Annotated in this window: 163 protein-coding genes, 2 tRNA genes and 1 riboswitch (1 of these 166 cut by a window edge); of the genes, 76 read left to right on the top strand and 89 right to left on the bottom strand. The window is 64.8% G+C overall.

Features of this window, described 5'->3' with window-relative positions; genetic code table 11:
* Nucleotides 1-246: 246 nt before the first annotated feature.
* Genes FHS31_RS06605 through FHS31_RS06595 form a run of 3 tightly spaced genes read right to left on the bottom strand, consistent with a single transcriptional unit; the run spans nucleotide 247 to nucleotide 1,665 of the window.
* Complete coding sequence (locus FHS31_RS06605; RefSeq protein ID WP_167072557.1) at nucleotides 247-963, bottom strand: dienelactone hydrolase family protein; 717 nt, start codon at nucleotides 961-963, stop codon at nucleotides 247-249.
* Between the two features lie 46 nt (nucleotides 964-1,009).
* Entirely contained in the window at nucleotides 1,010-1,321 is a 312-nt protein-coding gene (locus FHS31_RS06600; RefSeq protein WP_167072556.1) for a hypothetical protein, read from the bottom strand.
* A gap of 32 nt (nucleotides 1,322-1,353) precedes the next feature.
* Complete coding sequence (locus tag FHS31_RS06595; protein WP_167072555.1) at nucleotides 1,354-1,665, bottom strand: hypothetical protein; 312 nt, start codon at nucleotides 1,663-1,665, stop codon at nucleotides 1,354-1,356.
* Nucleotides 1,666-1,822: 157 nt separating this feature from the next.
* Here FHS31_RS06595 and FHS31_RS06590 point away from each other — a divergent pair, with 157 nt between their 5' ends.
* From FHS31_RS06590 to FHS31_RS06570, 5 genes are all read left to right on the top strand, one after another.
* Nucleotides 1,823-2,521 (top strand): tetratricopeptide repeat protein, encoded by a 699-nt coding sequence (locus FHS31_RS06590; RefSeq protein ID WP_167072554.1) that lies wholly within the window; start codon nucleotides 1,823-1,825, stop codon nucleotides 2,519-2,521.
* A 13-nt stretch (nucleotides 2,522-2,534) separates the two neighbouring features.
* On the top strand, nucleotides 2,535-3,872 hold the full coding sequence (locus FHS31_RS06585; protein ID WP_167072553.1) for a PQQ-binding-like beta-propeller repeat protein: 1,338 nt from the start codon (nucleotides 2,535-2,537) through the stop codon (nucleotides 3,870-3,872).
* A gap of 156 nt (nucleotides 3,873-4,028) precedes the next feature.
* Nucleotides 4,029-4,136, top strand: a riboswitch (TPP riboswitch).
* Between the two features lie 29 nt (nucleotides 4,137-4,165).
* The gene (gene thiC, locus FHS31_RS06580; protein ID WP_167072552.1) at nucleotides 4,166-6,046 is read left to right on the top strand and encodes a phosphomethylpyrimidine synthase ThiC; all 1,881 of its coding nucleotides are present in this window, start codon (nucleotides 4,166-4,168) and stop codon (nucleotides 6,044-6,046) included.
* Between the two features lie 43 nt (nucleotides 6,047-6,089).
* Nucleotides 6,090-6,950, top strand: coding sequence for a small ribosomal subunit Rsm22 family protein (locus FHS31_RS06575; protein ID WP_167072551.1), 861 nt, complete (start codon nucleotides 6,090-6,092; stop codon nucleotides 6,948-6,950).
* A gap of 41 nt (nucleotides 6,951-6,991) precedes the next feature.
* Nucleotides 6,992-7,561, top strand: coding sequence for an alpha-ketoglutarate-dependent dioxygenase AlkB family protein (locus FHS31_RS06570; protein WP_208408579.1), 570 nt, complete (start codon nucleotides 6,992-6,994; stop codon nucleotides 7,559-7,561).
* A gap of 2 nt (nucleotides 7,562-7,563) precedes the next feature.
* On the opposite strand, the gene FHS31_RS16575 is transcribed toward FHS31_RS06570, so the two are convergent.
* From FHS31_RS16575 to FHS31_RS06535, 7 genes are all read right to left on the bottom strand, one after another.
* Nucleotides 7,564-7,653 (bottom strand): hypothetical protein, encoded by a 90-nt coding sequence (locus FHS31_RS16575; protein ID WP_341786304.1) that lies wholly within the window; start codon nucleotides 7,651-7,653, stop codon nucleotides 7,564-7,566.
* A gap of 69 nt (nucleotides 7,654-7,722) precedes the next feature.
* A complete protein-coding gene (locus FHS31_RS06560) occupies nucleotides 7,723-8,124 on the bottom strand; it encodes a DUF2442 domain-containing protein (protein WP_167072549.1) in 402 nt (133 codons plus the stop codon).
* Nucleotides 8,117-8,356 (bottom strand): DUF4160 domain-containing protein, encoded by a 240-nt coding sequence (locus FHS31_RS06555; protein ID WP_167072548.1) that lies wholly within the window; start codon nucleotides 8,354-8,356, stop codon nucleotides 8,117-8,119. Before FHS31_RS06555 ends, FHS31_RS06560 begins: the two co-directional genes overlap by 8 nt.
* 30 nt (nucleotides 8,357-8,386) lie before the next feature.
* Entirely contained in the window at nucleotides 8,387-8,653 is a 267-nt protein-coding gene (locus tag FHS31_RS06550; RefSeq protein WP_167072547.1) for a Txe/YoeB family addiction module toxin, read from the bottom strand.
* A complete protein-coding gene (locus FHS31_RS06545) occupies nucleotides 8,650-8,904 on the bottom strand; it encodes a type II toxin-antitoxin system Phd/YefM family antitoxin (RefSeq protein ID WP_167072546.1) in 255 nt (84 codons plus the stop codon). Before FHS31_RS06545 ends, FHS31_RS06550 begins: the two co-directional genes overlap by 4 nt.
* A gap of 46 nt (nucleotides 8,905-8,950) precedes the next feature.
* Complete coding sequence (locus FHS31_RS06540; RefSeq protein ID WP_167072598.1) at nucleotides 8,951-9,172, bottom strand: type II toxin-antitoxin system RelE/ParE family toxin; 222 nt, start codon at nucleotides 9,170-9,172, stop codon at nucleotides 8,951-8,953.
* Nucleotides 9,173-9,228: 56 nt separating this feature from the next.
* Nucleotides 9,229-9,486, bottom strand: coding sequence for a type II toxin-antitoxin system ParD family antitoxin (locus tag FHS31_RS06535; RefSeq protein ID WP_167072545.1), 258 nt, complete (start codon nucleotides 9,484-9,486; stop codon nucleotides 9,229-9,231).
* Between the two features lie 140 nt (nucleotides 9,487-9,626).
* On the opposite strand from FHS31_RS06535, the gene FHS31_RS06530 reads away from it, so the two are divergent.
* Nucleotides 9,627-10,088 (top strand): hypothetical protein, encoded by a 462-nt coding sequence (locus tag FHS31_RS06530; RefSeq protein ID WP_167072544.1) that lies wholly within the window; start codon nucleotides 9,627-9,629, stop codon nucleotides 10,086-10,088.
* Between the two features lie 5 nt (nucleotides 10,089-10,093).
* Here FHS31_RS06530 and FHS31_RS06525 read toward each other — a convergent pair whose 3' ends face one another.
* Nucleotides 10,094-10,480 carry a MarR family winged helix-turn-helix transcriptional regulator gene (locus FHS31_RS06525; protein WP_243843301.1) on the bottom strand — a complete coding sequence of 129 codons (387 nt, stop codon included), beginning with the start codon at nucleotides 10,478-10,480 and terminating at the stop codon, nucleotides 10,094-10,096.
* A 140-nt stretch (nucleotides 10,481-10,620) separates the two neighbouring features.
* Here FHS31_RS06525 and FHS31_RS06520 point away from each other — a divergent pair, with 140 nt between their 5' ends.
* The 3 genes from FHS31_RS06520 to FHS31_RS06510 are packed head-to-tail and all read left to right on the top strand — an operon-like array spanning nucleotide 10,621 to nucleotide 14,749.
* Entirely contained in the window at nucleotides 10,621-11,736 is a 1,116-nt protein-coding gene (locus FHS31_RS06520) for an HlyD family secretion protein (RefSeq protein ID WP_167072542.1), read from the top strand.
* Complete coding sequence (locus FHS31_RS06515; protein WP_167072541.1) at nucleotides 11,733-13,283, top strand: DHA2 family efflux MFS transporter permease subunit; 1,551 nt, start codon at nucleotides 11,733-11,735, stop codon at nucleotides 13,281-13,283. Before FHS31_RS06520 ends, FHS31_RS06515 begins: the two co-directional genes overlap by 4 nt.
* The gene (locus tag FHS31_RS06510) at nucleotides 13,283-14,749 is read left to right on the top strand and encodes an efflux transporter outer membrane subunit (RefSeq protein ID WP_167072540.1); all 1,467 of its coding nucleotides are present in this window, start codon (nucleotides 13,283-13,285) and stop codon (nucleotides 14,747-14,749) included. Before FHS31_RS06515 ends, FHS31_RS06510 begins: the two co-directional genes overlap by 1 nt.
* Nucleotides 14,750-15,049: 300 nt before the next feature.
* Here the strand turns inward: FHS31_RS06510 and FHS31_RS06505 are convergent, their stop codons facing one another.
* Entirely contained in the window at nucleotides 15,050-16,063 is a 1,014-nt protein-coding gene (locus FHS31_RS06505; protein ID WP_167072539.1) for an aldo/keto reductase, read from the bottom strand.
* Nucleotides 16,064-16,190: 127 nt separating this feature from the next.
* Between FHS31_RS06505 and ilvD the strand changes: the two genes are divergently transcribed.
* The gene (gene ilvD / locus FHS31_RS06500) at nucleotides 16,191-18,044 is read left to right on the top strand and encodes a dihydroxy-acid dehydratase (RefSeq protein ID WP_167072538.1); all 1,854 of its coding nucleotides are present in this window, start codon (nucleotides 16,191-16,193) and stop codon (nucleotides 18,042-18,044) included.
* 7 nt (nucleotides 18,045-18,051) lie between these two features.
* Here the strand turns inward: ilvD and FHS31_RS06495 are convergent, their stop codons facing one another.
* From FHS31_RS06495 to FHS31_RS06475, 5 genes are all read right to left on the bottom strand, one after another.
* The gene (locus tag FHS31_RS06495) at nucleotides 18,052-19,782 is read right to left on the bottom strand and encodes an AMP-dependent synthetase/ligase (RefSeq protein ID WP_167072537.1); all 1,731 of its coding nucleotides are present in this window, start codon (nucleotides 19,780-19,782) and stop codon (nucleotides 18,052-18,054) included.
* Between the two features lie 59 nt (nucleotides 19,783-19,841).
* Nucleotides 19,842-20,666: a helix-turn-helix domain-containing protein gene (locus tag FHS31_RS06490; RefSeq protein ID WP_167072536.1), complete on the bottom strand. Its 825-nt coding sequence runs from the start codon at nucleotides 20,664-20,666 to the stop codon at nucleotides 19,842-19,844.
* Between the two features lie 86 nt (nucleotides 20,667-20,752).
* Nucleotides 20,753-23,029 carry a phosphoenolpyruvate--protein phosphotransferase gene (gene ptsP / locus FHS31_RS06485; RefSeq protein WP_167072535.1) on the bottom strand — a complete coding sequence of 759 codons (2,277 nt, stop codon included), beginning with the start codon at nucleotides 23,027-23,029 and terminating at the stop codon, nucleotides 20,753-20,755.
* Between the two features lie 46 nt (nucleotides 23,030-23,075).
* Nucleotides 23,076-24,026: an aldo/keto reductase gene (locus FHS31_RS06480; protein ID WP_167072534.1), complete on the bottom strand. Its 951-nt coding sequence runs from the start codon at nucleotides 24,024-24,026 to the stop codon at nucleotides 23,076-23,078.
* Entirely contained in the window at nucleotides 24,019-25,107 is a 1,089-nt protein-coding gene (locus FHS31_RS06475; RefSeq protein ID WP_208408606.1) for a mannose-1-phosphate guanylyltransferase/mannose-6-phosphate isomerase, read from the bottom strand. The genes FHS31_RS06480 and FHS31_RS06475 overlap by 8 nt, the downstream gene beginning before the upstream one ends.
* Before the next feature lie 215 nt (nucleotides 25,108-25,322).
* On the opposite strand from FHS31_RS06475, the gene FHS31_RS16255 reads away from it, so the two are divergent.
* Nucleotides 25,323-26,099 carry a PEP-CTERM sorting domain-containing protein gene (locus FHS31_RS16255; protein WP_243843300.1) on the top strand — a complete coding sequence of 259 codons (777 nt, stop codon included), beginning with the start codon at nucleotides 25,323-25,325 and terminating at the stop codon, nucleotides 26,097-26,099.
* 57 nt (nucleotides 26,100-26,156) lie between these two features.
* Here the strand turns inward: FHS31_RS16255 and FHS31_RS06465 are convergent, their stop codons facing one another.
* From FHS31_RS06465 to FHS31_RS06455, 3 genes are all read right to left on the bottom strand, one after another.
* Nucleotides 26,157-26,690: a hypothetical protein gene (locus tag FHS31_RS06465; protein WP_167072532.1), complete on the bottom strand. Its 534-nt coding sequence runs from the start codon at nucleotides 26,688-26,690 to the stop codon at nucleotides 26,157-26,159.
* Between the two features lie 63 nt (nucleotides 26,691-26,753).
* Nucleotides 26,754-27,287, bottom strand: coding sequence for a phosphoribosyltransferase (locus FHS31_RS06460; protein WP_167072531.1), 534 nt, complete (start codon nucleotides 27,285-27,287; stop codon nucleotides 26,754-26,756).
* Entirely contained in the window at nucleotides 27,284-28,294 is a 1,011-nt protein-coding gene (locus FHS31_RS06455) for an adenosine deaminase (RefSeq protein WP_341786303.1), read from the bottom strand. The genes FHS31_RS06460 and FHS31_RS06455 overlap by 4 nt, the downstream gene beginning before the upstream one ends.
* A 157-nt stretch (nucleotides 28,295-28,451) precedes the next feature.
* On the opposite strand from FHS31_RS06455, the gene FHS31_RS06450 reads away from it, so the two are divergent.
* Entirely contained in the window at nucleotides 28,452-29,258 is an 807-nt protein-coding gene (locus FHS31_RS06450; protein ID WP_167072064.1) for a pepsin/retropepsin-like aspartic protease family protein, read from the top strand.
* Here FHS31_RS06450 and FHS31_RS06445 read toward each other — a convergent pair.
* The 5 genes from FHS31_RS06445 to FHS31_RS06425 all read right to left on the bottom strand — a co-directional run bounded on the left by FHS31_RS06445 (nucleotide 29,236) and on the right by FHS31_RS06425 (nucleotide 39,528).
* The gene (locus tag FHS31_RS06445) at nucleotides 29,236-29,883 is read right to left on the bottom strand and encodes a phosphatase PAP2 family protein (RefSeq protein WP_167072529.1); all 648 of its coding nucleotides are present in this window, start codon (nucleotides 29,881-29,883) and stop codon (nucleotides 29,236-29,238) included. The genes FHS31_RS06450 and FHS31_RS06445 overlap by 23 nt on opposite strands.
* Nucleotides 29,880-31,391, bottom strand: coding sequence for an efflux transporter outer membrane subunit (locus FHS31_RS06440; RefSeq protein ID WP_167072528.1), 1,512 nt, complete (start codon nucleotides 31,389-31,391; stop codon nucleotides 29,880-29,882). Before FHS31_RS06440 ends, FHS31_RS06445 begins: the two co-directional genes overlap by 4 nt.
* Complete coding sequence (locus FHS31_RS06435) at nucleotides 31,388-34,696, bottom strand: efflux RND transporter permease subunit (protein ID WP_167072527.1); 3,309 nt, start codon at nucleotides 34,694-34,696, stop codon at nucleotides 31,388-31,390. The genes FHS31_RS06440 and FHS31_RS06435 overlap by 4 nt, the downstream gene beginning before the upstream one ends.
* A 166-nt stretch (nucleotides 34,697-34,862) precedes the next feature.
* Nucleotides 34,863-38,027: an efflux RND transporter permease subunit gene (locus FHS31_RS06430; RefSeq protein ID WP_167072526.1), complete on the bottom strand. Its 3,165-nt coding sequence runs from the start codon at nucleotides 38,025-38,027 to the stop codon at nucleotides 34,863-34,865.
* A 109-nt stretch (nucleotides 38,028-38,136) separates the two neighbouring features.
* The gene (locus tag FHS31_RS06425) at nucleotides 38,137-39,528 is read right to left on the bottom strand and encodes an MdtA/MuxA family multidrug efflux RND transporter periplasmic adaptor subunit (protein WP_167072525.1); all 1,392 of its coding nucleotides are present in this window, start codon (nucleotides 39,526-39,528) and stop codon (nucleotides 38,137-38,139) included.
* 134 nt (nucleotides 39,529-39,662) lie between these two features.
* On the opposite strand from FHS31_RS06425, the gene putA reads away from it, so the two are divergent.
* Complete coding sequence (gene putA, locus FHS31_RS06420; RefSeq protein ID WP_167072524.1) at nucleotides 39,663-42,773, top strand: bifunctional proline dehydrogenase/L-glutamate gamma-semialdehyde dehydrogenase PutA; 3,111 nt, start codon at nucleotides 39,663-39,665, stop codon at nucleotides 42,771-42,773.
* A 127-nt stretch (nucleotides 42,774-42,900) separates the two neighbouring features.
* On the opposite strand, the gene FHS31_RS06415 is transcribed toward putA, so the two are convergent.
* Together FHS31_RS06415 and tpiA are read right to left on the bottom strand one after the other, a co-directional pair.
* Nucleotides 42,901-44,292, bottom strand: a complete 1,392-nt coding sequence (locus tag FHS31_RS06415) for an APC family permease (RefSeq protein WP_208408578.1) — start codon at nucleotides 44,290-44,292, stop codon at nucleotides 42,901-42,903.
* A 113-nt stretch (nucleotides 44,293-44,405) separates the two neighbouring features.
* On the bottom strand, nucleotides 44,406-45,152 hold the full coding sequence (gene tpiA, locus FHS31_RS06410) for a triose-phosphate isomerase (RefSeq protein WP_167072523.1): 747 nt from the start codon (nucleotides 45,150-45,152) through the stop codon (nucleotides 44,406-44,408).
* A 125-nt stretch (nucleotides 45,153-45,277) separates the two neighbouring features.
* Here tpiA and FHS31_RS06405 point away from each other — a divergent pair, with 125 nt between their 5' ends.
* From FHS31_RS06405 to FHS31_RS06350, 12 genes are all read left to right on the top strand, one after another.
* Nucleotides 45,278-47,200, top strand: coding sequence for a peptidylprolyl isomerase (locus FHS31_RS06405; protein ID WP_167072522.1), 1,923 nt, complete (start codon nucleotides 45,278-45,280; stop codon nucleotides 47,198-47,200).
* The gene (trpE, locus tag FHS31_RS06400; protein WP_167072595.1) at nucleotides 47,200-48,702 is read left to right on the top strand and encodes an anthranilate synthase component I; all 1,503 of its coding nucleotides are present in this window, start codon (nucleotides 47,200-47,202) and stop codon (nucleotides 48,700-48,702) included. Before FHS31_RS06405 ends, trpE begins: the two co-directional genes overlap by 1 nt.
* Nucleotides 48,703-48,731: 29 nt before the next feature.
* Entirely contained in the window at nucleotides 48,732-49,094 is a 363-nt protein-coding gene (locus FHS31_RS06395) for a DUF983 domain-containing protein (protein ID WP_167072521.1), read from the top strand.
* Nucleotides 49,095-49,181: 87 nt separating this feature from the next.
* Complete coding sequence (locus FHS31_RS06390) at nucleotides 49,182-49,775, top strand: anthranilate synthase component II (RefSeq protein WP_167072520.1); 594 nt, start codon at nucleotides 49,182-49,184, stop codon at nucleotides 49,773-49,775.
* On the top strand, nucleotides 49,772-50,767 hold the full coding sequence (gene trpD, locus FHS31_RS06385; protein WP_167072519.1) for an anthranilate phosphoribosyltransferase: 996 nt from the start codon (nucleotides 49,772-49,774) through the stop codon (nucleotides 50,765-50,767). The genes FHS31_RS06390 and trpD overlap by 4 nt, the downstream gene beginning before the upstream one ends.
* Nucleotides 50,768-50,780: 13 nt before the next feature.
* Nucleotides 50,781-51,569: an indole-3-glycerol phosphate synthase TrpC gene (gene trpC / locus FHS31_RS06380; RefSeq protein ID WP_167072518.1), complete on the top strand. Its 789-nt coding sequence runs from the start codon at nucleotides 50,781-50,783 to the stop codon at nucleotides 51,567-51,569.
* 97 nt (nucleotides 51,570-51,666) lie between these two features.
* Nucleotides 51,667-52,134, top strand: a complete 468-nt coding sequence (moaC, locus tag FHS31_RS06375) for a cyclic pyranopterin monophosphate synthase MoaC (RefSeq protein ID WP_167072517.1) — start codon at nucleotides 51,667-51,669, stop codon at nucleotides 52,132-52,134.
* A complete protein-coding gene (locus FHS31_RS06370) occupies nucleotides 52,122-53,315 on the top strand; it encodes a molybdopterin molybdotransferase MoeA (protein WP_167072516.1) in 1,194 nt (397 codons plus the stop codon). The genes moaC and FHS31_RS06370 overlap by 13 nt, the downstream gene beginning before the upstream one ends.
* A gap of 58 nt (nucleotides 53,316-53,373) precedes the next feature.
* On the top strand, nucleotides 53,374-54,069 hold the full coding sequence (gene lexA, locus FHS31_RS06365; protein ID WP_167072515.1) for a transcriptional repressor LexA: 696 nt from the start codon (nucleotides 53,374-53,376) through the stop codon (nucleotides 54,067-54,069).
* A gap of 11 nt (nucleotides 54,070-54,080) precedes the next feature.
* Nucleotides 54,081-54,422, top strand: coding sequence for a VOC family protein (locus FHS31_RS06360; RefSeq protein WP_167072514.1), 342 nt, complete (start codon nucleotides 54,081-54,083; stop codon nucleotides 54,420-54,422).
* Nucleotides 54,423-54,730: 308 nt separating this feature from the next.
* On the top strand, nucleotides 54,731-55,123 hold the full coding sequence (locus tag FHS31_RS06355) for a hypothetical protein (protein WP_167072513.1): 393 nt from the start codon (nucleotides 54,731-54,733) through the stop codon (nucleotides 55,121-55,123).
* 655 nt (nucleotides 55,124-55,778) lie between these two features.
* Nucleotides 55,779-57,506, top strand: coding sequence for a putative bifunctional diguanylate cyclase/phosphodiesterase (locus tag FHS31_RS06350; RefSeq protein ID WP_167072512.1), 1,728 nt, complete (start codon nucleotides 55,779-55,781; stop codon nucleotides 57,504-57,506).
* 14 nt (nucleotides 57,507-57,520) lie between these two features.
* Here FHS31_RS06350 and FHS31_RS06345 read toward each other — a convergent pair whose 3' ends face one another.
* From FHS31_RS06345 to FHS31_RS06335, 3 genes are all read right to left on the bottom strand, one after another.
* Nucleotides 57,521-57,919 carry a PilZ domain-containing protein gene (locus FHS31_RS06345; protein ID WP_167072511.1) on the bottom strand — a complete coding sequence of 133 codons (399 nt, stop codon included), beginning with the start codon at nucleotides 57,917-57,919 and terminating at the stop codon, nucleotides 57,521-57,523.
* A gap of 73 nt (nucleotides 57,920-57,992) precedes the next feature.
* Nucleotides 57,993-58,475: an RNA polymerase-binding protein DksA gene (gene dksA / locus FHS31_RS06340; protein ID WP_167072510.1), complete on the bottom strand. Its 483-nt coding sequence runs from the start codon at nucleotides 58,473-58,475 to the stop codon at nucleotides 57,993-57,995.
* A gap of 167 nt (nucleotides 58,476-58,642) precedes the next feature.
* On the bottom strand, nucleotides 58,643-59,248 hold the full coding sequence (locus FHS31_RS06335) for a hypothetical protein (RefSeq protein ID WP_167072509.1): 606 nt from the start codon (nucleotides 59,246-59,248) through the stop codon (nucleotides 58,643-58,645).
* A 169-nt stretch (nucleotides 59,249-59,417) separates the two neighbouring features.
* Between FHS31_RS06335 and serS the strand changes: the two genes are divergently transcribed.
* Nucleotides 59,418-60,686, top strand: a complete 1,269-nt coding sequence (gene serS, locus FHS31_RS06330) for a serine--tRNA ligase (protein WP_167072508.1) — start codon at nucleotides 59,418-59,420, stop codon at nucleotides 60,684-60,686.
* Entirely contained in the window at nucleotides 60,686-61,669 is a 984-nt protein-coding gene (locus FHS31_RS06325) for a M23 family metallopeptidase (protein WP_167072507.1), read from the top strand. The genes serS and FHS31_RS06325 overlap by 1 nt, the downstream gene beginning before the upstream one ends.
* Nucleotides 61,670-61,703: 34 nt before the next feature.
* Here the strand turns inward: FHS31_RS06325 and FHS31_RS06320 are convergent, their stop codons facing one another.
* Nucleotides 61,704-61,895: a hypothetical protein gene (locus tag FHS31_RS06320; RefSeq protein ID WP_167072506.1), complete on the bottom strand. Its 192-nt coding sequence runs from the start codon at nucleotides 61,893-61,895 to the stop codon at nucleotides 61,704-61,706.
* A 64-nt stretch (nucleotides 61,896-61,959) separates the two neighbouring features.
* Nucleotides 61,960-63,108 (bottom strand): DUF3089 domain-containing protein, encoded by a 1,149-nt coding sequence (locus tag FHS31_RS06315; RefSeq protein ID WP_167072505.1) that lies wholly within the window; start codon nucleotides 63,106-63,108, stop codon nucleotides 61,960-61,962.
* On the opposite strand from FHS31_RS06315, the gene rimO reads away from it, so the two are divergent.
* Nucleotides 63,107-64,438, top strand: a complete 1,332-nt coding sequence (gene rimO, locus FHS31_RS06310; RefSeq protein WP_167072504.1) for a 30S ribosomal protein S12 methylthiotransferase RimO — start codon at nucleotides 63,107-63,109, stop codon at nucleotides 64,436-64,438. The two genes, FHS31_RS06315 and rimO, sit on opposite strands and share 2 nt — an antisense overlap.
* A gap of 163 nt (nucleotides 64,439-64,601) precedes the next feature.
* On the opposite strand, the gene FHS31_RS06305 is transcribed toward rimO, so the two are convergent.
* The 6 genes from FHS31_RS06305 to FHS31_RS06280 all read right to left on the bottom strand — a co-directional run bounded on the left by FHS31_RS06305 (nucleotide 64,602) and on the right by FHS31_RS06280 (nucleotide 69,661).
* The gene (locus FHS31_RS06305; protein ID WP_167072503.1) at nucleotides 64,602-64,940 is read right to left on the bottom strand and encodes a hypothetical protein; all 339 of its coding nucleotides are present in this window, start codon (nucleotides 64,938-64,940) and stop codon (nucleotides 64,602-64,604) included.
* A 126-nt stretch (nucleotides 64,941-65,066) separates the two neighbouring features.
* Complete coding sequence (locus FHS31_RS06300) at nucleotides 65,067-66,533, bottom strand: ammonium transporter (protein WP_167072502.1); 1,467 nt, start codon at nucleotides 66,531-66,533, stop codon at nucleotides 65,067-65,069.
* A 17-nt stretch (nucleotides 66,534-66,550) separates the two neighbouring features.
* A complete protein-coding gene (locus FHS31_RS06295; protein ID WP_167072501.1) occupies nucleotides 66,551-66,889 on the bottom strand; it encodes a P-II family nitrogen regulator in 339 nt (112 codons plus the stop codon).
* Nucleotides 66,890-67,022: 133 nt separating this feature from the next.
* Nucleotides 67,023-67,883, bottom strand: a complete 861-nt coding sequence (locus FHS31_RS06290) for a patatin-like phospholipase family protein (RefSeq protein ID WP_167072500.1) — start codon at nucleotides 67,881-67,883, stop codon at nucleotides 67,023-67,025.
* Between the two features lie 51 nt (nucleotides 67,884-67,934).
* Nucleotides 67,935-69,356, bottom strand: a complete 1,422-nt coding sequence (gene tldD / locus FHS31_RS06285) for a metalloprotease TldD (RefSeq protein ID WP_167072499.1) — start codon at nucleotides 69,354-69,356, stop codon at nucleotides 67,935-67,937.
* Between the two features lie 101 nt (nucleotides 69,357-69,457).
* Nucleotides 69,458-69,661 carry a zinc-finger domain-containing protein gene (locus FHS31_RS06280; RefSeq protein WP_167072498.1) on the bottom strand — a complete coding sequence of 68 codons (204 nt, stop codon included), beginning with the start codon at nucleotides 69,659-69,661 and terminating at the stop codon, nucleotides 69,458-69,460.
* 65 nt (nucleotides 69,662-69,726) lie between these two features.
* Here FHS31_RS06280 and FHS31_RS06275 point away from each other — a divergent pair, with 65 nt between their 5' ends.
* Both FHS31_RS06275 and nadB read left to right on the top strand, forming a co-directional pair.
* On the top strand, nucleotides 69,727-70,647 hold the full coding sequence (locus FHS31_RS06275) for an ABC transporter ATP-binding protein (protein ID WP_167072497.1): 921 nt from the start codon (nucleotides 69,727-69,729) through the stop codon (nucleotides 70,645-70,647).
* Nucleotides 70,648-70,901: 254 nt separating this feature from the next.
* The gene (gene nadB / locus FHS31_RS06270; RefSeq protein WP_167072496.1) at nucleotides 70,902-72,491 is read left to right on the top strand and encodes an L-aspartate oxidase; all 1,590 of its coding nucleotides are present in this window, start codon (nucleotides 70,902-70,904) and stop codon (nucleotides 72,489-72,491) included.
* A 190-nt stretch (nucleotides 72,492-72,681) separates the two neighbouring features.
* Here nadB and FHS31_RS06265 read toward each other — a convergent pair whose 3' ends face one another.
* From FHS31_RS06265 to FHS31_RS06235, 7 genes are all read right to left on the bottom strand, one after another.
* A complete protein-coding gene (locus FHS31_RS06265; RefSeq protein WP_167072495.1) occupies nucleotides 72,682-73,188 on the bottom strand; it encodes a superoxide dismutase family protein in 507 nt (168 codons plus the stop codon).
* A 15-nt stretch (nucleotides 73,189-73,203) separates the two neighbouring features.
* The gene (locus FHS31_RS06260) at nucleotides 73,204-73,980 is read right to left on the bottom strand and encodes an exodeoxyribonuclease III (protein WP_167072494.1); all 777 of its coding nucleotides are present in this window, start codon (nucleotides 73,978-73,980) and stop codon (nucleotides 73,204-73,206) included.
* Nucleotides 73,981-74,106: 126 nt separating this feature from the next.
* Nucleotides 74,107-74,439 (bottom strand): HesB/IscA family protein, encoded by a 333-nt coding sequence (locus FHS31_RS06255; protein WP_167072493.1) that lies wholly within the window; start codon nucleotides 74,437-74,439, stop codon nucleotides 74,107-74,109.
* Between the two features lie 45 nt (nucleotides 74,440-74,484).
* A complete protein-coding gene (locus tag FHS31_RS06250) occupies nucleotides 74,485-75,183 on the bottom strand; it encodes a M23 family metallopeptidase (protein ID WP_167072492.1) in 699 nt (232 codons plus the stop codon).
* 93 nt (nucleotides 75,184-75,276) lie between these two features.
* The gene (locus tag FHS31_RS06245) at nucleotides 75,277-76,128 is read right to left on the bottom strand and encodes a ferritin-like domain-containing protein (protein ID WP_279587882.1); all 852 of its coding nucleotides are present in this window, start codon (nucleotides 76,126-76,128) and stop codon (nucleotides 75,277-75,279) included.
* A gap of 95 nt (nucleotides 76,129-76,223) precedes the next feature.
* Complete coding sequence (locus FHS31_RS06240; RefSeq protein WP_167072491.1) at nucleotides 76,224-76,688, bottom strand: peroxiredoxin; 465 nt, start codon at nucleotides 76,686-76,688, stop codon at nucleotides 76,224-76,226.
* Between the two features lie 31 nt (nucleotides 76,689-76,719).
* Entirely contained in the window at nucleotides 76,720-79,407 is a 2,688-nt protein-coding gene (locus FHS31_RS06235; RefSeq protein ID WP_167072490.1) for a bifunctional [glutamine synthetase] adenylyltransferase/[glutamine synthetase]-adenylyl-L-tyrosine phosphorylase, read from the bottom strand.
* Nucleotides 79,408-79,466: 59 nt separating this feature from the next.
* Here FHS31_RS06235 and FHS31_RS06230 point away from each other — a divergent pair, with 59 nt between their 5' ends.
* Nucleotides 79,467-79,631, top strand: a complete 165-nt coding sequence (locus FHS31_RS06230; RefSeq protein WP_167072489.1) for a hypothetical protein — start codon at nucleotides 79,467-79,469, stop codon at nucleotides 79,629-79,631.
* Between the two features lie 21 nt (nucleotides 79,632-79,652).
* Here FHS31_RS06230 and FHS31_RS06225 read toward each other — a convergent pair whose 3' ends face one another.
* The 3 genes from FHS31_RS06225 to FHS31_RS06215 all read right to left on the bottom strand — a co-directional run bounded on the left by FHS31_RS06225 (nucleotide 79,653) and on the right by FHS31_RS06215 (nucleotide 81,369).
* The gene (locus FHS31_RS06225) at nucleotides 79,653-80,285 is read right to left on the bottom strand and encodes a sigma-70 family RNA polymerase sigma factor (protein WP_167072488.1); all 633 of its coding nucleotides are present in this window, start codon (nucleotides 80,283-80,285) and stop codon (nucleotides 79,653-79,655) included.
* Nucleotides 80,286-80,375: 90 nt separating this feature from the next.
* Nucleotides 80,376-80,516, bottom strand: coding sequence for a hypothetical protein (locus FHS31_RS06220; protein WP_167072487.1), 141 nt, complete (start codon nucleotides 80,514-80,516; stop codon nucleotides 80,376-80,378).
* A 61-nt stretch (nucleotides 80,517-80,577) separates the two neighbouring features.
* Nucleotides 80,578-81,369 (bottom strand): response regulator, encoded by a 792-nt coding sequence (locus FHS31_RS06215; RefSeq protein WP_167072486.1) that lies wholly within the window; start codon nucleotides 81,367-81,369, stop codon nucleotides 80,578-80,580.
* A 221-nt stretch (nucleotides 81,370-81,590) separates the two neighbouring features.
* Here FHS31_RS06215 and FHS31_RS06210 point away from each other — a divergent pair, with 221 nt between their 5' ends.
* The 3 genes from FHS31_RS06210 (at nucleotide 81,591) to FHS31_RS06200 (ending at nucleotide 83,841) form a co-directional block, all read left to right on the top strand.
* Complete coding sequence (locus FHS31_RS06210; RefSeq protein WP_243843298.1) at nucleotides 81,591-81,830, top strand: NepR family anti-sigma factor; 240 nt, start codon at nucleotides 81,591-81,593, stop codon at nucleotides 81,828-81,830.
* Between the two features lie 55 nt (nucleotides 81,831-81,885).
* Nucleotides 81,886-83,424 carry a sensor histidine kinase gene (locus FHS31_RS06205; RefSeq protein ID WP_167072485.1) on the top strand — a complete coding sequence of 513 codons (1,539 nt, stop codon included), beginning with the start codon at nucleotides 81,886-81,888 and terminating at the stop codon, nucleotides 83,422-83,424.
* 288 nt (nucleotides 83,425-83,712) lie between these two features.
* On the top strand, nucleotides 83,713-83,841 hold the full coding sequence (locus FHS31_RS06200; protein ID WP_208408577.1) for an entericidin A/B family lipoprotein: 129 nt from the start codon (nucleotides 83,713-83,715) through the stop codon (nucleotides 83,839-83,841).
* Between the two features lie 2 nt (nucleotides 83,842-83,843).
* On the opposite strand, the gene tatC is transcribed toward FHS31_RS06200, so the two are convergent.
* From tatC to FHS31_RS06185, 3 genes are all read right to left on the bottom strand, one after another.
* Entirely contained in the window at nucleotides 83,844-84,620 is a 777-nt protein-coding gene (gene tatC / locus FHS31_RS06195; protein ID WP_167072484.1) for a twin-arginine translocase subunit TatC, read from the bottom strand.
* Nucleotides 84,617-84,997 carry a Sec-independent protein translocase protein TatB gene (gene tatB, locus FHS31_RS06190; RefSeq protein WP_167072483.1) on the bottom strand — a complete coding sequence of 127 codons (381 nt, stop codon included), beginning with the start codon at nucleotides 84,995-84,997 and terminating at the stop codon, nucleotides 84,617-84,619. The genes tatC and tatB overlap by 4 nt, the downstream gene beginning before the upstream one ends.
* Nucleotides 84,998-85,072: 75 nt before the next feature.
* Nucleotides 85,073-86,134 (bottom strand): Ppx/GppA phosphatase family protein, encoded by a 1,062-nt coding sequence (locus FHS31_RS06185; protein ID WP_167072482.1) that lies wholly within the window; start codon nucleotides 86,132-86,134, stop codon nucleotides 85,073-85,075.
* Between the two features lie 153 nt (nucleotides 86,135-86,287).
* Here FHS31_RS06185 and FHS31_RS06180 point away from each other — a divergent pair.
* Together FHS31_RS06180 and FHS31_RS06175 are read left to right on the top strand one after the other, a co-directional pair.
* Nucleotides 86,288-86,361 (top strand) — tRNA-Gln (locus FHS31_RS06180).
* Between the two features lie 81 nt (nucleotides 86,362-86,442).
* The gene (locus tag FHS31_RS06175; RefSeq protein WP_243843297.1) at nucleotides 86,443-87,552 is read left to right on the top strand and encodes a DUF3667 domain-containing protein; all 1,110 of its coding nucleotides are present in this window, start codon (nucleotides 86,443-86,445) and stop codon (nucleotides 87,550-87,552) included.
* On the opposite strand, the gene argC is transcribed toward FHS31_RS06175, so the two are convergent.
* From argC to FHS31_RS06150, 5 genes are all read right to left on the bottom strand, one after another.
* On the bottom strand, nucleotides 87,549-88,481 hold the full coding sequence (argC, locus tag FHS31_RS06170; RefSeq protein ID WP_167072481.1) for an N-acetyl-gamma-glutamyl-phosphate reductase: 933 nt from the start codon (nucleotides 88,479-88,481) through the stop codon (nucleotides 87,549-87,551). The genes FHS31_RS06175 and argC overlap by 4 nt on opposite strands.
* On the bottom strand, nucleotides 88,478-89,383 hold the full coding sequence (locus FHS31_RS06165) for a C40 family peptidase (RefSeq protein WP_167072480.1): 906 nt from the start codon (nucleotides 89,381-89,383) through the stop codon (nucleotides 88,478-88,480). The genes argC and FHS31_RS06165 overlap by 4 nt, the downstream gene beginning before the upstream one ends.
* Nucleotides 89,334-89,663, bottom strand: a complete 330-nt coding sequence (locus FHS31_RS06160; RefSeq protein WP_208408600.1) for a MarR family transcriptional regulator — start codon at nucleotides 89,661-89,663, stop codon at nucleotides 89,334-89,336. The genes FHS31_RS06165 and FHS31_RS06160 overlap by 50 nt, the downstream gene beginning before the upstream one ends.
* Before the next feature lie 137 nt (nucleotides 89,664-89,800).
* On the bottom strand, nucleotides 89,801-91,192 hold the full coding sequence (locus FHS31_RS06155) for a leucyl aminopeptidase family protein (protein ID WP_167072478.1): 1,392 nt from the start codon (nucleotides 91,190-91,192) through the stop codon (nucleotides 89,801-89,803).
* On the bottom strand, nucleotides 91,189-92,571 hold the full coding sequence (locus tag FHS31_RS06150; RefSeq protein ID WP_167072477.1) for a serine hydrolase domain-containing protein: 1,383 nt from the start codon (nucleotides 92,569-92,571) through the stop codon (nucleotides 91,189-91,191). Before FHS31_RS06150 ends, FHS31_RS06155 begins: the two co-directional genes overlap by 4 nt.
* A 100-nt stretch (nucleotides 92,572-92,671) precedes the next feature.
* Here FHS31_RS06150 and FHS31_RS06145 point away from each other — a divergent pair, with 100 nt between their 5' ends.
* Nucleotides 92,672-92,881 (top strand): hypothetical protein, encoded by a 210-nt coding sequence (locus FHS31_RS06145; RefSeq protein WP_167072476.1) that lies wholly within the window; start codon nucleotides 92,672-92,674, stop codon nucleotides 92,879-92,881.
* A 96-nt stretch (nucleotides 92,882-92,977) separates the two neighbouring features.
* Here FHS31_RS06145 and FHS31_RS06140 read toward each other — a convergent pair whose 3' ends face one another.
* Nucleotides 92,978-93,388 carry a protein tyrosine phosphatase family protein gene (locus FHS31_RS06140; protein ID WP_167072475.1) on the bottom strand — a complete coding sequence of 137 codons (411 nt, stop codon included), beginning with the start codon at nucleotides 93,386-93,388 and terminating at the stop codon, nucleotides 92,978-92,980.
* Between the two features lie 130 nt (nucleotides 93,389-93,518).
* On the opposite strand from FHS31_RS06140, the gene FHS31_RS06135 reads away from it, so the two are divergent.
* Nucleotides 93,519-93,830 carry a hypothetical protein gene (locus tag FHS31_RS06135; RefSeq protein ID WP_167072474.1) on the top strand — a complete coding sequence of 104 codons (312 nt, stop codon included), beginning with the start codon at nucleotides 93,519-93,521 and terminating at the stop codon, nucleotides 93,828-93,830.
* Nucleotides 93,831-94,094: 264 nt separating this feature from the next.
* Entirely contained in the window at nucleotides 94,095-94,646 is a 552-nt protein-coding gene (locus tag FHS31_RS06130; protein ID WP_341786296.1) for a PEPxxWA-CTERM sorting domain-containing protein, read from the top strand.
* Nucleotides 94,647-94,731: 85 nt separating this feature from the next.
* Here the strand turns inward: FHS31_RS06130 and mutL are convergent, their stop codons facing one another.
* Complete coding sequence (gene mutL / locus FHS31_RS06125; RefSeq protein ID WP_167072473.1) at nucleotides 94,732-96,594, bottom strand: DNA mismatch repair endonuclease MutL; 1,863 nt, start codon at nucleotides 96,592-96,594, stop codon at nucleotides 94,732-94,734.
* 130 nt (nucleotides 96,595-96,724) lie between these two features.
* On the opposite strand from mutL, the gene FHS31_RS06120 reads away from it, so the two are divergent.
* From FHS31_RS06120 to FHS31_RS06095, 6 genes are all read left to right on the top strand, one after another.
* Nucleotides 96,725-97,738, top strand: a complete 1,014-nt coding sequence (locus FHS31_RS06120; protein WP_167072589.1) for a rod shape-determining protein — start codon at nucleotides 96,725-96,727, stop codon at nucleotides 97,736-97,738.
* A gap of 144 nt (nucleotides 97,739-97,882) precedes the next feature.
* Nucleotides 97,883-98,758, top strand: a complete 876-nt coding sequence (gene mreC, locus FHS31_RS06115) for a rod shape-determining protein MreC (protein ID WP_167072472.1) — start codon at nucleotides 97,883-97,885, stop codon at nucleotides 98,756-98,758.
* Nucleotides 98,758-99,285, top strand: a complete 528-nt coding sequence (locus FHS31_RS06110; protein ID WP_167072471.1) for a rod shape-determining protein MreD — start codon at nucleotides 98,758-98,760, stop codon at nucleotides 99,283-99,285. Before mreC ends, FHS31_RS06110 begins: the two co-directional genes overlap by 1 nt.
* Nucleotides 99,285-101,267: a penicillin-binding protein 2 gene (mrdA, locus tag FHS31_RS06105; RefSeq protein WP_208408576.1), complete on the top strand. Its 1,983-nt coding sequence runs from the start codon at nucleotides 99,285-99,287 to the stop codon at nucleotides 101,265-101,267. The genes FHS31_RS06110 and mrdA overlap by 1 nt, the downstream gene beginning before the upstream one ends.
* Before the next feature lie 44 nt (nucleotides 101,268-101,311).
* On the top strand, nucleotides 101,312-102,364 hold the full coding sequence (gene rodA, locus FHS31_RS06100) for a rod shape-determining protein RodA (RefSeq protein ID WP_208408599.1): 1,053 nt from the start codon (nucleotides 101,312-101,314) through the stop codon (nucleotides 102,362-102,364).
* 97 nt (nucleotides 102,365-102,461) lie between these two features.
* Nucleotides 102,462-102,537: transfer RNA gene (locus FHS31_RS06095), tRNA-Lys, on the top strand.
* Nucleotides 102,538-102,613: 76 nt separating this feature from the next.
* On the opposite strand, the gene FHS31_RS06090 is transcribed toward FHS31_RS06095, so the two are convergent.
* From FHS31_RS06090 to FHS31_RS06085, 3 genes are all read right to left on the bottom strand, one after another.
* Nucleotides 102,614-102,880, bottom strand: a complete 267-nt coding sequence (locus FHS31_RS06090) for a hypothetical protein (protein WP_167072469.1) — start codon at nucleotides 102,878-102,880, stop codon at nucleotides 102,614-102,616.
* Nucleotides 102,881-103,472: 592 nt separating this feature from the next.
* Nucleotides 103,473-105,191 carry an AAA family ATPase gene (locus FHS31_RS16375; protein WP_341786302.1) on the bottom strand — a complete coding sequence of 573 codons (1,719 nt, stop codon included), beginning with the start codon at nucleotides 105,189-105,191 and terminating at the stop codon, nucleotides 103,473-103,475.
* Nucleotides 105,125-106,114, bottom strand: coding sequence for an integrase arm-type DNA-binding domain-containing protein (locus tag FHS31_RS06085; RefSeq protein ID WP_167072468.1), 990 nt, complete (start codon nucleotides 106,112-106,114; stop codon nucleotides 105,125-105,127). The genes FHS31_RS16375 and FHS31_RS06085 overlap by 67 nt, the downstream gene beginning before the upstream one ends.
* A 334-nt stretch (nucleotides 106,115-106,448) precedes the next feature.
* Here FHS31_RS06085 and FHS31_RS06080 point away from each other — a divergent pair, with 334 nt between their 5' ends.
* Nucleotides 106,449-107,105 carry a restriction endonuclease gene (locus FHS31_RS06080; protein WP_167072467.1) on the top strand — a complete coding sequence of 219 codons (657 nt, stop codon included), beginning with the start codon at nucleotides 106,449-106,451 and terminating at the stop codon, nucleotides 107,103-107,105.
* Here FHS31_RS06080 and FHS31_RS06075 read toward each other — a convergent pair.
* Complete coding sequence (locus FHS31_RS06075) at nucleotides 107,102-108,328, bottom strand: N-6 DNA methylase (protein WP_167072466.1); 1,227 nt, start codon at nucleotides 108,326-108,328, stop codon at nucleotides 107,102-107,104. The two genes, FHS31_RS06080 and FHS31_RS06075, sit on opposite strands and share 4 nt — an antisense overlap.
* 149 nt (nucleotides 108,329-108,477) lie before the next feature.
* Here FHS31_RS06075 and FHS31_RS06070 point away from each other — a divergent pair, with 149 nt between their 5' ends.
* The 4 genes from FHS31_RS06070 to FHS31_RS06055 all read left to right on the top strand — a co-directional run bounded on the left by FHS31_RS06070 (nucleotide 108,478) and on the right by FHS31_RS06055 (nucleotide 110,654).
* Complete coding sequence (locus FHS31_RS06070; protein ID WP_167072465.1) at nucleotides 108,478-108,717, top strand: hypothetical protein; 240 nt, start codon at nucleotides 108,478-108,480, stop codon at nucleotides 108,715-108,717.
* Nucleotides 108,714-109,274 (top strand): AAA family ATPase, encoded by a 561-nt coding sequence (locus FHS31_RS06065; protein ID WP_167072464.1) that lies wholly within the window; start codon nucleotides 108,714-108,716, stop codon nucleotides 109,272-109,274. The genes FHS31_RS06070 and FHS31_RS06065 overlap by 4 nt, the downstream gene beginning before the upstream one ends.
* A gap of 504 nt (nucleotides 109,275-109,778) precedes the next feature.
* Nucleotides 109,779-110,099 carry a hypothetical protein gene (locus tag FHS31_RS06060; protein ID WP_167072463.1) on the top strand — a complete coding sequence of 107 codons (321 nt, stop codon included), beginning with the start codon at nucleotides 109,779-109,781 and terminating at the stop codon, nucleotides 110,097-110,099.
* Nucleotides 110,100-110,255: 156 nt separating this feature from the next.
* The gene (locus FHS31_RS06055; RefSeq protein WP_167072462.1) at nucleotides 110,256-110,654 is read left to right on the top strand and encodes a hypothetical protein; all 399 of its coding nucleotides are present in this window, start codon (nucleotides 110,256-110,258) and stop codon (nucleotides 110,652-110,654) included.
* Nucleotides 110,655-110,757: 103 nt separating this feature from the next.
* On the opposite strand, the gene rhuM is transcribed toward FHS31_RS06055, so the two are convergent.
* Nucleotides 110,758-111,804: a RhuM family protein gene (rhuM, locus tag FHS31_RS06050; RefSeq protein ID WP_167072461.1), complete on the bottom strand. Its 1,047-nt coding sequence runs from the start codon at nucleotides 111,802-111,804 to the stop codon at nucleotides 110,758-110,760.
* A 261-nt stretch (nucleotides 111,805-112,065) separates the two neighbouring features.
* Here rhuM and FHS31_RS06045 point away from each other — a divergent pair, with 261 nt between their 5' ends.
* The 4 genes from FHS31_RS06045 (at nucleotide 112,066) to FHS31_RS06030 (ending at nucleotide 114,203) form a co-directional block, all read left to right on the top strand.
* On the top strand, nucleotides 112,066-112,743 hold the full coding sequence (locus FHS31_RS06045) for a hypothetical protein (RefSeq protein ID WP_167072460.1): 678 nt from the start codon (nucleotides 112,066-112,068) through the stop codon (nucleotides 112,741-112,743).
* Between the two features lie 60 nt (nucleotides 112,744-112,803).
* Nucleotides 112,804-113,142 (top strand): hypothetical protein, encoded by a 339-nt coding sequence (locus tag FHS31_RS06040; protein ID WP_167072459.1) that lies wholly within the window; start codon nucleotides 112,804-112,806, stop codon nucleotides 113,140-113,142.
* A 163-nt stretch (nucleotides 113,143-113,305) separates the two neighbouring features.
* Nucleotides 113,306-113,653, top strand: coding sequence for a hypothetical protein (locus tag FHS31_RS06035; RefSeq protein WP_167072458.1), 348 nt, complete (start codon nucleotides 113,306-113,308; stop codon nucleotides 113,651-113,653).
* Between the two features lie 73 nt (nucleotides 113,654-113,726).
* Nucleotides 113,727-114,203: an AbiJ-NTD4 domain-containing protein gene (locus tag FHS31_RS06030; RefSeq protein ID WP_167072457.1), complete on the top strand. Its 477-nt coding sequence runs from the start codon at nucleotides 113,727-113,729 to the stop codon at nucleotides 114,201-114,203.
* A 748-nt stretch (nucleotides 114,204-114,951) separates the two neighbouring features.
* Here the strand turns inward: FHS31_RS06030 and FHS31_RS06025 are convergent.
* Entirely contained in the window at nucleotides 114,952-116,112 is a 1,161-nt protein-coding gene (locus FHS31_RS06025; protein WP_167072456.1) for a tyrosine-type recombinase/integrase, read from the bottom strand.
* A gap of 390 nt (nucleotides 116,113-116,502) precedes the next feature.
* On the opposite strand from FHS31_RS06025, the gene FHS31_RS06020 reads away from it, so the two are divergent.
* Both FHS31_RS06020 and FHS31_RS06015 read left to right on the top strand, forming a co-directional pair.
* Nucleotides 116,503-116,754 carry a helix-turn-helix domain-containing protein gene (locus tag FHS31_RS06020; RefSeq protein ID WP_167072455.1) on the top strand — a complete coding sequence of 84 codons (252 nt, stop codon included), beginning with the start codon at nucleotides 116,503-116,505 and terminating at the stop codon, nucleotides 116,752-116,754.
* Nucleotides 116,754-118,082, top strand: a complete 1,329-nt coding sequence (locus FHS31_RS06015; protein ID WP_167072454.1) for a type II toxin-antitoxin system HipA family toxin — start codon at nucleotides 116,754-116,756, stop codon at nucleotides 118,080-118,082. The genes FHS31_RS06020 and FHS31_RS06015 overlap by 1 nt, the downstream gene beginning before the upstream one ends.
* Nucleotides 118,083-118,419: 337 nt before the next feature.
* Here FHS31_RS06015 and FHS31_RS06010 read toward each other — a convergent pair whose 3' ends face one another.
* A complete protein-coding gene (locus tag FHS31_RS06010) occupies nucleotides 118,420-119,154 on the bottom strand; it encodes a tyrosine-type recombinase/integrase (protein ID WP_167072453.1) in 735 nt (244 codons plus the stop codon).
* A 485-nt stretch (nucleotides 119,155-119,639) separates the two neighbouring features.
* Here FHS31_RS06010 and FHS31_RS06005 point away from each other — a divergent pair, with 485 nt between their 5' ends.
* Nucleotides 119,640-120,872, top strand: coding sequence for an MFS transporter (locus tag FHS31_RS06005; protein ID WP_208408575.1), 1,233 nt, complete (start codon nucleotides 119,640-119,642; stop codon nucleotides 120,870-120,872).
* A 13-nt stretch (nucleotides 120,873-120,885) separates the two neighbouring features.
* On the opposite strand, the gene FHS31_RS06000 is transcribed toward FHS31_RS06005, so the two are convergent.
* The 4 genes from FHS31_RS06000 to FHS31_RS05985 are packed head-to-tail and all read right to left on the bottom strand — an operon-like array spanning nucleotide 120,886 to nucleotide 126,396.
* Nucleotides 120,886-122,751: a bifunctional sugar phosphate isomerase/epimerase/4-hydroxyphenylpyruvate dioxygenase family protein gene (locus tag FHS31_RS06000; RefSeq protein WP_167072451.1), complete on the bottom strand. Its 1,866-nt coding sequence runs from the start codon at nucleotides 122,749-122,751 to the stop codon at nucleotides 120,886-120,888.
* On the bottom strand, nucleotides 122,748-123,854 hold the full coding sequence (locus tag FHS31_RS05995) for a hypothetical protein (RefSeq protein ID WP_167072450.1): 1,107 nt from the start codon (nucleotides 123,852-123,854) through the stop codon (nucleotides 122,748-122,750). Before FHS31_RS05995 ends, FHS31_RS06000 begins: the two co-directional genes overlap by 4 nt.
* Nucleotides 123,851-125,386 carry a carboxylesterase/lipase family protein gene (locus FHS31_RS05990; protein WP_243843294.1) on the bottom strand — a complete coding sequence of 512 codons (1,536 nt, stop codon included), beginning with the start codon at nucleotides 125,384-125,386 and terminating at the stop codon, nucleotides 123,851-123,853. The genes FHS31_RS05995 and FHS31_RS05990 overlap by 4 nt, the downstream gene beginning before the upstream one ends.
* Nucleotides 125,387-125,412: 26 nt before the next feature.
* A complete protein-coding gene (locus FHS31_RS05985) occupies nucleotides 125,413-126,396 on the bottom strand; it encodes an alpha/beta hydrolase (protein WP_243843293.1) in 984 nt (327 codons plus the stop codon).
* A gap of 211 nt (nucleotides 126,397-126,607) precedes the next feature.
* On the opposite strand from FHS31_RS05985, the gene FHS31_RS05980 reads away from it, so the two are divergent.
* The 4 genes from FHS31_RS05980 to FHS31_RS05965 all read left to right on the top strand — a co-directional run bounded on the left by FHS31_RS05980 (nucleotide 126,608) and on the right by FHS31_RS05965 (nucleotide 131,848).
* Nucleotides 126,608-127,255 (top strand): TetR/AcrR family transcriptional regulator, encoded by a 648-nt coding sequence (locus FHS31_RS05980; RefSeq protein ID WP_167072447.1) that lies wholly within the window; start codon nucleotides 126,608-126,610, stop codon nucleotides 127,253-127,255.
* A 188-nt stretch (nucleotides 127,256-127,443) separates the two neighbouring features.
* On the top strand, nucleotides 127,444-130,392 hold the full coding sequence (locus FHS31_RS05975; protein WP_243843292.1) for a TonB-dependent receptor domain-containing protein: 2,949 nt from the start codon (nucleotides 127,444-127,446) through the stop codon (nucleotides 130,390-130,392).
* Between the two features lie 51 nt (nucleotides 130,393-130,443).
* Nucleotides 130,444-131,274 (top strand): shikimate dehydrogenase, encoded by an 831-nt coding sequence (locus FHS31_RS05970; RefSeq protein WP_167072445.1) that lies wholly within the window; start codon nucleotides 130,444-130,446, stop codon nucleotides 131,272-131,274.
* 109 nt (nucleotides 131,275-131,383) lie between these two features.
* A complete protein-coding gene (locus FHS31_RS05965) occupies nucleotides 131,384-131,848 on the top strand; it encodes a type II 3-dehydroquinate dehydratase (protein ID WP_167072444.1) in 465 nt (154 codons plus the stop codon).
* Nucleotides 131,849-132,057: 209 nt separating this feature from the next.
* Here FHS31_RS05965 and FHS31_RS05960 read toward each other — a convergent pair whose 3' ends face one another.
* The 4 genes from FHS31_RS05960 to FHS31_RS05945 are packed head-to-tail and all read right to left on the bottom strand — an operon-like array spanning nucleotide 132,058 to nucleotide 137,030.
* Nucleotides 132,058-134,190, bottom strand: a complete 2,133-nt coding sequence (locus FHS31_RS05960; protein ID WP_167072443.1) for an acetate--CoA ligase family protein — start codon at nucleotides 134,188-134,190, stop codon at nucleotides 132,058-132,060.
* 5 nt (nucleotides 134,191-134,195) lie between these two features.
* Entirely contained in the window at nucleotides 134,196-135,032 is an 837-nt protein-coding gene (locus tag FHS31_RS05955; protein ID WP_167072442.1) for a p-hydroxycinnamoyl CoA hydratase/lyase, read from the bottom strand.
* A 28-nt stretch (nucleotides 135,033-135,060) separates the two neighbouring features.
* Nucleotides 135,061-135,582, bottom strand: a complete 522-nt coding sequence (locus FHS31_RS05950) for a DUF3237 domain-containing protein (RefSeq protein ID WP_167072441.1) — start codon at nucleotides 135,580-135,582, stop codon at nucleotides 135,061-135,063.
* Between the two features lie 11 nt (nucleotides 135,583-135,593).
* Nucleotides 135,594-137,030: an aldehyde dehydrogenase gene (locus FHS31_RS05945; protein WP_167072440.1), complete on the bottom strand. Its 1,437-nt coding sequence runs from the start codon at nucleotides 137,028-137,030 to the stop codon at nucleotides 135,594-135,596.
* 275 nt (nucleotides 137,031-137,305) lie between these two features.
* Between FHS31_RS05945 and FHS31_RS05940 the strand changes: the two genes are divergently transcribed.
* The 3 genes from FHS31_RS05940 to FHS31_RS05930 all read left to right on the top strand — a co-directional run bounded on the left by FHS31_RS05940 (nucleotide 137,306) and on the right by FHS31_RS05930 (nucleotide 140,516).
* Nucleotides 137,306-138,634 carry an MFS transporter gene (locus FHS31_RS05940; protein ID WP_167072439.1) on the top strand — a complete coding sequence of 443 codons (1,329 nt, stop codon included), beginning with the start codon at nucleotides 137,306-137,308 and terminating at the stop codon, nucleotides 138,632-138,634.
* A 35-nt stretch (nucleotides 138,635-138,669) separates the two neighbouring features.
* Nucleotides 138,670-139,131: a MarR family winged helix-turn-helix transcriptional regulator gene (locus tag FHS31_RS05935; RefSeq protein ID WP_167072438.1), complete on the top strand. Its 462-nt coding sequence runs from the start codon at nucleotides 138,670-138,672 to the stop codon at nucleotides 139,129-139,131.
* 113 nt (nucleotides 139,132-139,244) lie between these two features.
* Entirely contained in the window at nucleotides 139,245-140,516 is a 1,272-nt protein-coding gene (locus tag FHS31_RS05930; RefSeq protein WP_167072437.1) for an MFS transporter, read from the top strand.
* Nucleotides 140,517-140,595: 79 nt separating this feature from the next.
* Here the strand turns inward: FHS31_RS05930 and FHS31_RS05925 are convergent, their stop codons facing one another.
* Together FHS31_RS05925 and FHS31_RS05920 are read right to left on the bottom strand one after the other, a co-directional pair.
* The gene (locus tag FHS31_RS05925) at nucleotides 140,596-141,783 is read right to left on the bottom strand and encodes a cytochrome P450 (RefSeq protein WP_167072436.1); all 1,188 of its coding nucleotides are present in this window, start codon (nucleotides 141,781-141,783) and stop codon (nucleotides 140,596-140,598) included.
* Between the two features lie 80 nt (nucleotides 141,784-141,863).
* Nucleotides 141,864-142,847, bottom strand: a complete 984-nt coding sequence (locus tag FHS31_RS05920; protein ID WP_167072435.1) for a LacI family DNA-binding transcriptional regulator — start codon at nucleotides 142,845-142,847, stop codon at nucleotides 141,864-141,866.
* Between the two features lie 179 nt (nucleotides 142,848-143,026).
* On the opposite strand from FHS31_RS05920, the gene FHS31_RS05915 reads away from it, so the two are divergent.
* From FHS31_RS05915 to FHS31_RS05905, 3 genes are all read left to right on the top strand, one after another.
* Nucleotides 143,027-145,258: a TonB-dependent receptor gene (locus FHS31_RS05915; RefSeq protein ID WP_167072434.1), complete on the top strand. Its 2,232-nt coding sequence runs from the start codon at nucleotides 143,027-143,029 to the stop codon at nucleotides 145,256-145,258.
* 296 nt (nucleotides 145,259-145,554) lie between these two features.
* Nucleotides 145,555-146,775 carry a hypothetical protein gene (locus tag FHS31_RS05910; RefSeq protein WP_243843291.1) on the top strand — a complete coding sequence of 407 codons (1,221 nt, stop codon included), beginning with the start codon at nucleotides 145,555-145,557 and terminating at the stop codon, nucleotides 146,773-146,775.
* Between the two features lie 5 nt (nucleotides 146,776-146,780).
* Nucleotides 146,781-147,536, top strand: coding sequence for an OmpA family protein (locus FHS31_RS05905; protein ID WP_341786301.1), 756 nt, complete (start codon nucleotides 146,781-146,783; stop codon nucleotides 147,534-147,536).
* A gap of 369 nt (nucleotides 147,537-147,905) precedes the next feature.
* On the opposite strand, the gene fic is transcribed toward FHS31_RS05905, so the two are convergent.
* From fic to FHS31_RS05880, 4 genes are all read right to left on the bottom strand, one after another.
* On the bottom strand, nucleotides 147,906-148,997 hold the full coding sequence (gene fic, locus FHS31_RS05900; protein WP_167072433.1) for a protein adenylyltransferase Fic: 1,092 nt from the start codon (nucleotides 148,995-148,997) through the stop codon (nucleotides 147,906-147,908).
* A 423-nt stretch (nucleotides 148,998-149,420) separates the two neighbouring features.
* Nucleotides 149,421-150,794: an ABC1 kinase family protein gene (locus FHS31_RS05895; protein WP_341786295.1), complete on the bottom strand. Its 1,374-nt coding sequence runs from the start codon at nucleotides 150,792-150,794 to the stop codon at nucleotides 149,421-149,423.
* Nucleotides 150,791-151,285, bottom strand: a complete 495-nt coding sequence (locus tag FHS31_RS05890) for a DUF427 domain-containing protein (protein WP_167072432.1) — start codon at nucleotides 151,283-151,285, stop codon at nucleotides 150,791-150,793. The genes FHS31_RS05895 and FHS31_RS05890 overlap by 4 nt, the downstream gene beginning before the upstream one ends.
* Before the next feature lie 153 nt (nucleotides 151,286-151,438).
* Nucleotides 151,439-152,089 (bottom strand): arylesterase, encoded by a 651-nt coding sequence (locus tag FHS31_RS05880; protein ID WP_167072431.1) that lies wholly within the window; start codon nucleotides 152,087-152,089, stop codon nucleotides 151,439-151,441.
* A gap of 32 nt (nucleotides 152,090-152,121) precedes the next feature.
* Here FHS31_RS05880 and FHS31_RS05875 point away from each other — a divergent pair, with 32 nt between their 5' ends.
* Nucleotides 152,122-152,799: an ABC transporter ATP-binding protein gene (locus tag FHS31_RS05875; protein ID WP_341786300.1), complete on the top strand. Its 678-nt coding sequence runs from the start codon at nucleotides 152,122-152,124 to the stop codon at nucleotides 152,797-152,799.
* Complete coding sequence (locus tag FHS31_RS05870; protein WP_167072429.1) at nucleotides 152,796-155,291, top strand: ABC transporter permease; 2,496 nt, start codon at nucleotides 152,796-152,798, stop codon at nucleotides 155,289-155,291. The genes FHS31_RS05875 and FHS31_RS05870 overlap by 4 nt, the downstream gene beginning before the upstream one ends.
* A 90-nt stretch (nucleotides 155,292-155,381) precedes the next feature.
* Here FHS31_RS05870 and FHS31_RS05865 read toward each other — a convergent pair whose 3' ends face one another.
* Nucleotides 155,382-155,606 carry a hypothetical protein gene (locus FHS31_RS05865; protein WP_425057202.1) on the bottom strand — a complete coding sequence of 75 codons (225 nt, stop codon included), beginning with the start codon at nucleotides 155,604-155,606 and terminating at the stop codon, nucleotides 155,382-155,384.
* A 300-nt stretch (nucleotides 155,607-155,906) separates the two neighbouring features.
* Here FHS31_RS05865 and FHS31_RS05860 point away from each other — a divergent pair, with 300 nt between their 5' ends.
* The gene (locus tag FHS31_RS05860) at nucleotides 155,907-156,977 is read left to right on the top strand and encodes a BLUF domain-containing protein (RefSeq protein ID WP_167072428.1); all 1,071 of its coding nucleotides are present in this window, start codon (nucleotides 155,907-155,909) and stop codon (nucleotides 156,975-156,977) included.
* Nucleotides 156,978-156,994: 17 nt separating this feature from the next.
* On the opposite strand, the gene FHS31_RS05855 is transcribed toward FHS31_RS05860, so the two are convergent.
* From FHS31_RS05855 to FHS31_RS05845, 3 genes are all read right to left on the bottom strand, one after another.
* A complete protein-coding gene (locus tag FHS31_RS05855; RefSeq protein ID WP_208408573.1) occupies nucleotides 156,995-157,939 on the bottom strand; it encodes an alpha/beta fold hydrolase in 945 nt (314 codons plus the stop codon).
* 23 nt (nucleotides 157,940-157,962) lie between these two features.
* On the bottom strand, nucleotides 157,963-158,895 hold the full coding sequence (locus FHS31_RS05850) for an NAD(P)H-binding protein (protein WP_167072427.1): 933 nt from the start codon (nucleotides 158,893-158,895) through the stop codon (nucleotides 157,963-157,965).
* A gap of 78 nt (nucleotides 158,896-158,973) precedes the next feature.
* Nucleotides 158,974-160,425: an 8'-apo-carotenoid 13,14-cleaving dioxygenase gene (locus FHS31_RS05845; RefSeq protein ID WP_167072426.1), complete on the bottom strand. Its 1,452-nt coding sequence runs from the start codon at nucleotides 160,423-160,425 to the stop codon at nucleotides 158,974-158,976.
* A 191-nt stretch (nucleotides 160,426-160,616) separates the two neighbouring features.
* Here FHS31_RS05845 and FHS31_RS05840 point away from each other — a divergent pair, with 191 nt between their 5' ends.
* The 4 genes from FHS31_RS05840 to FHS31_RS05825 all read left to right on the top strand — a co-directional run bounded on the left by FHS31_RS05840 (nucleotide 160,617) and on the right by FHS31_RS05825 (nucleotide 165,737).
* Nucleotides 160,617-162,257, top strand: a complete 1,641-nt coding sequence (locus FHS31_RS05840; RefSeq protein ID WP_167072425.1) for an FAD-dependent oxidoreductase — start codon at nucleotides 160,617-160,619, stop codon at nucleotides 162,255-162,257.
* A 157-nt stretch (nucleotides 162,258-162,414) separates the two neighbouring features.
* Nucleotides 162,415-163,539, top strand: a complete 1,125-nt coding sequence (locus tag FHS31_RS05835) for an endonuclease/exonuclease/phosphatase family protein (protein ID WP_167072424.1) — start codon at nucleotides 162,415-162,417, stop codon at nucleotides 163,537-163,539.
* Between the two features lie 24 nt (nucleotides 163,540-163,563).
* Complete coding sequence (locus FHS31_RS05830; RefSeq protein ID WP_341786299.1) at nucleotides 163,564-164,649, top strand: glycosyltransferase; 1,086 nt, start codon at nucleotides 163,564-163,566, stop codon at nucleotides 164,647-164,649.
* Nucleotides 164,649-165,737 (top strand): glycosyltransferase family 4 protein, encoded by a 1,089-nt coding sequence (locus FHS31_RS05825; protein WP_167072422.1) that lies wholly within the window; start codon nucleotides 164,649-164,651, stop codon nucleotides 165,735-165,737. Before FHS31_RS05830 ends, FHS31_RS05825 begins: the two co-directional genes overlap by 1 nt.
* A gap of 77 nt (nucleotides 165,738-165,814) precedes the next feature.
* Here FHS31_RS05825 and FHS31_RS05820 read toward each other — a convergent pair whose 3' ends face one another.
* The gene (locus FHS31_RS05820) at nucleotides 165,815-166,729 is read right to left on the bottom strand and encodes a glucosamine inositolphosphorylceramide transferase family protein (protein ID WP_167072421.1); all 915 of its coding nucleotides are present in this window, start codon (nucleotides 166,727-166,729) and stop codon (nucleotides 165,815-165,817) included.
* 68 nt (nucleotides 166,730-166,797) lie between these two features.
* Nucleotides 166,798-168,066 (bottom strand): hypothetical protein, encoded by a 1,269-nt coding sequence (locus FHS31_RS05815; RefSeq protein ID WP_243843288.1) that lies wholly within the window; start codon nucleotides 168,064-168,066, stop codon nucleotides 166,798-166,800.
* A gap of 58 nt (nucleotides 168,067-168,124) precedes the next feature.
* Between FHS31_RS05815 and FHS31_RS05810 the strand changes: the two genes are divergently transcribed.
* Both FHS31_RS05810 and FHS31_RS05805 read left to right on the top strand, forming a co-directional pair.
* The gene (locus tag FHS31_RS05810) at nucleotides 168,125-169,447 is read left to right on the top strand and encodes a lipopolysaccharide biosynthesis protein (protein ID WP_208408572.1); all 1,323 of its coding nucleotides are present in this window, start codon (nucleotides 168,125-168,127) and stop codon (nucleotides 169,445-169,447) included.
* A 103-nt stretch (nucleotides 169,448-169,550) separates the two neighbouring features.
* Nucleotides 169,551-170,729, top strand: a complete 1,179-nt coding sequence (locus tag FHS31_RS05805; protein WP_167072420.1) for a glycosyltransferase — start codon at nucleotides 169,551-169,553, stop codon at nucleotides 170,727-170,729.
* Here the strand turns inward: FHS31_RS05805 and FHS31_RS05800 are convergent.
* The 4 genes from FHS31_RS05800 to hrpB form a co-directional block, all read right to left on the bottom strand.
* Nucleotides 170,719-172,182: a hypothetical protein gene (locus FHS31_RS05800; RefSeq protein WP_167072419.1), complete on the bottom strand. Its 1,464-nt coding sequence runs from the start codon at nucleotides 172,180-172,182 to the stop codon at nucleotides 170,719-170,721. The two genes, FHS31_RS05805 and FHS31_RS05800, sit on opposite strands and share 11 nt — an antisense overlap.
* A gap of 57 nt (nucleotides 172,183-172,239) precedes the next feature.
* Entirely contained in the window at nucleotides 172,240-172,857 is a 618-nt protein-coding gene (locus FHS31_RS05795; protein WP_167072418.1) for a YbhB/YbcL family Raf kinase inhibitor-like protein, read from the bottom strand.
* 111 nt (nucleotides 172,858-172,968) lie between these two features.
* A complete protein-coding gene (locus tag FHS31_RS05790; protein WP_167072417.1) occupies nucleotides 172,969-173,271 on the bottom strand; it encodes an ETC complex I subunit in 303 nt (100 codons plus the stop codon).
* Between the two features lie 142 nt (nucleotides 173,272-173,413).
* Nucleotides 173,414-174,693, bottom strand: the 3' portion of a protein-coding gene (hrpB, locus tag FHS31_RS05785; RefSeq protein WP_167072416.1) for an ATP-dependent helicase HrpB. The gene runs 1,210 nt beyond the window's last position; only the last 1,280 of its 2,490 coding nucleotides appear in the window; its start codon lies beyond the right edge, outside the window — the gene reads right to left on this strand; the stop codon is at nucleotides 173,414-173,416.

Below are 174,693 nucleotides of genomic sequence, written 5' to 3'. Positions count from 1 at the left end.
CCGCGACAATCTCGCCCGCTTCAACCGGCGCTCAAAACGCTACTCCAAATCCCTCGATATGCTCGATGCCACACTCACACTCTTCTTCCATCGACTCCTCATCAATGCAATACAAAGTGAACAATGCCCCTGTAAGGGGAGGTGGCGCGCGCAGCGCGTCGGAGGGGTATCCCGCTATCGAGGGGGTTACACCCCTCCGTCAGCCCTGCGGGCTGCCACCTCCCCTTGCAGGGGAGGATCGAAGACCTAAGAAACGCCGCCGAACGCGCCATCCAGATGCGTCAGCAGCGCCGCCCAGGAAAGCCGGTCGGCGGCGGGATCATAGCCCATACGCGGATCGCTGTGCGCCGCGACATCCACATTGGTGAAGCTGTGCAACGCGCGGCCGTGGACGATCAGCTGCCAGTCGGCCTCCGCCGCGCGCATCTCCGCCTGGAATGCCGTGACGTCCTCGGGCGGAACGATCGGATCGCGGTCGCCGGTGCAGGCCAGGATGCGGGGCCGGATCGTGCCCGGATCGGCCGGGCGCCTGGTCGTCAGCACACCGTGGAAGCTGGCCACCGCCGCCAGATCGGCCCCACTGCGCGCCAGTTCGAGTACCGTATAGCCACCGAAGCAATAGCCGATCGCGCCCAAACGCGCCGGCGGCAGTCCCGTCCGCTCGCGGAGCGCTGCCAGGGCGCCGGCAACGCGGCCGCGCAGCAAGCCGGGATCCCCGCGCAGCAAATCGAACGCCTCCGCCATCGCGGCACCCTCCAGCACGCGCCCGCCGCCGTGCATGTCCGCCGCAGCGGCGGCATAGCCCAACTCGGCCAGCATCCGGCAATGGCGGCGGACGTTGCCGCCGATCCCATCCGCTTCATGGATAACCAGGACGGCGCGACCGTTCGCCGCACCGACCGGCGCGTAAAATTCGCCGACGGCTTCGATATCCCCGGCGGCATGACGCCACGTTTCGCTCACATTGCCCCTCCCGTGAGAGAGGGGTGCCTTCGCCCCTCCCGATTACTCAACAGCCGTTGCGGCGGTTCTGCGCGGCATCGTGCTTCTTGTCGAGATGACGGCCGAGCAGGCCGCCGCCGATCACGCCCGCCGCAATGCCGACCGGCCCCGCGCCCAGCGCCGCCGCGCCGAGACCGCCGCCGCCCGCACCGGCGAGCAGGCCGGTCGTGCCTTTGCTCTTCTTGCAGCGATAGCGGTAATAATGGCGGTGGCCGTTATAGGTGCGGTAATAGCCCTGCGCATCGGCGGGCGCGATCGGCACAATCGAGGGCGCCGCGACGGCGGCGATCAAGGCCGCAATTCCAAGCTTGGTCTTCATTATATCATCCTTCGATTGGGTCCTGCCGCCGATCAGCAGCCGTTGCGGCGATTCTGCGCGGCGTCATGCTTCTTATCGAGGTGACGGCCGAGCAACGCGCCGCCGACGCCGCCGAGCAAGGTGCCCGCCGTGCCGCCGCCGAGCGCGCTGCCCAGCACTGCGCCGCCCGCGCCGCCCGCGATCAGCCCGGTGGTGCCGCTGCTCTTCTTGCAGCGATAGCGGTAATAATGGCGGTGGCCGTTGTAGGTGCGGTAATAGCCCTGCGCATCGGCGGGCGCGACCGGCACGATCGTGGGCGCCGCCACGGCGGCGATCAATGCGGCGATTCCGAGCTTGGTCTTCATCTGGATCAACTCCCTTGGCTTTTGCGGATCAATGGATTGGGGGCCGTAACGGTTCCATGGCCGCGCATTCGGTCCATCGCGCACAGCTTCCGTTCAGCCGAACGCGGCGCTAAGAGGGCGCGCGCGCCCCTGTCGGAGCGCGTTTTCGGAGTTTGCCTTGGCCCGCACACCACAGACCGACGAATCCTTCCTGCGTGAGGTGGATGATAATCTGCGGCAGGATCAGATGGTGGATCTGGCGCGGCGCTGGGGGCCCCCAATCGTCACTTTGCTGCTCGTCGCGCTCGTGCTGCTCGCGGCGGGGCTGTGGTGGCGCGGGCATGACGCCTATCAGCAGGGCCTGAAGAGCGAGGCGCTGGCCAAGCCGCTCGACGATCTCGAGAATAATCAGCCGCTTTCCAATCCTGCGCCGCTGCGCGCGATGGCCGCGGATTCGAAGGGCGGCTATCAGGCGGTCGCGCGGCTGGCGCTGGCTGCCGATGCCGCGCGGCGCGGCGATCCCAAGGCTGCCGCCGCCGATTATACAGCGATCGCGGGCGATAGCGGCCTGCCGCAGCCGATCCGCGATCTCGCCCAGGTTCGCGCCACCGCGCTTCAATATGACAGCATCACGCCCAATGCGGTGATCGATCGGCTCAAGGCCATCGCCGTGCCCGGCAACGCCTTCTTCGCCTCGGCCGGCGAGATGACCGCCAACGCCTATCTCGCGCTCGGCCAGAAGGATCGCGCGGGCCAGCTTTTCGCCACCGTCGCCCGCGACACCAGCGCGCCCGCTACCTTGCGGGCCCGCGCCGCCGGCATGGCGACCTCGCTCGGCCAGACCGTCGCGCCCGTCGCCGGCGCCGACACGCTTTAAGGAAGACGAACGAATGCGCTTGAAGTCCCTGGCCCCGCTTGTCGCGTTGGCGGCCCTTCCCCTGCTCGCCGGCTGCAGCCTGTTCGGCCAAGGCAAGGGCGAGCATCGCCCGAAGACCGCGGTGCTCGGCGATCGCATCCCCGTGCTCGCGCAGACCAGCGATGCCGAGATCGATCCCGCGCTCGGCAGCCGCCCGGTCACCGTGCCCGCGCCGGAGACCAACGCCGATTGGCCGATGCCCGGCGGCAATCCTTCGAAGGTGATGAACAATCTCGCCTTCAACGGCCTCAACCGCGCCTGGACCGCGCGCATCGGCAAAAGCAGCCCGAAAGCGCGCTTCGCCGCCGCGCCGACCGTGGCCGAGGGCCGGGTGTTCGTGATCGATACCGATGCGGTGGTCCACGCGCTCGATCTCAAGACCGGCGCCAAAGTGTGGACCGCCGCGCTTTCGACCAAGAAGAAGGAGAAGCCGTCGCGCTTCGGCGGCGGCGTTTCCTATGACGACGGCAAGGTGTTCGCCACCGACGGTCTCGGCGATGCCGCCGCGCTCGATTCGAAGACCGGCAAACTGCTGTGGAAGGTCCGCCCCGCCGGCCCGCTGCGCGGCGCGCCTACGATCGCCGGCGGCAACATTTATGTCGTGACGCAGGACAACCAGCTCTACGCTTTGTCCGAGGACAAGGGCGATGTCGTCTGGACGGTCTCCGCGACGCTGGAGACGGCGGGCGTGTTCGGGGTCGCCGCGCCTTCGATCGGGCAGGGCACGGTGGTCGCGGGCTTCTCGTCCGGAGAGCTATCGGCGCTGCGTTATGAGAATGGCCGCGTCGTCTGGCAGGATCAGCTCTCGCGCACCTCGATCTCCACATCGGTCTCGTCGATCTCGGACGTCGATGCCTCGCCGGTGGTGGATTCGGGCCGCGTCTATGCGATCGGCCAGGGCGGACGCATGGTGGCGATGGACCTGCTCTCCGGCGTGCGTATCTGGGAGCTTACGATCGCGGGCATCGATACGCCGTGGGTGGCGGGTGACTGGCTGTTCGTTGTGACCGACGAGGCCAAATTGCTCTGCCTCGATAAGATCAGCGGCAAGGTCCGCTGGATCGCGCAGCTGCCGCGCTGGATCGATCCCAAGAGCAAGAACAAGCCGATCCAGTGGAACGGCCCCGTGCTCGCCGGCGGCAAGCTCTACCTGACCAACACGCGCGGCAACATGGCGGCGGTGACCGTGGCGGACGGCAAGATCGATATGGCGAAGAAGCCGATCGGCAAGGGCTTCTTCCTCGCGCCGATCGTGGCGAGCGGCACGATGCTGACGCTGGATGTGGCGGGTACGATCACGGCCTATCGGTGAGGCGCTGACGCCGCGCTGCCTACCACTTCGTCATGCCGGACTTGTTCCGGCATCCACCCATTCTCACGCTCCGGAGTTCGTGGTGGGGTGGACCCCGGAACACGTCCGGGGTGACGATAAGCGCTTTCCTCGCCCTCCTCATGCGCCTACAACTGCCGCCATTCCCCGGGGGGCCGATGCGATCGGCTGAGAGGCGGTTGAAGACCGCGACCCGCTGAACCTGATCCGGTTTGAACCGGCGTAGGGAGGGAGCGATGCACGCGCCCTTTCTCCGACTTTGGAGCGCGTTGAAAATGGCCGATATCCCCTCCCGCACCGAGCTTGCCGTTACCACCGGCCCCATTCGCGGATCGCGCAAGGTGCATGTCGGCGATCTGCGCGTGGCGATGCGGGAGATCGATCTCGAGCCTTCGTGCGGCGAGCCCCCGTTGCGCGTTTATGACACCTCCGGCCCCTACACCGATCCCAAGGCGCGGATCGATATCATGGCGGGCCTGCCCGAACTGCGTCGCGACTGGATCCGCGCACGCGGTGATGTCGAGGAGGTCAGCCAGCGCGAGGTACGGCCCGAGGATAATGGCCAGCTCGGCCCCGATCGTTCCGGTGGCGTCCCCCAATTCCCCAACGTCCGCCGCCGCGTGCTCCGCGCCACCGCCGGCAGCAACGTCAGCCAGATGCACTACGCCCGCAAAGGCATCATCACGCCCGAGATGGAATATGTCGCGATCCGCGAGAATGTCGGCCGCGCCGCCGCCAAGGAGGCGCTGATCCGCGATGGCGAGAGCTGGGGCGCCGCCATCCCCGATCACGTCACCCCCGAATTCGTCCGCGATGAAGTGGCGCGCGGCCGCGCGATCATCCCGAACAACATCAACCACCCCGAGAGCGAGCCGATGGCGATCGGGCGCAATTTCCTCGTCAAGATCAACGCCAACATCGGCAACTCCGCCGTCGCCAGCAACGTCGCCGCCGAGGTCGATAAGATGGTCTGGTCGATCCGCTGGGGCGCGGATACGGTGATGGACCTCTCCACCGGCCGCAACATCCACGACACGCGCGAATGGATCCTGCGCAACAGCCCCGTGCCGATCGGCACCGTGCCGATCTATCAGGCGCTGGAAAAGGTCGGCGGCATCGCCGAGGATCTCACCTGGGAGATCTTCCGCGATACGTTGATCGAGCAGGCCGAACAGGGCGTCGATTATTTCACGATCCACGCGGGCGTGCGCCTGCCCTATATCCCGATGACCGCCAAGCGCGTCACCGGCATCGTCTCGCGCGGCGGATCGATCATGGCGAAATGGTGCCTCGCGCACCACAAGGAGAGCTTCCTCTACGAACGCTTCGACGAGATCAGCGAGATCATGAAGGCCTATGATATCGCTTACTCGCTGGGCGATGGCCTGCGCCCCGGATCGATCGCCGACGCCAATGACGAGGCGCAGTTCAGCGAGCTATACACTTTGGGCGAGCTCACCCACCGCGCCTGGGCGCAGGATGTGCAGGTGATGATCGAGGGCCCCGGCCATGTGCCGATGCACAAGATCAAGGAGAATATGGACAAGCAGCTGCAGGTCTGCGGCGAGGCGCCCTTCTACACATTGGGGCCGCTCACCACCGATATCGCGCCGGGCTATGACCATATCACCAGCGGCATCGGCGCGGCGATGATCGGTTGGTACGGCACGGCAATGCTCTGCTACGTCACGCCCAAGGAGCATCTCGGCCTGCCCGATCGCGACGACGTGAAGGTGGGCGTCGTCACCTACAAGCTCGCCGCCCACGCCGCCGATCTCGCCAAGGGCCACCCCGCCGCCAAGCTGCGCGACGATGCCGTGAGCCGCGCCCGCTATGAGTTCCGGTGGCGCGATCAGTTCAACCTGTCGCTCGATCCCGATACCGCGGAAAGCTACCACGATCAGACTTTGCCGGCAGAGGGCGCCAAGACCGCGCACTTCTGCTCGATGTGCGGGCCGAAGTTCTGCTCGATGAAGATCACGGCGGAGGTGCGGGAGTTCGCCGCGAAGCAGAATGCGGAGGCGGATCAGTTCTTGGCGGCCAAGCCGCAACTGGAAGCCGATCAGGCCGAGGCGGGGATGCGCGAGATGAGCAAGGTCTACAACGAGGGTGGGCGCGAGTTGTACATCGGTGCGGGCGCTCGAAAGCGAGATTGACCAAGCGATCGCTGTCTGTTAGACGAACAGATGGGGAACATTAATGCGAAGCGAGTTCGAGAAGGCACTTAGAAAGCTGCACCGTCAGGGCAAAAAGCAATTTGGCGACGATTGGATTGCGCGGCTCCAGCAGCGAAGAGCAAAGCTCGAAGGGTCTTATGCGACGCTTTATGAGCAAAACCGAGATCCTATTGCCTACGCTCCGCTGAGCGCACAGACGGCGTATGTCTTTGCCTATGCTCCCACGCGGGCAGAGTACACGCGGCAGTATCTACTTCGTCATCGTATGGCGATGAATGCACCAATCTTCACTCGCGATCGCGTTGAAGTAGTCAGCTTCGGTGGTGGCCCAGCAAGTGAGCTTGTCGGCCTCATTCGCTATCTTGAGGATGAGGCGGCTGGTGAGCCCGTAACAGCCATCGAATACATTGTTTATGACAAGGATGGCGATTGGGATGAGGTCGCAACAAAGATCGCCGCTGCAATCAACACCGAGATTGAAATCACCACTCGGTATGAGGCGACTGACGCAGCGAGCCGGACCAAAATGAGCGCGGTCGACCTTTCAAATACTGATTTGGTGATATGCAGTTATATTATGTCTGAACTTGCGAGATTGGAAGTCGCGGACCGAATAGCAGATAATTTTAGGGCAGCGCTTGGACGCATGAAATTAGGTTCGAAGATTGTATTTATCGACAATATGCATCCAATCGTTATCAAATATTTTCAATCTTGTAAGCTAGTGAGCGGGCTTACACAGCGGAATGACGATGGCGATCCCATAGTCTGTAATTTTCCAAAGATGACGGGAACGTTTGAGCAGCTGTCTCAGTTGCTGGAATGGGTGCCGCGCACGGACCTAAGATCCGTGTCGAAACTTATCGTTCGGACAAACATGTGAGAGACCTATTCACTCTCGACCGGCAGTTTGAGCCGATCCCTATGCCCGATGCGGACGTGTCGATCCTGCGCGATCTAGAAATGCCGCTTCCTTACGATGGGATGCTGCGGAAACTCTATCAACAAACGATTTGGCGTCAGGAGGCGGTTAGGGTTTACGGCAAGGAATATCAGCAGCCCCGCCTTGTGGCGCTCTATGGTTCCCCAGACAAGCGATACGACTACTCGGGTATAAGGCTGCATCCGCTGCCGTGGACCGACCTGCTGCGAGAAATCAAACGTCGAATCGAGGACAGCACGGACGCGACCTTCAATGCGGTCTTCCTGAACCTGTATCGCGATCACAACGACAGCATGGGGTTCCATAGCGATGATGAGAGGGAGCTCGGCAAGAATCCAATTATTGCGTCGCTTACCTTCGGCGCGACGCGCACATTTTTGCTCAAGCACAAATCTCGCAAAGACCTGCCATTGGTAAAGGTGCCTTTGGAGGCTGGCTCAGTGTTGCTGATGAAGGGAACAACTCAGCACAACTGGAAGCACGGCATCAATAAGCAAACAATGCCGTGCGGGCCCCGGATCAATCTGACTTTCAGGACGCTTTTAGGCTAACCTCAGTAATGATACCGGCACTGCGCCACTTCCAGCACCTGCGCCTCGCCCTTGCCGCTCACCCGATAGACCAGCCGATGCTCGCCAGTGATACGGCGGGACCATCAGCCGCAGCAATGGCCACCTAAAGGCTCGCACTTGCCCGTCCCGAGAAACAGCGCTCAGCCCGCCTTCCGCGGCCGCCCGCCCTTGGCGCCATTCGCCCGCGCCGCCGCCGCTTTTGCCTCAGACGTCCCGCGCCCCGCCTTCGCGGCCATCCATTTCGCGGTGCCGAAGATGCCGTTCATCAATCCGGGCACGGTATAATCGAGGTCCAGCGTCTCCCAGTGCAGACCGTAGCCCGCGCCGATAACCTCCACTTCCGCGATCTCGGCCGGGCTGGCATCGTGCAGGCCCTGCACCAAGCGCGGCGGAAACGCGAAGGTCGTGCCGTTGATCAGGTCCACGATCACGCGATCGGCCTTGGCATCATAACGCACGGCGGCGGCGTGGGGATGGGTCTCGCGGAAGATGCGGCCGCGCTCGGTCGCCGCCTCGATCGCCTCGTCACTGATCTCAACCATGCAGCTCCCTCCAACGCTCTAACAGAATGCCCTGCTGCTCCGCCACGATTCGCAGCGCCTTGCGCACATCGCCGGCCTTGAACCCGTCGTTCCGGGCCATTTCGGGCTGGCCGTTCGCGCCCCGCAGGACGATCTTGGCGTTGCCGTCTCCGCTGACATGAACGTGCGCCGGTTCGTGATCGTCCACAAAGATGACGAAGCGAAAGCCTGCCTCCCGATGCACAGTGACCATCAGCCAAGATAACCCATCAGGCTGGGTTTTTCAATAATGATACCGGCACTGCGCCACTTCCAGCGCCGGCGCCTCGCCCATGCCGCTCACCCGATAGACCAGCCGATGCTCGCGATTGATGCGGCGGGACCACCAGCCGCTCAGATTGCCGCCTAACGGCTCGGGCTTGCCGGTCCCGCGAAAGGGATCGCGCAGACATTCCTTGAGAAGCCCGTTGAGGCGGGCCAACTCCTTCGAGTCCTCGCCCTGCCAATAGAGATAATCTTCCCAGGCCGTCGGCCAGAAGACGAGCTTCACGGCTCGATCAGCTCATGCTCTTCGCCCTCACCGGCTTCGAGGCCGCGGATCGCCTCCAGCAGACGCTCGGCATTCACCGGCGACGCCATCAGGTGCAGCGTCTCCTCCATCCCCGCCCACTCGCTGGCCGAGATCAGCACGACATTCTCGCCGCGCTGGCGCGTGATCATGATCGGCGCGCGATCGGCCGCCGCCTTATCCAGCACGGCCTTCAGATTTTCGCGGGCTTCGGAATAGGTGACGGTCTGCATGGGCATACAGATGGACAGAGACTTGTCCAATGTCAATCTTGGCTCATCAGCTATCCGGATGCCGATCCACGTCCATCGCCTGGTGCAGCAGGCGGACAATGCGGATGGTCTGCCCTTCAATCCGGTAAATACGGTGCTGCCCGCTCCCTATCGATCGCAGGGCAGCTGGCGGTTTCGGATCGATCACGCCGATGCTCGGAAAGTCCACCAGCCGCCGAAACCCTGCCTCGATCGCGTCAAGATAGGCATTGCCGGCTCGATGCCCAATTCCATCAGGCTAAAATCGCGATGCTGTCGAGATCTGCCCGCGCCGCCCGGCTCAACTCAAGCCGCATCCGCGCTCCGGCCGCGCAGACCAGAGCGCAGTTCCTCCAGATACTCGAACGGATCGCGGTCGCTTACGCCCGACGCTAGACCCTCATCGATCGCCGCCAGCAACGCCTTGCGCCGCTCCTCGCGTTCCTGATCGCGGCGGACCAGATCGCGGACATAATCGCTGGTGCTGCTGTAGCGGCCCTCGGCAACACGCGCCTCGGCCCAGCCCTTCAGCTGTTCGGGAATCGAGATATTCATTTGTGCCATGAGCATCTTATACGATTCTGCGCTAAGCTTGCCAACAGAGGACGAGGCGATCGCTCGCAACACATTCTCCGTACCCATTACGTTAAGCTCGTCGATGCCACTGTTCGCGTCTGCCTCACGCCCGCTAGGACGAAAAAACCATGCTCCCCCTTCTCCTCCTCGCCGCCGGCGCCACGACTTCCGCGCCGACCCGGCAGCTCACCGTCAGCTATTTCAATCTGGCGCAGGAGCAGGGGCCGCTCTCGCCCGAGGATCTTGCCGCGCGGCAGGCGGATGCGGCAACGGGGGGTGAGGCGGTCGCGGCCGAGCTGGCGCTCAACGAATGGAAGCTCTGCGTGCTCGATTCGCTGGTCCGCTGGGCGCCGCTCAAGGAGGGGCCGGGGACGTTGGTCGATGGCGCTTACGGGCGCTGCGGTGATCTCGAGCGTGTCTATCGCAGCCATCTGATGAAGATCAGCCAGGATGGGCGGGTGATCGTCGATCTCAACCTCGCCAAGTTGATGACCAAGAGCCTGGAGGATGCGTGGCGGCTGCGGCTGATCGCCACCGCGCTCGATCAGGCGCTCGCCGCGCAGCCGGTCAACGGCAAGGCGGGGCGTTGATCCGGTCAGCCGACGAGGGAGGCCAGGCGGCTGTTGAGCTTGGCGAGCAGAGCCAGCAGATCGCGCTGTTCGCCCTCGTCCAGCGCACCGAACACCTGATCGATATAGGCCTTCTTCTCGGCATCGGCGGCGGCCATCGCTTGCTGGCCGAGCGCGGTAAGGCTGATCCATTTGGCGCGGCGATCCATCGAATCCGGCTCCCGCAAAACAAGGCCGTCGCGCTCCAGCCCGTCGATCGCCTCGGTCACGGTGCGGGGGGTCAGGCCGAGCAGGATGGCGAGATCGGTGGTGCGCAGCCGCCCTTCGCGGGCGATCATCATCAGCGGCCGGGCGCGGGCGTAGGAAACGCCCTTTGCCGCCATCAGACGATCCATCATGCGGTGCGACCGCATCAGAAAATCGCGCAGCGCATCGCCGAGGTCGGCATCAGCCGAGGATGAATGCTGTGGGCCCACAATAAGAGGGCTTGCCATATCTCGTGCCGCGGTGCAACAGGCTCGCGCCGGGCACCCCTGCCTGAACGAGGACACGCATGGCCGAAGAGCTGGAGGCGGCGGCCTCCGAACCTGAAAAGCGCAAGCGGCTGAGCGCGAACGCGCGGCGCGGCCTGCTGGCCGGCGCGGTGCTAGTGGCGCTGCTGATCCTCGCCTGGGTAGCTTATTATATGATCCGCGGCAAATATTATGAGGGCACCAACGATGCCTATCTGCAGGCCGATGCGGTCACGGTCAGCTCGAAGGTTTCGGGCTATGTCGATCAGGTCTATGTCGTCGACAATCAGGATGTGACCGCCGGGCAGCCGCTCGTCCACATCGATCCGCGCGATTATAGCGCGCAGACCGCGCAATTTCAGGCGCAGATCGATCTCGCGCTGGCCAGCGCCGCCAATGTCCGCGCCGGCATTTCGGAACAGCAGGCCGCTGTCGAGCAGGCGCGCGCGCAGCTTGCCGCCAACCGCTCCGATCTTGCCTTCGCGCAGGATGAGGTCGCGCGCTACACCCCGCTCGCCCAATCGGGCGCCGAGACGCGCGAGAAGCTGCAGTCGCTGCGCAATACGGCGGCCCGCGCGGCCAATGCCGTCGCCGCCAGCACGGCGGCGCTGGATGCGGCCGAGCTGCGGATCGGATCACTCAAGGCCCAGGGACAGCAGGCGCAGGCGCAGCGCGAGGCGGCGGTCGCGCAACGTGGTGCTGCGAACGTCAATCTCGCCTCCACGATCATCCGCGCCGCGATCCCCGGCCGCGTCGGCAACAAGAGCGTGCAGCAGGGCCAGTTTGTGCAGCCCGGGCTGCGGCTGATGTCGGTGGTGCCGCTGCAATCGATCTACATCACCGCCAATTTCAAGGAGACGCAGGTCGGCCTGATGCGCCCCGGCCAGCCCGCCGAGATCAAGCTGGATGCGCTGCCGGGCACGACGCTGCACGGCCATGTCCAGAGCATCGCCCCGGGCACGGGCGCGCAATTCTCGCTGCTGCCCCCGCAGAATGCGACGGGCAATTTCACCAAGATCGTCCAGCGCGTGCCGGTGCGGATCGCGATCGACGTGACGGCGGAGGAGCGCGCGCGGCTTGTACCCGGCTATTCGGCGAAGGTGACGGTCGATACCTACGCCGCCAAGCACGATCCAGATCAAACGCGCGGTCAATGAGCACCGCCGCGCCCGTTGTGCCGGAAGAACGCGCCGACGCCGCCGCGTGGCTGGCGGTGTTTGCGGGCGCGCTCGGCGCGCTGATGGCGTCGCTCGATATCTCCATCGTCAATTCCGCGCTGCCGACGATCCAGGGCGAGATCGGCGCCAGCGGCACCGAGGGCACCTGGATATCGACCGCCTATCTGGTCGCGGAGATCGTGATCATCCCGCTGTCAGGCTGGCTCGAGCGGGTGCTGGGCCTGCGCACGCTCCTGCTGCTGGCGGCCGGGCTGTTCACCGGCTTTTCGATGATGTGCGGCCTCTCGACATCGCTGCTGATGATGGTCATCGGCCGGGTCGGCCAGGGCTTCACCGGCGGCGCGCTGATCCCTACCGCGATGACGATCGTCGCGACGCGCCTGCCCCGGCATCAGCAGCCGGTGGGCAACACGGTCTTCGGGGGGACCGTGATCCTCGGACCGCTGGCCGGTCCGATCCTCGGCGGCTGGCTGACCGAGAATATCAGCTGGCATTATGCTTTCTTTCTCAATCTGCCGATCGGAATCGCGCTGATCCTGATGCTGCTGTTCACCATGCCGCACCAGAAGGCGCATCTCGTTGAAGTGCGCAACGCGGATTGGTTCGGGATCGTCGGCATGGCGATGGGGCTCGGCGGGCTGACCGTGATGCTGGAAGACGGCGAGCGAGAACAATGGTTCGCCTCGCCCGAAATCCGCTGGATGGCTTTCACGACCGTGCTCGGCTTCCTGTCGATCGCCATCGGCCAGATGCGCGCATCGCGCCCCGTGATCCGCCTCTCCCTGCTGCGCGATCGGCAGTTCGGGGCGATCGTCGGGATGACGACCATGAACGGCATGGTCCTTTACGGCACGTCCTACATCATTCCCCAATTCCTGTCGGCGGTCGCGGGCTATAATGCGCTGCAATCGGGCGAGATCGTGTTGCTTTCCGGCATTCCGATGATCATCATGATGCCGTTCACACCCTTCCTGATGCGTACCATCGATATCCGCATCGCGGTTTCTTTCGGACTGCTGCTGATCATGACCAGCGCATGGATCGAAATCGACATGACCGCGGAGACTGCGGGCGGGACGTTCGCGGTCTCGCAGCTGGTGCGCGGTCTCGGCACGGTGTTTACGGCGTTCTTTCTGAACCAGGCGGCCGTCCGATCGGTGAGCCCGGCGCAAGCCGCCGATGCCGCCGGGCTGTATAACGGTGCGCGCAATCTCGGTGGCAGCCTGGCGCTCGCGGGGTTGGCGGTCATCCAGGATCAGCGCACATGGCTGCACAGCCGCCGGATCGAAGAGACCCTATCGGCCAATTCGGTCGGCGTGCAGGCCTATGTCGCCAACCAGAGCGCCGCGCTGGGATCGCAGGATGCGGCGATGCGGTCGCTGGGCAACACGATCGAGATCCAGGCGCTGGTGATGACCTATGCCGATCTGTTCTGGATGCTGGCGATCGGCGTCCTCTGCGTGATGCCCGCGGTTCTGCTGCTGCGGCCGCTGCCCCAGCATTCCAAGCCCGTGGCGACCCATTGATGCGCAAGCACCTGATCGCCGTGTTCGCTCCGGCTCTTCTCTCCGCCTGCGTGGTCGGCCCGCATTATCAAGGACCGCCCGCCGCCGCGCCCAAGGCCGGGGCAGGGGGAGCCTTCATCCGCGCCGGCGCGATCCCGCTCAAGGCTGGCCCACCGGTGGCGCGCTGGTGGGAAACGCTCGACGATCCAGCGCTGAACGGGCTGGAATCGCGCGCCCTCGCCGCCAATCCCGATCTTGCCGCCGCCCGTGCGCGGGTCGCACAGGCACAGCAATCGCTGCGGCAGGAGCGGACCAACCTCTTGCCCACCGCCAGCGCCAGCCTGCTCTACGCGCATGCCCGCTTGCCCGGCGTGGATTTCGGATCGCTGACCAACGGCAGCAACAACGGCTCGATCAACCTCTATAATCTCGGCTTCAATGGCAGCTGGGAAGCCGACATCTTCGGCGGCGAGCGCCGGGCGATCGAGGCTTCGCAGGCGACGGCCGAAGCGGCCGTCGCCAACGTCGCCGATGCGCAGGTGGCGATCACCGCCGCCGTCGCCCAGGCCTATCTCGCCATCCGCGATCGCCAGCGCCGCATTTCGCTCAACGCCAAGGTTGTGGCGATGGAGCAGCAGATGCTCGATCTCGCGCGCCAGCGGTTCGCGCAGGGCACCGCGAGCCGGCTGGATGTCGAGCGGCTGACGCAGCAGCTGGAGAATACGCGCGCCGGCGCGGTCCCGCTCTCGGCGGAAGTATCGATTTACCTCGATCAGATCGCGGTTCTGATCGGCGCCGAACCGGGCGCGGTCGATGCCGAATTGCGCACGCCGGCGCCGGTGCCGCTGCCGCCGTCAGAGCTTGCGATCGGCGATCCCGCCGCGCTGATCCAGCGCCGTCCCGATATCCGCGCGGCCGAGCGTACACTCGCCGCCGATACCGCCAAGATCGGCCAGGCGGAGGCGGCGCGCTTTCCGCGCGTCAGCGTCATGGGGCTGATCGGCATCGGCGGCAGCAAGCCTGAGGATATCACCCATGTCGGCGATCTGCTCGCGCTCGCCGCGCCGCAGTTGAGCTGGAGCTTCCTCGATTTTGGGAAGAACGCCTCGCGGGTCCATCAGGCCGAGGCGCTGCGTGACGAGGCCGAAGCGCGCTATCGCAAGACAGTGCTCGCTGCGCTGCAGGATGCCGAAGACAGCCTCAGCCGTTTCGATGCCGGCCGGCGATCGCTGGCCTCGCTGATTCGCTTGCGCACCGCCGCGCTGGAAACGGCAACGCTATCACAACAGCGCTATGAGGCGGGAACGACCACGTTGCTCGATCTGCTCGATGCCCGCCGCCAAGCCAATCAAGCCGATCAGAATGTTTCGCAGGCGGAAGCGGCGCTCACCGGCTATTATATCGAAATCCACAAGGCCTTGGGCCTCGGTTGGAGCCCGGCCTCGACCGGACCGGCTGTGGCGGGCGATCAGCCGAGAACGAGATAAATCGCGCCCACGATCAGCATCGACACCCCGCTGGCGATACAGAGCAGCCAGCTCTCCGCCGCGCAGAACATTGGATCATGGATCTCCATCGGCCTTCTCCATGCAAGGCCGCTCTGCGGCGGCTTGAATGCGGATACTACCATAACGGCCATTTTGTTCAATCGATTCTATAGGTCACCGGCCGCACATCTATTGTTGCATCGCAACAATAGATGTGCGGTCGCAGCAACAGATCGAGGCTGTATTGAATAAGCTCTTGGCTGGCGACCAGCTTGATCCGCGCGCCACGCCAGTTGAGGCTCAATCCGAAGCGAGTTCCTCATTGGGCAGCAGCTCGGTCCCGACCTGCGCTTGCGCCGCCACCGAGTATCGCGCGCCGCGGATCGCGCCCGGCGCGAACAGCGCATCGATTCTGGCAATGGCGGCGTCATTGAGCACGACGTCGGTGGCGCCGACATCTTCTTCGAGATGCGCGATGCTCGTTGTTCCCGGAATCGCGATGACATGCGCGCCCCGCGACAGCACCCAGGCCAGGGACAGCTGCGCCGGCGTGCTGCCAAGCTCGGCGGCCAGCGCATTGAATGCGTCGACGATTGCGAGATTGTGCCGCAGATTGTCGCCGCTATAGCGCGGAAACTGAGATCGAAGATCGCCCTCGCCATAGGCGTCGCTGCGGATCCGATCTGCCAGAAGCCCGCGCGCCACCGGCGAGAAAGCGACGAAGGCGATGCCGAGTTCGCGGCAGGTCTCCAGCACGGCCACTTCCGGATTGCGCACCATCGGCGAATATTCGGTCTGCAGCGCGGCGATCGGATGGACGGCATGTGCGCGTCGGACGGTCTCCGCCGACATTTCGGAGAGACCAAGCGCACCGATCTTGCCCGCCTCCTTGGCGCGGACCAGCGCGCCGACCGACTCCTCGATCGGTACGTTGCGATCGAGCCGATGCAGATACATCAGATCGATATGATCGGTCTGCAGCCGCTCCAGCGAGGCATCGATCGACGCGGCAATCGCTTCCGGCCGGCCATCGAGCCCGCGCTTGCCATTCACTTCCCCAAGCACGCATTTGCTCGCCAGCACATAATCCGCGCGGCGATGGCCGATGGCACTCGCCAGCAGCCGCTCGTTGGCGCCGAAGCCGTAGAGCGCGGCGGTATCGAAATGGGTGATGCCCAGATCCAGCGCCTTGTTGAGCAGCGCGGCGCCCTGATCGGCGCTGGGGATGGGCGCATAAGCGTGGCTGAGGCTCATGCATCCTAGGCTGATGGCGGAAACCTGATGTGTGCCGAGCGCGCGTGTGGGGAGAGTCATGCCCCCTTTCTAACGGGCGAGCCCGACGCCGTCCCCGAAAAACGGCGGTAGCGGTTGCGAAGGGGCCGGGCGTGGCGCAAGGCGTAAAGCGGTTTTTGCCGCCTTCGGCCCCAACATCAGGTTCACCATGCCCGTCTATCGTTCCCGCACCACGACCCACGGCCGCAATATGGCGGGCGCGCGCGGCCTGTGGCGCGCGACGGGGATGAAGGACGAGGATTTCGGCAAGCCGATCATCGCGGTGGTCAACAGCTTCACCCAGTTCGTGCCCGGCCATGTCCATTTGAAGGATCTCGGCCAGCTGGTGGCGCGGGAGATCGAGGCGGCGGGCGGCGTCGCCAAGGAATTCAACACCATCGCGGTGGATGACGGCATCGCCATGGGCCACGGCGGGATGCTCTATTCGCTGCCCAGCCGCGAGCTGATCGCCGACTCGGTAGAATATATGGTCAATGCGCATTGCGCCGATGCGATGGTGTGCATCTCCAATTGCGACAAGATCACGCCCGGCATGCTGATGGCGGCGATGCGGCTCAACATTCCGGCGGTGTTCGTTTCGGGCGGCCCGATGGAGGCGGGCAAGGTCGTCATCAAGGGCAAGGAGGTCGCGCTCGATCTGATCGATGCGATGGTCGCCGCCGCCGACGATACGATGACCGATGAGGACGTGAAGGTCATCGAACGATCGGCCTGCCCCACCTGCGGCAGCTGTTCGGGCATGTTCACCGCCAATTCGATGAACTGCCTGACGGAGGCACTTGGCCTGTCGCTGCCCGGCAACGGATCGGTGCTGGCGACGCATGCCGATCGCGAGCGGCTGTTCCGCGAGGCGGGGCATGTGATCGTCGACGTCACCAAACGCTATTACGAGCAGGACGACGTCAGCGCGCTGCCGCGTGCCATCGCCAACAAGGCGGCGTTCGAAAATGCGATGAGCCTCGATATCGCGATGGGCGGATCGACCAACACCGTGCTCCACCTGCTTGCCGCCGCGCAGGAGGGCGAGGTGGATTTCACCATGGCCGATATCGATCGACTGTCGCGCCGCGTGCCCTGCCTGTGCAAGGTCGCGCCCGCCAAGGCCGATGTCCATATGGAGGACGTCCACCGCGCCGGCGGGATCATGGCGATCCTCGGTGAACTCGATCGCGCCGGCCTGATCGATGCCGAACAGCCGACGGTGCATACGCGCACGATGGGCGAGGCGCTGGGCCGCTGGGATATCGCGCGCACCCATTCCGAAGAGGTCCGCAAATTCTACCGCGCCGCGCCGGGCGGCGTGCCGACGCAGGTCGCCTTCAGCCAGTCGGCGCGGTGGGACGCGCTCGATCTCGATCGCACCGGCGGCGTGATCCGCTCGCAGCCCAATGCCTTCAGCCAGGATGGCGGCCTCGCGGTGCTGTTCGGCAATCTCGCGCCCGAAGGCTGCATCGTGAAGACCGCGGGCGTCGACGACAGCATCCTGCGCTTCGAAGGCACCGCGATCGTCTATGAAAGCCAGGATGCGGCGGTGGCGGGCATCCTCGGCCATCAGGTCGAGGCCGGGCATGTCGTGGTGATCCGCTACGAAGGGCCCAAGGGCGGGCCGGGGATGCAGGAGATGCTGTATCCGACCAGCTATCTGAAATCGAAGGGCCTCGGCAAAGCCTGCGCGCTGCTGACTGATGGCCGCTTTTCGGGCGGCACCTCGGGCCTGTCGATCGGCCACGTCTCGCCCGAAGCAGCGGAAGGCGGGCTGATCGCGCTGGTCGAAACCGGCGATCCGATCCTGATCGATATCCCCAACCGCATCATCCGGCTGGAAGTCGACGACGCCAAGCTCGCCGAGCGCCATGCCGAGATGGTCGCGCGCGGCACAAAGGCGTGGAAGCCGTTCGGCCGCAAGCGCGCCGTATCGCCCGCGCTCCGCGCCTATGCCGCGCTCACCACGAATGCCGCGCGCGGCGCCGTGCGCGATGTCAGCCAGGTGGAAAAGGACTGAGCGCGGCTCAGCTTTTGTAGAGCCCGTCCAGCCGCGCGCCGTAGCGTTCGCGCACGACGTGCCGTCTGATTTTGAGCGAAGGCGTCATCTCGCCATTGTCGGTGGTGAAAGGCTCGTCGGCGGTCAAGAAGCGGCGGACGCGCTCGGTAACCGAGAGGCCCGCATTGACGCGATCGATCGCCATCGCCACCGACGCATCGTCGACGCCCGCCTCGGGTACGATCAGCCCGACAAGATAGGGTCGCCGATCGCCGAAGATCGCGGCCTGCATGATCTCGGGTTGCAGCGTCAGCATCCCCTCGATCCTCTGAGGGGCGATATTGTCGCCCTTGTCGTTGACGATGATATCCTTCTTGCGATCGGTGATGATCAGGCGCCCGGCCTCATCGAGACGACCGATATCGCCGGTATGCAGCCAGCCGTCTTTCAGCACGCGCGCGCTCTCGCCCGCGTTGCGCCAATAGCCGTGCATCACATTCTCGCCGCGCACGAGGATCTCGCCATCTTCGGCGATCCGGACCTCGACGCCTTCCAGCGGTGGCCCGACGGTGTCCATCCTGATCCCGGCGCGAGGGCGGTTGCAGGCGATCACCGGCGCAGCCTCGGTCTGGCCATAGCCCTGTAGCAAAGTGACGCCGAGCGCGGAGAAGAAGCCGCCGACTTGCGGATTGAGCGGCGCGCCGCCCGATACCAAGGCCTTCAGCCGGCCCCCGAAACGCTTGGCGATCTTGGGCCGGATCGTGGCGCCGAGCAGCAGATCGAGCGGCTTATCGGCCAGCCCCTTCTCTTCCTTGGCATGGAGCGCCAGCGCTTTGTCGAGCAGCCATTGGCTCAGGCCCCCCTGCTTTTCGATCGCCTTGAGGATGCGCGCGCGCAGCAACTCGAACAGGCGGGGGACGACGACCATGATCGTCGGCCGCACCTCCTCGATATTGGCGGCGAGCTTCTCGATGCTCTCGGCATAATAGATCTGCCCGCCGAGCCCGATCGGCAGATACTGGCCGCCCGAATGCTCATAGGCATGGCTCAAGGGCAGCAGGCTTAGGAAAATCTCCTGCTCGGTCCTCGGGAAATCCTCCTCGATGATGGTGATGCAGCCCGCCACGTTGCGCAGGATGGCGCCATGGTGCTGGCGGACGCCGCGCGGGGCACCGCCGGTGCCGCTGGTGTAGATGATGCAGGCGAGATCCTCGCGGCCGGCGGTCTGGCGCGCGGCGCAGGCGGCGACATCGGCGGGATGTTCGGCGATCAGCCGCGCCCAATCGAACACCTTGATCGCGCCGATCCGCGCCTGTTCCAGCGGCTCGATCGCGATCAGCCGCTCGCAGCCCGATCGCGCCAGCGCGGGCAGCAGGGCGCGCGCCAGCTTGGGCGTGGAGACGATCACCGCGCAGGCGCCGCTATCGTCGAGGATATGGCCGTGATCGCGCTCGGTATTGGTGATGTAGGCCGGCACGGTGACGCAGCCCGCGGCCATGATCGCGAGATCGGCGATGCACCATTCGGGGCGGTTCTCGGATACCAGCACGATGCGATCGCCTTTGGAAAGGCCCATCGCCTCAATCGCCTGCGCCAGCGCCGCCACCTGCCGGGCGGCGTCGGCCCAGCTCAGCGGCTGCCATTCGGCCTTGGCGTCACCCTCGCTTGCCGCGGGCTTGTGCCACAGGAACGGCGCATCGCCCTTCGCTTCGGCGCGCGCGAAGAACATGGTGACGAGATTGGGGAAGGTTTCCAGCATCCGGCGTCCTCTTTTCCGACGCTCTTATCGCGATCGCCCGGCCGTTGTCGAAGGCTGGGCTACGGCGCGGGCTTGACCGCGAGCAGATCCTTGGGCGCGAGGCTGACGTTCTTAATCAATGTCTCGGGCGGGCCGAGCGGCGGGATGGTGGTGCTGCCGACCGTGACCTTGAGCGCGGTGGCGCGGCTGGTGCGCAGCCGGGGATCGGCGGCGCTGGCGGGAATGGTGAAGCTTTCGCCGGGCTTCATCATGCCTTCGTAAAGCTTGGCCTCGCCATCGGTGATCCGCAGCCAGACGGGCTGTTCGGCGGTGAGCAGCGCGGTGGCGCCGGGCGCGGGCGCGGCGGCGGGCGGCGCGAGGCTGGGATCGGCGGCGGACGAGACTGGTGCCGGCTGCTGCACCACGGGCGCGGCGGCCGGAGCGGGCGGCGGCGCGGTCTGGGATTGCGTGGCGATCGCGGCGGGGTTTTCGCTGGTCTGCAGGCCGCGCCAATAGAGAAACGCCAGCACCAGCAGGATCGCCAGCACGAAGGTAGACCAGGCCAGCCAGCGGCTCGGCGTGCGCGCCGGATCGGCGGGTTCATAGGGCTCGTAGCGTTGCGACGCCGCCTCCCGGCCCGCGATCTCTTCGCGGAAACGGCGCGAGAGTGGCTCGCCATCCAGGCCGAGCACCCGCGCATAGCTTTTGACGAAGCCTGCCGAATAGGTTGCCGCGGGCAGGCTTTGATAATCCCCGCTTTCGATCGCGGCGAGGTGGCGCACGGGAATGCGGGTGCGATTGGCGACATCGGACAGCGCCAGCCCCTGCGTCTCCCGCGCCTGGCGCAGTTCAACGGCGACTGAAGTGCCGCTTTCAAGTTCGGGATCGGGCGCCATTTCCACCATCGGCCGCCTCTTCTGAGCCTAGGTCTGCTTAACTCCGATTAGTCCGGTCAAACAACCCCGGTCCAATCATCAATCGTTACAGACCCTCAACTAATGCGGACGTCGTGCGACGATGCCCAATCCAGCAGCGCGGCGCGCATGTTCTGCGGCGGATGGGCAAGAAGCAGCGGCAGATCGGTGCGCAGCGCCCCCAGATCGAGCGAGCGCAGCATCGCCTTGACCGGACCGATCGCCGCGGGGGTGATCGACAGGCGATCGATGCCCAGACCGAGCAGCGCCATCGCCTCCAGCACGCGCCCGCCCATTTCGCCGCACACCGCCACCGGCACGCCGCCCTCGTGCGACGTGCGCGTGACGCGCGCGATGAACCGCAGGATCGCCGGGCTCAGCCAATCATAGCGCTCGGCGAGCTTGGGATTGGCGCGATCGGCGGCAAACAGGAATTGGGTGAGATCGTTGGTGCCGATCGAGAGGAAATCGAGCTTGGGCAGCAAGATGTCGAGCGTTTCCGCCAGCGCCGGCACCTCCAGCATCGCGCCATAACGGATCGCCAGCGGCCCCTGACGCCCACGTGCGAGCGCGCGGATGCGCTGTTCCTCGAAAAGAGCCTTGGCCTCGTCGAACTCCCATGGTTCGGAGATCATCGGGAACATCACGCGCAATTCCCGCCCGTTCGCGGCCTCGACCAGCGCCCAGGCCTGCGCCTTCATCAGCGCATCGCGCTCCAGTGCCAGCCGGATCGCGCGCCAGCCCATCGCGGGATTTTCCTCATCCCCATTGTCGCCGGTCATATAAGGCAGCGCCTTGTCGCCGCCGACATCGATGGTGCGGAAGGTGACGGGCTTCGGCCCCGCCGCCTCCATGACGTCACGATAGACCCGCGCCTGCTTCTCACGCTTGGGCAGCTCGGCCGAAATCAGGAATTCGAATTCGGTACGGAACAGGCCGATGCCGTCCGCGCCCGTAGTATCCAGCGCCGCGACATCATCGCGCAGGCCGGCGTTGACCATCAGGGTGATCCGCTGCCCATCGCGCGTTATCGGCGGCAGATCGCGCATCGCCGCATATTCGGCGCGGCGCTTCTGAGTCACCGAAAGCTGGGTATCGAACACCTCCTCGATGCCCGATGTAGGCCGCGCGACCGCGGACCCCTGCGTGGCATCGAGCAGCACGAGATCGCCCTCGGCGATCACGCGGCGGGCATCGCGGACGCGGCCGATCACGGGCACGCCCATCGCGCGCGCGACGATCACGACATGGCTGGTAAGCGATCCCTCCTGCAGGATAACGCCCTTCAGCCGCCGGCGATCATATTCGAGCAGCTCGGCGGGGCCGAGATTGCGCGCGATCAGGATCGTATCCTGCCGCAAGCCCAGTTGCGCTGCGGTGCCGAGCTGGCCCGAAACGATGCGCAGCAACCGGTTGGAGAGGTCCTCCAGATCGTGCATCCGATCGGCCAGCAAGGGATCGTCGATCTCGCGCATCCGCATCCGGGTGCGCTGCTGGACGCGCTCGATCGCCGCCTCGGCGGTGAGGCCGCTGTCGATCGCCGCGTTGATCCGTGTCCGCCAGCCCTCGTCATAGGCGAACATCTTGTAGGTCGCGAGAATGTCCTGATGCTCACCCGCGGCGCCGAAATCGGCCTGGCTCATCATGCGGTCGATCTGATCGCGCATCTTGTCGAACGCGGAATAGACGCGGTGGCGCTCGGCCTCGGTATCCTCGGCGACGGTATGTTCGACGACGACGCGCGGCTGATGGAACACCGCCCGCCCGGCGGCCATGCCCTCGACCAGCTTGAGGCCCGTCAGCCGTGCGGTCGAGCTGTCGCGTGTCTGCGATCCCGCCACATTCGCCTCATCGACCAAACCCGCACCCGCGATCAGTTCGGCCAGCACCATCGCGACGGTCTGCAACGCTTCGATTTCAACATCGTCATAGCGGCGCGGATCGACGTGCTGGACGGTCAACACACCGACGGCGCGTTCGGCGCGCACGATCGGCACGCCCGCGAAGCTGTGATACAATTCCTCGCCGGTCTCGGGATTGTGGACGAAATCGGGGTGGCTGGTCGCCTCGGCGAGGTTGAGCGTCTCGATCTTTTCGGCGATCGTGCCGGTCAAACCCTCGCCCAGCGCCAGCTTGGTAACGTGGACGGCCTCCTCCTTCAGGCCCCGCGTCGCATACAGTTCCAGCTCGCCCTCGCGCAGCAGATAAATCGAGCAGACCTCGCTGTTCAGCGATTCGCCGATGATCTGCACGACCTGGTTGAGCTTGGCCTGCGCATTGGCGCGCGCCGCCATCACGTCATGAAGACGGACGAGAATCTCGCGCGCGGCAGTGGTGGCGGCGGAGGCAGGCATAGCGCCGCGCTAACAGAAAGGTTTGGGGTGGTCCAACCCGGCTCCGTCAGGCGCCCGCGGCGTCCAGGCGTGAGAGCTGATCGGCGGATAGGGTAAGCTGGAGACCGTGCATCAGCTCGTCCACTTGGGGCACACTGGTCGCGCTGGCGATCGGCGCGCTGATCCCCGGCTGGGCGCGCAGCCAGGCGAGCGCGATCGCGGCCAGATTAAAGCCGGTCTCGGCAGCAACCGCATCCATCGCGGCGAGCGTATCGCGGCCCGCAGCCGTATCGAGATACCGGATCGCGCCCGCGCCGCGCCGGCTCTTGGCGACATCGGCCTGCGATCGATATTTGCCTGTTAGGAATCCCGAGGCGAGGCCGGAATAGGGCACGACCGCAACTCCATTGCGCACCGCCAGATCCTGCAGCGCGCCGCCGAATTCCTTGCGCTCGAGAAGATTGTAAAGCGGTTCTATCACCGAGAAGTGCGCCAGGCCGTTCGCATCGCTGATCTCAAGCGCGGAAGCGAGGCGATCGGCCGAATAATTGGAGGCGCCGATCGCGCGCACCTTGCCCGTGCGGACCATCGCATCCAGCGCGCCCAGCGTTTCGTCCTGCGGCACGCCCGCATCGTCAAAATGGACGAAATAAATATCGATGACATCGACGCCGAGCCGCTTGAGCGATTCCTCGACCGCCTGGGTGAGATAGGCGCCGGTGATCTTCCGCGGCGTATCGGCCCTGAAGCCGCCCTTGGTGGCGATCAGCATCTGATCACGCTTGCCGCTCTGCTTCAGCCATTCGCCGATGATGATTTCCGATTCGCCGCCCGTATTCCCGGGCACCCAGCGCGAATACATCTCAGCAGTATCGATCAGGCTGCCGCCGGCCGCCGCATAGGCATCGAGCACCCGGAAGCTTTCCGTCTGGTCGATCGTCCAGCCGAAGACGTTACCGCCCAGCATGATCGGCAGCGCGGTCATGCCGGTTTCGCCAAAGGATTGGGGTTCAGCCATCGATCAAACTCGCAGTGGGAAAGCGATCGAGGCTGACGTGGCCCCCACGTTTGAGCGCCTCGATCGCGCGTTTGACGTCCTGGCTCGATCCGCGCGGCAGGATCAGCACGGCATCATCGGTGGCGACCACGATCAGATCCTTGATGCCCACCGCCGCCACCAGTGGCCCGTCCGTGCGGATCAGGCAACCCGTGGTATCGATCGCGACGACCTCGCCATGATGGGCGTTGCCGGCGCTATCCTGCGGTGCGATGGCGTGCAGCGCGTCCCAGCTGCCGACATCGGACCAGCCCATGTCCACCGGCACCACCGCGATCCTGTCGGCCTTTTCCATCACCGCGGTATCGACGGGCTCGCTCGGGGCAGCGGCGAAGGCATCGCGCGATGGGTAAAGCCGGCCGCCTTCCTGCCGTCCCTGCTCGATCGAGGCCTTGGCCGCGGCGAGGATAGCGGGCGCATGAGCTTCGAGCGCAGCAAGGAAGGCGGCGGAGGTGAACAGGAAGATGCCACCGTTCCAGCTATAGCCGCCATCCGCCAGATAGGCGGCGGCGGTTTGCTGATCGGGCTTCTCCACGAAGCGATCGACGCGCTGGACGCCGAGGCCAATTTCCACGCCCCGCTTGATATAGCCATAGCCGGTTTCGGGGCCGTCAGGCGCAATGCCGAATGTCGTAAGCCAGCCATCGAGGCAGAAGGGCACCGCTGCGGCGACAGCGCGGTGGAAGGCGGGCACATCAGTGATGACATGATCGCTGGGCATCACCAGCAGCAGCGAATCGGCGGGCGCGGCGAGGGCGGCCAGCGCGATCGCGGCGGCGGTATTGCGCGCGGCGGGCTCCAGCACGAGCCGCGCACCGGAAACGCCGATCGCAGCGAGCTGGGCTTCGATTTCATCGGCGTGGGCGGCGCTCGCGACGATGATCGGATCGGCGAAGCTCTGCCCGCCGATTGCGCGCCGCAACGTTTGCTGCAGCATCGTCTCGTCACCGGTAAGGCTCAGGAATTGCTTGGGTTTCTGCGTGCGCGAAAGTGGCCAAAGTCTTGTGCCCGATCCTCCCGAAAGGATGACGGGCGTGATCATCTGGGTCAATATTGTCTCCGATGAGGCACGCTCGGCGGACGCCGAGTTAAAGCGAACGACCGTCGTATTCCTTAGTTCCGGCCCCGCGCGGTGCATCCTATCGCGTAAACAATCGTTACGGGATACGTTATCTTCTTCGTAGGCAATTTCTGTGCTATAAGGAGAAGGTCCGAGCCATAACGGAATCTCGGGCGTGTGCGTTTAGGGAGCAGGCCATGGCGGTAGCCGCCTCATTGCTGCGAAGCGAGATGCGTAGGCATCTGCTGATGAATATCGGTCTCGTGGCAAGCTGCGTGGCTGGCGGCACGGTCGTGACCAATGAGCGTGGTCTGTTCGTGCCCCTGGGCATTCACAGCATGTCCGAAACGGCCAAGGCCTTTGCGGCGATGTTCACGCCTTCGCACCTGTTGCCCGGCTTCACCAACGTGCAGATGATCACTCCGCTGGAACCGTTCGACGTAACCGCCGATTCACGCGATCTGCGCCGGCGGCTGATGGAGGATTCGGTCGGCGATTTCTCGTCGCCCAGTGCCGATCCTGATGCGCCCGTCAGCGATCTCGCGCAATATTCCGGCCCGGCGAGCACGCTCACGGTGACCGAGCTGAACGAGAACGGCGGCAAAACAGGCGGCGAAGGCAAACCGGGCGGCAGCAGCGGCGGCTCGGACTCCTCTGGCGGTTCCAGCTCCGCGCCGGCCACCCAGACCGCGCAATCGACGGGCCAGGATGCGACCACCGGCGGCGCCTCCCCGCTCAACAAGAACACCGGCGATCTGCTTGCCTCGAACCAGCAGACGTCGAACAGCGAAGTCAATGGCGGCGATACGACCGGCAACGTCACGACGCCGGTCGACGACGGCGGCGGCGTCACACCGGTCCCCGAGCCTTCGATGTGGCTCATGATGCTCGCGGGCTTCGGCGCCACCGGTTATATCTTGCGCACTGCGCGCCGCCGTCGCGCCGAGGCGGCGCATGAGGTTGAAGCCGCCTAACACCTGATCGGCGGGCTCCGGCCATACCGCCCCCGGCTTGCGCCGGGGAGGGCTTCATCAGTGCGGCGTTGTCCCCGAACTGCTGGTCGAGCCGTTGGATCCGCCATAGCTATTGGCGCCCGTCCGCGTGCTGCCGGCGCCTGTCGTGGTGACGCCCGTCGTGCCCGAACGCGCAGTGCTGTCCGCCGAACCGCTGCTCATCGCGCCGGTGCCGGACGTGGTCACGGCGCCCGCGCTGGTGCCGGTGCTGCCGCCAGTCGAACCAGGCGAGGAAAGCGTCATCGCGCTGGTGCCGCCACCGGCGCTGCTGGAGCCTGCGACCGACCCCGTCGCGCCGACGCTGGTGCCCGTGCTGCCGGTGCGCGTGGTCACCGATCCGGTGCCCATGGTGCCCGACGAAGCGGACGAGCCCGCAGTGCTGCTCATCCCGGAATTCCCCGAAATCGGTGACTGGCCCGTGGTCGGTGTCGCGCCGGCGGTGGTGCCCGTAGCGCCCGCAGCGGCGCCAGTAGCCCCGCCGCCGGCGGTCTGCGCCAGCGCGGCTGTGGAGAGCAATGCGCCGATCGCCGCGGCGCCCATCAGCTTGTTCATGATCCCATCCTTCCGAAGATTTGTGGGTGTAGAACGCTGATGCAGATGGGCCGGACCCAATTGTTACGCCTGCGAAAGCCCCAACCGCTCGGGCACCTCGCCCGCTTCGTCAATCAGGGTCGCGGTCGGCGCCATCGCTTCCCAGGGGAAGACGAACCAGCTCTTGTCCTCGGCGCGATCGATCGTGCGGGCGCGATAATCGACGCGGGCCGGCGATCGGCTGTTATCGATCAGCACCGCCACGCGCAGATTGCCCTCCTCCCCGCCCGCCGCGAGGATCTTGGCCCGCAGCGCGTTGATCGTCATGCCGCTGTCGTTGATGTCGTCGATCAGCAGGATGTGCGTGCCCGCCCGCGTCTGCTGAGCGATGTTGGCGAGCAGATCGTCGGCGAAGCCCGGCAGGCCCGAGCTATGATCCACCGACAGCAGCGATATCCCGGTGCGGTGCGAGAGATAGGCGCCTGGCACCAGCCCGCCGCGCCCGATGCCCACGATATGATCGGGGCGCCAGCCGCTCGCCTCGATCGCCGCGGCGACCACCTGCACATCGGCGACGAACTGATCGTGAGGGACGGTGACCAGCGTCGGCTGGCTCATGCGCCCTGTTCCGCGACATAAGCGTCGAGCGTGGCGAGATGCGCATTGACCGCGACATCCGAAAGGAAGGAGCCAAGGAAGCTGTTACGCGCCAACTGGACCATGTCCGCGCGCGTCAGCAAGGGCGCCACTGCGCGGAAATTATCGGCGACATAGCCCCCGAAATAGGCCGGATCGTCCGAATTGACCGTCGCGCGCAGGCCCAGCTTGAGCATTGCGGCGATCGGGTGCGCAGCAAGGTCATCGACCACGCACAGCTTATGATTGGACAGCGGGCAGACCGTGAGCGTCTTTGCCTCCCGCACCAGTCGCGCGACCAGCGAGGGGTCCTCCAGCGCGCGATTGCCATGATCGATCCGATCGACGCCCAGCACGTCCAGCGCCTCGCGGACATATTCGGGCGGCCCCTCCTCGCCCGCGTGAGCAACGCGCTTCAGACCCGACGAGGCCGCGGCGGCGAACACGCGCGAGAATTTGGACGGTGGATGGCCGACCTCCGAACTATCGAGGCCCACGGCAGCGATCTGATCGAGCCACGGCTCTGCCGCCGCCAGCGTCACAAAGGCATCCTCTTCTTCCAGATGGCGCAGGAAGCAGAGGATCAGGCGGGAGGTGATGCCCAGCTGCGCCTCGGCGGCCGCCAGGCCTGCGGCGAGCCCGTCCGCCACCACCTGGAATGGAATGCCGCGCGCGGTGTGCGTCTGCGGATCGAAGAAGATTTCGGCATGGACGACGCCATCCGCCTTCACGCGGCGAAAGTAGGCCAGCGCGAGATCGTGAAAATCCTGTTCGGTGCGCAGCACGTCCGCACCGGCATAATAGATATCCAGAAAGTCCTGGAGATTGGAGAAACTGTAGGCGCTGCGGATCGCTTCTACCGAATCGAATGGTATGCTGACGCGGTTGCGCCGGGCGAAGGCGAACATCTGTTCGGGCTCAAGGCTGCCTTCGATATGAAGGTGCAGTTCCGCCTTGGGCAGGCCCGTAATGAAGGTGTCGTCCAAGATGGTGTCCCGATCGCCCGAATCGAACCGTTTCCTTAGCCGCAAAGCGGTGCGGACAGCCAGCGTGCTTGGGCTGATATCGTTTCTTACGAGTTGCGCAGCGGACGGACCAAGGCCGCCAAGGCTTCCTACCCCACCCGACACACTGAGCCTGGATGCGTTGGACCCGGTTGTGGCGGTAACGATCGCCGGGCGGCCGCTACGGCTGTTGGTCGATCCGACCCAGGCCGATGCCATCGAGCTCGATCCCGCCGCCGCGGATAGGCTCGGATTGCGCTGGCAAAAGGGACGCGATCTCGAGATCGGCCGGATCACACTGGCGGGACGGACGGCGCAGACCGTGCTCGAAACGGAGGGCCGGAGCCTGCCGGTGACGGTGGCAACTCACGATCGTCCGGTATCGGAGCGTGCGGACGGACTGATCGGCCCGGACTTGCTACCTTATGCCGCGATTCGCTGGCACAGGGCCGACGCACCGCCGCCCACTGCTACGCTGACCCTCCCGCTCCGGCTGGACTTGGGGCTGGGGCTTGTCGGCAGCGATACGGCGCTGCCGTTGCCGATCCGGCTGCGCTTTTCCTTCGTGCGCTTCGATTCGGAGGCGACCGCCGCAGCCGCCTCCTTTCTGCTGCAACGCTATGACGGCCGCTTCGACGGCAATACTGAGCCGATGCCCGTGTTCCTCGGCATATCGAGGCCCAGCCGCCCGATTTTGTTCGATCGCGCGCCGCTGATCGCAGGCTTCCACATCCGCCGCATCGCGGTGCGCATCGCCGATTTCCGGGGCAGCAATCCGCTGCCCGCCGATCCATTGCAACCCGGCGACATCGTCGTCGCCAGGCGCGAGGCGCCGCAGCCCGCGCAAAGCTGGGTGACGATCGCGAATGACCGTCTCCGGCGGTGCGCCGACGTGACCTACACCGCGCAGCCGCGCACCCTGAAGCTCAGCTGCGCCTTCGATCCTTAGGCGTGGCGATCGCCAGCGCGGCGCAGAGGAAGGCCGCGCCGATCAGCCAGCCGCCGATCACGTCGCTCACCCAGTGCACGCCCAGCATCACCCGCGTCGCGCCGACCGCCAGCGACAGTGCCACGCCCAGCCCCGCAAGCGCCACCGCCCGGCCATGCCCGCGCGTCGCCCCGGCGATGCCGCCGAGCAGCGGATAAAGGATCATCGATCCCATCGCGTGACCGCTGGGAAAGCTCCAGCTGTTCTCCGTCACCAGATGCCAGAGGAAATCGGGCCGGGGACGATCGAAGCAGAGCTTGAGCAGCGGCAGCGCCACGGCACCCGCCGCCACCGTGCCGCCGAGCAAAGCCGCCTGCTGCCCCCGTCCGCGCAGGGCCAGCACCAGCACGGCGGCGATCGTCAGCGGCGCGCGCGTTACGCCCGCGCCCATCGTGGTGATCCCGACGACCGCCTTCAGCGCCCAGGGCGGACCGATCAGCGCGTGGCGGGCGTCGGAGCGGCGCCATGCCTTCAGCATATGCTCATCGAGCGCGCGCAGCCAATGTTCGTGGATCGCGACCGCATCGGCCAGGAACAGCCCGGCGCACAGCGCGGCCCCTGCCCAGAGCAAGGCGCGCCGTGTCATGGCGCAGGCGGTGTGCCCGGCTGCGGCCAGCTGCCGCCGATCGCCTGGATCAAAGTGATCGCTGCAGTCTGCTGGTTGACGATCGCGGTCGCCTCGTTCTGGCGCGCGGTAAGCGCGGTGGTCTGCTGGGTGATCACGTCGGTATAGGCGATCTGCCCCGCCTTATATTGGTTGAGCGCGATATCCTCGACCCGCGTCGCCACGCTCGCCGCCTGCGATCGTTGCTGCGTGACGAAGCTGAGGATTTGCGAAGCCGCAAGTTCATCCTCCACCGCCTGCAAGGCGGTCAGCACCGTCTGGCGATAATTGGCGACCTGCTGATCATAAGCGTAGCGCGCCTCTTTCACCCGCGCCGAGCGTGCCCCGAAATCGAGGAGCGTCTCGGCGACCTGCGCGCCCAGCGACCAGAAGCTGCTCGCCGCGCTGAACAGCGAACCGATACTGCTGCTTTGGCCTCCCACTTGGCCCGAGAGGGTGAGCGCCGGGAAGAAGGCGGCTTTCTCCACGCCGATCGCCTGGTTGGCGGCCGCGACGCGCCGTTCGGCGGCGGCGATATCGGGGCGGCGTTGCAACACCGTCGACGGCAGAACACCGGGGACAACCGGCACGACCGGCGCCCACACCGCCGGCTGGATCGAGAAATTGGCGGGGTTCTCACCGACCAGCACCGCGATGGCATGTTCGAAAATCTGGCGCTGGCGAACGAGATCGGCGGCGTTGGCGCGCGCGCTGGAGAGCTGGGTCTGGGCCTGCAGCACGTCGATCCGCGCGGCGATGCCGGCATTGTAGCGATTGTTGGTGATCGTGAAGGCGCGATCGTATGCCGCGACCGTATCGTCGAGGATCTGCTTCTGGCGATCGAGCCCGCGCAGCTGGACATAATCGCTCGCCACTTCGCCCTGCGCGGAGAGCGTGGCGTTGTTGAGATCGCCGAGGCTGGCTTCGGCCAGCGCCTTCTGCTGGCGCACGCCCGAGCTGATCTTGCCCCACAGATCGGGCTCCCAGCTCGCGCCCAGCGAAAGCTGGTAGCGACGGCTGCCCGAGGAACCCGAGGTGACCGTAGTGGAGGTGCCCGTTCCCGTCGAGGTGGTGCCGGTGCCACTGGTCGTGCCCGTGCCGGTGGTGCCGGTCGTGCCGCCGATGATCGTCGTCGATCCGTTGCCGAACGATCCCGCGCGCGTCGCGCTGCCGTTGAGATCGACGGTCGGAAACAGCGAGGCGCGCAGTTCGCGCACCGTCGCCTGCGCCTGCTTATAGGCGGCATAGGAGGCGGCGACATTCTGGTTGGAAACCGCGACGCGCGCTTCGAGGGTATCGAGCACCGGATCGTTGAACAGCTTCCACCAGGCGCCCTTGGCGACATCGTCGGCGGGCGTGCCGACCGTCCAGCCGGGGGCCTCCTTGAAATGATCGGCGGGCGGGGTGCTGGGGACGGCGTAATGCGGCGCGAAGCTGCAGCCGGAAAGCAGCAATGCGATCGTCAGCAAGGCGGTAAAACTCTTCTTCATGCGGGCAGGCCTTGGGCGTTGGCGCGGCCGAGCATCCGTTCGCGGGGGCTGCGGCGGCGGAAGCGATCGAGCGCGAGATAGACGACCGGCGTCGTCAGCAGAGTGAGGAACTGGCTGGCGATCAGCCCGCCCATGATCGCGATGCCGAGCGGGCGACGCAGCTCCGCGCCCTCGCCGAAGCCGATCGCCAGCGGCAGCGCGCCGAGCGCGGCGGCCAGCGTGGTCATCAGGATCGGGCGGAAGCGCAGCAGCGAAGCCTCGCGGATCGCCTGCACGGGCAACAGGCCGCGCGTGCGTTCGGCATCCAGCGCGAAATCGATGATCATGATCGCATTCTTCTTCACGATGCCGATCAGCAGGATGATGCCGATCAGCCCGATCAGATCGAACTCGCTGCCCGTGATCATCAGCGCCAGCGCCGCGCCCACGCCTGCCGAGGGCAAGGTGGACAGCACCGTCAGCGGATGGATCGCGCTTTCGTACAGGATGCCGAGCACGATATAGATCACCAGCAGCGCCGACAGGATCAGGATCGGCATCGAAGAGGTCGATTGCTGGAAGACCTTGGCGGTTCCCGCGAAGCTGCCGTGGACGGTGGCGGGCAGGTGAAGCTGCTGCATCAATTGCGTGATCCGCAGCGAGGCATCGGAAAGCGATTTGCCGGTGCCGGTGTTGAACGCGATCGTCGCCGCGGGCGCGCCATCCTGATGGTTCACCTGCGCCGCGGTGGATTGCAGCGACCAGCTGGCGATCGTCGATAGCGGCATCATCGTCTGGGCGACGGTGTTCACCGCCGATCCGGTGGTTGTGTCGCGCTGGCCGGTGGTGGAAACCGGGCTCGATCCGGAGACGCCCTGCGTGGTGCCGAGCGAGGAGGTGGCGCTCGCCGATGCGGATCCTCCGCTGGTCGTCGCGGTCGCGGTGGTGAGGCCGTTGGGGGCATTGGCCGCGGTGTTGGTGCCGGTGCCCGCGGTGCCGTTGGCATTGGCGGTGGCAGGGACGTAGACCTGGGCCAGTGCCTCCGGGCTGGTGGTGAACTCGGGCGCCACGCCCATCACCACATGATATTGGTTGAGGCCCGAATAGATGGTCGCGACCTGGCGCTGGCCGAAACCGTCGTACAGCGTATTGTCGATCGATGCCGGCGTGACGCCGAGCCGCGTCGCCGCATCGCGGTTGACCAGCACATAGGCCTCCGCGCCGCCGTCCGAGACGTCGCTGTCGACATCGGTGAAGGTGCGGTCCTTCTTCATCGCCTGGGCGAGCGCATCCGAGGCCTTCTTGAGCTGATCGGAATCGTCGGCCTTCAGCGTATATTGATAGGCGGCGTTCCCCTGCCGACCGCCCGCGCGCATATCCTGCACCGGCATCAGGAAGGTCGAGACGCCGGTGATCTTGGCAAGCTTGGGCCTGAGCCGCGTGATGACGTCGCGCACGGGCGAGCGCTGCGATTTGGGCTTGAGCTGCACGAACATGAAGCCGCCGCCCGCGCGGCTGCCGCCCGTGAAGGCCACCGCGCTCTCCACCGCGGGATCCTTGTTGATGATATGGACGATGTTCGTGAGCTTGGTCTGCATATCCTGGAAGGAAATGCTCTGATCGGCGCGCAGGCCGCCCATCATCGATCCGGTATCCTGCTCGGGAAAGAAGCCCTTCGGGATTTCGACCAGCAGGAAGATGTTCAGCACCACCGCACCCAACAGCAGCAGCAAGGTCGCGCCGCGATTGGCGAGCGACCAATCGAGGCTCTTGGCATAGCGGCGCTGGAGGCGATCGAACTGCCGTTCCGAAAATTCGGCGAAGCGGTTCTGCTTCCGCTCGGGATCGGGCTCGCGCAGCAAGAGCGCGGCCAGCATCGGCGTCGTGGTCAGCGATATCACGAGGCTGATCAGCACCGCCACCGTCATCGTGATCGCGAATTCGCGGAACAGGCGCCCGATCAGGCCGCCCATGAACAGCAAGGGGATGAACACCGCGACCAGGCTGATCGAGATCGAGAGCACGGTGAACCCGACCTGCTTCGCGCCCACCAGCGCCGCTTTCATGCGCGGCATTCCCTCTTCGACATGGCGGCTGATATTTTCGAGCACGACGATCGCATCGTCGACCACGAATCCCGTCGCCACGGTCAGCGCCATCAGCGAGAGATTGTTGAGGCTGAACCCCAAAAGATAGATCACGCCGAGCGTGCCGAGGATCGAGGCGACGACCGCGACGAACGGCACCACCGTCGCGCGCAGCGAGCGCAGGAAGATCGAAACCACCGCCACCACCAGCAGCGTGGCGATCACCAAGGTGATTTCCACCTCCTTGAGCGAGGCCCGGATCGTAGTGGTGCGATCGGTGGCCATTTCGAGCTTGATGTCGTGCGGGATGGCGGCGCGCAGCCCGGGCAATTGCGCCTTCACCGAATCGACGGTCTCGATGATGTTGGCGCCGGGCTGGCGGCTGATGACGACGTTCACGGCACGCTTGCCGTTGAACAGGCCCATCGTGCGGACGTCCTCGGGCCCGTCGTAGACATGGGCGACATCCTGCAGGCGCACGGCGATGCCGTTGCGCCAGGCAACAACGATCGGCGCATAGTCGGAGGCGCGCAGCCCCGGCGTATCGCCGTAGATCTGCCAGCTCAGCGCCTTGCCCTCGATCACGCCGCGCGGCCGATTGGCGCTGGCCGAGGAGAGCGAGGTGCGGACGTCCTCGAGCGGAATGCCGTAGCGCGCCAGCGCCAGCGGATTGAGATCGATGCGCACCGCGGGCAGCGCCGCGCCGCCGAGCTCGACATCGCCGACGCCCTGCACCTGCAGCAATTTCTGCTGCACCACATTGGAGACCGAGTTGTAGATATCCGCCGGGGATCGCGTGTCCGATGTCAGCGCGATGATCATGATCGGCGCATCGGACGGGTTCATCTTGCGATAGCTGGGGTTCTGCCGCAGCGTGGTCGGCAGATCGGCGCGCGCGGCATTGATCGCCGCCTGCACGTCCCGCGCGGCGCCATCGATGTTCCGGCTGAGATCGAACTGCAGGATGATCCGCGTCGATCCGATCCCCGATTGCGAGGTCATTTCGGAGACCCCCGCGATCGTGCCGAGATGCTTTTCGAGAGGGCTGGCAACGCTGGTTGCCATCGTCGTCGGACTGGCGCCGGCGAGTGTCGATTGTACCATGATCGTCGGGAAATCGACCTGCGGCAGCGGCGATACCGGCATCGCGAAAAACGCCGCGAAGCCCGCCAGCATCATGCCGATGGTCAGCAGCAGCGTACCGATCGGCCGACGGATAAAGGGCGCGGAGAGATTCACATTCCCTCTCCCGCAAGCGGGAGAGGGAGGGGCCCGCAAATCGAGCACAGCGAGATTTGTGGGAGGGTGAGGGCGCGAACGCAGTGAGCCACGAGGCTCGCTATCGCTCGCCCCCTCACCCCAGCCCTCTCCCGCTCGCGGGAGAGGGGGCTGAGTTGCACACCTGTCACGCCCCCGCCTCCAGCGGTAGCTCGGGCTCTTCCTGCTTCCGCCAGCCGAAGCGCGTCGCAAGCGCCTCGAACTGGAGGAAGATCACCGGTGTGGTGAACAAAGTCAGCGCCTGGCTGACGATCAGCCCGCCGGCGATGGCGATGCCGAGCGGACGGCGCAGCTCCGAGCCCATGCCCGCGCCGAAAATCAAAGGCAGCGCCGCGAACAACGCCGCAAAGGTCGTCATCATGATCGGGCGGAAGCGCAGGTGCGCCGCCTGGCGGATCGCCGAATCGGGATCCTTGCCCTCAGTGCGTTCGGCATCCAGCGCGAAATCGATCATCATGATCGCGTTCTTCTTCACGATGCCGATCAGCAGCACGATGCCGATGATGCCGATCACGCCGAGATCATTGCCTGTGATCCACAGGAACAGGAGCGCGCCGACGCCCGCCGAGGGCAGGGTCGAAAGGATGGTGATCGGGTGGATGAAGCTCTCATAGAGCACGCCGAGCACGATGTAGACGACGACGATCGCCGCGAGGATCAGCCACACCTCGTTCTGCAACGAGGCACGGAAGGCGTTGGCCGCGCCAAGGAAGGTGGTGGTGATCGAGGCGGGTATGCCGACGCGCTTCTCTGCGGCGGTGATCGCATCGACCGCATGGCCGAGGCTCTGCCCCTTGGCGAGATCGAAACCGATCGTCACCGCCGGGAATTGCGCGACGCGCGTCACCTCCAGCGGCGCGGAGCCTTCGACGAAGCTCGCGACCGTCGACAGCGGCACCGAATTGCCGCCCGACGTGGGGACGTAGAGCGAGGACAGCGCCTGCGGATCGGTCAGCATCCCAGGCTGGCTTTCCAGGATCACGCGATACTGGGTGGTCTGGGTGAAGATCGTCGAGATGATGCGCTGGCCGAAGGCGTTGTAAAGCGCACTGTCGATCGTCGCCAGGCTGATCCCCAGCCGCGAGGCGGTATCGCGATTGACTTTGACGGTCACCGCGCGGCCCTCGTTCTGCATGTCCGACGTGATATTGATGACCTGTTTCAGGCCCTTGAGTTCGGCGACGAGCTTGGTCGCCCAGCCCTGGATCTCGTTCTGATCGGCGCCCTGCAAGGCGAAGCGATATTGGGTCGGGCCGCCTTCGGCATCGATCGTCAGATCCTGCACCGGGCGGACATAGAGCGTGACGCCCGCGACCTCCCGAGCGCGCTCCTGCAGCCGCTCGATCAGCCTGGCTTGCGAGGTGGTGCGTTTGTCCTTGAGGTTGATCAGCATCCGCCCCTGATTGAGCGCGGCATTGCTGCCATCGACGCCGACATTCGAGGACAGGCTCTCCACATCGGGATCCTTGAGCACCGCATCGGCGACCTTGGCCTGCAGATCGGACATGCGCCCGAACGAGACGCCCTGCGCGGTGGCGACCACCGCCTGCAGCTGACCGGTATCCTGCTCGGGAAACAGGCCCTTGGGGATGGCGACGAACAGGAAGGCCGTCGCCACCAGCGATCCCGCGAACACCAGCAGCGCCATCGCCTGCCGCGCCAGCACCCAATCGAGAGCGCGCGAATAACGATGCGCGAGATTGTCGAACGCGCCCATCGTCTTTTCGACGAAGCGCGGCTTCCACATCTCATGCTCGGCCTTGAGCCAGCGCGCCGAGAGCATGGGCACCAGCGTCAGCGCAATCACCGCCGAAATCAGGATCGTCACCGCCAGCGTGATCGCGAATTCGCGGAACAGCCGGCCGACGACATCGCCCATGAACAGCAACGGGATCAGCACCGCGACCAAGCTGACCGTCAGGCTGATGATCGTGAAGCCGATCTCCTGCGCGCCCTTCAGCGCCGCCGCGAGCGGGCGCGCGCCATTTTCGAGGTGGCGGGCGATATTCTCGGTGACGACGATCGCATCGTCGACGACGAAACCCGCGGCGATCGTCAAGGCCATCAGCGTGAGATTGTTGAGGCTGAACCCGAGCTCCAGCATCGCCGCGAAGGTGCCGATAATCGAGAGCGGCACGGCGATCGAGGCGATGGCGGTCGCCTGCCAAGAGCCCAGAAACAGGAAGATGGCGAGCGTCACCAGCACGACTGCAAACACGAGCTCCCACTGCACATCGCTCACCGAAGTGCGGATGCCGGTGGTGCGATCGGTGAGCAGGGTAACGTGGACATCGGCGGGTAAAGCGGCGGTGAGATCGGGCAGCGATTCCTTGATCGCATCGACCGTGCCGATGACGTTGGCGCCCGGCTGACGCTGAACATCGACGACGATCGCAGGCTGACGGTTCATCCACGCGCCGATCCTGGTATTTTCCGATCCGTCGATCACGTTGGCGACATCGCTGACCCGCACCGGCGCGCCGTTGCGATAGGCAAGGATCAGGCCCTTATATTCTTCGGCGGTGGAGAGCTGATCGTTGGAATCGATCGTCCAGCTGCGCGTCGGCCCGTCGAAGCTGCCCTTGGCGCCGTTGACGTTGGCGGCGGCGATCGCGTTGCGCAGCGTATCGAGCGAAAGACCGTGCGCCGCGAGCGCCTGAACGTTGGCCTGGATCCGCACCGCCGGCCGCTGCCCGCCAGACAGCGAGACGAGGCCGACGCCGGGCAATTGCGAAATCTTGTTGGCGACGCGCTGGTCGACCATATTCTGCACTTCGGCGAGCGACCGGGTATCGCTGGTGACGCCGAGACTGAGGATCGGCGCATCGGCAGGATTGACCTTGGCGTAGATCGGCGGCGCGGGCAGATCGGCGGGCAGCAGGGTGTTCGCCGCGTTGATCGCCGCCTGCACCTCCTGCTCCGCGACATCGAGGCTGAGATCGAGGTTGAACTGCAGCGTGATCACCGATGCGCCCGCGCTCGACGTCGATGACATGCGGCTCAGGCCCGCCATCTCACCGAACTGGCGCTCGAGCGGCGCGGTGACGGTCAAGCCCATCACATCGGGCGAGGCGCCGGGATAGGAGGTGGTGACCTGGATGGTCGGGTAATCGACCTCGGGCAGCGCCGACAGCGGCAGGAATTTATAGGCGACGATGCCGGCGAGCAGGATCGCGAGCATGAACAGGGTCGTCGCCACCGGCCGCAGGATGAACGGCCGCGACGGATTGACCCGATCGGGCGCGATCGAGGTGACATCGCTGTCTTCGAGTTGGCCGGGCGGAACGTTCATGCGGACATCCGTCGATGTGCCCCGGCGCAGGCCGGGGCCCAGGGCCTGAAGCGGCGGTCCCTGCGGCTCTGGACCCCGGCCTGCGCCGGGGTACGGGGTACGACAGGAGTCACTGCCCCTGGCCACCCTGTTGCTGGCGCCTATGCTTGTGCTGACCGCTTCCATCCGCGCCAGCCGGCGCCGTCGCATCGCCGCCGGTCTTCTGACAGGTCTGGCCACCGCGCTGGCCACCCTTCTTCTCGCCGCCGCCGAACAGGCCCGCGAAGAAGCCGGTCTTCTTGCCGCCGAACTGCGGCGGGCAATCGCCGGGCAGCACGACCTTGGAGCCGTCATCGAGATTGTCCGCGCCTTCGGTCACCACCGTCTGGCCCAGCGCAAGGCCGGAGAGGATCGCCACCACGGTGCCGTTGCCGGGCCCGGTCTTAACGGTCTGCAGCTTCACGGTATGATCGGGCTGGACCACGAAAACGAAATCGCCCTGCACGCCGTGGCGCACCGCCGTCACCGGCACCGTCGCGGCATTCTTTAGCGTATCGGCGAGCAGCACGACGTTGACGAACTGATTGGGGAACAGCTTGCTGTCCGGATTGGGGAAGCGCGATTTGGCCTTCACCGTCCCCGTGGTGGCGTCGATCTGATTGTCGAAGGTCAGGAAATTGCCCTGCGCCAGCGTCGCGGTTCCCGCCTGATCCTTGGCGGTGGTGGAGAGGGGATCGCCCGCCGCGCGCTTGGCGAGCAGGCGCTGTAGATCGGACTGGGGCAGCGAATAGACCACGTCGATCGGCGTGGTCTGGGTGATGATGACGATGCCGGTGGCGTCGCCCGGCGTGACGTAATTGCCGATATCCACTTGACGCAGGCCGACGCGCCCCGAAACCGGCGCGGGGATCGAGGTATATTGCAGGTTGAGCCTGGCGGTGCCGACCGCGGCTTTGTCCGAGCCGATCGTGCCTTCGAGCTGCTTGGCGGTCGCGGCCTGGGTATCGACGTCCTGCCGCGCGATCGAATCCTGCTTGAGCAACGTCTGGTAGCGGCCAAGCGTGACCCGCGCGAGATTGAGCTGCGCCTGATCGCGAGCGAGATTGGCCTCCGCCTGCGCCAGCGCGAGCTTGTAGGGGCGCGGATCGATCAGCGCGAGCTGCTGGCCCTTTCTGACCATCTGCCCTTCGGTGAAGTTGATCGCAAAGATATTGCCGCTGACCTGCGAATGGACGGTGGCCGTCACCACCGGCGTCACCGTACCGATCGCCGAGACGGTCTCGGGCATATCGAGCGCCGCTACCTTGGCGATGCCGACCGTCGCCGCGCCGCGATTGCCGCCGCCCGCACCACCGCGCCGGCCGCCGCCGGCTGCACCCTGGCCTTGACCCTGCGTCTCGCCACCTCCGCGCGTCAGGCCCCAAGCGAGCAGCGCCACCAGCACCAGGACGATCACCACGATCACGGCATTGCGCCGCGCGTGCGGGGATCGTTCGATCGGTTCTTCGCTATAGACGTCCATCTCGGCTCCCGTTTGCCTGCCCTCGCGTGACGAAGGCGCGGCACATTGCTAGCGTGGCTTGCGGCAGAATGTCAGCGTTGCAATCTACGCATACGCACATGAACTAAGGTTTTGCCCGCTTTCGGGAGCATCAGTTGAACAACAGCTTGACGGTCGATTGGGACCGTATCGACGACACGAAATATCAGGATGAAGGTGAGGCGGTTCAGTCCCTGCTCGCCCGCAAGCCATTATCGTTAGAGGAGCGTAACGCTGTCGAGGCGCAAGCGATCCGCCTCGTCGAGGCGGCGCGGGCATCGGCGGAGAAACAGGGCGTCGTCGAGAGCTTCCTCCAGCAATTCTCGCTCGGCACGCGCGAGGGGCTGGCACTGATGTGCCTGGCCGAGGCGTTGCTGCGCACACCCGACGCCGACACGCGCGATCGGCTGATCGCCGAGAAGATCGGATCGGCCGATTGGGCGGCGCACCTCGGCCAATCGGACAGCCTGTTCGTCAACGCCTCGACCTGGGGGCTGATGCTGACGGGCAAGCTGGTCGATGTCGATGATCAGGCCAGGAAGGATCTGCCCGGCTACCTCAAGCGCATGACCGCCAAGCTCGGCGAGCCGGTGATCCGTCAGGCGGTGGGCGCGGCGGTCAAGATGATGGGCGAGCAGTTCGTACTCGGGCGCACGATCGAGACGGCGTTGGCTCGGGCGAAGAAGGAGGGCTATCTCTGCTCGTTCGACATGCTCGGCGAGGGCGCGCGCACCGCCGCCGATGCCGAACGCTACGAGCATATCTACGCCCACGCGATCGATACGGTTGGCAAGGCCCGCGCGCCCGGCGAGCGGCCCGAGGATGGGCATGGCGTCTCGGTCAAGCTCTCGGCCCTCTCGCCCCGCTACGAAGCGGTGCAGGAAGCGCGCGTCTGGGCGGAGCTGTATCCGCGCATCAAACGGCTGGCGCTGATCGCCGCACGCCATAATCTCAATTTCGCTATCGATGCCGAGGAAGCGGATCGCCTCGTCCTCTCGCTCAAGCTGATCGACACCCTTGCACATGAGAAAGAGCTGGGCGACTGGACCGGGCTCGGCGTGGTCGTGCAGGCCTATCAGAAGCGTGGGCTGGCGGTGATCGAGGCGCTCAAGGCCCTTAGCCAAAAGTCCGGTCGCCGCCTGATGATCCGGCTGGTCAAAGGCGCCTATTGGGACAGCGAGATCAAGAAGGCGCAGGTCGCCGGCCGTCCCGGCTATCCGGTGTTCACCACCAAGCCCGCGACCGATCTTTCCTATCTGGTCTGCGCCAACGCGCTGATCGCGGCGAGCCCGCATCTCTATCCGCAATTCGCCACGCATAACGCCCACACGCTCGCCGCCGTCCGGCTGATGGCCGATCGCGCGGGCGTGCCGATCGAGCATCAGCGCCTGCACGGGATGGGGGAGGCGCTCTACAAAGCCAATATCGGCGGCAATGCGCGGCTGCGGGCTTATGCGCCGGTGGGCGGGCATGAGGAATTGCTGCCCTATCTGGTCCGTCGGCTGCTGGAGAATGGCGCCAACACCAGCTTCGTCCATGCCTTGCTCAACGAGAAGGTGCCCGCGCTGGACGTAGTCCGCGATCCCATCAGCGCGGTCGAGGCCGCGCCCGGTGCACATCCCAAAATCCCGCTGCCCGCCGACATTTACGGGCCGAAGCGCAAGAATCCGCTGGGCCGGGATTACGCGATCCTCGCCGAACAGAAGCGCGCCGACGAAGCCAGCAAGGCGATCGCGCGCGAAACGCTGACCGCCGGGCCGATCGTCGGCGGCAAATTGCTGGCGGGCGCTGGCGCGCAGCCGCTGCACAGTCCGGTGGACCGTGGTTGGCTGATCGGTGGCGTCAGCGACGCGACCTTGGCCGATGTCGATCAGGCCGCGCGCCGTGCTGCCAAAGCACAACGGGCCTGGGACGATCGCGGCGGGAAGGGCCGCGCCAAGGTGCTGCGCGCGATGGGCGATGCGCTGGAACGCGACATGGATCGCCTCGTTGCCTTGCTGTCACGCGAAGCGGGCAAGACGCTCAACGATGGCGTCGCCGAGGTGCGTGAAGCAGTGGATTTCTGCCGCTATTATGCCGGGCTCGCGGAGAAGCAATTCTCCGGTTTCGAGACTTTGCCGGGGCCGGTCGGCGAGACCAACCAGCTGGAGCTGCGCGGACGGGGCACCTTCGCCTGCATATCACCGTGGAATTTCCCGCTGGCGATCTTCACCGGCCAGATCGCGGCGGCGCTGGCGGCCGGCAACGCCGTGCTCGCCAAGCCCGCCGAGCAGACGCCCTTCGTGGCGGCGGAGGCGGTGCGGCTGTTCCACAAGGCGGGACTCGATCCCGATCTGCTGGCGCTGCTCCCCGGCGAGGGCGCGACGGTCGGCCAGGCGATCGTCACCCATCCGCTGATCTCTGGCGTCGCCTTCACCGGCGGCACCGATACTGCGCGCGCGATCAACCGCGCGCTCGCCAACCGCGACGGCCCGATCCTGCCCTTCATCGCCGAGACCGGCGGCCTCAACGGCCTGTTCGCCGATACGACCGCGCTCAAGGAGCAGGTGGTGGATGACGTGATCGTCTCGGCGATCGGATCGGCGGGGCAGCGCTGCTCGGCGCTGCGCGTACTGTTCGTGCCCAAGGATTCGGCGAATGAGCTGATTGCCACGCTGGCGGGCGCGCTCGATGCGCTGGTGATCGGCGACCCCGCCGAACCCGGCACCGACATCGGCCCGGTGATCGACGAGGCAGCGCGCGCCGATCTCGAGGCGCATGTCCAGCGGCTGGAGAAAGAGGCGAAGATCATCCGCCGCATCGATCCCGGCGTGTGGGGCGCCAAGGGCAGCTATTTCGGCCCGGTGATCGCCGAGGTGCCGCGCCCGGACTTCCTTGAAAAGGAAGTGTTCGGCCCGATCCTGCATGTCTACCGCTACGATCCCGCCGATCTCCACAAGGTCACCGCCAGCCTCGCCAACCGCGGCTACGGGCTGACGCTGGGGGTCCACACCCGGATCGAGCGCTTCTCGGAGGAAGTGCGCGCGGCGGTGCCGGCGGGGAACGTCTATGTGAACCGATCGATCATCGGCGCGGTGGTCGGTGTGCAGCCGTTCGGCGGCGAAGGTCTGTCCGGCACCGGTCCCAAGGCGGGCGGGCCGCACGCCCTGCTGCGCTATGCGGTGGAGCGCGCGCTCTCGGTCAACATCACCGCGCAGGGCGGCGATCCGAGTTTGCTCAATTTGTAGACTCAGTCGCCTGCCACCAATCGCCCGCTCGCCCTGAGCTTGTCGAAGGGCCGTCCTTCTTCGTTACCGGACCGAAGAAGAACGGTGCTTCGACAAGCTCAGCACGAACGGATGGTTTGTGTTTAGCCTACAATCGCTCAGCGGTTTCGACAGCAGGATCGTGAACGATCCATGCGCCGCGCCGCCGCAGCACGAGTGTATAGTAGAGGATCGCCGCCACGATCTGCGCTGCGGTGGCGATCAGGCCGGGGCGGCCTTCGTCCACGTCCAGCCAGTTGGTCCAGGCGACATAGGCCAGCGCCACCAGGGTCAGGATCGGGGCGATCGGGAACAACGGCATGCGATAGGGGCCGTGATTGGTGCTGCCCGTCCGCCGCCCCGCCAAGGCCCCGAGGCTGATCGCGCAATAGGTGACGAGCAGGCCGCCACCGCTCAGGATCAGCAGGAAGTTGAGCTTGATGAAGCAGCAGCCGATGCCGAGCGCGCCATTGACCAACGTGGCGACCCAGGGGCTGTGCCAGCGCGGATGCACCGCCGCGATCCAACGATCGACCGGCCCGCCCCACACCCGATCGCGCCCGGTGGAATAGAGAAACCGCGCCGAGCCCAGCACGGTAACGATCGCGGCATTGAGGATCGCGATGGCGACGCCGACCGCCATCAGCGCGGCGATCAGCCCACCGCCCCAGCTGGCGACGAAATCGCCGAACGGGTCCGTTGCGGAGAGAGTTCGGGCGAGGTCCGGCGTGCCGATCAGCGCGGCGATCGTCGGTCCCAGTTCGAACAGGAAAGCGGCGGCGAAGGACAGCATGACGACGCGGGCGATGCGGGTGGAGGCGTCATGCATCTCCTCGCCGAAATAGACCGCCATGCCATAGCCGTTGAGCGCGAAGATGCCGATCGTGGTGGCGGTTCCGGTCGCGGGCATCGTCGCCGGTTGCAGTGAAGGCAGCACCGGGTGCGCCAGCATCGGCAACAGCCCCTGCGCCGGATGGATCAGGCCGAGCGCCGTCACTAGCCCCAGCGCGGCCAGTTCGATCACGAGAAAGAGCCCTGTCACCAGCGCGTTGACGCGGATGTTGAGCAGGCCGCACAGCGTGGCGCCGGCGACAACTACGATCGCGATGGGCACCACCGGCAGGCCCGGGATGACGTGGGCGAGCACCGCGCTCACGCCCAGGCCGACGACGGGCGGGAAGAGCATGTTGTTGAAGACGTTGATGACCAGCATGACGAAGCCGGGCAGCGGCCCCAGCGTCCGCGCCACCATCACATATTCGCCGCCCGCGATCGGGAAGGCCGACGAGAGCTCGGCATAGACATAGGCCGTGGCGAGGCAGACCAGCCCCGCGATCGCCATCGCCCACAACGCGCCCGTTCCCGCGCCTTGCAGCATCCCCGGCACGATGATGAACACGGAAGAGGCCGGCGAGATCGCCGAGAGCGTGAGGAACAGCATCCCCAGCGTGCCCAGGCAGCGGGGGAGCGCCTTGGGCAAGGGCGGCGGTGCGGTTGTCATGCCCTATCCCCTCCGTTCGTGCTGAGCTTGTCGAAGCACTGTTCTTCTTCGTTGCCTGTCAGGCAGGACAGCCCTTCGACAAGCTCAGGGCAAACGGGGAGGGAGGGCGTCAGTTAGATCGTAGCCGCCGCCTCGATAATCGGAACGAATTGCGCGGCGGTGAGGCTGCAGCCGCCGACCAGGGCACCGTCGACATCGGCGATCGCCAACAGTTCTGCGGCATTGTCCGGCTTGACCGATCCCCCATACAAGATCCGCACGCCCACCCCTTCTTCGCCGAGGATCGCGAGCAGCTTGGCGCGGATCATGCCGTGCATCTCGGCGACGTCGTCACACGAAGGCGTCCGCCCCGTGCCGATCGCCCACACCGGCTCGTAAGCGACGACCAGCTGCCGCGCGGTCGCGGCCGGCGGCAGCGATCCGTCGAGCTGATCGCCGACAACCACGCCCGCACGCCCCGCATCACGCTCAGCCTCGGTCTCGCCGACGCAGACGATTGCGATCAGTCCGGCGGCGATCGTCGCCTCGGCTTTGGCGCGGACGAGGTCATCCGTCTCGCCGTTGTCGGTGCGGCGCTCGCTGTGGCCGACGATGACATGGCTGGCGCCGAGATCGGCGAGCATCGCGGCGGAGACGCAGCCCGTGTGTGCGCCCTTCACGGCATGGTGGCAATCCTGCCCGCCGATCACGACCGTGTCCGCCGCCTGCATCATCGCATCGATCAGGGTGAAGGGCGGACACAGCGCGACATCGACATGGCCAGCGGCGGTAGCGGCCGCTTCGATCGCCGCCACTTCGGCGAGCGATGCGCGCGTGCCGTTCATTTTCCAGTTGCCCGCGATCAGCTTGCGCAACGCCATTCTTTCGCCTCCCTCACGACGGCGTTTCCGATACAGCAATGCGCCCGAGCGGCAAGGCGTGGCTCCGCTTGGCAGGCGAAGGCAGGAGCCCTATGGGCGGGCTCAACTGTTTCTCGGAAGACCGGATGCTAACCTTCTTTCGCCGCGCGCTCGGCTCCTGGATCGTCATCGCCTTGCTCGGCCTGCTGCTGGTGGCGTTCATCGTCACCGGCGTGAGCAATCCGTTCGGGGGCGGCGCGGTGACCGATCCCAACGTGGTCGCCACGGTGGGCGGTGAGCCGATCCGCGGGGCGGACGTGCAGCGTAGCGCGCAGGCCGAGCTCAGCCGCATCCGCCAGCAGCAGCCTGCCGTCGACATGGCGGCGCTGCTGCGCCAGACGGGCGGCCTCGATCCGATCGTCGAGCGCGAGATCAGCACGCGATCGCTGGAGATCTGGGCGCGCAAGCACGGGCTGACCGCCAGCGACCGGCTGATCGATGCGCAGATCGCCAACATCCCCGCCTTCATCAACCCTGCCGGCAAGTTCGACGAGAAGCAGATGCGCGCCCTGCTCGCGCAGCAGCATATGGCGCTGGCCGATCTGCGATCGGGCATCCGCGCCGATCTGATCCGTCGCCAGCTGCTGATCCCGCTGGGCGCGGCGCCATCGATGCCGATGGGCATGGCGCGAACCTATGCGGGACTGTTCGTCGCGCGGCGGATCGGCGAAGTCGGCTTCGTGCCGCTGAAACCAGTCGCAGCGCCTTCGGAACCCGACATCGCCGCCTGGTACAAGAGCCACATCGCCGCTTACACCGTGCCCGAACGGCGCGTGCTGCGCTACGCGCCGATCAACCCCGACGGCGTCACCGTCGCCACGCCGAGCGATGCGGAGATCGCGGCGCAGTATAAGGCCGACGCCGCCAAATATGCCGCGGGCGAAACGCGCACGCTTTCGCAGGTGGTGCTGCCCGACGAGGGCGCCGCCAAGGCGTTCGCCGCCAAGCTCGCCTCCGGCACGCCGTTCGAAAAGGCTGCGGGCGACGCAGGCTTCGGCCCCAAGGATACCGCGCTCGGCGCGCTCAGCAAGGAAGCGTTCGCCGCCTCCGCGACGCCCGCGATCGCCGATGCCGCTTTCGCCGCCAAGCAGGGCGGCAATACCACGCCGCTCAAGTCGACGCTCGGCTGGCACATCGTCCACATCGATACGATCAACGCCAAACCCGCGCGCAGCCTGGAAAGCGTGAAGGGCGAGATCGCCACCGCGCTCACCCAGACGCGCAAGACCGCCGCGCTGCAGGCGCTCGGCCAGAAGATCGAGGATGCGCTGAACGACGGCGCCAATTTCGACAAGATCGTTAAGGCCAACAGCCTGAAGGTAGTGACGACGCCGCCGCTGCTCGGCAATGGCGCGGCGCCCAATTTCCAGCCCGACGCCACCGTGCAGGCGCTGCTCAAGCCCGCCTTCCTGGCCGAGCCCGAGGACGCCCCGACGCTGGAGCCCGTGCCCGCCACCGGCGGCGCCGCGCTGCTCGGCGTTGCCAGCGTGCTGCCCTCGGCGCCGCTGCCCTTGGCCCAGGTGCACGACAAGGCGAAGAATGATCTGATGGTCGATCGCGCCGGCAAGGCCGCACGGGCGATCGCCGACGGCGTGCTGGCCAAGATGAAGGCCGGAACGCCGATGGCCGCCGCCTTCGCCGCCGCAGGGCTGGAAGCACCCAAGCCCGCCAACGCCAGCCAGATCGACGTCGCCCGCCTGCAGCAGCAGGGCCAGGCGGTGTCACCGCCGCTGCGCGCCCTGTTCGCACTTTCGCCCGGCAAGACCAGCCTGACGCCGGGGCCGGGCGGCTGGTATATCGTCCATCTCGATCAGATCAGCCCCGGCGATCCCGCGCAGGTCGCCTTGATCGCCGGCCAGATGCGCGTCGCCTCCAGCCAGGGGATCGGCGACGAATATCTGCAGCAATTCGCCAAGGCGGCGCGATCGGAACTGACGGTGAAGAAGAACCCCGCCGCCATCGCCGCGCTCGCCAAGCAGCTTTCGGGCCAGGCGGCCGCCGACCAGTGATGGAAGCGGGGGCGGCCGACGCCGCCGCGCGCGAGGCGATCGCTGCGGGCCGTCCGGCTTTGGTCTGGCGGCGGCTGATCGCCGATACCGAAACGCCCGTCGCCGCCGCGATCAAACTGATCGAGCCCGGCCGAGGCGATTTCCTGCTCGAATCGGTGGAGGATGGCGCAACACGCGGGCGCTACAGTTTGCTCGGCCTGGCGCCCGATCTGGTGTTCGAGGCGCGGGAGCGGCAGGCGCGGATCAATCGGCGCTGGCTGACCGACCGCGCCGCGTTCGAGGGTATAGAGGCCGATCCGCTGGTAGCGCTCCGCGATCTGGTGGCGGCGTGCCGCGCCGATGTGCCCGAGGGCCTGCCCCGCGCACTCGCCTGCCTCGTCGGCTATTTCGCTTATGAGACGGTGGGGCTGGTCGAGAAGCTGCCGCGCGCCGCGCCCTCACCGCTGGATCTGCCCGATATGCTGTTCGTGCGGCCGACGGTGCTGCTGATCTTCGATCGGCTGGCGGATTCGCTGTTCATCGTCGCGCCGGTCTGGCCCGAAAGCCGCGGCACCGTGGAGGCCGCGATCGAGCGGATCGAGGCGACCGCCGCCCGGCTCGCGGCGCCGCTGCCCGCCGCCGCCCGCACACCCGCCGAGCTGCCGGAGATCCTCGCCACGCCGATCATCCCTGCCGATCGCTATCGGGATATGGTGCTGGCCGCGAAGGAGCATATCGCGGCGGGCGACATCTTCCAGGTCGTGCTGGCGCAGCGCTTCACCACGCCCTTCACGCTGCCGCCGCTCGATCTCTATCGCGCGCTCAGGCGGATCAATCCCTCGCCCTTCCTCTACCATCTCGATCTACCCGGCTTTGCAGTGATCGGATCGAGCCCCGAGATTCTCGTCCGCCTGCGCGATGGCGAGGTGACGATCCGCCCGATCGCGGGCACGCGCCCTCGTGGTAAAACCGCCGCCGAGGACGAGGCCAACCGGGAGAGTCTGCTCACCGATCCCAAGGAGCGCGCCGAGCATCTGATGCTGCTCGATCTCGGCCGCAACGATGTCGGCCGCGTCGCGGTGGCGGGCAGCGTCAAGGTGACGGCCAGCTATGCGGTCGAATATTACAGCCACGTCATGCACATCGTCTCCAACGTCGTCGGGCGGATCGCGCCGGGCAAGGATGCGCTCGACGCGATGTTCGCGGGCTTTCCGGCGGGCACGGTCTCGGGCGCGCCCAAGGTCCGCGCCTGCGAGATCATCGCCGAACTGGAGCAGGAAACGCGCGGCGCTTATGCTGGCGCGGTCGGCTATTTCGCCCCCGACGGCTCGCTCGATAGCTGCATCGTGCTCAGGACGGCCATCGTTAAGGATGGCGTGATGCATGTGCAGGCCGGTGCGGGCATCGTCGCCGACAGCGATCCCGCCGCCGAACAGCGCGAGTGCGAAGCCAAGTCCGGCGCGCTGTTCGCCGCTGCGCGCGAGGCAACGCGGATCGCGCAGGAAGCAGGCTTTGGCCAGTAGCGAAGCGATGTCCGAGCGCCTAAATGGTGATGATGGACAAGATCAGCTTCGGCGAAGGCCTCAAGCGCGGGCTCAAGCGCCACTGCCCGCATTGCGATTCGCCGACCTTGTTCGAAGGCTATCTCAAGGTGCGCCCGCGCTGCCCGGTGTGCATGGCCGATAACGGCCAGCACCGTGTCGACGATATCGCCTCTTATTTCACCGTATTGTTGGTCGGACATCTGCTGGTCGCCCCGTCGCTGGCGATTCCCTGGTTCTGGTCGCTGCCGCTATGGGCGTCGCTCGGCATCCTGCTCTCGGCGATGACTTTGGCGACGCTGGCCGCCCTGCCCTTCATCAAGGGCGGTGTGATTGGTGCGCTTGCGGCGGTGGCCGATAAGAAGACGGCGTAGGCCGACGTCATCAATCCTCCCCTGCAAGGGGAGGATTGATGATATCGTGGGGATGACGGTTGTCCGCTAACCGGTTAAGCGCATCCCATGATCCTCGTCATCGACAATTACGACAGCTTCACCTGGAACCTGGTACATTATCTCCAGGAGCTGGGCAGCCATGTCGAGGTGGTGCGCAACGATGCGATCGGCGTCGGGCAGGCGATGTCTTCCGGGGCGGAGGCCTTCCTGATCTCACCGGGGCCGGGCGATCCCGATCATGCCGGGATCAGCCTCGATCTCGTCGCGGCCTGCGCCGAGCAGGGGCGGCCCTTGCTCGGCGTCTGCCTCGGCCATCAGGCGATCGGGCAGCATTTCGGTGGGATCGTGACACGCGCGGGCGAGCTGATGCACGGCAAGACCAGCGCGGTTCATCATGACGGCACCGGGCTGTTCAAGGATCTCCCCTCACCCTTCACCGCGACGCGCTATCATTCGCTGATCGTCACCGAGGAGAGCCTGCCCGAGGGGCTGATCGTCAACGCGCGGACGCCCGACGGCACGGTGATGGGCTTCCGCCACGCCACTCTGCCGATCCACGGCGTTCAGTTCCACCCCGAGAGCATCGCCACCGAGCATGGCCATGCGATGCTCGCCAATTTCCTGGCGCTGGCGGGGATCAAGGCGGCCGAGCCCGCGTGACGACGATCACGCTGCTGCCCGATCCGGCGAACCCTCTCGACCATAGCCAAGCCGAGCAGGCCTTCGCCGATATTCTCGACGGCACGGTTGCCGACGAGGTTGTCGCCGCCTTCCTGATCGCGCTTGCCGAGCGTGGCGAAACCAGCATCGAGATCGCCGCCGCCGCGCGCGCGATGCGCCAGCGGATGCTGCCGATCGAGGCGCCCGAAAACGCGATCGATGTCTGCGGCACCGGCGGCGACGGTCATCACACGCTCAATGTCTCGACCGCAGTTGCGCTGGTCGTCGCGGCCTGCGGCGTACCCGTCGCCAAGCATGGCAACCGCGCCGCTTCCTCCAAGGCGGGGGCTGCCGATACGCTGGAGGCGCTGGGCCTCGATATGGCCCGCGCGGGCGACACCGCCGAGGCGAGCCTTGCCGCACTGGGCATCTGCTTCCTGTTCGCCGCCAACCATCATCCCGCGATGCGCCGCATTCAGCCGATCCGGACCGCGATCGGGCGGCGGACGATCTTCAACCTGATGGGCCCGCTCGCCAATCCGGCGCGGACCCGCCGCCAGCTGATCGGCATCGCGCGGCCCGATTATGTCGGCACTTATGCCCAGGCGCTGGCGCTGATCGGCGACGGCATGGCGTGGGTCGTCTCCGGCGAGGAAGGCATCGACGAAATCTCGATCGCGGGGCCGACCGTGCTGGCCGAGGTGAGAGGGGCCGAGACCCACAGCGGAACCCTCACCCCCGAGGAGGCCAGTCTGCCATGTCATCCGATCGCGGCGATCCGGGGCGGCGACGCCGCGCACAACGCGCAGGCGCTGCGCCGTTTGCTGAAGGGCGAGGCAGGCGCCTATCGCGACGCGGTGCTGCTCAACGCCGCGGGCGCGCTGACCATGGCGTGCGAGGTCGCTGATCTCAGCGAAGGGGTCGTGCGCGCCGCCGAAGCGATCGACAGCGGCGCGGCCGAGGCTTTGCTCGATCGCTGGCTGCGCTTCTGATAGGCGGACGCCCATGTCCAACCGCCTGACCGAAATCCTCGCCGCCAAGCGCGATCATGTCGCCCGCCGCAACGCCGAGACCAGCCTTGCCGCGCTGGAAGCATCCGCCGCCGGCCAGACCGCACCGCGCGGGTTCCGCGCCGCGCTCGATCGCGCGGCTGTCGATGGCTTCGGGCTGATCGCCGAGATCAAGAAGGCCTCGCCCTCCAAGGGGTTGATCCGCGCCGATTTCGATCCGCCCGCGCACGCCCGCGCCTATCAGGCGGGCGGGGCGGCCTGTCTCTCGGTGCTGACCGACGTGCCCTTCTTTCAGGGCGCCGACGACTATCTCGTCCAGGCGCGGGCGGCCTGTTCGCTGCCTTGCCTGCGCAAGGATTTCATGATCGATCCGTGGCAGGTGCTGGAGGCGCGTGCGCTGGGCGCCGACGCGATCCTGATTATCGTCGCCGGGCTGGAAGACGGGGCGATGGCCGAGATCGAGGCGGCTGCGATCGGCCTCGGCATGGATGTGCTGGTCGAGGTGCATGACCGGGCCGAGCTCGATCGCGCCCTGCGGCTGCGGTCACGGCTGATCGGGGTCAACAACCGCGACCTGCGCGATTTCTCGGTCGATTTCGCGCGGACCTATGAGCTCGTCGGCAGCGCCCCCGAGGGCTGCACCTTCGTCGCCGAGAGCGGGCTCGGCGGTCCTGCCGATCTCGCGGCGATGGCCGAGCATGGCGTGCGTTGCTTCCTCGTCGGCGAGAGCCTGATGCGGCAGGCGGATGTCGAGGCGGCAACGCGCGCTCTGCTTGCGGCATGAGCGCCACGCCGCCCCCGTTGGTGTCGAGCGAAGTCGAGACACGTTCCGCCTGTATCACGTCCCTCGACTTCGCTCGGGACGAACGGGGGAGAGACGCATGAGCAAGCTCACCCATCTCGACGAGACGGGCGCCGCGCAGATGGTCGATATCTCGGCCAAACCCGCGACACGGCGCGAGGCGACCGCCGAGGGGCGTATCCTGATGTCCGCGGACGCGATCGCCGCGATCCGGGCGGGCAGCCTGGCCAAGGGCGATGCGCTGGCGGTGGCGCGGATCGCCGGGATCATGGCGGCGAAGAAGACCAGCGAGCTGATCCCGCTCTGCCATCCGCTCAGCCTCGCCAAAGTCTCGATCGATCTGCTGATCGATGACGAGGGCGTCGCCTGCGCGGCCACCGTCGTCACGACCGGGCCGACGGGGGTGGAGATGGAGGCGCTGACCGCGGTCTCCACCGCGCTGCTGACGCTCTACGACATGGCCAAGGCGATCGACCGCGGCATGATCCTCGAAGGCATCAGGCTACGCGCCAAATCGGGGGGACGGTCGGGCGAATGGCGGGCGTGATGCTCTCGGTCGGCGAGGCGCAGGCGCGGCTGCTCGCGCTCGCCGCGCCGCTGCCGATCGAGACGGTGCCGCTGGTCGAGGCGGCGGGGCGCTGGCTTGCAGCGCCGATCGAAGCGCGCCGCACCCAGCCCGCCGCCGATCTCTCCGCGATGGACGGCTATGCGATCCGCTTCGCCGACCTGCCGGGGCCTTGGATATTGGTGGGCGAAAGCGCCGCCGGACGCGGGCTCGACCGCGCGATCGAGCCGGGCGAGGCGGCGCGGATCTTCACCGGCGCGCCCTTGCCGCAGGGTACGGACACGATCCTGATCCAGGAAGAGGCGGCACGCGAGGGCGATCGGCTTAGCTTTTCCGGCACCGTCCCACCCCCGCAAGGCAATGCGGTGCGCGCGGCGGGGACCGACTTCGCGCGAGGCGTACAACTGCTCGAAGCAGGCGCGCGGCTGTCACCCGCCGCGATCGCGCTGGCGGCGATGGGAGGGCATGGCGCGGTGCCGGTCCGCCGCCGCCCGCGCATCGCCATCCTGTCGACCGGGGACGAGCTGGTGCCGCCGGGCGCGCCGACGCCGGGGGCGATGCTGCCCTCGTCCAACGCGCCGATGCTGGCGAGCCTGATCGCCAAGGGACCGGGCATCGCCCTGGATCGCGGCATCGTGCCCGATCGGATCGAAGCGCTCGAACAGGCGTTCGCGGCCGCCGCCGCCGAAGCCGACCTGATCGTCACCACCGGTGGCGTATCGGTGGGCGATCATGATCTGGTGCGGCCGGCGCTGGAGCGCGCGGGCGCATCGCTCGATTTCTGGAAGGTGGCGATGCGGCCGGGCAAGCCGCTGATGGCCGGGCGGCTGGGCGATGCGATCGTGCTCGGCCTGCCGGGCAATCCGGTCGCCGCCTTCGTAACCGCGCACCTGTTCCTGCTGCCGCTGGCCGCGCACCTCGCCGGCGCCCCCTCTCCGTTACCGAAGGCGACGACGATGCCGGTGATCGCGCCCTTGCCCGCGATTGCCGAACGCACCGAATATCTGCGCGCCCGGATCATCGACGGCGCCGCGCACCTGCTCGCCAGCCGCGACAGCGCCGCTTTGTTCGATCTGGTCCGCGCCGATGCGCTGATCGTCCGCGCGCCGCATTCGCCCGAGGCTTTCGAGAACGAAATTGGCACGGTCTATCTTTTGGCTTGACAAAAGGGGAACAGTTCGCTATACGTGCCCCGTTCGTTCGGCGCACTAGGAACCCCAGATGCTGACCCGTAAGCAACATGAGCTGCTCACCTTCATCAACGAAAAGCTGAGCGAAACCGGCGTTTCGCCCTCGTTCGAGGAAATGAAGGAGGCGCTGGACCTTAAATCCAAGTCGGGCGTCCACCGCCTGATCTCGGCGCTGGAGGAGCGCAACTTCATCCGCCGTCTGCCCAATCGCGCCCGCGCGCTCGAGATTCTGCGGCTGCCCGATGCGATGAAGGCCAAGCCCGCGCCCAGATCGGCGACGGTCGTGCCGGTCAAGGGGCCTGCCGCCGCGCCCCCCTCGGCCGCCAACCCACCTTCAGCCGCCAACGATGTGCTCGAGATCCCGCTGCATGGCCGCATCGCCGCGGGCATGCCGATCGAGGCGCTGGAAGGGCAGAATATGCTGTCTGTCCCCGCCGCGCTGCTCGGGCCGGGCGAGCATTATGCGCTCGAGGTGACGGGCGATTCGATGGTCGAGGCGGGCATCCTCGATGGCGATTATGCGCTCGTCCGCCGCACCGAAAATGCCCGCGATGGCGAGATCGTGGTCGCGCTGGTCGACGATAGCGAGGCGACGCTCAAATATTTCCGCCACGAAGGCCAGATGATCCGGCTCGATCCCGCCAACCGCGCTTATGATCCGATGCGCTATAAGCCCAACCAGATCCGCATTCAGGGCAAGCTCGCCGGCCTGCTCCGCCGCTACTGAGGGCCGGAGCGATGGCTGCGCCGCGCATCGACTTCATCGAATTGCCTGCGAGCGGCACACTGGAAATGCAACGCTTCTACGGCACGGCGTTCGGCTGGGATTTCACCGCGTTCGGCCCAAGCTACGCCTGCACGATGACCGGCGATGTGGACGTAGGTTTTCAGGCCGATCCTACCGAAAAGACCCAAGCGATCCTGCCCGCCATCCGTGTCGACGATCTCGATGCCGTTCTCGCCGAAGTCGAACAAGCAGGGGGTTCGATCACCAAGCCAGTCTTTGACTTTCCCGGCGGGCGGCGGTTTCATTTCCTCGATCCCGCAGGGAATGAGCTGGCCGCGTATCAGGGCGAATGAAGCGGCGCAGCCATTCGCCGAATGTCATGCTTCAAAGCGGCGCCTGGATGTTACCCGCGGTGTCCGATCCATAGGCAAGGAAAGAACGAGCAGCACGCTGATATAAAGGACGCTGTCGGCCAAGCGTTGACGGGGCGAATGCCGGGCACCCTTGTTCTTTTGCGCTATTACCGGGGAGATTGTGACCCATCTCGCTTGCTTGGATAAGCAAAACCTGCGTGGGATAATCAAATGCTTTTACCTGATGGTAATGTTCTTAAGATATAGCTGCGCTATAACCATAAGATAATATAAAAGTAACCCTCGCCATGTTGAATGAGCAGTGTAAAGCCTTGGCGCAAGCCGTCGATAATTTGCAGGTAACCCAGACCGAGCTTGGAAGAATTGCGCGGCGGAGCGACGATCAGCGACAGCGGGATTTGATCGCGCAACGGCGCATACTCGGCATTGAAGTCGCCAAGGTCAGCGAAACCGCGAGCGCGCTGCTCGAACAGGTTGGCGATCCCGTTCTGCTCGCAGACTATCGCCGTTTGTTTTCCGCCATGCGCACGATGACCGCAGCCCACCAGGCAAACTGGTCGGCCGTCCGCGTCGGCGAGCGCGGCGGCGAATATATGCGATCCGCACGAGAGGCGGCAGAGGTATTCATCCAGCTGATGGAATGGATCAGAGCCACAATTGCGGATATCGCCAAGCGCTGATCGCGGCGTCGCCTCGGAGGCGACGCTGTCGGCTTGTGTGGTCCAGCCTGCCGCAGCTGGCTCTCAACGGTAATTCTGGGAATGCGGCACGCGCTAGCACTGCCGATCGGCTGAACAACACGAGGACCAGCGGAAGCGTCAAGATCGCACCGAATGCAAACCATCCCAAGGCCGGCATACGTTCCGACCCAAAAATTGGCGCAGTTCTGCCCAGTCTGACGGCCAGCCTCATCTCGGCGCGGGCAGCCCAAAGAACAGATCATTGTCTTGGTGTCATGCCGATAGGATGACCGGGCTATTCCCTTCGCAATGGGAAAAATGATGACATTGGCTGACAAGATAGTCGGGCAGACTTCGGCGATCGACCTGCTAGCCTTTTACCGGGGCCGCCGCCGGTCCCAGGGAGATGGACAAGAGCAGCGGTGCGGGCAGTTCAGCATGGGCGTGCTCGGCATCTTATCATCCACAATCCGATCGAGAGCATGGCCTAACCGGCCATACTCATAGAGATATTGAATTAGCCAGCCCGCTTTGCGGCAAGTAATTACCCTTTAAAATGGAGCGGATTACATTTGCGGTGCCCTTGCTTCGCGTGCCACGGAAACCGGAAGGGTGGCGATAAGAGTCGATCGAAGACCTCAATAAGGCTCTATTCTTGTCAGCAAAGTTCGCAGCGAAGGCGCCAATTCCGGCCATTCTCGAGGGAACACTGGCGGACATCGCTATCGCCAGCATACGTCTGATTCCGGATGCGATCGTCGTTGCCGATATGCGTGAACGCGATGCGCCGCTGATATGGGTGAGTGAGCAATTCAGCGCGATCACCGGCTACACGGCAGCTGAGGCCATCGGCAAAAATTGCCGTTACCTGCAAGGCAGTGACCGCCTGCAATCCGAACTTGGGCCGATACGCGAAGCGCTTGCCTCCGGCACCAGCGCCACCGTCACAATGCGCAATTATCGCAAGGATGGCACACTTTTTTGGAATGAGCTGACACTGACGCCGTATTCGCGGACCGAAGGTGTCGTCGAATATTATGTCGGGCTCATGCGGGATGTCACCGCGGCCAAAAGGAGCCTCGATCAGGCTGTCGACGACGCCCGCCTGGATCGGCTCACCAATCTGCCGAACCGCTACAGTTTTCTGGAGGATGTCGAGAAGATAGACCTTCCCGACAACAGTCGGCTGCTCGTTGTCAAAATTGATATTGCCGAGCTGCACAACATCAACAGCACCTACGGCTATGCAGCCGGCGACGAGATCATCTGCAAGACCGCCTCGCGGCTCAGCTCGCTCAGTCCTGACGCCTTGGGCCGAATCGGCAATAATGAGTTCGCGGCCGCCTTCCGTGTCCCGACGGCCGCTGCGGAGGAAAAGACATTAGCGCAGCTGACGGCGGCGTTGCGCCCACCTTTCACCACGCCCGATGCGATCATCAACATTCGATATGCGCTCGGTTACACCGTGGGCGATCTTGGGCCGGTTCCGGGTATGCTGTCTCAACAAGCTGGCCAGGCGCTGCACGAATCGAAAGACGATCCGCATCGCGCTCCGCGCCGCTTCGACGAGGCCGCTGAACGCGCCTCCCGCCACCGTAGCCGCCTGACCGCTGAGTTGCAGCAGGCCGTGCGCGATGAGAATTTCGTCTACCACTACCAGCCCCAGTTCGATTTGCTGACCGGAAAGATCATCGGCTGCGAAGCCTTGATCCGGTGGGACCATCCCGTCTTCGGCTTGCAGGGGCCCGACACCTTCATCGGTGTCGCCGAGGAGACGGGTCTGATTGTCGATATCGAACGCGCCGGCATCCGCAAGGTCGCGGCTTTTGCCGCCGAGCTGAACGCCAGCCTTGCCGAACCTCTCCACTTTTCGGTCAACGTCTCTCCGCTGGAGATCGTCAGGGGGGATCTCGTCGGGCTGATCGAGGATGTCGTCGCGGAAACGGGTATCAAGCCGGCCTGGCTGACGTTCGAGCTGACCGAGAGCCTGCTCACCGACAGCTCCGAAAGCGTCATTGCTATTTTTCGTCGCCTTCGCGAGCTGGGCGTCGGTTTGGCGATCGATGATTTCGGGACGGGCTACTCAAGCCTTCGTTCCATCGATCGTTTTCCGATTTCGGAAATCAAGATAGACCGCAGTTTCACCCAGGATCTCAGAACCAGCCAGACCAAGCGGATTTTGGTCGAGGCGATCGTCGCACTGGGCAAGGCGCTTTCCGCGAGAGTGGTGGCGGAAGGGATCGAGACCGTCGAACAGAAAGAAGAACTCAAGGAAATGGGGTGTCTTTTTGGTCAGGGCTATCTGTTCAGCCACCCGCTTCCCGCTGAGGAATTGGTCGCGCTTACGCGCACACCGCCAAACACGGTTGTCCGAAACGGCTGAAGCTGGTTGACCGCTTACCGCAGACCCGGCCGCCACATATCCCGCGAGACGCGCACGAGCTGCGGCTGCGGCCCGCCCGCTACAGGTTTTCGCGCCAGTTTGTGATCGACGGCATGATCGAAGGCGAGGCCGGCGCGACCGCCGGCCGCCCAGGCGACCTTGGCCGGCACGATGCCGATGCCGCGCAGATCCACCTCGACCGACTCTTCGCGATGCAAGCTGACCGGCACTTCCGCCATCAGGCCGCCGCTCGAAAGATTGCGCACCTTGATCGCGATATCGGTGCCGTTGGCGCGGCGCAGCGTCGCCATGAGCAGCATCGAATCGCGCTGATCGGCGCGCAGGCTCTCGAAACGTGCCTCGTCGGCATCGTTCGAAACCCCGGAGCTGTCAAAAGAAGTTGAGTCCGTCACTTTACCCTCGTGGCGGCCTTGATAGCGCGCAAACGCCTGCGAAGCGGTTAACGCCGCCCCGAAATCTGCGTGATCAATCGTCGCGCGAGATCTTTTCCTGGCGCTCGTGCCGCTCCTGGGCCTCGACCGTCATCGTCGCGACCGGGCGGGCTTCGAGCCGGGCGAGTGAAATCGGTTCACCCGTCACTTCACAATAGCCATATTCGCCCTCATCGATCCGGCGCAGCGCGGCATCGATCTTGGAGATCAGCTTGCGCTGGCGATCGCGGGTGCGCAGCTCGATCGACCAATCGGTTTCGCTGGACGCGCGATCCGTAACATCCGGCTCCCGCAGCGAATCGACCTGTAGCTGATGGAGCGTGCCCTGCGACTCGCGGAGGATCGAGTCCTTCCAGTTCAGTAGCTTGGCACGGAAATAGGCTTGTTGGCGCGGGCCCATGAAAGGCTCGTCCGCGCTTGGCCGGTAATCGGGATCCAACAGGTTAGGCGCGCTACTGTCATTCGCGCCCATTGGAAAATCCCCACGCCCGCCGACCTCATTCAACGCTGTCGCCATCGCTCATTCACACCCGAAGATGCGGCCTCCCGGAAACGGGCGGCACCTGCCCCTGACGCGCCTATAATCGGCGCCACCGACCGCGACAAGCGGGGAGATTGCGGAGGGGGAGATAGGCTCGGGGGCGGCGATCAGGGCGCCGCCCCCGTTATCAAAGAGCTTGGAAATCAGCCTTTTTTAGCGCCGCCCGCTGCCTTGGCGGCGGTTTCGAATTGGGCGGCGGTAAGGCCGATCACCAGCGAGTCACCGCTTTGCGCGAAGCTTTTCCGGGGCAATTGCGCACTGGCGGTCGCCGATGCGACGGTGATCAGATCGCCGTTGACCGCCTTGACCGTACCGACGGTCGCGCCCGTCTGATCCTTGACCGCCGTGCCGACGGCTATCGTTGCGGGGGCCGTGGTCGCCGCCGCAGCGGTGGTCGCCGCGGTGCCGGCCGGGGTGGCGCTGGCGGTCGCGGCGATCGGCGCGCCCTGCGCATCGACCTGTGCCTTGGTGAGGCCGAGCACGAGCTTGCCGTCACCCTGCGCAAACGAGCCGACCGGGATGCCGGCCTTGGTGGTGCCGGTGGACAGCGTGGCGATGCCGTTGGCGACGCTTTCGATCGTGCCCACGGGGGCGCCGCTGGCATCGACCACCTGAGCGCCAGCGATGACATTAGGCTTGGCAGGCGTGGCGGCAGCGGGTGCCGGCGCGGCGGCGGCATCCGGCGCGGTCTGGGCCAGCGCTGGTCCGGCCAGCGCGATCGCGGCGATACTCAAGGTCAAACGCAACATGGGGATCTCTCCAAAATTAGGTCGTGAAAATCAATCGTGCGACCGCGCGACTCCTGAAAGCCACCACTGGTCGTCACCGAAACAACTCCCGCATCGCCAAGAGGTTTCGCCGCCCTCTCAGCCGATCGCCAGGGTTGCGCGTGCGACTCGCGCTCGCCATAGCCCGGCCATGCACGATATCCGCGCCATCAGAGACGATCCGGCAGCATTCGACGCCGGGCTGGCGCGGCGCGGACTGGGGCCTCAGGCGGCGGCGCTGATGGCGTTGGATGCCGCACGCCGCGAGGCCGTTGCCGAGGCGCAGGCGCTGCAGACCCGCCGCAACGAGGCATCCAAGGCGATCGGCCAGGCCAAGGCGCGCAAGGACGAGGCGGGCGCGTCCGCCTTGATGGCCGCGGTGGCGGAGATCAAGGAGCGTCTGCCCACGCTGGCCGAGCAGGAGGCCGAGGCCGACCGCGCGCTGACCGATGCGCTCGCCGCGCTGCCCAACCTGCCCGCCGCCGATGTGCCGGAGGGCGAGGACGAGGCGGGCAATGTCGAACAGAAAAGCTGGGGAGTGCCACGCACGTTCGACTTCACGCCCCGCGACCATGCCGATTTCGGCCCGGCGCTGGGCGTCGACTTCGAGAGCGCAGCTGCGATTTCGGGCGCGCGTTTCGCGGTGCTCAAGGGCCAGATGGCGCGGCTGCAGCGCGGCCTCGCGCAGTTCATGCTCGATCTGCAGACCGAGCAGCATGGCCATACCGAAGTCGCGCCGCCCCTGCTGGTCCGTGACGAGGCAATGTTTGGCACGGGCCAGCTGCCAAAGTTCGCCGATGATCTGTTCCGTACCACTGATGGTCGCTGGCTGATCCCGACCGCCGAGGTCAGCCTGACCAACCTCGTCCGCGAGCAGATCTTGAGCCCGGACTTGCTGCCGATGCGGCTAACGGCGCTCACGCCCTGCTTCCGATCCGAAGCGGGGGCGGCGGGGCGCGATACGCGCGGGCTGATCCGCCAGCACCAGTTCGACAAGGTCGAGCTCGTCACGATCTGCGCGGCGGACCAGAGCGACGCCGAGCATGAACGGATGACACGCGCGGCGGAGGCGGTGCTGGAGGCGCTGGAGCTGCCCTATCGGCGCATGCTGCTGTGCGCGGGGGACATGGGCTTCGGCGCGCGTAAGACCTTCGATCTCGAAGTATGGCTGCCCGCGCAGAACACCTTTCGCGAGATTTCGAGTTGTTCCAACTGCGGCGATTTCCAGGCGCGGCGGATGAACGCGCGGGTTCGCGGCGAAAAGGGCACGGAGTTCGTCCACACACTCAACGGCTCCGGGCTCGCGGTCGGCCGCACCCTCGTCGCGGTGCTGGAGAATTATCAGCAGGCCGATGGATCGGTGACGATCCCCGCCGCGCTCAAACCCTATATGGGCGGCATCGAGAAGCTGACGCCCTGATGCGGCGGCTGGCGGCCCTGCTGGCACTTCTCGCCACCGGCGCCGCGCCGCTTGCCTCCCTGCCCCGCGATCCGACGCCGCCGGCCTGGATCTCGCGTCAGGTGACGGCGGGCGCGATCGAAGTGAGGCCGCAGATTTACAAGGTGAAACCGGGCGACACCCTCGGCCATGTCGTGCTGGCGACGGGCGCGGGTGCCGATGCGATTATCCAGGCGAACCAGCTGCAAGCGCCGTACCGGCTGCGGCCGGGACAGAAACTCGCCATTCCTGGGGGACGCTTCCACCGGGTGGCGCGCGGCGAGAGCGGGATCGCCATCGCGCGGGCTTACGGCGTTTCCTGGAGCGACATTGCCGCCGCCAACCACCTGACCGAGCCCTTCATCCTGCGCGAGGGCGATCGCCTGCTGCTGCCCGCTATCAAGGGGCCGCAGCCGTCGGCAGACACGCTTGCGGCCCGCGCGCGGGCGTTCAAGATGGATCTCGACGATCTCGTCACCGGCAGCGAGCCTGCGCTGGCGCCCGCCGCCAAGCCCGTCAAATCCAGAGCGGCGGCGGCGCCGGAGGCCGCGCCGCTGCAGCCCGTCGCCGAGCCCAGCGCGAAATTCGCCCCCCGCTTCGGCTGGCCGCTCAAGGGCAAGATCGTCCGCCCGTTCGGCCCGCTGGGCAATGGCAGCCGCAACGATGGCGTCAACATCGCCACCAGATCGGGCGCAACGATCGCCGCCGCCGCCGACGGCGCGATCGCTTACGCCTCAACCTATCCGGGCTTCGGCAATGTCGTGCTGATCCGGCATGGCAGCGGCTGGATCACGCTCTACGGCCATGCCGGAACCCTGCTCGTCAAGCGCGGGCAGGCGGTGAAGCGCGGCGATCCGATCGCCACCGTCGCGGCGGGCGGACCGGTGGGCGAGCCGCAGCTTCATTTCGAAATCCGCAACGGCCGCAAGGCGGTCAATCCAATCGATTGGCTTCCGGCGGGCTGACCCTCCCCTTTCGGGGAGGAGTCAAAATCGGGCTTTACCGGCAGCGGCGGACTTTCTGATGGTGGACCCAGCGCACCGTGCAGACCTTGCGATGACGAACGGTGCGCACCACGACGGGGCCGCGATGCTCATCGTGCCGAATGACGGTGCGGCGCTCGACATGCTGGCTGGCGGCGGGAACGGCGACGGCGGCGAGCGCGGTGGCGGCGATAATTGCGAATTTCATGGACTCTCTCCCTGATACATCCTGGATGCGAGGGGCGAGCGTTCGGATCGCGATTAGGTTCCGCTCAACGCCCCTTCCATGCGGCGGATTGTGCGGCGGCCATGTCGACGATGTTGCCTTGGGGCAGGCTCATGTCGAGCGGGTGCAGCCCCCAGCCGGGCATGCCTGCATGATTGAGCGCCGTCGTCAGAAGATCGGCATAGACGCCGGGCTCGATCCGCACCCGCAGCACGGCGCCGGCGGCATCGCTAACGCATTCGGCGCTCAACTGGCCGATCAGCTCGATGTAGGGCGGATCGCTTTCCGGCGCCATTCCGGGACGGGGCAGAAAGGCCTTGATCGGCGCGCGGCCGCCGCCCGGGCTCGCCGGATTGACGCACAGCGCCGGATCGCCGGGCTTGCCCGCACCGAATGCGCGCCGATTATCGTCCCCGTCGCGATAATCGGACCAGGCGACGATGCAGCCGGTCTGGCCGATCACCTTGCAGGTGGGGATCGCGTGAAAGCTGGACGCAGTAAGATCCGGGTTGCCCGCGAGATAGGCGGCGACGAGCTTCTTTTGCGCAGGCTTGCCGTCGATCTCCTCGGCGATCAGCCGCTTGAGCAGGATCGCGCCCTGGCTGTGGCCGAGCAGGATCACGCCGCGGCCCTGGTTGTCATGCGCCAGATAGTGGCGCCAGGCGGCCAGGACATCGCGATAGGGCACGTCGAACGGCAGGCTGTCGGCCTTGGCCTGTCCCGCCAGCGCGCGGCGCAGCGCAGGAATGGTAAACTGGTGGTAGATCGGCGCGAACAGGCGGCAGACCGATCCCAGCCGGGCGAACTGGCCGTGCACGGCGCGCTTCTCTTCGGGTCCCGGATTCATGTCGCTGAAGGTGCCGGGGTCCATCGAGGCGGTGGGATAGATATAGAAGCAGTCAATCTTGGGCGCTTTGGCGGGCGCATAGGTCACCGGCGTGCGATGGCCCTGGGCATCGATCGCCACCGCATCGAGATTGGCGGAGCAGGTGCCGTCATCGACGCCGGGGCGGCAGATCCAGGTCGCGGGATCGCTGTAGTTCGGCACTGTGATCGGGGCTTCGGCCGGTAGCGGGAGCGGCGTTTGAGCAACGCCGGCGCCGACGATCAGCAGCCCGGCCAGCGCCATCATGATCCGCACCATTCCCACCTCTCGCAAAATCGGCTCCGATCCGCTATCTACCGGCTCTTCCATGACAACAATACTTCCCTCTCGGCCGAAAGTCGGCATGGTTTCGCTCGGCTGTCCGAAGAACCTCGTCGATAGCGAACGCATCCTCACCAAGCTGCGCGCGGACGGCTATGCCATGTCCCCCGATTATGCCGGCGCGGATGTGGTGCTGGTCAATACCTGCGGCTTCCTCGACAGCGCCAAGGAGGAGAGCCTGGAAGCGATCGGCGAGGCGATCGCCGAGAATGGCCGGGTGATCGTCACCGGCTGCATGGGCAAGGAAGCGGAGGTGATCCGGACGCGCTTCCCCAATGTGCTCGCGGTGACGGGCGCGCACCAATATGAGGAGGTGGTGGGCGCGGTGCATGAGGCGGCGCCGATCCCGCCCTCGGCCTATCTGGACTTGGTGCCGGAACGCGACCTTAAGCTGACGCCGCGCCATTACAGCTATCTGAAGATCAGCGAGGGCTGTAACCACCGCTGTTCCTTCTGCATCATCCCGGCGCTGCGCGGCGATCTCGTCAGCCGCCGCCCGGACGCGATCCTGCGCGAGGCCGAGAAGCTGGTCGCGGCGGGCACGCGCGAGCTGCTGGTGATCAGCCAAGATACCTCAGCCTATGGCCTCGACCTGCGCCATGCCTCCTATCCGCTAAAGAGTGGGGGCGAGGTCAAGGCGGATATGACCGATCTCGCGCGCCACCTCGGCCAGTTGGGAGCGTGGGTGCGGCTGCACTATGTCTATCCCTATCCGCACGTCGATCGCGTGATCCCGCTGATGGCCGACGGGCTGGTGCTGCCCTATCTCGATATTCCCTTCCAGCATGCCGCGCCCAGCGTGCTCAAGGCGATGAAGCGTCCGGCCAACGAGGCCAAGGTGCTCGATCGCATCGCCAACTGGCGCACGATCGCGCCGGACATCACCATCCGCTCGACCTTCGTCGTCGGCTTCCCCGGTGAGAGCGAGGCGGATTTCGATTATCTGCTACAATGGCTGGAGGAAGCGCAGCTCGATCGTGTCGGCGCGTTCCGCTTCGAGCCTGTCGCGGGCGCGGCGGCCAATGCGCTGCCCGGCCATGTGCCCGAAGAGATCAAAGAAGAGCGCTACGCCCGGCTGATGGCGCTGACGGCGCGCATCTCCGCCGCCAAGCTGGAAGCCAAGATCGGCCGCACGCTCGACGTGATCATCGACGCCGTGGACGAGGAGGGGGGCGCTACGGGGCGGTCCCAGGCCGACGCGCCCGAGATCGACGGCGAGGTGTTCCTGCGCGATACTGAGCGGCTCACGCCCGGCGACGTCATCAAGGTGCTAATCGAAGATGCGGACGAGCACGATCTTTACGGCGTGCCCGTTTAGGCTGGATCGACAACTCAATGTCTTTGATCCTCCCCTGCAAGGGGAGGGGGACCGCGCGCAAAGCGCGTGGTGGAGGGGTGTCCCACTCTCGAAAGGGTGATACCCCTCCGACAGCCCTTCGGGCTGCCACCTCCCCTTGCAGGGGAGGATCAGGCGACGGCGATCATTTCACAGCCGCGGCACTGGGGCTGGCCCAGCTCCAGGATTCGACCTTCCAGACCGCACCCTGCTTCACGAGCGTGAACGCCGTGTAGCCGGTTTCGCGCAGCATTCGGCCCTTCTGCTTGAAGGTGTAACGGCTCGGCGTGACGACATAAGCGTGATCGCCGGCGACGACTTCATCCACGGGCGCGCCGAAGAACACCGATCCGCCAATCCGGCCGACTTTGGCTTCGCTCTCCCCCAAATCGTGCAGCCACTGATCGAAGGCGTCGGGGCCGGACCAGCGGAACGGCGCGGCATTATCGACGATCGTCGGCGAGGCGACATGTTCGGCTTTCACCGCTGCGATATTGCCCGCGCCGGCGCCTGAGCCCCCAAAAAAAAGCCGGCGGATTTCTCCGCCGGCCAGTCCGTTCGCAGGAGGAACGCGGTGGGGGGCGAGCCTTGGGGCCCGCCCCGATTGTGATCAGTAGTGGTAGGCCCGCTCGCCATGTTCGGCGATGTCGAGGCCTTCATGCTCGACTTCGGCCGAAACCCGGAAGCCCCACACCTTGTCGATGATGAAGAACAGTACGGCCGCGCCGACGCCCGACCACACCAATGTGAGCAGCACACCTTCGGCCTGGATGAGGAGCTGGCCGCCCATCGAATAGGCGCCCGCGACCATCGTGCCCGGCTTGGTGGTGTAATCCGCGATGCCCTGGCCGCCGAAGGCCGGGTTATCGAGGATGCCGGTCATCAGCGCGCCGGTGATGCCGCCGATGCAGTGGACACCGAAGACGTCCAGACTGTCGTCATAGCCGAACTTCGACTTCACCACCGAGACGAAGAAGAAGCAGATCGGCGAGACCATCAAGCCGAGGATCACCGATCCCATCGTTCCGGCATAACCGGACGCCGGTGTGACGGCGACGAGGCCCGCGACGACGCCCGAGGCGGCGCCGAGCAGCGACGGCTTGCCCTTCACGATCTGCTCGGTGAGCAGCCAGGAGAGACCGGCGGCGGCGGTGGCGATCATCGTGTTCATGAAGGCGACCGAAGCGATGCTGGTGGCTTCGAGATTGGAGCCGGCGTTGAAGCCGAACCAGCCCACCCACAGCAGCGAGGCGCCGATCATCGTCATGGTCAGCGAGTGCGGCGGCATCGGCTCGTTCGGATAGCCGAGACGCTTGCCGAGCAGGATGCACATCACCAGGCCGGTGATGCCGGCGTTGATATGGACGACGGTGCCGCCCGCGAAATCCAGCGCGCCCTTGTTGAAGAGGTAGCCCGAATCGGCCGAGACGGCATCGATCGCGGCCTGGCCCTTGAGCGCGGCGGCGGCGAAGGCGTCAGGCCCATCCCAGCACCACACCATGTGCGCGATCGGGAAGTAAACGAAGGTCACCCACAGCGCGACGAACAGCATCAGCGGCGAGAATTTGATCCGCTCCGCCACCGAACCGATGAATAGCGCCGGGGTGATCATCGCAAACGTCATCTGGAAGAGGACGTAGGTGAGTTCGGGAATGTAGACGCCATTTGAGAAGGTCGCTGCCTGGGAATTGGCATCAACGCCTTTCAGGAAGAGCTTGGAGAGGCCGCCGAAAAACGGCGCAGTCACGCCGGAGCCGGCGGTGAAGGTCTCGGTATAGCCCCAGCACACCCAGATCACGCCGACCATGCAGACGATCATCAGCACCTGGGTGAGTACGGACAGCATGTTCTTGGTGCGGACGAGACCGCCGTAGAACAGGGCAAGGCCCGGAATCGACATCATCAGCACCAACAGGGTGGAGACGAGCATCCAGGTGTTGTCGCCCTTGTTCACGGTCGCGGGCGGAATGGGCGAGGCAGGCGCGGCGGCCGCCGTCTGGGCGAGCGCGGGGTGCGTCAGGAGCGCGGCTGCGCCCAATGCTCCCAGCCCGGCCAATATCTTGGTCGAAAGCTTCATTGAGTCCCCCTTATCTTTTAGAGAGCCGTCTCGTCGGTCTCGCCGGTGCGGATGCGCACCACCTGACCGACATCGAGCACGAAGATTTTGCCGTCGCCGATGGCGCCGGTGTTGGCGGCCTGCTGGATCGCCTCGACCACGCGCGGCGCGAGATCGGTGCTGCACGCCACCTCGACCTTGATCTTCGGGACCATGTTGGTGCTGTATTCGGCACCGCGATAGATCTCGGTCTGGCCCTTTTGACGACCGAAGCCTTTGACTTCGGTAACCGTCATCCCCTGCACGCCCAGCGCCGAGAGGGCTTCACGCACCTCGTCGAGCTTGAACGGCTTGATGATCGCTATGACGAGTTTCATTCAGCCTCCCTGCTGCTTGTCCGATTGTGCGTCGCAAGATGCGTGCCAAGCGTGCTGCAGAGCAAAAACGGCGGAACAAAGCCACGAAATGGGCGTCTCAGCGCCCGTCTGTTAGGCAGTGACTGGCGACTGCTTAGTTTTTAGGCATTTCCAGCCTAGCGCAAATTTGCGGCAGCGCAGCAAGCGTAGCCTCCCGGCCGAGCGCGATATAATCGGCGGCGCGATGGAAGGCGCCGGTCGAAATATGACCGATCGGCATGGTGATCAGCAGTTCGGGCTTTTCCAGCGCGATGGTCATTTCGCTCTGCCGCGCAACCAGCATCAGATAGGATGCGCGGATCGTGGCGGGAACGCTGCGCGGATGCGCGGGCTGCGCGCCGATATGGCCATGGTAATCCCCCATCAAATCGATCGCCAACACAGGCCGATCCGGCGCCAGCGCGCGCGCGGCGGAAACGGGCAGATTGGCGACGTTACCCCCGTCGATCAGCACGCGGCCATCGCGGACTACGGCGGGAAAAAGGCCCGGGATCGCAGTCGATGCCTGCACCGCGCTGACCAGCGGCCCATGGCTCAGCCGCACCTCCTCGCCCGTTTCAAGATCGGCGGCCACCACTGCGGCCGGTAGATCGAGATCCTCGAAACGCTGCGCCCCCAGTTGCTCGGCCAACATCCGCGCGATCCGCCGTCCGCCGAGCAGAGCGCCCCGCGCCCAGGTCAGATCGAAATGGGCAAGCATCCCCGTCCGCGTCATGTCGCGCGCGATCTGCTCCAGTGCATCGATCTTGCCCGCCGCCAGTGCCACCGCGGCCACCGCGCCGATCGAGGTGCCGGCGACGGCGGCGATGGGGATGCCGGCCTCTTCAAGCACTCGAAGCGCCCCGATATGCGCCCAGCCGCGCGCCGTGCCCCCGGAAAGGGCGAGAGTAATGCCTCCCCTCCCGCTTGCGGGAGGGGTCGGGGGAGGGACGGAGTTATGGGATAAGGACGACATCGAAGAGCGCAGACTGCCCTCCCCTGACCCCACCCGCAAGCGGGAGGGGAATTAAGCCGCCGTGCCCCCCACGGTCAGCCCTTCGATCAGCAAGGTCGGCTGCCCGACACCGGCCGGCACCGATTGCCCGCCTTTGCCGCAGATGCCGACGCCCTCGTCCAATTCCATATCGTTGCCAATCGCCGCGACCTTGGTCAGCACGGTCGGCCCGTCGCCGATCAGGGTCGCGCCCTTGATCGGCGCGCCCAACTTGCCATTCTCGATCTTGTAGGCCTCGGTGCAGCTGAAGACGAACTTGCCGCTGGTGATATCCACCTGTCCGCCGCCGAAGCTCTTGGCATAGATGCCGTTCTTCACGCGGCTAAGGATCTCGGCAGGATCGTCCTTGCCGCCATACATGAAAGTGTTGGTCATGCGCGGCATCGGCGCGTGCGCGAAGCTTTCGCGGCGGCCGTTGCCGGTGGGCGCGACGCCCATCAGCCGGGCGTTGAGGCGGTCCTGGATATAGCCTTTGAGGATACCGTCCTCGATCAGCACATTGGTCTGGGTCGGCGTACCCTCGTCATCGATGGTCAGCGACCCGCGCCGCCCCTCGATCGATCCGTCGTCCACCACGGTGACGCCCGGCGCGGCGACCCTCTCGCCGATCCGTCCCGCGAAGGCCGACGATCCCTTGCGGTTGAAATCGCCTTCCAAGCCATGCCCGACCGCCTCGTGCAGCAGCACCCCCGGCCAGCCCGGCCCGCAGACCACGGTCATCTCGCCCGCGGGCGCGGCGACGCTCTCGAGATTGACCAGCGCCTGCTTGAGCGCCTCGTCGATGGCGCGGTTCCAGGTCGCGGGTTCGAACAGCTGATCGTAGAGGTAGCGGCCGCCCAGACCAAAGTAGCCGCTCTCGCGCCGCCCGTTCTGCTCGACCACCAGCCCGACGTTGAGGCGGACGAGCGGGCGGATGTCGGTGGCGACGAAGCCGTCCGGCCGTACCACCTCGACCACGCTCCACGATCCCGAAAGGCTGACCGTCACCTGCGCAATGCGCGGATCGCGCGCGCGGGCGGCGGCATCGATTTGCTGGCACAGCGCTACCTTCCTGGCGAAGGGCACGGCGGTGAGGGGATCGTCGCCGGTGTAAAGCGCGCGGTTGGTCTTGCGCGGCGCGGCGGCCAGCCCGGCCTTGGCGGGATCGAGCAATTGCATCGTCTCGGCGGCGCGGCGGATCGCGCTCTCGGAAATCTCATTGGCGTGCGCGAAGGCAGTCTTCTCGCCCGAAAGCCCACGCAGGCCGAAACCGGATTGCGTGCCGTAATCGGCGGTCTTCAGCCGCCCATCGTCGAAGCCGAACGCTTCGGAGGCGCTGTGCTGGAGATACAGCTCGCCATCGTCGCAGGCCTTGAGTGCATCACCTGTCAGGCGGATCGCCGTCTCGGGATCGAGGCTGGAATAGAGGATGCCGCGTGGGTCTGAATAGCTCATGGGTCTGATGTAGGGAGCGCCGCGCCTAGCGTCATCCACAACTTTCTGACTATTTGCAGGCGCGTGGCATGCGGCGATGCCCTATCCCTCCACTCCGGGGCTTATGCGGAATGGGCTTCGCCGTCCGCCGCGCTGCCTTTGAGAATGAACCGCCGATCGCAATAGCCGCAATCGACGAAGCCGCTCTCGTCGATCTCAAGGAACACGCGCGGGTGGCCGAGCGCCGCCCCACCGGGGATCTCGGTCGCGCCATCGCAGACGACGCGGGGGCTGGTGACGAAGCTGGTTTCGGGGGCGGCTTGCATGGGCCGGGCGATAGCAAGTGCCGAAACGCTACACAATCGCACCCGCCCAGCCTATGCGGGCGATAATGACCGAAGCAGCGATATCGATCCAGGGCCTCAGCAAAATCTACAAGGGCGGGAAGCAGGCGCTGACCGATGTGACGCTGGATGTCCCGCGTGGCAGCATGTTCGGGCTGCTCGGCCCCAACGGCGCGGGCAAATCGACGCTGATCAATATCCTCGCCGGCATGGTGGTGAAGACGGCGGGCAAGGCCTCGATCTGGGGCTTCGATATCGACGAGCATCCCCGCAACGCCAAAGCCTCGATCGGGATCGTTCCGCAGGAGATATTGTTCGATCCCTTCTTCACGCCCTTCGAAATGCTGGAGATTTACGGCGGCCTCTACGGCGTGCCCAAAGCCAAGCGGCAATCGATGGAGCTGCTGCGCAAGGTCCATCTGGAGGATAAGGCCAACGCCTACGCCCGCACCTTGTCCGGCGGCATGAAGCGGCGGCTGCTCGTCGCCAAGGCGTTGGTCCATAATCCACCGGTGCTGGTGCTCGATGAACCGACCGCGGGTGTCGATATCCAGCTGCGCCAGCAGCTCTGGGAATATGTCCGCGAATTGAACGCGCTCGGCACCACCGTCGTCCTCACCACCCATTATCTGGAGGAGGCCGAAGAGCTGTGCGATCGCATCGCGATCATCAACCACGGCCAGGTGATCGCCAACAAGCCGACCCACGAGCTCCTGCAGATGGCGCAGGAAAAGGCGGTCACCGTCACGGTCGATCGCGACCTGACCGAAGTGCCGCAGGCGCCCTGCTTCGAGCGGATCGCGCTCAAGGGGGATCGCTCGATCGTCGTCACCTATTCCAAGGACAAGGTGAACGCCGGCGAGGTGCTGGCGGCGCTGCAATCGGCCGGCCTCGGCATCGTCGACGTCTCGACCCATGAGGCGGACCTCGAAGACATCTTCCTCAACCTGACGCGCGAGGCGGCGTGACTTTCTGGCGCAGAATAGCCGCACTCCCAAAAGCGGCGAGAGCAATGTAAGGAAGCAGCGGCTGGCCTGTGTAACGGACTTGCGTCCACCAGCCTCCGCCAGGGCGAAATGCAGGATGGGCTGCCGCTGCGGGGTTTCCGGTCATCCTGACACACAAAAACCGGACTAGCTCAGCAAAGGCGATTGGTGGCCAATGGTGAAGGCTTGAGCGCGCAGGCATCCCCCTCTATGCCGCCTCGCTTCGGGAGAGCGGCTTGTCCGGCGAACAGCACAATTACGACGTCCTGATTATTGGCTCCGGCGCGGCGGGTCTCACCGCGGCGCTCAACCTTGCCAATCGCCTTAAGGTCTGTGTGGTCGCCAAGGGCGCGTTGTCTGAGGGTTCCACCGCCTGGGCCCAAGGCGGGATCGCCGCCGTACTGGAGGCGGGGGACAGTTTCGAGGCGCATGTCAGTGATACGATGATTGCGGGAGCGGGGCTCAATAACCGCGCCACGGTCGAATATGTCGTCGGCAACGCGCCGCTCGCGATCGAGCGGCTGGAGCAGCTGGGTGTGCCCTTTACCGCCGACGAGGGCGTGCTGCACCTCACCCGCGAGGGCGGGCACAGTCACCGCCGCATCGTCCATGTCGATGACGCGACCGGGGCTGCGGTGCAGCATGCGCTCGAACGCGCTGCCGCCGCGCATCCGAATATCACATTGATGCCCGATCGTGCCGCGCTCGATCTTGTAACCGGGCGGCATGGCGAGCGCTATTCGGGCGAGGGGCATGTCTGGGGCGCCTATGCGCTCAGCCGCGCAAGCGGGCATGTCGAGCTGTTCACCGCGCGCGCGACCATCCTCGCCACCGGCGGCGCTGGCCGCGCCTATCTCTATTCCACCGCGCCGCGCGGCGCGACCGGCGACGGCATCGCGATGGCGTGGCGCGCGGGCTGCCGCATCTCCAACATGGAGTTCATGCAGTTCCACCCGACCTGCCTGTGGAACCTCGAAGTCAAGAATTTCCTGATCACCGAGGCGGTGCGCGGCGAAGGCGGCCGGCTGATCAATCCCAAGACCGGCAAGCGCTTCATGCCTTATTATGACGAGCGGCTGGAACTGGCCCCGCGTGATGTGGTGGCGCGCGCGATCGATGCCGAGATCAAGCGCTTTGGCCTCGATTACGTCCATCTCGACATCAGCCATATGCCCGCCGATTTCGTGATGGGCCACTTCCCCAACATCTACGAAAAGCTGATCGGTCTGGGCATCGATATGACCAAGGGGCCGATCCCGGTCGTCCCCGCCCAACATTACACCTGCGGTGGCATCCTCGTGGATATGGCAGGGCGCACCGATCTGCCCGGCCTCTATGCGGCGGGCGAATGCACGCAGTCAGGCTTGCACGGCGCCAACCGGCTTGCCTCCAACTCGCTGCTCGAATGCCTGGTGTTCGGGGAGGCGGCCGCCGCTGACATCCTTGCCCGCTGGGACGATCTGCCCGCGCCGCCGCCGATCCTGCCGTGGGACGAGAGCCGCGTGTCCGAGGCGGACGAGGATGTGATCGTCCAGCACAATTGGCGCGAGATTCGCCGCTTCATGTGGGATTATGTCGGCATCGTCCGCACCACCAAGCGGCTGGAGCGTGCCAAACATCGCGTCGATCTGCTGCGCGGGGAGGTGGCGGACTATTACGGCAATTACCGCGTTACCGCCGATCTGATCGAGTTGCGCAATCTGGTCGATGTCGCCGATCTTATTGTGCGCTCCGCGCTGCACCGGCATGAGAGCCGCGGGCTGCACTACACGCTCGATTATCCCGAGACCTCACCTGAGGCGGTGGACACGATCCTCGTACCGTGAAGCGGCGTTAATCTAACAAGGGCTTCATTTCGGCAACGAATCAAGTCTACAAGAAGGCTGCCGATGTCGCCGCCGGGGGGTGGGGTGACAGCGGCGGCGCTCCGCGGCGCATTGACTAACGCAGCGGAGCGCCCGATTTGTCTTAGGGGTTGGTCCGAAACTCGCTCTTTCGCGCGTTTCAAACGGTCTCTTACTTCACGATCCCGCAGACCACCCGATCACCCGCGCCACCGATCGGCTGCGTGGTGTAATCGTCGGGCTTGGCGTGGATCACGATCGCCGAGCCGTCGGCATCGAGCAGCTTCGCCCCGATCGCGCCCGAAAGCGATGCCGTGGCGGTGAACAGATCGGCCTTGGCGCTGCCGTCCGCGGCGGCGTAGATGTTGGGCAGATCACCCTGATCGTTGGCCGCCGGGTTGAGCAGGCCGTGGACCGCGGGCGTCATCGCATGGACGTGCGCGCCGGCCATCTTGAACGCGGCGTCCGAGCAATCGCCTTTCTCGTGGATGTGGATCGCGTGCCAGCCCGGCGTGAGCCCGCTCGCCTCGATATGGATCAGCAGGCCCTTCGGCGCATCGGTCAGCACCGCCGTGCCCGCGGGACCGGATGCGCTCTTGAGCATAACGGTAGAGGACGCGGCCTGCGCCGATGCGGTGATCAGCGCGAGCGGGGCGAGAGCAAGGAAGGCACGCATCATCTTCTCCTCATTGGGTTAGCGAAGCTTGATCCAGGTCGGCGCATGATCGCTCGCCTTCTCCTTGGCGCGCGTATCGCGATCGACGCCGGCATCGATCAGGCAATCGGCGGCGGCGGGGCTGAGCATCAGATGATCGATGCGGAAGCCCGCATCCCGCGCCCAGGCGTTCATCGTATAATCCCAGAAGGTGTAGACCGGGCCACTCGGCTGGATCGCGCGCAGCGCATCGATCCAGCCGGCATGTTTAAGCCGCGCGAAGCAGGCGCGGCTTTCGGGCTGCATCAGCGCATCGCCCGCCATCCGCTTGGCCGAATAAACGTCGTCGGTGGACTCGGTGGGGATCACGTTCCAATCCCCCGCCAGCACCACCGGCGCCTCGGTAGCCCACAATGTCCTGGCGTGATCGATCAAGGCTTCGAACCAGGCTAGCTTGTAATCGAACTTGGGGCCGGGGATCGGATTGCCGTTGGGCAGGTACAAGCCGCCGACGATCAGCCCGCCGACCGCGGCCTCGATATAGCGGCTGTGCGAAGGATCGGGATCATTGGGCAGGCCCTTGCGGGTCAGGTGGATATCCATGCCCTTGGCGAGAATGGCGACACCGTTCCAGCTCTTCTGTCCGTGCCACACGGAATTGTAGCCGGCGGTCTTGATCTCGGCTTCGGGGAAGCGCTCGTCAGGCGCCTTCAATTCCTGGAGGCAGGCGATATCGGGCTGGGTCTCCTCCAGCCACTCCAGCAGCCGCGGCAGCCGCGCCCCGATGCCGTTCACGTTGAAGGTCGCGATCTTCATGGGGCCGCGTTAGCCCTCGCCCGCCCTCCCGTCATCCTGAACTTGTTTCAGGATCTATCGTGCAACGCGCAGGGACGGTGCCGGTGGAGGAATGGATGCTGAAACGAGTTCAGCATGACGGCATCGCTAGATCGAGAAGCTCGTGCCGCAGCCGCAGCCCGAAGCCGCGACAGGATTGTTGACGCGAAACGCCGCGCCGCCGAGCGATTCGACATAATCGACCGCCGATCCGCGCACGAGATCGAGGCTGACGCTATCGACCACCAAAGTGACGCCATCGCGCTCGGCGAGCGTATCATCGCCCTCCACCGCATCGGCGAGACCGAATTTATACTGGAAGCCAGCACAACCGCCGCCTTCGACGGCCAGCCGCAGGATCGCGGGCTTGCCCTGCTTGGTGGCAATCGTCGCCACGCGCTGGGCAGCGGACGGGGTAAGGTCGATCGCGAGTTCGCTCATGTCTGCGAGATAGGCGCCCCGACGGTCTTCAACAAGCGGCGAGGATCAATCCTGCCCGCCGTCGACATCGTCCGGGCCGCCCTGGGCGACGGTGTTGGCGCGCTGCTGCATCGCCACGACATAGTCGCTCGCCTGCAGATAGGGGATCGGATTGACCGCATGGCCGTCCATCCGGACCTCATAATGGAGGTGCGGGCCGGTCGAGCGGCCGGTTGAGCCGACCAGCGCGATCAGATCGCCGCGGTGCACCGTCTGGCCATCGTGTACGAGAATGCGCGACAGGTGGCCGAAGCGCGTCTCCAGCCCCTTGCCATGGTTGATCTCGACCATGTTGCCATAGCCGCCTTCCCACGAAGCATGATCGACGACGCCATCGGCGGTTGCGTAGACGGCGGTGCCGGTGGGCGCGGCGAGATCGATGCCGGCGTGCATCGCTGCAGACCCGCGGAAAGGATCGGAGCGGACGCCGAAGCCGGAGGTGAAAGTCGCGGTGTTGAGGGGCTTGGACGAGGGTACGGCCATCGCCTGGGTGCCGACGGCATCCTGACGCTGCCAGCCGGTGAACAGCGCGTGGAACTGATCTTCATTGCTGCCGACCGCTGATGCCTGATCAGACGCGACATCGCCGCTGATCCGTGCGCCCTTTTCCGGCGCAGTAACATCGGCGGCGTTAGCGGCGGACATAGCAACGAAGGCGATCGACGCGGCGCCGATGGCGCGCACAAACATTTGACGAAACGTCATTACTTCCCCGGCGATGTGAGTTCGGAATCACGCGCAGCCCCCGCCACGAATGACCCGTCAAGAACACAACCGCAGCTGGAATTGCCCCTCCCGCTAGCGATTGACTGCAGTGTGTCGGCCGTTTCCGGAGGCTGCAACATCAAGGTAAAAATCGGGCGTTAGACCGGCTTGCGAACGCGCTGAGTCGTTGAACGGAGGCTTCAGCCCTCCGCGAAAATACTGAAGGACAAGCCCGCGCCAATGCGCGACGGGCGCCAGGCCTTGCGCGGCACAGGCCGAATCAAACCATCGCATGCCCGTCCCGACATGGACGATTTCATCGGTGTAGATGCGGTGGAGCAGGCGGGCGCTGGCGTGATCGCCATGGGCCTGGAGCCGTTCGATCGTCTGCGGCGTTACGTCCAGCCCGCGCGCCTCCAGCACCAGCGGCACGATCGCCAGCCGCGCGAGCGCATCGCCTGCGGTCTGCTCCGCCGCCTCCCACAATCCATCATGCGCGGGCAGGGCGCCATAGTGCGAACCGAGCGCGCGAAGCCGCCGATCGAGGATCGCGAAATGCATCGCCTCGTCCGCCGCGACCCTGAGCCAATCGTCGACGAAAGCGCGCGGAAACTGCACCCCGAACCGCCCGACCAAATCGACCGCGAGATCGATCGCCGAAAATTCGATGTGCGCGAGCGAATGGAGCAAAGCGGTCCGCCCCTCCGCGCTGCCGCCGCGGCCGCGCTTGGGCATGCGGTTGGGCGGCAGCAGCTCGGGCCGATCGGGCCGCGCCGGGCGATCGGGCATGGCGGCATCGAAGCTGTGTTCGAGCCGCCCCAGCCGCCAGTCGCGCGCAAGCGCCCGGGCGGCCATCACCTTGGCGTGCGGTTCTGCGCTAAGGAGAACGGTGCGGCAGGCGGCGCCTATAGTTCCTCCCCTGGAAGGGGAGGTGGCAGCGCGCAGCGCTGACGGAGGGGCGTCACCCTCTCGATGGCAGGATACCCCTCCACCATCCTGCGGATGGTTCCCCTCCCCTTGCAGGGGAGGATTTTGGAGGCTCACCCCGTCAGCCCTCGCGCCGCCGCCAGCACGTCCTGCGCGTGGCCCTTCACCGAAACCTTGCGCCACACTTTCGCAATCTTGCCCTGTGCATCGATCAGGAACGTCGCGCGCTCGATCCCCATATATTTGCGGCCATACAGGCTCTTCTCCACCCAAGTGCCGAAGCCCTCGCACACCGAACCATCGGCATCGGTCGCCAACGGCACCTTGAGGTCATATTTCGCCGCAAATTTGGCATGCTTCTGGGGGCTATCCTTGCTGACGCCGAGCAGCCCCGTCCCTGCCATCTCGAACGCGGCGGCAAGCTCGGAAAAGTCCTTGGCCTCGGCGGTGCAGCCGGAGGTGTCGTCCTTGGGATAGAAATAGACGACCAGTGGGCGGGAAAGCTTGCTGAGCGGCAGCATCGATCCATCGCCCATCTGCAAGGTCACGTCGGGGGCGGCATCGCCTTGTTCGATCATCGAAAGCTCCTCTGTTGAGTCTGGAGGCGTCCTAGCAGCCTTGCGCGATCCGCCGCCACTCGCCACCGATCAGCACCCGCGCCTCTTCATAAGCGGCAAGAAGATCCTCCCACGCGCCATAGCCGCAGGCCTCGGCCATCAGCCCCTGCGAGGCTGAGCCCGGCGCGCCGTCCGGTCCGGCGAGCAGGCGGAGCATGATCAGCATCCGCGTCATCAGCGCCGCTGCCGCATCGAACCCCGACGCCAGCTTGCCCGCCGCCTCCAGCGTCCGCGCCGCCTCGGCCAGGCGCGGTGAAAAGCCGATATGGTCGCGCAGTTGGAGCGTGTGGACCGCGAATTCGGCATCGACCAGCCCGCCTTCGATCAGCTTGACGTCGAGCGGACCGGCTGGCGGCTTATGCTTGGCAATCTCGTCGCGCATCCGCGCCGCATCGGCGGTGAGCTTAACGGGATCGCGCTCCCGGCGCAGCGTGGCGTCGATCACCGCTTGGAGTTGGCCGCGCGCCGCTGCCGATCCGAACAGCGGGCGGGCGCGGGCCAGCGCCATATGCTCCCACGTCCAGGCATCCTCGGCCTCGTAACGCTGGAAGCTCTCGATCGAGACCGCGAGTAGCCCTTGCGCACCCGAGGGTCGCAGCCGGGTATCGACCTCATAGAGTGGCCCGCTCGCGGTCGGCGCCGAAAGCGCGGCGGTAACGCGCTGGGCGAGGCGCTGGAAATAGGTCGTCGCGCCGAGCGGGCGGCGGCCATCCGATTCCACCAGAAAATCGCCGGTGAAGAGATAGATAAGATCGAGGTCCGAGGCATGGGTCAGCACCCCGCCGCCCATCCGGCCGAGCGCAAGGATGACGAGCTCCCCGCCCGGCACTTTGCCATGCGCCGCCTCGAACTCCGCCGCCGCCGCGCCGGCGAGTACCGCGATCGCCGCCTCCGCGACACGCCCATAGCCTTCGCCGACCGCGATCGGATCGCGCGTGCCCGAGAGCAGCTGCACGCCCAAAGCAAACCGCCGCTCGCCGACATCGAGGCGGACGCGATCGAGCAGCTTTTCATAATCGCCGGCCCCCGGCCTTCCGAATTCGGCGATCAGCGCGTCCACCGAGGGGGGCGGTTCCAGTGCGGTGGCGTCGATCAGGCCATCGAGCAGGTTCGCCCGCCGCGCGAGATCGCTCGCCAGCGCGGGGGCATGGCCGAGGATCGTGGCGAGCAGCGCGACTAGGGTCGGCCGCGCCTCGAGCAGGCGGAAAAGATTGAGCGCGCTCGGCAGGCCGTCGATCAGCCGATCGAACCGCAGCAGTCCCTCATCGGCCGCGGGCGCCCGTCCGATCGCCTCGACCAGCGATGGCAGCACCTTCTCCAAAGCCTCGCGCGCCGCGGTCGATCGTGTCGTGCGGACGCTGCCCCGGCGCCATTCGGCAATCCGCGCGCCTGCCGCGCCCGGATCGGTGAAACCCAGCGTGGCCAGCTGGCGGTTCAGCGCCTCTTGTTCCTGCGGCAGCCCGGGATCGTCCTCACCTTCCAGGCCATCGTAGATCGCGCCGACCGCCTCGATCCTTGGCCGCAGATCATCGAGCATAGCCGCGCCATCGGCATAGCCGCCGAGCCGGGCGACGTTATCGATCGCGTCTGCTTCAATCGGGATACGGTGGGTCTGCTTGTCCTCCACCATTTGCAGGCGGTGTTCGATCGTGCGGAGCAGGCGATAGGCATCGGCCAGCGTCGCGGCCTCGTCATGTCCGATCCAACCTGCCGCGGCGAGCGCCGCGAGCGCATCGAGCGTCGCAGGGGTGCGCAACCCCGGATCGCGGCCGCCATGGATCAGCTGATGGATCTGCGCAAAGAATTCGACCTCGCGGATGCCGCCGCGGCCGCGCTTGACGTCATAGCCCGGCCCCAGTGCCTGCACCTGCGCATGGTGCGCGCGGATGCGGCGCGAAAGTGCGCGCATCTCGCCGATCGCGCCATAATCGAGCCCGCGCCGCCAGACGAACGGCTGGATCTGCCCAAGGAAGCGATCGCCGAGCGTCTGATCCCCCGCTGCCGCACGCGCGCGGATCATCGCCGCCCGCTCCCACGGCAAGGCCGACGTTTCATAATGGCCGATCGCGGCGTCGATCGGCACCGCGAGCGGTGCTGCCTCGGAGGCCGGACGCAGGCGGAGATCGACGCGCAGCACGATGCCCTCGCCACTCGGCTCCTGCAGCAAGGCCAGGATCGCGCGCGTCAGCCGCTGCGCGGCTTCGGCGGGCTCCTCGCGGGCAAGATGGGGCAGAGTTGGGGGATCGTAGAGCAGAATCGGATCGATGTCCGAGGAGTAGTTGAGTTCACGGCTGCCCTGCTTGCCCAGCGCCAGCGCCGCCAGACCGCGTGGTTCGGCATCGGGGTAGCGGCTGTGCAGCGCATGGCCGATCGCCCGATCGAGCGCGCTGTCGGCGAAATCGCTGAGCGCGCGCGTAACCTGCTCCAGCGGCGCGCCGGCGAGATCGGCCAGCGCCACGGCCAGCGCCACCGCTTGACGCTCGCGGCGTAATGCCACGCCGAGATCGTCGTCTTCCGATTTGCCTGCCGCAATCGCCGCCGCCAGCCCGCCGCTGACCAAAGCGGCGACGACCTCGGGTCGCCGTGCGATCAGCCGCCTCAGGAAGGGCGCATGAGCATCTGCCCGTGCGACAGCCGCGGCCAAATCTGGCGAAGGGCGCGAGGGGGTGGAATCGCTCATCTTCAGTTCAGTTCCGAAACAGGCGCAACTTCCACGCTCGAAGCGACGTTATAGCTGGCATGAATGTGTTTATGGCCTCTGGATCCGGCAGGGAAACTGATCGAAAGCCGGTCAGCGTTCAATTGCCGCGCGCCAATGCCGGCCTGATATCGGCTTTGAAGGCAAGCTACGCGGCACAGCCTATCGACGAGCAACTCAATCGTTTGCTTGCCCGTATCAAATAGGGCGGCAGCAACCGCGCAGCCTTACCGCCCGCGGCTGAGTTCGTCGACCTGGCCCATAATGGCCTGCAGCGCGGTCTGGTCGCCGGGATTCTTTTCCTGGCTGCGCCGCGAAGGCAGAGCGCCACCACTCATGAGCTGTTCGAGGGCAACGCGGCCGCGCGCAACACGGCTTTTGATCGTGCCGACCGCGCAGCCGCAAATCTCGGCAGCCTCCTCATAAGCGAAGCCACCGGCGCCGACCAGGATCAGCGCCTCACGCTGCGGCTGGGGCAGGTAGAGCAATGCGCGCTGGAGGTCGCCAAGATCGACATGGCGATCCTGGCTGGCGGGCGCGGCGAGGATCTTGTTGGCGGTCAGATCGTCCCACTCGCCCTTAAAGCGGGCGCGGCGCATCTGGCTGAGGAACAGGTTGCGGAGGATGATGAAGGTCCAGGCGCGCATGTTGGTGCCCGCCTGGAAACGCTTCCGCGCCGCCCAGGCCTTGAGCAAAGTCTCCTGGACGAGATCGTCGGCCAGATCGCGGTTGCCAGACAGCGAACGGCCGAATGCGCGCAGATGCGGGATCACGCGGCCGAGCTCGGTCCGGAAATCCTCATCGGAGAGCGCGACATGCTCTACCGGCTCAACCGGCAGCTCGTCGTCATCATCGCTCATCAATTCAGAGTGTCCCCGCGTTCAGAGCCCGCGGCCCTGTTTTCGAAATGGACCCGCACCCAGCCATTCGCAACCCCCGCACTTCGCAAACTACCGCCAAATCAGAAGAATGATGACGAACAGGATGACCACGAGCGCCAGGGAAATCGGCAGAACGTAGCGCGTGACATGGTTGGACGAGCCGCCGCGCGCCTCGGTCCGCGTAAGATGCACATTGTCATTATCGGCCATGCCGAACTCCACCGATCGTTGCAGGGCTCAAACGGACCCTGCCCAATCGGGTTCCCGCCAATCAGGCGGGAACGGTCTCGACGTTGAAGAACAAAGCCTGCGCGATCGCCGCCTTCACGGTGGAACGCTGGAAGGGCTTGGTGATCAGGAAGGTGGGCTCGGGCCGCTCGCCGGTCAGCAGGCGCTCGGGGAAAGCGGTGATAAAGATCACCGGCACCGAGAATTCGGCGAGGATGTCCTTCACCGCATCGATGCCCGAGCTGTCATCGGCGAGCTGGATGTCGGCCAGGACAAGGCCGGGGCGGCTGGCCATCGCCTGCGCCACCGCTTCGTCGCGCGTCACCGCTACGCCGGTGACGTTATGGCCTAGATCGCGGACGATGGTCTCGAGATCCATCGCGATGATCGGTTCATCCTCGATGATCAGCACGTCGGCGCGGGTCTGGCGCTCGATCTCCTCGATCGCCTCCTTCACTAGCGCATCGACCTCGGGGGCGTCGGCGTCCATCAGATAGCCGGCGTCCTCGGGCGTGAAACCTTCGAGCTGGGTAAGCAGCAGTGCCTGGCGCGAGCGCGGGGTGATCTGCGCGAGACGTGCATCGGCAACGGCGCCGGTGTCGCTTGGATCGGCATCGGGCTTGTCGTCGCTGTTGGTCGAGGCCCAGATGCGCTGGAAGGTGCGATAAAGGCCGAGCCGGACATCGACATCGCGCGGAAAATCCCCTGGCGCGGCGACGATCGCTTCCAGCGTGGCGCGGACATAGGCGTCACCATGCTGCTGCGTGCCGGTCAGCGCGCGCGCATAGCGGCGAAGGAAAGGCAGATGGGGGGCGAGATCTTGGCCGAGCGACATGGTGGGTCTTCACTCCTGAGCATCATTATGGAAAGCGATTGAGCACTGGAGCGTGCAATCGTGGCACCGGAAATCGCGCTTTAGGCTCGTTCCGACTGTCCCCCAAACTTTATCGCTCCGCATCTGGAACAATCGTGCCGCGTTTTTGTTTCCGCCAGCACCATAGCTTTTCCACCATATGTTGTGGGGACAGTGTCGGGTGCTTTTGCGTATAAGAGTCGTTGCACCGCAGGCTGCGCCCTGCGGTCGTCTTACAAAAGATTTCCAGGGGGTTTCCGGGGTTGGCAGTCGAAAAGAGAGGGCGTGAGGTGAAGCCGGCCGCGGGCAACAATCCCCGGAAAAAGCGCGGATCATCGGAACCCGATACGCATATCGCAAGCTCGCTGCGTTCGGCTTATGAAGAGGCTGTGCGCGAAGATATTCCGCAGGAATTTCTCGATCTGCTGGGTAAATTATCGTAACGGGCCGCACCTTCGATAGGCGTGGCTCTTTCCAATCGCTACACGTTCAGCCGCGATGATGGCGCGCTTCTCCACCGGCACAAAGATGCTCTTCATCATGACGGCGGCCTTGATGCCGCTGGGCTTGATCGCGCTCTTCGCCTCCATCCAGTCCGCGCACGCCAAACAGCTCCAGCATGAGGCCGATGCCCAGCTCATCGCCACCGCCGAAGCGCGCCAAATCGATCTTTTGCTGGTGCGCGTCGCAAATGTCGTGCGCTTCGCCGCAGGGGCCGCAAATGCGCGGCCCGAACGCTGCAGCGATCTGATCGCGGAGGCGGATCGCCTCATCCACGTGCCATCGCGGATCGCGCTGTTTGATAGGGCCGGTCGTCTGCTGTGCGCCAGCCCGGGTTTCAAGGCGCGCGGGCTTCCGGCGCCGCGCGGCAACATCGGCCTCGATCTCCTCGTTCTGGGCGATCCCGGCGGCGTTCGGTTCAGCGTCGCTAATGCCGCCGGCGACTATGGCGTGGGCGAGCTTGCCGCCCCGGTGCTGCGCCAGGCGGCGGGGACGGATGACCAGACGCAGGGGCTGACGTTGCAACAGGGCGACGCCAAGCTGCTGATCGCCAAGGCCCGGAAGCGTTTCCCGCTCGATCAGCGCATTACCGTTCGCGCCGCGATCGCCGGCGGGCAAGCGACGCTGGCGCTCGTCCAGATTTCGAGCACGATCAGCGCAATCGAGGTCCTGCTGATCCTGTTGCCGTTGCTGATGTGGGCGGCTGCGGCGGGAATCGGTTGGGTGGTGATCAATGAGCTTCTGCTGCGCCCGCTCAAGCAGCTCCAGCGCGCCGTGGCGCTGGCCAGCAATGCCGAAGGGCCGTTCGTTTTGCCCAAATTGCAGACCCCGGCGGTGGAGATCCAGAGCCTCGGCGCCGCGTTCGAACGCGCGACCGATCAGCTGATGCATCGCGAGGAGGCCCTGGAAGATGGGTTGCGGCGTCAGGTGCTGCTGACCCGCGAGGTCCATCATCGCGTCAAGAACAACCTTCAGGTGGTCGCCTCGCTGATCAATCTGCATGCCCGGGGCTCACGCGGCGATGTCGCGGCGGCTTATGCGACGATTCAGCGCCGCGTCGATGCGCTCGCCGTGGTCCACCGCAACCATTTTGCCGAGCTTGAGAAAAATCGCGGTGTCGCGCTGCGCTCGATCATCTCCGAACTCACCGCCAATTTGCGCGCGACCGCGCCGCCCACCGCGGATGGCCTTTCGATCACGCTGGATATCGCGCCCGTCCATGTCAGCCAGGATACGGCGGTCCCGGTCGCTTTCCTGGTGACTGAGATCATCGAGCTGCTGATCGATTACGCGCCCGATGCCTTGGCCCGCATTGAGGCGGCGCCGATCGGCGATGCGGGTGCCAAGACGATGCTGTCGATCACCGCCGCGGCGCTTGCGGAGCCGCGGGTGACAGGAAGTGCGGGGCATGAGAGCTTCGAAAGGGTCGTGTCCGGTCTTTCCCGCCAGCTCCGCGCCGCGATGGAATTCGATCCGCAAATCGGCCGCTACGCCATTGCGATCCCAACCGTCCCCAACGACGACGCCACCCGTTAAAAATAGCCCAAAAAAAGTTACGGGCGGGCGGAACCCAATTTATGGCGGGCCGTTTTACACGTCGGATAGCGACCTTTTGCCCCCCCCGCTCTCGCTGTCCAAAGAAATGGGTCCGGAAGCGCCAAACCTCCCCCCGGTGGCGCATCCGGACCCAAGTTCGTTTTGGGGCCGGGCGCAAAAGCGCCTCACACATCGTCCTTTTCGGTTCGGCTGCGGAACATGCATCCCGCTGGCGCATTGGTCGCCGGGTCGTCGGGTTTGCGGCGCCAGTTTCAAGGGAAGAATATCATGGTTCGGAAAGTCGTCGCGGTTGCAATCGTCGCCGCCACCCTCATGGTTTCGGCCTGCAACACCGTAGCCGGTGCGGGCAAGGACGTGTCGTCGGCGGGCGATGCCGTCACCAACGCCGCCAAGTGATATCATAGCGCCGGGGGCAAGGCCTCCGGCGCGTCTTTCTTGCGGCGCTTCTCGGTGAACCAGATTCCGATCAGCGCCAGCTCGTAGAGCAGAATAAGCGGCACCGCGAGCAGCACCATCGATCCGAGATCGGGGGGCGCCAGCAGAGCAGCCACCGCCGTATTGGCGACGATCGCATAGCGCCGAAACTGGACGAGCTGTTTGCGGGTGACGAGGCCGGCACGCTCCAGAATCATGAGCAGCACCGGCACCAGGAAGGCGATCCCGAAGCCGAACAGGAACTGCATGACCAGGCTGAGGTAGGAGGCGATCGAGGGCAGGGCTTCCTGCTGCACCCCGCCGAGATTGCCCTGAAAGCCCAGCAGGAAGTGCAGCGCCATCGGAATGGCGACATAATAAGCCAGCGCCGCGCCCATCGTGAACAGCACCGGTGTCGCCCAAAGAAACGGCAGCAGCGCATTGCGCTCCTTCTTGTAGAGCCCGGGCGCCACAAACTGCCACAGCTGGTTGGCGATGATCGGGAAGCTCAGCATCAGCGCCGAGAAGAAGGCCACCTTCATCTCCACGAAGAAGGCTTCGAACAATTGCGTGTAGATCAGCTTGTTTTGCCCCGCACGGATCAGCGGGTGGACCAGAAAGCTGAAGATCGGCCGCACGAAATAGAGGCAGATGCCGAACGCGATCGCCAGCGCGAGGATCGACCATAGCAAGCGCCGCCGCAGCTCGATCAGATGATCGAGCAGGGGCGCGCGGCTCGATTCGAGTTCGTCGTCGCTCACGATTGGGGTTTCTCGGGCTCGGGAAGCGGGAGTTGGGGATCGGCTTCGGGCGCTGGCAGCGCGGGCTTCATCTCGGGCTCGGCCGAGGTTGCGAGCATCGCATAATGCGCATCGTTGGCTTCTTCGGCTGGAGCCGCGACCGGCGGATGCTCGCGCATGATCCGCTCATTCTCTTCCTTCCAGCGCTTCTCCATCTCCTCCATCTCGGACTGGCGGACCATCTCGTCGAAGCCGGCGCGGAAATGCCGCGCCATGCCGCGCGCGCGCCCCACCCACTGGCCGACGATCCGCATCACCCGCGGCAGATCCTTGGGCCCGATCACGACCAGCGCCACGATCGCCACGAGGAGATATTCCGAAGGTTCGATGCCGAACATGGAAAGGGCCTTAGAGCGCTTTTACGCGCATTGCATCGGTGGAGTTGGGCATCGCTGGAGTTGGCGCGAGCAGGCTCAATGCGCGTCCGATGCGATCAGTCCGCGCAATATGCCCTCGCGGATGCCGCGATCGGCGACGCCCAGACGCTCGGCCGGCCACAGATCGAGGATGACGTCGAGGATCGCGCAGCCCGCGACCACAAGATCGGCCCGCTCGCGCCCGATGCAGGCGAGCTTCGCGCGCTCGCTAACGGTCATTCCCGAAAGCCGCAGGCTGATCGCGCGCATCGCGGCGGCGGGGACGATCAACCCGTCTACCTTGCTGCGATCATAGGCCGGCAGATCGAGGTGGAGGCTGGCCAGCGTTGTCACCGTGCCGGACGTGCCGAGCAGGCGGCCAGGGCCCATCCCGGCGCTCCTCAGCCGCTCGGCGAAGGGGGCGAAGGCATCGGCGACGCGCGTCACCATCCGCGCATAAGCGGCCCGCAGTTCCGCCTCGCTGCCGCCGATGTGCGGTTCGCTCTCGGAGAGCGAGACGACACCCCAGGGCGCGCTATACCAATCGCGCACCGCGCCCTCACGGGCGAGCCCGTCGAGCAGGACAAGCTCAGTCGATCCGCCGCCGATATCGAACACCAAAGCGGGATCGTCGCCCGGCTCCAGCAGCGCCTGGCAGCCGGTAACTGCCAGCCGCGCTTCCTGTTCGGCGGTGATGATCTCCAGCCGGATGCCGGTTTCGTTGGCGACGCGATCGATAAAGGCCTGGCCGTTGATGGCGCGGCGGCAGGCTTCGGTGGCGACCGAACGGACCAGCGTGACGTTGCGCCGCCGCAGCTTCTCCGCGCATATCGCCAGCGCGGCCACCGCGCGGTCCATCGCCGCATCGCTCAACTGCCCCGAGGCGGCCAGACCCTCGCCCAGCCGTACGATCCGCGAAAAGGCATCGACGACGACGAAGCCGTCACCCTCGGGCCGCGCGATCAGCAGCCGGCAATTGTTGGTGCCGAGATCCAGCGCGGCATAAATTCGCCGCGGCTGATCGCCCCGCCGGGGGCGCTTGGTTTCAATCGCCGGCGCATTCCCGGCAGCAGGCGCGGCCCCGAAGCGGGCCGCATCCTGGCGCTTCCGCTCGCCCATGGATCACTCTTCTATTCTCCGGATCGGCAATCGCCTCCGGGACTTGGCAATGAGCGTAAGCGGAGCGACCGGAGGGGGCAAGGGGTGCGATCGGGTAACGTCCCCGCGTTGACAGGCCGCTGCGCCCCGCCTATTTCGCGCGCCTTCGCGCATTGCCCTGTCGTCTAAAGGTAAGACCACGGACTCTGACTCCGTTAATTGAGGTTCGAATCCTCACGGGGCATCCAGCGATTACCTACCGCAAAAGACCCGTACCGATTCAGCTTCCCTCTCGACGGAGCATTTCGGGCGCGTCATGGTGCGCCGCAATGGGCGAGAGTGGGGAAAGCTTGGGAGACATGGCGGCGGCGGGGTTGCTGGCACGCGAAATCGACCGTGCGCGGAGCGGCCAGCCCGCGGTGGGCCACCCTCTCAACGAGCCTTGCGCCAATTGCGGCACGATGCGCGTCGGCGAATATTGCCATGCCTGCGGCCAGGCGGGGCATGTCCACCGCTCGCTGGGCGCGCTGGTTCACGATATCTCGCATGGCGTCTTCCACTTCGAAGGCAAGATCTGGAAGACGCTGCCGATGCTCGGCCGGCAGCCGGGCGAGCTGACGCGGCGCTATGTCCATGGCGAGCGGGCCAAGTTCGTTTCGCCGATGGCGCTGTTCCTGTTCTCGGTCTTCCTGATGTTCGCGGTCGTCTCGAATATCGGGGTGGATCCTGGTGAGTCGCTCCGGACCAAGGTGACGAGCTCGTCCCAGCTCGCTGTCGAGCGCAGCAATCTCCAAACCAGGATCGCGGCGCTTCAGGCCGCGCGTGCGGCATTGCCCGCGGCCGGCGGATCCCGCGCCGGAATCGATGCCAAGATCGCCTCCGCGCAGCAGGATCTGTCGGCGCTGCAGATTCCCCGGAAAGCCCGGGCAGTCGTTCATACGACGGATGGCCATGATAAGGAGGTCGATATCTCCCGCGAGCGGCTATCTCAGAATGGGTTCGATACCGGCCTCGGCTGGTTCGATCGACTGGTCAGCCACGCCGCCAGGAACCCCGAGCTCGCCGCCTACAAGCTCAAGAGCTATGGCTATAAATATAGCTGGGCGCTGATTCCGATCTCGCTGCCCTTCATCTGGCTGCTGTTTTGCCTCCGCCGCGATGTCGGGCTTTACGATCACGCCATCTTTTCGATCTATTCGCTGAGCTTCATGAGTCTTGGGGTGGTCGTGCTGGTGCTGGCGGGCGCGATCGGCGTGCCGAGTGCGCTTATCGCGCTCACCGCCATATTCGTGCCGCCGGTCCACATGTATCGGCAGCTCAAGGGCGCCTACCTGCTCGGGTGGTTCGGTGCCGCATGGCGGACGTTGGCGCTGCTGATCATTACGTCGATCACGCTGTCGCTGTTCCTCAGCTTCATCGTCTGGATGGGCACCGACTAAAGCCGCAGCCCCGCATTCTCGGGCAGGCCCGCCATCAGGTTGAGGCTCTGCACCGCCGCGCCGGCGGCGCCCTTGCCGAGATTGTCGAGCGCCGCGATCAGCCGGGCTTGGCCATGGCGATCGTCGCCGAACACGAACAGCTCCAGCCGATCGGTGCCCGCCTGCCGTTCGACGAACAGCTCGGCGTGCGTGTCCGCATTGACCGTCACGGTCGTCGCACCCTCGTAAGCGGCGATCAGGCAATCGCGCAGCGCGGCAACGCTGCCGCCTGCCTGCGACAGGTGGATCGGCACTTCCGTGATCATTCCCCGATAGGTATTCACCACCGAGGGGAAGAAGATCGGCGCATGCGCGAGACCGGAATGCGCCTGCATTTCCATGACATGCTTGTGGCCGAGGCCGAGGCCATAGGCGCGGAACGCGGTCTCGGTATGATCGGGATCCTCTTTGTCTTCGTAGCGCGCGATCAGCCCTTTGCCACCGCCCGAGTAACCCGAAACGGCGTTGACCGAGAGCAAGGCCTCGGGCTGGAGCAGCCCTTCACGCACCACCGGCCGCACCAGCGCGAGGAAGCCGGTGGGATAGCAGCCGGGGTTCGAGACCCGCCGGGCGCTGCTGACCGCCTCACGCCCGCCCGGCTCCAGCTCGGGAAAACCGTAAACCCAGCCCGGCGCGGTGCGGTGCGCGGTGGAGGCGTCGATCACCCGGGTATGATCGTTCTCGATCAGCGCCACCGCCTCGCGCGCCGCGTCATCGGGCAGGCAGAGGATGACGACATCGGCGGCGTTGAGCGCCTCGGCGCGCGCGGCTGCGTCCTTGCGCCGCTCTTCGGGCAGCTGGATGAGCGTTATGTCGCCGCGTCCCGCCAGCCGCTCGCGGATTTCCAGCCCGGTGGTGCCGGCGCCGCCATCGATGAACACCTTGGTCATGCGAGCCGCCTACGCGCGAGAATCGGCTCCGCATAGTCCGGAAGCAGCCGCGTGACGACGTCGGCCAGCGGCTCCCTGGTGACTGCCATCCAGAAGGCGTTGGCGTGCAGCAGCGTCGCTGCATCGGTCATGATGCCGACATGGCCGGGGAAGAAGATGAGGTCGCCGCGCCGAAGCGGCGCATCGGCGGCCAGTTCCTCACCGAGCGCGCGCTGCTGATCGCTGTCGCGCGGCGTCGCGACGCCCGAGAAGCCCAGCGCCACCTGAACCAGCCCGGAGCAGTCAATGCCCCCTGCGCCGCGCCCACCCCAGCGATAGGGCTGGCCGATCAGCCGCTCCGCAACCGCCACGAAATCATCGGCCTTGGCTTGTAGGGGTTCGGCATGGCGCGCGTGGACGTAGCCGTTCTCGGTGGCGATGAACGTGCCTTCGATCGCGCCGCTAAAGCGCGTTCCGAGCGGCCATTGGCCGACGATCGGCGTCTTGATGTCGGGGCCCGCGAAAACCAGCGCGCTCGGCGCGCAAACCCGGAAGGTGGGTTCGGCGATCGCATCGAGCGTGGCGCGGGGGATATAGCCGACATAATCGTCATGCAGGCAGCGACCCCAGGCCCAGTCGCCGGAAAGATCGAGCAGCGCGAAGCCTTCGCCGCGCAGCAATTGCGATACCGCCCGCGCCTCGGCACTCGGCTCGCTCAGAACCATAACCGAATCGCTCGCCACATGGCATTCGACCGCGCGGGCGAAATGGGGCGCAAAAAGCATGCCCGCCAACGCGACATCGGCAATGTCCCGGCGATAAGCGTGAGTACGTGGATCTGGGCGCTGGCTCGGCCCCGTCAGCCGGAAATGCTCAGGCCATGGCGCGCTTGAGGTGGGCCCCTGTTGGGTGGTCGTCGCCATCGATCAGCTCACCGAAGCCTTCAAGGAATTTCGCTCCCATATCGGTGTGCGCGATGAAGATATTGCGGCGATCCGTCTCGTCGCGTTCGCGTTTGAGATAGCCGAGCGCGCCCAGGGTATTCAAGGCGCGCGTGACCACCGGTTTGGAAACGCCCAGCGATTGCGCCAGGCCGCGTACCGTATGCGGTCCGCTGGTGAGATAGACGAGCAAAAGCAGCGCCATCTGGCGATTGGTCAAATCCGGCCGGCCTGAACGCACGTAGCCTACGAGCGTCGACATCCAGCCGGAGAGCGTCGTATCGTGCAACATAGGAGAACGCTCCCGAACCTCTCTCACATCCCCCGACGGATAAGAGAACACAGAAGAGGCCGGATCGTTTCATCCCCGATTCATCCGGGGCGATTCAATTTGCGCCGTCAGGCTGGTCCGTAGCGCGTTTTGAGCATCGCCCAGGCGGCGCGGAGGCCCAATGCCTCGCCGCCTTTGGGCCGGCCGGGCTTGCCGGCGGGGTTCCATGCGAAGGTATCCAGGTGCGCCCAGGCTATGCCCGGCGCGACGAACTTTTCGAGAAAAAGTGCGGCGGTGATCGATCCCGCGAAGCCGCCCGTGCCGGAGTTATTGACGTCGGCCAGCTCCGATTTGAGCATATCGGCATAGGGCTGCCATAGCGGCAGCCGCCAAAGCGGATCGCCGGCAGCAGAGCCCGCTTTCGCCAGATCGTCGGCCAGCGCATCGTCGTTGGCGAACAAAGCGGGCAGATCGGGGCCGAGCGCGACGCGCGCGGCGCCGGTCAGGGTCGCGAAATCGAGGATCAGCGCCAGCGCCTCCTCCTCGCACGCCCGGGTCAGCGCATCACCGAGCACCAGCCGCCCTTCGGCATCGGTGTTGCCGATCTCGACATGCAGCCCCTTGCGGCTCGCCAGCACGTCGCCGGGGCGGAAGGCATCGGCGGAGATGGCATTCTCGGCCGCCGGAATCAGCAGATGCAGCCGCACCGGCAGCCGCGCACTCATAACCAATTGCGCCAATGCCAGCGCATGCGCGGCACCGCCCATATCCTTCTTCATCAGCAGCATGCCCGACGAAGGCTTGATATCGAGTCCGCCCGAATCGAAGCAGATACCCTTGCCGACGATCGCGATGCGCGGATGCTTGGGATTGCCCCATTCCAGCTCGATCAGCCGCGGCTGGCGATGGTGCGCGGCGGCGCGGCCGACCGCGTGGATCATCGGATAGCCCTCGGCCAAATCCTCGCCCTGCGTGCTGCGGACGGTCGCGCTCTCAGCAGCGCCGATCTGTTCGACGATCCGATACAGCTCGACCGGGCCGAGATCGGCGCTCGGCGTATCGACCAGATCGCGGACCAGCGCGACCGCGCGCGCGATCCGCACGGTCTCGTCGATCCGGGCGGCCTCGTCGGTCAGCAGGATGCGCGGCGGGTTGGGCTTGGGCTCCCGGCGGTAGCGATCGAAGCGGTGTTGCGCGAGCAGCCAGCCCAACGCGCCATCCCCCGGCGCGCCCTCGGCCAGCCGATAGCTGCCCTCGGGCAGTTTCCCGGCAAGCCCGGCGAGCGACCAGGGGCCGAGCACCTCCTCGGTCCCCGCCACCACCGCCCAATCCTCCGCGCCCTTGCCGGGCAGGATGGCATGCGTGCCCGCCTCGCCCTCGAACCTGGCGGCGGCGAGCAGGGCACGGACGCTGCCCGGCTGATCCTTCAGCCAATCGCCGAACCCCGCCTTGGTGACGCGGTGGACCGCACGCGCGGGCTGGCCGCGATCGGCCTGAAGCAAAGCGGAGAAATCGGTCATGGCTCTTTCGGATCGACGAGGAATTGCTCGAACCGGCCAGTGTCGCCGGGTTCGAGGAAGGTGCTGAGCGCGAGCGTGCGGCCAGGATAGCGGATATCATATTCCCGGATGACGAAGCCGCCGCGCAGCTTGGTCTCCCCGCTCTGCTTGAAGTCGATGGGGTCGCCAAGCTTGCTCAGACTATCGTGGTAATCGCCGGTCACGGTCTGCGTGAAATAATAAGCGGCGTTGGAAGTAAGCTGGCTGCGATCGAGGGTGCCGCGGCGCAATTGATCGTAGAGCAGACGAGCGCGGGTCAGCGCGCGGGCGTCGGCGGCATCGGGCACCAGCAGCTTGGTCAGCGCGGCGCTGATCGCGGTGTAGGCGTTGCCGGACCAGCTATTGGTCAGCACCACGATCGCCGCCTTCTGATCGGGATAAACGACGTTTTCGGAGAGGAAGCCGACCGCCTCGCCATCATGCTTCACGAAGCGCAGGCCATCCTTGCTGCCGACGTCGACGCCCAGGCCATAGCCAGTGCCCTTGCCGTCGCTCAGCTTGATCTCGGTTTCCTGCGCCGCCCAATCGGCGGGCGTCAGGACGGTCCGGTTGATCCGCGCCACGTCCCATTTGGCGAAATCGCGCGCGCTCAGGGAAAGCTCGCCGGCGGCGTAGAGCCAGCCGTGCGCGGCGGGCTCCACCACCCGCACCGGGCCGAGCGCGGCGCGGCCATAGCCTTGCGGAAAGCCCTTCCCCACGGCCAGATCCTGATCGTAGGCGGTGATGCCCAGCGGTTTGAAAATCCGCGCGTTCAGAAAGTCGAGCAGCGGCACTCCTGAGACCTTCTCGACGATCATGCCGGCGACGACGAAGCCGGTGTTCGAATATTGCCACTGCGTGCCCGGCGCGAAATCGAGCGGCTTCTTCGCCCAGCGATCGACGATCGCCTGCGGCGTCACCGGATGCGCCATGTCGGCGAAGCTGTAATCCTGCGGCCAGTAATCCTGGATGCCGCTGGTGTGGCTGAGCAATTGGCGGATCGTGATCGTATCGCCGCCGCTGATGCCGGACAGATATTTGCCGACGGTGTCGTCCAGGCTGAGCTTATGCTCGTCGGCGAGCAACAGCATCGCGGCGGCGGTGAATTGCTTGGAATTGGAGGCGATCTGGAACGGCGTGTCCGGCGTGCCCGCCGCCATCGTCGCGGACGGCTTGCCATAGGTCTTGGCGAAGACGATCTGACCGCCGCGCACGATCGCAATGGCCGCCGCGGGGGTTTCGGTAGCGGCGAGACCGTCCGTGACGATCTTGTCGACCTGCGCGGTCTCGGCCGGCGTCAGATTTTGCGAGAGAGCAGGCGCGGCGAGCAGTAGACCGGCGGCGATGATCGATCTCAGCATGGACGGCATCGTTACAGAAAGGCGGCGCTGGCGCAAAGCCGCGCGCGGCGCTTGCGGCGGACGGCGTGGCTGGTAGCCTGTGCCCAACAAAGGGGAGACGATGATGAAGCTGTTGATGATTTTGGGCGCGCTGGTGGGATCGTTCGCGGCATCCGCCGCCATCGCGGGCGATCCCGCCGTGGAAGCGCCGATCCAGCGGATGATGCAGGGCTTCAACACGGGCATCCGCCCGCTTGGCTCTCCTCCCGGCCTGTGGCCGATCCGGGCGCGCGGTCGCGCTTGCGGGCCTATTGGCCCGGCGAGCACGTAAGTCGATCCATCGAACTGCCTTGCTCCGGCGCAGGCCGGAGCGTCGGGCGCATCGCTTGCCGCATCGCTCCGGCCTGCGCCGGAGCACATTGGGCGGTTAGCCGAGCATCGATCGCAGCGGGCTCAGATCGTAGCCCTGCGCGGCGGCCTTTTCGACCAGCTCGTCCGCCGGAGCGCCGGTTTTCGCGCTCGCCAGCGCCCACAGATAGGTCGATCGCGTGCCCGATCGGCAGAAGGCGAGCACCGGCCCCGGCGCTTGCTGGAGTGCGGCGGCCATCGCATCGATCTGGCCCTGATTGAAGCCCGAATGATCCACGGGGATCGCGGTATAGCCCAGCCCCGCCGAAGCCGCGGCGGCGGCGATCTCCGCGCCCCGCGGCTGATCGGGCGATTCGCCTTCGGGCCGATTGTTGATGATCGTCGTGAAACCCTGCGCCGCGGCGTCCGCGACATCGGCAGGCGTGATCTGGCCAGCGACCGAGATCATATCATCGAGCTTGCGGAACATGGGCGCCTCCACGGAACTGGCCGCAGCCCCTGGGCGATCCCATGGCCGGACGCAAGTCCGAGGGAACGGGCGAAGCGCGCCGCTCGTTGACCGATCCCAATGTTTCCGTTGCTTTTGAGAGGAGTCCATCATGGCTGACAGCGATCTTCCTACCGACAATCAGGCACTCGATCTTGATAAGGCCGAGGGCCGCGCGCCCGGGTCGTTCGGCGAGCCTGACGAGCGGCTTTTCCGCCAGGGCGGCATCAATCAGGAGCTGCCAGAGGCGGTGGAAGCGATGACCGAGGCGCAGCGGATTGAATATGAGAAGCGCAAGAGTTTCGGCAACGCTGTAGACGATAATGCCGCCAGCCACTCGGGCGGCATGGGCGCACAAGGCGGCCAGACCGACTTCGGTTCGGCAGGCAATCTCGCCGGGGGGTTCAACACGCGCGACGAATAGTCTCATTGTTGATGCCTGGACGGCGGTTCGGCGAGTGCCGGGCCGCCGTTTTGGCGTCTAATGGCATTGCCCGCCGCCCACCTGGCGTGGTGTCCCACCATAACGGGAAAGAAATGACGCTATATATATCAAAATGATCGCCCACTTGCCATCAAAAACTACGAATAGTCGAAATAAAAATATCGACAAGCAGGTGGACTGTGATAATAGCTGATTCCAGATGCGCCGCGGGGGCAGCGATCATCTTTGCTTTAGGGGGAATGCGTGAAAAAGGGTTTCGAAAAGTCGGCGATGCTGGCCGCCTTGAGCGTGTGCGCTATCGCGGCACGGGCGGATGCCGCTGCAATCATAGTGAATTTCAGCTTTTCGGGCGACTCGGGCGCTCCGGGCACGGTCACCGGGCAACTCGTGTTCAACACCTTCGGAACGAATGTCGCGGCAAGCAGCGTGTTCATACTGACCTCGACCAATTCTCATATTCTCCTTACGCCAAGCCGCAATTATGCCCTTACCGCGCAAACCAACAGTTTCACCGTTACGGAGAATGGCACCGTCTCCTCGGCAGCGTTCGGCTCTTCTTTTATCAATTCTTTCGGGCAGACGTATGTTGATCTAAGTACCAACGGGTTCAATGGACTCGATTATTTCAATAAAAACGACTTGGAGTTTGCGATTGCAAATAATCAGACGGCGCCAACCTTTACATCAGCGGCCGCGGCTGTGCCCGAAGCGCCCACCTGGGCGATGGTTATCGGTGGGTTCGGAATGATGGGTGGCGCTCTGCGGCGCAAGCATCCTCGTGTTACCTTCGCATAGCTCTTCAAACGAGCGCAGAGCGAGATCCCGATCGTGCGACGTGGTCTCACATGCTCCGCATCAGCGGCTTCGTCTCTGCTGCTAACTACTTCCGTCCGAACAGTTTCTCGATGTCGGTGTGGGCGAGTTTGATCCAGGTGGGGCGGCCGTGATTGCATTGGCCGGAGTGCGGGGTGACCTCCATTTCGCGGAGTAGAGCGTTCATCTCGGGCACCGAGAGCGTGCGGCCGGCGCGGACCGAGCCATGACAGGCCATGGTCGCGGCGACATGATCGAGGCGTTCCCTGAGGCTTAGCGCCTCGTCATAGGCGGCGAGCTCGTCAGCGAGATCGGTGACGAGGCCCTGAACCTCACTTTGGCCGAGTAGCGCGGGCACGGCGCGGATGAGCATCGCGCGCGGCCCAAAGCGTTCGAGCTCGAGGCCCATTTCAGCGAGTTCGGGGGCGCGGGTTTCGAGGCGATCGCAGGCGGTCTCTTCCAGCTCGACGACTTCGGGGAGGAGCAACGCCTGCGTCTTTACCCCACCATCCGCCATTGCGCGGCGCATGCGTTCGAGGACGAGGCGTTCGTGCGCGGCGTGCTGATCGACGAGGACGAGACCATCGGAGGCCTCAGCGACGATATAGGTATTGGCGATCTGGCCGCGGGCGATGCCGAGCGGGTGCTGGGGGCTGGGCGTTTCATGGGCGGGGGAGGCGCGGCCTGAGGGAAGCGCGAAAGCCGTGACGCGGTCCCAGACTGAACCTTGAAGCCCCTCCGCTTCAAGGGAGGGGTTGGGGGACGCCGGTGAATAGGCGGGGTAGTTCGGTACGGGGCGTAGACTCCCCCACCCTAACCCAGCGCCGGGTGAATAGCCCCCCGGGCTATTCAGGTCAGGCTGGGAGCCTGACCGACCCGGCACTCCTAAAGGGAAGGGGCTTTGTTGCCACGCTCCTAGCGCGCCCGCGCTGACCGGCTGGGCACTTCTATGGCCCGCCGCATCCAGCGCGGCTCGCAACCCGCCAACGATCAACCCCCGCACCAGCGCAGGCTCCCTGAACCGCACCTCGGTCTTCGCCGGATGCACGTTAACGTCCACCTCGCTGGTCGGCAGATCCACGAACAAGGCCACGATCGGATGGCGATCGCGCGCCAGCAGATCCTGATAGGCCGCGCGCACCGAACCGATCAGCAGCCGATCCTTCACCGGCCGACCGTTGACGAACAGGAACTGATGATCGGCAACGCCCCGGCTGAACGTCGGCAAACCCGCGACGCCGCCGAGCCGCACCTCGCCCCGCAAATGATCGATCGCGACAGAATTGCGCACCAGCTCACGGTCCGTCAGCGCCGCCACCCGCGCCGCCTGGCTCTCGGGCTGAACCGCGAGGCTGCGGCGGCCGTCATGCTCCAGCGTGAAGCCGATCTCGGGCCGCGCCATCGCCAGCCGCTTGACCACATCCATGCACGCCCCGAATTCGGCGCGCGGGCTGCGGAGGAATTTCTGGCGGGCGGGGACGCGGGCGAACAGGCTTTCCACCTTGATCCGCGTGCCAGGCGGCAACGCGGCGGGGCCTTCCTCGATCAGCTGGCCATTATCCACCGTCCGCCGCCAGCCCTCCGCCCCCCGAGCCCGGCTTTCGATCGTCAGCCGCGCGACGCTGGCGATCGAGGGCAGCGCTTCGCCCCGAAAACCGAGCGTCTCGACCGCATCGATGGCATCGTCGGGCAGCTTGGAGGTGGCGTGCCGTTCCAGTGCCAGCGCCATATCGGGCGGGCTCATCCCGCAGCCGTCGTCGATCACCTCGATGCCGGCGATTCCCCCTTCGGAAAGACGGATCAGGATGGTCGCCGCCCCCGCGTCGATCGCATTCTCGACCAGTTCCTTGAGCGCGCTCGCCGGGCGCTCGACCACCTCGCCCGCGGCGATGCGGTTGACAAGATGCTCGGGGAGCCGGCGTATTGACATGTAGCCCCCGTCTAGCCCAATCGCAGGGCTTCCGCGACCCGGTGACACGCCCTTATCCACCGTTTCCGGCGTGGCGGCGCAACGCTCTTCATGTAATGGAATTTGCCCCTTGTTTCGCTGGCTCAAATTCATGTCGCACGACATGGCGATCGACCTCGGCACCGCCAACACGCTCGTCTACGTGCGGGGGCGCGGCATCGTGCTCGATGAACCATCGGTGGTGGCGATCGAGACCGTCAACGGCGTCAAGAAGGTCCGCGCGGTGGGCGACGATGCCAAGATGATGATGGGCAAGACGCCGGAGAATATGGAGGTCATCCGCCCGCTGCGTGACGGCGTGATCGCCGACATCGATGTCGCCGAGCAGATGATCAAGCACTTCATTCACAAGGTCCACGGCAAGCGCCGCTTTCCGCGCTGGCCCGAGATCATCATCTGCGTACCCTCGGGATCGACCAAGGTCGAGCGCCGCGCGATTCGGGACGCCGCGAGCAACGCGGGTGCCAGCCAGGTGTGGCTGATCGAGGAGCCGATGGCGGCGGCAATCGGCGCCGATATGCCGGTGACCGAGGCGATCGGATCGATGGTGGTCGATATCGGCGGCGGCACCACCGAAGTGGCGGTGCTCTCGCTGCGCGGGTTAGCCTACACCACCAGCGTCCGCGTCGGCGGCGACAAGATGGACGAGGCGATCGGCTCCTATGTGCGCCGCAACCACAATCTGCTGATCGGCGAGGCGACCGCCGAGCGGATCAAGCAGCAGCATGGCATCGCCAAGATGCCTGCCGATGGCGTCGGCGAACGCATTCACATCAAGGGCCGCGATCTGGTCAACGGCGTGCCCAAGGAGATCGAGATCACCCAGGCGCAGATCGCCGAGGCGCTGAGCGAGCCGGTGTCGGCGATCGTCGAGGGCGTGCGGATGGCGCTGGAGAATACTGCGCCGGAGTTGGCCGCCGACATCGTCGATCAGGGCATTGTCGTGACGGGCGGCGGCGCGCTGTTGGCAGGGATCGACGATGTGCTGCGCGAGGCGACGGGCCTGCCGGTGACGATCGCGGAAAATCCGCTGACCTGCGTGGCATTGGGTACGGGGCGCGCGCTCGAAGATCCGATGTTCCGCGGCGTGCTGCATACCGCTTGATGGATAGGCGGGCCATGCATCCCGCCCGAACCCCAAGACCGTTCGTGCCGAGCGTGTCGAAGCACCGTTCTTCTTATCCGGGCGACGGACAAGGCAGTACGGCCCTTCGACAGGCTCAGGGCAAGCGGTAAGAGACGCGCGCGCATGGCGCCACCCCGCCACCGCGACCGCGGCTTTTCCCGCCGCGCATCGAACAGCCTGTTCTTCGGCTATGTCGCCGCCGCTGCGGGAATCGTCCTTGGGCTCGGGCTGTTGCTCGTCGCGCGGTTCGATCCGCTGGCATTTCAGGGCATTCGCGGACTGGCGCTCGATCTGACCGCGCCTTTCTCGTCCGCAACCCGCGTGGTGGCGCGCGGCGGCGATCGGGTGGGTGGCACGATCGGCGATTATTGGCGTGCGGGCGCGCACAATGCGGAGCTGGAGCGCCAACTTGCCGAGGCACGCCGCGCGCTCATCCAGGCGCAAATCGACAGTGCCGACAATCATCGCCTGCGGCGGCTGCTCAAGATCGTCGGTGATGGCGGCCAGCCGGTCGTGGTCGCGCGGATCGTCGGGTCCAACACCAGCGGGCAGCGGCGCTATGCGACGCTGGCGGCGGGCAGTGGTGAGGGCGTGCGGGCGGGTCAGCCGGTGCGCGGCCCAGACGGCCTGATCGGCCGCATCGCCGAAGCAGGGCATGGCTATGCGCGCGTCCAGCTGATCACCGATGGCGGATCGACCGTGCCTGTTCGCGTCGTGCGCACCGGCCAGCCGGCGCTGATCGTCGGCCGGGGCGATGGCGGGCTCGACGTGCGCGCGACGACGATCGGCGCGCAGCCGTTCCGCCGCGGCGATCTGCTCGCCACATCGGGCACCGGCGGCGTCTTCCACGAAGGCCTGCCCGTGGCGGTCGTCACCACGGTGAGCGGTGAAGTCGCCGCCGCGCGCGGCCTCGCCGATCCGGCGACGCTCGACGTGGCGATGGTGCTGCCCGAAGTCGCGGTGGCGCCGCCACCCCCGCCCCCGGTCGGCGCGCACTGATGGCCGTCGGCTACGAATATGAGGCCGATCGCATGCCCGCGCGGCTATGGATCGTGCCGATCGCGACGACCGCTTTGGGCTCTGCGGTGGCGCTCACGCCGATTGTCGTGCAGGTTCCCGTAGTGCCGCCGTTCGGGCTCCTGGTGGCGCTCGCCTGGCGGTTGCTGCGGCCGGAGATGTGGGGCGCATGGATGGCGCTGCCGCTGGGGCTGATCGACGATCTGATCGGCGGCGCGCCCCTCGGCACCGCGATGACTTTGTGGACCATCGCTTTCCTTGCGATCGAGATTGCCGAGCAGCGCGTGGTCTGGCGCGATGTCTGGCTGAGCTGGCGGCTGGCAATCGGCGCGATCGCCTTCTGCGTCATCGGCGCCTGGGGTTTGGCTTTTCTGGCGGGAGGAGCGGGGCCGATCTGGCTCATCGTGCCGCAATTGCTGCTGTCGATCCTCTGTTTTCCGGGCGTAATGCGGCTTGTCGCCGTGATGGACCGCTGGCGGCTGGGGGAACGGGCTGCTAATTCGCGCTGATGAACCTCCTGGGCCGAAGCCGGATCATCACCGAGCAGGCATTGGCCTATAGCTTCACGCGGCGCGCGATGGTGCTGGGGGCCGGGCAATTCGGCATTGGCGCGTTGCTCGCCGGGCGGATGGCGTGGCTCGCGATCGCGCAAAAGGACAAATACGACAAGCTCGCCGAGAGCAATCGCGTCCAGAGCCAGCTGATTCCGCCTCGGCGCGGCTGGATTGTGGATCGCAACGGACTGCCGATTGCGATCAACCGCACCAACTTCCGCGTCGATCTGATCCCCGATCGACTGCAGGATCCCGATCAGGTGATCGATGAGCTGCGCGCGATCCTGAATCTCGATCGGGACGACGTTCAGCGGATCAAGGACGCGCTCGATCGATCGCCGGGCTACCAGCCGGTGCCCGTCGCCGAGGATGTGCCCTATGAGAAATTCGCTGCGATCAGCGTACGCCAGCTCGATCTGCCCGGCGTCGCACCCTCATCGGGCTATGCGCGCGCTTATCCTGCCGGCGCGGCGGTCGGTCACCTCGTCGGCTATGTCGGGCCGGCGGCAATCGAGGATTATCAGCGCACCCATGATCCCCTGCTGATCACCCCCGGCTTCAAGATCGGCAAGGAGGGGATCGAGAAGGTGATGGAGCCGTGGCTGCGCGGCCGTCCCGGCGCCAAGCGCACCGAGGTGACCGCACACGGCAAGCTCGTCGCCGATCTCACCACCCGGCCTGAGGAAATGGGCCATACGCTGAAGCTCACCATCGATGCGCCGCTGCAGGAATATGCCGCACGCCGGCTGGGCACCAACAGCGGATCGGCAGTGGTGATCGATACCGTCCACGGCAATATTCTGGCGATGGTCTCGATGCCCGCCTATGATCCGGCGAGCTTTGCCGACGGCATCAGCAAGGCCGAATATGCGATGCTCTCGGCCGACGATCATACGCCGCTGCAGAACAAGGTGGTGCAGGCGCTCTATCCGCCGGGTTCGACGGTCAAGCCGATGGTCGCGCTGGCGCTGCTACAGGCCGGCTTCGATCCGCAGGAGCGGGTCAATTGCTCGGGCGTGCTCCGCGTTGGCAACGGCCTGTTCCATTGCTGGCGGCACAGCGGGCATGGCCCGATCGATATGCACCGCGCGATCCAGCAAAGCTGCGACGTCTATTTCTGGACAATGGGGCGCCGGCTCGGCATCGATCGGCTGGCGCCGATGGCGCGCGCGATGGGCCTGGCGCAGCATTATCCGCTGCCGCTGACCGGGCAGCGGTCCGGGCTGGTGCCGGACAGTGCGTGGAAGCTGGCGCGCTACAAGCATCCCTGGACGCAGGCGGATACGGTCAACGCTTCGATTGGCCAGGGCTACTTCCTGATCAAGCCGCTGGAGCTGGCCGTGATGGCCAGCCGTATCGCCAGCGGCAAGGCGCTGGAGCCGCGCTTGATCGCCAACCGCCGCTACGGCCCGCAGGGCGGCGGCCTCGGCCTCACCGATGAGCAATTGGCACTGGTCCATGCCGCGATGCGCGACGTGATCAACAGCGGCGGCGCGGGCACCGCGGGCAGCGCCCGGCTGCAGGTGCCGGGCGTCGAGATGGCGGGCAAGACCGGCAGCGCGCAGGTCCGCCGGATCACCATGGCCGATCGCGCCGCGGGCCGCACCAACACCATGCTCCAGCCGTGGAAATATCGCGATCACGGCCATTTCATCGGCTTCGCGCCCGCGCTGGAGCCGCGCTATGCCATCGCCGTCAGCCTGGAGCATGGCGCGCATGGCGCCGCCGCAGCGCAGGTGGCGCGGGACATCATGACCTTCCTCTACGCGCCAGATCGCGCCCAGACGACGCTGGCGGCGCTGGAGCAGGGCTGGGGCGGCGATATCCGCACCCGCATGGCCGCACAGGCCGAACGCTGGAATGCCGATCACGACAGCTCGCCGACGCCGCAGCAGGAGGCGCCCGAGGCGGACAGCAATGGTGAGGTGCCGGATTGAGCCGCGGGATCGTTCCCACCACCTTGGCGCGCCTGCCCTGGGGCATGCTGCTGCTGATCACCGGCATCTGCGGATTCGGGCTGGTCGTGCTCTATTCTGCCGCCAACGGCAATGTGCGCCCCTGGGCCTTTTCGCAGGCGTGGCATTTCCTGCTGTTCCTGGGCGGCGCGATCTGGCTGTCGCGCTTCCGTGAGGAGCAGATTAAGGCGATCGCTTGGCCCCTGTATTTCGGGCTGGTGATCCTGCTGGTCGGGGTCGAGGCGCTGGGCGCGGTCGGCGGCGGCAGCCGGCGCTGGCTGGATATCAAGGTCATCCGGCTCCAGCCGTCCGAATTCATGAAGATCGGCATCGTGCTGGCGCTGGCGCGCTTCTACGATTTGCTGCCCGTAGGTGAGATCCGCGCCTGGTCGGCGGTGTGGCCCGCCGCCATGCTGATTGGGGTGCCCTTCGCGCTCGTGATGGTGCAGCCCGATCTCGGCACCGCGCTGATGATCGCGTTCGGCGGCATGGTCGTGATGTTCCTGGCGGGCATTCCCAAGCGGCTGTTCGCGGTGGGGATCGCCGCCGTCGCCGCGCTGGTGCCCGTCGCGCTGCGCATGATGCACGATTATCAGCGCAAGCGGATCGAGATCTTCCTCAATCCCGAAAGCGATCCGCAGGGCGCGGGCTATCACATCATCCAATCGAAGATCGCGATCGGATCGGGCGGCTTGACCGGCAAGGGCTTCCTCGCCGGCACGCAGAGCCATCTCGATTATCTGCCCGAAGGCCATACCGATTTCGTCTTCGCGACGATGGCCGAGGAATGGGGGCTGGTCGGCGGCATCGGCATCATCTTTGCCTATCTGCTGGTGATCTGGTGGGGGATGGGCGTCGCCAGCCGCGCCAGGACGCGCTTCGGCCGGCTGACCGCCGCGGGGCTGACGACGACGATCTTCTTCTATGTCGCGATCAATCTGGCGATGGTTATGGGCCTCGCCCCGGTGGTAGGCATCCCGCTGCCATTGGTCTCGTTCGGCGGATCGGCGATGCTGACGGTGCTGATCTGCCTAGGCCTGCTGATGGCGATCGATCGCGGGCGGGAGCGGCGCGGCTAAGATTTCCCGCGCGAATCGGTTTACAGCAGCGCCCCCCGCCGCTAATGGCCGCCGCTCGCAAACGGGCACGGCCCGATCTGCGCGCCTTCACAGGCATGGACGCATAGCTCAGTTGGTAGAGCAGCTGACTCTTAATCAGCGGGTCCTAGGTTCGAGCCCTAGTGCGTCCACCACTTTTTCTCGTAAAAACAATACCTTACGGGTTGTGGCAGCCGGTGCTGCTTCTGCTGTTTCACTGTAGGTAGCAGTCTAGGTAGCGAAAATTTTTTCACGCCGAGTATCCGAGGGCGTCTCGGAATTGCCCACCGATTCCCACGTCTGACATTCCGCAGCGCCTTGAAGCTGGCGCGTCTCGCAAATCAGGACCAGCGCGCCGAAGTCCTCGCGCTCACCAAGCCGGTCGGCAATTCTGCGAACCCACGCCAGCGGCAAACCATTGTCATGCGCCACCTGACGCAGATAATCGTCGCGGCACTCCGCTCCGCAGGCGCGATACTGCAAGAGCAAGTCGTCCATCTGCCCAACCCTTCCTTCGGCTGAAAGCCGCACTGCCTGCGGCATGCGGCCTGCCTTCCGGCGAGGATGGGAGGGGGAGGGAAAGCCGAATCGGCGCCCTGGCGCGGGCCAGCGGGCGCGCAGCGACCGCCACACGGGGGCGGCTATTCTGCTTTGGGAACGAGAGGGCAAAGCCCTTGGCGTTCCCATGCGATCGGCAACGGAGGCGGCAGCCTCCCTCAGCCGCGCAAGCGGCACAAAGACGGCGCCCTCGCAACGGCGCGTCGCGGCCGGCGGCGTGGCGGCGAGCCGAGCGCGCGACAAATCTGTTGCGCGCAGTGCAGCGCCGCAGCTCGAAGCGAGCGCGAGACCGTCGCCCGCCCGGTAAGGAGAGAGGCGAGAGCGCCAGCGGGTCAGCACAAGAACGTCGCGCCCTTAGGAGCGCGCAGCGCGGGACAGAGCGCGTCCTTAAGAAGTCCCGCTCAATCTATGGCCCCCTTCCTCCTTACGCTCCCGATCGTCACCCGAATGGGCCGGGACTACAGGCCCGGTTCGCGCAGCGAATAGAGCGGGTTGCCTGAAGGCCAGCGCAGAACCCTTACGTCCTGTCAAATCAAGGGAGCTTCGCAGCATTTTGTCGTTGGCGAAGATCGTCCGTCCATGATGATAAGGCCGCAATTTCCGCAGCGAGGATGTCTGGCTGCGGCAGGGGACGGTTCAAGGCTGGAGCAACGCTATGCAATAACTCGGAGCAACGCCCAAACCCGTCACGCATGGCTTCGCAGTCGGCAACCGTGATCGCGGTCAGCTTGACCAAGCCGGGGGTTTTGACCTCGTTGGACAGACGGCGGATGACGTGGCCAACGGCCTCCTCCACCGCGATTTCCCACGTGTCGCGCAGCGATCCGGCAATCGACTTCACCGTATCGCGCCATTTGTCCTGATCGCCCTGATCGAAGTGGTAGCGTTCGTTGGCAAGCTGGTTGGTGAGGCTGGTAGTGATGTCGGTTACGCGGCGCGCCTTGAAAGGCGGCTCGCTGCGACAGAAACCCGCCTTGTCGCTACCGCGACTGACGGAGCTGATGGCGACCTGCGGCTTGGGCTGCGCCTCGTCCGCGGCGCGATTCAGCTCGAACAGGAAAGCAAGGTCATGCGTGAACACGATGACCTGCCGGTTCGCGGCCTCTGCAATCAGCCGCTTGGCGACGGCTTCGCGGTGCATGTGGTCAAGCGACGACACGGGGTCGTCAAAGACGATGCCGGACTTGTTCTCGGTCGTGGCGAGTTCGGCCATGAAGGCGGCCAGGGCAACGCAACGATGCTCGCCCTCGCTCAAGACCTGCCCGACCGATGCCATGGGCTTGCGGGTCAGCGCGACCTTGAAGCGCGGCACGCCCTGCACGCTGTTCTGCTGGCGCAGCTCCACGGCAAGGCCGGCGATCTCCAAGCTCGCCACCTCACGCGCAAACTGCGCGCGCAGCGCGTCCGTCACCAGTGCCTGCGCGATTTCCGTGCTCTTGGTGGTGATACGGTTCGTGGCGGTGTCGCGCTGAGCCATCTCAAGTGCCTTGATCTGTTTCAGCCGCTCGATCTGCGCCAGCACGTCGGCCTTGATGCCGTTGAGCCATTGGCGATCGGCAAGCTCGGTGCGCTCAGCGATCAACGCGGCGCGCGCCGGCGAACCGGCCTCGGCGTCAAGCGCCTCGCCCCGCGCCTCGAGGTCTGCCACCTGGTCGGCAAGCGCCTGATGCGGCAAAGCGACCAGCTCAGCATCAATGACGGCGGCGGGGTCCGCATGGCGGCGGCTGATCTGACGGTGACGCCACAAGGCGTGCAGGCCTGCGCGCCTGACCTCGGTTGCCAGCGCATCCTGACGCAAATCGTCACGGATGGTCGCCACGATGACGGCAAGCTCGACCAGCGTAAGGTCCATTTGAGCGAAAGCCACAACGGCGTCCTCATAGGCCGTGCGCGCGGTATCCGCCCGCTGCTGGCTGTCGTCGCGCACGAAAGCCTCGAAGCGGTTGAGGCGGTTGGTAGCTTGCGGGGACAACTCCTGCTGGCACAGGACGCAAACGCTACCGGCATCGGTGACGGGAAAATCCCGCTCCGGATAGGCCGCTTCGACCGAAAAAGCCCGCGCGCTTTCCCACAGCGACTGCCACACTTCGGAGCCGATGTGCGGGAGTGGTTCGCCCGCGAACAGCGCGCCGGACGCGGCCTGCGCCGCCTGCCGCGCCGCTTCACTCACGGCTGCCAACCGGCTCAGTTCGGCGGCGCTGTCGTCGCCGATGGCGGCAAACAGCCCGTCCAGCCGCGCAATGTGTCCCACGACCTTGGCTTTGAGCGCGGCAAGCTGGCGGGCCGCGCGCGCGGGATCACCGGCCAAAAGACCAGGTCGCAATTCTCGAACCGCGGCACGGCGTCGAGCGCGCGCAATGCGAACGGCGACAGCGGCACCGTATTCGGCTTGCCGTTCTTGGCGAGGTGCGCCGGTATCTCCCATAGCGCGGCATCGCGGTCGATCTGGCTCCAACGCATTTCGGCGAGTTCGCCCCGGCGTTGGGCGGTCGCGAGCAGCATCAAGACGAACGGTCCAAACGGAAACGGTTCGGCGGTCGCCGCCTTGACGATGCGGGCGATCTCATCTTCGGACAGCACCCTGTCGCGGGCGCGTTCGCGGCTCGGTGCGGCGATGCCAAGGATCGGGTTGGCTTCGATGATGCCGCGTTGCGCGCACCAGTTCAGGAACTTGCGCGTGTGGGCATGGATGCGGTTCGCCTGATACAGTGCGCCGCGCTCGCTCGCCTCATCGACCACATCCAGAATATCGGCCTTCGTGATCGAACGTACATCGCGCGGTCCATAGGGCACGACCAGTTCACGCATCAGGATGCGCTCCGCTTCGCGCCAGCTCTTGTTGCGCGGCTTGGCATAACTGCGGATGAAATCGGCGACCGCTGCCTGCACGTCGGTGACCGCTCGGCGTCGTCGCGCCTGCGGGTCCACGCCGTCATCGACGAGCCGCAATATCTCGACCGCTTTTTCCCGCGCCTTGGCGAGCGACACGATGGGATAGACGCCAAGCGCCGGATGGCGCTGTTCCAAGCCCCAGCGATAGGCGAGGTAGAAGGTCTTTCGCCCGCTGGACGTCACCCGCACGCTGAAGCCGGGGAAGCTCGTATCGCGTATATCCTGCCGCTTCGCGGTCGGTTTCACGGTTTCCAACAGTCGGTTCGTAATCACCTTGCGCATCGTCGTCATCCTTTCGACGACGAGCTAATAATCACCAATTCCCCGCTATCTCAAAGAAAACCTCCGTCGTTGACGGCATGGAATGGAAAAGTTCGACCTGACATGATCTGCATCGCATCTTATGATCCGGCGATGACCGGGGGGTAGTTTAGATCGGACTTGCTGTTCGTGACCCGCATCAAGTGCCGCGACACTGTTTTCCGGTTTTCAGACCTCACGAAATTGCATGATCCTTCAATCGCTGGGAACGCGATAGCCTCTTGTCTCAATGGGAGCGATGGCTACCCATATCCCGACAGCGCCGGTCCATATGGCCGCGCAGAGGACCGGGTGCATGATTCCGACCGAAAAGATCTACAGCGCAGACGACAGCAAGTACGACCAGAAATCCGTCAGCGCGCGTCTCGAAGCCCTGTTCCTGAACAACGTCGGCCTCGTCGTCCCGCGCGAACAGATCATCGCGGCTGCGCGCAACCCTATCACCGGCAAGGAGCCGGAGAATTGGCATCAGCGGCTATCCGAATTGCGCACCGACAAGGGCTACACGATCCTGTCCGCGCGCGACTGGAAGGCGTTGAAGCCCGAGGAATATGTGCTGGCCAATGTCGAGCGGCGCGAGACAGCGGCGAAGCGCGTGCGCCCGACACCGGCGACGTGGAAACAGGTGATGGCGCGCGCCGAGAACGCCTGCGAATGGCGTGAGGACGGTCAGCTCTGCGGCCTGAAGGAAGGCGCGATCGATCCGATCGGCGGCGGCACCGTCAAGCTGACGCCCGACCATACGACGCCCCATTCGGTCGATCCCAACTCCGATCCGACCGACCCGACGCATTGGCAAGCGCTGTGCGGGCGGCATCAGGTGATGAAGAAGAACTTCTGGGATGGCGCGACCGGCAAGGTGAACGTCATCGCCATCCTGCAGGCCGCCAGTGTCGAGCAGAAGCGGCAGGCGCTGTCGTTTCTCGAGCAGTTCTTCGGGCGCGACCGTTAGGCTGGAAGCCGGAGCGGCAGGTCGAGCAGGTCGGCCTTCCCCAGCAATCGCGCGCTGACGCCCTTGGTCGCTGCACGCAAGCTCGCCGTGCCAACCGGCGAACGCAATGCGTCGAACACGGATGCGCGGACCTCGGCCGGAACGCGGACACGGTAGATACAATCCGTCACGGCGGCACGGCCGCTTTCTACGATCGCGACCTTCTCGTGCAAATTGCGATCGACGCGGGCCATCAGGATGTCGCCCGCTTCGGCAACGATCAGCTTTTCGTTTTCGGGCAGGCCGGGATCGATATCCAGCACGACCGATCCGTTCTCGATGCCGCGATAGTCGGTCGTATGGAATGTAGGATAGGTCGCGGCCTTGCGGGCAATGGTATCCAGCGAGCCGCGCCTGATTTCCGCGCCGAGTTGGCGAAGCGTCGCGAGCCGCCCCGCATGGTCGCCGCGATGCGCGTGGAAGTCGAAATCCATCCGCGCCTCGGCATCCTCCCGGCTGACCATGATCGGAGCCGACAGACCCGTATCCGCATCATAGCGCAGCAGCTTGATCGCATCGGAGGGACCGGCGTTCTTCGTGATGATGAGGATGAAGCACCGCGCTTCGGTATCGTGAAAAGAGTGGTTGGGGAGTTGCAGGATGCAATCGACCGCATGGCGATCCATGATCGCCCGGCGAAAGGCCGTCGTGCGCCAGCCCGTCAGCAAGCCGTCCGGGGCGATCAGCGCGATCTTGCCGTCGTCGCGCACCATGCGAAGGTTCTGCGCGAGGAAGAGGATTTCAGCCGTAGCATCGGCAGTCGAGGGGCACGCATCCGCGAGATCGGCCTGTTGGAGAATGCGGGCGTAATCGCGGTTCCATGACGGGCGGAAGAAGGGCGGATTGCATACGGCCAGATCAAATGGACCGTCGTTCGTCAGGCCGACTGGAAGCATCGGGTCCAAAACGTCGCGTACATGGTGACGATGCAGCTTTGCACCCGCATCCTCGATCGAATGGTGCAGTTGCTCGACAATGCCGGGATCGAGATCGACGGTGACCGCTTCGACGCCTTGCCACCGACCCACGACCGCCGCCGACAACGAACCTTCACCCGCGCCGAGGTCCAGCACATTGCGCGGCTCGAAGTCGCCTAGCTGATCGACCAACAATTCCCCCACCGCCGTCCGCGTGTAGAAGCGGTTTAGCGTGTCCTGTCGTTTCTCGGCGAAGGCAGATGCCATGATGCTCCACAGGGCTTGCTTTGTTCCGCTACCCATAACGGGTCGGCGGTGCCGTGTCAGGAGAAAAGACGATCACGCGCTATGGCTGAACCACCCTCCCGAAATCACCAGCCGTGACGTTTGGTCACCATGATGATATAGACAAGCGAATGGCGACCCGTCTCATCAAGCCGACTCCTGTGGACGTCGATCTATGGCCGATCCTCGAAGCCGCTCTGCGACAGGATGACGGGTCGGTCGCGCGTGCGCATCTCGCCGCTGGGCGGGCGATTTATTACAGTGAAGACGATACGCCACGCGATACGGTCATCAAGGAACATCCCGATGGCCGTCGCGAGCTGGTCCGCTTTGACATCCAGGGCGAGCATCGCATTCGCGATCTGGCGTGACTCCGCAGCTTTGGGTGTTCGCCGGGCCTAACGGCGCGGGCAAGACGACGATCGTCGATCGCTACGTTTCCGGCCGCATCCCGGTGGTCAATCCGGACGCCATCGCACGCTCGTTCCCCGGTGTTGGCAGTGAGGCTGAGCGCCTCCTTCGTGCCGGTCGGATCGCCGTTGCCGAACGTAGCCGGTTGCTTGGAGAACGACGCACCTTCGCGATCGAAACGACGCTGACAGGTCACAGCGAACTGGACCTGATGCGATCCGCCAAGACGGCAGGGTTCAAGGTGACACTCGTCTATATCGGCCTGCAAAGCGTGGGCCACTCGATCGGGAGGGTTCGGGTCAGGGTGGAGGAAGGTGGTCATAACGTGCCGTTGCCTGATCTGCTCCGCAGGTTCGGAAGAAGCCTCGCGAACCTCACCATCGCGGCCGACCTCGCCGATCGCGTGATCCTGATCGACAACAGCGCCAAGCGACGCCGCTTTCTCCTGTCGCGCGAAAACGGAAGAGTGAAATATTCTGCTGCGCAACTCCCTGCGTGGGTCGAGCCGATCCGATGATATATGGTGTGTTCCGGTTGGGTATCAGCGGGGCATCAGATGCATGTGGTTGGATGCTAGACGTTGAAATCGATCCGATCGGGTTGCGACGCCAAGATTCGCGATGCCAATGTCTTACACTATGAAATGAAACAAAATAACTCAATATAAACAGACGCTTAGGCCAACTCTTAATCAGCGGGTCCTTGGTTCGAGCCCAAGTGCGTCCACCATAACAAAATCAATAACTTAGCGGGCGTCTCGACGGGTGCCGCGCGGTTGAAAAAATGGCTCGTGTAATCACCCTGTAAGCACAGGAATCGCAGACCTCCGGCCCTGCCTCCCGAAGGCAGCGCTCCGCAGCAGGAAGGGTTAAGCCGCCCGATCACTATGCGGCGCGAGGCGATGCTGATTCCAAGACCGTAAGGTCATCAATTGCGGGAAAGCGATGGCCCACCCAGAGACTTGGCAATCGTCGCGACCGTTCATCCTGTAGTAGCAAGGCAACGACAAAGGCATTGATAGATGAAATTGGGTCAGCTCCGGACATTGGACCAGGGCACTTTTGCAGCGGTTATCGGCAGCGGCATAATCATCATATTGCTGGTGATGATGTGGATCATCTCTGTCTGGAGTGGAACGCGTACGGCCCAGAAGGACGATATTATCAAGGACGTCGCAACCTTGCCTTCAAACTGTCGCCATACAGCGGCGCAGATTATCAGAAGCCAAATCGTCGGCGCTGGCCGCCCATTGACGCGCGGCGAGGTCAGCGAACAGGTCTCCAGCTTACATAGCGACTGCCATGCCCTTGCTGAGCAGGCCAGCGCCCTGGACACGCTTTGACGCCCACCAGAGGGCCATGGCCGATCTCGTAAACCATGCAGTGTCCTGCCGAGATGGTGGGCCCGGCAGGACTCGAACCCGCAATGTAGCGCGCACTTGCTATCTTGGATCGAGCTATCATCATCAGCCGACGATTCTTGTCTTAGGAGGATAGCGATGCCCGCTTATGTGGTGCGACTGAAGGCAAACGCGTCAAACCCAAGGGATTTCGTTGGCGTCTTTTACGCGCCGGATGTCGAAGCGCTTGCGTGGCTCGTGGATGAGTGCACCGATGTCGTAGCCTGTGAGTATGCCAGACTACCAGCTGGCGGGATTTGCCGGGCTGGGCCTGCTCACCCAGTGCCGTTCCGTGACGAACCGGACAAGAAAGTGGATTTCTTGCGAGGCGCGAGCTTTACAGAGAACTGGTTTGAGCGCTTCTTTAGCGAGGAGGATACGGCGCGTTGGACCTCAATGGGCGAGCCTGCTTGGTCCTCAGACGAGGAGCGCCAAGAGATGATCATCAAGGCCTTCGCGAAGTTGGCCGAGCATGACCGGGCGAGGCAGCAGCAATAATCGCGGGTGAACCCGCGACCCTCGGTACCACAAACCGATGCTCCAGCCGTGCGACCCCACCCGTGTGAAGGGTGTGTCTTCCCCTCTCGGTGTAAACGATGCTCTAACTGCGGGGGCTTCGTGGCAAAGACTTATTTTGTGCCTTCAGCTCCGTAATTGCGCGATCTGCTTCGATCTGGCGCTCCGCCTTCCTCTTCTCGCTATAGCGCTGGTACTGGTGCTCGGCATGACGGTCGGCGTCTGCCTTGGATATGCTTCCTCCATGAGAGAGAACCACACGCCCAAGCGACCGGAGCTGATCGTCGAGAATGCGCTTCGCATCATCCATTATAACGAGGCGACCGAGCTCGGCCTGATCTTCGAAAATGTCGAGGAGGATCGTTGTGAGACGGTTTAATTCTCTAATTTCAGCGTCGCCGAAGTAGTTCTTAGAAACCGTCACATCGTGCTTGCGAATGTTGTCATTGGGCCAAGATGTCAGTCCCATATTTGGCTGCTTCGCGTCGGCCCGAGACTTAATCACACCTGCGGGCGTAAGAGACGTAACCGCATAAACGATCTTGGCCTGGGTCATCTTGTAGAAATCACGCGCGCGCTCGGATTCGCCATCGTAGTCCTGACACATGGCGCAGATACGCCGAAGCTCCCGATAAACATTCGCCTCATCGGAACGGATGTCCCGAATGATTTCGCGAAGCTCGGCTAAGCGATCCGAGTTCTCGGGCTGTTTGAGGCGAACCGAGTCAATGACAAAGCCCTTAGTTGCGAATTGAACGAGCTTGTCGGTTGCCCACCGGCGAAAGAGGGTCGCTTGCGCGGAGGAGACTCGGTAGCCAACCGATATCACCATATCGAGCGTGTAGTGCTCGATCTGCCGCTCAATCGTTCGACCGCCTTCCTGGCGAACTTGTGCAATTTTTGCACTAGTTGCTTCTGTGGCTAGCTCGCCCTCAGCATATACGTTCGCGATGTGCTTGGTAATCACTGACCGATCTACACCAAACAATTCCGCGATCTGAGCTTGGGTCATCCACAGCGCCTCGCCCTCATATCGGATGTCGAGGCGAAGGCCTTTTTCGGTGCTGTAAATAAGGAACCGATCGCCGGTGGCCTCATCCTCCTGGAGGGTCACAGGCTCCAGCTCAGCCATTCCCAAGGCCCTTTTCCACCAGCCGGCGTATCGCACCCGATCGATCTAGGCCCCATTCCGCGCAATAGAGGTCGATACGCTCGATGAGTTCCGGATGCAGGCGGACTGCAACACGGGGAAGTACACCAGTGGCAGGGCGGCCGCGCTTTTTCTGTGGGACAGGAATTGACATCTAATTTCTGTGTGCCATTAAAGGCGAGCCGACGCAAGGATTAGGCCCCTCGCATCGGCCCTAACCGCAACCGTTCCAGGAGAACGATCATGGCTACTCATGCCCTTATCATGGGCGCGCCGTCTCGCGCACCCTCTTTGCCCGCTACCAACCGCCGTTCATTCCTCGGAGCGCTGGCATTCGCTCCCGTTGCCGCTTCGCCAATCATCGCGTTTGCTGCCAAGGCCGAAAGCGTGCGGGTGGATCGCACGGTTTGGGATCGCGCCTTCGCCACCATGGAAGCTGCCAAGCAGGCTTCCGACGAATTTGATAACAACGTGTTGGCACCGGTCGATGCCGAACTTGAACGCATCGCGCCTCGCCCCGAGCTTTCGTTCGATCATACTGCGAAGAGCGGCCAAGTCGCTCGCTATGAGATGTGGGTCACTGATCTTCATCGGTGGGACAATCACTCAGTGCCGGAGATACGCGAAAGCGCCGCACGGGTGCGGGGAGCTTGGAATAAGCATGTTGAGGCACAGCGCCGGCTCGGTTGGGAGCCCATCTGTGATGAGTCCGAGCGCCTTTGCGAAATACGGTGCGACCACGAAAGCGACCTGATCGCAATTCCCGCACCTGACCACGCGGCTCTGCTATGGAAGCTAGAGCACTTATACGGCCCTAGCGCCCGCGCCTACGATGGGTCAGGGCCGACCTACTGCGCCGAGTGGGTGAACGCGCTCATGAACGACGCCCGCCGCCTGCTGTCGCAGGAGGCCAAGGCATGACCGCTACAAACGTCATACGCCTCCCCACCGCCGCGCGGCGTCAGCCGGAGAACAACCGCCATGCCGCACAACGGGCCGCTAAGGGAGCAAACCACGCACCGCTTCCCGTACAAGCACCACTCAATCCGCAAGGCCGAAGAAGACGCACACACTTTCTCGGAAACGAACGTGACGCCCGCCCTGCTAATCGCAGCTGCCTTGTTCAAACGCCTTCCCGATGAGGACCAGCGGGAGATCATGGCGACGGTGAACGCGCAGATGCTTGGTAGGCCCACACAGGCCAGTCAGGCGCTTCTTGTGATGAAGATGCAGCGCCCGATGCTGTTCGGTGAGCAGTGGGACTTCATGAACGCGGTGGATCGCCTTCGCGGCGACTTCTCTCGTGGGGAGGGCCGCTGACATGGCATCCCGCCCCAACACTCCGCCGCAGAACCCGCGTCACAAGCGTAACAGCCAATGGCGGCGCGATCGTCGCCTACGGCGTAGCATGGCGTCTCTAGAGGCTGCTCTAGCCGTGATCCCCACTCTTCCCCGCCCGCTGCTGTGTAGGCTCACGGAACGCATGATCGACCGCCTGGACCATCTGAACGGCGACCCTGACCTTGAGCTTAACGGCGACGAACTGGACGGCAACAACGAGGAAGACGTGTTCGGCCTCAAGGTGCCCAAGTCTGGCGTCTGGGTTCATCCCGGCTGCCCCTTCGCAGACCCCGATATCGGACAGGACGATAACGGCGAGGCGGTGAACGAAGATGGCGAGGCGGAGGTAGCATGGCTGATGCCCGACTATGGCCAAAGCCAAGACAGCGAGCCGTTCAATGCTGGTGAGGCGGCTAAGCACTATCACCACACGCGCGGCTGGCAGTGGGATATGAGCCCGCATAGCTGGAAAGACTGCCGAGGTTATTGATGTACGACGCTGTGCCCGCTGGTGCGATCGGCGAGGCCTTCTTCCGATACTTCCTTCCCGCTACTTCAGGTCAATGAACGACTCGCCTGAAATCAATCGCCGCTCTTTAAGCTTCGCTCAAGTTGAGGGCGATGAACCGCTTCCATCTCAGCTTGCCCTCCGTCAACTCTCGCAAGAAGTGCGCGCAAAACTCTGGGCGCTAATATGGGAGCCGCTGAAGCAAATGCAGCGGAATTCTCAAGTTTCCGACGATTACGCGCGCCTATCCGATCCGTGGCAATCCATATTTATGAGGTGGCACATCAATGTGCTTCACAAGTTCCCAGATGATTTTGACATAAAGATCGCGTCGCATATCAAAGCTAAACGCCGTCTTTTCGAGACGGGAAGTTATTCTGAGGTTCTCACATTCGTTGAGTTTCTGGTACGTGATCGACAGATTCCGTCTGCCTATCCGAGAGCATTCAACGTGCTGCTAGAGCAATGCCGAACAGCATATCGCTTGATTGATCTGTCTATCATGCCCCTGGCCTCCCGGAGGATGCGCTAACAGTAGAAACTGCTTTTAGGAATCTGTCGGAGGGTCGTTTTTCGGGCGCGCGAGCCCATCTTCGCAATGCCGGACAGGAGCTAACGGCTGGCGAGTGGGCCAACAGCGTTAGAGAAAGCATCCACGCAGTCGAGAGCGCGGCGCGGGTGATGGCCCCCGGCACAAACACTCTTGGGCCCGCCCTGAGTGCATTAGAAAAAAGCGGGAGCATTCATGGGAGCCTAAAGCTCGGGTTCGAGAGTTGAATGCTAGCGATCCAGTTCGACCTCTTTCGCGGCGGCGAAGCGTCTAGGGCGGTCATCCACGCGATATTTGCGGCATCCTGCCACTTAAAAGTTGTTCTGCGTGGTCGTCCCTTTCGTGTTGAAGCGATTTGAGCGAGCAGCTCTTTGCGCCCAACAAAGATGATGTCCCAAGCATCGGGGGCCCATTTGAATTGGGATTTAAGGACATCGATATCGAAAAACGGAGCGGAAAGACGATCTATCCCTACAGCATGAAATGCGCCTTCGTGATCTCGTCCGTAAGCGGGAACTTGATTCCCTGAAAGCCAGTGTTTGAGGCGCTCGCGCGCGTTGTTGCATCTATTTTGCGCTAAGCTGTCCGCATCAGGTGCAAGCAGCTGTTTGGGATCGCTTTAGACCAGCCTTCGATGCATTTTGACCCAACCTCTCCCAATGCGTCGAGAAGCGTAAGATAGTTTCCGAACGACTTAGGAGGCTGCGGTGCGATGATCGTCATTCGTGCCTCACGACCCTTCGCCCCGTGCCATATCGCCGAGAACAGTGCCCCAGCATTCCAACGCCTCGCGTGCCTCTTTGAGATAATTATAGACGTTATACACCCGGGCGATTCCCGCAATCTTGCCGGTCATGTGATTGAGGATCTTTTCGATAACATGCGGGTCAACCTCCAATGAGGCCATGCCCGAGGCTGCGGTGCGACGTAGGTCATGATATCGCCAGTCGTCCGACCCTGTAGCTAACCATAGTCGGCGGAGCGCTTTGCTAAAGCCGCTTACGGGCGAGCGCCGCGTCGTGGTGAACACATAGTCGCAGTCGAGAAAGCGAGGCACCTCCGCGATTAGATCAAGGGCATATGCGCTTAGCGGCACGACGTGCGCCTTGCCGTTTTTTGACCGCTCGGATGGAATGCGCCACGTCTTCTTGGCGAGATCGAGCTCGCTCCATCGCATGTTAGCCATTTCACCGCGCCGCTGCCCGGTGGCGAGCAACAGCGGCACGAACTGCCGAAATGGGTATGTGTCATTGAGACAGGCGCGCAGCACCGCCTTGATTTCGATGTCGTCGAGCATGCGCTCGCGCGCGACTTCTTTGGTCGGAGCCTTCAACCCGACAACTGGGCTCCGTTCGACGATGCCGCGTTCTATCGTCCAATTATAGAGCTTGCGGACATTCGATAATATGCGGTTCGCCTGATAGTGAGCACCGCGCTCGATCGCGCCATCCATGATCTCGATCACATCCTGGCGCGTCACTTCGCGTATATCTTTCTTGCCGAACACGGCGACGAACTCGCGAAGCAGAATGCGCTCGCTTTCCATCCATTTTCGGTTGCGCGGTTTGGCGTAGCGCGTGATAAATTCGGCAACGACCGCATCGACGCGAAGGTCGGTTTGTTGGCGGCGCTTCGCGGGGTCGGTGCCCTCATCGACGTGACGCATCACCTCCATCGCCTTAACTCGCGCATCAGCAAGCGACATGCGGGGATAGACGCCGAGCGACATCCGCTTTTGCGCGAGGCCGTATCGATATTTGACGTTGAAAGTCTTGCGTCCTTCGGGTGTCACCCGAACGGCTAATCCAAGACAATAAGTGTCCTGCATTTCGTATCGATCTGCTTTGGGTTTAAGTGCGCTGAGCGCCTTATCGGTGAATGCAATTCGCATGGGCCATCCTTTCGATGGCACACCAATGATCATGTATTTCGAGCGATCTCAAAGAAATAATCGGTGTCGGAAGGGCTGGAACGGAAAAGTTTGACCTGACGCGATCTGCTCATCTGCCTACGACGACCGGGGGGTCATTCAGACCGAATTCCCATGCAACGGCACGGACCAAGTCCCGCAGCTTGGCCTCTAGGTTTTGCGGTCTCACGTCATTGCATGAGCGGTTTGCGGATGATCGATAGAAAGGTTGTCTATCGATCATGAACGGCGCGATATGTGATCGATAGAGGAATCGAGCAGCGCGGATTAATATGCTCTTAGGCGCATAAATCCATTTTATGCTTCCGATGACATATTGACGGCTTATGCGATTTGCGACATATCTGCCGTGTGAAACATCTTGTACGTACTGCTAAGCAGATGGGCGAAGCCATCGCCCGCGAGCGTCGGGCGCGCGGACTCACGCAAGCTCAGTTAGCCGATAAAGCGGGGCTGCGACAGGAAGCGATTTCAAAGATCGAGAGCGGCAATCCAGCTACGAGCTTCGATAGGGTTTCCAAGATCCTTGCCGCGCTCGATCTGGAGTTCACGCTTGGGCCACGAACGAAAGGCTCGGCACAGGACATCGAGAGCATTTTCTGATGGGACGCCGTCCCGTCCGCACTTCTCTCGACGTCTATCTGAACGACCGTCATGTAGGCGTGCTCATTCGCGCGACGAGCGGTGCGATCGAGTTCGCCTATGATGAGGCGTGGCTGGCGTGGGACCATTCCATGCCCGTCTCGCTTTCGCTGCCTTTGAGCACACGCCGCTATGTCGGCGCGCCGGTCTTAGCCGTGTTCGAAAACCTGCTGCCGGATTCCGATCAGATACGTCGGCGCTTGGCTGAGCGTGTCGGTGCGCGCGGAACGGATGCCTTTAGCCTGTTGGAGCGCGTCGGCCACGATTGCGTGGGAGCGCTGCAATTCCTGCCCGGTGACGAACAACCCAGTTCGACCCGAACGATCGACGGCGCGGTGCTCGACGACGACGACATCGAGGCATTGCTGGCTAACCTCTCTCGCGCTCCGCTCGGCGTGGACCGAGAAGTCGACGAGCATTTCCGCATCTCGCTTGCCGGTGCTCAAGAGAAGACGGCGCTGCTGTGGCACGAGGGCCGTTGGCTTCGTCCGCACGGCACCACTCCGACAACCCATATTTTGAAGCCCGAGATCGCCGTCCCAAAAGGCGGGATCGGCTTGGCCGATAGCGTCGAGAACGAATATTATTGCATGAAGCTGATGGAGGCGTTGGGGTTTCCAACCGCGCGTTGCCAGATAAGCAAATTCGGCACGCGCAAGGCGTTGGTAGTCGAGCGCTTCGATCGCCTCTGGACCCGCGATGGGCGGCTCCTCCGATTGCCGCAAGAAGACTGCTGCCAAGCTCTCTCAGTCCCTCCGACGATGAAGTATCAGGCGGATGGAGGGCCAAGCGTCGTTCAGATCATGGGCCTCCTAACGGGCAGTAATGATCCTACCGCCGACCGCCTGAGCTTCTTCCGCGCGCAAATTGCCTTTTGGCTTCTGGGCGCGACCGATGGCCACGCGAAGAACTTCAGCATTTTTGTCCGCTCCGGCGGCGCCTTTCAGCTTACGCCGCTGTACGACGTGCTGAGCGTTCAACCGATGGTCGATGCCGGCCAGATCGGCCGCAACGCATTCAAAGTGTCGATGGCGATCGGCAACAGCGGCAAATATCGGCTGAACGAAATCCATGGTCGCCACTTTGTAGAAACCGGAAAGGCATGCGGACTCTCCGCGACCCAGATCGGTCGCACACTGGACGAACTTCGCGAGCAGGCCGTGACTGCGATCGAGGCGGTGAACACGAACCTGCCCGCCGATTTCCCGCCTGCGCTTGTAACGAGCATTACGGATGGCATTCGCGCCCGCACTAATAAGCTTATCGTCGCAGAGGAAAATTTGCCCTGACGCGTTTGCCTGTAACGCTTACGTTCGGCGCATTCATCGCCGTCCTGTGATGTGCCGAAGCAGCCTTAATGGCATGACCCACCGCTCTGTTTCCCAACATACAGACCATTCGAGACAGACCCGTATGGGTCCCAAAGGGGCATCGGACGCCTGCTCTTGCACGCTTAGACCTGCAAAGGTGTGCCACGGATTGCGAAAGCCAAAGAGCCGACTAATCAAATGTCTTGCGACGATATGGAGCAATATGCAGAGATAGGACAGTATTACTGACATAGCTCTTAATCAGCGGGTCCTTGGTTCGAGCCCAAGTGCGTCCACCATAGCTTTCACAACGAGATCAACGACTTAGGTCGGTCCCGGCCACCAGTTTTAGTCGCACTGGACTGTCGCTGTGACCACTTTTGTGCCCTTGACGGGGCATTTCCTCCCTACGGCGACTGTGACCAGTTTGACCCTCAAAAATCAGCTGGTCCGCATAAGGCTGTAAATGCTTCACCGACATGTGCGCGTAACGACGCACCATCGTCGCCGATTTCCAGCCTCCCAGCTCCTGAAGCACCCAGGTGGGCACGTCATTCTGCCGGAGCCAAGTTGCCCAGGTGTGCCGCAGATCGTGCCAGCGGAAATTCTCGATCCTGCAGGCCTTCAATGTCGCACGCCATGCACGGTTGTTCGCATTACGGAGCGGCGCGCCCCAGAACGTGAACACATGGCTGTCGTGCTTGCCACGTTCCTTGGCCAGGACACCTATCGCCACATCGTTGAGCGGGACGCCAAGGGCATCACCGTTCTTCGTGTCGCGATGCTCGATCGTCGCTATGCGACGGGTCATATCGACCCGGTCCCATGTCAGAGCGAGTATGTTGCCCTGGCGAAGGCCCGTCGCGAGCGCGAACAGCACCACAGCCGCTTGATGAGCCGGAAGCTCGGCCAACAGCGCTTTCGTCTGATCCTGGGTGAGAAATCGCACCCTGACCTTGCTGCCGCGCGTACAGGTCCGGAACGCCGGGATATGCTCAAGCCGTTCCCCTTCGCGCTGCGCCTCCCGGAAGATGGCGCGGATGAGCGCCACATATAGATCCTTTGTGCGATCACTGCGACGGGCGAGCTGGCGTGAGACGATCCCATCAATCATGTCCCGCTCACCTGGTCCAACATCGTGCCACGCAGGTGCTTGGTGAACCACCGGACCCGAAATCGTCCCGGTAGGACTTCTTGTAAGCCTTCTCCTGCAGCCACTTCAGCACCGCTCCATCCCAGGTCCGTCTGGGCCTCACTCCCAGCCTGGTAAGATCCCACAGCTCGGCCTTAAGCTTGTCGTGATGTTCTTCGGCCTTTTCCGGTCGGACGCCCCAGTAGAGCGTCTAGTCGCCAGTGGCGGACATATCAATTGACGTTACGAACTGGTTCGTTCAAGCTGTAGGTGCCGCATTAGACGGTGAATGAGGGGATGCGGATATGGCTGGAGTTTCGGAGCCAAACTCAGCTTATTACGGGGAAAGCAGCGGGCCTTCGGTGGCATTTCTCCAGCGACCTACACGTGTCCGATTTTCCATCTTGGCCCTTATCGCCACGGGTACGCTGATCAACTATCTTGATCGCACGATCCTTGGCGTTGCGGCACCAATATTGACCAAGGACCTGGGAATAGACGCTGCCCTGATGGGCGTAATCTTTTCAGCCTTCAGTTGGACATACGCCGCGTCTCAGGTTCCGGGCGGTGCCTTCCTCGACCGGTTCGGCACGCGGGTCACATATTGTCTTTCTGTCGGTTTCTGGTCTCTCTTCACGCTCTGCCAGGCCTTTGTCGGAGGGGTCGGGTCGCTCCTCGGTATCCGGCTGCTCCTCGGCGTGGCCGAAAGCCCCTGCTTCCCGGCCAACAGTCGCGTGGTGGCGACATGGTTTCCGCGCAACGAGCGTGCTGTCGCGACAAGCATCTATACGGTCGGCGAATATATCGGCTTGGCTTTCCTCAGCCCGTTGCTGTTCGTGATGATGGCGACGTTTGGCTGGCGATCGCTGTTCCTGGCAGCCGGGGCAATCGGCCTATTGTTTGCCGGCATCTGGTGGTGGAAATATCGTGAGCCTGGCGAAAGTCGCGCGAACGCAGGTGAGATCGCAAAGATCGTCGCGGGAGGTGGCCTAGCTGGCACGCCTGTCCGGCAACGGCTGGAGTTGAGGGCCGTGCGCAGATTGCTCGCACGTCGGCAGATGTGGGGCATTTGCCTTGGCCAATTCGCCGGCAATTCGACCCTCGTATTCTTCCTGACCTGGTTTCCTACCTATCTTGCCACCGAACGCCATATGGATTGGCTGAAGATCGGGATATTCGCAGTCGCTCCCTTCATTGCCGCGTCCGTCGGCGTCCTGTTCGGCGGCTGGTGGTCCGATACCATGCTGCGTCGAGGAGTCTCCCCGAACGTCGCGCGTAAACTGCCGATCATATTGGGCCTGCTGCTGGCTTCCACGATCGTGGCGGCGAACTTCGTCCGGTCTGACACGCTTATGATCGCGATCTTGAGTCTTGCCTTTTTCGCGCAGGGCATGGCGGCGCTCGGCTGGACCCTCGTCTCCGACATCGCGCCGGAGGGGATGCTGGGCGTAACGGGCGGAGTGTTTAACCTTGCAGCCAATCTTGCAGGGATCGTCACGCCCATCGTGATCGGCGCAATCCTGGCTGCCACGGGCAGCTTCTACTATGCGCTGGCCTTCATTGGCCTGATCGCGCTTATGGGCGCGCTGTCATACATCTTCATTCTTGGAAACGTGGAGCGCATCGTCCTCGACTGAGGTCGCTGCGCAATCAGCCGATGACGATCGGATCGCGAAAACGGTTCTGTGCGGCAAGCCGGATCGCTGCGTTCGGGGCACCATAGCCGTCATAGCCCGCGCTGCGCTCGACGAACTCGAAGAAGAAAGTCTTGGCAAAAGCGCGGCTGTAAAGTTGGCGGTAGCGACGTCCCTCGCCATCTTCGTCGATCAGAACCGCATTGTCGCGCATCGTCACCGCATCCGCATCGCTCAAGGCGAAGCGCTGCTCCGCATCGTCGAAATAGTTGTCCGGTACAGGCAGCTTGGCCAGTCCATGCTCGGATAGCGCGGTCGCCGCTGCATTCATGTCGCCGACCCGAAGCGCGATGTGCTGGAAACCTGCGCCGAACGACTGGCTGAGAAAGCGCGATGCCAGCGCGTCCCGCGCATCCGTGGTGTTCAGCGTAATCCGGAATGAGCCGCTTGCATTTTGGATCGCCTGGCTCTGAACGAGGCCCTTGGGATCGATGACATCCTGCTGGGCCTGCACGTCGACATCGAACAGGCTGCGCCAATAGAGCTGCCAAGACAGATATTCATCATTGGGAATCGTTGCCGCCACGTGATCGATCGCCTGGACGCCGACATCCGGACCCGCATAGACTAGCGGCAAGACCGTATCGAATTCGTCGGCCCAGATGGTGCGCGACGCTTCGATATCGAGCACGTAGACCAGACTGCCGGCCACGCCGCGTAAGGCCGGCATCGTCGGGATATCGCTGGCGTGCATCGCGATACCGAGGTGACACGCGCGCTCCATCGTTGCCGCACCGTCCGCGACCACCAGTCCGATCGCGCAGATCGAAGTGCCGTGCGAGAGCTGATAGGAACCGGCAAAGCCTGACGTCTCGTGATTGACGACGAAGTTGGCGCTTCCATTGCGCCAAAGCTCGACGGCTTTCGTTCGATGGCGTCCGACAAGTGAGCAGCCAGCCGACCTCAAAAGGCCTTCGATCGCGCCGCGATCGCCATCTCCGACCGCGAACTCGATAAACTCGATGCGTTCGATCCGCGCGCGGGCCGGCATGTTCGGCTTGGCCCCAATCGCGCGCCGAGCCGCATCGCGCAATGCGTCGAGGGACCGCATGCCATCGCGTGCTACCATTTCCGCGGAGTTGGCACGGAACCGATCATTGAAGATCTCGAGGCTCAGCGGGCCTCTGTAACCGAGCTTCAGAATCTCGGCGACATATCCGGTCAGATCGAATCCGCCCTGGCCCGGCAGGCTGCGGAAATGGCGGCTCCAGTAAAGATAGTTCATATCCAGCAGGGGCGCATCGGCCAGTTGCACGAAGAAGAGCTTGTCTGGGGCGATCGCCCGAATGGAGTCGCTCGGGATACCGCGCGCGAGCGAGTGAAAGCTGTCGAGCAGGATGCCGATACTGGGATGGTCAACCGCCTTCACGATCTCCCAAGCATCGCGGTGGTCATTAACGTGCAAGCCCCAGGCAAGCGCTTCATAACCGACTTTCACGCCGTAGGTGGCAGCCAGGTCGCCGAGCTCGCGCAGATCTGCGACGATCCGATCGCGATCGCCGCTCGAGTGCGGGGAGCAGTTCGAGCAGAGCAAGATGCGGTCGCAACCAAGCTCGCCCATGACCTGGAATTTCTGACGAATGCGTTCGAATGCCCGTGCGCGAAACGGTTCAGGCATGCCCTCCAGATCGCGAAAGGGCTGATAGAGAACGCAGGCGAGGCCGAGTTCGTCCAGAAGGGCGCGCACCCCTTGCGGCGACAGCGTTGAGGCGAGGAAATCCGTATCGAAAATCTCGACGGCTGGAAAACCGGCAGCCGCGGCAGCGCGCAGCTTGTCCTCGAGAGTGCCGCTGAGCGAAACGGTTGCGATGGCGTTGGTCATGGCGTTTCCCTCGATGCTTGTCGGCCAGCAGGCGAATGCCAATCCCGCACGATCGCGAGACGACCAGCCTGAAACGATCCGAGCCATAACGACCCGCCCGCGATCGTCGCGGCCGAAAGTCCGTTGAATCCCGTTTGGGGGCGCCCATAGGCAAAGGTCGCGATGCGATGATGCGCACGATCGAGTTCGCCGACAATCCAGCCGCGGTGGCAAAGCATCGGATCGGCGATGCCGCCCACGACAGGGCGCAGTCCGCCGCAAGCGGGCTCGTCGAGCCGCATGCCCGCCAACAGCAGGTGACCCTCACTCCAGTGTATGTTGTCCGGCATGAAGTCCGGCGCGTCGATCCGCTCGATCGCCTTTCGCGTGTCGGCGCGATCGTAGACCAGTACGGCATGCCAACCGAAAGCGACCACGTAAAAATGGCGGTCGTCTGGATCCGTTTCCAGGCCGTTGTTTCCCGGCAATTCAGTTCCGGTCATCTGCATGAAAGTCGCGTCACCAGGTCGCCATTGCCAGACTGCCCCCGTGCTTCGGCCCTGCACGAAATCGGCAATGGTCGTTCCGGGACGGGTCAGGACTGTGACCAGGACGGTACCGTCGGAAAAGCTCGCCACGCTATTTCCGACCTGCCCATCCGGCATAGGTATGCAACCTCGCCAGCGCAGGTTTGGCGTGTCGCTACCGGTAAGAACGTCGAACACCTCGACCGATTGCCGACCACCGTGATTCACGACAAGGAGCTGCCAGTGATCCTTACCGAGCTTGCGCAGCGATAAACCACGATCGTTGAATTTTGCCGGATCAACCGGCCCAGGACAATGGGGATAGCTTCGGCGATCAAACTCGGTCTGGGCTGGCGTGCCGTTAAACCAGCGCATGAACCGGCGTTGCTCGACATCGACGAGCTTCAGGCCTGCCCCGTCCGAATATCCGCTCGTGATGAGCCAGCGCGTGCCGGGGATCGCCAGTACGTCCTCCGGCTTCTCGGGACCGCAGACGTAGGAGAGATCGCTATCGGCGGAGCAAAAGTCCGTAGTCTTGGCCGATATTGGTCGGCCTACGCTCAGGGCAAGCGCAAACAGCAGGGCATCCGCTCTCAATCGCGTGGCCTCGCGTCGCCGGGCCGGGTAGCGATAGATGCCGTGTCGAAAAGGCCCATGTCCCGATAATGCGGCCAAGCCATGATCCGGCTTGTCGGCGCCAGCCAAACGAGCCGAGGTGTTTGGGGATCGAATTTGGGCCACTTACCGATAGTTGGGCTCGTAGGCGCTCCGCCTCGCGCAAAGCTGAGCAGAGCGGCCGACATCTCTTGCTCAAGTGAAAGGTCACCTGGTTCCCAGGCGCGGGTCAAGCGAAACAGGTTGAGCGAGCCGCGCGTGCGCAGCCAATAGGGAACATCGCCGCTGTGGTAGGCGCCGACGGTTTCGGGATCATGGTCGCTAAACCTGATCCCGGGTGCATAGGGCTGGCGACGGGTGAAAAAGTAAGCGAACGCGGGCTGGGTGCCGAAGCGTTGCTGGTAGCTCGCCCAATCGGCCATCTGGCGGCCGACAGTGGCATCTCTTGCGATGTCGGCGGCAGCGCGGGGCGCGTCCGCATCCGCATATGCGCTCAGGATCGCGCCTGCCTTTGCGCCGAAACGCGTTTTTGCCTGGTCGGCCAGAGCTCCTCGGTCGGCCAGCGGGCCAAATGGTCGGAAGCTTTCGTCACGCGTGTAGCCGATCAGGATCGGGACGTCGTTCTGCTGGCCCTTGCTGAAGGTCTGCTCGGCCGTTCCAGTGATGACATGCCCGTCGATCGTTATGGGATCGCGACGCATGGCCGCAGCGGTGATCCTATCGCCCGGCAGAGCGCGCAGATCTGCAAGCGAGCGGGCACCGAGTTCCTTCTGCAGCGACAGGCCCTGCGCCTCAGCCGTCGCAAGCGGTGTCGGACCGAGCATCCCCCCAAAGGGACTTCCGCTCATTCCGACGGCGCGGGCGAAGAGACCCTTGGCCGCGGCGCTCATCTGCAGCAGCGCTACCGACATCGAACCCGCTGACTGACCGACGATAGTGACATTGTTCGGATCGCCACCGAAGTTGGCGATGTTGTTGCGAATCCACTTGAGTGCAGAGATCTGGTCCATCAGGCCGTAGTTGCCCGATCCTCCGTGGCCCTCCCGGGTCAGTTCGGGATGGGCGAGGAAGCCGAGGGTGCCGACACGGTAGGCGAGGTTGACCCGGACGACCCCGGCTTTGGCCAAGGGTTCGCCCGAATAATTGGCCATGCTGGCAGAGCCGATCTGGAAGCCGCCACCGTAGATCCAGACGATGACGGGAGCCTTGTGTGTGGCCTTCGGCGCCCAGATGTTGAGGTAGAGGCAGTCCTCGCTGATCGCTTCATTGCCGAAATAATGGTTCTGGAGCGATCCACGCAGCGGCTGCAGGCATTCCGGGGCGAAGCGATCGGCATGGAAGACGCCGTTCCAGCGCTGAATCGGTTGTGGCGGCTTCCAGCGCAGATCACGGACCGGGGGCGCGGCGAAGGGTACACCCAGCCAGGCATCGACCCTGGAGGGCAGGCTGATGCCGTCGATGAGGCCGCCATCGACCGCGATCGGCTTCGCCACCACCGGCGCGGCGACAGTCAACGCAGTCGCGATCGAAAACCGCCCGATCATTTCTTCGGGACACCGAGCTTGGCATGGAAGAAATCGAAGGTGGCGTTGGTGGCCTTCAGCGTCGCGTCGCGCGTCGCGTCCGGGGTGGCACCGATGAAGCTGTGATCGACGCCCGGGATGTAGATCGATTCGACCGGAACGCCTGCCTTGCGCAGCGCCGACTCTCCGATGTGCGATTGCCCGACAGGCACGGTCTTGTCTTCGGTGCCGTGGATCAGGAGAAAGGGCGGATCGCTGGCATTGATGTAGCTGACCGGGCTGACCGCCTTCACCTTGTCATCGGTGCAGACGGCATCGCAGCCGAGCAGCTTGGCGCCCGCAGCATTGCCGTCGGGTGTCGCGCTCATCGCACTGAAGTCATAGACTCCGTACCACGTCACCGCCGCCTGAACGCACCCATCGGCGGTGGCGGCCGGATCGAGCTTTGTATTGCGACAGGTCACCGCGGTCAGCGCGGCAAGATGGCCGCCCGCCGATCCGCCCCAGATGCCGACCCGCCTGGGATCGATGCGATAGTCGGCTGCGTGGGCCCGCAGGAAACGCAGCGCCGCATTTGAATCCTGCAGTTGCGCGGGGAAGCGTGCTTCCGCGGACAGCCGATATTCCAGGCTCGCGACGGTGAAACCCTCGGCAGCGAGCGAAGCCAGCACCTTGGGGAAATCAGCTAGCGCGCCGGAGTGACGCGTATGGCCGCCCATCCAGCCACCGCCATGGATATAAAGGATCAGGGGATGCGGACCGGGAGACGACGGTACATAAACGTCGATGATCTGCGGGCGGTAACCGGGCAAGGTCTGATAGACGACATCGCGCCACGCTTTCACACCGTCGGGAAAGTTCACCGCAACGGCCGGAAAATGATCCTCGACGACAGGCTTATCGGCGACGGGATAAACCCGCTCGTAAGCGGCCGGGGCAGCAATGCTGCCGGTAGCCAGGAATAACGCGACAAGCGCCCCTATGATGCGAACCTCTGCCAAGCATTCCCTCCTCTGTGCCTCGCCGGGCATCTTCGGCGCGGCGTTGAGCCTTCGGTATCACGCCGCCCGAAGCGAAAAAAGAAAAAACAGTAGGGACGAGTCCGTACCATATATGATGCGAGAGTTGCGGCTTTGGGATTCGACAGGTTGATGGCAACCCCAGACCGTGCGTATCGATGACCCGCGAAGCGATCGTTCTAGGGAGGCCAAATTGTCCGACGCTGCCAAACCGGCCCGCCGCCCCCATGCCCAGGCACGGGAAGAAGCGATCAGTGAACTCATCGATATCGCGACCGAGGAATTCGTCGAAAAGGGGTTGGCCGGTGCACGGATCGACGAAATCGCCGGCAAATCGACCAAGCGGAAAATCTATTACTATTTCGGCGGTAAGGACGAGCTCTATCGTGCCGTGCTGGAGCGCGCCTACCGCCGCGTCCGTTCAAGCGAAAACAAGGTCGATATCGATTCGGGTACCGCGACCGAAGCCCTGCGCCGATTGATCGAGCACGATGTGCATTACCATTCGGAGCACCCGGAACTGGTGCGGCTGGTGATGAACGAGAATATCCACCGGGCCGGGCACCTGCAGCAGATCGAGGGCGTGCGCGAGAGCAATCACGACGTGATCGACCTTCTCGCCAAGCTGATCGCACGCGGCGAATCCGAAGGCTCTTTCCGGCCCGGGATCGACCCGATCGAGCTGCACATGAACATGACGGCGCTCGCTTTCTACAACGTATCCAACCAGTTCACCTTCTCGCACAATTTCGGGATCGACATGTCGAGCGACGCCGCCGTCGAGAGGCGTGCCAAGCAGGTTGGCGACATCATTCTCGCATGGGTCACCCAACGCGATTGACACTGTGGCGACCCGTATCGCGCTGCACATTCGGTAAATTGGAAACACGTCTTTGGGGGGCGTTGGAAACCACCGCGCTGGGGCTGCGCTACGAAAAGTTCGGCCCACTGATTGACAGGTACTAGTTCGTAACATAAATAGTTCTCCACAACCGGCACGCATGAACGTGTCGATAAGGGAGGATGATGATGCGCCAGATCGGCCGCGACCGTGTGCTTTCGACTTCTTTGCTTAGCCTGGCTATAGCCCTTGGCGCTGACCCTGCGCTGGCGCAAAATGCGACCCCGGCTGCACCGGCCGAGCCGGCCGAAGCCGCTTCCACGGCGGCTGAGATCGTCGTCACCGGCTCGCTGATCCAGCGTCCCAACAACACCGCGGTCAGCCCCATCGTCAGCGTCAGCGACCTCGCCCTGAAGCAGAGCGGCACCGCGACGCTGCAGGACGCGCTGAACCAATATCCAAGCTTCACCACCGGCGGTAACGCTGCAACGGGCGGGCAAGGAACCGGCGGTCGCGCCTCGATCAACCTTCACGGCCTCGGCACCAACCGCAATCTCGTATTGCTCGACGGCCGTCGCCTGCCGGTGTCCGACATCAACGGCAACGTCGATATCAACATCCTGCCCGAAGCGATCATCGGCGGCGTAGACGTGATCACCGGCGGCGCCTCGGCCGTCTACGGATCGGACGCGATGTCGGGTGTCGTCAATTTCAAGACGGTCCGCTCGCTCGACGGCATCCAGCTAGATGCGATGAACACGATCAGCCAACGTGGCGACGCCTTCAAATTCAATGGCTCGCTGGCGTTCGGCACCAAATTCGCCGAGGATCGCGGTCACGTCGTCGCGGCTTTCACTTATGCGCAGCAGGATCCGGTGAACGGCAGCAGCCGTTCGTTCTTCAACGACAAGACCCCCTCCTCCTTTCTCGGCACCGGCACGTTCGTACCCAGCGCGACCAACGCACCTACAGCCGCCGCCGAAGCTGCGATCTTCGCGCGCTACGGCGTGACCACCGCGATCAACCCGCTGCTTAACCTCGGCTTCAATAACGATGGTTCGCTGTTCGTGCAGACTGGCGCGGTCAACTACCGCGGCCTGGTCAATGCCAATGGCTACTCGATCGTTTCCGGCAACGTCCGCATGCCTGTCGGCCAGCAGATCGACTTCTACAACGGCATGAAGCGCAAAACCGCATTCGTGAAGGGCGATTACGAGTTGGCGCCCAATATCACGGCCTACGGACAGTTTATGTATGTCGATCTCAACGTTCATACCGCAAGCGGCAAGAGTCTGACGCAGTTCGGGACGCTGACCACCATTCCTGTCACCAACCTCTTCATTCCGGCCGACCTGCGCACGCTGCTGGCCTCGCGTCCGAACCCGACCGCCGCGTTCACCTGGAACGGTCGCTACGTCGGCGTGCCGGACAAGAATTGGGACGAGCATTATTTCGTTCAGCAATATCTCGGCGGCGTGAAGGGCAAGATCGCGCCCGGCTGGACCTTCGACGCCTTCGTTTCCTACGATCAGACCCAACACGATCAGACGCTTCATTCGGCGATCGTCAAGTCGAAGGTGCAGACGCTGCTCAATGCGCCCGATGGTGGGGCGTCGCTCTGCGCGGGCGGCTTCAATCCTTTCGGCGATGCCAATATGCGCAACATTTCGACGGCCTGCGCGAACTACATCACTAAGGACGCTTTCTCGCCCGAGAAGCTGACCCAGACGCAAGCCCAGGCGCAGATCAACGGATCGCTGTTCGATCTCGGTGCCGGCAAGGCCCAGATCGCGCTCGTCGCCGATTATCGCAAGAACACCTACTCTTACGTTCCGGACAGCGATCTCGCCGCGCAGAATATCGAGGCGGTGATCGCGTCGAGCGCCGCTTCGGGCAAGATCGAGGTCAAGGAGTTCGCCGCGCAGCTCGACGTGCCGTTGATCGCCGACAAGCCGTTCATTCGTGAACTTGGGATCGGCGCGGCGGCACGCGTTTCGGACTATTCGACCTCCGGCCACGTCACCAGCTACGAAGCGGATCTCCGTTGGCGGCCGGTGCGGGAAGTGCTGCTGCGTGGCAGCTACCAGCGCGCGGTTCGCGCGCCAAATATCGGCGAGCTCTTTGCCCCCGCTTCGGGAACCCAGCTCGTGATCGGCACGCCGCCGGCCTCGATCGGCGACCCCTGCGACGTCCGTTCGACAGCGCGTACCGGTGGCAATGCCGCGCAGGTCACTGCGCTCTGCGTTGCGCAGGGCGTTCCGGCCGCAGCGGCATCGAGCTATACCTTCCCGACAACGGCGACCGGCCAGACGGTGACGGGTAACCTCGGCCTGACCCCCGAGGAGGCAACCACCTTCAACTTCGGCGCCGTGATCAATTCACCCGTTCACTCGGGCTTCTTCTCCGACGTCTCGTTGTCGGTCGATTATTATAACATCCGCATCAAGAACGTGATCTCGACCGTTCCGGGGCTGACGGTGCTGTCGAAGTGCTTCAACCTCGACGGGACCAACCCCGGTTACGATGCCAACAACAGCTATTGCCGGCTGATCCAGCGCGACAACACGGGTCAGATCGTCACGGTCGCGACACCCTACCTCAACCTGGGTGGCCTGAAGACCGATGGTGTCGAGGTCCAGGTGCACTGGGGCACGCCGGCGCCGTTCCTCGGGATGACGGGCAAGGTCTATGTCGATGCCGCTGTCGGCTGGCTGCACAAATATCAGGTCCAGCTGCTGCCGAACGGGGCATTCCTCGATTATACCGGTATCAGCAATGGCGGCGCCGGAACCGGATCGGTGCCACCCCGCGCCACGCCCACATGGAAGACGCTGACGACCTTCGGCTATCGCTCGAACAACGTGGGTGTCGGTCTGCGCTGGCGCTACCAGAATGCGATGGCCGATGTGAGTTCGGTGCTCACGCCCGCCACGGCCTCGGCCGGCGTCGGCGCCTATTCGCTCTGGGATATGTTCGCATCGCTGAAGATCAATTCGCGGTTCGAGCTGCGCGGCGGCGTCAACAACCTGTTCGACAAGGGGCTGCCCCTCGTCACCAGTTCGCAGAACGGGACCGATACCGCATTGTACGATCCGATCGGCCGGTCCTTCTATATGGGTGCCAAAGTCAATTTCTGATCAGCAAGCGGGGCGCCTCAGCGAGGTGCCCCCTCCATCCAGGATTCTGCCATGCTTCGCTCCGGTCTGATCGGCCGCTCGATCCTGGCCTCACGCTCGCCATGGCTGCATGAGGCGGAAGCGCGCGCGCAGGGTCTTCAACTCAGCTACGAACTGTTTGATTTCTCCGCGCGCGATCTTCCCGATGCTGCGCTGGCCAACGTGATAAATGATCTCGTCGGACACGGCTTCTCGGGCGTGAACGTCACCTACCCGTTCAAGCAGCAGGTCATTCCGCTGCTCGATGAAATGTCCGAAGGCGCTCGCCTGATCGAGGCGGTGAACACCATCGCAATCCGCGATGGGCGCCTCATCGGCTACAATACCGACATGGATGGCTTCCGAGCTAGCGTGGTCGAGGGATTGCCAGGCGTGGCGATGGATTGCGTCCTTCAACTTGGCGCGGGTGGTGCGGGCGCTGCGGTAGCCAGCGCGTTGCTTTCGCTCGGGGTCGGGACACTGGAGATCACCGATCTCGACACGGCGCGGCTGGACGATCTCGTAACGCGTCTCGCGCGCCAATATGGGGCCGATCGCGTCATCGCGCGGCGGGCCGGCGATCAGTTAACCGAAGCAATCGACGGGATCGTTAACGCCACGCCCGTCGGTCTTGCCTCCAACCCCGGCGTGCCGATCGATCCCGACCGGATCGGTATGCACCATTGGATAGCAGACATCGTCTATTTCCCGTTGGAAACGGAACTGCTCCGGCTCGCCCGCGCCAAGGGCTGCCGCACGCTCGACGGCAGCGGCATGGTCATTAACCAGGCGGCACAGGCGTTCGAGATCATTACCGGGCATGCTGCCGAGCGAAGCCGGATGAGAGACAGTTTTTTCGTTTGACGGGCGGCATTCGCGCGCCGGGAAACAGCATCCTGCTTCCCGAACTAAGGACAAGCTCGTTCACCGTGTCGCCTAGCGGCAGTTTCCAATTGCATTTCGAGGATTCGAAATGACGAAAACAATTTTCGTACTCAATGGCCCGAACCTAGGTCTGCTCGGATCTAGAGAGCCGCATCTATACGGTCATTCGACACTCGCGGATATCGAAAGCGAGCTGAGCGCGCTTGCCTGCTCGGCTGGGTTCACCCTCGACTTCCGCCAGACCGACGCCGAGCATGAGATGTTGCATCACGTCCACGATGCTCGAGCGGGCGCTGCAGGTATTGTCATCAACCCCGCCGCCTTCTCGTATTCGTCCTATTCGGTGCTGGATGCGCTCAAGATGTGTGACTGTCCGATCATCGAAGTGCATCTCACCAACCTCCACCGGCGCGACGAAGTATGGCGTGCCCAATCGATCATGACACGCGCCGTGACGGGCACCATCCGCGTCGGCAAGCTCCTGCTAGATCAGCCATTGCCGGCGAGCGGCGAGTGGGGGAACGGACTTCGCGGCAAAGCTCGGCGAAGCTAGCAAAGCAAGCGCTGTAAGGGTGAGAATGAGCTTCGTTTTCAAATCCTTGTCGTTAATCTGCCGAGAATAGTGCGGCGCCTCGTGCGAAAATCACGCATCCGCATGCGGGAAATGGTTCAGTACCACCTCTTTACGCCCCATCGCCCAGTTCGCCATCGTTGCTCGCAATAGCGCGAGAGTTCATGCGGCGCTGAGGCGGGATTGGTTTCTTATCGCGGCGGCTCGTCGGCGAGGATCAGCGCGTCGAGGGCGACCGCGCCTTGGCCTCTTGGATAGATAACGATTGGATTGAGGTCGATCTCCCGGATGGCCGGCGTGCCGAGCAGCAGTCGGCCGATCGCGACGATGATGTCGGCGACAGCCTCCAAATCCAGCGCGGGTGAGCCGCGCCAACCGTCCAGCAAGGCCCCGCTTTTCAGCGCCCGCAGTTCCGCAACGATCTCTGGCTTGGTGAGGCTTGGCGGCAGGAGGCGCACATCCTGCAGGATCTCGGCCTGTATGCCGCCAAAGCCGACGAGGATCACCGGGCCCCAATGGGTATCGTTGCGCGCGCCGACGATCAATTCGGTTCCCCGCGCGCTCATCGCTTCGATCAGCGCTCCATCGAGCCGAATGTCGGGGGCATAGGCCTGCACATTATCGAACAGGCACGCCCAGGCGTCGATCAGCGCAGCTTCGTCGGCGATGCCGAGGATTACGCCGCCGGCCTCGCTCTTATGGCTCAGCGCCTGTGCCTGCGCTTTGAGGACGGTCGGATAACCAATCTGCGCGGCGATTTGCTTGGCGGCGTCGAGATCCGCGGCAAAACCACCGGGCGGAAAAGGGAGGCCGATTGGCCCAAGCAAGTCCTTCGCGCGATATTCGGGAATGACCCCGCCATGGGGAAGATTGGCCGCAATCGGCGCGGGTGCCAGGTCATGGGCAGAAGCGGGAACGCGCGTCGCCAGCTTTGCGATCGCACGAAAGGCGCGGTCGGGAGAAGGGAAATAGGGCACCCCAAGCTCGCGCAGCGCCGTGAGATAAGCGGGTGGCACTGGTGCGCCATCGTCGAGCCCGGCGAAGATGATCGGCTTTTCGGCCCGAAGCGCCTTGAGCGTGGCGATGATCGGTTCGAACTTGAGTCTGGCCGTCGCTTTATCGGTCTGGATGATCGCAAGTACGACGCTGCCATAGGCTGGGTCTGCGAGCAGCGGGATCAGGGTGCGCCGATAGAGGTCCGGGTCCACCAGGGATTGGGCGGTGACGTCCATCGGATTGCTGACGCCGATGAAATCCGGAATGGCCGCGCGAAGCGCCGTCGCAGTATGGTCAGCTGGCTCCGGCAGAGCCAGGCCCAGGCTCTCGCACAAATCAAGCGTCAGAGCCTTGAAGGCGCCGCTTTCCGTCAGGACGGCCGTGCCCGTGCCGATATGGGGCGCGCGGATCGCGAGATCGAGCACGTCGCCCAATTCCTCGATGCTGTCGACGAGCACGACACCGGCGTGCGTGACCAGCGTTTTCATCATCTGCCAGTCGCCGGCCATCGCGCCGGTATGGGTCGCTGCGGACTCGCGGGCAGCGCTCGATTTTCCGGGGTGAAGCAGGATGATCGGTTTGCCTGCCACGCGCGCTTTTTCGGCGAGCGCCAGGAAATGTTTCGGTTTGCGGAATTGTTCGACGATCATGCCGATCGCCTGGGTGTTGGGTTCGTCCAGCAGGTAGGCGAGATAATCCTCGACGCCGCTTGCCGCCTCGTTGCCGGTGGAGATAGACATCGAGATGCCGAGTTGCTTGGCCATCAAGACCGTGCCCAGCACCACCGCCATGGCGCCCGATTGCGATACGATGCCGATGCCCGGCCGGTCGCCAAGCCGAGCGCCCGGGGTCTCGACGAAGGTCAGCGGCACCCCGTCGACATAGTTGACCAGGCCAAGGCAGTTCGGCCCTTCGATGATCATATTGTGCGCGATAGCGATCCGCGTGATTTCGGCCTGTGCCACCAAGCCCTCCGCGCCGCCTTCAGCGAAACCGGCAGAGAAAATCACCGCCGATCCCACGCCACGCGCTGCCAGCGCCTGAATCGATGAGAGCACAGCCGCGCCGGGGATGGCCAATACGGCTGCGTCGACGCCGTCCGGCAGATCGTCAATCGATCGCAAGCACGGCCGCCCATCGATCTCGTCCCGCTTCGGATTGATGAGGTGGATGTCGCCTGAAAAGCCGTGCCGCACCAGGTTGCCCAGAACGGAATTTCCGAGCGCGCCCGGCGTCGGCGAAGCCCCCACGATCGCGACGGAACGCGCCTTCAGGAGGCGATCGAGCGAACGCACCACATCGGGTGCGAACGTATCGGCGGTGGACATCAGCCTCAGGCTTTCTGTTTGGAGATATCGTAGGCGCCGAGACCGGGCTTGTAGCTCTTGTCGTCGATGAACTGCTTGATGCCTTCCTTGCGGCCCTCATTATCGTAGCTGTTGGCCGCTTCCTGCGCGCGGATCAGATAATCCTCGGCATTGTCGTAGGTCATCTCACGGACGCGGCGGATTGAATCCTTGGTCGCCTTGAGCGCGACGGGGTTCTTCTTGAGCAAGACGTTCGCAACCTCGGTGACGCGCGCCTTAAGCCGATCGAGCGGCATCGCTTCGTTAACGAAACCCCATTCGGCGGCGGTCTTTCCATCGATATTTTCGCCCATCATCGCGTGATACATCGCGCGGCGGATGGAGGTGAGTTCGGTCGCGACCTTGGCGGCGCCGCCGCCGGGCAGGATGCCCCAATTGATCTCCGACAAGCCGAACTGCGCTTCCTCTGCCGCGAAGGCGAGATCGCACGCGAAGAGCGGGCCATAGCCGCCACCGAAGCACCAGCCGTTGACCATCGCGATCGTCGGCTTCTGATACCAGCGCAGCCGCCGCCACCAGCCATAGCTCTCGCGCTGCGCGTCGCGCGTACCCTTGAGGCCGAGCGCTTCGGTGTCGCGGAAATATTCCTTGAGATCCATGCCCGCCGACCAGGCGGTGCCTTCACCGGACAGGACCAGAACGCCGACATCGGGGCTAAACTCCAGTTCGTCGAGCACCTCCATCATTTCACGGTTGAGGGTCGGGCTCATACAATTGCGCTTGTCGGGGCGATTGAACTTCACCCAGGCGACGCGGTCGACGATTTCATAGGCTACGGTGCCCTGCGGCGAAGTCTGGATCATGATGAGCTCCTGATAATCTTGCGATGCGTTATTCGACGGCGAAGACGTCGATCTGAACATTGTCGGGATTGCGGACGCCACGGCCGACGAAGACGGTGCGGCGCAGCCATTCGTGCAGCCCAGCAGCCACGCTGAAGCGCGGCGCAGTGCGGAAATAATAAGCGTTCGGATCGACCTGCTCGCCGCGCGCGATGCTGGCCGTCACCTCGGGCGAGGCGACGCGCACGCCGGGATTGACGATGTCGATCACGGTGCCGTCATCGGCCTTGAGCGTGTAGCGCGTGTTGACCTCGGTCAGGCCGTCCGGCCCGATCGTCTGCCAGTCGCCGCCGCCGGGAAGCACGATCCCGTGAAGACGGGGGCCGGCCACCTCGCCGCCGGTGATCGGCACGAGCCGCTTGCGTCGCCCATCGACCGTGCCCTGCTCGATCGGCGTACCGAGACGTGCATAGATAGAGAAAACATAACGCAGACCCGGCGCGGGCGGCGCCGGCGGCACCGACGTGGTGGTCGCACCGGCGACCATCGCGAGCGTGAGGAGAAGCGACATAGCCTGCGCGATCAGATGGGATAATGGCCGGGCTGGGTCTCGATCGTGATCCAGCGCAATTCGGTGAAGCTGTCGATCCCGGCCTTGCCGCCGAAGCGACCATAACCGGACGCTTTGACGCCGCCGAAGGGCATCTGCGCCTCGTCATGCACGGTCGAGCCATTGACGTGGCAAATGCCCGATTTGATCTGGCGGGCGACGCGCAAGCCTCGCGCCGTATCCTTCGTAAAGACGGCGGCGGAGAGACCATATTCGGTATCATTTGCAAGGGCGATGGCATCGGCTTCGTCTCTTGCACGGGTGATGGCGACGACGGGGCCGAAGCTTTCGTCGCGGAACAGCTTCATCGCGGGAGTTACGCGATCGATCACATGCGCCGGCATCAGCACGCCTTCGCTTTCACCGCCGATCAGCTGGGTCGCGCCGCCGGCGAGGGCCTCTTCGATAAGGTCATGCACCACGGTCACCGTCTTGTGATCGATCACGGCGCCGAGCGGTGTCTTGCCCTCGCGCGGATCGCCGGCCGGCATCGCGGAGACCTTGACCTTGAACTTTTCGGCAAAGGCATCGGCAACGGCATCGACGACGATGATCCGTTCGGTCGACATGCAGATCTGGCCCGAATTCATGAAGGCGCCGAACGCCGCCGCCTTCACCGCCTCGTCGAGGTCTGCGTCCTCGAGGATGATCAACGGCGCCTTACCGCCCAGTTCCAGCAAAACGGGCTTCAGATGTTCGGCCGCGCGCTTGGCGATGATCTTGCCGACATGGGTGGAGCCGGTGAAATTGATCCGGCGGACGGCGGGATGGTCGATCAGCGAGCCGACGATGTCCCCGGCATCCTGCGGCGCGTTCGTGACGATGTTGACCGTGCCTTCCGGAAAACCGGCCTCGGCGAAGGCCTCGATGATCAGCGAATGGGTGCGCGGGCATTGCTCGCTGGCCTTGAGGACCACGGTATTGCCGCAGGCGAGGGGCACGGCGATCGCGCGGACGCCCAGAATGATCGGCGCATTCCACGGCGCGATTCCGAGGATCACGCCCACGGGTTCGCGCAGCGCCATCGCGATACAGCCCGGTTTGTCGGAGGGGATGACCTCGCCCGCGATCTGTGTGGTCAGCGCGGCCGCTTCACGGATCATGCCGACAGCGAGCATCAGGTTGAAGCGTACCCAGCCCTCGGTGGCACCCGTCTCGGCCATCATCGCTTCGATGATGGCATCGCTATAGGCGGCGAGTGCGTCAGCAGCCTTCGAGAGGATCGCACGGCGGGCGTTGGGCCCCATGTCGGACCAGATGGGGAAGGCGTTCTGCGCGCGATCTGCCGCTGCAGCGGCATCTTCCACGCTTGCGGCTGGAGCCGTGGTCGCAACCTCGCCGGTAACCGGGTTGATGCGCTGAAAGGTCGCCAGGGCGCGCGTGCCAACTACCCGCTCCGAAGAAGCCATCACTCTCTCCTATCAATTATGTTATGCCGTATATCAATCTAGGATAAGGGGTGCAAGCCTCCATCAGGGCGGCCCGATTGACGCGCTGGATGCCGATCGCTGCTTCGGTCTTTCGGTTCGCTAGCGCTGCGCCGCCCGCGCGTGTTCAATGCGTTTTTTGGCTGCTCTCATGAAGGATCGTCCGGCTGTTCGCCGCAAGCAACGCCGCCCTAGCTTGAGATTGTTGCATTATATAGCAACTCGGTGCAGCAGCGATGATCATAAAATAAGAGGCAATGATGGAGCAGGATCCCCGCAGCGTGATCGATCGGGCGCCGATGTCGGCCTTTCAATGGGGCGTGATCGCGATCATGGTCGGGCTCAATGCGCTCGATGGCTTTGATGTTCTCTCGATCAGTTTTGCCTCGCCCGGCATTGCCGCGGCCTGGCATGTCGATCGGGCAGCACTGGGCTTCGTGCTCTCGATCGAGCTGATCGGCATGTCGGCAGGCTCGTTCCTGCTCGGTGGTCTGGCGGATGTCGTAGGGCGACGCAGCACGATCCTCATCTGCCTTTGTGTGATGGCGCTGGGCATGTTCGGCGCGTCGAGTGCCCATGGCATCGTCACGCTTTCGCTGTGGCGGATCGTGACCGGGCTGGGCATCGGCGGCATGCTGGCGTCGACCAATGCCGCTGTCGCCGAAGTGTCAAACGCGCACCGCCGGCATCTTGCCGTCGTCCTGATGGCAGGCGGTTATCCGGTAGGGGCCATCATCGGCGGTTCGATTTCAGGGATGCTTCTGAAGCATTATGATTGGCCGATCGTGTTTCAATTTGGCGCGGTTGTTTCGCTGCTTTTCATTCCCCTCGCTGCCTGGCGTGCGCCGGAATCGATCTCCTTTCTCGTCCAGCGCGGTGGCGCCGCCGCGTTGGCCAAGGTCAACGCGACGCTGGCGCGGATGGGCCATGCCGCGATCAAGGCGCTGCCCCCGCCGCTCGAGAGAGCGCCGAGCTTTCCCATCGCTGGGCTATTCGCGCCGGCACTGATCCGGAGCACGATCTTTCTAACCATCGCCTATCTCGCCCATATCATGACCTTCTATTTCATTCTGAAGTGGATCCCGAAGATCGTCGTCGACATGGGGTTCGCGCCCTCGTCCGCGGCAGGTGTGCTGGTCTGGGCCAATGTCGGTGGCGCTGCTGGATCGCTGCTGCTCGGGCTGCTGACCGCGCGCATCGCGCTTTCCCACCTCGCGATCGGCGCGATGCTGATTTCCGTCCTGCTCGTCGTGCTGTTTGGCCGGGTCGGCGGCAGTCTTTCGAATCTTGCACTGATCGCCGGCTTCGCCGGATTCTTCACGAACGCGGGTGTCGTGTCGCTCTATGCGTTGATCGCGCGTGAGTTTCCCGTTGCGGTGCGCGCCAGCGCGACGGGCTTCGTGATCGCGGTGGGACGCGGCGGATCGGCACTGGCGCCCGCGGCTGCCGGCCTGTTGTTCGCCGCCGGCTATGGGCTTCCGTCCGTAGCGATGCTCATGGCAATGGGCTCGCTGGTTGGTGCGGCGGCCATTCTGCTGCTCATGTGGGGAAGCCCGAACGAGCAACCTCTCATGATGCCTCAATAATGGCGGTAAATGGAAAGATCGAGGACGCCTTGCCAATGGACGCGGATAAGACGGAGGAGGGGCTGGGGCCGCTCGATTCCTTGCTCGGATATCATTTGCGGCGCGCGGGATCGGTGGTCGGCGGCGCCTTTTCGCGCGCCGTTAGCGGCACGACGCTGCGCCAAGTGCCGTTCGCGATCCTATCGGTCATCGCGGCCAATCCCGGGATCAAGCAGGGCACCGCAGGCCAAATCCTTGGTATCCAGCGCGCCAATATGGTGGCGCTGATCAATGAGCTTGTTGAAGCAGGCTATATCGATCGCCAGGCAGCACAGGACGACCGTCGTGCGTTTGCCTTGGCGTGTACCACCAAGGGTCAGGTAGCGCTCGATCACTTTACCGGGGAAATCCTGCGCCACGAAGCGGATCTCCTGGCCGATTTCTCGCCCGCCGATCGTAAGAAGCTGATGCAGCTGCTGCGCCGCATCGAAGCGCGCGAGCCGTCCGAGGCCGATTGATCGGAGCCTCCAACCAGGAGAGCATCGGGCATCACCAACTTTTTATGCAAGCGCTTGCAATAGCCCACTTGGACGATAAGGATCATGTTCGTTCATTGGAGAGGCCCTGCAGAATGACAGCGATCGATCCGCGCCGGCTCGCGCAGAAGGTGCGGCTTCGTGTCATCCTGCCGACGACTCTCTTCATGATGCTGAGTTCGCTGGATCGCACCAACGTCAGCTTCGGCGCATTGCAGATGAACCACGATCTTGGTTTCTCGCCCGCCCAATATGGCTTCGGCGTAGGCGTTCTCTTCATCGGCTTCTTGGCCGGACAATATCCGAGTGTCCTGCTCCTGCAGCGGGTCGGCATGAAGGTCTGGCTGTCCTGTAGCGCAATTGCGTGGGGGGTGATCGCGGGCGCCATGGCGGCGATCCACACGCCGGCACAATTCTATATGCTGCGCGTGGCGCTTGGCCTTATTGAGGGCGGGCTTGCGCCGGGCGTGGTCCTGTATCTCGCCCAATTCGCGACGGAGCGGGAGCGCGCCTCCACATTCGCGTTCCCGATGTTGGCGATCCCATTTTCGGTCATCGTCGGCGGGCCGATCTCCGGCGCGCTGATGCAGATGCAGCCGCCGCTCGGTATTGCGGGATGGCGCTGGATGTTCCTGATCGAAGCGATCCCGACCATCCTGTTGGGTGCCGCCGCCTATTTCGTCATACCCAATGGTCCGAAAGACTGCAGGTGGCTCGATGCGCCGGAAAAGGAATGGTTCGCCACCCGCGCCAAGCGCGCGATCGATGCAAAGAATGATTGGAGCGTCCTGCGCGAACCGGTCGTCTGGATGTCGTCTCTGATATGGTTCTGTCTGCTTTCGGGCTCATATGGCATTATGTTCTGGTTGCCGCAGGCGGTGAAGCAATTGTCCGGGCTTTCGCCGTTCGAGATCGGGCTGGTCAACGCCCTGCCTTGGATCGGCAACATCTTCGGTATCTATTGGAACGCGGCGCACTCCGACAAAAGCGGTGAGCGCTTCTGGCATATTGCCGTCCCGGCCGCGATTGCGGGTCTGGGGCTGCTCGCCGCGGCGTGGCTGGGGGCAGGCGTGCCGGCCTTGATGGCATTGCTCGTGGTCGGCACGGCTCTCGGCGCGGCGCAGGGCGCGTTCTGGGCCTTGCCCACCGCGCTGTTCGTGCCCGCGACCTTCGCGGTCGGCGCGGTTGCGATCAATATTTCGGGCAGTTCGGGCGGCTTGGTAACGCCGCAGCTCATCGGCCTGCTGCGCGAGCATGGCGGGGGCTTTGCCGGGCCGACCTTGCTGCTGACCGCGATGTTGCTCGCCACGGCTTTGCTGGTCCTTGTCGTCCGCTACCGTTCGCGCGAGGCGCGAGAGCCTTTGTAATCCGTGCGGCCGACGGTCTCGGGACGAAGGGCGACGATCTGATCCCTATCTTGGCCGCCGCGATCGACGCGGGCTTGACCTAGGCCTCGAACATGAGCGGCACCGAAATCGCGCCGATCTCGGGGAAATTGGCGACGACGGGCTGACCCGCCAGCGCAAAGCCCTTGGTCTGCCCGAGCAGCTCTTCCAATGCGATGCGGACCTGCATGCGGCCGAGATGGATACCCGGGCAGTTATGTGGCCCGCGCCCAAAGGCCAAATGCTCGGCGATGTTTGGCCGATCCATGATGAATTCGTCGCCGTTCGGAAAGACGGTCTCGTCCCGATTGGCTGCGGCATAGACGAGGGCGATCGGCTCGCCCGCGGGAATGGTGCGGCCGTGGAGGTGCACCGGGCAGGTCGCCGTGCGCGCAAAGCCGCGGTAGGGCGAGTAAAGCCGCAAAAATTCTTCCAGGGCCGCCGGCATCAGCGAAGGATCGGCGCGCAGCCGCGCCTGCAGGTCCCGATCGCGAGACAGGTGGACAGCGATACTGCCGACCAGCACCGTCGGGGCGACGATGCCAACTACGAGCACCTGACGCACCGTGCCCAGGATCATCTCATCGGGCAGCGGCGCACCCTCATAGGTCGCCGCCAGCAGCGCGCTGGTCGGATCCCATTCCGGATCCTGGGGATCGGCTTTGCGCCGCGCGATCAGCTCGCGCGCCATATCGTAAAGCCGTAGGCTGGTTTCCTTCATCGCATCCGGCACGCCCGATCGCACCGCCATGATGAAGGCCTGGCCGGCTTCGTGCAGCACGCTCAGCAGATCGTCCGGCATCCGCATCCAGGCCCCGAACACCTTCACCGGCAGATGGCTGGAAAACTCTTCGCATATGTCACCACCGCCTTTGGCGATCATGGGGGCCAGCAGATCGGAGACTAATTGCCGTGTCTTTCCTTCCAGCGCCTCCGATCGTTCGAGCGAGAGCAGAGGGTTGAGCGCGCGGCGATAGGGCGTGTGTTCGGGCGGATCGAGATGCAGCGGCGGCCGGCGACCGGTGAAAGCCACCTTCGGAACGACGTTCTGCTTGGAGGTGATGTAGGTTTTCGCATCGGACGCGGCGCGCTTCACGTCATCATAACGCGTCAGCGCCCAGAAGCCGCCCCAAGTGTGGCTATATGCCACCGGACAATCGCGGCGCAGTCGGGCATAATCCTGAAGGGCGCTGCCAAAGGTCTCGGGGCTCAGCGGATCGAAATCTTGGGGCGTGGAAGCGTCGGTCATGATGCCTGATAGGCGTCGATTGCGAATCCGTGCAAGCGCTTTCACAGCGCATAGAAAGGAGACCTTAGGCTTGCGCGCAGCTAGGCGCTTTCGCGTGCGATCAGGCGAAAGCCGATGTCGATTTGGGGATTGGCGATCGTCTCACCGGCAACGCGCTGGCGGATCATACGAATCGCCTCACGAGCCAGAAGTGCGCCATCGATGTCGATCGACGTGATCGTAGGACGCATTTCGCTGGCTATCGTGCTGTTGCCGAAGCCGACGATGGCGATCTCGTCCGGCACGCGGACGCCGGCGGTCTGCGCCTCGACGAGCAACCCGGTCGCCAGGAGGTCGGAACCGCAGACGATTGCATCGGGCGGCTGAGGAAGGCGCCGGATCTCGGCGAAGATCCGCCGCGCGTGCGCGAAGTGCGAGGGGATTTCGATCAGCGTTTCGGTGACTGGAATGCTGCTGAGCATCTTCCATGCGGCGGCGAACCCATCGCGCCGCATCGCCGAACGTGCCCCCGTGGCCACCGCGATATGCGGGCGCTGATAGCCGCGCCGCGCAAGGAACCGGGCGATCTCCTCACCAATACGATAATGATTGATGCCGACGACGAGATCGATCGGATCGGGCGGCGTGTCCCAGATCTGCAGGACGGTGGTATTGCTCGATCGCAGCAGGGCCTGCGTTTCGCGGCCGACTTCCCCGGTGATGATGATCGCATCGACCTTGCGGCTGAGCGCCGCCCGCATGAAACGATCGCTGCGCTCATCGCCCGGACCTGTAAGGCCGAGGATCACGTTCATGTCGGCCGCCTCGAGCTCGGCAACCATGGCCTCGATCGTGACTTCGAAGATCGAATTGGAAAGAAACGGAATCTGGACAGCGATCAACCGGCTCTTGGATGACGCGAGCCCGCCCGCCATCAGATTGGGGATATAGCCCAATTCCTCGATAGCGGCCCGGATGCGCTTGCCGGTTTCGATCGCGACCACATTCTGCTTGTTGAGATAGCGCGATACGGTGGCGGGAGAGACCCCCGCCAGTTGCGCGACATCCTGAAGCTTGGCGGCCATGCCGACGGACCTACCGCGTGTCCGCGTAGCGCGCCAGAGAGCGTTGTTCCGATCTCACCCTCGGCCAACCTTTGTTATGTCGCATAATGAAAACGCTTGCAGATCAGGATAAGCGCGTTTAGCAAACCGTCAAAATAAGCGGCAGCGAATGCTGCATACATTTATGGAGAGGGGAAATCATGGTCCGCACGCTCGGCATCCTGCAATTTACCGCCGGCACCGCAATCGCGCTCGCGCTCGCCGCGCCGGCGTTTGCGCAGAGTGCCGCCGCGAAGGATCAGGTCAGTTCTTCCTCCGCGACGCCCGCCGCACTGCAGCCCGGAGCCGCCGCTTCCGATACCAACGGCCAGGTCGCCGAGATCGTCGTCACCGCCGAGCGCCGCGTCCAGAGCCTGCAAACCGTGCCCATCTCCGCAACGGTGCTCAACGCTGCCGATATCGCGCGCAACGGCATCAACAACGTTGCCGATCTTCAGCGGCTCGCGCCCTCGGTCGCGATCAACACCTACAATCGATCGACCTTCATCAACATTCGCGGCGTGGGCATCGCGCAGTCCGCGCCGACATCGAACCCTGGCGTCGCCTATTACATCGATGGAGCGCTGATCCCGCACGAGCAGTTCATCGGCCAGAGCTTCTACGATCTCCAGGCGATCGAGGTGCTGCGCGGTCCCCAGGGAACGCTGACCGGCCAGAATTCGACCGGTGGCGCCGTCTACGTCACGACACCGAAGCCCGATCCGACGCGCGTCTCCGGCTACGTCGATCAGACGATCGGTAACTACAACAGCTTCAAGACGGTCGCTGCCGTCAATGTGCCGCTGAGCGATACCATCGCGGTGCGGGTGGCCGGCACGCGCGATTTCCGGGACAGCTTCTGGAAAAACATCGGGCCGTCCCCCACCACGCCCGGCGATTACGGCCTCTATGCCGGTCGCATGAGCCTGGCTGGTCATTCGGTCAACGATGTGCTGCGCGTCGCCGCCCACTTCGAGTATTTCAACCTGAAATCCGGCAACAATGCCGTGAAGCGGCGCGGCGATACCGTCTCCACCGATCCGTTCACGATCGAGGAGGATGCCCGGTCCTTCCAGAACCAGCATGGCTATCGCCTGTCGGAAGAAAACAAGATCAAGATTTTCGAGGGCGTCGATTTCCGTACCTTCGTCAATTACCAGCGCGGAACCACGATCGACCAGACTGACGGCGATCGCAGCGCGACCGCCCGGCCGCAGCCCCCAGCCAGCAACACGGGTCGCGTCTCCTATGCCAATACTCGATATGATACGTTTATCGGCGAGATAAACCTGCTGTCGACAGGCAAGGGGCCGTTCAATTGGGTGGCGGGGGCGTTCCTGCTCGATGAATATATCGATCTGCTCCAGCTGCGCGACAATTTCCATACGACTGATCTGTTCGCCTCGAACTCGACGATCCAGACCCGCGCCCACAACAAGACCAAGTCCGTGTTCGGCCAGGCCAATTGGTTCGCGACCCACCAGCTCGAGCTGGTCGCCGGTCTGCGCTACTCGAATGATATCCAGGTCTATAACCGCATCATTCCGGCGGGGCCGCCGCCGGCCAATCCCGCGCTGAAAATCGCATCGCAGGAATCGAACAAGCTGACCGGCAAGATCGCGATCAACTATCACCTCGATCAGACCCTGTTCTATGTCTCGGCATCGGAAGGCTACAAAGCCGGTGGCGTCAACCTGACGATCGGCACACCGAATTTCGGGCCGGAAAAGAACCGCGTCTACGAAGCCGGCATCAAGACGACGATGCTCGATCACCACCTTCGCGTGAACGGTGACATCTATTATTCTGATTATCGTGATATCCAGCTTTCGAGCCTTTCGGGGGGATTGCCGGTGACGCAGAACGCGGCCTCGGGCCATAGCTACGGCGCCGAACTCGAAGCCACGGGCCAATTCGGCCCGCTCGGGTTCAACGGCGGCCTGAGCTATCTCCACGCCCGCTTCGGTGCCGACACCTGCATCACCGATACCAATCAGGCGGGAACCGATCCGGGCTGCCCCACCAACCTGCGCTTCGTGCCCAAGGGACGTGTGCTTCCGTTTGCGCCAAAATGGTCGATCAACGGCGGCGTGCAATATGAATTCCGCGCCAGCGACGAGATCAGCGTGACCCCGCGCGTGCAGGGCACCTACGTCGCCCAGCAGGTAGCGACGCCTTTCCCGAGTACCAACACGATCGTGCCGGGCCACACGACATTCGATGCGCGGCTGACCTTCAATATCGCGCGCAGGTATCAGATCGAGGGCTTCGTCCAGAACTTCACCAACAAGACCTATATCGCTTCGCAGATCCAGGATTCGTCCAGTGCCACGGGCGGCATCCTTTACGGTGCGCCGCGTACCTTCGGCGTCCGGGGCGTTGCCAAATTCTGAGAATGAAACGGCTCTCCCTTTATGGCGGTAGCCTGCTGGCTGCCGTCATCCTTTTTGGGGGAGTGAGTCTGACCGCGTCCATCGGGCAGAGGCCGAAGGCGGCCGCCACAACCAATTATTGGTGGGCGCCGGGCAGCGGCCAGACATTCCCGGCCAGCGCCGATTTCCCCAATGCATCGGGCACCTTACGCGTTTTGCTTGACGGTGGCCCGATGGCGACGAAGGGGCATCCCTTCTTTACCGCATTATCACCATCCGGGCGCGCGTGCGTGACCTGCCATCAACCTTCTGACAGTATGAGCCTGTCGGCCGAGACCGCGCAGCGCCGCTGGCGCGAAACGAACGGCAGGGATCCGCTGTTCGCCGCTTATGATGGATCGAACTGCCCAAGCCTCCCGCAAGATCGGGCGGACTCGCATTCTCTGCTGCTCACCCGCGGTCTGATCCGCATCCAGCGCCCGTGGCCGCCGCGCGATCCGATAGGTCGGAATATCACCGTCGATTATAAGATCGAAATCGTCCGCGATCCTACGGGCTGTAATAGTGGAAAATACGGCCCGGCGGCCGAGCATCCAACAGTCTCGGTCTATCGCCGCCCGCGTCCGCTCGCGAACATGAAATATCTGCTTGCGGTCGGCTTCGCCTATGATCCGAAGCAGGGCATGCCGCTCCCGCTCGATCCTGAGACCAAGAAGCCTTTGTCGGGCAATCTGATGGCCGATGGCCGTGCCAGCACGCTTACTGCGCAGATGAGCGATGCGGCGGGCTCGCATTTGGAGCTTACCCGGCATCTGACCCCCGCCCAGATGCGCCAGATCACCGATTTCGAAAGCCGCGTCTTCACTGCGCAGCAGCGCGATGTCAGCGGCACGGCCCTCGATGCCGACGGCGCCGAGGGCGGTCCAATGAAGTTGTTCACATCCCGACCGGGCCAGCTCGGCTCGATCGGGAAGCCCGTGTGGAGTGAGTTCGAAGCCTGGGAAAAACCCAAGCCCGGCCTGACGCGCGAAGCGGCGGCCTTCCGCGCATCCGTAGCACGCGGCGCCAAGATCTTCCGCGACAAGACCTTTCTAATCACCGACAGCTCGGGCATCAACTCGCCGATCGGCTTCGGCAATCCCGTGCGCAACGCCTGTGCCTTCTGTCACAACATGTCGCAGATGGGGAATGATGTGGCGCCCGGTCAGGTCGATCTCGGCACGACGACTCTTCCGTTTGCCGATCCTGCGCCGGATCTTCCGCTCTTCCGCATCACCTGCCTCGGTCGCCCGCATCCGCATTATGGGCGGGTCATCTATACGAGCGATCCTGGCTATGCGCTGACGACCGGCCGCTGCGCCGATGTCGGCAAGATCACGCTGCAATCGCTGCGCGGGCTCGCGGCGCGCGCGCCCTATTTCGCCAATGGATCGGCCAAGGATCTTCGCGGCCTCGTCGATTATTACGACCGCCGCTATCACATCGGTTATACCGAGCAGGAGAAGCAGGATCTCGTCAATCTGATGAGGTCGCTGTGAAGGTCGTGCTTTTGATCGCCGCCGCGATGGGCGTCAGCGCGGCACAGGCGGAAGAGCTGCGGTTCGTGACCTGCCCGATTTACCGGGACACAGATGCGGGCAAGAAGTCGGGCTGCTGGCTCGCCGATGCGCATGAGACGGGCAACCGCTATGATGTTAGCAAGGCGCCGTCCAAGCCCGACTGGAACCATGCCGTGCTTGTCGAGGGCGTCGTCGCATCGCGAACGACGGAAGACGCTTGTGGAGGCGTGGTGCTCGATCCGGTGCGCACCTCGATCTTGCCGGCCGATTGCCCGCGCCACATGCTGGAGGCGGAGGGGTTTCCCGGCCGCAAATTCGTGCTGCCCAGGCGCAACGTCTCCCCGCTTTCGGCGGCGCGGGCGCCAATCCCCGGCCCCTTTGCGGCCCGTACGTTTCGTGTCTTCTATGATTTTGACCAGTCGTTTCTCGTCTACCAATATGACGACTATCTGTTCGATGCTGCGGTAGCTTGGCTGCGTGCGGCCAAGCCCAGGGCGATCAAGGTGGTCGGCTGGGCCGCGACCGACTCCGTGGCGATCTCGGGCATGGATTTCGCCGAACATGCCGACATTGCCAAAGAACGCGCAGAAAAGATCGCAGAGTCATTGGCCCGCATGGGTTTCGACAAGTCCATCATCAGTGTCGAATGGCACGGCGGTGCCAAGCCTGTGATTGATCCCGACATCGATGGTCTCGTCGAGCCGTCCCGCCGTCGCGTCGATATTGTCGCTACGCTTTGAGCTCGTTGGAGCGGGCTGCTTGTCGGCGATCGTGGCGGTCTATCTTGAACAGTCGGCAGCTCACCGAGCCGGACCATCGAACCTATCCCAATCCCGATTGTTCGGATTTCGACCAGTGCGAAAAGTTCTCGATAAAATTCAGACGCATCGGATTTCTGAAACCCTGCGGTTTCTATCGGCTTTGGCGCTGCTGTCAGACTGAGTCGAGCTCGTCTCCGCACGATTTGGATCGGGCTGCTTCGGCCTGCACACATGAACGGCAAAAACTTGGTTTCGCTGCCCACCTTCCCGTTGGTAACGAGTTCGTTATTTTGCCGACCATCTAGTCACGATATCGTGACTAACGCCCCGTCCAATGGGTGCCGACGCTTAGCCGTCGTCACCCATCAGGAGCGTCAGCAACGCCGGATTGACGAACAGGGCTTCCCGCCCAGCCTTTCGTTCTTCGAGCAGTCCGATTGATGCGAGCGTCTTGAGATATGTTGAGGCGGCTTGACGCTTGGCCAATCCGGCACCGACCACGTTACCGATGCGGCAATAAGGCTGCGAGAATATCAGTTCGGCCAATTCCCTGCTGTATATGCGGGGGGCTTTGTCCCGCATTGCCTGTGCCGTTTCGTCGAGAAGCGCGCGGATTGCTCTGACCTTGCGGCCCGTCCAGTCTGCGGTGTCCCGAACGGCCTCAATCACGAAAAGCAGCCAAGGCTCCCATTCGCCTTTTGTCGTTACATCGAGCAGCAGCCGGTAATAGTCATTCTTCGCCCGGATAATCGCCCGGCTCAGATACAGGACCGGAATGTCGAGCAGGCCGTGCTGCACGAGGAAGAGCAGGTTCAACACTCGTCCCGTCCGCCCATTGCCATCGGTGAACGGGTGGATGGCCTCGAACTGATAATGCTGCACGGCAAGCGCGATTAACGGGTCAACCTCCCCGTGGTCGTGGACGTAGCGTTCCCAGTTGGCGAGCAAGTCCCGGAGCAGCCGCTCCCCTGTCGGCGGCGTGAAGATGATTTCCCCGGTGCGATCGTTCGCCAATGTGGTCCCCGGCGTAACCCGGATATCCATATCGACGCCCTTGATCGCGCTGCATATCTCGACAGCCGTTCGTGTCGTTAGTGGCCGCTCACTTAGGCTCGCAAAGCCATTGGCAAGGGCCGTGCGATACCGCAGCGTCTCTTTCGTGGCTGCGTCCATGCTCGTTCCCGAGGGCGTGTTTGCAAATTGAAAGAGGCGGTCACCCGTCGTGACGATGTTCTCGATTTCCGAACTGGCCTGCGCTTCCAGCAGCGGGATTGAATTGATCAGGATCGATTGGTTCGGGATGATGTGGCCGATGGCCTTCAGGTCGGCTAACGCAGCGCGCGCACCGATGCACGCCTTCAGCACCGCCGCTGTCTCAAGCGTATCCTTGGGCGGCAGTAGCGGCAACTGATTATGCGGCGTAGCTGGGTCGAAGTTCATATGTCGATGTTTATCGAAAAAATCGACATATCCAATCGCTATGTCGATAGCATCGACACATGGCATTTTGCCTGACATCCCGCACACCGCTCGTTATGAACGGTGATGACCGGCGGGTCGTTTAGACCGAACTCCGCCGTCCAGCGTCGCACCAAGTGCCGCGCGACATTTTCAAGAAATTACAGTCTCACTCAAATGCATGTCTACCCTGTGGGTCCCATACGGGTATCAGACGCCTGAAATAGAATGCTCTGATACTTAACAGCGTGAAAAGGCATGAGACCCAGAAATGCCACTGAATCAGGCGGTTATGGATAAAATGCGAGGATTTGCAAAGACTTGCAAAGACCTCTGGCCGCGCTCTTAATCAGCGGATCCTTGGTCCGCGCCCAAGTGAGTCCACCATTGCCATTCTCGGCAGTTTCAACGGCCTAGGTCGCCGTCAGAGCCGGTTTGGTCGGCTGGAAGATACGGTTCGACCATGGACCGCACATCGATCCGCGCCCTTAACCGCGCCGCGAGCAGCGCGGTGCCGCTAATCTTGCGCTGAACGAACAGGAGGTCCGCCGGCGGGATGTGCCAGGCGGCCTGGTCGGTGGCAATATTCGTGCCCTGGTCGCGCAGCACCTCAACAAACCCGCGATCGCCGAAGTCGAACGGGCCGGGCTTGTTCATCTCGCCGATCACCACATCGATCATGCGATCGATGCGCGGGCGGTGATGCGCGATTGCACCGGCACCTACGAATCCTGCCGCCAGTGCTGCGGCCCGCGCATTGTCACGGTCGCCCGCGATGGTAGCAGACAGCAGCTCGCGATATCCTTGTGACGTTGACGCCGCGACCGGACGGGACGCGCCGAAGTCCAGCAAAACCAGCCGACCGGTCTCCGGCTGGTAGCGATAGTTGGCGAAATTGGGATCGGTCTGCATCATGCCGAACTCGAACAGCTCGCGCAGCACCAGTGCGATCAGTGACCGCATCGCGGCGTCGCGGGTTTCCTGTGGCGCATCGATCAGGCTTTCGATCGGCCGCCCCTCCACGAAACTCATCGCGAGGACCTGCCCTGTCGTAAATTCCTGATCGCATATCGGCACGACATAGTCAGGCGCGTTTGCCAGCAGGCTGCCGAACAGCGCCATCTGCTCACCTTCGCGGAGATAATCGGTTTCCTCGCGAAGCTGCTCTTTGGCAGCCGCCAGCAACGGCGCGATGTCGAGTTCGCGCGGCAACAGTCCGGAAACGCGCAACAGCGTCGCGACATTGTCGACATCGGAATCGATGCTGTCGCGCACCCCGGGATATTGCACCTTGATCGCAAGATCGCGGCCGTCACGTGTTCGCGCACGATGGACCTGGCCGATCGAGGCAGCGGCGATCGGTGTCGCATCGAAATGGGCGAACCGCGTGCGCCATTCCTTGCCCCACTGCGCCGCCAGAACCTGCTGCAACTGCTGCGGCGGCATGCGATGCGCATTCTGGCGCAGCCGCGCCATGATCTCGGTCAATTCCGGGGGCAGCATGTCACCGGCATCCATCGAGATCATCTGGCCGAGCTTCATTGCCGCGCCGCGCAGATGCGACAGCCGATCCGCGAGCCGACCGACATTACCGGGCGTCAGCAGCATGTCACGTAGCCGCGGACGCTCACCCTCAGCCAGCCGTCGCGCGCCTTCCACCAGCATTCCGCCGGCGACGCCGCCCGCCAGTCTCCCGAAATGGCCGAAGCGCGAGAGCCGTCCGCTCGGCACGGCAAGGCCCTTTGGATCGGCGCGGGCGCCGGGAGGGTCGTCGCTCACCAGCCACTGCTTTCGGGTACGCCCTTGAATGGGCCGGCCAGCGCGCTGGTAATCCAGCCGCCGTAGAAATCGCCGGGCTGCGGCACGACGGTTTCGCCATCGACACTGCACCGATCGAACGGCCCGGCATAAAAGGCAACATGATCGCGCAAGGCGGCGAAACCCTGCGTAGGCTCCGCGTAGCTCCAGCCGACGCGCGGCAGGACGACGTCGCCGACCACGACGTCCCAATAGGCTGCGACGCCTTTCCATTCGCAAAACGAACGGCCGGGCGCCCGCCGCAGCGCTCCGGGCGCAATGTCGGTGGGCGGGATGTAATAGCTTGGCGGATGGCTGGTCTCGAGCGTGCGGATGCTCGAGCGCGTGTCGGCGATCACGATCCCGCGATGCTCGATCACGATGTGCGCGGCGCTCCGTTCGGCGATGGCGGGGCGTGGAAACGACCAGACGCTCTCCTGGCCCGGCCCAGCGGGATCGGGGCGCGGCCTCACGCAGCATCCCACCGAAGGACGAGACGCCGCATCAGCGCGATCTCGCGGCGGCAGAGCGGGCAGGCGCCATCGTGCCAGACGATAAGCTTGGTCATCTTCCCTATGTAGGGACCGGGACGTGCCAGCACATCCCCTGGCAGAGATCCAACGGGGCTACGTTCGCAACGCCGCCTGCACAGCCGGCAAGATGCGCGCCACGACAATATCGACACCCCGGGCATTGGGATGTCGACCATCGGCCTGGATCAGCCTCGGGTCAGCAGCGACCCCGTCGAGAAAGAAGGGGTAGAGCGGGTCGCGATATTTCCTGGCGAGGCGGGGAAAAATGCTCTCGAAGCCACGCCGATACTCTTCACCGAGATTGGGGGCGGCCTTCATGCCCACGACGAGCACGCGGATCTGGCGGCGCTTCAGCTCCGCGAGGATCAGATCAAGGTTCTTGTCGGCGGCGGCAGGCGGGAGCCCCCGCAGCATATCGTTCGCGCCCAATTCGACGATCACGAGATCAGGCTTTTTACCAAGCCCTCGCAGCCCCCAGGCCAGTCTCGCGCGTCCCTGCGCGACGGTATCGCCCGCGATGCCGCCATTGCGCACGGTGGCGGCGATACCGCTCTTCCGGAGGGCTTGCTCCAGCCTGACGGGAAACCCGTCAGCCGGCGGCAGCCCATAACCGGCGGTTAGACTATCGCCGAATGCCCAAATCAATGGGCCCGCCGCTCCAACGGGAGCTGCGTTGAGCGCGATGGCTGCGAGGCCGGCATGGACAATTGCGCGGAGCACTCCATATCCCGTCTGCCGTGGCATCACCCGCATCCTCATCGCCCCCATCCGATACCATCGTGATCGAGGCGCGCAATCTTACCCTCGCGCTGGGCAAGCCACCGGCGCGGACGGAAATCCTCAAAGGTATCGATCTCAGTGTTCAGGCCGGCGAAAGCGTGGCCCTTCTTGGACCGTCGGGTTCGGGTAAGTCTTCGCTGATGGCGATCCTCGCGGGCATGGAGCGCCCGACCAGCGGCAGTGTGCGCGTTGCTGGCTTAGACTTCGATCGGCTCAATGAAAATCAATTGGCGATTGCCCGGCGCGGTCGGATCGGCATCATTCTCCAGGCCTTCCACCTGCTGCCGACCATGACCGCACTGGAAAATGTTGCCGTTCCTTTGGAGTTGGCGGGCCAGACTGACGCCTTTGTGCGCGCGCGGGCCGAGCTGATGGCAGTCGGGCTTGGTCATCGGCTCACGCATTATCCCAGCCAACTCTCCGGGGGCGAGCAGCAGCGAGTCGCGATCGCGCGGGCGTTGGTATCGCGCCCGACCTTGCTGTTCGCCGACGAGCCGACCGGCAATCTCGACGGAGCGACCGGGCGGGAGATCATGGATCTGCTCTTTGCCCGCCATGGCGAGACGGCAGCGACGCTCTTCGTGATCACCCATGATCGCGTGTTGGCCGCCCGCTGCGACCGCATCATCGAGCTCGCCGACGGGAATATCGTAAGCGACAGCATCCCCGCATGAGCAATGCCTGGCGGCTCGCCATCCGCGACCTTCGCGCCGGTGGCCGCGGCCTCTGGTTGCTTCTGCTCTGCCTGTTTCTTGGGACTGCTGCGCTCGCAGGGATCGGTAGCCTGTCGGCCTCGATCCTTGGCGCACTCGATGATCAGAGCCGGCAGACGCTGGGCGGCGATCTCGAGATGCGCGTCTCGCAGCGCCGGGCGACCGTAGAGGAGGACGCAGCCTTCGCGGCGTATGGCCCGATCTCGGAAACGGTTTCCACCAACACGATGGCTCAGCCGCGGTCGGGCGGTGCGCCGGCACTGGTCAATCTGCGCGCCGTCGATGACGCATGGCCGATGGTCGGGCGCTTTTTGCTCCAGCCCGGCGCGTTGAAACCGCGCCCGCATGGGCTGGATGTGGCGATCGCTCCGGCCTTGGCTGATCGGCTGCATTTGCACGTTGGCGACGCGGTGCGGATCGGTGCCGCCACCCTGCGGGTCGTTGGACTCATTGCCGAAGAGCCCGACAAGCTCGGAGCGGGATTCAGTTTCGGGCCGACGGTGATTACCGATTTGACGGGCCTCGATGCGACGCAGGTGATCCAGCCCGGCAGCCTCTACGAGAGCCGCATTCACCTGCTTCTCCCGGCGCGATCCAATGCCGGCGCGATCGGCAAGCGCCTCATCGATCGCTTTCCGAGCGCCGGCTGGCGCGCCCGGACGCCCGATCAAGCTGCCGACAATCTCAAGCGCGGCATTGAGCAGCTGGGGCAGTTCCTGCTGCTCGTCGGCCTGGCGGCGCTGGCCATCGCGGGCGTTGGCGTCGGCAGCGGGGTCAGCGCCTATCTCGATCGCAAGACCCATATGGTCGCGACGCTCAAAGTCCTGGGCGCCGAGAGCGGCATGATCGCAGGACTTTTCCTGATCCAGTTGGGCCTCGTGGCCGCCCTCGCCATCGTGGTCGGCCTCGGTGTTGGCGCGGCTGTCCCGGCGATTGTCACCGCCGTCGCGGGCGATGCGCTACCCGTGAGGCCACATTTGGCGCTCTACCCGGAGCCGCTGCTCGTCGCCGCGGGCCTGAGCCTCCTCGTCGCCTTGCTCTTTGCGCTGCCCGCGCTGGCAAGAGCGCGCTCCGTGCCGGCAGCGACATTGCTGCGCGACGCCGTCTTGCCGATGCGAAGGCCGAGCGTCGCGGTACTGGCGGGCATGGCGGCGGTTTTGGGGCTGCTCGTTGCGCTTACCGTCCTCACGGCCAGCGATCGGCGCATTGCGCTGGGCTTCGTCGGCGCGACCTTCGCGCTGGTCGTCGCGCTCTGGTTTCTGGGTCTGGGCCTGCGCTGGCTGATCGCCCGGTTGCCCCATCCTCGCCGGCCGTTGCTTCGTCTCGCGCTCGCCAACCTGCACCGCCCCGGCGCACAGACCGATCGGCTGGTGGTGGCGCTGGGGCTTGGCTTTTCCCTGTTCGTGGCGCTGGCGGTGATCGATACCAGCCTCGCAGCCGAGCTTACCAACGCTGCGCCTGCCAAGGCACCGCGTTTCTTCGCGATCGATCTTCAGCCCGAGGATGCCACAGCATTCCAGGCGGCCATTCGCAGCGTCGCTTCCCGGGCCAAGATCGAAGCGGTGCCATCGCTGCGGGGATCGATTGTCGCGCTCAAGGGCCAGCGTGTCGCCGACATGAAGACGCTGCCTGAGGGCGCCTGGATATTGAAGGGTGATCGCACGATCACCTGGTCCGCGACATTACCCCCGCGCAACACCCTCGTCGCAGGGCATTGGTGGCCGCCCAATTACGATGGCCCGCCGTTGGTCTCGATGGAGGATCGCGCTGCGCAGATGCTCGGCCTGCGCGTCGGCGACACCATAACGGTCGCCGTGCTGGGGGTGGATGTGCCGGCGCGGATCTCGGCCCTGCGTAAGGTCGATTGGGGTGGTCTGGGGCTCAACTTCGCGTTAGTCTTCTCCCCTGGCTATATCCAGGAAGCGCCGCACGGATTGTTGGCAACGGTGTACGCCCCGTCGGATCGCGACGGAGCGATCGCGGGTGCGGTCGCTTCGGTGCTGCCATCGGTTACGCTGATCAGGACCGGCGACATTATCGGCCAGCTCGGTGACATGCTCCAGCGCATCGCGCTTGCGATCCGCGCTGCCGCAGCGGTGACGGTCCTGGCGGGCATTGTCGTTCTCATCGGCGCTGTGACCGCCTCGGGCCAGGCACGCCGCTACGATGTCGTCATCCTCAAGCTTCTGGGCGGCAGTCGCTCACAACTGTTGGCCGGGCAGGCCCTTGAATATCTCTTGCTGTCGGTTCTGCTCGCCGCCGTCGCATCGGCGGTCGGCGGGGGTGCTGGCTGGTATGTGGTCACCCGGGTGCTGAACCTGCCCTGGAGCCCCGACATCGGCACGGTGGGACTAACGCTCGCCGCTGCTGTCGGCGCGACCCTTACGATCGGCGTCACGGCGAACATCCCGATATTGCGCGCTTCACCAGCGCAGGGGCTCCGCGCGGCCTAGCGCCGCTTTCCGCCAATATTCTCTAACCGTCTTAGCCTTGCGAAACCTGGCCGGGCAGGGCGTCCGTTCGCCGCCGAGTGCGGGTCGGTTCTACTTCCTTGGCGGAGGCGGAGCAGGCTGCTGCCTTGCCGCGACCTTGGCGCGATGATGGCCGACCGCACATCCGATCGCGGCACCGGCCACCGCATGCCCCTTCCCGACGAAATGGCCAGCGACGCCGCCGACGGCAGCGCCTTTCAGACAACCGGCCGCCAGGACCGGCGCAGGAACCATCACGATCATCGCAATCGTCATGACCATGGCTTTCGACATCATCACTCTCCTTTGCCATCACACTGCTCCCGTCAGCGTCGAAAGGCCAGTGGCCATGCGTCGGACTGCCAGCATGGCACGCGGAGCGAGCGCCGCTTCGCGCTAGCGCGCGGCCGAAAGGTTACATCTGGCGCCAATCCTTCCTGCTTGGACAAAGGCATCTCCGCACTGATCCGACGACCCGACTAGGTTCTCTGCTTGACGGCCCATGCGCCATGATCGATCTTGATTAGGTCCGGCCTTGCGGAATCGAGCGCCCCTAAGCGGACAGGGATCAGGTACGGCTCGGACGGGAGGGAGGCTATGCCGGTTCAGGCGGAGCGCAGCGGCGCCGGTTCGGATAAATGGGTCGCCAGCATCACCTATCGGAGTGAAGCTGTCAGACCGCCGTCGGTGTCCGAGCTTCAACAGCTCGTCGCAGCCTCCCGCGCGCGGAACCGCAGCGTCGGCATCACCGGCATGTTGCTCCATGACGGCGGCCGCTTCCTCCAGACGCTCGAGGGGCCGCCCGAAGCCGTGGACCAGATCTGGTCGTCGATCCAACAGGACCGGCGGCATGGCGCAATCGAGGTGTTGAGCCAGCACATTATTCCGGCGCGCTTGTTCTCCGAATGGGATTTGCGGCTGTACGATCGCAGCGGCGGCCAGGCGAAGGCCGCGCCGTCCCGTCCCGGCAACGCCATCGCTCTTACAGACCATGTCCCCGCCATGGCGCGGTTCGCGCTGGCGGGGGACGATAGCCGGCTGAACGCGCTGATCGCGGATCTGGTCGCCGACGGCTGGGTCGGCGATGCGCTGGTGCAGCATTTGCTGGAGCCGACCGCGCGGCTGCTGGGCGACACATGGCTGGCGGACGATTGCACCGAGCTCGATCTGACGATCGCGCTCAGCATGTTGCAGCTGGCCGGCCACACCGTCCATTCGCAGCCGAGCCCCGACAGCATCCGCAAGAGCCGCTATAGCGTGCTCCTCGCGACCGCGCCGGGCGAACCGCACATACTCGGCTCCACCTTGCTGGGCGATATGTTCATCAATGCGGGTTGGGACGTCGACATGGTGTCCCCCGAGAGCGACGAGGCGCTGACGCGGCAGCTCCGCTCGCAACGGCCCGATGCCGTCGACATCGCCCTTTCCGATGCCCTGCCGCGCCAGCATGCCCTGGCGCTGCTGCGCGAGACCGTGGAAAAGGCGCGTCATGCTTTGCCGAACGAGGTGATCGTCGTGTCCGTCGGTGGACGACTCTTTGCCGAAGCCGCGGCGACGGCGCTTTCGGTCGGGGCGGATCATGCGCGACGGACCGCGGCGGGCACGACCATCCGCCTGGCCCGGCTCGTCGAACAGCGGGCGAGCGGGACGCGCGATCCCGACGCATAAGCGATTGCCGGACGCGGCTAAGGGGTCTGCCCGGACAGAAAGCGCTCGACAGGGACGAGCGATCGCTCCGGGCTCTCCTCGAAGGGCACGTGGCCGAGGTTGGGCAGGCGCACCAGCTTGGCATGCGGCAAATCGCGCAGGTAATCGGCGGCGTTGGCGATCGGGATCATGGCATCCTTCTCGCCCCATAGCAGGAGCGTCGGCGCCGTGACGCGGGCCAGGATCGGGGCGGGGTCGCGCAGGATCGTCTGGCCCGTGCGCGCCAGGATCGCGGCCCGCACGCCCGGCGCCAGCAGCAGGTCGCGGTAGCGGGTCAGCGTCGCCTCGCTCAGCGCCTCCGGTCGGCCATAAGCGGCGGCCAGATCGGCGCGGATCATGCCACGCGGCGCGACATAGGGAAGCGCCTGCATCATCAGCGGTATCTTCGGCGGGCGGCCATAAGCGAAGCCCGGGCTGGCGAACCCGTCCGGCGACACCAGCACCAGGTGCGACACCCGCTCGGGATGGAATGCGGCGAAGGTCCAGGCGATGCGTCCGCCCATGGAATTGCCGATCAGGCTGGCGCGCTCGATCCCCAGCTGCGCCTTCAGATCGACCAGGATCTGCATCATGCGGGAATCGCTATAATCGCCGCTCGGATCGGCGCCGGTCAGGCCGAAACCGGGCAGGTCCAGGCGGATCACCCGGAAGCGCGACGACAGCGCCTTTGCCCAAGGCTCCCAGGTATCGAGGCTGGCGCCGAAGCCGTGCAGCAGGATAACCGCCGGCGCATCCCGCGGGCCGGTATCGCGCAGGCGCAGGCGCACGCCATCGACAATGCGGTAGGTGCCCGGATACGCGGCCTCCAGCGCAGCGCGGGGCTTGTCTGGCGCGTAGAGGAAGAGGGCGAGGCCGGCGAGGCCGAGAACCGCAAGGCCCGCCACACCGCCGGCGATCGTCCGCACGTTTTTCTGTCCGAACAAGCGATGTCCCTTTGGTGGCAGGATCAAAAAACGGCGTGGTCGCCGCGTTCCGGAGCGGCGGTGCCGGCCAGAACGGCGCGGTAAAAATCGAAGAGTGTCTCGGTCCCGGTCGATGGGGTGGCCGCCGCATCGTATCGGCGGCTGCGCGGATCCCACACCAGCATGGATTCGGTGGCATAGTAGCGGCCGATCCGGGCGAGTTCGGCTTTGGCCGCCAACGATGGCGCGATACGGCCGAGCGCTCCCAGGCCACCGATGATGCCGTCCAGCAGGGCGACGGGAACGGATCGGAATTTCGGCGCGCGGCCCAGCAACGCGAACAGCGCTTCGCCCTGCTGGCGGGGCGTGATCGCGTCACCCGGGCCGCCAATCGGCAGGATGCGGTTCCAGCGGCTTTCGTCCCCCAGACAGCCGACGATATAGTCGGCGAGCTCGGCATCGCTGATCGGCTTGCACGCCGTCAGCCGTCCATCTCCGAAGATCAGGAAGGGGCGGCCCTGGCGGACGCGCTCGATCTGGCCGGATAGCGATTTGAAAAAGGCGGTTGGCCGCACGATCGAATAGCGCATGCCGGATCCGATCAGCGCCGCCTCGAAGGCCAGCTTGGCGTGCTGGAAGGCAAGCAGCGGTTTCTGCACGCAGATCGCGGAGAGCAATACGAAATGCGCAACGCCGGCCTGTTTCGCCGTCACAAGCGCGTTCAACTGGGCCTGATGATCGATCGCCCAGGCATCCTCCGGCACGCCGGTGCGCGAGGCCATGCAGGAGATCAGGGCGTCGAAGGGTTCGCCTGCGAAACCTTCGCGAGCCAGGGACAGCGGATCGGTGACATCCACTATCCTGATGGTGGCCCCGGCCCCCGCCGTGCCGGCCCGCTGGAAGCACACGACGTCGTGGCCACGCCGCACGAGGTCAGCCGTCACCGCACGACCGATCGTGCCGGTCGCGCCGAGCACGCAGATCCGCTGGCGCTTTTTCGAGGTCGGATGGTCGTGCGTTGTCTTGCCCTGTCCTTGTCGGAAGAGAACCACGGGTCAGGCGGGAAGCCAAGCCCCGTGGATGCCCGGTGGCACGCGGTGCGGGAGCCGGATCGAGGCGACCGGCGCCGCTTCGATCGCCCGCGCATTGATAATCTCCAGCGTGGTGGTCGCGCCGCCGGCATCGATGACGAGGCCGATCAGCCAGCCGTCATCCTCCGCCGCGTCGACCGAGCGTGGCACGAAGACGAACTCGCCGGCATATCGCCCGGCGCCGAATTGGTGCGCCCGCCGGTTGCCTTCGGCGAGATCATGCTTGAGCAGAGGCGCTTCGCCCACCAGTGTCGCGTCGATCTGGTCCGGTAGCCCCATCGCATAAGCGTAGCGGTAGGGCAGTCCGGTCCGCCGCTCGTCGATCCGCGGCAGTTCCTGCGGCGCGTCGTCGATCGTCCGGATCGAGAGGGAGCCTGCCCCCGGGTCAATCGTCCATCGCTCGAGGCCCCGCGGCAGCGAGTCGGGGCCCGTATTCTCATCGTCGAACATGCGGTCATAGGCGATAACGTCGAGCACCAGCCGCCCGTCGGACAGATCATAGCCGTTGGCGATGTGGAAGACGAAGCACGGATCGATCGTCAGCCAGCGGATATCCTCCGCGCCACCCTCGCGGGGCAGCAGCCCGATCCGGGCCGAATGCCGGGCATTCCAGCGATAGGGAAAGCCATGGCCCGACAAAACCGTCCGTACCGACAGGGTGAGCGGCAGATCGAGCAACACAACGTAGCGCTCGGTCAGGGCACAATCGTGAATGAGCGGCCCGTCGCGGACCGGGATCACCACCGAACGGCGCACCCGCCCGGCCGGGTCGACGACATTGTAGCGGATCCGGTTTGGATCGGTCGCCTCGTAGCAGATCGCGTGCAGCTCGCCGGTCACCGGATCGCGCCGCGGGTGCGCGGTGAACGAGCCGGGCAGCGTGCCCTCGAAATCGGTATAGCGCTGCGCGTCCAGCGCCTCGTCGAAGCGGACCGGGGTGCTGCCCGCCTCGACCAGCGCATAGGCGGTCCCCGCATGGCCGATGACGCTGGTGTTAACGGTATCGAAGATGTGGCGCGGGCCGGGCGCCGGCGGAAAGCCGCGGGCGCGGGCCACCTCTTCGGACCGGATCCAGCGATTGCGATACCATTGCGCCCGACCGCCGACGATGCGGATGCCGTGGAGCATCCCGTCGCCAGTAAAGAAATGGTAGCTGCGCGGATCCGCAGCGACCGGATTGGGGCCGATCCGCACGTAGCGGCCATCGAGCTCGGGCGGGATCACGCCATCGACAGCGAGGTCGGTAAGCGTCAGCTCCTCTTTCATCGGTTCGTGGACGCCGGTGAGCAAGGGATGCGGCGAGCCCCGCGCCGGCAGTCGCCAGCGGTTGAACGCGGCGATCCGCGCCACCACCGGCGATGAAACGGCGCGCGCGGCCCCTTCGATCAGTTTCGCGGCACCTTCGGCTAGGGGCATAAATGTCTTCTCACCTGTCTTACGGGATTGAGAACGCACCACAGCGTGAAGCGCCGCGTCCATCAGGGATCTGTGTCGGAAGGGTGGGCGCACGCGATGGAGGCAGCCAAGTCCGTCTACCATGTTTTCGGCGATGTCTTGATCCTGACGCAGGGATGATCCACGTTTGCCGCTCTGGCGGGGAGCAGGGCATGAGCGATCTTTCGACGCGCGAGCATCAGATGTTTCCCGTGCTCGATCCTGCCCGGATCGCCACCGCGCGGCGCTTCGCCAGCGGGGCGGAGCGGCATTTTTCTCCCGGCGAAACCCTCTTTGCGATCGGTGCCGAGGATGTGCCCGCCTGGCTGGTGATCGACGGCGCGATCGAAGTGACGCGGCGCGATGGCCTGACGCACGATGCGCGCGTCACCACGCACGGGCCCGGCCAGTTTTCGGGCGAGGTCAATCAGCTTGCCGGGCGGCCGTCGATTGCGGGTGGCAAGGCGGGGCCGGAAGGCTGCACCGCCATTCCGTTCGACGCCGCGCATTTGCGCGCGCTGATGGTGGGATCGGCCGAAGTCGGCGAGGTGGTGATGCGCGCGTTGATCCTGCGCCGCGTCGGGCTGATCGAGCAGGGCGGGGCCGGCACGATCCTGATCGGAACGCCAGGGGGCGCCGACATCCTGCGCCTGCAGAACTTCCTCACGCGCAGCGGCTTCCCCAATCAGGTGCTCGACGCTTCGTCCGATGAGGAGGGCAAGGCGTTGGTCGAGCGGATCGGCGTGCTGCCCGAGGAGCTTCCGCTGGTCGTCTGTCCCGATGGCAATATGCTGCGGCACCCGAGCGAGACGGAGCTTGCCGCCTGCCTGGGCATGACCCCCCACCTCGATCCCGGGAACGTCTATGACGTGGCGATCGTCGGCGCCGGGCCGGCGGGGCTGGCGGCCTCGGTCTACGCGGCGTCCGAGGGACTGTCCGTGCTGGTGTGCGATGAGCGCGCGATGGGCGGGCAGGCCGGCGCATCGATGCGGATCGAAAATTATCTCGGCTTCCCGACGGGCATTTCCGGCCAGGCGCTCGCGGGGCGCGCCTTCAACCAGGCGCTCAAGTTCGGTGCCGAGATCGCGGTGCCGGTGAAGATCGCCAAGCTCGATTGCCGGGCGGATGATCTGCGCATCGATCTGGCGGATGGCGGGGAGGTGAAGGCGAGAGCGATCGTCGTCGCCTCGGGCGCGCGCTATCGCCGCCCGGATATCGCCAATCTGAGCGATTTCGAGGGCGCGGGCGTCTCTTACTGGGCTTCGCCGATCGAGGCGAAGCTGTGCGCGGGCGAGGAGATTGCGCTGGTCGGCGGCGGCAATTCGGCGGGGCAGGCGGTGGTGTTCCTCGCGCCGCAGGTGAAAAAGCTGAACCTCGTGGTGCGCCGCCCGCTCGCCGAGACCATGTCGCGCTATCTGATCGATCGGATCGAGGCGCTGCCGAATGTCGAACTGCACGTCGGCAAGGAGGTGGTGGCGCTGGAGGGAGACCGCGCCGGCGGGCTCACCGCAGCCACCTTCCGCTGCCGCCAGACCGGCGATGAGCATCGCTGCGCGCTGCGGCACATGTTCCTGTTTATCGGCGCCGATCCCAACTCCGCCTGGCTCGATGGCTGCGCCGACACCGATGACAAGGGCTTCATCGTCACCGGCAAGGGCTCCCTCCCGCTCGAAACCAGCGTGCCGGGCGTGTTCGCGATCGGGGACGTGCGCGCGGGATCGACCAAGCGCGTTGCCGCCGCGGTGGGCGAGGGTGCGGCGGTCGTCGCGCAGATCCACAGCCTGCTGGCCGAAAAAAGGCTGGAACCGGCCTGAGATTCGGTCGTTTCCATCGCCTTAACACCGAAATCTAACTTTTTGCCGACACTTGTACTTTCCCGCTGTGGAAGTGCGGCGGGCGCGACGTCATCTCCTGTGTAAGCGGTGAAGCCTAGAGCGTTGGGCCGGCCTCCCCTTCTACAGAGGTTTGGTCATGCGCTTTGCGTTCAGCGGCACCTTTGCACGTCTTCTCAAGGCTTTGCCCTGGCGTTCGCTGGCGGGGATCGTCGGCGTTGCCGCCGTGGTCGGTGGCGTTGCCGCCGAGGCGCAGGATGGGCTGGCGCCGCTGAACGCGCCGATCGCCGCCACCGCCGCGCCGCAGGGCCTCTCCGTCCTCACCTATAATATCGAGGGCCTGCCGGCGCCCTTCGCCTGGGGCCGCAGCGATGCCGCCCGCCGGATCGCCGCCCGGCTCGCCGCGTTGCGCGCGGCCGGGCAGCAGCCGCATGTCGTGGTGCTTCAGGAGGCGTTCGGTTCGGTTCAGCAGGAAATCGGCCAGCGCGCCGGCTACAAATATATCGCCTTCGGCCCCGATCGCGATCTCAAGAATGACGAGCCGATGAGCGATTCCGATCGCGCCTTCGCCGCCAAGGCGCGGATGATCAAGGGTGAGGCGCTGGGCAAATGGCGCGGATCGGGTCTCGCCATCCTTTCCGATTATCCGATCCTGCGCGTCAAGCGCGATGCCTTCCCATCCTATGCCTGTGCCGGCTATGACTGCATGGCCAACAAGGGCGTGCTGCTGGCCGACATCCTCGTGCCCGGTGCCGACAAGCCGGTTTCCGTCATTGCCACGCACATGAATTCCAAGCAGGCCTCGGGCGTGTCCAAGGCGCGCTTCGGCTATGCCTTCGATCGCCAGGTCGCAACGATCGGCAAATTCCTTGCCGCCAACCTCGATCCTACCGCGCCTTATATCTTCGCTGGTGATACCAACATCGGCAAATCGGTGGAGCGCAAGGCGCAGCTCGAAGGCATGTTCGCCGCCTTGCCGCGCAGCGTGACGGGACCCACCCGCATGGTGCTCGCCACCTGCCTCAATGATGCCAGCGCCGCCTGCACCTTCGACGCCCGCGATGCGGCGGAGAAGGCCTACAAGCATGGCAAGGACTGGCAGGTCTATGCCGATGGCGCGGTTACGCATATCCGTCCGCTGGCGATCGACGTACCTTTCGGACCGGACAAGAATGGCCGCATGCTTTCGGATCATATCGGCTACACCGCGCTCTATGGGCTGGAGCAGGCCAAGCCGATCGTCACCACGGTGGCGAGCCTTTGACCCGCTAACGGCGGGGTCACCCGTCTGAGTACGACCGAACCGCGATCGATCTGCATCGTCCTCCAGGATTTCGCGCTGGGGGGAACCGAACGGATCGCGCTCCGCCTCGCCAGAGCCTGGAGCGAGCAGGGCTGCGCGGTAACGCTTTTCGTTGGCGAAGCGCGGGGGGCGCTTGCCGGGCTGATCGGGGGATCGGCCGTGCGGGTGGTGGTGGCGCCAGGGGATGTGAGGCGGCGGCCGGGATCGGTCACCCGCCTCGGCGCCGCCGCCGCCCGTTTCCTGAAGGCCGAGCCGCACGACGCCTGCTTCATCCCCGGCAACTTTCACTGGAACGCCATTCCGCCAATCGCGCGGCTGCCGAAAGCGGTGCGTCCCCGCATCGTCGCGCAGGTCAGCGCCGCGATCAGCAAACCGCAGCGGCGAGGCCTCCGACGGCTGACCTTCCGCTGGAAACTGCGCTACTTTCTGGGCAAGGCCGATGCGGTGGTCGCCCTGTCCGATACCGCGCGCGACAAGGCGCGGGCGCTGACAGCCACCCCTGTCTACACTATCCCGCTCCCCGCTCTGGCCGATGACGTACCGCCACCGGTGCCGGCGCAGGGGCGCACGATCCTGGCGGCGGGCCGGCTGGTGCCCGAGAAAGGGTTTCAGGATCTGATCGCGGCCTTTTCGCTGCTCGATGATCGTGAGGCGCATCTGCTGATCGTTGGCGAAGGGCCGCATCGCGCGGAACTGGAGACGCTGGCGGCTGACCTGGGCGTCGGCGATCGGGTTTCGCTGCCCGGTTTCGTCGAAGACATTCGCCCGAGCCTCGATCGCGCGCGGCTGTTCGTCCTGTCATCACATTTCGAAGGCTATGCGGCGGTGGTGATCGAGGCGCTGGCGGCGGGGCGGCCGGTGGTGGCGACCGATTGCACTCCGGCGACGCACGAACTGCTGACCGATATGCGCTTCGGCGTGACCGTGCCGATCGGCGATCCGTCCGCCATGGCGAAGGCGATCGCGCAGATGCTGGCGCTGCCCGCGCCCGATCCCGCAAGGCTGGCGGCAACGGTGGAGCGCTATCGCATCGGCCCGGTGGCACACGCCTATCTGGCGCTGTTCGGCTGATGCGTATCGCCTATGTCATCAATTCGATCGAGGGCGGCGGCGCGGCGCTGCCCGTGCCGATGATCGTGCACTTTCTGCAGAGCGAGGGCGCGGAGGTGATCGTCCTCGCGCTCACCCGCCGCGACGGCCGCGCCGGCCCGGCGATCGAGGCGGCGGGCGCGCGACTGATCGTGCGCGAAGGCGGTGAGAAGGATCATGGCGCGGCAGGGCGCTGGCTGGACGCGCAAGTGCGCGCGCTGCAACCCACCCATATCTGGACCTCCCTCACTCGTGCCACCCTGTTCGGCCAGATCGTCGGGCGGATGCGCGGCGTGCCGGTGGTGAGCTGGCAGCACGCCGCTTATCTCAAGCCCTGGAACCGCCGTCTGCTGCGGCTCCTGCAACCGCTGTCACGGCTGTGGATCGGGGACTCCGAATCCGTAACGGCGCTGACCCGCGATCGGCTGGGCGTGCCCGACGATCGCCTGATCTGCTGGCCGATCTTCCGCGCCGATCCCTCCGCGCCGGTGGCCGCGCCGTGGCAGCCGGGCGAACCGGTGCGGGTCGGCAGCCTCGGGCGGCTGCATCCCGTGAAGGGCTATGCCGAGCTGATCGAGGCGCTGGCGCTGATGCCGCCGGCCGACGTTCCCTTCGAGGTAACGGTTGCCGGCGAGGGCGGCGAGCGGGCCGCACTGGAGGCCCTGGGGGGGGGGAAAGGCGTGCGCATCGCGCTGCCGGGCTATGTCGATCATCCGCGCGCTTGGCTGGCGACGCAGCATCTCTACGTGCAGCCGTCGCGCTCGGAGGGGCTGTGCGTCGGGGCGCATGAGGCGATGCAGGCCGGCTTACCGGTGCTGGCGAGCGCGGTTGGGGAATTGCCCTGGTCCATCGTGGACGGCGTGACAGGCCAAACCGTGCCGCCGCGTGATCCTGCGGCTTTGGCGACGGCGCTGCACAGCCTGCTGTCGCGGCCCGAACGGCTTGCGGACATGGGTCGGGCCGGGCGAGAGCGCCTGCTGGAGCGGTTTTCTGCGGAGCGATTTGAACAGGTAGGACGTCAGATCGTCGTCAGAATGCGGGCTATGAACTTCAATCCCCGTTCGCCCTGAGCTTGTCGAAAGGCCGTATTTTCTTGTCGGAGGTCGAAGACCGGTGCTTCGACAAGCTCAGCACGAACGGGAAGTCACTACCTCCGTCGCCATGTCTTCGACGCCAAACGCTTACTATGACGGCGAATCTCAATACCCAGCCCCCTCGCCGAGAGTTCGGTGCGCTTCACGTCCACCAGCGTCACATCGCCCACCGCAGCGAGCGTATGTAGACCCTCGAGATAAGGCGTATATTCGGCGGGCGGCGTGATCGGCGCGCCGGCTTCCGCCGAAAACCTCTCCGCATTCAGCCGATCGATCCGCAGCGGTCGGATCGCGCCGCCATAGGTGTGCGTGCAATCCTGCGTCGGGAACAGGATCGCACCATCCATCACCACCGGCGTCCCCCCGGGCCGCGTGCTGGCGACATCCTCGCGCACCGGATTGGCGGGGTGCGGCGTCCACGGGCCGGTCAGGCGATCGGCGGAGGCGGCGAACAATAGGCCGGTCTTGCCGATCTCATTGTCGGCCGAGGCATAGAGCAGCCACCAGCGGCCCTCATGGAAAAACGGCGTCGCATCGACCGCGACATGATCGAGGGCGATCACCGTCTCCGGCACCCAGCGCGTCGGGAAAGGATCGGCGCGATAGAGCGTCAGTCTGCCCGATCGGTGCGCCTCCGGAAGCATCCAGACCTCGCCGTCCGCCTCCCAGACATAGGGGTAAGAGAGGTGCCAGGGTTCGGCCAGCACCAGCCGGCGATCGAGCAGCGTGAGCTCAGCATCGTAGCGCAGCAGCTCGATCGCGCCGATCCGCACGCGATAATCATAGGTCTCGACGAAGACATGAAGGATGCCGTCGCGCCACAGTCCGAACGGATCGGCGAGGAAGCAAAAGGGCCGGCTTGGCGGCAACCAGACAAAATCCAGCCCCTCGATCCCGCCGCGCGCGAAGATTTCGGCGAGCGGCGCGCGAAGGATGGCCGGGCGCCAGATGTCTTTGCGGAGACCCATGCGGTTGCGTTTAGAGAAAAGAACCGTGCTCCGACAGGCTCAGCACGAACGGCTTTCGAGCGATCGCCTCAGGCGACGGCCAGCCGATCCTCGTTCGGCACAGCAACCTGCTGCGGAAAGAGCTCGACCGGGGCGACGGGATTGAGAACGCCCATGATCGCCCGCGCCGCCCGCGTGCTCGAAGGTTCGGCGGTGAGCGCGAAGCTCTCGTCGAAAAGCTGGCGCTGGATGCGGCCGTAATAGGCATGTTCGTCGAACGCGCGATCGAGCGCCTCGCCAAGGTCCGACGGGCTGCCGATCACCTCTCCGGCGCGCCAATGTTTGTAACTGGCGTCGCCGCGATAATCGACGCCATGGCTGTCGAGGAAGATGCACGGCCGCGGGGTGTGGAAGAATTCGTACACCTGGCTCGAGACATCGCCGAGATAGATGTCCGCTGCGGCGGTGTAGGTCATATCGGTGCAGGCGCTGCTGCCGAGATCGATGTGGATGTTCGGCGCATTGAGGATGTAAGATGGAATGACGCCAACGCGATCGACGCGAAACTTGTCGATCGTCAGCACCAGCGACCGATGGAACAGCATCACGTGCGGCGCGAAGATCAGATTATATTCGGGATGGCCTGCGAACCATTCGAGCACCGCCTGGCCATGCTTGAACCAGGAGGAAAGGTGCGGCGAGACGTGGGGATTATAGAGCACGGTCGGGCGGCCGTTGCGCTGGATCGGCAGGCTTGGGCGCCGCGCGGGCAGCAGATCGAACTTGGGATAGCCGATCGTGCTGAGCTGATCCGACTCCAGTCCTGCATCGGCGATCAGCCGATCGCGGACCTTCTTGCCGGACACCAGGACATGATCGAAACGCGCGCTGGCCTTGTTGAAGCCGATCGCGCGATCGCCGGCGCCGTGGCGGGTGTGGATCAGCTTGAGATGCTCGAGGCCATAGCGCGTCTTGAGCAGCAGCGAGGTCTTTTCGGCGACGACGAGCGCATCGAGCCCGCGAAAGAAATCGAGATTATCGCGATAGACGCCGAGCTTGGTGATCGGCAGCACCTTATCGAACAATGCGGCCCACAGCCTGGTCGAACGGCGGCGGAGCCGGAGCAGCACCACATCGACGCGGCGATCCATGCGGGCGGCGAGACGCAGGATTTCCTGGCGCAGCGGTTCGTTGGTCGCCGCGATCACCACCTCAGCCTCGGGATGGTCGGCGATGACCGCGAGCGCGGTCGGCAGCGCGTGCGCGACCTGGTGAACCTGATCGTGATTGAAGAGGAAACCGACCCGCATGACTGATAGACGTCGCGGGCGGATGAACTCCACAGCGGGAACGAACATTTTTTCGTACGGTTCCACGGCGGCTGCAAAAATAGGAGCGTTCGCCTAGAAGCTCAAGATGGCTGCGCCGCAAACCGACCCCCATTCGCCGCAGGAGGGCGCTCAGCCCGGCCTGATCCGGGTGCTGCTCAATCTCGGCCACCTGATCGGCGGAAAGGCAGGCGCCGGGCTGATGAGCCTCGTCTATCTGGTCATCGCCACCCATCGGCTTGGGCCGCGCGACTATGGCATCCTCGTGCTGGTCAGCGCCTATGCGGGGCTGGTGGGGGTGGTGATCGCCTTTTCGGGCTTTCACGGCGTCGTCCGTTACGGCGCGATCGCGCGGGAGCGGGGCGACAAAGCCGAATTGGCGCGAATCATCCGCTTCATGGCCGTGGTGGAGCTCTGCTGCGGCGCGGCGGCGGTGCTGATCGCCGCGGTGGCCGTGCCCTGGGTGGGACCACGGCTGGGCTGGTCGCCCGAGGCGCAGGCCTTCGCCTTGCCGTTCAGCCTCGGCGTGCTCGGCACGGTGCGCGCGACCCCGCAGGGGATATTGCAGATCGCCGGGCGCTTCGATCTGATCGGGCTGCACCAACTGGCCAATCCCACGGTGCGGCTGATCGGATCCCTGCTGTGCTGGGTGCTGGGCGGCGGGCTGACCGCCTTCCTCGCCGTGTGGCTGGCGTCGCTGGTTGCGGAGTGCGTCGCGATGTGGGCGCTGGCGGCGCCGAGCTGGCGGCTGCTGACCGGCGCGCGGCTGATCGGTCCGTGGCGGCACCGCCAGCCCGGTTTCGGCCGCTTCATCCTCGCCGCCAATGCCGACATCACCCTGCGCGAGCTTGCGCCCAACCTCGCCCCGCTCACCGTCGGCTGGATGCTGGGGCCGACCGCCGCCGGCCTGCTCGCACTCGCCCAACGCGCCGCCAACATCCTGTCGCAGCCCGCGGCGCTGCTGGGGCAAGCAAGCTATTCGGTACTCGCGGAGCTGACCGCGGCGGGCAACACCGTCATGCTGCGGCGAACGGTGTGGCGCAGCGTCGGGCTGGCGCTGGTGATCGCGGTGCTGATCCTCGGCCTGCTGACGATGGTCGGCGAGCCGCTGCTGGCACTGATCGGCGGCAAGGGCTTTGCGGTCGGCGCGGCGCTGCTGCTGCCGGTGGCTGCCGCGCGGGCCCTGGCGCTGGCCAGCGCGCCGCTGGTGTCGGGACTCGCGGCCATCGGGCGCGCCGGGTGGCTGGTGGTGACGACCACGGTCACCAGCCTGATCCTCTATCCGCTGCTGCCGCTGCTGTTGCTGTGGATCGGGCTGATCGGCGCGGGCTGGCATATGCTGCTGCAAGGCGTGGTCGCGGCCCTGATGCTCGGCTGGCTGTTTGAACGTCAGCTCGCCGCGAAACCCTGAGATCATCGGGCGGGGGGCTGCTGCAAAGTCCCGCAACAAACGCGCAACAGTTCTCCGGCAGAGTGGCCAAGCCGAAAAGCATCCACGATCGAAAGCTCTCGACTTGCGCCTGAACACCCAGCCGCACCGCCCGCTTTGCATCATTCTGCAGGATTTCGCGCTGGGCGGCACCGAGCATGTCGCGCTGACCTTGGCGCGGGCGTGGAGCGAGGCAGGCCGCGCGGTGACGATCTTCTGCGGCAAGGCCGAAGGCCCACTTCGCCCGTTGATCGAAGGCGCCCCGGTGCGCGTCGTCGAGGCGCCAGGCGGCATTGTCCGGCAGCGCGGATCGGTCGCCCGGCTCGGTGCCGCTGCCGCTCGCTTCCTGCATGCCGAGCCGCATCACAGCTGCTTCATTCCCGGCAATTATCATTGGGATGCGATCCCGCCGATCCGCCGCCTGCCCGACGGCATTCGTCCCAAGATCGTCGCGCAGCTGAGCTCGCCGATCAGCAAACCGCAGCGCCGCGGACTGCGCAAAGCGGGCTTCCGCTGGAAGATGCGCCGGCTGCTGCGCGGCATCGATACGCTGGTCACCATGTCCGATCGGCAGCGGCCCGAGGCGGCGCGTATCTTGCCGGACGTCACCGTGCGCGCCATCCCCCTGCCCTGCGTGCCCGACGGCAGCGCCGCGCCGACGATGGCGGAAGGACGCACGATCGTAGCGGCGGGGCGCTTGGTTGCGCAAAAGGCGTTCGAGGATCTGATTTCGGCCTTCGCGCTGCTTGATGATCCCGATGCCCGGCTGGTGATCGTCGGCGAAGGCTGCGAGCGGCCGCAGCTGGAGGCGCTGGTCGCCCGTCTCGGGCTTCAGGATCGCGTGCGCTTGCCGGGGTTCGCGGCGGAGATCCGCCCTGCCTTGGATGCGGCGCGGCTGTTCGTGCTGTCGTCGCATTATGAAGGTTATGCCGCCGTCATCGCGCAGGCGCTGGCGGCAGGACGACCGGTGGTGGCGACCGATTGCACCCCCGCGACCCATGAACTGCTCGGCGACGATCGCTTCGGCATGACGGTGCCGATCGCCGATCCCGCCGCACTGGCGCAGGCGATGGCGCGGATGCTGGCGCAGCCCGCCCCCGATCCGATGCTGCTGGCGCAGGCGGTCGAGCGGCATCGCGTCGGATCGGCGGCGGAGGCCTATCGCGCCTTGCTCGACGGTACGCCCGCGCGGCGCCCTCAAGCCGGGTGGCAGCCGGCATGGAACACCGACGCGGAACCGGCGCAGACCGCCGTCAGCGCTTGAGCGCGTAGACCAGCCGCGTCTCACGCTTCAGCGGGAAAGCCGCAATCAGACGATAGTCGCGCGCCAGCGCCGCATGCAGCACTGCCTGCGTGGCGCGATTGGTATCCACATCGGTCGGATCGAAGGAATCGACCACCACGGTCGGCCGCTGCGCCAGGATCGCGCGCTCCTCCGCCGCCGGATCGACCCCCAGCGCCGTCGCCTCGCGCGCGAAGGACAGGTGGTAGGGGAAGGGCCAGCGCGTCAGAAGGCAGCTTTGCGTGAGATAATAGAGGATCGGCTCGCCGGCATAGACGTAGAGGCAGCCACCGTGGAGATTGGCCTCGATCACCTGAGTGAGCCGCGCGGCATAAGCGCGATCGCCTGATCGATGGAGCACATTGCGCCAGTTGATCGCATAAGCGACGCCGTTAGCCACCAGCACCAGCGCGACGAGAAACAGCGCGAGCCTGCGCGGCCGCAGCCGAAAAGCGGGGGCCGTGGCGATGCACAAGGGCACGATCAACGGCAGCGCGTAATGGTTGAAATAATTGCCGAACAACAGAATGCCGACGCACGACGCCGCTGCCCAGCCGAGCACGAAGCGGTGAATCGCGGGCGCGTCGATCGGCCTGCGCCGCAGCCTCTCGCTCAACCCCAACGCGATGAAGAAGGGCGAGAGCCGCGCCAGCATCTTGGCGAGCTGATAGAGCTGCGCGGGGATTGGCTCGTTATGGCGCAGCAGGATCGAGGTGAAATTGGCGAAGACGAACGCCGGCCCCTGCCCCAGCCCTATATAGGCTAGCCAGGCCAGCAACGTCGGCAACAACGCGGCGGCGATCCACAGCGAACCCGCACCGATCAAGCGGGACCAGCCAATCCGCTGCCACCAGCCGATCCACAGCAAGGTACAACCGAAATAGATGCCTTCGTAGACCGCCGAATATTTGATCTGCAGCGCGATGCCGGTGAGCAGCATCGCGGCGATGCCGAGGCTGACGAACCGCGCGGGGCGCTCGATCAGTCGCACGAGGATCAGCGCCGCCAGCGCCATCGGCAGATTGTAGAAGACCGGCGATTGCCCGCCCATCCCGCCCGACCAGCCGATTGCCAGCGGATAAGCGATCGCGGCGGCGATCGCGGGCCACGGCCCCGCCGTCCACCGCGCGATCGTGGCGATAACCACACCGGTCGCGGCGACGAAGCCAGCGGCGACCAACTGATAGGCGAGAACGCCATCGCTCCCCAACAGCCGGATACCCGCGAACAGCACGAACAGCCCCACCGGCTTGCGGTCCCAGATATCAACATAGGGCAACGCGCCCCTGAGCATCCTATCGCCGGTGAAGAGATAGAATTGCTCATCGGCATCGATCACCGGATCGCCGAAATAGAGGCTGCGGAACGCGATGGTGGCGATCACAAGCGCGACTAGCAGGAAGCCCCAGCGGGGTTGAACGGAGTGCGCCTTCACGCGCCCCGCTTGGCGCAAGCGCCGCGTCCCTTCAAGCTCCTCCCCGGACGGGGAGGATCAGGCCGGATTAAGCGCGCCCGCTGGCCCTACCGAGGCCTCCTCCTCACGCGAATAGCTGCCGATCAGCACGCCCACCGCCAGCACCTTGCCCGCCATCGCCTTGACCACCGCGCTGCGCCCCGGGCTTTCGCCGAGATCGGGCTGTTCGGAGAGGGCGAAGAGCTGGAAGACATAATCGTGGCGGCCATGCCCGCGCGGCGGATCGGGCGGCAGCCAGCCTTCGCTACGAAAACTGTTGAGCCCGACGTCGCCGTCCGGCCCGCCCGCGCCGTCGCGGACGATCGCGCCTTCCTCCAGCCGCCGCTCCTGCGCGCCGATGCCCCACACCACGGCGTGGACGAGCGGGCGCGGCGCGGGCGCATCGGGATCCTCTACGATCAGCGCGAAGCAGTCGGTGCCTTCCGGCGCCTCGCCCCAGGTCAGCGGCGGCGAGGTGCCCGCGCCATCGGCGGTGAAGCGGATCGGCAATCGCCCTTCATCGGCGAAGGCGGGGCTGGTGAGATCGAGCGTCGCCTCCAGCGCGCCGAGCGAGGGATCGGCGGCGACAAGCTTGCCATGCCCCGCGCGCACGTTATGCAGCAAGCCACCCAGCCATGCCGGCACATGTTCGAGCATCACCGCCTCCTATCCGAGCGACAACACATCACGCGGCGTTGTGCTCCGGCGCAGGCCGGAGCCTTGGACGATCGGGCGCAACGCTCCGGTCTGCGCCGGAGCACCGCACGCTTAGAGCGTCAGGTCCGGCCCTTTGAAATTGTCGGCATAAGCCTGCAGCTTTAGCGTCCGCCCGGCCTGCGCCAGCGTGACGTGGTAAGCAAGGCCATGCCGCTCGCAATAGGCCTTGGCGGCCTCCAGCGTTGGGAAGCCCAGACGCACCTGCTCGCGCGTGTCGCCCGATCCCGCCCAGCCGGTCAGCGGATCGGGATGCTTGGCCTCGGCAGGCTCATACTCGAGGATCCACGCGCCTTCGTTGGCACGCCCCGATTGCATGCTGCTTTTGATGCGTTGGCGGATGCGGGCTTCGGTCATGAAGACCGCCTATCGCGTGGCGCGTGAGCGTCAAGAGGAGATCAAGCCCCTCCCCTTCAGGGGAGGGGGAGTCGGACCAAATTGCTCGCAACAAGTGAGCGGAGAGGCCCCACCCCCAACCCCTCCCCTGAAGGGAAGGGGCCTAGGAGCCGGACGCCCGCTTCGTCCTGAGCGTCGGCGCGGCGGCGGCGGGATCGTCGGGCCAGGGATGGCGGGGATAGCGGCCGCGCATCTCCTTCGCGACCGCCGCCCAGCTACCCTTCCAGAAGCCCGGCAGATCGCGCGTCGTCTGGATCGGCCGGCCGGCGGGCGAGGTGAGGCGCAGGACGAGCGGGGTGTGGCCAATCATCGGATGCGTGGCGAGCCCGAACAGCGCCTGCACGCGCAGCTCGACCGCGGGGCCACCTTCAGCGGCATAATCGATGGCATGGTGCGAGCCGAGCGGGCTGACGAAATCGCGCGGCGCCGCGGCATCGAGCGCGCGGCGCTGATCCCAATCGAGCAGGTTCTCGATCGCCTGATGCAGCGCGCCGGGATCGATATCGGACAAGCGGCGACGCCCCTCGACCAGTGGCGGCAGCCATTCGTCGAGCCGTGCCATCAGCGCCGCGTCGGACAGATCGATTCCGTGCACGAAGGCGGCACGGGCGCGCAGCATCGCCGCGCTCTCGCTCCAAGGGATCAGGCCGAGCCCGTGCGTCCGCACACCTGCGACGAGCGCCGCCGCAATCGCCGCGCGATCCGGCGCAGGATCGGGCCCACGCGCGAGCCGGATCGCGCCCAGCCGCCGCTCCCGCAGCGGCTCGACCGCGCCGGTCGCGGCATCAAAGCGCGCCGAATGTTCGATGGTGATGCGATCGGCGAACAGGCCCTCCACCTCGGCCGGATCGATCGCAGCGGCGGCGAGGATCCGGGCGCCTGCCGCCGATCCCTGCGTTTCCGCCACGGCCAGCCATTCGGCGCGGGCGAGCGACGATGTGGGATCGAGGCGAAAGCCGCGCCCGCCGGCGGAGATCCAGTCAGCGCCATCGGAACCGCGGCGCTTGGCGATCCGGTCGGGGAAAGCGAGCGCGATGCAGGCCGCAATTTCTTCCCCCCTCCCTGAAAGGGAGGGATTGGGAGTGGGTTGCTTACTCGTGATGAGCCCCGCTTCTGATCCACCCGCCCCTAACCCCTCCCTTCCAGGGAGGGGGACTAGGCGCACCCATCGGTCGGCCAATTGCCTAGCGCCATCCGCCCGTTGCCCGCGCTCGTTCCGCCACCTTCGCATCCGGCTCTCGAGGTCGGGATCATTACCCCCGACGCCGGGCTCGGAAAGCAGCACCGCCACCTCTGCCGCAGTCCGCGCCCACCCCCGCTCCGCCGCGGCGACCAGCATATGCCCCAGCCGCGGCGACAGCGGCAGGCCAGCCACCTTGCGGC

It is taken from the genome of Sphingomonas vulcanisoli (assembly GCF_011761305.1).
GTDB lineage: Bacteria > Pseudomonadota > Alphaproteobacteria > Sphingomonadales > Sphingomonadaceae > Sphingomonas_I > Sphingomonas_I vulcanisoli.
The sequence above is the reverse complement of the archived record's forward strand: the minus strand, read 5'-3'. Positions and strand labels throughout refer to the sequence as shown.

Bases quoted from the DNA above. Each gene is read 5' to 3' on its own strand.
- FHS31_RS06060 (WP_167072463.1), top strand. From the start codon at position 109,779: ATGAAATTGGGTCAGCTCCGGACATTGGACCAGGGCACTTTTGCAGCG.
- FHS31_RS05835 (WP_167072424.1), top strand. From the start codon at position 162,415: ATGCGCTTTGCGTTCAGCGGCACCTTTGCACGTCTTCTCAAGGCTTTG.
- FHS31_RS06325 (WP_167072507.1), top strand. From the start codon at position 60,686: ATGCGGCGGCTGGCGGCCCTGCTGGCACTTCTCGCCACCGGCGCCGCG.
- FHS31_RS06510 (WP_167072540.1), top strand. From the start codon at position 13,283: ATGCGCAAGCACCTGATCGCCGTGTTCGCTCCGGCTCTTCTCTCCGCC.
- trpE (WP_167072595.1), top strand. From the start codon at position 47,200: ATGGAAGCGGGGGCGGCCGACGCCGCCGCGCGCGAGGCGATCGCTGCG.
- FHS31_RS06145 (WP_167072476.1), top strand. From the start codon at position 92,672: ATGATGAAGCTGTTGATGATTTTGGGCGCGCTGGTGGGATCGTTCGCG.
- FHS31_RS06215 (WP_167072486.1), bottom strand. From the start codon at position 81,369: ATGTCGCTCGGCCAAGATCTCGCCCCCCATCTGCCTTTCCTTCGCCGC.
- FHS31_RS06390 (WP_167072520.1), top strand. From the start codon at position 49,182: ATGATCCTCGTCATCGACAATTACGACAGCTTCACCTGGAACCTGGTA.
- FHS31_RS06555 (WP_167072548.1), bottom strand. From the start codon at position 8,356: ATGGTCACTGTGCATCGGGAGGCAGGCTTTCGCTTCGTCATCTTTGTG.
- FHS31_RS05910 (WP_243843291.1), top strand. From the start codon at position 145,555: ATGAGCCTGTCGGCCGAGACCGCGCAGCGCCGCTGGCGCGAAACGAAC.
- FHS31_RS06090 (WP_167072469.1), bottom strand. From the start codon at position 102,880: ATGGACGACTTGCTCTTGCAGTATCGCGCCTGCGGAGCGGAGTGCCGC.
- FHS31_RS06025 (WP_167072456.1), bottom strand. From the start codon at position 116,112: ATGCGAATTGCATTCACCGATAAGGCGCTCAGCGCACTTAAACCCAAA.
- FHS31_RS06235 (WP_167072490.1), bottom strand. From the start codon at position 79,407: ATGAGCGATTCCACCCCCTCGCGCCCTTCGCCAGATTTGGCCGCGGCT.
- FHS31_RS05975 (WP_243843292.1), top strand. From the start codon at position 127,444: ATGCGCCAGATCGGCCGCGACCGTGTGCTTTCGACTTCTTTGCTTAGC.
- fic (WP_167072433.1), bottom strand. From the start codon at position 148,997: ATGAACTTCGACCCAGCTACGCCGCATAATCAGTTGCCGCTACTGCCG.
- FHS31_RS06475 (WP_208408606.1), bottom strand. From the start codon at position 25,107: ATGATCACGCCCGTCATCCTTTCGGGAGGATCGGGCACAAGACTTTGG.
- ptsP (WP_167072535.1), bottom strand. From the start codon at position 23,029: ATGCCTGCCTCCGCCGCCACCACTGCCGCGCGCGAGATTCTCGTCCGT.
- FHS31_RS06395 (WP_167072521.1), top strand. From the start codon at position 48,732: ATGATGGACAAGATCAGCTTCGGCGAAGGCCTCAAGCGCGGGCTCAAG.
- serS (WP_167072508.1), top strand. From the start codon at position 59,418: ATGCACGATATCCGCGCCATCAGAGACGATCCGGCAGCATTCGACGCC.
- FHS31_RS06355 (WP_167072513.1), top strand. From the start codon at position 54,731: ATGTTGAATGAGCAGTGTAAAGCCTTGGCGCAAGCCGTCGATAATTTG.
- FHS31_RS05820 (WP_167072421.1), bottom strand. From the start codon at position 166,729: ATGGGTCTCCGCAAAGACATCTGGCGCCCGGCCATCCTTCGCGCGCCG.
- FHS31_RS05840 (WP_167072425.1), top strand. From the start codon at position 160,617: ATGAGCGATCTTTCGACGCGCGAGCATCAGATGTTTCCCGTGCTCGAT.
- FHS31_RS06570 (WP_208408579.1), top strand. From the start codon at position 6,992: ATGCCCGATGCGGACGTGTCGATCCTGCGCGATCTAGAAATGCCGCTT.
- FHS31_RS06480 (WP_167072534.1), bottom strand. From the start codon at position 24,026: ATGGCTGAACCCCAATCCTTTGGCGAAACCGGCATGACCGCGCTGCCG.
- FHS31_RS06560 (WP_167072549.1), bottom strand. From the start codon at position 8,124: ATGGTTGAGATCAGTGACGAGGCGATCGAGGCGGCGACCGAGCGCGGC.
- FHS31_RS05870 (WP_167072429.1), top strand. From the start codon at position 152,796: ATGAGCAATGCCTGGCGGCTCGCCATCCGCGACCTTCGCGCCGGTGGC.
- FHS31_RS06525 (WP_243843301.1), bottom strand. From the start codon at position 10,480: ATGCGGTCGCACCGCATGATGGATCGTCTGATGGCGGCAAAGGGCGTT.
- FHS31_RS06275 (WP_167072497.1), top strand. From the start codon at position 69,727: ATGACCGAAGCAGCGATATCGATCCAGGGCCTCAGCAAAATCTACAAG.
- FHS31_RS06175 (WP_243843297.1), top strand. From the start codon at position 86,443: ATGGGCGAGAGTGGGGAAAGCTTGGGAGACATGGCGGCGGCGGGGTTG.
- FHS31_RS06535 (WP_167072545.1), bottom strand. From the start codon at position 9,486: ATGGCACAAATGAATATCTCGATTCCCGAACAGCTGAAGGGCTGGGCC.
- FHS31_RS06185 (WP_167072482.1), bottom strand. From the start codon at position 86,134: ATGGGCGAGCGGAAGCGCCAGGATGCGGCCCGCTTCGGGGCCGCGCCT.
- FHS31_RS06075 (WP_167072466.1), bottom strand. From the start codon at position 108,328: ATGGCATCTGCCTTCGCCGAGAAACGACAGGACACGCTAAACCGCTTC.
- FHS31_RS06405 (WP_167072522.1), top strand. From the start codon at position 45,278: ATGCTAACCTTCTTTCGCCGCGCGCTCGGCTCCTGGATCGTCATCGCC.
- FHS31_RS06360 (WP_167072514.1), top strand. From the start codon at position 54,081: ATGGCTGCGCCGCGCATCGACTTCATCGAATTGCCTGCGAGCGGCACA.
- rodA (WP_208408599.1), top strand. From the start codon at position 101,312: ATGCTGCTGCTGATCACCGGCATCTGCGGATTCGGGCTGGTCGTGCTC.
- FHS31_RS16255 (WP_243843300.1), top strand. From the start codon at position 25,323: ATGGCGGTAGCCGCCTCATTGCTGCGAAGCGAGATGCGTAGGCATCTG.
- FHS31_RS06335 (WP_167072509.1), bottom strand. From the start codon at position 59,248: ATGTTGCGTTTGACCTTGAGTATCGCCGCGATCGCGCTGGCCGGACCA.
- FHS31_RS06445 (WP_167072529.1), bottom strand. From the start codon at position 29,883: ATGACACGGCGCGCCTTGCTCTGGGCAGGGGCCGCGCTGTGCGCCGGG.
- FHS31_RS05965 (WP_167072444.1), top strand. From the start codon at position 131,384: ATGACGAAAACAATTTTCGTACTCAATGGCCCGAACCTAGGTCTGCTC.
- FHS31_RS05935 (WP_167072438.1), top strand. From the start codon at position 138,670: ATGGACGCGGATAAGACGGAGGAGGGGCTGGGGCCGCTCGATTCCTTG.
- FHS31_RS05825 (WP_167072422.1), top strand. From the start codon at position 164,649: ATGCGTATCGCCTATGTCATCAATTCGATCGAGGGCGGCGGCGCGGCG.
- ilvD (WP_167072538.1), top strand. From the start codon at position 16,191: ATGCCCGTCTATCGTTCCCGCACCACGACCCACGGCCGCAATATGGCG.
- tldD (WP_167072499.1), bottom strand. From the start codon at position 69,356: ATGAGCTATTCAGACCCACGCGGCATCCTCTATTCCAGCCTCGATCCC.
- FHS31_RS05955 (WP_167072442.1), bottom strand. From the start codon at position 135,032: ATGATCCAGACTTCGCCGCAGGGCACCGTAGCCTATGAAATCGTCGAC.
- FHS31_RS06120 (WP_167072589.1), top strand. From the start codon at position 96,725: ATGTCGCACGACATGGCGATCGACCTCGGCACCGCCAACACGCTCGTC.
- FHS31_RS06495 (WP_167072537.1), bottom strand. From the start codon at position 19,782: ATGCTGGAAACCTTCCCCAATCTCGTCACCATGTTCTTCGCGCGCGCC.
- FHS31_RS06055 (WP_167072462.1), top strand. From the start codon at position 110,256: ATGCCCGCTTATGTGGTGCGACTGAAGGCAAACGCGTCAAACCCAAGG.
- trpC (WP_167072518.1), top strand. From the start codon at position 50,781: ATGTCCAACCGCCTGACCGAAATCCTCGCCGCCAAGCGCGATCATGTC.
- FHS31_RS05970 (WP_167072445.1), top strand. From the start codon at position 130,444: ATGCTTCGCTCCGGTCTGATCGGCCGCTCGATCCTGGCCTCACGCTCG.
- FHS31_RS06290 (WP_167072500.1), bottom strand. From the start codon at position 67,883: ATGTCGTCCTTATCCCATAACTCCGTCCCTCCCCCGACCCCTCCCGCA.
- FHS31_RS06165 (WP_167072480.1), bottom strand. From the start codon at position 89,383: ATGGCGACGACCACCCAACAGGGGCCCACCTCAAGCGCGCCATGGCCT.
- FHS31_RS06220 (WP_167072487.1), bottom strand. From the start codon at position 80,516: ATGGCCGATAATGACAATGTGCATCTTACGCGGACCGAGGCGCGCGGC.
- FHS31_RS06280 (WP_167072498.1), bottom strand. From the start codon at position 69,661: ATGCAAGCCGCCCCCGAAACCAGCTTCGTCACCAGCCCCCGCGTCGTC.
- FHS31_RS06040 (WP_167072459.1), top strand. From the start codon at position 112,804: ATGCCGCACAACGGGCCGCTAAGGGAGCAAACCACGCACCGCTTCCCG.
- FHS31_RS06425 (WP_167072525.1), bottom strand. From the start codon at position 39,528: ATGGACGTCTATAGCGAAGAACCGATCGAACGATCCCCGCACGCGCGG.
- FHS31_RS05865 (WP_425057202.1), bottom strand. From the start codon at position 155,606: ATGATGTCGAAAGCCATGGTCATGACGATTGCGATGATCGTGATGGTT.
- FHS31_RS06545 (WP_167072546.1), bottom strand. From the start codon at position 8,904: ATGCAGACCGTCACCTATTCCGAAGCCCGCGAAAATCTGAAGGCCGTG.
- FHS31_RS06110 (WP_167072471.1), top strand. From the start codon at position 98,758: ATGGCCGTCGGCTACGAATATGAGGCCGATCGCATGCCCGCGCGGCTA.
- rimO (WP_167072504.1), top strand. From the start codon at position 63,107: ATGACAACAATACTTCCCTCTCGGCCGAAAGTCGGCATGGTTTCGCTC.
- argC (WP_167072481.1), bottom strand. From the start codon at position 88,481: ATGACCAAGGTGTTCATCGATGGCGGCGCCGGCACCACCGGGCTGGAA.
- FHS31_RS05940 (WP_167072439.1), top strand. From the start codon at position 137,306: ATGATGGAGCAGGATCCCCGCAGCGTGATCGATCGGGCGCCGATGTCG.
- FHS31_RS06440 (WP_167072528.1), bottom strand. From the start codon at position 31,391: ATGAAGAAGAGTTTTACCGCCTTGCTGACGATCGCATTGCTGCTTTCC.
- FHS31_RS06160 (WP_208408600.1), bottom strand. From the start codon at position 89,663: ATGTCGACGCTCGTAGGCTACGTGCGTTCAGGCCGGCCGGATTTGACC.
- FHS31_RS06520 (WP_167072542.1), top strand. From the start codon at position 10,621: ATGGCCGAAGAGCTGGAGGCGGCGGCCTCCGAACCTGAAAAGCGCAAG.
- FHS31_RS06080 (WP_167072467.1), top strand. From the start codon at position 106,449: ATGATTCCGACCGAAAAGATCTACAGCGCAGACGACAGCAAGTACGAC.
- FHS31_RS06200 (WP_208408577.1), top strand. From the start codon at position 83,713: ATGGTTCGGAAAGTCGTCGCGGTTGCAATCGTCGCCGCCACCCTCATG.
- FHS31_RS05925 (WP_167072436.1), bottom strand. From the start codon at position 141,783: ATGACCGACGCTTCCACGCCCCAAGATTTCGATCCGCTGAGCCCCGAG.
- FHS31_RS06240 (WP_167072491.1), bottom strand. From the start codon at position 76,688: ATGATCGAACAAGGCGATGCCGCCCCCGACGTGACCTTGCAGATGGGC.
- FHS31_RS06000 (WP_167072451.1), bottom strand. From the start codon at position 122,751: ATGACCAACGCCATCGCAACCGTTTCGCTCAGCGGCACTCTCGAGGAC.
- FHS31_RS06320 (WP_167072506.1), bottom strand. From the start codon at position 61,895: ATGAAATTCGCAATTATCGCCGCCACCGCGCTCGCCGCCGTCGCCGTT.
- FHS31_RS06430 (WP_167072526.1), bottom strand. From the start codon at position 38,027: ATGAACGTTCCGCCCGGCCAACTCGAAGACAGCGATGTCACCTCGATC.
- FHS31_RS05860 (WP_167072428.1), top strand. From the start codon at position 155,907: ATGCCGGTTCAGGCGGAGCGCAGCGGCGCCGGTTCGGATAAATGGGTC.
- FHS31_RS06015 (WP_167072454.1), top strand. From the start codon at position 116,754: ATGGGACGCCGTCCCGTCCGCACTTCTCTCGACGTCTATCTGAACGAC.
- FHS31_RS06030 (WP_167072457.1), top strand. From the start codon at position 113,727: ATGAACGACTCGCCTGAAATCAATCGCCGCTCTTTAAGCTTCGCTCAA.
- FHS31_RS06505 (WP_167072539.1), bottom strand. From the start codon at position 16,063: ATGACTCTCCCCACACGCGCGCTCGGCACACATCAGGTTTCCGCCATC.
- FHS31_RS05795 (WP_167072418.1), bottom strand. From the start codon at position 172,857: ATGCTCGAACATGTGCCGGCATGGCTGGGTGGCTTGCTGCATAACGTG.
- FHS31_RS06370 (WP_167072516.1), top strand. From the start codon at position 52,122: ATGGCGGGCGTGATGCTCTCGGTCGGCGAGGCGCAGGCGCGGCTGCTC.
- FHS31_RS05960 (WP_167072443.1), bottom strand. From the start codon at position 134,190: ATGTCCACCGCCGATACGTTCGCACCCGATGTGGTGCGTTCGCTCGAT.
- FHS31_RS06575 (WP_167072551.1), top strand. From the start codon at position 6,090: ATGCGAAGCGAGTTCGAGAAGGCACTTAGAAAGCTGCACCGTCAGGGC.
- FHS31_RS06085 (WP_167072468.1), bottom strand. From the start codon at position 106,114: ATGCGCAAGGTGATTACGAACCGACTGTTGGAAACCGTGAAACCGACC.
- FHS31_RS06150 (WP_167072477.1), bottom strand. From the start codon at position 92,571: ATGCTGAGATCGATCATCGCCGCCGGTCTACTGCTCGCCGCGCCTGCT.
- FHS31_RS06035 (WP_167072458.1), top strand. From the start codon at position 113,306: ATGATCGACCGCCTGGACCATCTGAACGGCGACCCTGACCTTGAGCTT.
- FHS31_RS06490 (WP_167072536.1), bottom strand. From the start codon at position 20,666: ATGGTGGAAATGGCGCCCGATCCCGAACTTGAAAGCGGCACTTCAGTC.
- FHS31_RS06585 (WP_167072553.1), top strand. From the start codon at position 2,535: ATGCGCTTGAAGTCCCTGGCCCCGCTTGTCGCGTTGGCGGCCCTTCCC.
- FHS31_RS06295 (WP_167072501.1), bottom strand. From the start codon at position 66,889: ATGAAACTCGTCATAGCGATCATCAAGCCGTTCAAGCTCGACGAGGTG.
- moaC (WP_167072517.1), top strand. From the start codon at position 51,667: ATGAGCAAGCTCACCCATCTCGACGAGACGGGCGCCGCGCAGATGGTC.
- FHS31_RS06230 (WP_167072489.1), top strand. From the start codon at position 79,467: ATGAATGTGTTTATGGCCTCTGGATCCGGCAGGGAAACTGATCGAAAG.
- FHS31_RS05915 (WP_167072434.1), top strand. From the start codon at position 143,027: ATGGTCCGCACGCTCGGCATCCTGCAATTTACCGCCGGCACCGCAATC.
- FHS31_RS06300 (WP_167072502.1), bottom strand. From the start codon at position 66,533: ATGAAGCTTTCGACCAAGATATTGGCCGGGCTGGGAGCATTGGGCGCA.
- mrdA (WP_208408576.1), top strand. From the start codon at position 99,285: ATGAACCTCCTGGGCCGAAGCCGGATCATCACCGAGCAGGCATTGGCC.
- tpiA (WP_167072523.1), bottom strand. From the start codon at position 45,152: ATGGCGTTGCGCAAGCTGATCGCGGGCAACTGGAAAATGAACGGCACG.
- FHS31_RS06155 (WP_167072478.1), bottom strand. From the start codon at position 91,192: ATGACCGATTTCTCCGCTTTGCTTCAGGCCGATCGCGGCCAGCCCGCG.
- FHS31_RS05950 (WP_167072441.1), bottom strand. From the start codon at position 135,582: ATGTCGCTTCTCCTCACGCTCGCGATGGTCGCCGGTGCGACCACCACG.
- FHS31_RS06465 (WP_167072532.1), bottom strand. From the start codon at position 26,690: ATGAACAAGCTGATGGGCGCCGCGGCGATCGGCGCATTGCTCTCCACA.
- thiC (WP_167072552.1), top strand. From the start codon at position 4,166: ATGGCCGATATCCCCTCCCGCACCGAGCTTGCCGTTACCACCGGCCCC.
- FHS31_RS06460 (WP_167072531.1), bottom strand. From the start codon at position 27,287: ATGAGCCAGCCGACGCTGGTCACCGTCCCTCACGATCAGTTCGTCGCC.
- FHS31_RS05930 (WP_167072437.1), top strand. From the start codon at position 139,245: ATGACAGCGATCGATCCGCGCCGGCTCGCGCAGAAGGTGCGGCTTCGT.
- lexA (WP_167072515.1), top strand. From the start codon at position 53,374: ATGCTGACCCGTAAGCAACATGAGCTGCTCACCTTCATCAACGAAAAG.
- FHS31_RS06595 (WP_167072555.1), bottom strand. From the start codon at position 1,665: ATGAAGACCAAGCTCGGAATCGCCGCATTGATCGCCGCCGTGGCGGCG.
- FHS31_RS06225 (WP_167072488.1), bottom strand. From the start codon at position 80,285: ATGAGCGATGATGACGACGAGCTGCCGGTTGAGCCGGTAGAGCATGTC.
- rhuM (WP_167072461.1), bottom strand. From the start codon at position 111,804: ATGGCTGAGCTGGAGCCTGTGACCCTCCAGGAGGATGAGGCCACCGGC.
- FHS31_RS06205 (WP_167072485.1), top strand. From the start codon at position 81,886: ATGATGGCGCGCTTCTCCACCGGCACAAAGATGCTCTTCATCATGACG.
- FHS31_RS06315 (WP_167072505.1), bottom strand. From the start codon at position 63,108: ATGGAAGAGCCGGTAGATAGCGGATCGGAGCCGATTTTGCGAGAGGTG.
- FHS31_RS06530 (WP_167072544.1), top strand. From the start codon at position 9,627: ATGCTCCCCCTTCTCCTCCTCGCCGCCGGCGCCACGACTTCCGCGCCG.
- FHS31_RS06260 (WP_167072494.1), bottom strand. From the start codon at position 73,980: ATGAAGATCGCGACCTTCAACGTGAACGGCATCGGGGCGCGGCTGCCG.
- FHS31_RS06515 (WP_167072541.1), top strand. From the start codon at position 11,733: ATGAGCACCGCCGCGCCCGTTGTGCCGGAAGAACGCGCCGACGCCGCC.
- FHS31_RS06265 (WP_167072495.1), bottom strand. From the start codon at position 73,188: ATGATGCGTGCCTTCCTTGCTCTCGCCCCGCTCGCGCTGATCACCGCA.
- mutL (WP_167072473.1), bottom strand. From the start codon at position 96,594: ATGTCAATACGCCGGCTCCCCGAGCATCTTGTCAACCGCATCGCCGCG.
- FHS31_RS06255 (WP_167072493.1), bottom strand. From the start codon at position 74,439: ATGAGCGAACTCGCGATCGACCTTACCCCGTCCGCTGCCCAGCGCGTG.
- tatB (WP_167072483.1), bottom strand. From the start codon at position 84,997: ATGTTCGGCATCGAACCTTCGGAATATCTCCTCGTGGCGATCGTGGCG.
- FHS31_RS05880 (WP_167072431.1), bottom strand. From the start codon at position 152,089: ATGCCACGGCAGACGGGATATGGAGTGCTCCGCGCAATTGTCCATGCC.
- FHS31_RS05920 (WP_167072435.1), bottom strand. From the start codon at position 142,847: ATGGCCGCCAAGCTTCAGGATGTCGCGCAACTGGCGGGGGTCTCTCCC.
- FHS31_RS06045 (WP_167072460.1), top strand. From the start codon at position 112,066: ATGGCTACTCATGCCCTTATCATGGGCGCGCCGTCTCGCGCACCCTCT.
- FHS31_RS05790 (WP_167072417.1), bottom strand. From the start codon at position 173,271: ATGACCGAAGCCCGCATCCGCCAACGCATCAAAAGCAGCATGCAATCG.
- FHS31_RS05945 (WP_167072440.1), bottom strand. From the start codon at position 137,030: ATGGCTTCTTCGGAGCGGGTAGTTGGCACGCGCGCCCTGGCGACCTTT.
- FHS31_RS06070 (WP_167072465.1), top strand. From the start codon at position 108,478: ATGGCGACCCGTCTCATCAAGCCGACTCCTGTGGACGTCGATCTATGG.
- FHS31_RS05810 (WP_208408572.1), top strand. From the start codon at position 168,125: ATGGCTGCGCCGCAAACCGACCCCCATTCGCCGCAGGAGGGCGCTCAG.
- FHS31_RS05815 (WP_243843288.1), bottom strand. From the start codon at position 168,066: ATGTTCGTTCCCGCTGTGGAGTTCATCCGCCCGCGACGTCTATCAGTC.
- FHS31_RS06600 (WP_167072556.1), bottom strand. From the start codon at position 1,321: ATGAAGACCAAGCTTGGAATTGCGGCCTTGATCGCCGCCGTCGCGGCG.
- mreC (WP_167072472.1), top strand. From the start codon at position 97,883: ATGGCGCCACCCCGCCACCGCGACCGCGGCTTTTCCCGCCGCGCATCG.
- FHS31_RS06415 (WP_208408578.1), bottom strand. From the start codon at position 44,292: ATGACAACCGCACCGCCGCCCTTGCCCAAGGCGCTCCCCCGCTGCCTG.
- FHS31_RS06140 (WP_167072475.1), bottom strand. From the start codon at position 93,388: ATGTTCCGCAAGCTCGATGATATGATCTCGGTCGCTGGCCAGATCACG.
- FHS31_RS06135 (WP_167072474.1), top strand. From the start codon at position 93,519: ATGGCTGACAGCGATCTTCCTACCGACAATCAGGCACTCGATCTTGAT.
- dksA (WP_167072510.1), bottom strand. From the start codon at position 58,475: ATGGCGACAGCGTTGAATGAGGTCGGCGGGCGTGGGGATTTTCCAATG.
- FHS31_RS06250 (WP_167072492.1), bottom strand. From the start codon at position 75,183: ATGACGTTTCGTCAAATGTTTGTGCGCGCCATCGGCGCCGCGTCGATC.
- FHS31_RS05845 (WP_167072426.1), bottom strand. From the start codon at position 160,425: ATGCCCCTAGCCGAAGGTGCCGCGAAACTGATCGAAGGGGCCGCGCGC.